Consider the following 230,686-nt stretch of genomic DNA (forward strand, 5'->3'; position numbering starts at 1 on the left):
AATATCATACCGCCAGTGGCGTTTATGAGAAAATAGCGTACATATCTGTGTTAATTTCGGCAACTTCCACGATGCAATATTTTCAATACCCTTAGATAACTTTTCTTTTCTTGCAATAAAGGAATTCTCTACCTTAAACCCTCATTACACCTCAATTTACTGGATTAAAGGCAGTACTTTTTTGAATCCTTCAGCCTTTGCATCACCCACCAGCTCAAATACTGCCGACTCGACGGTCATCAATTCAATGCCACGCTGCTGAAATCGAGCGATTCCCGTATCCCAATCTAGCGGATTTCGCGAACCAATCGCATCAACGACAACCCCGACATGATACCCGGCCGCTTTCAAATCCAAGCAGCTCTGCATCACACACACATGGGCCTCAACCCCCATCACCAAGACTGATTTGTAACCACCAGATTCAATTACCCCCATCACCTTATCAGTACATGCACTGAATCTCGTCTTATCAATGATCACATCATTAGGTTCCAATTCATCTCGCACAACCTTAACAGTCTCACCCAAGCCTCTGGGATATTGCTGTGTTGTCACAACGCCAACTCCCAGAGCTTTCGCACACTTCAGCATGACCAAAGATCTAGCGAGTACACGCTCATGATCATGCATTGCTGGCAACAACTTCTCTTGTAGATCAACGACCAGTAATGCTGTTTTGTCTATTACAAATTTCAAGATTCAGTCCTCTGTCAAGATACGTGCTAGTTGGTGCCCACATATTTCACGATCGAACTGACCAATCCGTCAATATTCGATTTTTTAGCTTCAAGATCAACTCGTACATTTAGTTGATTCGCCGTCTCGGTTGTAATACTTCCGATTGATGCAACTTTTACATGATCAAGCAGATGCTGTTTATTACCCAGTAGTTCAACCATGTTTTGCACCGTTGAGCTACTTGTAAATGTAACCCAATCCACATCATTGTTTTCGAGTGCATTGATGACATCTGCGGGTAGCTGGTCTGTCCGTTTTGTTTCATAAGCCACCAGCTCTGTAACCTCAGCTCCCGCTTCTGTGAGCAATTGAGGTAACGCAGGTCGCGCAATATCAGCCCTTAATAACAGGACTTTACGGCCAGAAACGCCATGTTCAGCAATGAGCTCGCCAGCCAATGATTCAGCGATATAACGCGTTGGAACAAGATCAGCACGAATGTTCAAGTCCTGTTGCAATGCACGCTCTGTGGCATCACCAATCGCTGCAATTTTAACACCAGCCAAATGCCTCGCATCTAACTCTACAGCATCCAATCTTTCTGCGAGCGCCTTCACGCCATTGACACTCGTTAGTAATAGCCAATCGAACGCACCAATTTTCTTGATAGCATCATCAACAGCATCCCAACTCTCAGGTTCTTCAATTTCAATGGTTGGGGCTTCCAAAACCTCAGCTCCCAGTGCTGCGAGTTGATCTCGTAATACTGATACTTGCTGACGCGTTCTCGTGACAATAATTTTCTTTCCAAACAGTGGCCTATTCATGAAATAGTCTAGGCCCTCGCGTTCCAGCCCAACAACATCACCCACCACAATAATTGCAGGTGAACTAATCCCTGTTTGTTTTACGGTTTGAACAATATCACCAAGCGTCCCTTTGGCTCTGCGTTGTTTCGGATGAGTACCCCATTGAACGAGTGCGATAGGCGTGTGTTTAGGCAAATCTGCCTCATGAAGCGTGTCGCAAATTAACTCCAAGCGCCCAACGCCCATATAGAAGCAGACCGTGCCCCCTGCCCTGATCATCCCAGCGAGCGCACCGTAATCCACCGCTGTTTTATCCTTCGTTGGATCTTCATGTCCAGTCACGAATGTGACCGTGCTTGAAATCTCTCTGAAAGTCACCGGTATCCCGGCTGCCCCCGGAGCAGCGATCCCGCTCGTTACCCCCGGCACGATCTCGCAGCTTACCCCACGTTCCGCCAGGTAGATTGCTTCCTCAGCACCTCTCCCAAACAAATATGGGTCGCCACCTTTTAATCGGACTACAAATTTTCCCTCACGAGCTTTCGATACCAGAACATCATTGATCTCGTCCTGCGTCATTTTGTGGTTTTTAGCCCGCTTTCCTACATCAATAAGCTCTGCATAATCGGACACTGAATCCAATAACACCGGATTTGCGAGCGCATCAAAAACCACAACATCAGCATTTGCAAGATGTTGCATACCTTTTACGGTGATCAGCCCCGGTTCCCCCGGACCCGCGCCAACCAAACTTACATGGCCATTATTTTTCTGCATTTTTTTTATCACACGTCATAAACCTTACCGGATATTACGCCGATGCCAGTTATAACGGATCACGGCTGATCCTTCACATTTGTGCCCGGTACGGATGCTTTAAAAGGAGATCCCAAACCATGTCAACTCAGCACACGCTTAAACTTATTGACGATTCCGCCATTGAGCCTGATTCCTATCTCTTCGATCGTCGCCGCTGCATGCGTCGTCGTGCTTCAGGCCATGTCACCGCCGTGTCCACGCCAGACGACCACTTCGAGAGCCCTAAGCGGATTCGTCCGCTCCAGCTCGTTGATTCTTCTGAAACAGGCATCGGTGCGTTTTCACACGAGCCGATTGAACTTGGTTCACGCATTGTGATGTTCTTTCCACCGCATGGCAACGAAAAAGGTTTCGACATGGTCGGCAGCGTTGTGCGATGTATTAAGAACGACAAAGGCTACCGAATCGGTATCCAGCTAAAAGCATGTGCCACACCAGTCTCAGCTGCGTAATCCACATTCAGATTCAAAATCTAAAATTTCCCACGACGCTGAACAAGGATGCTCAGCGTTTTTTTTCCACGAAATTGCATGTCGTATTACCAACTATGCATGGCATAGATACGAAGTTTTATTTCTGTAAAACTTGATCTATAGCAGCCTTCAAAACCTTACAACTCTCCTCCAAAGACTGCGGTATGACACGCACGTCGCCGACGACCTGCATGAAATTCACATCGCCCTCCCATCGCGGCACAACGTGGACGTGAACATGCCCAGGAACGCCCGCACCAGCACATCTACCTAGATTTATACCGATATTCACGCCTTGTGGGTTCATCGCAATCCGTACAGCTTTGTTCGCGATGTTGGTCATCTCGAATAGGTCTGAACGCTGTTCAATATTGAGATCATCAATGTCAGCTACATGATCGAAAGGTGCGATCAATAGGTGTCCATTACTGTATGGAAAGCGGTTAAGCATAATCAGACAACTGTGACTATGGTGCAGTACAAGTTGATCTTTTGGAAGCCCGCCAGTATCGTCTATCTCGGATGCTTCACACAAAAAGCATCGATTCGGCTTGGGTCCTTCAGTATTTTGGCGCGACGTTTGATCGCCCTCGCTTTCGAGGCTTTGAATGTAGGAGATTCGCCACGGTGCCCATAAATTCTTTTCGTTCATCATTGATACATTATCGTACGACTCACGATTCACAATCAATCATTGAATACCGTCCTGATAATTTCCTTTATCACATACTAGCTATCGCTATTCCGATCGCTTAGTCCGCATATAACGGTTCTCGCGTTCAGGACATTCCCTCGTCTAACCGATGATACGTATGTCTCTGACTGCGTCAGGCACCCCATCGTGCCTTTTTGTGGATAAATAATCGCAAATGATTTCTACACAACTTCTATCGTTACTCGGCGAAGTCCAAACTCCGCTCGCCAACGCTGCAAACACAGCCATGGCTCAAGGTGGAGGTTCTATGAACAGAACACTTCTCTTGATGATCGCGATCTTCGCCCCATTAACCACCGGACTCATCACCCTTTTCTACCCACGCAAACTCATCACACCACGCGTGCTCACAGCGCTAGCTGGCACCGTTGTCTCATTCCTCATACTCCTCTCCTTCGATGTCCAACCCACCGATGCACCCACCGGCCCCATCGCCTCCATTGATTGGATGCCGATACTCAACCTCAATTTCGCATTCCTCACCGATGGCTTAGGCCTCTTCTTCGCACTCCTTGTCTCAGGCATCGGCGCACTGATCGTCCTCTATGCCCGCGGCTACTTTGGCCGTAACGAAGACGACCTTTACCGCTTCTACCCCACCCTCGGCTTCTTCACAACAGCCATGATCGGCGTCGTACTCGCTGATTACATGCTCCTCACCCTGCTCTTCTGGGAACTCACTTCCATTTCTTCATTCCTTCTCATTGGCTGGGATCGCTACGATAAGCACGCAGTCAAACTCGGTATGCAAGCCTTCGTCACCACAGGTATGGGCGGCATGGGCCTCTTTGGCGGCATCCTCCTTTTCGGTTCCACAACCGATGTCTGGACGTGGACAAATTTCATCCATTGGCTGCCAGAAAATACTCAGCTCTTAACCGACATCAACAACCCTGTTTTCTGGTCATTCATCTTGCTCTTCTTCGGAGCAGCCACGAAATCAGCCCAATTCCCTTGGCAATACTGGCTCCCAGGTGCAATGGCCGCACCAACGCCCGTCTCAGCATTCCTGCACTCCGCAACCATGGTTAAAGCAGGCGTCTTCCTCATTGGTCGACTTCTCCCTGTCTTCGGTGGCCTCCTCGTTGTCACAAATGGTGAAGCCGTCTTCCGAGCAGGCCTCGACATTTGGCCATGGCTCATCACCATCATCGGTGGCTTCACCATGGTGCTTGGTGCTCTTCTCTCCATCAACCAACACGACCTTAAACGCATTTTCGCATACACCACCGTCTCGCAGCTCGGCCTCCTCGTCTGCATGTACGGCCTCGGCTCTTTCTCATACACCTATGATGGCCAACTCTTCCAAAACCTCGACTACGACATCACACAAATCGCAAATCACGCTTTCTACAAAGCACCTCTCTTCATCATCGCCGGTGCACTTGGTCACGTCTTGTCACGTGACATCACAGACCTTAACGGTGCCATCAAAAAACACCCCGCGATGTGCATCACCCTCATCCTCGCCGCCTACGGCCTCGCCGCCGGTCCCGGCACCATCTCATTCCAAGCCAAAGAACTCTTTCTTTACGCCATCTATCACCTCAAATACACCCCAGTCGGCAACTGGTGGATGCTCCTCATGGGTGCAGCCATCATCACCGCAACATGCAATGTTGCCATCTTCCTCCGCTTGACTACAACACTCATCGGCCTCCCTGGCGGTTACACAGCTGACCCAAACAAACACGAAACCGATCATCATCACCATGAACACGAACACACCGTCATGGGCAAGATTTGGGCTTCAATGATCTGGGTTCCAGCCGCAGTGCTAGTCTCATTCCAATACGTCGGCGGCTTCTCACCTTCCACATGGATGCACTTCTTCGGCCCACTCGAATCCTACAACAACTACTTTGCAGTTGAATATCACGGCATCCCAACCTTCTGGTACGCCATCGCTTCCGGCATCTCGCACGGTAGCGTCCCACTCATGTGCTCAGGTATCGCCATCCTCTGTGGCATCATCCTCGGTTTCTCACCCATCTTCCGTGGTGTCGTTACTGACATCTGCGATAAGATCTACCCATCTATCTACTGGTTAGCTGTCACCGGCGGCGGTCGCGCTTTCCGCACCATCCAAACCGGCAACATGCGGCACTATACCCTCCTCGTCCTCTCATTCTTTCTCATCATGTTCTACCTCATCACATACAACGACACCAACATGATCAACTCGGCCCTTGAGCAATTCGCATTCATCACCGAATTCAAGCCCGGCCTCTTCCTCGGCATCATTATCTGTGCCACCTCACTCGCACTTCCGCTCGTCTCTCACCGCATCATCCGCATCCTTCTCTTAGGCTCTTGCGGCTTCACCGTCGTCGCCATGTACCTCGTATACCAGGCACCCGACCTCGCACTCACACAACTAACATTCGAAATTATCTCTGTCGTCCTCTTCGTTCTGGTGATCAGGCTTCTACCTCGTGATGTCCCCAAATCACGACCAAGCCCACTCTGGCGAATCCCCGTAGCAGCCCTCGCTGGTATCGCTTTTGGCTGGATGACTCTTGTCGCTGTTGGTGAAGATCCACTGACTAAAATCGGTGCATACTTCCCAATGAACACTTACGCTGCCGGTCTCGAAGACGTTTACAACCTCGGCAGAGGTGGCGGCGGCATGAACATCGTCAACGTCATACTCGTTGACTTCCGTGGCTTCGATACTCTCGGAGAAATCACCGTGCTTTCACTCGCAGCACTTGGCGTTTGGTCGCTGCTGCCCAGCCGTAGGAGTCGCAAATCAGCATGACTTCCTTGATCCTTAAAACTGCAATGCGCCTTATCGTGCCTCTCGCTATGCTCTTCGCAGCATACATGGCACTCAAAGGTCACAACGAACCCGGCGGCGGTTTCATCGGCGGCCTCATCGCCTCCGTCTCCCTCGCCCTATACCGTATGACCTATGGTGTGGATAGCTTCGATAAACTCTTCCCCATTCACCCACGCATCCTCGTATTCGTCGGCCTCACCTGTGCCGTACTCACCGCGATCTTCCCGCTACTGCTCGGTCGCCCACTACTCACCTCATACGAACATTACCTCAATCTCGGCTTTGGCCAATCCGTACACTTCGTCACCGCCGCTATCTTTGACATCGGCGTCCTTCTCGTCGTCGTCGGCGTCTCCGTCGGCATGATCGACCGTCTCAGCAGGGAGGTAGAAAAGTCATGACCGCAGTTATTGCTATCTGTGTCGCCGTCGTCTTCGCCGTGAGTATCTACATGATGCTCGGCCGCGAACTCATGGGACTCGCTATCGGCGTTTTCCTTATCGGCCATGCCGCAAACCTCTCCATCCTTGCGATGTCAGGATCACCGGTCCTGCAGCACACCAGCATGTCCGCTACACCAGAATTCAAAGCGCCGCCCATCCTCGAATCTTACGAAGACTCTAAAAGATGGGCCGCAGCGCAACCACTAACTCTCGCAGAATCACACGCCATGACTGAAGAGCAACCACTCGACGTCATGGTCGATCCACTGCCCCAGGCGCTCATCCTGACCGCCATCGTCATCGGCTTCGCCGTCATGGGTTTCCTCCTCACACTCATCGTCCTCACACAGCGTCGTACCAAGACACTCCATGTCGACGACCTCGCTAAAATGAATTTGCCAACCCCTTCGAAGGCTCACTAACCCTCGATTAGACGTGGTCGCCGCGACCCCTTTATTCCTGACAATAAACTTTACAGAAGAAATACAATGTCCGGTTCAGTTAACAACTTAATCATCCTTTTCTGCGTCATCCCACTCGCAGCAGGATTGCTCAGCGTCCCCCTCGTCGGCCGCTCCTTCCCCAGCCGTGTCATCGGCACACTCTCCTTCGCATCAACTTTCCTACTCGCCGTCTACTTCCTTCTCAAAGGACACGCAGACAACGTTATCTATACCTCTCAGATGGGACAATGGAGCGCCCCTTTCGGCATCACCATCGTCTTCGACAACCTCTCAGGTCTCCTACTCGCCACCGCATCCGCCGTTGCACTTGGATCATACATCCACTCACATTCAACCAACGCATCACACATTGAGCACGGCTACTTTCATCCCCTCATCCAACTCCTCATGTTTGGTGTCAACCTCTCATTCCTCACCGGTGACCTTTTCAACCTCTTCGTCGCATTCGAAATCATGCTCATGGCTTCATACGCCCTGCTCACCATCGGCACCACTAAAAAACAAATGGCTCAGGCCTACAAATATGTCATGCTCAACCTCCTCGCATCCACCGTCTTCGTCATCGCCGCTGGCATGGCATACGGTATGCTCGGAACACTCAACATGGCGGACATGGCCCTCATCGTTAAAACCAAAATCGACTCTGGTGAAGGCCTTCCTACTGGCTTTACCGCTCTCGCACTCATGTTCCTCTTCGTCTTCGGACTCAAAGGCGCCTTCTTCCCGCTTTGGTTCTGGCTCCCCGATACCTACTACACCGTTCCGATCTCCATCGCCGGTCTTTTCGGCGGCATGCTTACCAAAGTCGGTGTCTATGCAGTCGTTAGAACCTTCCCGCTCATTTTCGCACAATCACTCGTAGGGGTACCTGAAGAGATCGCTGGGTCACTCGCAACCCGCGACACCATGCTCCTCATCATCGCCGTTTCCGCAGCATTCACCATGTTCCTAGGCGTTCTCGGCGCCGTCTCGCAGCATGAAATCCGCCGCATCCTCTCCATCCACGTCATCTCGCAGGTCGGCTACATGGTCTTCGGCCTCGCCATCATGACCGGTTGGGCACTCGCAGGATGCATCTTCTACATGATTCAGCACATGGTGGTGAAGTGTTCTCTCTTCCTATGCTGCGGCATCATGGAAAAACACGCAGGCACAGACGACCTCGACAAGCTTGGCGGCCTCCTCAAACGCGATACCAAACTCGCTGTTCTTTTCTTTGTCGCAGCCATGTCCCTCGTCGGTCTTCCACCACTCTCCGGCTTCTTCGGCAAAATGGTCATCATCTGGGAAGGCTGGAATAACAACCTCTGGTGGCTCTCCATCATCGGCCTGGCCACCGGTGCTCTCACACTTCTCTCAATGTTGAAAATTTGGTCATACGGTTTCTGGAATCCTACCCCAGCGAAGTATCCGCACCAGACCAACGCGAAAACGGTCATCGCAAGCTCGCGTTCCGGCTACCTCGGTATCTCAATGCTCGTCGTGTTAGCACTATTCCTCGGCTTCGGTGCTGGCCCTATCTACAAGTTAGCTGACCGAGCAGGCAATCAGCTCGTCAACCCCGAATACTACATCAATGCTGTTCTTCCGCCACAGAGAATCGAATTCATTAACCCCGAATTCGCTCAAAAACTTAAAGACAGCAAAAACGTGATCTATAAAACAAGCCCGTTGCATGATAACCTCGGGATTGTCAGTGAAATCCCAGTTATCTCAGCTGTATACAACAAGGAGGCCCACTAATGAGTAGCCTCTTCCTGATGAACCTGCTCCTTGCTGGCATTTGGCTCGCACTCTCCAGCGAAGTGACATTCCTAAATGTCGCAATGGGCCTCATTATCGGCGCCCTCCTCATCGCACTCTACACACGCGCCCTTGGCCGTGATAACTATCTCCTCAAACTCATCCGTTTCCTCCTCTACTCAATCTACTTCCTGAAAATTCTCATCAAGGTCAACTTCCAAGTTGCCTATGAAGTCATCACGCCCGGCTACAAAATGTCGCCACGCATCATCCGCTACCCCGTCGAGGGACTCACCGATATCCAGATCACAACACTCGCCAACTCCATCACCCTCACCCCCGGCACACTATCCGCTGACGTCGATGACAACGACCCCAACGGCAAATGCCTCTACATCCACTGCATGTATGCACAGGATCGCAAAGAGGCTATCAGTGAATTAGATGAACTAAAAACCCGTATGTTATGGGAGGTGTTCGGTGTTCCTGAACATGAGCAACCTAAATCTAGCTAACCTCCTGGCCGCTGCTCCGCAAGCCGCCGAGGCCGCCGCTGATGGCTTCCAGATGAGCAACAGCTTCGCGATCTATCTCCTCAACCTCATCCTATGGGGCGGGACGATTTCGCTCGTTCTTGGCATCATCTTCTGCCTTCTGCGTATCCTCAAAGGCCCGCACATGGCAGACCGAGTTCTCGCAGCAGATACCCTCTCCATGCAGGTGCTCGGCCTCGTCGTCATCCTCACCATCGTGACCCGCGAATCCATGTACTTCGACGTCGTCCTCGGCGTTGCGATCATCGGATTCGCATCAACCGTTGCATTCTCTCAATACATCGGTGCCCGCGCTGATGAAAAAATGCACGCCAAAGACAATAAGGAGACCAACTCATGAATATGCTCTCCATCATTGCTGCAGCCAACGAAGCAGTAATTCACGCAGAAGATATCACAATGAACAATGATGCATTCATGGATTTTGTACTCTCTTCTATCCGTGAATACGCCGCTGTCTTTTTCCTCTTCTGGGGCCTCTTCTTCATGTTCGTGGGCGCACTTGGCGTTTATCGCCTTCCAGATGTCTTCCACCGCATGCACGCGGCTTCCAAATGCTCAACCCTCGGCGTTCTCGGCCTCATGCTCGGTGTCATCCTCGCAGTCGGCACACTCTCCATCACAACCAAAGCAATTCTCACTGTTGTCTTTGCTTTTGCCGCCGTTCCCGTCGGCTCACACCTATTAGCAAAAGCCGCTCTCAAAGACGGCGCTCCCAAATGGTCTGGCACGATTACTGACGAATGGTCAAAATCACAAACCGCACCAACCGACATGGACTAACTCAATCAATCAAAGAGCTAAATCCAAAAGCTGCCGTCCTAGGCAGCTTTTTTTCATGCACAATGAAACATAATCTTCCCTACAGCGTCATAATCATGAAGCCCATACAATGGAGCAATCATGACCCGCTGGAAACAACGAGCCTACAAGCTGCGGCATCTGTTACTCAGTCTCGCCATTATCACCTTTCTTGCCGCCTTTTACCTATCGCTCATCCATCCACTTCTAGTATGGAGTGAAATTGAAACCCCTGTCGTATTCACACCGATTTTCACGCTCATCTCTTTCCTGATCGACAGCACTAAAATTACATCTCTCGAAAAACTCTATTTCACCGCCTACATCCTCTTTATCTGGGCCCTGATCATTTTCTTTCAATGGTTGTATCTCGCCCCGCGCAAAAATTTCATTCAAACAACCACCACACCAGCAAGACCCATGAAACGCGCCATGATCGTTGCCGCCTTCATGTCCACGCTACTCTCACTAGGCCTAATTTTCATCATTCTCGAACTCTTCACCGTCTACATCGATTTCGGTTGGCTCGCTGCCCTCATCATCACCGCCGCCATGCTCCTCATTTGGTCTATCTGGTCATTCATCTTCTATCAATTTTGGCGAGCAAATGACCAATACACCCAGCTCACCAAAATGACCCGCGCTCTCTTTGTTGGCTCATCTCTTGAAGCGGTCATCGCCGCCGCTGTCTATGCTGCCAATCCACACAAAATGGATTGCTACTGCGCTCGCGGCTCATACCTCTCCCTCATATACTCCCTTACCGTTATCTTCTGGTCATTCGGCCCCGGCCTCTACTTCCTCTACCTCTATCAGAAACGCCGACAGCATCTCATCACATATCGCATCACCTGCCCCGACTGCGGCTACAACCTCCACGGCTCCACCTCATCAACCTGCCCCGAATGCGGTTGCGATTTAAGCGCAAAATAAAAAGCTCGCCGAAACGAGCCTTATTCTCAATGACGATCATACTCATGTTTACTCAAACACAATCTGTCCAAACTTATCCGGCTGATGATAATCCAATTTCTCACCCACATCTTGCCACATCCCCCAGTGCGGATGACTGCTCTCGTCTGCGCACTTATAAAAATTTCCTCGCCATGTCACTTCTTTTCCCTCGCCCGGTTTCTGTCCATCCCAACCACCCAGATAAGCCTCAAACAATACCCAAGGCACAAAATACTCCACCTGCCACACCGTCTCCTCTTTGACCTCTTCCTCTACACGCTCCGGCATCGAATGGTAAATCTCAATCTGGTCTAACCATTCATTAGAAACCTCAACATCTTCCTTACGCGGTTTCATCGTATACGCCAGCAGAATATGTCCCCCACAACTCACCTCAAAATTGAAGTACCCCTTACCATTAATCGGCTGCACGAAAAACTCCGCACAACTATCCCGGCAAACATACGACTGCCGCTCGCAATACTTCGCAATCACATACTGATCAACCACACGAAAATGCACGTACACCCCGGCCTCATCATAAACCATCTTGACCTCAACCCCCGGCTGATGATCACTACTGCGTTCATGAAACGCCTCCAGTCTCGCAGCCGTCACGCCGCCCCACACCGCTCCACTCCAATCCCCATCCAAACCCGGCTTCCCCGCCGCTTTGACAACCCGATATTCTTTCATCTCAAAACCTTTCGAGTACTACATTTTGCGTGAACATATTCCGTTTCGATAAATCCAATGACCAGCAGCAGCTTGACGTAATCAAAAGCAAGTCAAATGAAACGACCTACTGGTCAATGAGGAAGTGATTTCACAAAACGCTTTAAAAAAGCCGACCACCACAGCGATCGGCTATCAATTTCAATTTCTTATTCCCCAACAATCTCATTACGCGTCTTCACGTTCCACAACCTTGAAGTTCTCACGCTCACCTCGGCCCTCAACCGGATAATCTTTGCGTAGTGGGTGGGCTGGGTAATCTTCCCAGAGCAGAATGCGACGTAGATCAGGATGCCCGTCAAAACGGATCCCATACATGTCAAACACTTCACGCTCCATCCACTCCGCGCCTGCCCAAATATCCGTCACACTATCAACGTGCAATGCCGGGTCTGCTTCGATCCCATCCGTAGGCAAACTCGGATCCAGCATCACCTTCACATTGAGTTTCATATTCTTTTTCGTGTTCGCCAGAATATAAACCACCGCAAATCGGCCCTCCGGCCCATTCCCACCTTCAGCCTTCGGGTAACCCAAATAGTCCACACCCGTCACATGCGAAAGAAAATCATACTCACACTCAAAATCTTCACGCAGGTACACCATGATCGCGTGCAGATTTTCCTTATCCACGACCAGCGTTGTGTCCCCACGAAACTCCGTCGCAAACAACTTCGCCTTCGGGAACCGCGCCTTAACAAGCGCCAGCGTCGGATGATCAAGATTTGGCTTTGCCATGATTTTCTCGCTTCGTCTTAACTCTCAGCTATTACAGTACCTGTAGCAATCACACCCACCCCGCATCCCCTCGTGAGCCATAAATTGTAGAGCAATCTCGCGTTCTGCCAAGTTGCCCCCAATCCTCTCGCGTTTTCAGGCCCCTTTCCCACATTATCCCGTCTTCACCGCCACCTGAATCGCCTCAATCAGCCCCAAAACCAGCTTATCCCACTTCTCGCAAACCTCCGGCCACTCATACGCCAAAGCGTCCGCCATCGTGATCAAATCCTGATTGATGATCAGCTCTTTCAGTCCAGCCAACTGCTTCAGCAACTCAGCCGCATATTTCTCCACCGGCTCGCCCTCAACCTTCACCTCATCCAGCCTCAGCCCCACCAAGCTCGTTGACTGGGAAACACCCTGCTGCACCCACAACCAGCCGTCCACAATCTCAGCGATCACCGCCAATGCCGCCGGAGCATCGTCTTGCTGCAATAGATCTGCCGCCTCTTGTTGTCGCTGCTGAACTTCGCTGATCTGTCCCCGCACCTCATCCAACACCTCCACCGCCAATTCCACCGTGTCTGCTGAGATCAGCTTCAGCTCATCACCATCAGCAAAGATCCTGCTCATCGCAGCATCCAGCACCTCACCGCTCATCTGATCACCATTTAGCGACACTTCCACCACAATCCGCCCCGTTTTCCCAGCGTGATCGCTCGCTTCCTCGACCGCATCGCCCACCGTGCTAACTTCCAGTTCCAACAGTTGATCATCTAGGTATACTTTCATTCCAGCATGATACCCCCTCAAGCTTCATGCGACCAACCTTCCTCCTCCCTAAATCATCTACCCACAGGAGCCAACCCATGTCTGACCGCATCATCGTCCTCGATGGCCACACCCTCACGCCCAATACCCCTGGCAATCTCGCCTCCTCTCAAGACCCCACATGGGACGCACTCGCCGCACTAGGTTCCGACATCCACGTCTACCCACGCACCCTTCCGGAAGACATCATTTCTCATGCAGACGATGCTCCCATCCTCTTCACCAACAAAGTACCCTTCACGGCCGACACCATTGTTCAACTCCCCAACCTCAAATACATCGGCGTCCTCGCCACAGGCTACAACATCATCGACCTCGAAGCCGCCACTGATGCAGGCATCACCGTCACCAACGCCGCAGGTTACTCCACACCTTCCGTCGCACAGCACGTCTTCGCACTCATCCTCGAACTCCTCACCCACACCGCCTCGCACGGCCTCGCCGTTCATCAAGGCCACTGGACCGCTTGCCCTGACTTCACATTCACTGTTCAACCCACCACCGAACTCGCCGGTAAATCCATCGGCATCGTCGGCCTTGGAACCATCGGTCGTACTGTCGCTAAAATCGCACACGCTTTTGGCATGAACGTACTCGCCCCTGAACGCCCCTCATCCGCCTCCTTCTCCCAACACGGCCTGCCCGTTAACTTCCTCCCACTCAAAGACCTCATCGCGCAATCAGACATCCTCTCGCTACACTGCCCACTGACCTCAGACACGCATCACCTGATCAATAAAAAAACACTTAAACTCATGAAACCATCCGCCATCCTCATCAACACCGGACGCGGCCCACTGATCGACGAATCCGCACTCGCCGAAGCGCTCAAGCAAGGCCAAATCGCCGGTGCAGGTCTTGACGTCCTGTCAGCCGAACCACCCACCGCTGATAACCCGCTCATCGGCGCACCTCGCACTGTCATCACACCCCACATCGCATGGGCCACACGCGAATCCCGCCTCCGTCTTATGGACATCGTCACCAACAACCTCCGCGTTTACCTTGCCGGCAACCCTGTCAATGTCGTCAACTAATCCAAGCAGATTTCCGTGTATCACGTTTCATCTGTTTCTCTTTCAAGCCTGCCACCACCGGTGACAGGGTGTTTGTAACCTAAACGCCGATCTAACCACAATAAAGCCCCTCATTTTGTCTCGTCACGAACTCAACACCTTTTCCTATAGCCGCCGCGACACCTCGCGCCAATCAATTTTGGATTAAACCAACCACGACATGTATAGCCATCTACATCAAGACCAAACGGTTACGCCCAACAACGTCATCCACAAAATGACTGGACGATTTTCAACACATCCCTGATAATAAATTCACGTTACAAACATAAGCAGCAAGGACGCGTCCCGTTTGACCGAGCAACCACAGAACATATTGCTTCTTACAGCCATGCAGCCCGAGATGCTCCCAATTCTTAAAGCACTCAATCTAACCACCCGCTGTATTAATCAAACCACACCGCTCAACAATCTCATTCATCTCACCCCTGCCGTTATTGGTGTCGGGCAGACTCATGCTTTCAGCAACACCTCAAAACTCATCGAACAACACGCCCCTGACCTCGTACTCTTGCTCGGCATCTCAGGCGCACTTGATCCCGAACTCGAAACCGGCGACCTGCTCATCCCCGATTCCTTCATTAACGATCACAACGACCCCGTTATCCTCCGCCCCGCCATCGAGCACCTCCACTTTTTTCCCAACTTATTAAAGCTTGATGCGATTACTGAAACGATCGAATACACCGCTGACACCATCATCTCCACCCCAGAGAGCAAGCTCCATGTCTATGAGCACAAGCTCGCGCATGCTGCCAACATGGAATCTTACGCTGTCGCCAAGGCCGCCCGCGCCACCAGCACCCCCTTCCTCATTCTCCGCGCAATCGCCGATACCGCCGACGATCATCTCCTCTCAGAATCAGCCGATTGGATTAACTCATCAACCGGGAAGCAAAAGACCATCGCAGCCGTCACCCACCTGCTCTTCCACCCAACCCACCTGCCCGATCTGCTCTATATGCAAAAGACCTTCAATCTAGCCACCCAAACCCTCGCCTCTGCAATCAAGCATCTTCTCAAACCAGCCTGATTTTCTGCTAAAATCCCATCATGGATCTCACCCCCTATAAAAACATCATCGTCTTCGGCGGCTCATTCGACCCGCCCCATAAAGCGCATCTTATCCTTCCCGAACTCGTCCGTGAGCAACTTGGTGCCGACCTTGTTCTCTACATCCCTGCAGGTCGCGCCCCCCATAAACTCGACAAAGTTCAAACCGATCCCATGCACCGCCTGAACATGCTCAAACTCGCACTTGACGAATCGCCTAACCATGCATTAGTCGCCTCTCTTGAAATCGATCGCGCCAACGACGGCCAACCTTCCTATACCGTCAACACGCTCCAGCAACTCAAGCAACTAGCACCGCATGCGACTTTCCGTCTGCTTTTCGGAGCGGATCAACTCCGAATCTTCGATCAGTGGTATCAGCACAAAACCATCGAAGAAATAGCCGAACCCATCGTCATGGTTCGCTCGCCAGATTCCGCGCAATCACTGCTCGAATCGTTATCCGAATCGCAACGTACTAAATGGGCAGATCGACTCGTCGAACTCCCTTTGCTCGACATCTCATCAACAAACATCCGAGACGCAATCGCTTCATCTCAAACAGATGCACATAACAGCACAATCCCCGCTTCGGTTCTTGCTTACATTCAACAGCATCATCTGTATCAAGATCGAGATTGATCGCACAAATGTAACTAGCGCAATGCAATTTAATTAATCTCATCACTTGTTATTTTCGACTTGAATTTGCCCATCTGACTAACGTACTTGCGCGCACAGATTTCAATTTTTAGTGATTAACCCGTAACTAAAAAAATCAAAGAATTGAGAAAAACACAAAACTTTGATCAGTTTCAGCTCAAACTAGCCAAGAAACAGCAAAAAAACCCACAGGTTTTTGACACAAAATCGCATTTTGAGCAGTTTGCGCGCACAAAAACAAAAACAACAAAAACCGTACTTTTTGGCACGGTTTTTGCATGATTATTCTCATTGTTCTATTTGATGATTAGGGGAAGATGCCGCGGATATTATAAACGCGATCAATATTATCCAGCGCCGCAATGTATGCTGCGGTACGCATATCACACTCATAGCGATGTAGTGCAAGCTTGACGCGTTGCGCTGCTGAGTACATGTGCCTTCGCAGGTTTTCATCGACTGTTTTTTCATCCCAAGATTCAGCCTGACGGTTTTGCCGCCACTCAAAATAACTCACCGTCACACCGCCTGAGTTGCAAAGTATAGCCGGCAGGATCGCAATCCCGCGATCACGCAAAACCTTCTCACCTGGAGGTGTAGTCGGCGCGTTCGCGGCTTCCGCAACCACTTTCGCATTAAGCATTTCCGCTTTCCGAGCATCAATCATCTGCTCCAGCGCAGCCGGGATAAATAGATCAACATCCGCTCTATAAAATTCATCTTCACTCGCCGGATCAGCGTCCGGATATCCGCCAACACCGCCATGTTCCGTGACGTATGCAGCGAGTTTTACCGCATCAATCCCGTCCTCATTGATGATCGCGCCAGTGTGGTCCATCACGGTTTTTAGTTTCGAGCCGTGTGGCTGGAGCAGACGCGCCGCCCATGAACCCACGTTACCAAATCCCACCACAGAGTATGAGATATCCTTCAGCGGTAATCCCATTTCTGGCATCAATTCTTCGAGGATATAAACCACACCCTGCCCTGTTGCTTTTTCGCGGCCTTGTGAGCCGCCGAAATCAACCGGTTTGCCTGTTACCACCGCCTGACCCATCCACCGCTTGGTTGCTGGAGTCATGTTGATGTATGTATCTGCGATCCAAGCCATGACTTGCGCGTTCGTGCCAACATCAGGTGCGGGGATGTCGTAATCTGGGCCGATGTTATCGCCCAGCGCTGAGACAAAGCGGCGAGATAACCGCATGAGTTCATTGGTACTTAGTGATCCTGGATCGACCTGAACACCGCCTTTTGCGCCGCCGAGCGGCAAGCGAACAAGCGAATTCTTCATGGTCATTAGCACGGCCAGTGATTTCACATGATCAAGTGATACACCTGCATGAAAACGCATGCCGCCTTTGTATGGTCCGAGAATATTGTTGTGTTGAACGCGGTAGCCTTTAAACAGCTTGTAGTCGCCGTTGTCCATCTGGACAGGGAAATGCATGATGATTTCGTTTTTGGGCTGCGCGAGGATGAGCTGCAGCTTACGCGGCGCGTCCATGATCTGACACGCATGGAGCACGTCGTTAATGACCTGCTGATAGAGGTCGGAGGGATCGTACCGAAACCCCAATTCGGTCATGATGCTTTCAGGTTTATCTGCCATGTATGACTCCACGCGAACAATAACTTTTCAGGCTATCAGGGTTGATCATCGGTTTTATAAGTCTTTTATATTAGACGAATTAATCCACAATGATGAAATAACTGTATAGCCGCTTACCAGTGATATCGTCAATTCGATATGATCAAATCATGATTATCTACATCTGTAACGACCTTATTTTTGGTACGAAGATCAGTTCCACAGCCGAGGCGCTAGGGATTGTGAGCCGCCCCGTGCGAAATCTGAGTATGCTTGAGAATCGTCTGAACATGGTGGATGACGGGAAGCCGAACCATCCGGTGTCGGGCATGATGCTGGATCTCGATACGGGCGAGGATGGATTGAAGTTGCTGGATGCTGTGAAAGCTCATTCACCTGAGATACCGGTGGTTGCGTTTGGCTCGCATGTGTTGGTTGACATGCTCGAAAGTGCGAGGCAACGGGGCGCGGATTTTGTGATGCCGCGCGGCGCGTTTACTGCGAATCTGGTTGATATTCTTGAGCGGATGAAGGGTGAGGTCTAACCTTCGGTTAGGTAGTGATAGTATTCGGGCATATCGTCAGAAATTTGAAAGTATATGTGATCTACAAGACACCCCACGACCGGCGGTCGTGGGCTTGTGGTGAATGTTTTATGCCTATAAGAAAACCCACATCGGTTGATGTGGGTTTGTTTGTTTTGTGTGGGGGATTGTCTAATCAGTTGTTAGCTGTCGGAGGCGAATTCGGCGATGCGGATTGAGACGAGGTTGCCGTCGATCTCCTTAAGCGCTTCGATCTCGGTGATTGCGGAATCTAGGTCGCCTTGCTTAGCGTCGTGGGTGGTGATGACGATTGGGGTGAACTCGCCGGGGTTGGATTCGTGCTGCATGACGGCTGCGATTGAGATGTCTTTGTTGCCGAGGATGGTTGTGACCTTGGCGATGACGCCGGGGACGTCGAGTGCGTTGAAGCGGAGGTAGTAGCGGGACTCGATGTCTTCTTTTGCTACGAGTTCTGCAGGGTCATTGCAGTCTGGGGTGAGATTCATTTGAGCGAATGCTGCACCGTACCAGCCGGACGCGATGTTGAGTGCGTCGGAGACGACGGCGGATGCGGTTGGGTAACGACCTGCGCCTGCACCGTAGTACATGGTGTGACCGACGGCGTGGCCGTAGACGGAGAGAGCGTTCATTGGGCCGTGAACGTTGGCGATGAGATCGGACTTGTGAACGAAGCATGGCTGGGTCTTGACTGAAACCGGGCCGTTCTCTTCTTTGCGTTCCGCTGTGCCGAGGAGCTTGATGTCGTAGCCGAGTTCAGCACCGAATTGGATGTCCTGGAGGTCGAGGATGTCGACGCCGATGTGTTCGACTTGTGAACCTTCGATGTGTACGCCGAAGGCGAGTGATGCGAGGATGGAGAGTTTTTGAGCGGTGTCGGCGCCGGAGACGTCGAGGTATGGATCGGCTTCAGCGAAGCCTTTTTCCTGTGCTTCTTTGAGAGCAACGTCATAGGTTTTATTTTTCTGAGTCATCTCGGTGAGGATGTAGTTGCATGTGCCGTTGAGGATGCCGTAGAGGCCGCCGATTTGGTTGGCCATGAGGCCGTACTTGAGAGCGGTGATGCAAGGGATGCCGCCGCCGCAAGATGCTTCAAAGGCGATGGAGACATTGTTTTTATGTGCGAGGCCGAAGAGCTCGTGGCCGTGCTTTGCGAGGAGGGCTTTGTTGGCGGTGACGATGTGTTTACCGGCTTCGAGTGCTTTTTTGACGAAGGTGTAGGCTGCGCCTGTGCCGCCCATAAGCTCGATGAGGATTTCGAAGTCGGATGACCAGAAATCATCTGCGTTGTCAGTGAGGACGCCATCGGCGATGTGCTCTTTACGGTCAGCAGGGACTTCTGCCACGTTGAGGACGAGGACTTTGGAGACCTGAACGGGCTTACCGATGCGTTTTGCGTAGGTTTGGGCCTGGGTTGCGAAGAGTTCGGTCACGCCTCCGCCGACGGTGCCCATGCCGATGATGCCGATGTTGATTGGTTTGTCACTCATGATGAAACTCCTTGCGGGGCGTTGTGTACTTGTTTGAGGGGGTAAAGATACCAATATGGGGGGGATTTTGCCACTTGAGGAAGCGTTTGAGGCGTTATTGGCGAGGTGGGATCTTAGGCGGTTGTTGTGGCTGATATGGCGCTAAATGTGTCTCACTACACGGATTGCGGGGAGTCGGGTAGAATGTATGTATGAGCAAAGATATGAAAACGCTTGCGAACGATAAAGACATGATTCTGCCTGTGTGCGCGATTTTCAGAAGATTTCTGAAGACGCAAGGGTTGAAGTTCACAACAGAGCGGGCGTTGATACTGGATGCGGTGTTGGGTAAGGAAGAAGTTTTCGAGGCAGATGAGTTGCTAAATGAGATGCGTGATGCAGAGCATCGTGTGTCGAAGGCGACGATCTACCGGACTCTGAAACATTTGCTTGAAGCGAATATTATTTCGGAGGTTTTGATCGATTCGCGTCAGGCACATTACAGGACGATCTTCGGGCGTGAGCCGAAGGGGCATCTGGTGTGTGTTGAGACGGGCAAGATTATTGAATTTCCGGTACAAGAATTGGGTGAGATTGCGGATCGGATTGCGAAGGAGCATGGGTATGACCCGGTGTCGCACCGGTTTGTGATTTATGGTGTGTCGCCTGAAGCTCAAAAAGGTGCGCAGGCTGTGGATGGTTGATTGGTTGAATGAAAAAAGAAGGATGAATGAAAAGCCGAGCGTGAAGCTCGGTTTTTTATTAAGTTGTTGGATTCGATTTTAGATCTATCTCGCCATTAGACTTATACGTCTTCTTCGAGATCATCTTCTTCGATGGTGCGTGAGATCATGTAGAGTTCATCACGCCATTTGGCGAGATCAACGGTGCGGCAGCGGTCTGAGCAGAAGGGGTAGTTGGGATTGGATTCATCGGTGAGATGATCGCAATTGGGGTTGGAGCATTTGCGTGACTTAGGTTTTGCTGGCTGATCGTTCATGTTGTGATTATAGGGGTGTAAGTGGGGTTATGGCGTGAGGGTTTGATTGGGGAAGGATATTTCCTGGAGACGTTTGGCCCAGTGTTTGCCTGGGGTGAAGGTGATCTTGCGGCCGGGATCTTGGTGGGCGATGTCGACAAGGAGGGTGTGTTCGTCGAGAGCCCAGTCGATGAGGTTGGCCCATTCGATGGCGACGACTGCACCGGATCGGAAGTCGTGGCCGTCGCCTGTCCAGCCGATGGATGCGAGGTCGTCTTTGGTTTCGAGGCGGTACGCATCGATGTGTACGAGGACGAGTGGGGCGCCTTCTTCGGTGTCGTATTCATGCATGATGACGAAGGTGGGTGAGGAGACGGCATGGGGGTAGAGGTTCATGCCGGTTGCGAGGCCGCGGACGAATTGGGTTTTGCCAGCTCCGAGGTCGCCGACGAGTGCGATGATGTCGAGGTCGATGGCGTGCTGGCCGATGGCTTGCCCGATGGCGATGGTGTCATCGAGGGTGTCAGATTGAAGTGTGATGGTATTGTCGCTGGCCTGCTGATTCACGAATGATGTTCCCATCCAAGGTACTGCGGGGTGACGGTTTGGCCGTCAGGGAGGTTGAGCATGATAAGGGATTGGTGGCGTGGGACAAGTGAGCCGATGCGTGTGATGGTGTGGCCGTGATAGGAGGTTTGCTGGCTGGGAAAAGCGTCAAGCGGGGCAGAGAAGAGGAGTTGATAATCTTCGCCGTCGGTTAATGCATGGTGATAGGGAGGGTGTGTGGAGGTTTTTGCGGCGATGAGGGCGGCATCTGAGATGGGGATTTGCGGGACATCAATGATGGCGGTGAGATTGGAGAGTTTGGCGATATGAGACAGGTCGCGGAGCAGGCCGTCGGAGATGTCGATCATGGCAGATGGGCGGCGGGAACCCTGCTCTGCGGCGAGGTGCTGCGCGAGATCGAGCTGAGGAGTGAAATCGAGATGGTGAATGGTATTATTGTGATCGATGATGGAGCCGCCGAGGGGACCGGCGACGTAGAGGGCATCGTTGGGTTGTGCTGTGGAACGGAGGATGGGTGAGCCGTGCTGAGGTTGCATGGATGCGAAGACTGTGATGGAGATCAGGAGCTTGCCGGGCCATGCGGAAATGTCGCCGCCGATGACAGGGCAACTGAAGGTTTGGCCGGTTTGGCGGATGTGCTCGAGGAGGGATTCAGCGTGATGGGATGCAAGTGATTTTGGGAAACTGACTGCGCAGATTGCGGCGATTGGGGTTGCGCCCATCGCTGCAACATCGGAGAGATTGCGGGTGACGGCTTTGCGGGCAATGCGTTTGATGGAGGTGGTTTCGAGGGTGAAGTGGATGCCATCAGCGAGTTGATCGACTGTGACGAGAACGGTTTGGTTGCCGATGGTGAATGCGCCCATGTCATCGCCCGGGGGAATGGTGATGTTGGATGGGAGTGAGCCATTTTGCTTGAAGATATTTTCGAGGAGTTCGAATTCTTGCATAGTCGTATTATAGGGTGATTGAGAGATGAGCATGAAAAAAAGCCTCCGCGAGGGAGGCCTGTTGTGATCTGGTTGTTTATCAGATTAATTTTGCTCGACAGCTTCGGTTTGTTCAGGTGCAGGTTCTGCGGCCTGAGGTTTGGTGGCAGGCTGTTCCCAGAGGATTAAGCCAGGGATGACCATGCCTTCGAAGTTGAGACCGCCAGGAACGATGCGGATGGCGAAGCCATATCGGCCGCTCGTGCCAGCATTGATTGAACCGATGAAACGGTATTTGCCGTCACCAAGGTCTTCAGCTACATCCATATCGAATGCATTGCCGGTGAGGAGTTCACCGTCGTTGCCGACCTGGCCTGAGTAGACCTGAACACGCACCTCTTCAGGTTTTAGATCGCCAAGATAGACGATGGAAGAGACGCCGAGTGAATCATGAACGCCGAGCGGTGATTCTGTGGCTGCGTCGACGGATTCGACATAAAGCTTGTCCCAGTTATCACGCAAGCGGTAGTTTTGATGCGTGTATGAGATGGCTTCCTTGAGGTTGTCTTTTTCAAGGACGCGTGTGCGGCGGAGCGCTGGGAGATAGAGTTTTTCAGCGTATTCCTGAACCTGACGGTTCGAGTTGAACATCGGCGCGAGTTGCGAGATGCAGCGTTTCATTTTCTTGACCCAGCCGCGTGGTACGCCGTGATCGTCACGGTCGTAGAAGAGTGGGACAATTTCTTTTTCGAGCAGGTCGTAGAGTGACTTGCTTTCGATATCGTCTGCAACTTCTGGGTTGGCATATTCTTCGCCGCGGCCGATGGCCCAGCCAAGATCGGACTCGTAGGCTTCGTCCCACCAGCCGTCCATGATTGAGCAGTTGAGGACACCATTAAGAGCGGCTTTCATGCCGGAGGTACCGGATGCTTCCATGCCGCGACGTGGGTTATTCATCCAGACATCGCAGCCTTGAACGAGGTAGCGTGCCACGTGCATGTCGTAGTTTTCGATGAAGACGATGCGGTGAGCCACGTTTGATTGGCGTGCGAATTGAACGATCTGCCTGATGAGATCTTTACCGCCACCGTCTGCGGGGTGTGACTTGCCTGCGATGAGGAACTGGACAGGTTTGTCGGTGCTACGCAGGAGTTTAAGGAGGCGTTCTGCATCACGGAGGATGAGGTTGCCGCGCTTGTAGGTTGCGAAGCGGCGAGCGAAACCAATGGTGAGATTCTTGGCGCTGAGCCCGTCACATACGTCGCGGATGTGTTCCTCTGATGCGCCACGTTGCTTCATCTGCTTACGCAGTTGGCGGCGTGCCCAGAGGATCATGCGCTGACGACGTGATTCGTGAACATCCCAGATTTCTTCATCCGGCATTTCTTCAACGGCTTGCCAAACTGAATGGTCGGCGGAGTCGTTTTGCCAACGTGAACCGAGGTAACGGTCGAGTAGGTTGGAGAGATCGCCGGAGAGCCAAGTGCGTGCGTGGACGCCGTTGGTGACGTGTGTGATGGGGACTTCGTGGCGTGGGACGTGTGGCCAAATGTTATGCCACATGTCACGTGAGACGACGCCATGGAGTTTGGAGACGCCGTTGGCCCAATCTGATGTACGGATGGCGAGTACAGCCATCGAGAAGAATTCGTTTTTGTTGAAGACGTTTTCGCGGCCGAGTGCGAGGAGGCCTTCCATGTCGAGCTTGACGTTACCGATGTAATCTTTGAAGTAACGCTTGATCATGTCAGGTGGGAAGCGGTCAATGCCGGCTGGCACTGGTGTGTGTGTTGTGAAGACATTTTGTGCGGAAGCGAGTGAGCATGCTTCATCGAATGTAATGTTCTTTTCTTCGATGAGATCGCGGATACGTTCGAGCGCGAGGAAAGCGGAATGGCCTTCGTTCATGTGACAGACATCAGGCTTGATGCCGAGTGCGTTCAGCATGCGGACACCGCCGATGCCGAGAACGATTTCCTGTTTGATGCGCATTTCCATGTCGCCGCCGTAGAGCTGGCCGGTGATGGCACGATCTGCGACGTCGTTTTCAGGCATATTTGTGTCGAGGAGGTATAGCGGGATACGACCGACTTGTACCTTCCAGATGCCGCAAGTGACATCACGGCCGGGCATTTCGACTTTTACTTTTAATTGTTGTTTGTCTTCGTTACGGACACGCGTGACAGGGAGATTGGCAAAGTCTAGGTCGGGAAGATATTCCTGTTGCCAACCATCAGCGTTGAGGTACTGCTGGAAGTAGCCATGACGGTATAGAAGGCCGACGGCTACGAGTGGCATGCCGAGCTCGGAGGCGGACTTAAGATGATCGCCAGCGAGGATGCCGAGACCACCAGAGTAGATCTGGAAGCATTCGGTGAGGCCGAATTCAGAGCAGAAGTAAGCCACCTTAAAATCGCCGGGCTTGTGATCAGTGCGATCAAGCCAAGGTGTGCGTTTCATGTGGTTTTCAAAGTTCTCAAGTACTTTTTCAAGAGAACTCAGGAAGCCTTCATCCTTGGCCATGGTTTCAAGCGTTTTTTGCGGTAGCATACCGAGCATCTTGACCGGATTGTGATTGGTCTGCTGCCAAAGCTCACGGTCTAAACGCATAAAGAGGTTGACCGCTTCGGGGTGCCAACTCCACCACATGTTGTTTGCGATATCAAGGAGTGGTTTCAGGGGCTCGGGGAGTGAGGGAACAACTTTGAACGACCGAATTCGTGCCAAGTCCGGGCTAAGCATTTTTTCTCTGCTTTCTATCAATAATCCAACGACTTTGTTTCATCAGTCATTCAAGACTGATAAGTGTGTCGAGCAACTCCGTATACAAATGACAAGAGTTGCGTATCTAACGCTATGAGTCTCTATCGACCACAATCAAAGGCGAACTGAGTCCAATTTGCCCCATAATTGGGGGTTATGCCTGACTTTGTACGATAAATCGAAAGTTTAGCGTCCAATAATGCGCGAATGAGGTTCTGTGTGTGTGAGAGTCGGCGAAGTTATGCGGCGAATAAGGCCGATAACTGATTTTTGTTCGTTGTGCTTTTTGTATTGAGTTATTGGATCGAAGTTGTGAAATGTAAATAGCGTGGCGTCGTAAAACTATTCCGATTCTGTTTCGGCGACAGGCTCGTCTTGTGGCGTCAGCGCGGAAGCGGTCAGCGACTCAAGGCGGCTGAGCGTACGCTCGATCTGGGCTTTGAATGCGTTGTAGGGAAAAAGTGTGACGAGCATGACGATGAGGCCTGCTGCGGTGGTGATGAGGGCCTCTGCGATGCCTTTGCTGAGTTCGCTGGTTTCAGCGGTGCCTGCAGATTCGGAAAGCACCTGGAAAGCAGAGATGATGCCGATGACTGTGCCAAGGATACCGATCATGGGTGCAGCAGAGATGATTGTAGAAAGCGTGGGCATGTAGCGTTCAAGACGGTGACGTTGGCTCTCAACGGCGTCGATCATACCGGCATCGTTGATGTTTTTTTCATTGACGAGTCTGGAAACAGCGCGGCCATAAACGGTTCGGTCGACTTCGACCAATAATCGTGCTTTTTCAATATCGCCATCACGAAGTAATCGCCCAACGCGATCAATTTTAGACTTTTGTCCGGGATGGTTCTGCGAGACGAAGAACCATAAACGCTCGAAAGCAAGCGTCATGGAGGTAAGGCTCAAAGCAAGTAGAGGCCACATCATGATGCCACCACGTTGCATGATCATCCAGAAACTATCGGAGAGCGATTGGAACATAGATACAGGATACCATAGAGTCGGTCATGATGACATTCAGGAAGCTTGCTGAAAGCACGTATGATACCTATCGAGCCGAACGCGACTATGGAATCAATGCCCGATATTTATTGGGTTGAAGTCACGGGATTACTAATCTTCAGCTTTGATTAAGAATCGTTTTCCGCAGCGTTTATCGCCTTAACGACCTGGTCAGCAGTGTACCAATCGCTCTTGAGAATTTCTTTCCCGTCAGGTGAATAGACGACAAGCAAAGGAATTGTGGCTCGGCCAACGCCTGTTAGCTTTGCCCAGCCTTGTTTATTATCGCTGCTTGTCAGATCAACCTTCATCGCAATGACGTTGTCCTGGTCGATTGCATTAATGACTTTGTTAGATGCAAGGACGGTGTTCTCGAGTGTCTTACAGTTGAGGCACCATTCTGCGGTGAAGTCGAGTACGACGACGTTCCCGGAATCAAGAGCGGTTTGCAAACGATCGGGTGAGTAGTACTGCCAATCAATAGGGCCTTTTTCAGTGAGTTTTACTGCACCGAAAAGTGAGGAACTGATCGTTAAGATGCCAACAATCGTCCAGCTAATACGTTTGATGCTGCTGGGTGTAATCTTCCATGTTTTGTAAATCACCCAGAAGCCTGCGAGGGCGATGAAGGTCATGACCGGCCACCAGTAAAGTTGTGATGGCTGTTCAAGACCGGTGGTGAATTTGCTGACCAGACCGACACCGATAAAGTATGCGGCAGCAGCGAGCATGAGTAACCCCATTACTTGTTTGATCAATTCGCTTGCAGGCCCGGTGCGAGGCATTTTCTCGACCCATTCAGGGACAGCAGATAGGACGAGATAAGGTAACGCCATGCCAAAACCTATTGCAGTGAAAGTTGCGAGTACGGTTGGCAAACTTTGAGTCAGTGCCCACGCTGCGGCAGCGCCCATAAGTGGTGCAGTACAGGGGGTAGACAGGATTGCCGTCATGATGCCAAAGCCAAAGCTGCCGGTCGCCGTTTCTTGCTTAGGACTTATGCTGTAGACCCAATTGGGCAATCGGATTGCAAAAACACCGCACATGCCTATAGCCATGACTGCGATGAAAACACCGATGCTAAAGGTGAACCACCAGTTTTGGAAAAGGACGCTGATCGCTTTGGTTTCAGCAACAGTCGCGATGATGCCGCCAAGGACAAGCCAGAATGCGACAACGCCAACTGACATCCAAATGCCAAGCATGAGGCAACGGAATCGATTCCCAGCGACATTGCTAAGGCTCATGATTTTAATCGGGATGACCGGCAAAACGCATGGTGTGAGATTGAGTAAAAAGCCACCTGCCATTGCGACTAGCAGAAAGAAAATAAAACCGACACCTTGGCCGTTCAACTCAAAACTTAAACCGAAGACATCAAAGCTAACGCTTTGTTTTGTATTGATTGTGGAGGTCGCTGTTGCGCCAAATCCTGCTGGGTCAAAATCATTAAAAAGGTTGCTATCGCTAGGTAATGTGGTTGCGACTTGCGTTTCTTGTTCTGTGTTTAATATGGTGAGTGTAAGGTCAATTGTTTTAGATGCAGGTGGCAAGCATACTTTGTCATTGCAGGTCTGATAATCAACACGAAGTTTAAGATTGTACTCGCCGGGTGTAGCGTTTTGATTAACGACGAACGGCACGTAAAAAACGGTTTCGCCTTCATATGCAGGCAGTTTGGAAGCTTTGCCTGTAAAGTAAACCGTCACGTCGTGCGCTTCGGGGTATTGAACTTGTTTGAAGTCAACAGGGGCATTGCCATCTATTGGTTCGATAGATGTGGGGATAAGGAAACTGGCTTCTTCTGGAATCTGCTGCTTTTCAGGATTGATATGAAATTTAGGCGCCATGGTGGCAACAACTGCAATGATGCGATGATCGCCGGGTCTTGCGTTTTTATCGCTTAATGTAGCGGAGATTGTGACGGGCTCGGCGGTCAAACCTGCGCCGAGATCAAATTGTTGAGCGGTTGTTATTGTTTGAATGCTGATGACGGCTGCGAAAGTTACAGCGATAAAAAAAAACAACTTGCTTCTAAGATTCATTTCTTGATTCTCAACCATACAGCCTTCTTTCATACAACGATTAGAGCGGGTTATGTTACATCACTAACCACTTACTAGCCTGAAAATATTTCAACTAATTCGTGTCGTGTTATAGACATTAGGGATGCAAAATTATAAAGGTTAACCTTCTCTGTAAATATGAACTGCCCACGATCACTTCTATTCCGACTATATTCTCGGAACATAAATAAAATATCGATTGAACGATTAGACGAAAATGACTTATGCACAAAATTTCAGAAAATACTTGCTAAATATGCGATAAGCGTAGTATTCTGATCTACGGGTGTTTACGGTTTTTGCTTCGGGGGGAAGTTTATCAGTCATCCCTGTCACCTGCATTTCATTCAGGGATTCGCCCGTATTTTGGAATATTGTGCCTTACGGACTGTGTTCTATCTCAGTCTCTTAAAGGCGGTGTTTACGCTAAGTGTTTTACGGAGCGGCGTCGTGCTGCTTGTAGCAAGTATTCGTGCAATTTAATTTCAGGAAATTGCATAGGGCCAAGGCATGTGGTGTGCGTCAAAGGCGGAATCTTCAGTTCATAATATCAGCGCAAATCAGCAACACTATGAGTGTGTTTTTGGGCGCGTTGTAATGTGTAAAAAGGTAATCACGTTTAGATTCATTCAACACAGTTGGTCGTTCAGAATCTCATCCACGCTAATTGATGAGTAAGAAAGGAAATTGAACAATGCCAAGCCAAACTGTTTACATCGTTGACGATGACGAGGCGGTTCGCGATTCGTTAGTGATGCTTTTAACCTCCATGGGTATGGCTGCGGTACCATTCGAATCTGCAGAAGCATTTCTCGAATCCGCGCAGAAATCTCCAGATCAGCTTTCGGGTTGCTGCGTACTTGATGTACGTATGCCTGGTATGAGCGGTATCGAAATCCAGAACAAGCTGGGTAGCTTGGGTATCAACCTGCCATGCATCATGGTCTCGGGATTCGGTGATGTGCCTTCAACCGTTGATTCTTTCAAAGCTGGTGCGGTTGATTTTCTCGAAAAACCATTCAACGAACAGCAACTGCTCGATCGTGTGCAAGCTGCTTTGTTATGGGATGCCGAGCAGCGTGCTTATACCGAAAAGCTTGCTGAAATTTCAATGAGGTATAACCGCCTGACGCCGCGAGAACGGCAAGTCATGGAGCTGGTTGTTGAGGGTAAACTCAATAAGCAAATCGCAGGTGAACTCGGGCTTTCACATAAAACCATTGAAGTTCATCGCGCTCACGTGATGGATAAGATGCAAGCGGATTCACTCGCTCATCTGGTTCGAATGGCCATGATGCTCAAACAGAAAGAATACCGCGTTTTCCATCCACCGATTCGGCCACGATTGAATTAAATTTCAACCATCAATCGGCTGAACCTAGTTCACCTTAACTGCTTTTCAAAAATTCATTCGAAGCACATGCGAATCAGCATCACAGGCATTACTGTCTGAGGCTGATTCGCTTTTTTTACATAACCTCAAGTCTGCCAGTCGGTTCGCCCGATAAGTATGGTGTCAGCAGGCCGCGTGACCGGTTCTATGCCTGCAATTTGTGGATTGAATCAATGACAGACGTTCTTGATCAAAGTGAAGTCGATGCCCTGTTAGCCGCTGTCGATACAGATGATGGTAGCAATGAGCAGTCCAGTGAGTCCGTGAAGGTCTTCGCTTCTGGACGAGGACTAATTGAAACTGACTCTGAAATTAAGAGTTATGATTTCAAACGCCCTGAACGCGTTTCCAAAGAGCAGATGCGGGCACTTGAAACGCTACATGATTCTTTTTCACGATCTTTTGGCGCAGCCTTATCTGGCTTCCTCCGCACTATCATGGAGGTCAAAGTCGCTAATATTGAGCAGATGACTTATTCAGAGTTCACGCACTCGTTGCCCAATCCCACTTGCTTCAACCTTCTCTCTGCAGCCCCTCTTGAAGGCAATATCTGCCTTGAGATCTCGCCGCTGATTATCTACCCGATTATTGACCGCCTGCTTGGTGGCTCCAATGCAGATCTGTTTATCCCTCAACGCCCACTGACTGCCATCGAATTAAGGCTCGTCTCCAAGATCATCGATCGTGCGATTTCAGCCCTTGATGAGGTTTGGTCTTCTGTCCTGCCACTGAAATTCAAGCAGGAAGAATCGGAATCCAACCCAGCGCTTGTGCAGATTGTTGCTCCCAATGAAGTGGTTGTTGTGGTTGGCTTTGAAATGAAAATGGGTGGACGCGCTGGCACAATGTCGCTTGGCATTCCATACGCAGTGATCGAGCCTGTTGTCGATAAACTTTCAAATCAGACTTGGGCTGCTTATAAACGTCACCGTGATGATGATAAGCTGCGCAATCGATTGGCAACCCATCTTGATGCCGCCCGCCTTGACGTATCCGCGATTTTGGCTGACACGACGATCAAGCTTTCTGAACTTATGAATCTGCAGGTCGGCGATGTCATCATGACCGAAAAACCCGCCTCAGCGCCGCTCACGCTTTCTGTCGGTGAAAAACGCAAATTTATCGGCCAACTTGGGCAATACCACGGCAACCGCGCGTTCAAAGTCAACCGCCACATCGCCCCTAAAGACCGCGTCTAAATAATTCCATTTAAATCACAAAGTTGATAAGCCCGAATGGTCTAGCCATTGACGGCTTTTTCTGCATACCGAATTAATGGCTGCACCGATCCGTGACTGATCAAAAGCATCGGATTCATCGTCTTCGTCCCTAATGCCACAACATCCGCGCCAGCAGTCAGAAAATCATCCACATCTGCATTCTGATAGATTCCGCCGCCGCCAATGATCAACGCGTCCCGAAATTCTTTTTGGCTACGCATATCTCGGATGCATTGAATTGCTACAGGCTTCAGTGGCTTTCCACTTATCCCGCCTGCGACATTTGGCAATGTATTGCAGCAATGAAATGCTTCGACACCATCAGCATTGGCATCCTTGATCATTTGTTCGTAATTCACCGGCGGGATCTTTGCCACAACCGGCACACCAGTCGCCACTGCTCTTTTAAACAGGTCCTTGGGCCAATTAATATGCCCCACATTCGGGCAACTCATATTCAATTCCACGGCAAGCGGTTTGATCGCCTCCACCTTCTCCAAAAGTTCATACCACTCACCATCATCAAACCCATGGATACTCAGCAGCTTATCACTTGCATCAATTTTCCCCGAATCAACCCGCATTTTAAGCCAATCAATGCCGGGGTTTCTAAGCCCGATTTTGTTCACCCAGCCCTTAATTCTTGGATAATACCTCACCGTCTTGATGATTTGCATAACGCGACCCCCACGCGCCTTAGCTGTGTACGTACCAAGAGTTGCAGTCGTCCCGCTCGGCTGAATGTAGTTGCCAAATGGCGCAGAAATCACCACCGGCTTTAAGCCAGCGCGAAGGACATCACGTTTTCTCTCTTGATTTTCCATAGCACTTCAAAGTATAACCGTCTCCAGCTTTTTGGCATGTTTCCTGTCTGTTTCGTCAGATTTCCCACAATAATTCGGGCGTGACCATCTGACGAAAACCACAATCCGGTGCAATCATGCAGTTTTTGCCGACTAATATCCCCCCCATTCCTCACTCTTTCGCCCATCCCCTGGTTCGGCTGCGCAAATCCATCCAGCTCGCTGGCCGTTGCCTCATGCCGTCCGTTCTCGATCAAGACAAACACCATTTTCCAGATGACATCGACTGGTCCCCAGATCACCCCGAGGATTATTGTCCACGTTGCGGCCAGACCATCGGGCCATATGCCGCGATAGCCCATGGCTGCTCATTCTGCTATCAACAGCAATTTTACTGGGATCGCATGATCCGCCTTGGCCCTTACAAAGCACCTTTGGACAGGCGCATCAAATCTCTCAAATTCCACCACGTCTGGAAATGGGCTGACTATCTAGGCAAGCAACTCGCCACAGCTCTCCCACAGCCTCATGTCGGCCATGCAATCTATATCACTGCTGTTCCCCTGCACCGCAATCGCCGCCTCAAGCGTGGATACAATCAGTCCGAACTTATTGCCAAACGCATCGCCAAGCAACGGCAATTTAAGTACCACACGCTCCTAAAACGTACCAAAGATACCCTGCCTCAATCTTCACTTCCTCCATCCAAGCGTGATGCCAACGTAACCGGAGCTTTTTCAATTATTCATCCCAACCTAAACCTTGAGAATGCGCACGTCATCATTATCGACGACGTCAAGACCTCTGGTTCAACGCTCAAACAATGCGCCAAACTCCTCCGTAAAGCTAACGCGCTAACCATCACTGCTGCTGTCATTGCCGTTGCTTCTCCCAGCGACCATCAACCAACTGATGATCATGATGCCGACATCTATCAAACAATCCATGCATAAAAAAAAGCGGCAACACTTGCTACCGCTTAATACAAATCATATTGTTTTCAATTTAGCTGCCGCGAACTTCAGCTTTAAGTTCATTTGCTAGCTTATTCATGATCAGTTCCATCTGAGGATCAACCTGTTCATGCCGAAGTGTCTTTGCAGGATCCCGGAACAACATCCTGAAGCTGACGCTCTTGCTGCCTTTTGCGATCGGTTTACCGCGATACACTTCAATAAACTGCACGTCTTCCAGCAGTTCTGGCTTCGAATCCAGAACAACTTTTTCGATAGCGGCCCAGCTCACATTTTCTGTAACTACGACAGACAAGTCACGCTCAATTGCGGGTACGCGTGACAAGTTGCCCACATTCCTAACCGGTGGATAGAGGCCGATCATTGCATCGACTTCAATTTCGCTGCAAACAACATCTGTCTGCAAATCAAAACCATCCTTCGCAATCTTTCCGCTCAACACGCCGACTTCACCAATCGCCTTGTCGCCAAGCTTAACAGTGGCCGCAACCTCGTATCGCTTACCGCCATCGCAAGGTTCGAACATGATTGTTTCGCGTGCCGACACCCCGCCAAGTGTTTCAATGGCTTCCTCGATCGTGCCGCGCATCTCACGTAATGCCGCGCTCTTGTCCACAGCATCTGCCATCATCGTTAGCGTTTGTTTCTCCTGAATAGCATCACCCCGCTTATGCCAAACCGAAGCAGTTTCAAAGAACTTCACGCCACTGTTACCCAAATCTTGATTGATCTTGCGGCTGTTCAGCAAGCTTGGCACAACGGATGGACGCAGCATTGGTTCTGCCTTACGCATATCCTCATTCAGCAGCAGCGCGTCCTCACCATCACTCAAAAACAATCGGCCTTTTTTCTCGGTCACATAGCTATAAGTGATCGTTTCGTGATACCCATGTGCTACAAGCGTATCACCTAACGTTTTCTTTGCCTTCACCTTGTTTTGAGTTGGCTTGATGATGATCTGGATCTTGTCATTCACATCAATATGATCCATCCCATAATGACGCGCCACCTCTTCAATCAGATCAACTTCACGATGCAGATCTAAGCGGAATGTGGGGATTGTACATGTGATCGTATCACCATCTAGCTTCGGTTGAAGCTCAAGATTCCCCAGCATGTCGCACATCTTATCAGCGCTTAGATCAGTGCCCAGCAGCGCGTTGCATCTTGAAACGCGCATTTTCACCTGATGCTCAGATGGCTCATCATCACCTGCGCGAATCACCCCTTCAGCCAACTCTCCGCCAGCTAATTCAATGATCAACTGCGCCGCTCGTTGACTCGCACGTTCAAGACCCTTGAGATCAACACCTCGCTCATACCTGAAACTCGCGTCACTACTCAGTTTCAGCTTGCGGCTTGTCTTTCGCACATTCAAAGCATCAAACGATCCAGCCTCAAGAAGCACATCGACTGTCTTATCTCCAACCTCACTCTCCAAGCCGCCCATGACGCCACCAACTGCGACTGCTCTGCCAGCATCACCAATCACCAACATCCAATCTTGCAATTCATGTTTCGTGTCATCAATCGCAACAAATTTCTCGCCTTGCTTCGCACGACGCACAACAATCCGCTCTTCCTTTAGCAGCTTCATGTCAAATGCATGCAAAGGTTGTCCCATCTCGAGCATCACATAATTGGTGATATCTACCACATTATTGATGCATCGTAGTCCTACAGCTTCAAGCCGTTTCACAATCCACTGCGGGCTCGGCCCAACTTTGACGCCTTTGATCACTCTCGCCGTGTAGACCGGACAAAGATCGTGAGCCTCATTGCTCACACTCGTAAGTTTACTCACTTCCCCCGCTGTGGCCTTAGGCAGCTTAATCCGAGGTTTCATCAGCTTGCGGCCTGTCGCCGCTGCCAACTCCCGCGCCAAACCAACCACGCTCAGGCAGTCACTTCGGTTGCTTGTTACTTCCAGATCGATCATCAGATCGCCATCCGCAAGTTCCTCCATGCCGTCTTCCGGGAAGCCGACCCCAGTCATGACATCGACAACTTCCTGCTTCTCAGCCGGACGATCCAGATACGCATTTATCCACTCGAGACTAATCTTCATAATGACAAAATGTTACCGCCGCCGCTCTATAACGTCCAACCACGCCCATGAGCCCCCTTTTTTGCCGTATAGCCCGCTCTAATATTCATGTAAAAAACCCCCGAAATTCGTTTCGGGGGCTGGGTTTCTCATTTTAATCGCGATATCTCAGAATCATTCAATCAGAGCAGTCTCGCCCTTCAAATCCTTCTCCTCGCTCTCGTATGCCTGTTTGATCTCGCCACGGAGAACTTCCTCCTGCAGCTTCGCACGCATCTCTTGATCCCAAAGCCCCCAATCGCCGAGCATTTTGATCGAGATCAGCCGCCCCTTCACCGGGTCGTCCGAATCGTAGATCCCACCCAGCCGAACTTCACCAGCTACATATTTCAGCACGTCACCATCCATCTCGCCTTTCGCGTTCAGCCAGTGTCCGTACTGATCCACATCTCTGATCACTTGCACATATTTACCAGCCGACAAGCCCCTGTACGTTTCGTTGTTCCAGGCCAACCAACGCTCGTCAAGTTGCAGCAGTTCCACAACACGCTTGTCGTCCATGGTCAGGTACATACTCTGATCGTACCCCTTGTTTTTCATGAGCAGCCAAACCAGCTCTGCTGCCTGCTTCTCTTTCCCCTTCTCAATCATCATTTCAAGCAACCGTTCGAAGCCGTAATCCCCCTTGATCACACGCCGATCCAGCTTGTGCCATCTCGCCACATTGCCAAAACGATCCAGCATCGGCAACTTCGCCAGCATCTGTTTCGCATATCGATGCCGATACGACAGCAGCCGATCGTCACCAAGCACATCCTCAAACATCACCAATATTTTTTCGTACTGCTTCACCGTCCCCTTCTTATCCAAAATGCGCACAACTTCTCTCAGATCTCGTTTCGCCAAATCATGTCGGCCAATCTGTCGCCGTAGCGCCGCAAGCCGGATCTGCGAATCAATCGAGAACGTGTACACCACACCGTAATTCGCCACGACCACGCGTTGCCCCTGACACGTTGGGCACTCGCGACCACTCGCAGGCAGCTTCCCGATCGTCTCACACGTCGGACAACCTACCGCCCGCGGATCGATCAAACTCGCAGGCATGTACCCGCGTTCCGCAGCAAGTAAACGCATCCGATGCGCTTTCAAGCTCGCCTCACGTCTTGCCTGCACCCGCGCCTTGTATGCCCTACGACTCGTTCCACTACAACCGATCACTCCCGTAAGCGAAACCAGCAGTAATCCCATCACCGCCCACCGATAAATGTCCTGACCCGACATTTTATTTATTTTCATTTGATCAATCATGCGTTTCACCATTTCACCTTTTGTGCGTTATCAGTTCTACAAACCCAACAACCGCCGTCGACTTTCCCCTCGCATGACTTACTTCTTAACCTTCAGATCCGGATCAGCCGCATCTTTCAGCTTCTTGATCGCCTTCAGCCGTACAAGCTCATCTGCAAGCTCCTTGTTCTGCTGGAACAATTCCTGCACATTGACTTCAAGCTGCTTTTTAAGTGTCTTAACCGCCCCCTGCCTGGCTGTGCGTTTACGTTCAATCTCACCGATCAACATCTCTGCTACATCGCTTTCAACAAGGTTTTCATACTTCAACCGCGTGATCCGTGTGATCAATCGATCTTCCAGCTCCTGCGATTTTTGATCCAGCAGCTGTGTATTCTTATCAATCAGATCTTCATTCGTATTGATCACCGTCTGGTAATCCTGAATGCGTCTGACCAAGCTCGCCATCTCAGCTTCATTCTCTGTCGTTACGACTTGTACCGGCTCACTCAACTTCGCAGCCGCAATCTCTGACGACCGAATATCTGTCTCTACAGGCCGCTTCACCACATTCACACCACGATCGCGTGTGCATCTCATCTTGTTTCGCGTACACTTCCTACGCTCCTGCTTTCGCTCACGATACGCACGTTTACGAGCTTTGCATTTTTTCTTCCATGCATCTTTCTTCCCCTTGATCCATTTCTTCAAGCAGCCCTTTTTCTTGCCATGTCTGTGCCAATACCCCTGCCCATCTTTGCCTCCATGCCGATGGAAATGCTTCTTCCCGTGCTTTTTGCCGTGATGCTTACCACCATGACAGACGTGTTTCTTGCCATAATGTCGTTGCGCCTTCTCTGCTCGTTCAGGGTGCCGATCCCCATACCAGAATTTCACATACCCATGCTCGCCTAAATCAATTTCGCCATATCCTCTCAACTTACGTTCATCCAAACGCAACTTGATCTTGTCATCACCAATCTTCACACTTCCCAGAATATACCCATCATCACTCCGCACCTTGACCTTCAGAGGCCCGCCTTGCCTTCCTTCTATATCACCTTCCCATTCCCAGCCCGAGTGCGCTTTTTCTTTCTTTTTACATCCCTCATCATGCCCCCACACCGTTTCACCCAAACCGAACCCAGCGCATAGCAACAACATAATCGTCACAATACCAATTTCGCGCATTCTCATTTGTACACCCATCAAACGGACCCCCGTTTGCCCCATAACGACAACCCAAGCTTCACGAACCAACACGTATTGGCACGCAATCGCTTAGTACAACTTCACCGGCCAGCCACAGCCCTTTCATCCCCTTCTTCCGTTACATCCATCCCAAACACTCCATCCACACTCATCCTCGACAACACCCATCATTTTCATGAATATCCTTTCACCTTCACGAGTTACCGCACCTATCCTTTTCGCCCATCGCGTCCAAATATTCACACTTTATCTCATCCGCTAAACCCACCCTTTGATCTTCCCACCTGTCCTGTCATATAATCATGCATACAAACAATAGGCGATGGAGTTCGCCTTCAACCGCCCTCCCCCGATCCCCGGAAGTGATGACAACTTCTAACCTCACGCACCCTCAAACCCGCATCACCGCAAACAGAAACAGGGGGGGGACTGATGACTCCTGTTTAATCCGCGATCTTTCTGCGCCTGATTCATTTCATTCGCAAGATCGCCTGAATAGGTGTCATTCATGCCGCAATTCCAACTCCAAGCTTTCTTACAAAATCAACTCACACTCATCCGCTACATCATCAAGTGGATCGCTTTCGTCATCCCCCTCGGCCTGCTCATCGGCTCTGCAAACGCTCTCTTCATTACCGCTCTCGAAGAAGCCACGTTAACCCGGTATAAGTACCCCTTCTTGCTTTTCTTTCTTCCCCTAGCAGGCATCTTTATTGCCGCTCTATACAAATACTTCGGCCAGGCCTCAGATAAACAGCACGCTGAAGCCGGTAACAACCTCATCATGGACGAGATCCACAAGCCAGGTGGCGGCGTCCCCGCGCGCATGGCCCCACTCGTCCTTGTCACCACCGTCATCACTCACCTTTTCGGCGGATCAGCAGGTCGTGAAGGTACCGCCGTCCAAATGGGCGGTTCAATCGCCGCCGCCGTTCATGGCCTGCTCCCACATTTCATCCGTAAACACCTCACCGCATCCGATCTTCGAACACTTCTCATCGTCGGCGTTGCCGCTGGTTTTGGCGGCGTCTTCGGTGTGCCATTCGCCGGAGCCATCTTCGCCATCGAAGTGCTCGCCATCGGCCGCCTCTCCTACGAAGCTTTCTTCCCCGCACTCCTTGCCTCCATTGCCTCCGACTGGACCGTTCGCGCATGGGGCGTACACCATACGCTCTATCCCCAGGCAACCGCGATAGTCGATGATCTCTCACAGCACGTCGAACTCACCAATTGGCTTTTCCTCCTCAAAGTTCTCATCGCCGCCGCATGTTTTGGCCTCGTCGCTTCTCTATTCGCAACACTGACCCACACACTCTCACGAACCTTCTCACACTTCATCAAACCAACCCTGCTTCGCCCGCTCATCGGGGGCCTCATCATCATCGCTTTCACCTTCCTGCTCGGCACACGCGACTACCTCGGCCTCGGCACATCCTCCTCCAGCCCAGACGGCATTTCCATCCTCTCCGCATTCAATTCCGGCGGCGCAACCCCATACAGTTGGCTTTGGAAACTCCTTTTCACCGCCATCACCCTTTCATCTGGTTTCAAAGGCGGTGAAGTCACACCACTCTTCTTCATCGGCGCCTGCCTCGGCAACACACTCGCCTGGCTCCTCGGCGCACCCGTCGAAGTCTTCGCTGCCCTCGGCCTCATCGGCGTTTTCGCAGGCGCAACCAACACACCCATCGCCTGTACCATCATGGGCATCGAACTTTTTGGTGCTCGTTATTTACCACCTCTCGCCCTCACCACCATCACCGCCTACCTCTTCTCCGGCCACGCCTCCATCTACTCCTCGCAGCGCCTTCATACCCCCAAACACACAACCCACATACCTTCCAACACCCCGATTCGCGATCTCCCCAAACACATCAAACCCAAAAACAAACGTAAACCCAAAAATTAATTAATTGATAAAACATAAGTATCCAATTGCTGCGATTCAACGAGTCGCAGTTTCCTCAGTTTTGCATCTATCCCATATCCCATCTATCTCATGCCTATAGTAAATCATAAGTACATATAAAATAACACCACAAACTAAAGACCCAACCATACAGCAGACAATAAAAAATATCGCAAACCAGAAACTCCCTTCCCGAAGCATTGGTATGCCAAACCCAATGGCAGCTCCTATAAGTCCACCACTAATAGGCGACGTCATAAAAAACAATACAAGCGTTTGATCAACCCTTCTTAGCCAAACCTGCTCCGCAAGAATGTTCGCATCAATCTTAACCTGTATCTGCTCATCAACTTCACGAACCACACCTCGCCCACATTCCGGGCATTCATCTCGCTCGATCATCTGCAAGTCATAACCACATTTCACACATTTCGTTGTCACAATGCGCCGCCGTTCAAAAAACTGCAAGCGGTATTCAAGCATCTGCGCATTACCGATTTTAGTGATGACAACGAACATCCCAATGCCAACCCCCAACAAACCAATTACATGAATCAGCGATTCTCGGATAAACGACTCCATCATCACAAAGACTAAAATCGCAATCCCCATCGTCAGCAGGCACACAAGAACTGGCAATATCATCTGAGGCTGACACGTACACATCTTCGAAAACGAAGCAAAATCTTTTCGCTCTGTCTCATCCAATTCTTTCGTAATCGACTTTCGCCACGACGCCTGTTTCAATTTTCTTAACATGTGCATACCCTCGAAAAGTCTAATTCTAAACTTCTATTGCTTGCGATCTATCTGCGGATTGAATCGCTGACCGTTTCGCTTTTCTGCTACTGAAAAAAGTACAAATACGCCATTGGAAACCTAGTAATATATGGCACAACACAACCACTAATCAGCACTGTAATATCTTATCTCATTATTTTGCCCTCATAAGTTCTTATGTAACTAATGCTCGAATAGATTCAATCTCAAACATTCGCTCATGCTCAACCTCGCCTTCAACCTGTTCATGCACCCACGTTGTATGGAACGGCACGTGCACCCCCCAACCACCAATCTCAAGCACCGGCAAGATATCCGACTTCATCGAATTACCCACCATCATAAACTCGTCCGCCTTAACATCCAGATGTTTTAGCAGACGTTCATAATCCTCTGCCCGTTTCTCACTCATCACCTCAACATGATGAAAATATTCTGCCAACCCCGATCTGCCCAGCTTCGCTTCCTGTTCCGTCAGATCACCTTTCGTTGCCACGATCAGCCGGTACTTTTTCCCAAGCTCACGCACCACATCCTTTACCCCGTCTATCAACACGATAGGCTCTTGAATCTGCTGCTTGCCAAGTTCAATCATCTTCCCGATCGTCGCCGCATCTACCTCGCCCTCACTCACCTCGATCGCTGTCTCGATCATCGACAACGTAAAACTTTTTGTCCCATACCCAAACACCTGAACATTCCGCCATTCCGTCTCATCCATCATCGCCTGTATCGTGTCCGCATCCGCGTACTCGCTCAACATCTCGCACGCAGCTTTGGTCGTATCCATAAAATGATGCAGGTTCCCCCAGAGGGTGTCGTCTGCATCGAATCCGATCACCTTAATTGTGTCATCAATCTTCAGCATATCGTCACCTTAACTCATCAAAATACATCTGGCGAGTCTATTCATTGATTAGCGAACATTGCGCAGACTTTGAACAATCAAAACTATTCGCACTCGCGCGGACTATTGATTTATTGGCAAAGTTTGATCAAAATTGATTAAAGTGAGTGAAAAACTGCCCAAAACGTACAAAAACCGAAAAGGACGCAAATCAGGCCGTGGTATGCGCCCTTTCTTCTTAATCCCTAAGATCATCAGTATTTGCGCTATCTGGGGCGTACTCGCTGCATGCGCACTGCTCATTTTGTGCGCGCCGGATTTTGCGCACAAAACCGAATCCGCATACCTCAATGCAATCCATCAGCTTTTGACACAGATTACTCAACTCAACAATTACCTTATCATCCCCGCACTAATTCTCGCTAACGTTTTTGGCCTGCTTCTCTTCCTTGATGAGCCCCGCATCTTCATACGTCTGCGCTGGTTACAAGCGAAAATGCTCCTCATCATCCTGATCTACCCTGCTCTTTTCGCCTTCCTCAGTTCCAAGCTCTTCCATGCACGTTCAACGATTACCACCGCATTGGCCAACAATTCTCTTGAATTCGCCGTTGGGCTCACACAGAAGAACCTGCAAGTCATTAATTTAACAATCTTTACAGTCCTTGTAATGACCACGGTCATCATCATTCTTGGTCGCCATAAACCCAAGCTTGGACAGAATTGGGCCCAAACTTATGCCAAGATCAAACAGAAATCACCTAAAAAATAGCTCAATTACCACCATTTACGAAAAGCTTCCTGACTTTCTTTCAGTTACTGAGCAATCTTGCCGCACAAAATTGCTATTTCCCAGATCTATGTGCGCATGTTATCGCGAACAATGCGTAAACTTTATCTATCCACTTCATAAGTCCCTTCCGGATCGATATTTGCCCGCCATCACCCAATCGGTATAATACTAGATTCAATATCGACCTCAGCCCAAGCTGTGCGCCGATACATATTCGCACTTCTAACTGATGTGCGTAAAACTGCCAGAAAATTGGAGATCACGATCCATGATTGAAGCTCTTAAGGACGACAAAGTCATCAACGAAATGGGTGGCCGCTTCAAATTTACCGCCCTCGTCCAGCACCGTATCCGTCAACTGATGGACGGCGCACGCCCCCTCGTCGATCGTAAAGGCCGTAGTGACTTCGAGATAGCTGTTCAAGAAATCATCGAAGGCAAGATCACTTATCAGCTCGAAGGCGCTGAAGAGCCTGTCCCAGGCATGGCGGATCCAAACGCCGTCGTAGCGCAACCAATTACCAATACTGAAGTTGCATCCCCATCGGCAGAAGAGCTAACAGCCGGTATCGAAGCGATTGCCGAGGCTGCACAAGCTGCCGAAGCCGAGGACGCTAACGAGCCTCCAGTCGCTGAATAAGCAGAAATTGAGCAATTATTACTTATGTAACTAATTGCCTATTCAGGACATATAGATATGCAATCCAACCCGTCTTCCACCTCGGCCGACCCCACCCCACCCTCCGGCCTTCGTGGAAGGCGGGTTTTAGTTGCGCTCACCGGCGGCATTGCCTGTTACAAAACTTGCACACTTGTTTCACGCTTAGTACAGGCTGGCGCTGAAGTTAAAGTTATGATGACTGATGCTGCCACCCAGTTTGTCGGCCCGCAAACACTGCAATCTCTTTCTGGCCATCAGGTTATGACTTCCCTTTGGGACACTGCCGAAAATCCAGATGCTGAGCATATCGGGCTAGCACGATGGTGCGATCTCGCTGTTGTCGCTCCCGCATCTGCAAATTCGATTGCAAAGCTTGTTCATGGTCTTGGTGACAATTTTGTCAGTACTGTGTTACTTGCGATTCCAACAAGCACGCCGATACTGATCGCACCTGCAATGAATGCGGATATGTGGGAGAACCCGGCCACACAGCGGAACATGAAGTTATTAGCTGAGTTGTATTCTAATGTGCGGTTAGTCGGGCCGGAGGAAGGTTGGCAGGCATGCCGTGCGAAGGGGTATGGGCGAATGAGTGAACCTGAGGTGATTTACGAAAAATCATATCATATTCTCAGTCAGTCATAAAACACCAATGACGTGTATTGTAAGTATGAGTCCTATATCCGGGCTATCTAATCATTAGATATGTTTACTATCTATAGCCGTACGGGTGATTGATTGCATTATTCATATATTGTTCGTTGATATGCATGGCGGCGATGGTGATCTACTGTCTTTACGCCTAATGCGATACCGCTGGCCATAATTACGTTTCACAGAACGCGCTATTTGCAATGATTCGAATGCATTGATTTTCAGGGATATTAAAACAATTGAGTAGGTCTGCATCATTCAACACATGCATAGAGTAGACAATCAAAAAGTAAAACGGAATTCAGATGTCAGGCCAAAAGTTTGATAGTACTCGTGAACTTCAACACGAAAGCCGGTGGTGAGAGAGAAGTTTTTGTTGTTGGTGGCTGTCATTTGGATTTGAACGAGTAGTGCATCCTCGCCGCGTTCTGGTGCTGCGATCGTGAAATCAGTGCCGGCAGCAGTTTTGGCTTCAAGATACTCAGTATCGTAGAAATCGTGTCGCCAACCAAACATAAGCATGGGATTAATTGACCAGTGATTGATGGGGAATTCGCTGGTAGCGCGGAAGAGAAGATCTGAAGTGAGGGTGTCTTCTATTCGTTGTTCAGCGGTGATGTTGTTGCCGGGAGCGCCAGATTCGGAGTATTCATCTTCGTCGATACGGGTGTAGTTGAGCGCGAACTCTGGAGCAACAATCCAGTTTGCGAAATAGAATTGGTATCCAACGGCTGCAGAGGATGCAACGGAATATGCGGAATGCGAAGCTTCGGCTGTTTGGTTAAGCGATGGGCCGATGATTTTTCGATGGCTATCAAAATTGGTATAGGCGGTTGAGAGAGTTGTCGTGGTATACCAGGTATCTGTATAGAAACCGGCATACGTGCCGAGGATAGCAGAGTGTGCTGTTGTGTTGGGGTGATTGGGGCCTTCTAAGATATCGAAGTTTGCATAGCTGTATGCGGAGTTGATGCCAACTGCGATGCGATCGGTTATGTAGTAGTCGAGGCCGAGTGAGGTGATGGTGTTTTGTTCGAAGTACCCTAGGGTTTGATCTTGGGCATCTTGCTTGGTGAACATAAAATCGTTGTGATTGTATGCGTTGAAGCGGGTGAAGTTGGTGAGGTCGGAAGAATCGGGACGGTATGCGCGTAACTCGGCGAGTCGAATATTGAGCGAGCGGGTGTAGTTGTTGAGTGTGTTATAGGGCGAGAAGGCTGCGAGCGTGTTAGGTGAATAGTCTAGCTGCGCGTTTGCTGTGGTGGAGAGTAAGGCGAGGAGTGAGAGTATCAGGATGTTGATACGCGAGTTCATGTTGTTCATCCGTGAAAAAACGTTTGGTTTATGATGCTAACTTGATGGTAACAGGTAATGATGAAGTTTGAGTTAAGCTTGGGCATGGCTTAGAAGGTGTGCTCTTCTTTGAAGCCGAACTTGACGCGTGAGTCGCAGAAGCGGATCCATGTAGGCGTGAAGGCGTAGAATGGCTGAGTTTTCATGAGTTGCTTGATGATTGGGCGGGCGAGTGGTTGCGCCATTTTTTTAGCATAGAGATTGAGTACGGTTTTGTATTCGTCTGCGTCGGTGATGAGTCTGGATGTTCCTCGGATCTGAAGGCCGTGGTTTTTGAGTGCAGAATTAACATGAGCGTAGATAGTGATGGCGGAGCGTGGGTCACTTTCAATGGCGACGGAGTGAGCGGATTGCGTGCCGGAGATCCAGTAGAGATTGAGGTCGTCGTCGTGAACATACATGATGTTACATGATTGCGGGGAACCGTCTGGAGTGAGAGTGGCGAGAGAGCCGGTTTTCCATGCTGCAAGGAAATCGGTGATTTTAGTTTTGAGTGCGGGATCGATTGAATTGGTCGTGGTTAAGCTCATGGCAACTATCTGGGGCTTGGTGTTGTTTTTGGGGTAAAACAGGCGGGTGTGCATTATACAGGTGGCGTGAAGAAATGGGTAGGTATGCAAAGAAAAGAAAAACCGGGAGCGAGAAGCTGCCGGTTTGAGTGGTTGTTCAAAATGGGTAAGCGCAGGTTAGACGGTGAGTTTTGCGGCAATACGATCCATGGCAGTTTGGACGTTTTCGCGAGAATTGAAGGCTGAAAGGCGAAAGAAACCTTCGCCTGAGAGGCCGAATCCTGAACCGGGTGTACCAACAACGTGGGTATCGTTGAGGAGCTTGTCGAAAAAGTCCCAAGAGGTAAGGTCGTGAGGAGTTTTGAGCCAAACATACGGAGCGTGCTCACCGCCAAAGACGGTGTAGCCTTGTGAAGTGAGGGCAGCGCGGATGAGTTGCGCATTTTCGAGGTAGAAACGGATGAGCGTTTTTGTTTGCTGTTGGCCGGCTTCGGTGTAAACGGCGGATGCTCCGCGTTGCACAATGTAGGATGCGCCGTTGAATTTGGTTGATTGGCGGCGAGACCAGAATTTGTGGAGTGCGACGGTTTCACCTGAGGAGATTTTAACGGTGAGCTGCTTTGGGATGACGGTGAAGCCGCAACGTATGCCGGTAAAGCCTGCGTTTTTGGAGAAAGATCTGAACTCGATGGCGCACTTATGTGCTCCATCTATCTCGTAAATAGATAGTGGGATCGAAGAATCAGTGATGAAGTCACGGTAGGCGGCGTCGAAGAGGATGATACTGTCGTGGGCGAGGGCGTAATCGACCCATTGCTTGAGGTAGTCGGCTGTTGCGACAGTGCCTGTCGGGTTGTTTGGGTAGCAGAGGTAAATGATGTCGAGCTTGGTGTCGGGGATTTCGGGGGTGAAGTTGTTGGCTTCGGTGGCGCGGAGGTAATGAAGGCCTTGGTACTCACCGGTATCTGAAGCGTTGCCGGTGTTGCCTTGCATGACGTTGGTGTCGACGTAGACGGGGTAGACGGGGTCGGTGACAGCAATTGTGTTATCGTGGCTAAAGATGTCGAGGATGTTGCCGGTGTCGCATTTTGAGCCATCGGAGACAAAAATCTCGTCGGCAGCGATGTTACAGTTACGTGGGGCGTAATCAAACTCGACGATTTTTTCGCGTAGCCATGCGTAACCTTTTTCAGGGCCGTAGCCGTGGAATGTGTCGCGTGAAGCCATGTCGTTGACGGCCTTAGTCATGGCGATGCGACAGGCTTCGGGTAGCGGTTCGGTGACATCGCCGATGCCTAATTTGATGACGTTTGCGTCAGGGTTGTTGTCGATGAAGGTGTTGACGCGTCGGCCGATCTCTGGGAAGAGGTAGCCGGCTTTTAGTTTGAGATAGTTCTCATTAATTTTGGCCATGGTATAGGGGTGTCCCAATCTGTTTTTGTTACCACACACAATAACGGTGAATTCTAGATCATCCGTTATTAAAAAATCTGTTTACTGGCTAATTGATGATTAGCCTAATTTTTTGTTTGCAAAAGCGGTTGCTGCCTCGATGGCTTCTGGGAGTTTAGATGCGTCTTTGCCACCTGCTTGCGCCATGTCTGGTCGGCCGCCACCACCGCCACCGACGATTGGCGCGACGTGCTTAACCCAGTCACCAGCTTTAAGTCCTGAAGCGATGAGGTCTTTGGGGACAGAAGCGAGGAGTGCCACTTTGCTGCCGCTGGATCCGGTGAGGAAGAGGGCGGCATCGGGATGATGGGCACGAATGGTGTCCATCGCGGTGCGAAGATCGTTGGCCCCTGCCCCCTCGAAGTTGTGGGTGATGATCGGGCCGGTGCTGTCGGCGGCGACTTGCTTGGCGACGTCGGCGATAGCGCCAGCGGCTTGTTGCGACTGCTTTTTCTGAAGTTTGCGGAGTTTCTTTTGCAGTGACTCGATGCTATCGCGGAGTTGCGTGCGTGATACAGCGGGGAGCTGTTTGTCAGTGATGGTGTTGCTGAGTGCAGTGAGATTTTTAGCAAGTGTATCGGGGTCGGCTTTATCTGCGGAAGCGGTGAGATTGTCGAGCTCGGTTTGGAGTTCGGCGGCTTCGGCTTGAGCTTTGGCGGCGAGGTTGCCGGTGAGGGCAGTGATACGGCGGATGCCTTTGGAAGAGGCGTCTTCAGAAATGATCGTGAAGGTTTTGGCTGCGCCTGTTGAAGGGAGATGCGTGCCGCCACAGAATTCGATTGACATGGTTGCCCAATCATTTGAATCTGGATTTGCGAGCAGATCTGCAACTTGAGCGCCGACGGAAACGACACGAACGGTTGGCGGATATTTTTCGCCGAAGACGGCGCGGAGGCCGTTGATTTTCAGGGCGTCTTCCTGAGGGGCGTACTCGGTAAATACGGGGAGATCGGCGGCGATATCGGCGTTGACGGCTGACTCGACGGCTGTGAGTTGCTCTGTCGTCAGAGAGGATTTGTTGAGGAAGTCGAAACGGAGCTTTTCTTCATCAACAAGAGAACCCTTCTGCATGGTGTCTGGATTAACATGATCGCGGAGCGCGCGGTTCATGAGGTGAGTGGTGGTGTGATTATTCATGATGAGGGCGCGGCGATCTTCGTCGACTGCGAGTGAGACTTCGATTTTGGTATCGCCGGTGGTGTTGGCGAGTTGGCCGTCGGTGACTTCGCCGAGGTGGAAGTAGACGTTGCCGAGTTTGGTTGTGTCTTCGACGAAGATGCGAGCTCCATCGATAATTTGGATGGCGCCGGTGTCGCCGACTTGGCCACCTGCTTCTGCGTAGAAGGGGGTTTGGTCGAGAACGATCGCAACGCGATCACCTGCAGACACCCCCTGACCGGCGGTCAGGGGCTTGAATGCGTGAGATTCGAGTTTGAAGATGGTGATCGAGGTTTGAATATTGTTGAGTTCAGTGGCGTCGTAGCCTTTGAATTTTGTGTCGTTGAGCTTGGTGTGCTGAATGATGTCGTTGAGGGATGCGCGTTCGTCGGCGGAATCGCCGCCTGCGCGTGAGCGGATGCGTGCTTCCTCCATGAGGCGGTTGAAGCCGTCAGTGTCGACGGTCATGCCGCGCTCTTTGGCCATAAGCTGGGTGAGGCCGATTGGGAAGCCGTAGGTGTCGTGAAGCTTAAATGCAAAATCTGCGGTAAGTACTGGTCTGCAATCACTCGGGAATGATGAGAAATTCCAGATAATGTACTTGTAATCTTCAGTGCCTGGGGTACCAATTTTAGTGCCGACTCTATCTTGTACTGCTATTTCAGCAAATCCGATTTTGTTTTTGTCTTTACCGACAAATATCGAACCTTCTTCGCGAATCTGATGTTCAAACAAATCAATACCGCGAGCTAAGGTTTTGCGGAAGGAGATTTCTTCGTCTTTGAGTTCGGCTTTGATGTCTTGGGTGTTGGCTTTGAGTTCTGGGAAGAAGTCGCCCATCTGTTCGACGACGGTGTCGACGAGTTTGTAGAAGAAGGGTTTCTTTGCACCGAGATCGACGTCGCCGAATTTGACTGCACGGCGAAGGATTGAGCGAAGGACGTATGAACGACCGTCGTTGCCGCAGTGTGCGCCGTCTGCGAGTGAGAAGGTGAGCGTGCGGATGTGGTCGGCGATAACGCGGTATGCGATGTCGGTGGGATCGGAAAGTGTTTCCTCGCCGTTTTTATAGGGGGGGGCGCCGGTGATTTTTTGGATGGCTTTGAAGTATGGGGTGAAGACATCGGTGTCGTAGTTGGAGTCTTTGCCTTGTAGGACACGGACGATTCGTTCGAAGCCCATGCCGGTGTCGACGTGCTTGGCGGGGAGTGGTGTGAGGGATGCGTCTTGATTGCGGTTGTACTGGATGAAGACGAGGTTCCAGATTTCAACAACGATGTCTTGGGCGTCAGCGTTGACTAGGTTGGCGCCGGAGTAGTCGGGTGAACGATCGTAGTGCAGTTCGGAGCATGGGCCGCAGGGGCCGGTGTCGCCCATTTCCCAGAAGTTGTCTTTTTTGTTGCCGGGCTGGACGTGGTCTTTGGGCAAGTACTTGAGCCACATGTCGCGGGCTTCGTGATCTGGTTCGAGGTTTTCGGAGGCATCGCCTTCAAAATAGGTGGCGTAGAGGCGTTTGGGATCGAGACCCCAGACGTTGACGAGTAGATCCCATGCCCAGTCGATGGCTTCTTGTTTGAAGTAGTCGCCGAAGGACCAGTTGCCGAGCATTTCGAAGAAGGTGTGGTGATAGGAGTCTTTGCCGACGTCGTCGAGGTCGTTGTGCTTGCCGCCTGCACGGATGCACTTTTGGGTATCGACGGCGCGGGTGTATTCGCGGGAGCCTGTGCCGAGGAAGACGTCCTTGAACTGGTTCATGCCGGCATTGGTGAAGAGGAGGGTTGGATCGTCGTGGGGGACGACGGGTGAGGAGGGGACAGCGGTGTGGGCGGCTTTATCGACGAAGTAGTCGATGAACTGCTGACGGATTTGGCTGCTGGTTGGGTGTGTGGTGGGCATGATCGGTGATCCTGAGTGACGGATGGCCCTTGATGATCGCGGTGTAGCGAGCGAGGGGCACTGGGAAGAAGGAAAAGCTTGGCTGTTTCCGGATACTTTTGTATGAAGACTATTGCTAAATCCAGTCGCAATATGGGATACTGCTACCGGATCGTGCAAAGGGATAGTATATCCGATGGTGCGGATGTGAACCATATTTGGGGAGAGTTGGATAGTGGAGCAGAAAGTGCCAAGATCGGGGGATTCAGGTGGGTATGATTTAGGTGAAAAGTTGCGTTAAAGAGCAAGGTGGGCACAATGTACATGTCGCGTGAGGTTGCGCGGCTAGATTGACCAAGACAGAGGGCATGCCAGGATGGCTTCAGTTTGTTTCTACTTTCAAGTGCATCAGCCGCCAAGGCTGAAACGATACAGCATTTTCGATTCGGGAGATCAGTATTTTGATGATGCTCGCAATCGCGAGATTTTGCGTAAGGTTGCGCATCGTTCGTATATGCCGACGCTGAAGCTGTTGGGCGAGTTGATCCATAAGCATGATGGACAATTTCGAGTGTCTTTTTCACTGACCGGGTGTGTGATCGATCAGCTTAGGCGGTTTGCCCCCGAGGTGCTGGAGGAATTCAAGAAGCTGGCTGAGACGGGGTGTGTGGAATTTTTAGCAGAGACATATCATCACAGTTTGAGCTTTTTGTATAGCAAGCAGGAATTTCTGGAGCAGGTTGAGCTGCATCTGGAGTTGATCGATGAGATCTTTGGGCAGCGGCCAACGATCTTCCGAAATACCGAGTTGATTTACAATAATGAATTGGCGTCGTTTATTGCAGATACGCATTTGTTTAGAGGAATCATCGCAGAGGGGACTGAGAAGATTTTGAATGGTAGAAGTCCGAATCATATCTTTGATCCGCCTGATGAGATTGATATCGCGCTGTTGTTGAAAAATTATCGATTGAGTGATGATATTGCCTATCGTTTTTCGAATCAGAGTTGGCCGCAATGGCCATTGACGGCTGAGAAGTTTGCGGGGTGGATTAATAAGATGAACGATGTTGAGGGGCGAATGTGTAATCTGTTCATGGATATCGAAACGTTTGGCGAGCATCAATGGGAAAACAGCGGAATTTTTGATTTTATGCGCAAGTTGCCAAGCGCGGTGATTGCTTTAGGCGATGATTTTAAGACGCCGGGTGAGTGTTTGGATTGGTATGACTCGTCGGATATTTTTGATAGTGAAGAGATTATATCTTGGGCTGATAGCGAGCGGGATATTACGGCGTGGAATGGAAATGCGATGCAGGGGAGCGCATTAGCTGAAATATATGGCCTGGAAAAAGCGGTAAAGAAAACGGGTGATCCATCGATTATTGAAGATTGGCGTAAGTTAACGTGTAGTGATCATTTCTATTACATGTGTACTAAGTATTTTGATGATGGTGCGGTGCATAAGTATTTCAGCCCGTATGATTCACCTTATGACGGATATATCAATTTCATGAATGTGTTGGATAATCTCAAAACACGTTTACCATCGGATGAAAAATAATCGCCATTATTTTATAGGTTTAATGCACGATTGAGGATCATCGGGTAGTGGCCGATGCTTTGGTGAAATGTGTTTTGCTTGCGATTTGGTTTCAGTCGCGATCACAGAGTTAAAAATATTTTCTATTTGATTGACGATCGATGACCAGCTTAGTTGTAAGGCATACTTGGCTGCGTTTTGTCTTAACGTTTGTATTAGCTCAGGATTCGAGGCAAGCCGGAATGATTCTGAGGTGAATTGTTCGGTGTTATCTAATTCGGGAGCAAGGCCGTTGTGGTTGTGTGTGATGTGCATTGATGTTGCCGCATAGTTATAGGCAACGACGGCGAGGCCTGATGCGAGGGCTTCTGTGATAACGTTTCCGAAGGTTTCGGTATTTGACGCAAAGAGAAACACATCGGCTGATGCGTAGTGTTGAGCGAGTTCCTGGTCTCGTTTCATGCCCACAAATATCACGTTTGGGTATCTTTTCTGAAGCGTTTTTCTAGCTGGCCCATCCCCAACAAGTACGAGTTTGGCATTGAGATTTACTTGGGATATTTGTTGGAATGTTTGGATTACAACCGGAATATTCTTTTCTTCTGCGATGCGGCTTACGCATATAAAAACAATTTCATTATCTGCCGCTCCCCATGATTTGCGGAGATGATCGTTACGTTGTTCTGGGTTAAAAAGATTGGTATCAACACCACGGCCGACAACATGCAAGTTGAGAAAATGTTCTTTTGCCAAAATATTCCGCATGTCATAGGAAGGAACAATGGTGGCTTGAGTAGCATTATGAAAGTAGCGAAGATATTTAATCGCTGCTTGATGAAGGAAGGCGTAGCCATAGTGCTTGGTGTAGGTTTGGAAATTCGTATGGAAGGTCGAGGATATTGGGATTTCTAATCTCTTTGCAGCCCACAGCGCGGTCAATCCGAGAGGACCTTCTGTAGCAATATGCACAATATCGGGGCGACGATAACGCCAACGATTTAGGAGCTTACGTCGAGCTGGAAGGCCAAATTTTAAGCCGTTGTATTTAGGCAACGGAAGGCCAGGGACAGTGACCTGTTCGAGATGACCTGAAACCGATGGGATATCGCCTTTATGTTGCTTAGGCCGAATGATCTCGATCTCATGATGTCTATCGAGTAAGCCTTCGACAATTTTGCTAACCGTCAGCGCAACGCCATTGATTTCAGGCGGAAAAGTTTCGGTAATTATTGCCGCTCTCATGAGCAATAGTATGGCAGTATCATGTTAATATTTAGTGATCAAAGTTTAGAATTGATAAATACAACGCTACCAAGTGTAATTTATGGTTCGATTGGAATTTGGAACTAGCAGTTGAAGTTCAAAGCTATTGCCATTTGCTGAGTATACAACCATTTGCTTGAAATCTTCGGGCAGATTCATATTCACGACTTCAATGTGGCTGGGTAGATGCTCATTTTTTAATTGATATGTTCTAATTGCATTCGAGAGTAAGAGTAAATTTTTCTCGAAATATAATAGTGTTGCGCATGTATTTAGGCTTGTAATCTCAGCATAAGTCACTGTAGTTATTATTGCCCAATGTGGTATTTCCTGAGATTTAAAGATTATCTGAGTAACCGCTTTGTTATGATATTGCACATATAACAGATAGGTGGCTTCGAGGAGTTTTATGATATCATGTGTTTGCCAATTAAGATTCTCTTGCGGCAAGGCGTTATGGTTTTGCGATGGATTGATATAAAAAAGAAGTTTTTCAGCACAAATCTTTACGAGTGATTCTTTCATTATAGAAGATGGGTTGATCTGATTGCAGAGTAATAACAATTGGGGGTCTATTGTGATGTTTAAGTTGCGGTAGTAAGCGTTTAATTTTTTAATCAGATAGCATGCCATCAGAACACGTGTTTCATCGCTTATGCGTGTGTCACTTGTATGAATGTATTTCCAATATTCGTTGAATTTAGTGCTCGTTAATTGAGTGACTAATTCATCTGGCGTTAATTCTATACAGCTGTCAATATACTTCAGCCATTGTCGATAGAAACGATTCGAATCGATCATGCGTTGGTATACGAACCCCTCGCATGTCGTTGCTTCGGTTAGATCATATTGTTCAGCGTACTGAATTAAATCAATTTGCTGAGTGTTCCAGTTTGTCAGTGCGTTTTGCAATCGAGCTTCATTTAAGTAGCTTCGTATCGAAAAAAGTAACAAAACAGACAGAATCACTATTGGTATAATGACATACGATAATTTGCTTGAATGCTTCATTAGAACCCGGCTTCAAATGAATGCAAGTATGATAAAATAACGAACGGTATCTTATCTGCATGTAATGACGTTAGTCAGCAGAAGATATTTCATGCAGATTCAATTAAATTTTATCAAACGCACTAGATACTAATTTATCCGCACCACAATACATACAGCGTTGATGGCGTTGAGACATGGTTCGATTACAAGCACTACACTTTGAAACGGTACGAGTTGCTTTGCCGTCTTCATTTCCATCCATTAAATCAATCACACGAACACGTTCAAGTAAGTCATGTTCTGATAGATCCGTTTTGTCCTGAAGAAGAGACCACATGGCCATGCATACGAGTGATAGGCGATCGATACGATCTTCAAGGTTTCTTGAGCTGTTTGCCTCTGTAGATGAAGCCCGTTTATCAAACATACCTCGAATGGCCATCTCCGGCCAAGGACTATTTTCAGTCATTTTTAGATACTCCGGAAGCGTTTTATTTAAGAAAAACTAGAGGACATCCCGTGCGCGTGGGTATGCACCGAGGACATTAATCTGCAGACAATGTTTCTTAGCGTCTTCTATGGCTTTGGTTACTTTATCGTCTTTGATATGCCCTTGGACATCGATAAAGAAATAGTATTCCCAATTTACACGTTTTGACGGCCGCTTATCGATATGCGTCAGGTTAATGCCATGATCACGGAAGACATTAAGTACATCAGACAGCGCACCCGCGGCATGTTCTGTTGTGAACATAATTGAAGTTTTGTCGTCGCCGGTTGGACGAGAATATTGTTTTCCGATGATGAAGAAACGAGTGGTATTGGATGGGTTGTCTTCAATATTCTCGAAAAGTGTTTTCAGGTTATAGAGTTCGGCTGCAAGTTTCGATGAGATGGCTGCTGAGCCAGGCTCTCTGGAAGCAATTTCGGCGGCTTTGGAGGTCGATGCTGCTGTAATGCGTTCAGCGTTGGGTAATTGCGAGGAAAGCCAATTGCGACATTGAGCGAGTGGCTGTGGGTGTGAGTAGACACGCTTGATTTCATTTAACGGGCAGTTGGCGAGTAGATTATGGTGGATGCCGAGCAGTATTTCGGCACACACATTGACGTCCGTGCCGGAATATGTGAGGAATGAATCGAGCGTGTCGCCGACAGCTCCCTCAGTGGAATTTTCGATAGGCACAACACCCAAATCGATATGCCCGCGGTGTACTTCTTCAAATACGGACGAGATCCCAACGAGATTATCGTATTCAATGGAGGCACCGAATTTTCGACGGGCTGCGAGATGAGAGAAGGTACCTTGTGGACCGAGGTAGCCGACGCGAAGTGGGCGTTCAAGGGCAAATGAGCCGGACATCAGTTCACGCCAAATGGCTTCGATGCAGGAATTGGGTAGTGGCCCTTGATTGCGCTTACGTATTTTGGCAAGCACCTGCTGTTCGCGGTCGGGAGCATAGATTGGAGTATCGGTTTGGCCCGAATTTTTGATATGGCCAACTTCAACAACGACACGGGCTCGCTCATTGAGCAGGTCGATGAGCTGCTGGTCGAGTTCATCAATCTGCTGGCGAAGCGGGGCGAGTGCATCGTCTGGCGCGGTCTTGTCGTTCATGATTCGCGTTTCTCTAAGGGTTTATGCGTGTATATTTCATGGTATTGTAACGGCAATGGGGTTCTTTGGGCGATATATCATGTGGAAGTTTCCCCTTTGTGATCCTGTTCTGCATCTGGGGCGTGTTACAGGAAAACCTTGACGTCAGGATAAATCTGTGAATGGAATTGACTATATCTTGGGGCAGAGCAACATCTTACCGATTGGTTTGACAATTGCGATGGGTGTTGCGATGGCGGTCGGATTAGTACTTTGGCTGATTGGTCGATCGATAGCCAAACCAGCATGTGTCATCAGTGGGTTGGTGTTAGGTGGTATTGGTGGGTTGGCTGCGGCAACGTATTGGCAGTTAGAGGGACTGATGATTCTGCCACTGATCGTTGGATTTGCTCTTGCGGGGGCTCTGCTATCTGGTTTGCTTTTCCGCCTCTGGATGGGTATTAGCGGCGGTATTTTGTTAGCTGTGCTTGGGCCTCTCTGTATGTTCGTCTGGCAAGGTGCAGATGTTACGATTCTAAATGATGAACCACAGACCGATTCTGTACAAAGTGAAGATGCGAGTTCGCTGCTCGGGCCAATTAAGAATGTGATCGCTGAATCTAAAGAACCAGATGCCACAGAAACGCAGAATCAAATCACAACCTTGGTAACAAGCGTGGTTAGCAGTGTTACTAGTGACGATGCAGAAAGTAAGGAAAAATCAGAAGATCCTGATTGGGCTGATTCTGTGATCAAAACTGTACTCAATGCAGACGATCAAAGCTCCAGTATGGATGATGGGGAAGCGTCTGGTGATGCCATATCCAATCCTGTTGATAAGGTCGTGCAGAGCGAGTTAGCACAAAAATTTATCGCCACAATCAATGGCATGCGGGATCGAGCTTCTGATCAGATAACGACTTGGTGGAATGTGAGAACTCAGGAAGAAAAGATGAGTATCGGGATCGCTGCGATGGCTGGCGGTCTAATCGGTCTTCTTTTTGGACTGATTGCGCCCTATTGGGCTGCGAGTGCTGAGTCGGCATTGGTCGGGGCAATACTCATTCTTTTGCCAGGTATGAATCTCGCCGAAGTCTATTTGCCAGTTGCAGAACCGTATTTACCGAACAGTCCACGCTCAATTCTCGTGTTTTTAGGTCTGATAACGGTAATTGGGGTGCTGATTCAGTGGATGATTTTCCGCAGATCGGCCGATAAATAGATCAGCTTATAAAATCCTGTGTCTGTTCTTGCGCAGATATTAGAGAGACGCCGCGGTGATATGAGGGTAACCCCATCCTGATAGCACGTGGCCTGTCAGAAGGAGCTGATCATGTTATCAATCATTGCACAAGCCCAAGAGTCTGCCAGCCCAATACGTGACCTTTTTGAGTCCGTTATCGGGATGTTCTCTAGCGGTGCCCCATTGGCGCAGCCAGATGTACTCGTAGAGAATCTGAAAACATTATCAACAGTATGGGCGGCCATTTTCATCATTGTCGGGCTTCTTTGCCTGTTTAATGGTTACAAGTTTTACAAAACCACAACCATTATGCTCGCTCTGCTTATGGGCCTTTTTGCGGGCTATTGGCTTGGCAAAAAAATCGAAGCACCGTTCATTGTTGGCGGCTGTTTAGGTCTATTGTTAGCGACTGTGGCATATCCATTGATGAAATATGCGGTTGCTGTTTTCGGCGGCTTGGCTGGCGCCTTCATTGGCGGAAACCTCTGGGCGGGGTTCGCTCACGCTCTTAACAAAGGGGCGAGTATGGGGGTACCTGTCGATGCATATTGGATTGGAGCACTGATCGGCCTCATAGTCTGTGGCATGCTCGCATTTATCCTATTCAAACTTTCAGTCGTACTCTTTACCTCAGTGAGCGGGTCGACGATTGCGGTTCTTGGCGTGCTTGCTCTACTCCTAAGTATCCCCCAACTTTCGGATACTGTCTCTGAAGGGCTGACAGCCAATCAGCTTGTGGTCCCACTACTTGTCTTTGTCCCCGCTACTATTGGTCTGATTATGCAAGAAGTATGGACCAAAGGTGATAAGCCCGCAGAAGCTTGATTACGTGTTCACATAACGAAAATGTACGGACGATCCTTGGGTCGTCCGTTTTTTATTATGGAAACCGTTGGTATATTGGTACGCTCATAACACGAGGAAACGGGAGTTCATCCGCATGCGTATTACAACATGGAACGTTAATGGCTTAAGGGCGGCAATTCGTAAGGGATTTGAGGAACATATCAGCCGCGTCAACCCTGATGTTTTAATGTTACAGGAAGTTCGTGCACTACCTGAACAGTTACCGAAGCAGTGGCGAAATCCAGAAGGTTGGCACGTCACGTGGCATCCTGCAGAGAAAAAGGGTTACTCAGGTACTGCCATCTGGACACGCGATCCACATACAATCATTGCACGTGGGATCAACGAGGACGGTTCTGATCCTGAAGGTCGTGTTTTGCATGCAAAGGTTAAGGGCACTGAAGTTGTCTGCGTTTATCTTCCCTCGGGTTCAAGTGGGGATCACCGTCAAGCTGAAAAAGAAAAATGGATGGACGTTTTCATGCCATGGGCAAGGAAGTTGAAATCCAAACGTACACCAGTCTTACTGGGTGGTGATTTCAATATTGCTCATACGCCGCGTGATATTTTCTATGCAAAAAGTAACGAGAAATCATCTGGTTTTCTGCCACATGAGCGGGCATGGATGGGTGATTTTATTCAGATGGGTTATGCGGATTATGTTCGTGAGCAAGCCGGTGATATTGATGGTCCATATTCATGGTGGTCAAACAGAGGTAAAGCGCGTGAATTAGATCGCGGCTGGCGCATTGACTATCTACTCGGCAATAAGGCGGCCTCTCGAATTGCTGGCAATATCACGATTGATCGTGAAGCAGGTTTAGCCTGTTCGGATCACGCACCCGTTACAATTGAATTAGATATTTAGTCATGACTAATGCGTCACAGCAGCAATCATAAAAATGGTAGTTCATTCGACCATGATTTTTCGTTATGCTTTATACAAGCAACTAAAATCAACATTGGAAACAGATATGCATACATTGAAGTATCATCATCAATCATTGAAAACAATTGGCCTCTTGATGCTTCTTTTGGTTTTGCAATCATGTGCTGCGTCACCTGTAACAGATGGCAAAATCATTAAACCAACGAATCCCCAACCTGTAAGCAAAGGCACAATCTATACATCACCTGACGGCTTACGCTATCTTGTATACACGCCACGTGGCTATGAACGGAGCTCAGAAAAAGCGCCACTTTTGCTGTTTCTTCATGGTGCAGAACAGCGTGGTAACAGCTTTGATATGCTGAGGACTGTAGGCCCCAATATCGCATACGAGACCGGTTCCCTTGAATTGCCTTTTATACTTATAGCACCACAACTTGAGGATAATGAAGCTTGGAATCCTCGCGAATTATCTAACTTGCTTGATGAAGTAGAATCTAACTATCGTACGGATAGTAGCCGTATCTATGTAACAGGGATGAGTATGGGCGGATATGGCACATGGATTCTTGCCGGCAAAACCCCCGAACGTTTCGCTGCGATAGCACCGATATCAAGCCATGCTTACGTCGAACAATCATTGGCTGTCCGGCAAGTCACTTCATGGGTTTTTCACGGACAACACGACCCACTAGTCTCTGTAAATGAAGCGATTGATATGGTCAAAGCAATAAAAGCTTTGGGCGGCAATACCCATCTGACTATTTATGAAGATGCGGATCATGACGCATGGACGCGCACCTACGCAGCCAGTGAATTTTACGAATGGCTCCTCGACAATAAACTCCAAAACGAAAGTACACAGACTAAATAAGTCTGCCAAACCTCAGCATTTGTGCATCTTTGCTCAGTCGAATATTCAAGCTACAATACGTCTAATCAAGATAATTGAGTGCTCCCGTAGCTCAATTGGATAGAGCGCGGCTTTCCTAAAGCTGAGGTTAGAGGTTCGATCCCTCTCGGGAGCATTTTTTTATGCGCTTTTCACCACACGTCCGATACCTCCATTACAATATTCCTGCATCAATAACCCAATGGCAATAGCAGGCAATCTATGATCACATCCCAAATATTTACACTTGCTCAAGCAGCAGCTGAACCCGCTCAACCTTGGTGGCACGTCCTCATCCAAGGTTCTTTTGGCCTTACTGTTATCTTCATCTTTATTTCAGCTGTCATTGGCGTGATCGTAACCCAAAGAAAACGAGACAAATGCCTCAAACTGATGCACGACTACCACGTCAGCTATATCAATAATAAAGGTGAGGCGATGTGGGGTGATCTTTTTGTTTTTAGCAGTGGGCTTGAAATCAATTATGACAAGATTCATGAAACCCGTGATGGTCTGCTCAAAGCAAGTTCACTTATTTATGATATAGATCTTGTAAATTGTTCCGCCATTTGCCGTGTCAATTCCGCACAATCAGCTAAAGAGAATTCAGCCCGAGAAAAACAAATCAAACGTACATTCTCACCTGGCTTATTGCGGCAATGTATTCGTGGGTTTCGCAACATTCTCAACACACTCAAAGACGCATTCAGCAAAGCATTTTCACTCTTACTTGGCCAACTTTCTAAAGCATCACCTCAAAACGCTCTTACAGGGCAGCAAGGAAATATGGATCAGATCGGTCAAATGGTTCTTGGTGCAGCCGGCAATGCATACGAACCGTTACTAGAAAAGCATATCGGCCGCCCTGTTATCATGCAGACTCGCTTTAAATCTGGTGATCAAGAAATTATCACCGAACTTCCTGGTTTTTTGGCGGATTATACAGATAAATATGTTGCACTATTCAACCGGCAACATCAGCCGATCAAAACACAAGAAGTCGAAGTGACCGACACCCACACATCCACTTACTTTGCAATATGCCGCAATGAAAATTCCATACAGGTGACCGCCACGTCCACCGACCTCATTGTTATCAATTGGCTACAAACCTCAAAGCGCATTATTAATCTTCAGATCACACTGACCCCCGGCTCGTCCGTTGACTTGCCACATGACAATAGTCAATCAGTCAAATTCAGCATCGATCAAACACGCCGTGTCGATATCGTCTGCCCAAGATCCAACGCTGTTGTATATTTCGGCGGCGACAGAACATGCGTCACCCCGACAACCAAAGATGGCTCCGCACCAGAATCGATAGCCGAGCTGCCAATCGAGTGATACAATCCATCTCTACACGCAACCTTATTCACTCAGAGAAGTATCATGCGTAACAACCTGAAAATCGGAGTCATCGGAACCGGCGGCGTCGGTGGCTACTATGGATCACAACTACAAAAGCAAGGCTTCGATGTTCATTATCTTCTGAACAGTGATTTTGAGTATGTCAAAACTCATGGCCTGAAAGTACTTTCTCCAAATGGTGATTACAGCTTCAACAATGTCAACGCGTACCAATCAGTTCATGAGATGCCGAAATGTGACATCTTAATCCTTGCACTCAAAACAACCAGCAATCATTTACTTTCAGAACTTCTGCCCCCTGCCCTAAAAGACGATGGATTTGTTTTCGCTCTTCAGAATGGCATTGGTATCGAACAACAAATTGCCCAAATTGTTGGACCTAATCGCGTCATAGGTGGGCTTTGCTTTATCTGCTCTATCAAAAAAGGCCCAGGTGTAATTGAGCATCAGGACTATGGCTGGATGTCCGTTGGCGATTATCGAGAAAACAATTATATATCAGGTCTCACGGATCGAATTAAAATGATCGCAGAGATGTTTGACGGCACAGGCATCCCAATCGATCTCATGGAAGATCTCACGCTAGCACGTTGGCAAAAATTAATTTTTAACATTCCCTTTAATGGCCTATCCGTTGTACTTGGAGCAAATACAAAACAATTGACTTCTCATCCAGACATACGTGAACTCGCTTGGCAGCTTATGCTTGAGGTGGGCATTACCGCCAAATCTTCGGTTAATCGAGTTATCTCTGAGGATTTCATGCAAGATATTCTTCACAAAACAACAGTCATGCAGCCATTTGATCCAAGCATGAAACAAGATCATGACGCAAACCGTCCACTGGAAATCGAAGCCATTCACGGCCAAGTCGTCCGACATGCAAAGGCTGCTGGCATTCAGGTTCCAAAAATCGAAACCCTCTACCAGCAGCTTAAGTTCATTAACGATGATAGTTGAGTTTATTTGAGTGTCACAAATACACTCTTTACATCCTTGGAAACAACGCCAACAACCGATTCAGATTTCCCCAGTTTGACACGAATTCGAGCCTTAGCATTTGCGAGCTGAACTTTTCTCGAACCGTCTGGCGTGCCTAAATTATCAATTAGCTTTCCATCACCAGCAATCGTAAACCGGACGTAATTTCTTGAATCAAGGCACATCACGTTGTTCTTGTCATATGCGGTCACTTCAATCGTTACGATATCACCATCACGTTCAATCTCATCAATCTTCAAGCGATTGACTTTCCCCCATGATCGTGTTTCGTAATTGAATTTAATCGTATCCGTAATAGTTTCGCCGTTATATTCACCGACAGCTTTTAGCACATTACTACCCGGCCTAAACACGACCCCCCACCTCAAACCAGCAGCAGGAAAATCTTGTGAATTTCGTTTCTTGCTTCCAACAAATTTCCCATTCAGATACAGCTTCACTTCTGGGCAATTGGAATACACTTTGACAATCTTTTTCTCGCCACGCTTCCCCCAGCGTGTATGCCAACTGTGCCCATAAATCCGTAATGTCGGCTCGTTAGACCAATATGATTTGAAGACGTAATATGATTCCTTTGGCTTCAAATCACGCGTCATGACACCTTTTTGGTTCACGTCTGGAACCGGGTTCTCAGGGCGAACCGGTGTTGCGAAATCTTTGAATACCCAAAAAGCGGTGCCCGTAAGATTCGGCATCGTTTCTTGCTCTTTAAGATGCCAATCCATGAGATTACAGATATAAGTCTCTGACCAATCACCATCCTTCGATGCGCGGGCTGCTCCACCCGACATCAAGAAATCCCCTTCACGTTCATCCGTGCCTTGCCCAGTCGCGATGCCAGCTAACCCTTCATCTGGTTTCTCTGAGTGACGCCCAGCATGACTGCTCCCGCCCCATTCCATATGAATGAAACGATCGTTCTTCGCGATCTCTGCGTTCGATGTTTCCTTATAATCGATAAATTTCCCGCGGTACCAACCCGCCCAGATTGATGGTGAGTAGACATCGACAATATCTGCCGCAAACGCACATCTCCGGATACCCGTCATCCGACTCGGATCCAGTTTATGAGACTCAGTATTCAATTCTCGCATGAAACTTCTGATTGCTTCTTTATCAAATTTTACAAAGTCACCTTTCCAATCATTCTCGTTACCCAGACCCCAAATAATCACGGATGGATGATTGTAATGCTGATTAATCATATTTCGCAGCATTCGTTTCGCGCCTTGCTGATAACGCTCACCGCCTAAACCACCACGACACCATGGGATTTCCTCCCAGACCATCAAGCCTAATTCATCGCACAATTTCAGTACTTCTCGGGATTGCTGATAATGCCCCAGACGAACGAAGTTCGCTCCCATAGCTTTGATATACTCAAGCTCTTTTTTGATCAGTTCATCACTCATTGCCGCCCCAACACCCGCATGATCTTCATGTCGATGCGTCCCCTTAATCAGAACTCGATCGCCATTGAGTTTGAATGGCCCTTTTTTAACGAACTCAAAAAAGCGTAAGCCAAATTTCTCCCGACGTTCACTTTCATCTGATCCGCGAATCACTTTCGTAACACACGTATACAGGTTCGGTTTGTCCGGACTCCACAGCTCTGGGTTGTCAATCTTAAATTCAGCTAAAACCGATTCATCATTCCATATTGGCTTCGAACTCTCTTCAGTCAATATCAAACGGCCGTTTGGATCATAAATCTCAACCCGATAGCTAACTGCCTCGTTAATCTCATCTGGGTTGTACAGCTTAGCCTTCACACTTAAAACTGCTTGTTGCTTCGTGACATCACTTTTAATGTGAACTTGACTCAACGAAACTTGTGGCAAATACAGCATATTTAAATGGCGATAAACTCCGTTGTATTGAACGAAATCGCTCATGTCCGAGGGAACCCGCTCAACATCTCTTGAGTTATCACAACGAACCAAGATTGGCACACCCCGTCCACGGTTAACTTTCTTATCTTTGTATTTTTTAGCCAGATCAGTGATGTCTATTTTGAATTCATCATAGCCACCTTCATGTTCACCAACTTTTTCTGTGAACACATAAACATCTGATTTCTGACCAGCCCCTTCAAAATGCAAAACCGTTCGCCCATTTTTATATGGGTTGTTGATCTTCATGACCTTGCGGTACCAGGTCGGGCCTTGGTAATACTCGACGTCCGGATCTACCGAATCAAGAGCATTCACCGTATGAGGCAGCGTAACACTCTCCCACTCCACAAGGAATCTTGTTCGCCACGCCTCCCAAGGACTTCCCAAATCCCCCTTATGAAAAGACCATCCTTTGGTTACTCGCGTTGATTGCCCTCCCTCTTTCGCACTAACCACACTATGCGAACTCACGAAAGCCGTCATCATGACTGATAGGCACAGCAATAACCTCTGAAATCTCAAGGCAAACCTCCGAATAAAACGAAGTCAAAATGTTTATTTTGCAAACCAAAACCAAATGCAGGCGCATCGGCTCAAAAAATGCTATCAAATCATCTCAATATACAAAACCCATATTCTTCTAATTCCTTAATATATTTATATTTACATTGCCACGATCCCACTCGCATTGCAGTTTTCCAACATTTTTCGTCCGTTATTGATCTATGACTAGCTAGCTGCCATAATATCTCTCTCTATCTGAGGTACCGGCAGATCATGAAACTAGGGTTTCTGCCAGGCGTGGGTCAGATAGAGCAGCCAACAGGCTTTCCTAAAACCCTACCCCACGTCTCCCTTGCTTTCCCACTATTTATCACAGTAAACCGTTCGGTTAAGACAGCTGTACCGTCTGTCGACCCTGCGGGAAGCAAAGGCTCAGACTTATGTCAGAAGCAACCAAAGAAGATCGCCCTGAACTCAACGTCAGCGTTGAAGACAGTGGCCCAGCACGCAAGATGCTCAAGATTGTCATTCCGGAATCTCGCATCAAAACCAAGATCGAAGAGACTTTCGGCACACTCCAGGAAGATGCACAAATCCCCGGTTTCCGCCGCGGTCGCGCTCCACGTCGGCTCCTGCAAAAACGATTCGGCGACAGCATCCGTGACGATGCTAAAGGTCAACTCCTTTCTGAAGCTTACTCCCAAGCCATCGAAGAAAAAGAACTCGACGTCATCGGCGAACCAGACGTGAAAAACGCCGACAAGATTGAACTCCCAGAGTCCGGCGACCTCACCCTCGAAGTCGAAGTCGAAATCACACCTGAAGTTGATCTCCCTGAATTCAAAGACATCAAGGTCACCAAAGTAGCCGCTGAAGTGACTGACGAAGACGTCGAAGAAGAAATCAATCGCTACCGCGAGCGTTTCGGTAAAGCAGCAGCCATCGCTGATGCAAAAATCGAAGCTGGCGATTTCCTTAAAGCAGACGCTCACATCTACCCGCAAGACAAAAAGGGCGACGCAGACGCAGTCATCGTCCACCTCCACGATACCTACATCATGGTCAACGGCGAAAACGCTGAATTCAAAGGCCACGTTGCAGGCATCGTCGTCGAAGATCTCGGCAAGAAGCTTGCCGGTAAGAAAGTTGGCGACGAACTCTCCATCGAGATGGACGGCCCAGCCAGCCACGAAAACGATGACATCAAAGACAAGCCAATCGCGATCGAAATCAAGATCAATGCAATTGAACGTCTTGAGCCAGCTCCAATTGAAGAAGTCATCAAAAACGTCGGCATGGAAACCGAAGCAGATTTCCGTGACAAGCTCAAAGAAATGCTCGTTGCACAAAAAGACCGTGAGCAAAAGTCTGATATGTACACACAGGTCAACGATCAACTCATCGAAAAAGTTGCTCTCGAACTTCCTGAAGGCCTCACCGGCCGCCAGATCGAGCGTGTCCTGCAACGCCAGCGCATGGAAGCTCTCTACCGCGGTACATCTGAAAACGAGATCGCCGATCAGCTTGCTGAGTCACGTAACGAATCCGAAGAAGCCGCTAAGAAGCAACTAAAGCTCTTCTTCATCATCGATAAGGCTTCTCGCGAGCTCGACGTCGATGTCAACGAAAACGAGATCAATGGCCAGATCGCCATGTACGCAATGCAGCAAGGCCGTCGCCCAGAAAAACTCCGTCAGGAAATGCAGAAACGTGGCGAGATCGAACAACTCTACCTCCAGATCCGCGAGCAGAAGACGCTCGACAAGATTCTCGAAGTAGCCGAGATCGAAGAAGTTGCTGCTAAAGAAAAAGAAGCAAAGCCTGCCGCCAAGAAGAAAGCCTCTAAGAAGAAAGCTTCTAAGAAAAAGGCTTCTAAAAAGAAAGCTGCAGCAAAAAAGAAAGATGATGAGTAATTAACTCTCCATTATTCGACCAATAATAAAACCGGTTGCTTCAAGCAGCCGGTTTTTATTTACTTCAACTTAGATATTCTCAAAATCACCATTAACCTTCCCACATTTTGATGTAAAATACCCCAATTCCTTTACTACGATCTCAGGGTACGCTCATGATCTCCATTTTATCTCAAAACATCCCAGCGAAATCGGTCGACGTTCTTCAGATGATTGGCATTATCGTGGGCCTCGCCATTTTCCTCGGTATCGTCGCCGCGATCATTAAAAAACTTGTCTACCGCTCTACAGAAACCTCCAACGTCGGCTACACCCTCTCTGATCTTCGCGATCTCCACAAAAAAGGTGAACTCTCAGACGACGAATTCGCCGCTGCAAAAGCCCTTATTATCGCACAAGGTAAGGCCGCACTTCACACCCCTGAAGACAGTCAGGAGAGTGACAACTGGGACAATATCACCGCAAATGATGATCAACGCCCAGAAGATTTCGACCTTGGCGATGAGTTACTGGACTTGAAAGACGAATCGGACGATGATATTTCCCCCGATTCTTCCGATAAGATGCCCCCCGACAATCAATAATCTGCGACAGCAGAAAAACTGGGCAATTTAGGGAAGCCTCACCCACAACAATCTCTTTTAATCGGATATGATATCTCGATCAGCACGGATAGACTGCAAAATAAACGGTCCGTCCAGCTATTTCACTAAGGGTTGACCGTCAGATAGACGATCACAACTTAGACAATGTAAACGAGAAATACGTGACGCTGCTTTTTTTATGCCCCCAAGCACAAAAATGACTTTGCAGCCTCATGACGAATCAAACTTGCTGACCATGGAGGTAATGGCGGGTTGGCTAATTCCAATTCAAATAACGACGGTAACAACGGCAACTCCTCCAACGGCGGTGGCGGTGACGGCTTCAAAGGCCGACGCGTAACCACTTGCTCGTTCTGCGGAAAAAGCTCTCGCGAAGTCGGCCCTATGGTCGAAGGCCCCAATGATGTTTACATCTGCGCCAACTGCACTGAGCTCTGCCAGAACATCTTTAAACAGGAGCGTCGCCGGGTTCATGCTGGCCGCACATCCATTGGCTCCATCCCAACCCCTCGACAACTGAAAGAGTTTCTCGATCAGTACGTCATCGGGCAGGATATTGCCAAGCGTGCCCTCTCAGTCGCAGTCCACAACCACTACAAGCGTTTGGCCGCAACTGAAAAAGAAACACCCGTCGAAATCGACAAATCTAACGTCCTGCTCATCGGCCCTACAGGCTCTGGCAAGACACTTCTGGCTCGTACACTCGCTCGAACTCTCAACGTCCCATTCGCCATCGGCGATGCAACCACCCTCACCGAGGCTGGCTACGTTGGTGAAGACGTCGAGAACCTGCTACTAAAACTCCTTCAGTCTGCTGACTACGATATCGAAGCCGCTCAACGTGGCATCATCTATATCGACGAAGTCGACAAAATCGGCAAGACCTCCCAGAACGTCTCCATCACACGTGACGTCTCCGGTGAAGGTGTTCAGCAAGCACTTCTCAAGATGCTCGAAGGCACCGTTGCCAACGTTCCTCCGCAAGGCGGACGCAAGCATCCTGAGCAGCAGTACATCCAAATCGACACCAGCAACATCCTCTTCATCGTCGCCGGGACTTTCGTCGGCCTCGAAGACATTGTTCGCAAACGTCTCGGACGCAAATCCATTGGCTTCGCTTCCGAACAGACCGTCGACGACAAGACCTCAGACACCTCATACCTCATGACCCAGATCACACACGAGGACATCCACGAATTCGGCATGATCCCCGAACTTCTCGGCCGTCTCCCCATCATCACACCACTCATGCCTCTGGAAATCTCAACACTCGTCACCATCCTCACAGAACCCAAGAACGCACTCGTACGTCAGTACCAGTACTTCTTCACCATCGAGGATGCCGAGCTGGAATTTACCCAAGACGCTCTCGAAGAACTCGCCAGCCGCGCGATCTCTCGCGATACCGGTGCCCGTGCTCTACGAAGCGTGATGGAAGAGATCATGCTCGAACTGATGTATGACCTGCCCGAACTCAACAATAAGGGTGCGAAATACGTCATCGACGAAGCCGCAATTACTGGCAAAAAGCCTCTCATTGATATGCAAGTTCCCATTAAGGAATCCGCATAAATCAATGTCCGATACGGCTAACATCAATTAAATTACAACGACATCGATCATTGCCGCAGCAATGATCGACTGTCTTTTTAAATTCAGCCGATACTAACTTACATTCACGCTGCTGCTCACGAACCGAAACCACCCTCAAACACGTATGGTTCTTATGGAAGATCTCATACACCTGACCTAATGTTCTAATGGTCAGCAACGGTTTAAATTAAGAATACTAGTTAATCTGAAGATAAATTCGAGGAACGCATTTTGACTACGACCAACAGACTTGAACGTTTTTCCTGCCAGCAAGTCTTTACACGCTGCGCTGTCTTTCTGCTTTCTCTCTTCCTCATTCTCTCACTCTCTCGCACAGCCTCTGCAATTGAAACACCCCCAGCACCCACATCTTCGGATGCCGCCAACTACACCGCTATCATCGACACCGGCAACTACGACGCGCTCCTCAAGCAAATCGATCAACTCAAATCACAAGACCCCGACAATCAGCGATACACACGTCTCGAGCAAGCCATCGAACGCTACCAAGAGCATCAAAACCAACGCTACGATACGCGCCAGGATGCTTATGATGAAGCAATCACAAAAATGGCCGAAGCCATTGACAACCAGCGTCTCGAAGACGCTCTCGTCGCGGCCATTGATGCGCACTCGCTTGCCATTAATAAATCGGACTTCCTCAAAAAACCAGAAACGTTAGAAGTCGTTTCACTCGCCGAACAACGCGGGCAAAATGCCGTTGACAACGATAATTGGGTCGACGCCCTTTCCATGTATCGCCTCCTCGATCTCCTCTTCGAAAATCAGAACATCTACACCGATCAGATCAAAAACGCGGAAGCCCACGTTCGTGTGCTTCAACTCTACACACCACAACAACTCCAAAATCTCTATCAAGCTCGCGCTGAGCGACGCGCCAAAGAAAAAGGCGAAGACGCTCCCGAACCCATCGATATCGAAATCGACTCTTGGAAATCCAAGCTTAAAAACGTAAACAGCATCATGCTGCGTGACTCACTCCGTCAAGCCGTCAGCCGTCACATCGACCGCAACCAACCCGGCTCTAACGGTTACACCTCGCTCCTACGAGGCGGTGTCAAAAATCTCCTCACACTCCTCAACACCAAAGCCCTCAAATCCGAATTCAAAGGCCTCAACAATCAACCGCAAGTCGACAAATTCAAAACCTACCTCACACAAGTTCAAGACAGACTCAACGACCCAGCCAAGCGAATGAACTTCCTCGATGCTTTTAAGCTTCTCGATGAAATTACGCGCATGAACGACATCACCGTCGATCTCCCCAATGAAATCGTCGTCTACGAACTAACAGAAGGCGCTATGGGCCAACTTGATGACTTCACCGCCGTCATTTGGCCTGAAGATATCGAAACGTTCTCTCGTTCAACTGAAGGTAAGTTCTACGGCGTTGGCATCCAAATCTCTCGACAAGACGGCCAACTCATCGTCGTCTCACCACTCGCCAACACACCGGCTCAACGCGCAGGCCTCAAAGCCGGTGACATCATCGCCAAAGTGAATGGCACCAACACCTCCACATGGTCCCTTGACCGCGCGGTTCGTGAAATCACAGGCGAAGAAGGCACCCCCGTCACCCTTACCATCGAGCGTAAAGGCCAAGCCGACCCGATCGACTTCACCATCAATCGTGCTGAAATCGAAATCGAATCAATCCGTGGCTGGGAGCACACCGAAACCGGCGGCTGGGATTACTGGATCGACCCCGATGACAGTATCGCCTATATCCGCCTCTCACAGTTCCTCCCGCAAACCGCAAAAGATCTTGATAAAGCCCTCCAAAACCTACAGAAACAGCATCAAATTAAAGGCCTCATCCTCGATCTACGTTTCAACCCTGGCGGCCTCTTAACCTCTGCCGTCGAAGTCTCAGACCGCTTCCTAAGCGAAGGCACCATCGTCTCCACCGTGAACGCTGCTGGTGAAAAATCAATCGTTGCCACAGCCAAACGCAGAACCACATACCCCAAATTCCCGATCGCCATCCTCGTCAACCAAGGCTCAGCCTCAGCCTCTGAAATTGTCTCAGGCGCCCTTCAAGACTACGGCCGCGCAACCATCATTGGCTCTCGTAGCTTCGGTAAAGGTTCCGTCCAAGATCTCTATCCCCTCGATAGACGATCCGCCTACCTCAAACTCACCACGCAATACTACATGCTCCCAGCCGGCCGCATCATTCACCGCAAACCAACCATGCAATCATGGGGCATCGAGCCCGACATCAATATCGACATGACCACACGCGAAGACGCCGACGCCCTGCTCTACCGCCAGGCGGTCGACATCATCCGTGACAAAGATGGCAACCCCACCGCCGCTATTGATGACCAGACGATTGAAGTTGAAAACCCCGATGCCGATGAGATTGAAAAACTCGAGCAAAGAAAGCGTCTTGACAACGCCACCGCTCAAAAAATCATCATCGAAGGTATCGACCCGCAACTTGAAGCCTCACTTCTGTGGCTCCAGCTTCAGATCGCATCCGAAGATCTGCCGAACACCTCCATTCTCAAAGCCGCACTCGCGCCCGCCGAACCCACAACTACTGAATAGCTCACTCACCCTTGTGGCCAAAATCCGTTAAAATACACATTACACGGAGAAACACCCACAAGGTTCATTAAACGCGAGACACAAACATGGCAGGCAATACCTTCGGCCAAATCTTCCGTATCACCACCGCTGGCGAATCGCATGGCCGCGCCAACACCGTCATCATCGACGGCGTCCCCGCAGGACTCCCACTCTCCGAAGATGACCTCATCCCAGACCTCGAACGTCGCCGTCCAGGCCAATCCAAAGTCACCACGCAACGCAAAGAGGCCGATTCACCCGAAATCCTTTCTGGTGTTTTCGAAGGCAAAACCACCGGCACATCCATCGCCATCATCATCCGTAATCAAGATCAGCGCTCACATGACTACGGCAATATCGCTCAACTCTATCGCCCCGGTCACGCTGACTACACATTCGACGCCAAATACGGCTTCCGCGATTATCGTGGAGGCGGCCGCTCATCCGCACGTGAAACCAATGTCCGCGTTGCCGCTGGCGCTGTCGCCAAAAAACTCCTCAAGCACACCCACGACATCAGCATCCTCGGCTACGTCAAACAGATCGGCCACATCACCGCCGACATCCCTAACCCTGAGTTAGTCACCCTTGAGCAAACTGAAGCCAACATCGTCCGCTGTCCTGACTCTCAAAAAGCAGACGAAATGATCGCGCTCATCGAACAAATGCGCCGAGAAGAAGACTCCATCGGTGGCATCTCCGAACTCGTCGCCACCAATGTCCCTGCTGGTTGGGGCGAGCCTGTCTTCGATAAGCTCAAAGCCGACCTTGGTAAAGCCATGTTCACCCTCCCCGCCGTCACCGGCGTCGAATACGGCGAAGGCTTCGGCGTAGCCATCCTCAAAGGCTCACAAAACAACGATATCTTCGTTAACAACAACGACACAATCACCACAACAACAAACCGTCACGGCGGCATGCTTGGCGGCATCTCCTCTGGCCTCCCCATCGTCCTCCGCTGTGCCATCAAACCCACCTCCTCACTTTCAAAAGCTCAACCCACCGTCGATCAGCAAGGCACCCCCTCCGAAATCCAAACCAAAGGCCGCCACGACCCTTGCCTCCTTCCAAGGTTCGCACCCATGGGCGAAGCCATGTTTGCCATCGTCCTCGCTGACCATATGCTTCGACAACGCGCTGCTCGTCTATAAACAAACCACCACCTACCCGATGAATAGACCGAGATGGCTATGCCAGAAATAGTACCACAAGAATTCACGTCCGAGCTCGATGAAACGTGGCATGCATGGCTCACACGCCGTTTTCTCAGATACTGTATCTTCTCACTCCTTGCCATCTTTGTTATCAGTATCATCTCCCTCTCAATCGATCTATACCAGCACGAACACGGCGAATTCTCACGCCTCACACTCGCATTCCTTATAGGCAATTCGCCTGCAATCATGACCGTTGTCGCAGCATACTTCACAGTCAAACACAAAAAACCTAACCGTGAAAAACTCCTGCGTGCAATAACATGGACCATCGCCATCTACGGCATCTCTGGCCTCGCCATCGGGCCTTATATCGAATATCGCCTCTCAGCAGCTTACACAACAACAACCTTTGCAGAAGCACTTAAGCCAACCGACATTAGCTTCGGCGTTCTCGCCCTCTATCTTCTCGCATGTATCTTCATTCCTTGGCCACCGCGCGAAGCCGTCAAAGCCGTTGTCCCTCTCTGGGTAATTGGTATCTTCATGGTTTCACTCGCCAATACCACCTGGACAGGCGAAACCTTCGTTCGATGTATCACTGTCATCCTCGCCGGTGCCCCTGGCCTGCTCCTCTGCTACGCTCGCGCTCGTAAATATTCATCCGAATTCTACATTGGCCGTCTCACCAGACGTTACACTGATTTAAAGCGTGAACTCCAAGCTGCCCAGCAAATCCAAAACATGCTCTTCCCAGAGCCAATTACCGACGCGCCGATCCAAGCACGATACTACTTCGAGCCTATGCAGCAGATAGGTGGCGACTTCCTCTACATCCGCCACAAACACGACGCCAACAAAAACCTTCTTTCACTCACCGCCACACTCATCGACGTCACAGGCCACGGCATCACCGCCGCACTCGCCGTCAATCGTCTCCACGGCGAACTCGAACGCCTCTATGCCGAAGAGCCCGACGCCTCCCCCGCTCGTGTTGTCCGTGCCCTCAACAAATACATCTACCTCACCATTGCAAAGCAATCCATATATGCCACCGCAATTTCCATCAAAATGATCACAGGCCAAAAACACCTCATCTGGGCAAATGCCGGGCACCCCCCTGCTTTCCTTGTACCGGAAAACATCGACACCAACCCCACTCAACTCGATTCAACCTGCATGATGCTCGGCGTTGTCCCCGACGAACTCTATAAACCCGCTGAAAACACACTCGACATACAATCCACAGACCGAATCATCGCCTATACCGACGGCGTCATCGAAGCCCGTAACAGCGACAATCAAATGCTCCACGTTGATGGCTTCCTCAACATACTCCGCTCCGCTCCCGCCAAAACCGATATCAACGAGCTCCTCGACTCAATCGCTACATCACTACGCGATTTCCGTTCCGGCCCACCCGATGACGACATCCTCGTCCTCGAAATGAAGCAGCCATAAACATTTAAAATTCTGGTATTTCATACCAACCCGGTATAGTATATCGTTAACGCTATATTATACCGGAGTTGCCAATGACATCATTCAAACTAATTTTCGCCTGCATACTCTTCTGTATCTTCATGCTATGCATACCAGCCTCCGCCGCTGACGAGCCAATTAAATACACCACCAAATCCGATATTTTCTATCCCACAGACGAGAACCCGACTGATTACCAAACACAGCTCTGTCGGCTTGATATCTACTATCCAACCAACAAAACTAATTTTCCCACTGTCATCTGGCTACACAGCGGCGGCCTCTACACCGGCAATAAATACATCCCCGGCGAACTCACCAACAAAGGCTTCGCTGTCGTAGCAGTTAACTACCGCTTACACCCCAAAGTCAAAGCCCCTGTTTATATCGAAGACGCCGCCGCAGCCGTGGCATGGGTCTTCAACAACATCACCCAATACGGTGGCAATCCCGACAAAATCTATCTCTCAGGCGCTTCCGCCGGAGGCTATCTCACCAGCATGATCGGCTTGGATAAACGCTGGCTCGCCAAACACAGCATAGACGCAAACCGTCTTGCCGCACTCATCCCCATCACCGGACAAGCTATCACCCACTTCACCATTCGTAAAGAACGCGGCATACCAAACACACAACCACTCATCGATGACCTTGCCCCACTCTTCCATGTCCGTAAAGACGCACCACCCATGCTGCTCATTACAGGCGATCGTGACCTCGAACTCTTTGGCCGCTATGAAGAAAACGCCTATCTCCATCGCATGATGAAAATCGCTGGCCACACACAAACCAAACTCATCGAACAAGAATACTGCAATCACGGCCAAGTCGTCCCACCGTCATTCCCATTCATGATCCGTTTTATCAATGAACTTGAACAATCTGCAGCGCAACATACAAAGCTTCAAAACGAGTAAATGCCAGCAAGCACGCTCCGCAATCACACAGAACACAGTAAATCTTTTCGCCATACATTTTGAAGTAAAACATAAAACCCGTACATAATCCCCCCCTCGAGAAGGTGATGTTCCACACATCACCTTTTCTTTTTACTCAATATCAAAATAATCTTCACAAGCCCAATTTCTAATACCCGGAGATCACGCGCAGTGTTTTTTACATCGCATGACCTTCTCTCAGTATCTATAAAAAAAGAACCGACCCTTTCGAGCCGGTTCTTTTAATTTTTGCAGTTCTAAGCGTTGCTTAGTTGCCGCCACCGAAAGTAATCTTGTCGGTGCCGAGGTGACCAAGGTCGTCGCCCAGACCACCGATGCCGCCTGCACCGCTGTCTGCTGCTCCGCCCTTGCTGCCGCCTTCTGCTTTCTCTGCAGCTGCTTCCTGATCGGAAGTCCACTGAGCACGCTTGAGCGAGAGACCAATCTTGCGCTCGTCGAGGTCGACTCGCAAGATCTTGACTTCCACGTCCTGGCCAACCTGGACAACGTCCTGTGGGTTTTCGACCTTGTGGTCTGCCAGTTCGGAGATATGAAGCAGGCCTTCGAGATCTTCTTCCAACTCGACGAATACGCCGAAGTTGGTGATCTTCGTAACCTTACCCTGCACGATCATACCAGGCTGGTAGTGTGTAGGAATCGCTTCTAACCATGGGTCTTCGGTCATCTGCTTCAGGCCCAGAGCAACACGTTGCTTCTCTTGGTCCACTTCGAGAACGATACACTTGATGGTTTCGCCCTTCTTGAGCATTTCGTTTGGATGCGAAAGCTTCTTGGTCCATGAGAGGTCGGAAACGTGGAGCAAACCATCGATGCCTGGCTCGATTTCGATGAACGCACCGTATGATGCGAGATTGCGAACCTTGCCTTCGACGATCGTACCTGGAGGATATTTCTCGGCCACGAGTTCCCAAGGATTGACCTCGGTCTGCTTCATGCCCAAGCTGATTTCCTGCTTGTCCTTGTTGATGTCCAAGACAACGACTTCGACTTCTTCGCCGATCGAAACCATCTCTGATGGGTGGTTGATGCGACGCGTCCATGACATCTCGGAGATGTGTACGAGACCTTCGACACCTTCTTCGAGCTTGACGAATGCACCGTAGGACATGATGTTCGTGACTGTGCCGCGAATACGTGTGTTCTGTGGGTACTTCTGCTCGATGTCTTCCCAAGGTGAAGCATCTTTCTGCTTCAGGCCGAGAGCGATCTTTTCCTTGTCGTAGTCGATGGACAGAACCTTGACTTCGATCTTCTCGTCGAGCTTGACGATGTCCGAAGGATGGTTCACGCGGCCCCAAGACATATCGGTGATATGCAGGAGACCGTCGATGCCGCCGAGGTCGACGAATGCACCGAAGTCCGCAATGTTCTTGACCATACCGCTGACCAGATCGCCTTCTTTGATATCTGAAAGAAGCTTCTGACGCTGTTCGGTACGACGCTCTTCGATGAGCTTACGACGACTGATGACGATGTTACGACGTTGCTCGTCGATCTTAAGGATCTGAGCTTCGATCGTTTCGCCGATGAAGATGCCGATGTCAGCAGGACGACGGATATCAACCTGTGAAGCAGGCAGGAAGACTGGCACGCCGATGTCGACGAGCAAGCCACCCTTGATTTTCCGCATGACCTTACCGTCAACAGTATCGCCTTCGTCTTTTTCTGTGATGATGCGTTCCCAGCCACGGATGCGATCCGCTTTACGCTTGGATAGCTGCACCATGCCGTCATCGCCTTCGACTTCTTCGAGAAGCACTTCGACGGTGTCGCCAACTTCAACGTCAGCCGCGTCATCGAATTCGTTCTTGTCCAGAACGCCTTCAGACTTGAGGCCAACTTCAACGAGGAAGTCGTCGCCAGCGTAACCGATGATTTTGCCTTGAAGGATTGTGCCCGGCTTGAAATCGCCGATCTGACCTTCAATCAAACCTTCCATATCGCCGTCAGCAACCGCTGAGCCGAATTCGGCAGCCAGCAGGTCAAATGCTTCGGTTTCTTCGATAGAAAGTGAGGAGATGAGACTCTGATTAACCATGTAAAATTGTTCCCTTACATTTATAACTTACCCGGCAACGGCAACTTACCGCTGACAACATTCGGGTCGCCCGTCGGGTATGACGAGCCTTGCCTGCAGTCAGGTTGATACAACACGTATCAATAAATCCAGCTGCAAATCAGTTGAATCGGACATTATACACCCCTTCGTCCAGCTTGCCAGCCGATGAGGGGGGTTAATGAAATTTATATCGTCTTTATTTTCAACGAATTGTACGATTGTCTGTCGTTTGTATTAAACCGTTGCGCCGTTACGATCTTTGACATAACTCACTGCGTTAATAAAGAACTGTAAACCCGCTGGTGTATTGGATTTAACTTCTTCACTCTGGCGTGTCCACTGGGGGTGGTTCGTCGCATCGATATAGCGTTCGGGGTGAGGCATGAGCCCGAGGATGAGGCCGGTTGGATCACAGATACCCGCGATGTTGTCGACGGAGCCGTTGGGGTTATCGTTTTGCGGATAGCGGATTGCAACTTGTTTATTAGCCTTGAGTTGCGCGATAATGTTGTCGTTCTCCGTGACAAAGCGGCCTTCACCGTGAGCGATTGGAAGTTCAAAGCTGGTTAGGCCTTGCGTCCAGATGCATTTGGTTTGGGAATCAACTTCTTGGCCGACCCAACGGTCGAGGAAGCGTGGATTGGTATTGTCGGCGAGTGTGACGGTTTGGACGGCTGCGTGCGGGTCGGGAAGCAGGCCGAGCTTGACGAGAACCTGGAAGCCATTGCAGATACCGATCATGGGAACGCCGCGTTTGACGGCATCTTGAAGCGGCTCTAAAAGCTGATGCTTCAAACGGTTAGCGAGAATTCGTCCGGCTGCAACGTCGTCGCCGTAGCTGAATCCGCCGGGGAAGCCGATGATGTCGAAGCGGGCGATCTGATCGGGATTTTCGATGAGATCGTTGAGGTGGTGCGTCTCGGTTTCTGCACCAGCAAGCTGAAAAGCATGGGAGAGTTCGAGGTCACAATTGGTTCCCGCGGTACGAATAATCAGGGTTTTTGGCTTCATGCGTACATGATAGCGGGGTTGAGGTTGGGGTGAAAATATGTCGCACACAACTGAGCGTTGTCGTGGAATATGGGCAGGATGATGCATCTTGACTGTTGTTTCGATGTTCAGCGCAATCTGATGCTACTACATATATATGCGGAATGAATTTGAGGTTTTTGTGCGCACGTTTTGTTTTGCAATTGGTGCTGAAACACCCTTCTATCCGCACACAAACGCGCTTCTGGAAATTCTTAGTTGTGCATGATTAAGTTGTTACGTTTCTCGGACAACTGAAATTCAAGAAATGCACGTTTTGTATCGTTTTCGCACAGCATTTGCCAGTTTGAGTTCAAAATGAATCCATTTTGGCGAAAAAAAGGCTAACTTTTGATGGTTTGTAAATTTCGTGCGCGCAAAAGTGTGAAAATTGACAGGATCATTTGGCATTTTGCGTGATATGAATGTGTTTTAAGATTAATGCCAGGATATGCGTGAGGATCATGTGCTAATCATGCATAACACGTCAGTTTATTTGTAAGATTGATTTCGTATTGTTTGAAGTATCTAGAAAGCTTTGCAATACATTTCATACGTTAAGCATTTGATAGGCAACCATAACACATGTTGGCAGTTTGCTCTTTAAGGCATTACGACTGATTGCCTCATTTGCTTACGTCACGATATCGTTCGTTATCCAAACGATACTTTTAGGGTTGATGCATTTGCACTTTTTAAGATTTTTAGGGAAGGGCATGAGCGATGAGTTCTCACGAGTTGTATACCGATTTGTACGAGGAGCAAGGCTATCAACAGACGGTGGATTACGCTTCAGAGGTCATGATGCCTGCGGTATTGGATTTTTTACCCACGATAAATTCTGTGGTTGATTTTGGTTGCGGTAGTGGTATTTGGCTTTCAACTATTAAGCGCTTAGGTGTCCATGATGTTTTGGGATTAGATGGCGACTGGGTGAAAGATGAATCACTTGAGATAGATGCTGAACAATTTCGCAGGGTGGATTTGGATCAGAAGATCACACTTGATGAACGTTATGATTTGGCCATTTCGCTTGAAGTTGGTGAACATATCAAGCCGGGCTCTGCTAAGGATTTCGTGGAGTCATTGGTGATGGCTTCGGATTTTGTGTTGTTTTCTGCAGCGATACCGGGACAAGGTGGACGGATGCATGTTAATGAGCAATGGCCGCGCTATTGGGCAGAGATTTTTGCTCAGTGGGATTATGTGCCTATAGATTTTCTACGGCCAATGTTTTGGCATGATGATCAGATACCGTATTGGTACAGACAAAACATGTTGCTGTATGTGAAAAGGGAACGCTTTGGAGAATTAGATTTGCGGCGTGATCTGGATGTTATCACAGGTAAGCCGATGGATTTAGTGCATCCGTTGTGCTTCCAGCAGCATTATGGGCCTGTGAGTTTCAAGAAGCATGCGAAGGGTTTTTGCAAAGCGATCGTTGACAACCTGAAGCTCAAAATAAGATTTAAGTAAGCAATCATGAATACATATGAGAAATATGTATGGTATAAATATGAATAAGCAATCAGAACATTTCGAGCTACTGCTCAAAAAATATATTCAAAGTGATTACGACGATGATAACGTCGCCTATGAAATATTGAATTTGTTTTTACGTGGTCTATCTAAACAACATTTGAAAGACATGTTCAAACAAGAGGGGAAATTAGGCGAATTGGCTGTATTTGTAGCCTCTGAGTTAGGAAGTACAGCGACTGAATTGGATGCGTATCTAGTTAAATACTTATCGCATTCAAAATCACGTGTAAGATTTGATGCTATTGATGCGTTAATGACCAAATTTACAATCAGAACTAGCCCTCAGTTTGTTATTCGTGTGCTCGAGAAGTTGTGTGATGATAACGAATATGTTCGAAAACGTGCGATGGATTATTTATGCGTTGTACCGAACGAAATAATCCGTCAAACATATACATATTTACTCAACAAATCTTCTGAAGATACAGCACAAAAACATTTAGATGGTTTACGTTTGGTCGTCGAACATTCGAAAGAAATGGGTAGCCATAAATTATGGGAACAGTGCGTGTCATCAAATGTGTTGCTTTCAAAGTATGCCGCGGCATGCATGGTAAGACATTATGGCAATACAGTATTTGAATTTGAAGAATATGATTTGGGATTACTAAATAGCGATCTGCAATTATTTATACAGAAAATATACAAAGAATTAAGTGTCTATCCATTGGATCTACCTATCTGAGGAACTGGTAGAAGATGAGGGACGTTTCTTGTTTTTGCGATATGAGGCGCGGTTTTTGGCGTACTCTTCGGGGGAGAGTGAGAGGTCGGGATTGGGGTTGCCTTCAAGGGTTTGTTTGTGGAGATGTTTGAGGTAGGGGACGCACCAGCCGCAGCCTGTTCCGGCGGAAAGGCATTGGGAGATGAGGGACGCGACGGGTGGGCGTTCACGTTTACAGTAGTTTACGATCTTGCGTTTTGAAACGCGGTAGCAGAGGCAGACCTGGTCGTCGTCTTTCATACAGACATCATAGCTGGTAAAGGCGGAAGTTGGTAAGGGTGAGGTGATGGGGTGGAACCCTTGGTTTGGGGGGCGTGGTGGGATGAATTGAGCTAGAATGTGGGGCATGGGAAAAACGGAAAACAAGCGAGCGTTTGAGGTGTTGATGGACGAGCTGCGAAAGCTGCCGGGGATCGGTACGCGTTCGGCGGAGAGGATTGCGTTTTATCTGTTGAGGGAGCCTGCGGAGTCGAGTTTTGGGCTGGCGGATGCGATTCGGAAGTTTAAGACGGACTTGAAGGTATGTGGTGTGTGCGGGAATGTGAGTGAGGTTGACCCATGTCCGATATGCCGAGATGGAAGCCGGGAGAAGGGTGTGGTTTTGGTGGTGGAGCAACCGAGTGATATTGCGATGCTGGAACAGACGGGGAGTTACAAGGGGATGTATCACGTGTTGATGGGGAGGTTGGCGCCGCTGGATGGGATTGAGGCGGGTGATCTGAATATTGAGCCGCTATTAGAGCGGGTCAGAAGTGGGGGTGTGGAGGAGGTGATTTTGGGGATGAATCCGACATTGGAAGGGGATGGGACGGCGATGTATCTGGCTGAATCGCTGGAGACGATGGGGGTAAAGGTCACGAGGTTAGCAAGGGGGATGCCTGCGGGCTCGGTGCTTGCGGGGCTATCCAAGACGGTGTTGTCGGATGCGATCCAGTCAAGAAGCAGGGTTTAGCATGGATAGGTAGGGGCTTATGCTATTGCGGGGTACGAACGAGGGTTGAAAACGTTTTGTTTATGTGTGCGGTTTACGAAGTAGATATAATCAGATGACATAAGGGGATAGGCTTAGGGAGGATATAAAGGGGTGGTATTGGGATCGGCTGCTGACGGATTGGTGGCTGAATGGGATTTGAATCAGTAGTGCATCGGGTTGTCAGGTTGAGTGTCTGGCAGGCAGATGACGGGTTTGAGGAAATGCCTGAATATGCGAATTGATGCAGGACAACATATGCGGTTGAGTCAGCAGATGAAGCTGGCGCCGCGGATGATTCAGAGCATGGAAATCCTGCAGATGACGCAGCAGGCGCTTGAGGAGCGGATTGAGCAAGAGCTTGCGAATAATCCGACGTTAGAGCTGCAGGAGCCGGGGAGTGATGAGAAGCAGATTGCGTCTGAGTTGAAGCAAGAGGAGAGGGATTCGAGAGAGGGTGAGCGGGAGCTGTATGTTTCGGATGATGCGGAAGCGAAGAACACAGGGGATGATTTTGAGCGGCTGAATAATATCTCGGAAGAGTATGGGGATTCGTGGGCAGCGAATACAACGGGGACGGGTGAAAAGATTGATTTTCAGCAGCGGGCGGCGAAAGGAACAGGGGAACGTGATGCAAAGATTGATGCGATGGCGAACACGGCGGCGCGTGGCGCTTCGTTGTATGAGCAGTTGATTGATCAATGGCGGATGGTTGAGTTGCCTGAAGAAGAAATTCTGATGGGCGTGTACTTGATCGGGTTTGTGGATGGTGATGGATATCTGCGGACGGAAGATTCGGTGCTGCTGGATCAGGCGCCGGGGGATCTGAAGGATGAGAAGCTTCTGGAAGGAACGATTTATGCGCTGCAACGAACGCTTGAGCCAACAGGGTTGTGTGCGCGGGATATTCGGGAATGCTTTTTGTTGCAGATTGATGCGAAGATGCGGAATGAGGGTGTGGATCTGGCGGTAGAGCGATTGCTGGTGAATGAGTATTTGAAGGAGATTGAGGGGAATAAGCTGCCGATGATCGCGAAGAAGACGGGGCTGGAAATGGAGGATATTACGGCGGCGATTGCGAAGTTGCGACAGTTCACGCCACATCCAGGAAGATTGCTGGCAGATGAGAGTCCGCAGCGAATTACGCCTGATGCGATCGTTGATTTTATTGAGGACGAGGATTGTTATGTGGCTAGGCTGGCGAGCGAGCGGTTGCCGCAGCTTCAGATTAGCGAGTCGTATGCGGAGATGGCAAAAGACAAAGGGGTAGAAAAGAAAACGAGAGATTTTATCAATAACAATATTCGGTCTGCGAGCTGGATTATTGATGCGGTGCATCAACGGAGTTCGACGTTGTTGCGCGTTGTGAATGTGGTTCTGAATGCACAGCGTGAGTTTTTTGATGTAGGTGAGCAGGCATTGAAGCCGCTACCGATGACGGTGGTAGCGGATCAGTTGGGGATTCATGTCGCGACGGTGAGTCGTGCTGTGAATGAGAAGTATATTCAGACGCCGCGCGGGATTTATCCGCTACGGATGTTTTTCTCGGGTGGCACGGAGACTGGTGATGGTGAATCGGTGAGTTGGAGTGCGGTACAGGCGAAGTTGAAAGAGATTATTGATGGCGAGAACAAGATGAAGCCGTTGAGTGATGATTCTCTGGTTGAGGCGCTAAAGAATGCGGGGATTGATATCGCCAGAAGAACGGTTGCGAAGTACCGGAAGCAGATGAATATTGGTACGGCACGTCAGCGAAAGCAATTTGGGTAATTGACGCTGAAACTGAGAGGCGTGATAGGATTGAGGGGAGATAGATTACCTGTTTTAACTGTTTCCAGAAAATGAGTTTGGGGGTAGAGACTGTCTTGACAGTTGACGTGGTAGCGTAGAGACTAGATGTGTTCACAAGGAGGTGAACTATGACACAAATGGCTGATGGAATAGCCTCTATGAATGATGGATTTGAAGTCACTTCCAGGTTACCGCTGGATTATGTCAATCAGAACAGCGGGCGTGTACAGCAAACGAAGGTACCGGCGAACTTGAGTCGAGAGCAAATACTCGATGCAACGTTGTCGTGTCTGCTTGAGTCCGGGTATGACGGGACAACGATTAGAAAGATCGCGAAGCGATTGGACTGTGCGGTTGGTTCGATTTATCGGTATTTCAAGGATAAACGTGAGCTACTGGATGCGGTATTGCAGCGCCGGTTTGAGCCGGTGCTGGATCAGTTGGAGGGACATCATACGGTTCGACCGTCGGTTGGGATGTATGTGAAGATTGCGCTTGAGGATTTGTCGTTGTACCAGTTGATGTTCTGGATTGCGATGGACGCTCGAAGGGATCGTGCTGAAGCAGTGGCTGATACTGGCAGAATGGGTGTGCCACGGGTGCTGGATGAGATTATTGAGGCGTGGGGAGGACGTTTTACGCAAGAAGATTTAGTGGAAGGGTTCTGGGCGGGGTTACACGGACATATTATGGTGAGTGGTTCGGTGGATGATGTATTGGCGAAGATGTCGTTTCCAAGCGAGAAGCATGTGGCGAGTTCGCCGATGCCCCCTGCCCCGAGATTGACACCTGTGATTGTGCAGTCATCGCCGCCGCCGCCGCGGATGAATCGTGGTAGTGAGAAAAGTGGTGCACCTGAGCCTCGTTTTGTCGATGCAAGGGAACGGGACGAGGAAGATGTGACGCTGTTGTAATACCTGAGTTGTGAAGCAGTGGGAAGTGGATATCAATCATGTGGGGTGAGAAGCCGGAGCAAGCTGATGACAAGCAGATTGACGCATGTTGAGCCATATGCTGAGGCGGAGATGTTGTGCCCTGCGAAAGTAAATTTGGCGTTGTCGGTTGGCGCGGCACAGGAGAATGGTTATCACCCGATTGTAAGCTGGATGGTTGCGGTGGATTTTTGGGATCAGTTATCGGTGCAGTGTATCGAGGGGATTGAGGATCGGTACCACATTAGTTTCTCTGAGGATGCTTCGGTACGACAGGCGGTGGACTGGGATGTTGAGAAAGATCTAGTTTATAAGGCGCATCAGTTGATGAAACGGCGGGTTGAAAAGAAGATACCGCCGGTTGAGGTGACTCTTAAAAAATATATTCCGGCGGGTGCTGGATTGGGAGGCGGATCGAGTGATGCGGCTGGCATGCTGGTGGGACTAAATGAACTGTTTGAACTGGGGATTGGGGATGACGATTTGATTGCGATGGGCGCAGAATTAGGGTGCGATGTGGGGTTTGCTGTATCAGCATTTTTGGGGAAGCCGAGCGCGATGGCGACTGGGTATGGGGAAGTGATTGAGGCGATGACGCATTTGGAGCCTGTGCATTTAGCGCTGATTATGCCGAATGTTGGGTGCGCGACGGCAGAGGTGTATAACGCATTTGATGAAATGTCTGAAGACCATAAAGATGTAGATCACGATGGGGTTTGGTCGCTGATTAAGGGTGGAAAATTGAAGGCGGATGGGCCATTCAATGATTTGGCAGAAGCGGCAGAGAAGGTACAGCCGAGATTGGGTGAGTTGAGAGGCCGGATTTACGAAGCGGTGCACAAACCAGTCCATGTGACAGGTTCGGGGTCAGCAATGTTTGTGATCGGTGAATCGAAAGAAGATGCCCGTAAGATGATGGATATTATTGTCGAGAGGTGTGATGTAGCTTGTATTGATGTGCAAACGCTGAAAATTAATCCGTAGATTAAAGAATGAAAATTGAAATATTAGAACGGCGCTTTGTGCGTCGTTTTTTTATTGTTCGAGTGGGGTGAATTGAAGACGGCTGTTGACTAACTCAAGTTGATTGGAAGTGAGTTGCTTACCGGGATCAAGATAGAGTTGATCGTTGAGCGAAAGTATGTGCCGATAGATATTTTGTGCTTCAGTACGATCGCCAAGTTGGTATTGGATATCGGCGAGTTTGAGGTAATCGGGCAGACTGTAGGGGCTACGATTGACGGCTTCTGTTGCGGGGTGGAGCGAGTCATTTAATGCGTTTGGCAAGAGGTTCTCACGGTTGGCGAGTTCATAAAGTTGGATGAGGTAGCGGTAGGGCGCGGCGCCGCCGGGGGCGTGAATGATGTAGTTTTGAGCGTTATTAATGGCCTGATTTAGATATTTGATTGCGGATGGTTTGTTGTTACGTTGCGTATAGAGGAGGACAATATTGCTGCGGACGAGGATGCGGGATTTTTGTGCGGTGTTAGCGGTGGGCTGTTCGGCGGCAGCCTTGTCGAGCAGATCGAGTGCGCGTGAGTAACTGCGCTGATGTAGGGCTGATTCTGCGTTTACAAGGAGGGTTTGGTATTGATTGATGGGACGGGTGATCAGGGTGAAGGTTGCGATTGCGGTTATTGCGAGAAGTATGGTGGTGATAAGGGCAATGCGCGTATTAGACTTGGGCCGCGAGGCTTTGGATGGTTTGATGGTTGAGGCGAATGCGGCGGTGATGATGAGCCAGGCGATCGGAGCTGAGGTGAATTGGAAAAAGGTCATTTCGATTTGACTATGGGCGAGAATCACGACGGCTGCTGTTATGAGTGCGATTGATTGAATTCGAGTTGGAATGGCGAGTGCATGAGTGATGATGAAGAAAGTGGCGATGAAGGCGATGAGTGAGATAAGCCAAAGAATGGCGGTGTCTGCATATTGCTCTGGTTGTGTGATGTAGAATTGCAAGCCGAGGGTTAAGGCGGCGATGAAAGTTGCGAGCGCGAGTGTGATGCGAGGTGTGAAAGGGTTGGAAGTTTGAGATTCTTCTGGAGTGTTGAGTACTTGCGTGAAATTGATGATGGATTTAATGATGAGTGAAAGTGCGGCAATGGTGAGTAGGATACCGGCGAGGCCGAGGGTTGCGATATAGTCGATGAAGATGCTGTGGGCGCTGATGACGTCTTCAGGGTTGGCTGGGAGTTTATGGATGAGGTATTGGAAACGGAAGTTGTCCGGGCCGGTTCCGAGGAGGATGTTTGTGATGGAATCGGTATAGATGTTCCATGAGCCAAGCCAATATTGATAGCGGAACAGAAGTGAACGTTCGCCTTCATGGGTTTCTGGAGCGCCGAGTAGACCGCGGGCGATGACGAGTAGGAATGGGAAGAGTACGATCGCCAAAGCAAGGCATGTGAGGAGATACTTACTGGATTTGAAGGGTTTTTTTGATGTAATGAAAAACGCGATGAGCAGAAGGAAACCGAGTGGAAGGACACCGAGTGCGCCTTTGGAGTGGGTGTAGTAAAGTGTGAAGAGACCTGCAAGGGTGATGATGGCAAGTGGTATGATGCGAGCTAACTTGCGATTAGATTGGGCGAGCGCATGGAGCGTGAGGGTTGTGGTGATGAGAATGATGGTGACGAGGATGGAGCCAAAAACATTGGAAAGGCCAAAGGAGCCAAGTGCATCGGGTGATTGCATACGGCGGAGGAAGAGTTGGTGTTGTGTGGAGCCGGCTTCCCATCCGCGTGCGAGGAGTTCGGCTTGCTCATTTTCAATAAAAGTGCGAACCGTGAGCGGTTGTTCCACAAAAAGGTACCAGATTGAATCTAGTAGGTACGGAATTAGTAATGCAGCGAAGGCGGCAATGATGATCTTTTGTACTTGTTGAAATTGTGCGAGGTAGAGTGTGGCGAGGGCTGTGGTGAGCGCGGCGATCCATGAGGAGGCGAGGAGTGCGTTGTCGTAAGATTGGGTTGCATGGTAAAGCAGGCAGGCGATAGGAATGAGGATGAATACGTTTAGCAGTGGGAACGATTTTGCACCGCTACGATTGGCAAGCGGGATTGAGAAAACGGCAATGATGATCGCGATGAGGTTAAGAAAGACAATGGCGGACGGGCCAAAGGCGGGTATGGTGATGAGTGGCGTGTTAGGATCGGGAAGTGTATCAAGGTAGAGTGAAGCATAGAAAGGTGCGACAGCGGGGAGAAGAGCAGTGATGAGAAGCGAGGCAGATGCGATGATGGGAAGCCTAGGGGTTGCTTGTTCGATTGTTGGTTGCGGTTGATTTTGCAAGATATGCCTCATGCGAAATGGATAGAAAATACCTTCATATATTGGACATTATACGAAGGTATTTAGAAATTGTTTGAAGTTGTTCTGATTTGAGCTTTTGCGTGAAGACTTGCTGCGTTGCTCTGCCAATCATTGTCATAAAAGTTTTCTAAGCCAGTCTGCTTCAACGTAGTGAATTGGCGAAAGCGCGGTAGTCTTTGTAGATAGGCTGATATTGTTTGTGATTATCTGGGATTGGATTGATGCGGGTGAGTGGGGGTTGCTGAGCGGACATTGCGGTGATGGTTTCCTGCATGTTTTTGAAGCCTGTGACGGAAGATGGGGCGGCGTTGGCGCCGAGCATGGCTGCACCGACGGCTGGGCCTTGGGTTGAGGGATGAACTTCGATCGATTTGCCGGAGACATCGGCGTAGATCTGCATGAGCAGCGGATTGTGATGTGGGAGGCCTCCGGTGGCGATGAGGCGGTTGATTGCGATGTCGCGAGAGGTCAGGCAGTCGAGGATCCAGTTGAAGCCGAATGCTGAGGATTCGAGTAGTGATCGGAAAATGTGGCCGGGGTTGTGGTGGAGTGCGAGGCCTTTAAAAGCGCCGGTAAGGGAGCCGTCCATGAGTGGGGTGCGGCAGCCATTGAACCAGTCCATGCAGAGAACACCATCGGAACCGATGCCTGCCTGTTCAGCAAGCAAGGTGAGTTTGTCGAAATCGGTGTTGAGTGTGCTTCGAAGCCAGGCGAAAGCATCACCTACAGCAGCTTGGCCAGTTTCGTAACCGAAGTATCCGGGGAGTATGCCGCCTTCTACGACTCCTGCGATACCGGGGATGTCAACTTCGTTGGTGCTGTTGAGCATGTGGCAGGAAGATGTGCCCATGACCATGACGAGTATGCCGGGGTCAGCGGCTCCGACGCCGGGTACGCCAGCATGTGCATCGATGATGGCAGAGGAGACGGGTATGCCGGGAACGAGTCCAAGGGTTTTGGCCATGCGCTCGGAGAGTTCGCCGACTTTCTCGCCGGGAGGTTTGAGTTTGCCGGGCATTTTATCGGTGACGATGTTGGCCATGCGTGGATCGAGTGCTTTGAAAAAATCAGTGGAGGGGTAGCCGGAGTGAGAATTCCAGAGTGCTTTGTAGCCAGCTTGGCAGGTTGAGCGAGGGATGTGTTTTTTGTTGAATGACGATGATGCGCCGACGAGTTGCCAGACGAACCAGTCTCCTGCTTCAATCCAGACGTCAGCGGCATTGTAGATATCTGAATCACATTCGAGTGTTTCGAGAACTTTTGGGAAGAACCATTCGAGACCGACGATATTGCCGTAGCGTGAGAGCCAGGGTTCGTTGCGTTCGATCGCAACCCTGTTAATACGTTCAGTTTGAGTTATGGCGCCATGATGCTTCCATAGTTTTGGCCATGCAAAAATATTTGAAGCGTAATCGTTGATTAGACATAAGGGGGTGCCGTCGGCTTTAGTGGGAAGCATGGTGCAACTGGTAAAGTCGACGCCGATGCCAACGATGTCTGCTGGATTGATGCCAGCAATCGAAACGGCTTTTTTAACGGCTTCAGCGGTTTGATCGATCCAGTCTTGTGGGTGCTGAAGAGCGAAATTGTGGGGCAACTTTTCGCCGGTTGTCGGAAGAGATTCAGTGATTTGTCCGTGCTTATAGTTTGCTGTTGCAACACCAACTTCATTGCCTTGAAGATCGACGAGGATGGCGCGTACGGATTCTGTTCCAAAATCAAGACCAAGTGCTGCTTTGTTTGCCATTTTCTGCGTTCTCTTACTGTTGAGTCGAACTTGTGATGATCGACGAATCTGCCACAGATTGTATGTATGAAAGGTATGAAAAAAACAGCCTCTCGGTCTTAAAAACCGTGAGGCTGTTTTGTTTGTATCAATGCTCGGTTATGGCTAAATGGAGATCATAAGTTATCTGGTCTTAGCTACAGCCCATTGAAGCGCCACAGTTCATGCATTTGTAGCAGGTGCCGTTACGAACGGTGATTGTGCCACAAACATCACATGCAGGTGCATCGGCTTGCATTTCACGCATGGCTGCTGCAAGTGCTGAGTTTTGCGTGCCATCGGCGTTGGTTTCGGCCTTGGGGGTTACTGCGGCGGTGACTGGTTCTGCCGTTGTGGTGATGCGTTTTGCGGGATCTGTGACGAGAGAATCGCCGTTGGTTGTGCTTACTTTGATACGGTCGGAGCTGGCGAGTGATTTGGCTTTCGCTTCGCTGGCCTTGGCTTCCTTTTTCTTGTCTTCGTTGGGACGCTTAGGTGCATTGGCTGCACGGTAGCCTGGAATGAATTCCATGCCGAGCCAACGGAAGATGTAATCGACGAGAGATTTGGCGAATGGGATGTCGCGGTTATGGGTCATTCCGGCGGGTTCGAAACGCTGGTGCGTAAACTTGTTGACGAGCGATTCGATTGGAACGCCGTATTGGAGTGCGACAGAGATCGCTGTGCCGAGTGAGTCCATGAGGCCACCAATGGTTGAACCTTCTTTAGCCATAGTGATGAAGAGTTCACCGGGGTTACCATCTTCATAGAGGCCGACGGTGAGGTAGCCTTCATGGCCTGCGACGTTGAACTTGTGAGTCTTGCTGGCTCGTGTATCGGGGAGACGGCGACGCAATGGTCGTTCGACGATACGCTCCACGATTTTCTCGACAGGTTCATTTGTCGTTGCGATGGAAGCGACTTCGGCGGCGACTTCTTCTTGAGCGGCTTCGATTGCTTCTTCATCTTCGACCTCGTCGTCGGCATCAACCTTGTTGTTGAGCACTTGGGAGAGTTTACACCCATCGCGGTAGAGGGCGTTGGCTTTGAGGCCAAGCTCCCATGAGAGGCGGTAGGACTCTTTGATGTTTTCAACGGAGGCTGAGTTGGGGAGGTTGATGGTTTTGCTAATCGCGCCACTGATGAATGGTTGTGCTGCAGCCATCATGCGGATGTGACCTTCGGCGAGGATGTAGCGTTTGCCATCCGGGCCACAGGTGTTTGCACAGTCAAAGACAGGGAGGTGCTCTTCTTTGAGACCAGGTGCGCCTTCGATCATTTGCGTGCCGCAGACGATTTTGTTGAGTTGTTTGATTTGCTTATCAGTAAGGCCGAGAGATTCGAGGAGGTTGAAGGTTGGTGACGTTGCTTGATCGGTGAGACCTAAACGTTCGATTGCATCCTCGCCGAGCGTCCATGCGTTGAGTGCGTGTGGGAGTTCGAAGATGGTTGGGAGGGCATCAATGGCTTTGTCGATGTCATCCTTAATCAGACCATGTTCAATGAGGAACTCGGAGAGCATACGTTGCTGATCGTCTTCGGGGATTGGGACGTCGAGATTGAGCGTGCCCATAACGTACTTCATGATGTTGATGATTTCATCATCGTCGTAGCCGAGCGATTGGAGGGAAGGCCTGAGTGATTGGTTGGCAATTTTGAAGTAGCCACCACCTGAGAGTTTTTTGAATTTAACGAGTGCGAAGTCGGGTTCCACGCCGGTGGTGTCGCAGTCCATGAGAAGACCGATGGTGCCGGTTGGTGCGATGACGGTTGTCTGGGCGTTGCGGTATCCGAACTGTTCGCCGAGTGCGAGTGCGTCATCCCATGCACGTTTTGCGTGATGGTAGAGGGCATCGCTGTTACCGAGCGTGCCGATGATGTCGCCTTCTTGAGCATCGAGGAGATCGGGATTGATTGAGACTGGAGAAATCTTGATATCTTCGTAGTCGCGGAGTTGATGTTGTGCGGCTTCGGAAGCATCGCGTGAGACGCCGTAGGCTGCGCGGCGGTGATTGCGGATGACGCGGAGCATGTGTTTTTTGTTTTTGTGGTAGCCGGGGAATGGGCCGAGTTCGCCGGCCATCTCGGCGGAGGTTGCGTATGAGACGCCGGTGAGAACAGAGGTGATGCAACCACAGAGTGCGCGGCCACGTTCTGAGTCGTATGGGATGCCAGCTTGCATGAGCATGGCGCCGAGGTTGGCATAGCCGAGGCCGAGAGTGCGGTATTCGTAGGAAAGACGCGCGATATCCTCGGAAGGATATTGAGCCATGAGGACTGAGATTTCGAGGACGATGGTCCAGAGTCGGATGGCGTGTTCGAAGCCATCAACGTCGAAGGTGTGATCGTAGTTGTTGTAGAAGGTGAGGAGGTTGAGGGATGCAAGGTTGCATGCGGTGTTATCGAGGAACATGTACTCGGAGCATGGGTTGGATGCGTTGATGCGGCCTGACTCTGGGCAAGTGTGCCAGTCGTTGATTGAGCCGTCATATTGGAGACCGGGGTCGGCACATTGCCATGCGGCTTTGCCGATTTTGTCCCAAAGATCGCGTGCTTTGACGGTTTTTGCGATGGTATCGGAATTACGGTTCTTCAGTACCCAATCGTCGTCTGCGTCAACTGCTTCGAAAAACTCATGCGAAAGACGGACTGAGTTATTGGAGTTCTGGCCGGAGACGGTGGCGTATGCTTCCCCGTTGAAGTCGTAGTCGAGGGTGAGGCCGAGTTCTTCGGCGGCTTCGCGCTGCGGCTTGGACATATGCTTCATGCCAGCTGCCATTGCGGCGACTTTGAGTTCTTCACGCACTTTCCATGTCACGAACTCTTCGATGTCGGGGTGGCTGACGTCTAGACAGACCATTTTGGCTGCGCGTCGTGTTGTGCCGCCGGATTTGATTGCACCTGCTGCACGGTCACCGATACGAAGGAAAGACATGAGGCCGGAGGACTTGCCGCCACCTGAGAGGGCTTCACCTTCACCACGGATATTTGAGAAGTTTGTGCCTGTACCTGATCCGTATTTGAAGAGGCGTGCTTCACGGATCCAGAGGTCCATGATCCCGCCGGGGTTGACGAGATCGTCTTCGATGGATTGGATGAAACATGCGTGGGGTTGTGGGTGAGAGTATGCGTCTTCGGATTGAACGGTTTGGCCGGTTTTTGGATCGGTGTAATAGTGGCCTTGCGCGGGGCCGTTGATGCCGTAGGAAGAATAGAGACCGGTGTTGAACCACTGTGGGCTGTTGGGAGCACACATCTGGTTAATGAGCATGTAAGCGAGTTCGTCGTAGAAGGCTTGTGCGTCACCTGCGGTATCGAAGTAGCCGTGCTGTTCACCCCAACGGCGCCAGCAGTCAGCGAGACGGTCGATGACCTGTCGAGCAGATCGCTCTGGGCCGGTGATGACGTTGCCTTGCTCATCTTTTTGAACGTTTCCGGATTCGTCGAGTTGCGGAACACCCGCTTTGCGGAAGTACTTGCTGACCATGATATCGGTAGCGAGCTGAGACCAACTTGATGGTACTTCTGCGTCGTTCATTTCGAAGACAACAGAGCCATCAAGGTTGGAGATTTTGCTTGATCGCTTGGCCCACTCAATAGCTGAATAGACGTCCTGTCCGGGTTGTGTGAAACGGCGTGTAATCCTCATTGTGCGCAAACCCCTGCGTATGATCTTGTCTTACGAATCAGTGGCGTCCGTACCGCTGACTGGTGGATGATTTTTAACTAACTGATCGACTGCAAATTCCATCTTGCAAGCCGATGACCCCGCCCGCCCCCACTGATTTTGGGCAGACTAGCTGCCGATCCCTTTCCCTGTTGGTTGATCCGCCCTCTTGTCACCGAAATGAACTTGCACGCTAAATATTAGGTATGCGTTTTAGCAAGATCTCGGAAATTTCACGGAAGGCTGTGACATGGCACATGGCTGTGGCGCAAGCGGCGAGCTTTCCGTTGATACTGAGCCCCCAAGTTTTTTGCCATCCGATGGTGTCGATAACCCGGATGTTGATGAGGCATTGTGGATTTGAGCCGCCGGAAGCTTTCTCCCCTCCGACTGTGTCCAACGCAGCCTCGTATTGTTCGATAATGTCCGCATGGTTAGCGAGTTGCGGATCGGTCGCGAGTTCGATGACAAATCGTGCGGCAATAGCATGCGGATTGAGGTCGGTGAGTGCGGTGAGTTCATATTCGAAGAGTTCTAGTGGCGGTGTGGTGTGAGTTTTAATGAGACGTAGGCCGCAATCTCGGAGTGGAGTGATGGTGTGGATTTGGATGAGTGAGGCATGTGCTGCACCAGGCGTGCGATAGATCGCCCAACCGCCTGCTGTGAGGCGAGGCTTGGGGATTGATATCGCAGATGAATGCTTAAGGTGCATGGTGTTACCTGTGTAATTTAATGTTCGTTTTAGTCAACGCGTGGGAGAACGAGTCCGGTTTGGTCTTGGTATTTGCCGACTTTGTCGGCGTAACTGCGTTCGCAAGGCTGTTCGGCTTTGAGAAAGACCATTTGTGCAATGCCTTCGTTGGCATAGATTTTTGCGGGGAGTGGTGTGGTGTTTGAGATTTCGATGGTGATTTTGCCACGCCATTCGGGTTCGAGTGGTGTGACGTTGACGATGATGCCGCAACGAGCGTATGTGGATTTACCAACGCATATGGCGAGGACATCACGTGGAATTTCAAATGTTTCAACGGTTTCGCACAATGCGAAGCTGTTGGGAGGAATAATGACGTGGTCACGGCCGGTGTCTTGGGTGTCGACAGTGACGAAGTTGTCATCGCTGAAATTTTTCGGATCGACGATGGACTGCTCGCCCGTTGGTGAGACATCGGTGAAAATTTTGAAAAGTGTACCTACACGAACATCGTAGCCGTAGCTGGAGACGCCATAGGAAATAGTGCCGGAGCGTTTGATGTTCTCTTCGAACGGCTCGATGGTGACGTATTCCCTGATTTGCGCATCAGATAGCACTGGCATCCGTGTTTGACCTTTCCAAATGTGTTTATTGGCGTGAAACTAAAAGTTGTTTACTCGGTGTTGACTGATGAGTGTCCTTACTCGACAGATTCCGAAATTCGTTCGGCCAAGGGTAAGTTCGATTCCGTGCCGAACATTTGATTTTAGGTGATTGTTAGGCACCTTTCAACATGTATGAACCATGGATCACAATCCTTTGTGTCTTATGTGGCTCAGGAACAATATTACCCCCATATATTGTGTCTGCAACCGTTATATTTCCCAATTATTGTGTATTTATCCTGATTAATGTTGTAAATGTCATTGTTGTATGGGTTTATTGAATATCGTGTGGCATATGGGTATTTTTTCTCTCCACAATACCGACAAGACAAAGACAGGTTTTCCACTAAGATGCCAATATATTCGCGCAAACGGGCATATGGCATATCTTTGTAATTGTTTAATTAGCAATTAGTTACGGTACTATCGGCATAAGATTGACGTTAAATTCATGTTAAAGCTGCCCTGCTGGGAGAGCTGGGGCATGTGGGATATTTCATGTCTATATGTCGTGGTCGAGTTTATTGCTCAAGGGCTTGGATGAGCGTTTCGCGTACGTTTAGAATATTTTGATGGGCTGTGCCTGAAACTTTTGCACCGGCAGCACGAGCGTGGCCTCCGCCACCAAAGTGTGATGCGATGTGGGCAACGTCGATTGCATTAGGCCCGGATTTGCTGCGGAAACTCATACGGCAAATAGTTTGAGAAATGCCATTTTTTTCGATTAATTTTTCGCTAATTAACACGACAAGCTGTACTGTGCCGACTTTCTGTGGGATGTCGACGAGCCGCTCGGTTTCTTCTTCATAAGCACCGGTTTCTTCGAAGTCGCTGAGCGTGAGCGTCATAACAGCAATTCGTTCATCTGCAAGCAGCTCCAGGCTAGCGATCGCTCGGACAAGTAATTTGAGCTTTTCAGGACGCTCTTGTTGTTCGAGGATGTGAAAGAGTTCGGAGTGATTGACACCTTCCTCGATGAGCTGTGCAGCTAGCGTATGCGTTATAGGGCGGGTATTTGAGAAGCGGAACCAGCCCGTATCAGACACGATGCCAACAAAGATGGCTTCGCGAATTGTTTGACTTAGAAAATCCTGTCCAAGTGGTTCATCAAGCAGGTGGTTGACCAATTGCCAGACAATTTCGCAGACAGCGCCAGCTTTTGAATCGATGTATTTGAATTTCGCAGCAATGTCGCCAGACAAATGGTGATCCACGATCATGATATTGTCTGATTTGGATTGCAAGAATTCATCAAGAAAACCAACTTGAGCTCTTGCACCTGTATCAACAATGAGAAAGAAATCATGTTGATTGATTTCTTCGGATGATTGAATCGTTGAAACAAGGTCAGCACCTTTTAGTTCTTTGAAATTATTCGGGACTGGGGGGACGAGGTAGCCGTGAGCATTTATATCTTGCTTATTGAGTGCTGAAACAACTGCGACGACAGCACCGAACGCGTCTCCGTCTGGCTTAGCATGCGTTAGAACTGCGATTGAACCGCTCTGATTTTTAAGTAATGCTGCGGCTTGCTCGATGGAAATATTTGAAACGTATTCGCTCACGTCGTTGACTTTCTAATAATTCGTTAGGCATTCATGCCTGAGGGTTGTTTGAGTATCTCAGCGATCATGGGCTGATCATGTTGAGCTTTGCTTAGATTGCGTATTTGCTGAACATCTCGCTTAAGCTGAGCTTTTAGGTGTTGAATTGAGGGGAAGGGGTATTGATCGCGGATCCATTGATGAAATTCGAGTTGAACTTGTTGGCTGTATAGATCTTTATTGCAATCAAGCAAATGCGCCTCAATGCATAGCTGCTTAATACCGAAAGTCGGCTTGATGCCGATACTTATCGCAGCAGCGTATGATCCTGAATTTTGGAATGTCGCTCTGCCAGAATAAACACCCAGTTTGGGAATTTGATGATCTTTGAGTAGTTCCAAATCAAGATTGATGGTTGGGAAACCGATTGTGCGGCCAACCTTTTCACCTTGTACAACGACAGATTCAAAAGTGAAAGGTCGCTGCATTACGATTCGAGCGTCTGCGACCCTGCCCTGTTCGATAAGCCAACGGATAATGGAGCTACTGGCCCGAACAATGTGGCAGTTGGTCAGAGTGACATCGCAAGTCGGAACAATATCAACCTCGAATTGATGTTGCTGGCCGAGTTCTTGAAGGAGTTGAATATTGCCACGTCGATTTTTACCAAAATGGAAGTCATCACCTTCAATCCATACTGCTGGATTGTAGCGTTCCACCATCTGCACCACGAAATCTTCGGGCTCAAGTTGAAGCAGCTGTTTTTCTGGCTTGTAAAAATGGACTTCATCTGCACCGAGATCCTTAAGGATCGCTTCCCGTCGATTTGCGTTGCATAGCCGTTGAGGGGCAAGTTCGGGCTTGAGCACTGACATTGGGTGTGGGTCGAAAGTGATAACGATGATTTGAGCATCGTTGTTTTTTGCCCAATGCGAAGCGCGCGACAGAATTTGTCGATGTCCACAGTGAACGCCGTCAAAGTTGCCGATTGTGATGATGCTTCGCGGAGTCATAATACGTTATGATACTCATATTTACATTGTTTGCCCGAAATATCGCATTGTTTTATAGCTTCTTGAGTATCGGCAATGCGGGGCCATGAAATCGTTAAAAGCACCGAAAAATTCGGACTCTGGAAGGGTGATTCGCAATGGGTAAGAAAAAAGCAACAAAGAAGAAGGCAAGTACCAAAAAGAATGCGGATTTAGGCTTGATTGAGATTGGGGCTAAAGCACCTGCTATCGCTCTGAAAGATCAGAACGGCAAACTTAGAAGATTATCCGAGTTCAAGGGGCAGAATATCGTGCTGTATTTCTACCCGAGAGACAATACATCCGGCTGTACAAAGCAGGCGTGTGCGTTCCGTGATGAAATCGAGTCATTTGGTGAGCTCAATGCGGTCGTGATTGGCGTGTCTCCTGATGACGAAACTTCTCATACTAAATTCATCACCAAGTACGAACTCCCATTCATCCTTCTAGCTGATCCTGAACGCAAGGCACTCGAAAAATATGGAGTGTGGCAAGAAAAGAATATGTATGGCCGCAAGGTAATGGGCGTCGTGCGAACAACATATATCATTGATTCTTCTGGAAAAATCGCGGCACGATTTGATAAGGTGCGTGTCGCCGATCATATTCCGAAAGTCATCGAAACATTACAGTCATTAACGGATTAATATCTGTATTAGAAGGCTATTCTGCGTTTTCTTCATCATTACTAGAAGCCACAATATCTGGGCCTTTAATCTTCTCAAGCAATGTAACGTGCCCTTGCTCACTCACTTCGGCAAGGCCTAACTCAACGAGAGCGTGAAGCGCTGCTTTTTGTTCCGCTTCTTTCTTTGAGTTGGCCCAAGATGACGTAAATTTTCGGCCATCAATATCAACAGCGACTTCAAAGCACTTTGCATGATCAGGCCCCTTCTCATCAAGCAGCACGTAGATGGGATTGAAAGGCATATGCTTTTGTGCGTATTGTTGTAGCACACTTTTGAAGTTTTCCTGATGCGAGGACGCTTCCGCTTCCTCGATGATGGGGGTCATATCACGCAAGATATATTGACGTGCGGCCTCCATGCCGCCGTCGAGATAAATCGCAGCGATGACTGATTCGTACACCGCAGCAGCAACACTGCTGGGTAATGACGGGCGACCGATCATGCCCTTGCCGAGTTCGAGCAACTTCACAAGACCTGTTTGTTCGCTGATCAAGGCACAGGTCCGCCGGCTGACCACTGCACTTTTGATTTTGGTCAATTCACCTTCCAATAACTCGGGGTAATTCGCATAGAGGTATTCACATACAACGAAGCCGAGTATGGCATCCCCGAGAAATTCCATGCGTTCATTGCTGTTGAGCCGACTATCTGCATAAGAGGCATGTGTGAGGGCTTCTTGTAAGATTTCAGGCTGTTTGAAGGTGTATTGGAGAAGACTCCGCGTAACGTCATTCATGGGGCGTCTCATCTGGTCGAGCCGGGCATTGCGACTTATTCTCAAATCGGAATAATAGCATTTAATGTCTAGTTATGACCGGTGACGCTGCGGGACGACGGCTCGACCTTCGCGCCGCTACGTCAGCGGTACTTCGTTCATATTGTCAAGAACGAATAATCATTGTCAATACAATCCTATAAGGATATGTTGTCAGCATCATGGATGATCACATTAAAAAGCACAATTATACGATTTTCACTATATTTCTTTGTACTTTTCTCCTTTTGAGCGGGGTGTTCACCTCGAATACGTTTGGGCAATCAACGGAAGCGACACAAAATACGCCTCCGCCGGATGCTTTAATCCGTGTTCCCGCCAAATCACAGGCAATTATGCCATTGGATGAAGTACGCATCGGCATGCGCGGATATGGCATGACTGTTTTTAAGGGAACAAAGATTGAGCCATTCCCAGTTGAGGTTTTATCGATCATTCCAGACTCGCAGCCAAAGACGGCTTCGATCTGGATTAAAAGCGATGACCCGAGGCTTGCTCAGTCTGGCCCAGTCCAAGGCATGTCCGGGTCGCCGATCTATTTGTGGGATGAGGGCGAAGAGCAAGTTATGGGCAAAGGCGGCCGCCTGATCGGCGCCTTTGCGTTTGGGTACTCAGAAGTCAAATATTGTCTGGCTGGCGTACAACCGATTGAATACATGCGTGCCGTCGGCGGACGAATTGATGAAGACCAGATGCAAGAAGAAAGCAAGTTGGCTTCTGGTATAGAACAGAGTTACAGAACGATTCGCACTCTGAGTCAACTGGCTGATGCCAGACAATTGCCTGCATCCCATCTAACGACTTTTGATGCGATAAGCGAAATCACTAAATCCATGTTGCCTGATAGCTTGGATGATAACACAGCTCTAACATCAACATCTCAAATTGAATCTTTTGGTTCAAAGCTCAACCCACAAATGATGATCCCGGTGTCAGTCGGTAGCATGCAAAATGCGAAAGTGTTTAGACCACTTCTTGAGCCACTTGGATTGATGGCTGTCGCCTCTTCTTCTGGTTCAATGATAAATTCAAAACCACCGCCGAGCATCAACCCCGCTGACGCAATCATGCAACCGGGCTCAACACTTTCTGTATCGCTCGCTTTTGGTGATATGGATATGTCCGGCACTGGCACTTGCACAGATGTGCTGGCTGATGGTACGGTGCTTGGCTTTGGGCATGCGATGTTTGGGCAAGGTGCACTTGCTTTGCCCATGTCTACAGGCTATGTGCACTTTATTGTGCCACGCCAATCGGTGTCGTTTAAACAAGCATCCTCACTGCAAATCGCAGGTACATTAGGCAACGATGAAAATTCTGCCGTTGCTGGGATTCAAGCAAGTTATTACACGACATCGCCTGTCAATGTTTCTGTGAAACTGCCGAATCAGCCAGAACGGCAATACAGCTATCAAGTGGCTGACCATCCCGCACTCACACCTACACTGGCATTAATCACAACGCTGAACAGTATCAACGCGGTACAAATGTTACCGATCGAAAATACGATGTATGCCGATGTGAGAATGGTTTTTGAAGGCAATCGTGATTTAGAAGTGAGCTTAATGCTACCATCAGCACAAGCGATGAGCATGGTCTTTGGCGTGCTCCCTGCTTTGAGCAATATGATGCAAAATCCGTTCGATCAATTAAGACTTGAATCAATGGATGTCAAGATTAATGTAGTTGATGAAATCTTAGCGGGCCGTATGCTTTCAGCGAGAATTAGCAAGGCTGAGGTCGCTCCTGGCGAAGAGATTACGGTCAACTTTGAATTGCAGCCGTATGCAGAATCACCTCGTTCGTATTCGGCTAAGTTAATGGTGCCAATCGATACCCCTGAAGGGAATTATCAGGTCGCGATCACCAATCCAAGATCTTATCTCTCTCAAAAATTAGCAACACGTCCTCACCTCATGAAGATCAACAATGTTGATGAACTGTATGAGATGATGAAACAAACACTAGATGTTCAGCAGAACGCTGTTTATATCGTTATGAATCTTGCAGACAAAGGCATTGCGATTGGCCGTGAAGAATTACCGAATCTTCCCTCATCCAAACGAACAATGTTGATGAGCAAGACGAATACGTATGCTACTCCATACAAAGAGTTTGTTGATACAAAAATCGATACTGAGTTTGTACCTTCTGGCGAATTTCGTTTCCAAGTGAAAGTACAAAAGAAACCAAACGAACAGCCTTGAACACCGAACATTTAATGACATACAAAGCACGTTCAGCGAAGGAACGCAATATGATATTTAAGAAAAAAGGGCAATGCATCGCACTGACAATCGCATGCTCATTATTCACAACCGCATCATTGGTAAACGCAATTCAACCAGAAACATTTTTGCAATCTACCGAAGCTGACTTCAGCAAAGGTGAAAATGAGAACACGGTTGTCACAAATCTTGGTGACATCAAACTCTCAGCTTCTACGACCATCATTGATAAGATTTCTGATGAAGCGAGTATCATCTACGATCTACAAAAAATTGGCGACCGCACTTATCTTGCTGCTGGCCCAGAAGCGAAATTGCTTGAACTCGTTGGTGAGGAAGTCAAAGAGATTTCATCTCTTGAGAATGAACAAATTTTTTCGCTAGCGTTATACAAAGGCAAATTGCTTTTAGGAATATCCGGGGCTAACTCAAGATTAGCCACACTCGAGGATGATGGCTCGATTAAAACGCTAGTTGAGTTATCAGAAACACGCTATATCTGGGATATGATCCCAAACGGACATGGCATCATTCTGGCAACAGGCATTGAAGGCCAAATCATTTCCGTAAACCCTGAAACATTTGATGCCGAAGCCGAAGAAAACCCTGGTATGCAAGTTGTTTTGGATGTTGAGCAGGCGAATGTTCTATGCTTGGCAATGGATTCGCAGAGCCGCATTTATGCAGGTACAGATACAGATGGTTTAGTCTTCCGTATCACACCCAAAGACGATGGCAGCTACGAGGCCTTTGTCATCCTTGATGCGAATGAACCTGAAATCGGTGCGCTTCTCGTCACGAATCAAGATATTGTTTACGTCGGTACAGCTGATGCAAAGCAAGCAAAACCCGGCCGCATCTCGGAAGTCATCGGCCAAGAAAAAGGACGGCCAGATGAAATTGAGAGCGTCAATGTCGAGCCCGCCTCCCCGTCAGACATCCCTGATGTTCCACCGGCACCTGAACCTGTAGACCAAACAGACACTGACATTGAACCGCTCGAAGCACCTGCTGAAACACAAGCCGATGATTCAGCCGATCTAGAGAATGCTCAAGAGGGTGTTGATACTGAACCACAAGCCATCATGTTGGCCATACAAGATCAAGACGATGATCTTCAGCCGATGCAATCAGATCTTGCTGAGCAAACAGAAGCAGAAATTAATACTGAACCCACAGCAGAACAACGTGATCGCCTACGCGAGTTAGTGCGCCAAAAACTATTGTCAGCTAGAAATTCTGGCACACTTCAAGCACCTGCGGGTTCACCATCTGAAGGTGGGCGTAAAGCAGCTCCTTCCGTCGCTCGCGCAAAATCATCTGGCAAGCAAGGCCCTCAGCAAGGCAACGCGATCTATCGCATCGACAAAGATGGTTTTGTTTCTCAGGTCTTCCGTGAATCAGTCATGATCCTCAAATTAATCGATGATAATGGGGACTTGCTCGTTGGTACTGGCAATGAAGGTCAAATATTCCGTATCGATCCCTCGCTTGGCGAAACGACAATTGTCGCAGACTTAGAAGCAGAGCAGATTCCTGCCATGCAAGTCGTAGACGGATCTGTCCTCATTGGGACAGCCAATCCAGCTGAAATCGTTAACCTCACGGAAGCAGGCAAGTCCGTTCGTGGTACATACCTGTCACCAATTCTTGACGCCGGCCAAGTTTCGCTTTGGGGCACATTACGCGTCACCGCCGATATCGCTGAAGAAACATCCGTCACCGTTGAAACTCGATCTGGCAATGTTGATAACCCCGAATTGGCTCCATGGTCAACCTGGTCACAAGCCAAAGTCTTTATGCCGCTTGAAGAGAATCATTCTCCTCTACAGCCTCGCGAAATGCTCGTCAGTTCCCCGCCTGCACGCTACATCCAATACCGCTTAACCCTCATGGGCCAAGCCGATAAAACGCCTGTCATCGGTCGTGTGGCAACAGCCTACGTGACACCAAATCTTCGCCCAAGTGTCACGTCAGTCACAGCAACCTATCCTGAGCCTCCCAAAAACCAACCTCAGAATATAAACAAATTGGGCCAGCCCAATCCCAACATGAATATCAAATGGGAAGCATTCGACCCCAACGGCGACACGCTTCTTTATACCCTTCAATTCCAGCCCTCAGGCACTTCACGCTGGATCAATATTGTCGAAGACCACGCTCAGCCTAGCTTTGAGTGGAACACTGCTTTAAGAGCTCCAGACGGCTGGTACTACATCAGAATCATCGCAACCGACAAACTCGACAATCCCGGCGATATGGCCCTCTCGTATAGCCGCCGCTCTGAGCCGGTGCTCGTGGATAACTCGCCTCCAAAAGCCGAGGATCTTCAGATCAAAATATCCGGTCGCTCTGCCGTGCTTTTTGGAACAGCCATCGACAAATACTCACCGATTCATACAATTGGCTATTTGCTCGATGATGAGGCATTTTTCCACCCAATTCTCCCCGATGACCTTATCTTCGATTCGACAACGGAGACATTCTCCGTTACACTACCCGACCTCACCGCTGGTCAGCATGTGGTTACTGTCAAGGTTAATGATGACCGAGGTAATTTCGTCCTCCAGCGTAAACTATTTGAAATCAAGTGATTTACAGTCGGGTTAATGGATTACAGCCCCGGCATCACGGAGTTTAAAATGGCTACTCACTATCCAAAACGTCGTAGTTTAATCAAGCGTGCTCGTAAATTTGGCTTCCGTGCCCGTATGCGTACAAAGCTCGGTCGCAAAATGGTTAATCGTAAACGCAGCGCAGGTCGCAGCGTTAATGTTCGCTCAAGCTTCTAGTCTTGAGTTAGCACCGCTTGATCCTTAGTTGATCACCCAAGCAGGAACCCATTGGTTCCTGCTTTTTTCTGCGCATACGTAATCCCAGAGCTTTTTTGGCCCAAATTGCGATCCAAACCCACAATTTTTGATCTTAATAACAAACCTTTAACTCCCCTGATTTGTCGCAACCGCCTCATGCGATTAAGATTTCTCCCGAGGCATACCGCCTCATCCTCCTTATTTCACGCTATAACCGAAACAAGAGGTTTAAGATTATGAGCTTTGAAATTGAAATTGTTCATGGCCGCCAGGTCCTCGACTCACGTGGCAACCCCACTGTTGAAGTCGAATGTCATCTCGCCGATGGCACCGTCGGTCGTGCAATGGTCCCATCCGGCGCTTCTACCGGTGAAAACGAAGCCGTTGAGCTTCGCGACGGCGATAAAGACTACTACCTCGGCAAGTCAGTCGAAAAAGCAGTCGAAAACGTCAACACACAAATCGCTCCTGAACTCATGGGCATCGACGCTCGTGATCAGGAATACATCGATGCTGTCATGCTTGAGCTCGACGGCACCGAAACCAAAGCTAACCTCGGCGCAAACGGCATGCTCGGCACATCAATGGCCGTCGCTCACGCTGCTGCTGAAGCTTCAGGTCTCCCCCTCTACCGCTACCTCGGCGGCACAGGTGCTAAGACCCTTCCTGTCCCAATGATGAACATCCTCAACGGCGGCAAGCATGCTGATAACACCGTTGACTTCCAGGAATTCATGATTCAGCCATGGGGCTTCGACGACTTCGGCGAAGCTGTCCGTGCTGGCGTTGAAATCTACCACAAGCTTAAGGGTGTTCTCTCTGACCGCGGTCTTTCAACTGCAGTCGGCGATGAAGGTGGCTTTGCTCCAAACCTTAAGAGCAACGAAGAAGCTCTCCAGGTCATCGAAGAAGCTGTCGGCAAATCAGGCTACAAATTCGGCGAACAAATCTTCGTCGCGCTTGACCCAGCAACTTCCGAACTCTGGAACGAAGCTGAAAAACTCGGCAAAGAAGGCTACTGCTTCTTTTCATCCAACCCGAACGAAGTCATCTCAGCTGACGACATGATCGCCATCTGGGCTGACTGGTGTGACAAGTACCCAATCCGCTCCATCGAAGACGGCCTCGCCGAAAACGACTGGGCTGGCTGGAAAAAACTCACCGAAAAACTCGGCGACAAGGTTCAACTCGTCGGCGACGACCTCTTCGTCACCAACAAGAAGTTCCTCAAGAAGGGCATCGACAGCGACACCGCTAACTCGATCCTCGTTAAGGTTAACCAAATCGGCACCCTTTCCGAAACCTTCGAAGCAGTTAACCTCGCACAGCACAGCGGCTACACCGCAGTCCTCTCTCACCGTTCAGGTGAAACCGAAGATGCGACCATCGCTGACATCGCTGTTGCAACCAACTGTGGCCAGATCAAAACTGGTGCTCCTTGTCGTTCAGACCGTAACGCCAAGTACAACCAGCTCATCCGCATCGCTGAAGAACTCGGCGATCAGGCTGTCTACGGCCGCTGGAACAAGGGATAATCCCTTCCAGATCTCGGAAAATCAAATAACTTCCGATCAAAGTAAAACTAAAACCCGCTCTCATAGAGCGGGTTTTTTAATACACCCTAGCCCTCACCGCTCACAACAAAATAAGTTATAATTAACCTAGACTCTCAAACTAAAAACGCAGGACATACTATGCAAAAAGCAGCCATAACAACATTGATCCTGACCGCCCTCACCGCTTGCGTCACCAACGAAACAGGTATCACCTATCGCTCAGCTAGCGAACAAAATATCAAAATCCAAACCCTCAATTCGCAATCAACTAAATCCAATAGCCAACAGGCCCAAGAATTCTTTGAGCTCGCACTTCAATACGAGCAAGGCAATGGCGTAGCCAAAGACGAAATCCTCGCCATACAGCTATACAAAAATGCAACCTCACTTGGCCACCTTGAAGCTCAAGAGCACCTCAACAGACTCGTAAAGGAATAATCTTCTTTATCTCTTTCCACCGCAACAACACTCACATAAAATCGACGCATGACAGCGCCCAAAACCAATCCAAAACAAAAACCGCTGTTTAACATCAAAGCGATCCGATTCACTTTTGTTTTCTGTCTTTTATTTATCGCACTCGCTATCCCACTCTCATACGTCATTATCCCCAAATACGCACATCACAAATACGCCAATCTCCTCACAGCAACCGAATACGCTCAAAGAAAACAAGCACACGCTTACATCATCAAATCTGTAAAAAAAAGCCCAAGCAGCCTCTCAACATTCCCACTTAGCAAGCTCACTGATTCACAGTTCTTAGAACTTTATGCCGCTCTCAACACCGCATATCTTTGGGATCCCGACACACTCCCACCCAACATCTATCTCCGTTGGCTGCGCATTCAACTGAAAAGTAGCGAGCCAAACAGCCAGATCTTCGCACTCGAGCTCATTTCTCAATCTGATAATGCAAACAATTTCAATCAGCTATTACCAGACATTTTGACATTGGTCGCATCTAACGACGTCAATACCCAGTATGCAACCCTCATGACCCTTTCACGCTTCTACACACAAACATCCGAACTCAGTGCACGCTCAATCGAAAACGCCGTTGCAAAATTAACGCAATCACCGCATCTCCAAACAGCACGCCATGCTTGGATTACACTCGCACTACTGCCTCAGCTAAACGCGAATGCTGAATATTTACTTGACGACCATCCTACAATCAACACACATTCAGACCCTCATGTTATTGAAGCTGCAATCTGGGCGATCAGTCAATCTGGTAGCAATCTTGATCAACTTCTCGAGTATGCTTATACGCCTGAAACACAAATACACACAATCTTCCCGCTAAATAAATTTCTTTATAAGCCACAAGCACTCAACCTGCTCACAGTCATCGCCAGCACACCTAATTTGCAAATCACACCCAAAAACCAAGTCGCTGTTTGGCGTGCCGTCCTGTCTCTCCCAAAACCGGATTTTATGAACAATCCAAGCACCCTGTACGCCCTTGCCAATGCGGAGCACGCTCAAGACCCCGGCAACAATCAACTTCTTCAGCCCTTGACCGCCGCCGCTACCTATAAAGCAGGCATTGCCGTCACCCGATCACGACCGTTCTCTGACCCATTTGGCGCTCTCATTCGCCTAGCGACCGTTGAAGGCCAAACTCACCCCTATATGATTTGGACGGTTACAGAAAACACCCCCCCACTCTTACAAGTCATCACGCAGCGGTATAACGCCTCCCCTACCCCCGCCGCCTTCCTCCCAGCCCTCACCTCTGATACTCCCCCTCAACACGCCCTCGCAAGCCATATCGCGTCTCAAACGTTAACCGACAAACAGATCGCACTCCTCATTTCTAAGCTCAAGCAAAACTCGTCTCCCCATGCCCCACAAGCCATAGCCCTGCTCCACGCATTCACCGGCCTTGCCCCCAGCGACCTCATCAACCAATACATCCAAAACGACGATAACTACACATTGAGCAAAACCGCCGAAATCGCTCGCTGGCTTCAAACCCCCAATGCTCCACTCTCCACCGATCCCAATTTTCTACTGCTAAGCAATCATTACCCTCGAAGTACGATCCTTGCACTACTCTTGCATGCTCCAAAGCATTTCAAGCAAATCGCACTTGACTATCTGCTACTAAATCCTCAAACGACCAATGCTGATCTACTCGAACTTCTAGATTCATATCGTTTTTATTACATTCTGTATGACAACTTGCCTTCATCAGCGCCCCCACTTTGGCTCTGGGCTGATCCTCAGCTCCAAAACTTGCAACTCGATACCCTGCACAGCTGGTATCTACTTTCACGCCACAAAATCACAGATAAAACAGCCCCTTCAAATGATTCATAACATTCAATCATTATTGACACACAAGCTAAATAATCATGGAAAAACCAACTGAGAATATATACCCAATCCACTCACTCATTTCTCGCCGCTGGTCTCCTCGTTCTTTCTCCGAGAAATCAATCGAGCCAAAATTACTTCAATCGATTTTCGAAGCCGCGCGTTGGGCCGCATCCTCATATAACGAACAACCCTGGCGATTCATTATCGCGACACGCGATAGCCCCTCAGCCTACCAAACCGCCCTCGCCTGCCTCGTCGAAGCCAATCAAGCATGGGCCCAAACAGCCCCCGTCCTCATTCTCACACTGACTTCCGATCACTTCTCTCACAACGACAATCCTAATCGTTGTGCACTTCACGATCTGGGGCTCGCTACATCCAATTTGACACTTCAAGCCCTCGAGTATGGAATCTTTGCCCATCACATGGCCGGTATCGATGCAAACAAAATCCAAGTCGCATACAACATCCCTGACAACTACACACCTCAAACAGCTATTGCTCTAGGTTATCCCGCCAACCCACAATCACTTCCTGAAGAATGGATGCGTGAAGCAGAAACTTCACCCCGTACACGCAAATCGCCCACCGATCTCTTCTTTGAAAATACCTTCAATAATCCCCATAGCCTATTCGCCAATTAGATCACTACCCCTCATCACGCCGTCAAACCCATCGATACCATGTGCCTGCGCATCCAGGCCACCGCCATTCTGCACAATCGGCACCTTCGGCAATGCATTAATAAACCGCCGCCCATAAGCCTTTGTCATCAATCGGCTATCCAATACAACCACGCACCCATGGTCCATTTTCGACCGTACCAAACGACCAAATCCTTGCTTGAATTTCAATATCGCCTCAGGCAATGAATAATCCATAAACGCATTCCCTCCCCGAGCCTCAATTCGTTCAATTCTCGCCTCAATCAAAGGTCGATCAGGAACCGCAAACGGCAACCTCGTAATAATCACATTTCTTAACCCATCCCCTTTAACATCCACACCCTGCCAAAAACTATCCGTACCTAACAGCACACTATGGCGATCACCTCTAAAACGCTCAAGCAACTCACCTCGCTGCAACCCTTCCCCCTGTGTCAATAACGGCATTCCCAATCGCCTACAATGATCTTCTAACCATGCATTAGCACGTTTCAACATTTTATAACTTGTAAATAACACAAACGCCCCGCCATGTGTTCGCTCCAAGTGCTCCCATATCACCGGCATCATCCGTTCAAAAAATTGACCGTGGCTTGGTTCTGGTATGCGCCTTTCAACAAACAACTCCATCTGCCGCTCATAATCAAACGGCGAACCCAGCTTTCTCACCTCTGCATTCCACGCACCCAACCTCGATTGAATATGCTCAAATCCGCTTCGTGCTTTCCCATTCCCTTCAGCTTCGCGCGTCGTCGTGGCAAGCGTTGCACTCGTTAACACCACTGGCAACTGCTCGCCCTCTGCTGTTTTCGCTTCAAACAATCTTTCTCGCAGCATCACGCCCACATCAATCGGCGCACAACATAATTTCACCCTTCTAAACCTGCTTTTTTCATTCACCTCCAACCAATACACGCAATCTGGCAACTTCTGCTCAACTAAATGCTCAACCGTTAAACCAATCTGATCAACTTGCTTCGCATAATTCTGGAGTTCAATACGATCATCATCTTCTTTGAGAAAATCTAAGATTTGACGCAGTGAAACAGCCAATTCCTTCATCACGCCCGACAATTGATTTTCAATGACACCAGATCGTTCTATCCTTCCATTAGATCTGCCACATGCTTCTTGCCATGTCACCAGATCCTCAAAAAATGCGTCACTGATTTGCTTCGCCTCATCCACTTTGTAAACCGCACGGTTATACAGATCCATCTCAATCTTGTTTTGCAATATCCGTAACACACCTCGCCGCTTCCGTGGATGATATAGCCGGCGTAATAAATACCCCACCTGATACTGACTCACTGTTAATCCAAAGTAATCTGCCGCCACATCTTCCACCGTATGCCCCTCGTCCAGCACGACAGCATCATAATTTGGCAGTATAGACACGCCCTCTTTTCTCAATGCTAAATCAGCAAAAAACAATGCATGATTCGTCACCAACAGATCCGCGTTATCCATCCGTCGACGCGCCTTTTGAAAAAAGCACCGACCATATTCCGGACATTTTTTCCCTAAACAATCCTCGCTCTCACTTTGTACTTCACTCCACACACTCGCCTGCTCAAGCACCGGCAAACTGGATAATGACCCGTCTTCAGTACGCTCTAACCAATGCATAATTTGCTCAAGCGAACGAAACCCCTCATCTTTATCAAATAACTGGTTCTCTCTGTCATAAGCCCGTTTCGCCCGCCTAATCGATACATAGTTGCTGCGACCTTTAACCAACACTGCACTAAATTCAAACGGCAAAATAGCTTGCAAAAAAGGGATATCCTTTTCTATCAACTGTTCTTGCAATGCAATCGTATGTGTTGAGATCACCACCTTCTTGCGAGGCCGCCCTTCCTCCATTTGTTTCGATAAATGGGCAATCGCTGGCAACAAATACGCAAAACTTTTCCCAACCCCCGTACCCGCCTCAATCATGAGCGTATCACCTCGATCCAAACACCCGCCCACCGCCTGAACCATCTCCACCTGCTCCTCGCGCATCTCATATCCACCCGCCGCATCTCCCATACGCTTGGCGATCAACCCGCCCGGCAACAAAACATCTATTGGATCAAAACTCAAAACAGCTCCTTAATTCCATGTCTCAAACCCACGAACTTACGCAACATCCCACTTAATCAAAACGCTTTTCAGCAAACATAGCACCTTCCTCCAAATCATCCCTCAACGTAAACCCCATCCCTTTCAATAGCTTCCTCATCCTCATATTACCCAGCAATATCTCTGCCTCAATCCCGCGAAGCCCATGTTGCTTCGCGATTTCAACAAGCTCTTCCATCAGCAATCTTCCAAGCCCTTTGCCCTGCCATGCATCTAATATCAATACCGCAAATTCAGCCACATCCAAGCCAACCTGATCCTCCAATCGCCCCACCCCAACAATCTCTTGTTCCCTATCATTTGGATCCAGACTCACGACCACGATCGCGCATTCCCGCTCCAATCGAGGCTCACAAATCTTCATCAAACGCTCATGCTTCGTCCTCGCCGCCAAAGACATCGTGTCAAAATATCGCCGCCGCACAGTCAACGCGCTCAGCCCCTCATGAAACTGCACCATCCGCTCTTCATCATCAAGCCGAATCACGCGCAACAATACCCGCTCCCCGCTCTTGAGATCAACCTCACGCCTGTATGCCGCTTCGTATGCATGCATCACAACTCTATTCTACCCGCACATCCACCAAACGTAATACTACACATTACAAACTATATAAATAAAAAACCGCACACGTTTTCACGCATGCGGCCTTTTTTGCTTTTATCAAGCAGCTTTCAGCAAGTCGATTACTTGACTTCGACTTCGCCGCCAGCTTCTTTGATCTTCTCGGCCAAAGCTTCTGCTTCGTCCTTTGAGATGCCTTCTTTAAGAGCCTTAGGAGCGCTGTCAACAGCTTCCTTAGCTTCCTTCAGACCAAGACCAGTTGCTTCGCGAACAACCTTGATGACCTGGATCTTCTTGTCGCCAGCTGCCTTGAGGATGACATCAAATTCTGTCTTCTCTTCAGCTGCTTCTTCGCCGCCTGCTGGGCCAGCCATAACAACTGCGCCACCTGCTGCTGGCTCAATGCCGTATTCTTCCTTCATGTAGTCAGCCAGATCGACTGCTTCTTTGAGGGTCAAACCAACAAGCTGATCACCGATTTCTTTAATATCTGCCATTTTTCTATACCTTATGGTTATACGAAGCACACCATTACTTGCGTTGTCGAATGCGCCTCGTTCAACATACATCCAAGAGGTCGCCGCCCTTTGCAACGATTTAACCCCGCAGGGCCAGTCGGATGTCAATGTGATTTAATTTCGTCTCAAGCAGCAATACACTGCCAGAGCATCCCTTCCCCTCCGCTACAACTTAGCCAACCTTGGCAATCTCTTCGCCCTTTTCGAGCTTCTCTTCGATCGTTTTGAGGATCGAAGCGATATTCGACGCAGGGCTCTTGATTGCGCCGACCAATGTCTGTGCCGGGCTGAGGATAAGCTGAACAGCCTTCGCATGAGCTTCTTCGCGGGTTGGGTACTTGCTGAGCTTATCGATTTCATCTGCACCGAAAACGATGCCTTCCATCACTGCGCCCTTGAACTCAAAAGCCTCAAGTTCCTTCGACCACGTAATCAACTCACGCGCCACGTTCACAACACTTACACTCTCATCCGTTGGGAAAACGAGTGCCGACGGACCGTCGATCACTTCATCCGCCAACGACATATCCGTGCCTTCAAACACAGCCTTTGCAAGCGTGTTCTTCACCACAGAAACTCGCATCTGCTTTTCACGCAGACCCGAACGCATACGGTTGTTGTCGTTAGATTCGATGCCGCGAATATCGACGACCACTGCGCCGGTAAGCCCATCGAAACGCTTCTTATACGATTCTTTAATCAGATTTTTTACTGGCTTACTCATTGCTTTACTCCGCTACTAGGACGCTTGGGGTCATGGTCGCTGAAATTGCGATCTTCTTGACGTAATGACCTTTCGTCGATGCAGGCTTAAGCTTCATGATGTGACCGATAAATGCTTCCGCATTCTCCGTCAATTTATCATCATCAAAACTAAACTTACCAACGATGCCGTGAATGTTGCCGTAATCATCATTACGGTACTCAACCTTACCAGCCGCGAATTCCTTCACAGTATCCGCAACCTTAGGATTCACAGTCCCCGCCTTAGGCGAAGGCATCAAACCCTTAGGGCCCAGTGTACGACCCAGCTTCGCGATCACTCGCATCATCGCTGGCTCAGCAACCGCAACATCAAAGTCAAACCAGCCGTCTTCGATCTTCTTAACCAGATCTTCAGCACCAGCTTCTGTAGCACCAGCCGCTTTCGCTTCTTCCACTTTATCCATGGAGCAGAATGCAATCACGCGCTTCGTAGCACCGATACCGTTTGGCAACGAAATCGCACCACGGATCTGCTGGTCTGCCTGACGAGCGTCGATGCCCAAATGCATCACCACTTCAACCGTCTGGTCAAACTTTGTCTTATTGTACTTCTTTAATTCTTTAACCGCCTCACCAATCGGAAGCTCGCCTTCATGGCGTTTTTCCAAATCAGCGCGGTAGCGTTTGCCAAACTTTGGCATAACTCTTTCCTTTCGACATTCCCACTGTGAAAGCTCTCATTCAGCCGGCCATCACGTGGCCGCCAATTCAAACTTTCGGGGGGGGGTCTCCCACGATTACGCGTTCGTGGTAAACGCAACGTAATACTGTCTAATCACAGTCCAGTATCAAAAAGCCGAATTACTCGACTTCCATACCCTCAACGACAACGCCCATTGAGCGAGCCGTGCCTGCAATTGTCCGCATCATGGCTTCAACTGAACCGCCGGTCATTTCCTTGACCTTCTCTTCAGCTATCGCCTTGCACTGCTCAGCAGTGATCTTGCCGACTTTGTCAGTGTGTGGCACGCCAGAACCCTTCTCGATACCTGCAGCATCCTTAATAAGAACAGCAGCCGGTGGGCTCTTGACTTCAAATTCGAAGGTACGGTCTTTGTAAACCGTAATCACACAACCAACGACCTTACCGTTCATTGGACGGGTACGCTCGTTGAACTGCGTAATAAACTGCCCAGGGTTCACACCATGAGCACCGAGAGCCGGGCCGATTGGTGGAGCTGGTGTTGCCTGGCCGCCTGGGGCCTGAATCTTAAACTGTGATGTAATTTCTTTCTTGGCCATGTCTGGTTTCCAAGTCTTTCTTTAAAACAAGTGGTAGTCAAAATACCATCACCGTGCAGGGTTATTTGAAGCTCCAAGCACGACTGATCGCGGTAATCTAAAATACCAGGAGTCGAGGTCCAAAAGCCGCTGCGGAGAGGGCGCAACCCAGCTTCTGAAGCGAGTGGGATACTATACATACTTTCTCCACATAATGCCAATTCCACAACGCATCTATTTGACATCACACGTATTAACGATATTCTTGTTGCTCCAAATGGTTAGCCAACACTAGCCAATTGACATCTTAGTAAGCAAAGGCCAGATAGCTCAGTTGGTAGAGCACAGCATTGAAAATGCTGGTGTCCCCGGTTCAAGTCCGGGTCTGGCCATGACCCTAAGTCTTTAATATCAAAGGTTTAGGGTTTTTTAATGCGCACACTTTAAAACCAACCATCCACCAAACAAACTGTCCATTTTGACCACTTTATTTCAGGTTTGGCGCACCTGGCGGCGCACCTCGGCCTATCTCTCGATTAGTCGCAAAAAACCGGCCTAACCAGACCGGCTTTTCGAATTCTAGATATTCATCCTCCGCTTTCAGCTCGCCGCCATTTCCCCCAGCAAAACACGCATTGCCTTCCTCGCCTGTCCAGTGATCGTATCCCATTCATGACCTGATATTTGCTCACGCGTCGCCAACCACGACCCGCCCACGCATTCAACAACTGGCATCTCTAAATAATCCATCATATTTTCCAGACTCACCCCGCCTGTCGGGCACAACTTAACGCCCGTCTCTCCATACGGCCCTGCAATCGACTTCAACATCTTAATCCCCCCCGCGGACTCCGCCGGAAAATACTTCATTAGTTTACACCCTAAATCAAGCCCCCACTCAATCTCGCTCGGTGTCATCACACCCGGAATAAATAACACCTCAGCATCCGCAAATCGCTCAACAATTCTCTCATTCAGTCCCGGCGCAAGCGCAAAATCAACACCGATATCTAAACACTGCTCTGCCTGCTCACCCGTCAATACCGTCCCCGCCCCAACAAGCATCTCCGGCAAAGCCTGCTTAATACGCTCAATCGCCCCCGCCGCGGCAGCTGTCCGAAACGTTACCTCCACCACATCCATCCCACCTTCGAGCAGCGCCTCACACAACCCCACCGCATCGTCCGCATCATCAATCACAACCACCGGCACAATCTTCCGACCAATACCCTTTTGCATATCAACACTCCCATCCCCCCCATCAAAAATCATCCACTCTTACTCATACACACGACATTACAAATCAGCGACGTATCACAACACCTAACTCGCGCTATGACACACTGCCACTCTCGTATCAACATCAATATTTCAGCCACTCCGGCCTTATCTTTCTCGCATCACCAACCTTCACAGCCTCACCCTTCTCCGAACTTTCAATCGCCGCAAACGCCATCGCTAAACTCTTCAGATTATCCCGCGCCCCATGCGTCGGCTCACGCTCCTCTTCAACAGCTAACATCAATTCACTCACCGCCCCATTAAAGCCATCCGGAAACCACGTTCCTTCAAGCTCCGGCCTGGCCTCCCCATCCTCCGTAATCAACGTTACAATTTGCTCCCCCAATCCAGGCCCTTCACTTCTCAACGCCCCCTTCGTACCAATGATCAACGTCGTATCTCGCGCACCAAATTTCGCATTCCCATCAAATAACATTGTGACCTGCGCCCCCTCATACTCCACAATTGCCGTCGCACCTAATGGCGGCTTAGCCTCCTGCCCATAACATTCACACACCCGCCCATAAACCCGTTTCGCCTCGCGGTCGCCCATGTAACAATTCACCATATCAAACCAATGAATCGCAAAGTCATACAACACCAAATGCGGCATCTCATTAAACGCAGTCCCCACCACCCAGTTATGATCCCACGCCACATTCATCGAAATGCTCGTGACATCACCAATCAACCCCGCCTCAATCGCTTTCCGCATGTACGAAACATGCGGCGCCCACCGCCCATTCTGATTGACCGCCAACTTAACACGCTTCTCTTCAGCCAGCGCCGCCAACTTCTCACCTACCCCCAAATCCAAAACAAACGGTTTCTGACTCAACACATGCTTACCTGCTTTAATCGCATCCATAATCAACGTTTCTCTTTCCGCAGGATGCGTTGCAATATCAACGATCTCAACTTCCTCATCTGCCAGCAATTCGTGATGCGTCGCATAAACTTCCCCTTGCGGGTTGTATGTATCACGTCTCACCACAGCGTTCTCATGTTTTAAATCAGCAAACGCAACCACCTCATACCCACCTTGCTCATACCCCTTCATGTGCTGCTCAGTAATCCCTCCACACCCAATAAGCCCAAGCTTCATTTTCTTCTCAACCACGCTCGGTCGGTAAGCAAGTTCAGGCGCATCAATCAGTCCTGCTTCCTTCGCAGCAATCGTATAATCATCCGTACTAGCCATAATCAATATCCTTTCCTTATCCCTCATTAAATCGCAGCTACTTCGCGATCAACCAATTTCACCGTCTGCTTCAATTCAGCACTCAACACCGCCGAATCAACAATCTGCTGACCAATCCGACATACCTCAACTGACAACGGTCCCTCCACTTCCAGATCTTGCAATACACAATGCACAAAATAATCAATCGGCCCAGTGTTCGGACTCATCAACTCATCAACTTTCACCTCACTCCCCACCCGATCCTCTTCAGTCTGCAATCGCACGACACCCTCATAGTCATAGCTCGCAATCGTCCCTTCTGTACCCACCACAACAAAACCACACTTAGGCTGCGGCTGCATAACCCAAGGATCATTAAACGCGCCCCACCTCGTCTCAAACTTCGATAACCCTTCCTCATACCTCACCACTGTTACGGAATGCTCATCTACATCCAGCCCCTCAGGCACGTACATTGCCGTCGTTACCTCAATCGGTTTTTTCCCACCATTAAACCATGTCCCCAACGTCACCCCATATCCCAAATAATCCTGCAATGATCCGCCCCCTTCTTCCTTCTTATAAAACCATGACGTTCTCTTCCGTTTCAATTGCTCCTCAGGCGACACATTGATCTTATCCATATCATGCGCCAACGGCCCTCGGTTCCCGTCATAATAGTGCACCTCAATCACATCTCCGATTTTCCCCTCATCTATCAATCGCTTAGTCGTGCGATGCGGCGGATACCACGCCAACGGCCAATTAACCGCAAACTTCTTGCCACGCGTCCCCTCCATCGCAGCAATCATCCGATCCGCCTGCTCCAACGTCTCAGCAAACGGCTTCTCCACCATCACATGCACATCATACTTCGCCACTCTCTCCGTATACTCCGCATGTGTCGCCGTTGAAGCACAAATAATCGCAATATCAGGCTTCGCATCACACATGCATTCGTCCATATCCTCATAAATAATATCATGGCTCAGCCCCAGCCTGTCCGCCACCATCTCTGGCCGATCACGCTCATGATGCCACATCCCCACGATCTCCACCCGCTCATCTTCACTTGCCTGTCGCAGCAAATCACCCATATGCATGTGGTCAAAGTTAATCCCTACGATTCTCAATTTATCTTTTGCCATCACTCTATTCCTTGATTAGTCTAAATCTGAGCAGCATATTGCATTTTTTCTAAAACTAAACAATTCAGCCGCATTATCAATTAATATATTTTGAACAATCCCTTCGGCGATACCCCGATCAATCAATATTTTTTTTAACCCACTCGCCAACCAACTCGCCCCCCACTTCCCGCCATAGCCCGGCCAATACGACCTTCTAGCCAAATCCATTCCCACAACAATCTGTCCCCCATACGCCTCACCTAGCTCCTTCATCAATCTTATTGAGCCGCTATCTTCACCCTTTGCCAACTCACGAAAATGATTGTCATACTCAAGTCCAACACCCGTCTCAAGCATAGCCCTGTGATACCCCACATCATGCACCTTATCGCAATGCGAAAGAACCACATGACCCAAATCCACACCTTCCTCGGCAAATACTTCGATCTGCTCCATCCCTCCTGCCCCCTGCTCCACATGCGTGATAATCGGACACCCCGTCTCCAACGACACACGACTCGCCGCAACAAACGCTTCACGTTCAAGCGCATTCATCACGCCTGCCCCGTCAAGACCACTCGCAACCTTAATCACCCCCGCCTTAGCCCCCACCTGCTCGCCTGTCTTATCATCAATGGCCCCACGCATAATTTCATTTTTAAAAAGCGCCGCCAACTCCTCGCATCCCATTCGAAGCATCGCATGATCATCCTGATAATACTTGCTTAAGTGCATCCCTGTAGGGCACACGATCGCAACACCGCTCTGTTTCGAAATCGCCTGCAACTTCCGAATATTTCTGCCCGGCCCAGTTGGCATCGTATCAATGATCCATCCACCACCAAACCTCCGGAATGTCCTCAAGTTCTCTGCAATCACATCAACATCATCCAGCAAAAATGACGGATATTTTGCCTTGATAAACGCGCCATCAATACACACATGTTCATGCGCATCACAAATCCCCAGCCCTGCCGCTTCAATATCACCTATTATCGTTCGTACAAAACCCATCGTCTAACCCTTGCTTAGTTTTTCTGTCGCCTACACCCATCACCCACTGCATTCATCCCCCACTCATCCCGCCCGACCGCCGCACGTACACGAGGTACATCAATCACCACCCCTCTCAAATACAACATCTCACGCAACATCCCCACATCAACATCACACGCTCCAATACCATTCTCTAAACTCAAAATCGCTGCGTAACCCGCCGCCTGCCCCATACTCATCGTCTGCCCCATACTCCGACAACTCGCATGCGCATCATGCGACGCACTAAAGCACCGCCCCACCACCCAAATCTCTTCACGCCCCTTCGGCACAAGCGTCCCATATGGCACACCATACACACCCTCACCTTTCACATACCCCCACACCGTTTCATCCTCACCCTCATCATTCTTTCGATGATCTTCAATCGGCGCACCGCACAACAACACCGCATCATCAAACATTCGCCCCTCAATACAATCTTCCTTCGTCAACCGATATTCACCATACACCCGCCTCGTCTCTCTCACTCCAACATGATGCGATAACCCCACAATCTTCGCACGCTCATACCCCGGCACTTCCGCCCTCAAAAAATCCTCATACATAAACGCCTGCCGTCTCCCAATTTTTTCCGCTTCACCCAACTGCTCAAAATCAGTCGCATCAACATCCGCAATGCGGCTCGCTACCGTCGCAACACACCCACCCTGCACCATCTCATGAACACTCCCCCTCTTACGTGGTAAATCCCAACGCCCAGTCTCAACACCCGCCGTCATTTTCGCCATCAGCATCTTCTTGCCACCCGCCTGCTCATACTGCTTCCCGTCAACACCACTCATTCGGAAAGTAGTTGTCAATGTCTGAGCCGGATCAATCTCTCCCGCCATCTCGTAAGCAGCCCCAGATAGATGACACACATCCGCATCGCCACTAGCATCTATCACGCGACTAGCTCGAATCTTATAAAACCCTTTCTTCGTCCAGATCACCACACCCACAACCCGATCCCCTTCCTTCATCACATCCACCAACACCGCATGAAGCCACACCTTAACGCCCGCTTCATCCAAAAGCTCATCCCACACCAACTTCAACCGTTCCGGATTATAAGTCACCCCCGTCCCCGCCCCATACGTATTCGGCCTCAAAAACATATCCCCCGTCCCATACATCCGATTCACCACCATATCAGGCACACCGCCCACAACCTTCCTCACTCGATCTCCCGGCGTAAAGAACCCATAAAACGTATCCAATATCTGTGTGCTCGAACCACCCAAAAAACCATACCGCTCAATCAGCCCCACCTTAACTCCCATCTCGCCCGCCGCAATCGCCGCGCAGCACCCCGCGCTGCCACCTCCAACAACCATCACATCAACCTCGCCCAAGACTGCAATTTTGTCCTTTACCAAACACTCAAACGACATCACACGCCTCCCTGTTCAATTCCGCATACAGCTTCGCCATCCGCCGACCATGCTCGTCATACGCCGCCTCAAATATCTCAGCCGCTCGATCCCCTCCCACAACTGCGCCTGCCGCAAGCGCTCGCGGCGGCTGCCCCGCTTCCGTCAATAACTTCGCCACCTCAGCTTTAATCGTATTCACAATCAAACACCCACCCACCGTACTACCCGGTGCAACCGGCTGCTCCATCCCCTCAATCTGTACCATCGCATCACCCACCGGTGCTCCCGTATCCAATACCACATCCGCAAAATCTGACAGCTTCTTCCCGTCTTCACGTTTGCTCAAACTCGCATCACTATGCGCCATACTCACCAAGGCCGCCACATACACGCCCCGCTTCCGAAATCCTTCCGCCAATTCCATCGGCACAACATTACACCCACTGCTACTCACCACTAAAGCGCTATCCACCGCTTCAAAGTCATAGTTCCGCAAAATGCGATCTGCAAACCCTTCAACGTTCTCCAAAAACATCGCCTGCCGTTGTCCATTCGAGCCCACCACTGGGTGATGAAAACTCAGTGACAACTCCACCATCGGATTAAACCCGGGAAAGCTCCCATACCGCGGCCACATCTCCTCCACCATCATCCGACTATGCCCACTACCAAATACATGCACGCATCGACCCGCCAAAATTGTCTCCGCAAATCGCGCCGCCACTTCACGCACCGCGCCCAACTGCCGCTCAACAGCATCCACAATCTCACGTGATTTTTTCAAATATTCTTCAGCCGGATTCATCCACATTCTCCTTATCGCACACCATAACTTCAATCTATGCTTTGATTAGCTCTTCTTCTCAACCTGACAACACTGCAACATCGCAAACCGCGCCACGCCTACAGCTCCCGCCATATCCCCCAACTCAGCCGCCATAATCTCAACACAACTTCCCCCGTTCATCTCTGCTTTCTCGTCTTCCAGCGGCCGCCACTCAACCTCATCCATCTGTTCCGCCAAGCCATCAAACAATAACCGCCCTGCCTTTGAGATCCCCCCACCTATCACAACAACCTCTGGATCAAACACATTAATCAGTGATGCAACACCACACGCCAACACCTTCAGCCACCGCTCCCAATGCTCGCACGCACCGCGTTCACCCGACTCCACAGCAGTCACAAGCGCCGCCGTCGATACATATCCCGTCCTAACCTCAACTGTGTGATCACCAATCAGATCCTCAAAACTCCCCCGCATCTTCACGATGTCTCTCTCACCATCTACATCCATACAGATGTGTCCCAGATGCCCTGCCCGCCCAATCGCCCCTTCAAGCAACCTCCCGTTCATGATCACGCCCCCACCCACACCCGTCCCCAATGTCAACAGCACCACATCATCACGATCCGACGCTGCACCAACCCACGCCTCACCCATCGTCGCCGCATGTGCGTCATTCAAAACAAACACATCGCGTCCCAGCACCTCAGACCAATCCAGCCCTTCAACCGCTTCCAATCTGCCCCGCATCCAGCGAATAGAACGATGATCTCGCGCCACCAATCCCGGCGAAGAGATCCCGACCGATACCCGCCTCACACCGTCATCCGATTCCCCTCTCTCATCCAATCGGTTCACAATATCTATCACACGCTTAGTCAATTGATCAACATCGTCACAACTTGGTGCATTCAACCGCTCCAACACCACACCCGCATCATCAACACACACCGCCTTAATATTCGTCCCACCAATATCAATCCCGATACTCACAACTTCACTTTTCACAACATACCCCCTTCTCATCTACCGCCATGACGCGCTGCGGAATCTGACCTTCACTCACCGACCACCCACCATCAATCGCGATCACTTGTCCCGTCATATATTTCGCCCCATCACTCAACATAAACACCACCGCCTCATCCAAGTCACTCGCCAGGCCAATCCGTCCCCCGTCTAATGGCTGCTTAGATTTAATAAAATCGATAATCACATCATCCTCCGCCGCACGTTTCGCCATCGGCGTCTCAACCAACGCCGGGGCAATCACATTGCACCGTATATCCTCCCCCGCATAATACGCAGCAATACTTTTGGTAAATCCAATAATCGCGCTCTTGGTTGCCGCATAAACATGGGTCGCGAAATACTTCGCACTCGGACTGTAACCTAACACACTGCCCATATTGACGATCGCGCCACACCCGCCCTGTTTCCGAAATTGAATCACTGCTTCACGATTACTGATGATCATCGATTTCAGATTTAAACCCAGCGTAAAATCAATCCCATCATCAGTCACTTCATGCAATGCACCATCGCCATATCGGCGGCCGCTGCCGCCAGCAACGTGATATAAACCGTTTAGTTGGCCGCCGATACGCACAGCTTCAGCAATCGCGCGGCGTGTTGTTTCAACATCCATCGCATCACCCACAACAGCAGTTGCTGAAATACAATGAACGGTGCGAGCATCATAATCATTGCCTTGCTCATGACTTAACGCCAACAGATCAACCTCCGCTTGCATCGCTGATTCTTTATTTCGGCCAACGACAACCACACGGCCGCCTTCACAAATAATGGCTTTTGCAGCAGATAAACCGAGCCCGGTTGTGCCGCCAACAATGACGATGGTTTTGCCTTCTAATCGCTTATTAGACATCTGTAACACGTACTCACAATTCTGCCTATCTATTGAGTAGGCTACGATTTACAAATTTAAAAGACATGCGAATGGGAAAGTGAAATGCTGCCTGCCCAAATGCTGTGAGGTCTATACTTCACCTCAACAGCAACAAGATTATCGATGCGATAAATCAGTTACAACACTATTGAGAAACTATCTGATATGATGATCCATATGAGCAAGGGCAGCCATACAGAGCGTGTTTCGTGGGTTTTTAAGACTCTTAAAGAGAATATTGACAAAGGCTTATATTCACCCGGAGCGCGTTTTCTATCGGCCCGCGATCTGTCTCATCGCTACGAACTGAGTTACCAAACGGCCGATCGACTGCTGACTGAACTTGCCAAAGAAGGCAGATTGATACGACGCCCCAAGTCAGGAACCTATGTCGCGGGCAAAGCCCTGACATATCAAGGCTTACAGTTGCTGCTTCCCAAACGCGCAAACGAGATTGGCACGTTTTCTCATGAGATGCGCAGGCATCTTGAGCCTATGTTGCAGGCTATTGATGGGTATGATTTGAAGGTTGAAGCGGCGCAACTTCATAAATTACATGATGATATGCTGCCCATTATGTGGATGGCTGATCGTGCAGCGGCTCGATGCATTGCGGCGGGGAGACGGGGCATCTTAATCAATGAACATCCAAGAGTTATGATCGCGGATCTGTTTGATGCGGTCGGTTTGGATAATGCGGTAGGTGGTGCGATTGCTGCGGATGCACTGGTGCGCATGTTTGGGAGACGATCCAAATTGATGGTTTTGGCTGGGCCGAAGCATGATGAGCGAAGCCTGGCCCGGGCGCACGGATTCAGCGCGCGAGCTGGTTGGGCGACCGTGATTCATGCGGGCGGCTGGTTATCATCACACGGCGAACGATGGGCGGCTCGTATTGCGCGCGAAGAAGTCGATGGATTGTTCTGTGCAAATGATCGGCTGGCTGAGGGCGTGATCACATGGCTACAGAAGCAAAAGCGGCGCGTCCCGGCCGTGATTGGCTTTGATAACGCACCTATTGCCAAGCGTTTGGGGTTATCAACGGTGGCGATCCCGTGGCAATCATTTGCTGAAGAAGTACGTTTGATGGCGGAGCGTCGATTGAATGATCCGGGCTCACCAAGGCGGCGTGTTGATCTCGTACCTCAACTTGTTGTGAGGAAATTAGCGGCCAGCGAGTAGGGTAAACACATGCCCGCAGAAACATTATTCTCTCGGCATGTGCGCCAAGTTTTAATCGTTATCAAACAGAATTGACGGATAGGTTTTGTGCGCACGTTTGGCTGTCGAAATGCACCTAGAAATTTTGATTATTTCGCTCAATTTGCTTTAAGTGTCGTAATCATTTGTGGTTGCGTTAAAAACATGCTTTTACGGAAAAAACGTAAAGAATCGTGAACTTTGAATAGAAACAATTAAGAAAACTCAAACAATGGCGCGTTTTGGGCATAGAATCCGCAGTTCAAAATTTTTGTGCGATGTCGGCCCTTGGCAAATAAGCGTAATTGCCAAATAAACTGACAATCACTCATGGTTACTTGATCAGATATTTCCGAAATGCCCAGTGATTGATCTGTACGGTTTTAGGCTGGGTTGTTAGGATGTGCGCTATGAGTGAGCAACCAATTATGCGTACCGGTACGAGTTCAGAATCGCTAGCTGGCAAGATCCGATTTGGGGTTGATGTTGTTCTGACGGACTGCCCGGAGGAATTGAAAACAAAGCGTGTGGGCTTGTTGACGAATGATGCAGCGACAACGGCGGTGTTACCGTGCCCGTATACGGTTGCGCGTAAGGCGCTTGCGGATTCGGAGATGAATGTTACGGCGTTGTTTTCGCCGGAACATGGGATTGGAGCGTCGGCGGCGGACGGGGCAAACATCGGTGACGTGAAGGATGGCTTGACTGGATTGCCGGTGTACTCGTTGTACGGGAAAAATTTCGCGCCGACAGATGAGATGATGGAAGCGGTGGATGTATTTGTGGTGGACGTACCAGACATTGGTTCGAGGTTTTACACGTATATTTGGACGATGTCGTATATCCTTGAGAAGTGTGCCAAAATGGGCAAGCCTATCTATATATTAGACAGGCCGAATCCTGTGAGTGGTTTACTTGAACTCGCGGAAGGCCCGTTATTGGATGAGAGTACATTTAATAGTTTGGTAGGCCGATGGGATATCCCGGTACGGCATTGCTTGACGATGGGTGAGCTTGCTCAGTTATGGAACTCGGAAAAAGAGATCGGAGCTGACTTGCATGTGATTGGTATGCAGGGTTGGGAACGTGGGATGTTCTGGGAGGATACGGGCTTGTCGTTCGTACCAACAAGCCCTGCGATGAACAGCGGTGAGGAAGCGTTGATTTATACAGGTACCACGTTGTTTGAAGGTTTGAATATCTCGGAAAGCCGGGGTACGAGTTTTCCGTTCAGGGCTGTTGGCGCACCGTGGATTGATGGTATCCGATTATCTGACGCGTTTAATGCGCTGTGTTTGGATGGCGTTGTTGCGAGGCCGATTACATATGTGCCTAGTGATAGTTGGTACAAGGGTGAATCCTGCGAAGGGGTTATGATGCATGTGACTGATCGCATGTCATTTAGGCCGGTGGGTTCGATGATTCATCTTGTGAATCTGATATGGATGAATCATAGGGATGATGTGAAATGGGCCGAGTATCCGACAGCCAATAACTATACGGGTGCTGATCACTTTGATCGACTGATTGGTGATACTCGTGTACGTGAAACGATTGAAGCTGGCGTGAGCAGCGAGACGCTGTGTGGTCATATCATGGAATGGACGAGTGTTGGCAACTGGTCTGAGCGTGTGAAAGAACACTTGCTGTACTAGATCTATAATGAATTGATTGAAGATTTGTTTTTAAGGGTGGGATGGTTATGGTATGGGTGATGGATGAGGAAGTAATCACATCTGATTTGCTGTTACATGCGTATTGCGCGGGTGCGTTTCCGATGGGTGACCCGGAGACGGGCGAGGTGCATTGGTACTCACCAGATCCGAGGGCTATTCAGCCAATAGATGAGGGCTTTTATATTCCACGTAGGCTTGGCCGAACGGTACGGAGTGGAAAATTTGAAGTGAGTTACGATCGGGCATTTCGACTGGTAATGGAGCAATGCGCATTACCACGTGAAGGTCGAGAGGAGACTTGGATCACTGAGCCGATCTTGGAGGTGTATGGGGATCTATTTTCGAGGGGATTTGCACATAGTGTTGAGGTTTGGTTGCCGGTTGAAGATAGTGATATTGTTGATGCTTGTCTGAAGGATGTCGAGGGGCATCGCTGGCTTGCTGGTGGGTTATATGGGGTGGCCATCGGTCGCGCTTTTTTTGGTGAATCGATGTTTAGTAATGCGCGTGATGGTTCCAAGGTGGCGCTGGTAGAAACAGTCGAGCATTTAAGACGGCGAGGGTTTGAACTTTTTGATGTGCAGTTTGTCAATCCGCATATTGAGCAGTTTGGTGTGCGTGAGATTGGCCGGGACGATTACATGAAGCAGTTACAAGAGGCGATTGTGAAGCCGGGGTATTGGCGAGACGTATCATGATATTGGTATTCTGATGAGGATATGAGTATTGATATTTTGTGTGAGGTATGATCAAACGGTGGCGTCGCTATGCTTTTTTCTTCTTAGTAGAAGTGCGGATAGTAGTAAGAAGCCGGCCGCAGCGGCGCTTGGCGTTGGTACCGTTTGCGAGGCAAGATATTCGTCATAATTGATGAGTTGGCCGTATGCATTGAAGTTGATTGTTGTTCCTGCAAGACCGGTCGTAAATATTTGATCAATATCGTCTGATGATGTTCCAAAGCCGAGGTATTGCAGGACATATTCATCGCCATCAATTTCTAGAATTGTGTTTTCATTGACGGGGCTATCTGGGATGATGAATGTATCGGCTGAACCGTTTTCACCATTTTCTATGGTGAAGAATGAAGTGAATCGACTGATTTGCTCTCCCTCTGGTTGAATTTGAACAACGTTTCTGAAGATCGAAGGTGTCGTTCCATCAATCACACCAAGTCCATTGGTGTATGTGAAATTACCGATTTGGAATGCTTCATTTTCTTGCACATCCGTGAAGAAATTAAATGTATTTTCACTGGTTAAAATATCGGCATCTGCGCGGTCGCCGGAAATGGTTTCGCCAAGCCAGAGGTTGCGATAATTTTCCCGCTCATAGGTTAAGCCGCTGTTTGGGCCTGCGTCACGGCTGGGATCAATGGAACTGGTGAAGGAGCCGCCGGAGACCGACAAGGCTGATACATTCGCAGCTGATAGGAAACATAAAGTGACAGCGGCAACCATTGGCAACCAAATCATTCGATAGCAGTACGGATTCATAAAAACTCCGATTGTTAAATTATTCAATCTGATTTTTTACCGACTGCCTCAATGTTGATGCGTTGTTTTATGTGTGTTCATATTTAACTTTTTGATGGAGAATGATATTATTCTGCCAGACATATATCAAGTAGCATTTCAAGCGCAAGAAGGCTGATTAAAACTGTCAAATGCGACATATTTGATTTTGGACAAATAAAAAACGGCCACAATTTTGTGACCGTTTTGAGCTATTTGCGTAGTTCAATACTAAGGCAGTCTGATTTCTTTGCCAACGTACATGCGTTTTTCTTTGAGACCGGGGTTTGCATCCATGATGTCGACCCATTTGAGGCCGTTACCGTAGTGCTTATTGGCGATGGACCAAAGTGTATCGCCTTTCTTGATGACGTAGGTAGAAGGTCGGCGTGCTGGCTCGGGTTGTGGAGCGGGCTCAACAAAACTCTGAGCAGGAGTCGGTGCGGTTTGTGTGAACTCGACTTCGAGTTTGGAGTTGGCTGAAGCGGCAGGTTCTTCAACCTGAACAGGGACAATGATTTCGGTTTCAGGCTGAATAGTCGGAGGCGGTGGCGGGGCTTGCGCGACTTGCGGTGGGTTGGTGTTGCAGCCAATGGTTGTGGCAGCGATTGCGGTGGTGATCAGGGCCCAATGGAATTTCATGACAACCTCTCCTTAGGTCGAAGTTATGAAGGATGATGTGTGCAGCGTGTACTGCGGTATTGTGTTTTGTACAGGATGTTAGCGAGATTGGCAATGATGTTAAGGCGTGACTGGTTATTTAGCGATTAGCAATTTCTTGCCAAGCTTGTTTTTCCAATCGTTAGAGATGCCGGGATCGGTGATGATGAGGTCGAGTTGATCGATATCGCAGACTTTGGCGAGTGATTTGCGTCCAAACTTTGAAGAATCCATGAGGCCGATTTTTTGTGTGGCTTGCTGCATCATTTGCTGCTCGACTTCGGCCATACTCATGTTGATATTAAACAGTGCGTTGTCGTAGAGACCAGCAAGAGAGAAGAAAAGGATATCGGCGTGAAGTTGTTTGAGGGCGTTAGTTGCGATCGGGCCAAGCGTGACTTCGGTCCGTGGGTAAAGGACACCACCGATTGAGACGAGCTCGATCTGATCATCGTCTTTGAATTGGTTCGCGATCGATAGACTATTAGTAACGATCTGGAGCGGTCGGACTGCGATTTCCTGAGCGGTGTAGATGACGGTAGAGCCGCCGTCGAGGAGAACGGTCATGCCAGGCGAAATGAGCTGAGCGGCGGTTCGCGCGATGGCTTTTTTCGCAGTGACAGATTCCGTCATGCGTGAGGCGAGTGCGTAGGTGGGCTGAGTGTCGTTTTGGGCATCAATACCTGTGTAGATAGCACCAGCTCGTGTTCGCTGAAGATGCCCCTCCTTTTCAAGGGATTCGAGATCACGACGCACGGTGGATGAAGAAACATCGAGTTGCGCGGCGAGATCGTCAAGCTGCATCGTCTTGTTGCGTCGCAAGAGATCGAGAAGTTTTTGCTGGCGTTCGACAATAAGCATGGTCTGAACCTTTGATGAGGTGTGCAATGAATTAGATTCAAATCATAACATAAAATTGGTCAAAACATTGCAAAACATGTCATAAAAAGCAAGCACTGCAGGATCAAGATCATTGGTGATCAGGTGATTTTTGACCATGTCTCATCGAGTGCTCGTGCGGAGGCTTGCAGTGCGGCGGTTTCCTTGGGCCAAAGTTCGACTTCGTGAGTACGAATGATGCCTGAGCGACCAATGGTTGTGGGAATAGAGAAGCAAGTATCACGAACAGTGTATGGGCCATTGATCTGTGAACTAACTGGGAGAATGGCGTGAGAGTTGAGTGCAATCGCGTGAATGACCTCGGCAATGGATGCGCCAACGGCATAGCCTGCTCCGCCCTTACGTTTAATGACTTCTGCTCCAGAACCTTTGGTTCGAGTAAAAAGTTCGTTTTGCTTGTTGGGAGAGAGGATTGAGGTCAGTGAGCATCCAGCAACGGTGGCGGACGACCAGATTGGAACCATTGAATCACCATGCTCGCCGAGTATGAGAGCTTTGACCTGTTGGGGCGGAAGTTGCTGATCTGCGGCAATCATGGAACGAAAACGTGCTGTATCGAGAACAGTACCGAGGCCTATGACCTGATTAGATGGCCAATCAAGATAATCGAGCACAAGGCGGGTCAGTATATCAACAGGATTTGAGACAACGAAAATGATCGCGTCATGACGAAGCTTATTGGCGCGAAGGTCATCAAGGATAGACTTGAAAATTGACACATTTCGATTAATGAGGTCAAGGCGAGATTCATCTGGCTTGCGGCGCGAGCCAGCGGTGATACATATGACATCAGCATCTGAGGCGGTATCGGGCGTGCCAGATGTGATGATCTGATTGCCGAGGATTGATGAACCATGAAGAAGGTCAAGGGCTTCACCTGCAGCGAGATCTGGGTTCGCGTCGATGAGTGAGATTTCACGAACTATTCCTGCGCATTGGAGGGCGAAAGCTGCGTTTGAACCGACACGACCACCTCCGCCGATGATGGATACTTTGATTGACATATGGAATCCTCGTACGAATTGAGATAGGCGGATCAGGTATTTTGTAAAGATTTAATTATTTGATCGGTGATGGTTTGAACAAGTGTTTCCATCTGCTCAGGATCTAACTGCACATTAGGTGATTCTGTGTTCGTGTTGAGAACATTACCGCTGGATTGGTCGCAGACGGCCGTGGCAGGTTGGATACCAAAGGTTGTTAGGAATTGATCGTTTTCAGCGCCAATGCAGCCGTCGTCTGCACAAGCCACACGATCATCTGCAAAACCGAAGTTCGCTTTAACTTGCAAAAGATCTTTCATTTCCTGCTGGGAGAGGATATTAATTTTTCCGATCTGCTTGGTGAGCAGGAGCATTCTGCAGTATGCGTCAAGAATTTCGAGGCGGTAGTAAGCGTCGGTGAGGTCATGGGAGAAAGTGACCGAGCCATGATTCCCCATCAGAACGGTGCTGTTGTTTTCGGTAATGAGCGGTAGAATGCTCTCGGGGAGTTCCTTGGTGGATGGGAGTGCGTACTTTGCGGTTGGTACTTTTCCAAGAAAAACTTCAGCTTCGGGATGCACACTCTCGGGGAGAGGGACACCGGCGATGGCAAAAGCGGTTGCATGCGGGGGATGTGAATGGATGACAGCATTGACATCTGGTCGTTTCTTATAGATAGCAAGATGAACTTTGATCTCACTGCTTGGTCGCCGATCATTTTGATTAGCCTCGACAAGCTTACCATTATCGTCTGTCAGACAGATATCACCGGGTTCAAGAAAACCTTTACTGATTCCGGTGGGCGTAACGAGGAAGCGGTTGTCTGAGATTTTGACGGAGTGGTTACCTTCGTTGCCGGCACAGTATTGCCGAGTCCAGATCCTGCGACCTATCTCACAAATATCCTGCTTTAACTGCCAAACTGACTTGTCCATGAGATTCTTCCTGTTCCAATATCTTTCTGTGAACTAATGCTTTTAACTAATCATTGATTAGTTAATGTGCAGTTCTATTTGATCAAGTATTGCACTTGCGTAGGCATCAACGGGGACGCGCTCTGGATAAAAGGGCATGGTGGCCTCAGCGCCTTCACTAATGGCGATAATTGAGCCAATACCTGCACCGAGTTCATCATAAACGACGAGCGATTGAGGCATGGGTAATTTTCGAGGCATATGGCTCTCATGATTGTGCAAAGCGTGATTATCAAAAACATCGACGAGTAAAAGGCGACCAGCTGCCAGTGATGGAAGCTTGCGATCTAGGACACAATGACCGATGACTCTGCCGATACGCATGGTTATTTATTGCACCTGCATGGGTGCGATAATTCCTTAAATTTTGATTCAATGGCGTTACTGTTTGGTGTGGTATGCGTGGCCATGTAACGGGTGAGTGATTCAATTTGATCAGCTTTGGTATGAGGATACTCGATGATGAGGAGATTAAGTGCTAGATCACGATGTGCTGTTATAAACGATTGAGAGCAGCGTGACACGGCGGCGCGGATATTTGCACATTTATTGGCTAAAAGTGCGGCGCTAATGGCGTCTGGCAGAAAGAGGATTGCGTTTTTAATGTCGCCATGTGCAAGTTGCTGCGAAATTTGTTTAATGAGCTCTGGGAGCTGTGCTGCGGTTTTGGATGGTGCAATAAGTGTGAGCTGGGTACGTAGCTTGGATGTCAATTGTTGCACAACGGGGCAGAATCCGTCGATCCAAATGGCGGTCGGCTTCGCAATCGGACTGTTGTCTGTGGATTTGATTTGTTTGGTTTGTCCTGTAGAAGCTGCTGTGAAATTGAGTTGTTTTTCTTTGATGAAATCTTGTGCAAGGGGGGTGAGCTGCGCATTCGGTGCGAGCTTAATCAAGCGGTTGGGGTACAGTTTAATAAACTGCGCGAGGTTATCTGCTGTTACGAAACCTGTAAGTTCGGGCTCAGTGATATGTTGTTTAATTTCTTCGTTCGCTCGATGTAGAGGTTGCTGCTTAAACTTTGAAAAATCACCGGTGCATGTTCCAGCCGGTGGGCTAATTGGTGCATTGACTTGTGACATGCGATCGCTGAGCGCGATCATAACTTGATCAGCGATGAGTTTGACGAGTTGTGGATCAAAATTACTCATAATGTTTACTCGAAATTAGTCAACGATGCCGATGGTCCACCATCTTGCCGGGCTATGTTTGTCGTGGAGAACTTGCCGAAGACCGAGACCATCACTGCTGATGATAACGGTGTCGCCGCGACCAGCCCCGAGATAATCAAGAATGAGTACGGGATCGCCTACAGGCTGATTTTTATTGTTGAGTATGTCTGCTATCAAAAGCTTTTGTCCATGAAAGGACTCATGTTTGACGGTACTTGTGGCTCGACCTGTGATTCTAGCTAACTGCATGTTTAACCCTGTTTCATAACATCAAACGATGCGTAATGCATTGCTGACACTAAAGCGACGGAATCGAGTAAAGGTAAGTGGATTGGTGATACCTTCCCCTGTTGGTGTAGCGATCGAATAACTGGGATAGCCCTCACCACCTACGCCTAGCCCGGCTGTACACGGTCCATTAGCAACGAAAATGGTTGTGTTCATGACACGCCCCATACGAGTAATGCGTTGTAGATTATTTGAATGGATGATGGCAGTGTGGCCAAATCCATGCTCGTGTTTAACCGCTAATTGGAGGGCTTGCTCGAAATCTCGAACTCTTACGAACGGAACAAAGGGCATCATCTGCTCTTCACAAACGAATGGGCTATCTTCGAGAGTCTCGCCAAACAGAAGTTCAACACTGGGTGGTACATTGAAACCTGCAAGTTTGCCGAGGATTTGAGGATCCTTGCCAACACATTCTTTGGTCACGGCATGATGATCTTTGACCCAATTAAATGCTACTTTAGTTAGCGTATCGATTTCTTTATTATTCAACCGCAGCGCACCGTTTTTCTCCATTGCTTTCATCATTGGATCAAACACTGAATCGACGACAAATACTTCCTTTTCCCCGATACATAGGAGGTTATTGTCGAATGCTGCACCGGCGATGATTGACTTTGCCGCGTTGTTCAGATCCGCTGTTTCGTCGATAACAACAGGCGGATTACCCGGACCTGCAACGATGGCTCGTTTGGGCTGTTTCATGGCAGCACGCGCAACGGCAGGACCACCAGTCGCAACAAGCATTGGGATGCGAGGATGCTGAAAAACTTCTTCAGCGGTACGTAGCGTTGGCGGATTGATCACACAGACAAGTGGCTCGATTTGATACTCATCATACACCGCTTTGTTGATTGCAGCGGCAGCAATCGCTGCTGATTTGGCTCCAGAGGGATGGGCGTTGACAATCATAGAGTTACCGGCAGCGATCATATTTATGGCATTGGCGAGCATGGTTGGGATGGAGTGAGTGACGGGCGTGATGACTCCAATGATACCCCAAGGAGCAGCTTCGTCGAGCCCGATACCCTCATCACCACTATGTGCAATCGTTTTGAGAAACTCAGTTGCGGGAACATCTGATACCAACTTGAGCTTATCGATTTTGTGAACCAAACGGCCAACTTTGGTTTCTTCTAGTTCGAAGCGACCCCAATTTTCAGCATTTTTGTTGGCAAGCTTTTTAATGAGATCGCAAATATCGCCGCGTATAACTAAACCTGCTTTAACAAGCTGTTGTTGTGATCGAGCGGCAACATCTACAGCCTCGTCGACTGTTGTAAAATGGCCTAAAGAAGCATCTTCCGTTTGCAGCGATTGATTAGATTGCGTCGTGCCATTCAGTCGGTTCATCACCTCTGAAACAACTGTTTGAATAAGCTGTGCATCAAGCGTAGCCATAGATTATTTCCCGATTAATAGCGGCTTAAACTAAGCCAATTTACAACCTGCCACAACAGCCTCGTCAACAATACCCACAACAACAGCATCAGTGGGAAGATTACGACAGCCTTCGGCGAGACGTGCACTGGAGCCTTGCGTGATTAGAACGATTTGCCCTTCCCCTGCACCGATACTGTCCAACGCGACTATGGCCCGTCCTGTCACAGAGAAGCCGGATGCTGTATTGGTTGCTGAAGTGGCGTAATCTACTCTCAAAGGCTCAACAACCAAAAGCTTTTGCCCGGAGATTGAGGGGTCTTTGGCAGTAGCGATGACGTGCCCTTTTACTTTGCCTAAAAACATGACTTGTCTCACTTATGCTATTTGCACAGGATGCAAGGTAAACCCACCGACAAGTGCGCGGCTGTTAATCACATTTTGCCAACGTCTTCGTTGGGACGTGCGATAACATGGACACTGACGACTTCACCTACTCGACGTGCAGCCTCAGCACCAGCATCAATGGCGGCTTTAACGGCTGCAACATCACCTTCAAGTGAAATTGCGCAGAGTCCGCTGCCAACTTTATCCTGACGAACGAATTTGACATCAGCAGCTTTAAGCGCGGCGTCGGTCGCTTCTATTGCGGGGATAAGTCCTTTCGTTTCGATCATTCCGAGAGCTTTGGAAGCCATAAAATACTCCAATCAATGATTAGGTAGTTTGTTTGTTCAATACTTGCACGGTTTGCCGCGCTACGATCAATTCTTCGTTTGTTGGTAAAACCCATAGCTGCGTTTGGCTGTTTGGCGAATCTATTCGAGATTCATGCTGACCATGAGTTTGCTCATTCTTATTGACATCGATATGTATATTCAAGAAATCAAGGTTTTTGAGAATGAGCTTACGTATGTACGAGCTGTACTGACCGATACCCGCAGTGAATGTGATTGCATCGACACCGCCAAGATTGAGTATGTAAGCTCCTAAATAATGACGGCAAGATTCTACGAATGCATCCACAGCCAATTGAGAGCGTTCATGCCCATGCTCTGCCTGTTGAAGCACATCACGCAAGTCTGAGCTGATACCACTAATGCCAAGCAGCCCACCATTCTTACTAAGATCATGGTAGATCTCTTTCTCAGTAAATCCTTGCTGCTTAAGAGCCAAGACGGCGTAAGGATCAAAATCACCCACACGATTATTATGGAAGACGCCTGTCTGTGGCGTTGTTCCAAAGCTATTGGCAACACTTTTTCCATTCTCTATAGCACAAATAGAACAGGAGCCACCAAGATGCAGATTAATGATCTTTCGGTTTTTTGGATCAATCTGTTGCATGCGTGAAGCGATATAAGCATGACTCGCGCCATGAAAACCATAGCGTTTAATCCCAAATTTCTCATACCATACATATGGAACTGCATATATTTGGCGAGCTAATGGGATCGTTTGATGAAAGGCTGTCTCAAAAGCTGCGACCTGCTGTGCATTGGGCAAGCTTAGTTGAAACGACTTCATTGCTGCGATATACGGTGGATTGTGGGCAGGTGCAAGTGGACTGACCTGCTGCATAATATCATGTACGTGTTGATCAACTTCAACAGCCCTGTTGATCGAACCGCCATGCACAGCTTTGAAGCCTATTGCACTAATATCTTCTATCGAATTGATAATACCCAACTCGATGAGTTGATCTAAATGCAGGTCAACCGCAACAGAGTGATCATCCAAATTTGCCTTGCCCGACAGATCGTGATGGTTAGCTTTCACAGTCCACGTACAACCGCCCTGCCCGATACGATCCGCATCGCCCGTTGCAAGGACACTTTCATTACGGCTCATGTCAAAGAGCTTGTACTTGAAACTGGTTGAGCCAAGATTGACTACCAAAACGATCATGCTTCTATCTTCCTAAACTATTGGCTACTTAGAAGCTAGCGACGAGTGCATCGTGTGGACGAGCAATCACGTGAGCTGCGACTAATTCGCCTACTCGGCCTGCTGCAGCAGCACCTGCATCGACAGCAGCCTTAACAGAGCCAACATCACCCTTAACAATGACTGTGACGAAGGCGCCACCAATTGCGATTGTTTTCTCAAGCTTGACGTCAGCTGCTTTAAGCATGGCATCGGTCGCCTCAACAAGGCCAGTCTGCCCTTTAGTTTCAATCATGCCGAGAGCATTCATGATAATTCTCCAATTAATCACTTGTATTTAAGTGTTTTGTATGATTATTTACTTAGATGCGGTCGCTTTTCTTGGCTTAGGCATGATGGCAACAAGCTCATCGTGTGGGCGTGGGATGACGTGAATACCAACGACTTCACCGATCTTACCGGCCGCTGATGCTCCCGCATCAACCGCTGCCTTCACAGCGGCAACATCTCCACTCACGAAGCCTGTCACAAGGCCTGAGCCAACTTTATCCCATCCGATCATGTCGACGTTAGCTGCTTTGAGCATCGCGTCACAAGCTTCGATAAGGGGGACGATGCCCTTTGTTTCGATCATGCCTATTGCTGGTTGAGCCATGTTAGAATCTCCATTAACGCATAGATAAAAATCACGAACGATTAATTCGTGTGTTATTTCAATAGCTCGATACGTGATGCAGAAGGTAAATGACAGGCATTACCTTCATCGGTATCGATATGTACTTCCAGTTTGACTTTCGGGTGCTGCCTGACCAGAACACGATCAAAGACAACCCCGCAAGGGCCATCTATTTTTAGTTGCATGTAATCACCATCATGCACACCATAGTGATCACAGTCTGATTGGTGCATGTGAACATGTCGCTCAGCTCGAATGACACCACGATCCATGTTCAATGCGCCATGTGGGCCAACAAGAACACATCCTGGCGTGCCATCATGATCACCACTGGTACGTAAAGGAAGATCAATTCCCATATAAACACCGTCTGTGTATGAAAGCTCGACCTGCGAATAATTTCGTGTCGGCCCCAGAATGCGAATACCGGGAATAAGTCGATTGCGTGGACCGATGAGATTCACCACTTGCTCAGAAGCAAACTCACCATCCTGATACAGATCTTTGAATTTGGTCAACTGCGATCCGGGACCGAAGAGAATTTCCAAATCTTGTTGACTGACATGAACGTGGCGAGCCGAAACATTGACAACGAGTGGGTTCGGGCCACCGTTATGTGAAAGAGGCCTGATGATCACAGGAGAATTACCAGTAAATCTTTCCTGTAAGGATTTTCTGACCATCTGCTCGATGACAGCTCTATCAACCATTTCCGAATCCCGTCTGTTTACGGCCTGACTAGCAGTAAAACTATAAGGCCTAGCACCCATTTTTCTTGTCGTCTAATATTACACTTTGAATCATATTATTTCAATACTTTCCAAAATTATCCATATTGCTTCATTTATATGCCACTATTATTATCTAAATTACCTAAGTCGCATTACTTAGAACCATGCGAGTGCTTACTTCATGTTTCCGAAATCAATTATTTACCAAGAGTTTGCAAATAAATGTAGGCTACACCGATACTATTGGCATGGAACACCACATGATCCCCAGCGGCGACAGGCATTTGTCTACGTCGATTGATTTTCCTGCTGAACACGGGCAGACCGAACTGCGATACCCCGTAGTCATCATTACTCACGGCCTCACAGGCCAACGGATCGGCAAATCCTACCACTTGGTCGAATTTGCTCGTCGTCTTAATCAAATCGGCATTGCCTGTGTTCGTTTCGATCAATCTGGATGCGGTGAATCTACAGGTGATTTCATTGATCTCACCATCCCCCGTATGAAAAATGATTTGCTGGCCATTCGTAACTGGGTTCGCGATCAAGCATGGTGCGATACCAAGCGTATGGGCTATGTCGGAATCTCTCTCGGAGCCTTACCTACAATCGCGGTTGACGCTGATCACACCTCAAGCGGAGTTGTGCTTTGGGCCCCGGTCTACAATATGCCTCGCGTTTTCCAACAAACCGCCAAATCTGGTCTCAGAGCTATTATGGATATGCAAGGCTGGGTGCCGTTTCGAGGCCTACGAATCGGTAAAGGTTTTATTGATCATCTCAACACCATCAATCCTGACGCGCTCATTAGTAAAAGCTCAGCCCCAATCCTGCTCATTCATTCCCGCGCGGATGACACTTCACCCATTATCGAGAGTTTTAATTACCGTGATACTTGCAAGAAAGTGTCCCGATTATGTGAGCTAATTGAATTTCAAACCGCGGATCATGATTTTTCTGATTACAACGACCGAGGCAAACTTCTCTCTCACACGCTTGATTTCTTTCAACGGCAGCTTGCACCGATCATCAAATAACCAATACCTTGAATTCAATACAAGCATGTAAAGGTTACTCCTCAGTTGTATATATGATCTATCCAATCATATCCTCTATGCATGCAACTCATCGCGATCGACTGGTTAATCATCGTTAGTTTTCTAGCACTCTCTTTGGCCATTGGCTTCGCCGTCGCGAAACGATCCGGCAAAAACACCACTGAATACTTCCTATCTGGCCGCTCTATGCCGTGGTGGATGCTCGGTATGTCGATGGTAGCCACAACCTTTTCAACCGATACACCTAACCTGGTCACTGATCTTGTCAGGCAAAAGGGCGTGGCAAACAATTGGCAATGGTGGGCTTTTCTCATCACAGGTATGTTGACAGTTTTCGTCTACGCCAAGCTTTGGCGACGCTCAAAAGTACTGACAGATATGGAGTTTTATGAGTTGCGGTATTCAGGCAAAGCGGCCTCATTTCTGCGCGGATTTCGCGCACTTTATCTCGGCCTTGCCTTTAACGTCCTCGCGATGTCTGCGGTTACGCTTGCTGCGATCAAAATCGGGCAAGTGATGTTCAACTTCCACCCGATCACGATCGTTGTTGTTGCCGGGCTTGTTACCGTAATCTTTTCCGCACTCGGCGGCTTCCGAGGCGTCATCATCACAGACTGCATCCTCTTCGTCACAGCAATCGGCGGTGCGCTTATAGCCGCCTATTTCGCGCTTAGCCATCCAGCTGTCGGATCGTTCGACAACCTCATTTCACACCCAAACGTTGTCGACAAACTACAGCTCATCCCAACACTAGAGGATCGCGAACTGTTCATCACAGTACTCATCATCCCTATTGCGGTACAGTGGTGGAGTGTATGGTATCCCGGCTCAGAGCCCGGTGGTGGAGGCTACGTCGCACAACGTATGCTCGCTGCTAAAGATGAAAAGCATGCCATTGGTGCGACCTTCTTTTTCAATGTCACCCATTACGCACTGAGACCTTGGCCATGGATTCTAGTCGCACTTGCATCTTTGATCGTCTACCCCGACCTCAATAGTCTTCGTGAAGCGTTCCCCAACATCACAGAAAACAAAATCGGTCACGACCTTGGCTATCCGGCCATGCTCACGCACGTCCCCGCCGGTTGGCTTGGACTTATCATGGCCTCGCTCATTGCGGCTTATATGTCCACCATTTCAACACACCTCAACTGGGGCGCATCCTACGTCGTACACGATTGTTATCACCGGTTTTTCAGACCTAAAGCGAGTGACCGTGAATTGATTTGGATCAGCCGTTTGGTCACCGTTGGCTTGATGATCTTCGCTGCACTCATCGCGTTATCGATTCAAAATGCGAAGCAAGTTTTTGATCTCATCATCCTCTTCGGCGCAGGCACCGGCTTGATCTTTCTACTTCGCTGGTTCTGGTGGCGTATCAACGCATGGGCTGAGCTTGTTGCCATGATCGGCTCCGGCTTCATCTCGCTCATCCTCATCAATATTCTGCCTGATGCGCATGATTTATCTTACCTTCGTATCCCAATCTCAGTCGCACTTACCACTGTGCTTTGGATCACCACCATGTACCTCACACCCGCCACATCTGAAGCCAAACTTCGCAGTTTTTATACACTCATCAAACCCGCTGGCCCCGGCTGGAACGCGGTCCTCAAACGTTCACAAACGACTGGCCAACCACTTGAACCGTCTAACGATCGCCAATCCATCACCTACGGCATCATCTGCACTTTCCTGGGCACCCTGATGGTCTACACCGCTCTCTTCGCAACAGGCTACGCAATCTACCAACACTACATCACTGCATCCATCCTCCTCTCCATCACCCTCATCTGTGCTCTGCTCATCTTTTTCCTCTGGCCAAAAGTTGCTATCACCGAAACCGTAATCGAATAATCCAACAGCGCAATAAAAAAGCCCCGATAGTGATCGGGGCGTAAAATCTTATTTCTATTGCTCGATTAGTCGAGGCTCATCGTCATTAAGAATTCAGCATTTGTACGAACCTTGCCCAATCGCGACTTCAACAATTCCATCGCTTCAACAACGTTCATGTCAGCCAACACCTTACGCAGGCGGTAGACTAATTGAATTTCCTGCTGATCCATCAGAAGCTCTTCACGACGTGTGCCTGATGCTGCAATATCAATCGCAGGATAAACACGCTTCTCAACCAAGCGACGGTCAAGGTGAAGCTCTGAGTTACCAGTACCTTTGAATTCCTCAAAGATGATGTCGTCCATCTTCGAACCTGTATCAACGAGTGCCGTACCGAGAATGGTGAGTGAACCACCGTTTTCGATCGCACGAGCAGAACCGAAGAATTTCTTAGGACGCTGCAACGCATTTGAGTCCAAACCACCGGTCAAGATCTTGCCGGAGTGTGGCATCTCAGCGTTGTATGCACGAGCCATACGTGTAATCGAGTCCATCAGGATCACGACATGCTCACCGAACTCAACCATGCGGCGAGACTTCTCGATAACCATATCACAGACCTGCACGTGACGTGTGGACTGCTCATCAAACGTCGAAGCAACAACTTCAACATCGTCAGGCGTATTGTTCTTGAAGTCCGTCACTTCCTCAGGACGCTCGTCAATCAGCAACACAATGACCTTAACTTCTGGGAAGTTTTTGATAATTGAGTTGGCGATCTTCTGCATCAGCACCGTCTTACCAGTACGAGGCGGAGCAACAATCAAGCCACGCTGACCACGACCAATCGGTGTGACCAAGTCCATAATACGCATCTCAATATTGCTTGGATCTTCCGGCGTTTCAAGCACATATCTTTGATATGGATGAAGCGGCGTCATGTCTTCGTAGTTCGGGATATCGTTCAGCTTATCTGGAGCCAAACCATTGACCGCATCTACGCGAAGCAATGCAAAGTATTTCTCAGATTCCTTCGGCGGACGAATCGTGCCTTGCACAATATGACCTGGCTTCAAGCCAAAGCGACGAATCTGTGATGGCGATACATAAATATCATCCGGACATGCAAGGTATGAGTATTCAGGTGATCGCAGGAACCCAAAACCGTCCGGCAGGATTTCCAATACACCTTCACCAAACATCAAACCCTGTGCTGTGATGTGCTTTTGAAGAATCTTAAAAATAAGATCCTGGCGTTTCAGACCAGCATAATTATGAATGCCGTCTTTCTTCGCAATCTCATGCAGTTGGTCAATGTCCATCTTCTGCAGATCGTGAATCGAAAAGTCAGACTTTTTCGCCTGCTCATATCGTTCTTGTGTTTCTGCATCAAGCTGATCATCATTCGAAGCCATCCGTCGTTGTTTCACAGGTGCGGGTTTCGCAACGACTTCTTCAACTTCTTCAACTTCGGTTTCAGCTTCGACTTCAACCTCTTCTTCTACTTCCACTTCCTCAACCGGCTCTTCTATGACTTCAACTGGAGCCTTCTTAGCTGCAGCCTTCTTTGAAGCCTTTTTGCGAGTCACCTTTTTTTTCTTTTTAGGTTTCACTTTTGTGCTTTCTTCTGTTTCTTCAATTGTTGCGTCTGCGGCAGATACAGCCTTCTTGCGACGTGTACGCTTGGTCACTTTTTTACGACTTGTTGTTCCGACAGCCATAGAAATGGCTCTCCTTACGAAGTTGTGGTTGCAACCGATCTAGATACCGGCCGCGGCAGGTCCCATGATGTTCATGGGCAATTCGTCCCTCATTCAGGCAGATTTCACTCCGTTGATCAATCTCACCTATTCCATGCGTTGAACAGTTGAAAGAACTGAACACCAAAAGCGGCGATCTGGCTACAAAAACAGCCAGACAACCTGATTCTACAGTCTCGTAACAGGGGATGCCGCCTATCGGCAGCTCAGAACAATGAACTGTTATACAGGAAAAATCAGGGAAGCAAATCTGCGAACTTCAGCCTCAGTATCGGCCAAACCCGCATCATTACTTATAACATAATCGGCACGCCGTCGCTTCGTGTCAAGCGAACCTTGATTTTTCTCCCTTTTCCGCAATTCCGCTTCATCCCAGCCCCGGTTCTCCTGAACACGTTTTAGCCGCGATTCCCAGCTCGCATCCACATAAATCAGCACATCACACTCCACATCCAAACCCACTTCTAGCAGCAATGGGCAATCTTCCACCACAGCCTTCACCCCCTCATCCGCAAACGCTTCTTCTCTCGCCGCCTCGCGTAATTGCCCCACAACAGGATGTACAACCCCCTCTAATCGCCCCAGGTTAGCCTTATCCCCAAAAACTCGCTTAGCTACAAATGCACGGTCGACCAACCCGTCATCTCCAATCACATCGTCACCCCACCACGCCTTCAGTTCTTCTTGTACACGCTGCTCATTGATCGCATCTTTCGCTAACTGGTCCGCATCAATCACACAACACCCTAACTCCGCTAACACATGCGCAACCACACTCTTCCCAGAACCCGGGGCACCCATCATCCCAATCACTGGCTTCTTATATTTCCAAGCTTTTTTCATCAAAACTTGATACCCCAACATACAAACTCAATAACAGCGATCTAATCAACGATTCGATTCATTTTCGTCTCGCGCTAACAAATCACCTTGACCTTATTACTCCGATGCAGAATCATACGCCTTTAACCCTTGCACCCCAAACGACAAACCAAAACTCTCAACCAAGACTTGCTCATCCACGCCGTAATAATCCTTCAGTGCGACCCGCCACTCGACCCCCGACTTGAGTGAATTAATAAAATTCACATACCGCTTCTTACTCTGTGAAATCATGAACTGTGTTAGCTTTGAAGCAATCCCATACTGAAAGCCTTGAATCTGTGGCGCCTTAAAAAACGTTCCCCCCAAATGCCCATTGCTTTTCATATACGCTTCGGCTCGTTGTTGTCTTCCTCGCAGCAGATTACCCTGCGGCAAGAGCATATCGGCAATCGTATCCGCTAACCCTTCATTCCAACACGACGGCACATGCACTCTTGAACGATACCTGAACAAAAAACCATGTGACGCTTCATGCACCAAAATTTTTGCAAACTGCATATCATCCGCCTGCCTGTAAAACAGCACATGCACATCACCATTTCCTTTTTGGAAACACCATCCTGCCGCATTTTTTAGCGGATTATTCTCAATTTGATATATTTCTGTTTCGCACCGACGAAAATCTTTTTCGCGTTTAAAAACATAGATCAACGCCTTCCCCCGCCATATATTCTTATCTTTTGGCACATCAAACAGCTCCGCCAACTTCACATACATCCGATCCAATTCACCTGCCCAACGCTTCGCCTCAGGCTTCTTTAAATCCGTATAAAACAAAAAAAACTTCGTCTCATGTAACTGCAATTTTATCCCCAGTCGAGCTTGTGTTGATTCTGCTTCATGCTTCAGGGATTTAATCGCATCTTCCGGAACAGTCTTCACTAACGCATCCCAACGCAACGCCATGGGTACCGCCGGTGCCATCTTCATCTCATCTACATCTTGTCCCCCATTGCCAACACCTGCATTCACCTCACGACGACGATTCTTTTTCTCATCCCACATCTGCTTCGCCACCACACGCGGCTCTTGTCCATCAAATTCTTCCGCAAATACTTCCGCATCAATCGCTACCGCTTTCTCAAACGCTAATTTCGCAAACCGAACCCCCTGCCCCATCTCACTCATCAAACGCCCCAATTTCACCCAGCTCTCATATGAATCATCTTCAATAAAATGCTTGTTATGCAGATTGTAAACCAACCCCGCTGGCATTGCCGTCCAAGGAATATCCAAGCTCTCAGCACTACGCTTTAATTCCACCTTCACACCCTGCTCATCTCGCGAAACAATCTTCCCAGCAATCAGCCGCTTCTGCCCCACAATCTTCGTCTTGATAGTGATCGGCGGGTCAATGTCGATCACCTCCGCATAACCCTCACCAGCCATGCAAAAACACAAAATCAACAACACAATCCCGGATATATATTTCATGTCAATTGCTCGCATACACACTTTCTGCCTATCCAATCGTTCACGTTTTGCACATCCACCTAATTTTTCTCCGCCCTTCATCTGTACAGTTTCAGCCCGCAAAACCACTGCATTCCGTACAAATGTCACAGACATCCTTAATTTACTGTCCGATATAACCGATTTTCTCCTTGACGAGGATGAAATACAAGACAAAATCCTAGTCTGAACCTTGTTGTGCTTAAACCAGTATTAAAAAGGTATTTGCGTATTTGGGCCTATGCCCGCATAATTGACGTATACACCCACACCGGCTCGACTTATCGCCGCCCTCCGTGGGGTTTAAGCACACTTTGATATCCCACTACGCTTTTTGTGACGAGGTATGTAATGGCCCGCAAGCGACGCCAAATCGGCGAGATCCTTAAACGATGGGGACTGGTCGATGATCAGCAAATCGAAGAAGCAGCAAAGATCGCTCAGGGTTCGCGAAAGCGTATCGGCGACGTGCTGAATGAACTCGGTTATGCACAGCAAAACGATGTTGCAAAAGCACTTGCATCTCAATTCGACATGGAATTCGTCGACCTCGACCAGCCCAATGTTGTCTCAAAAGACAACTTATCGCTGATCCCAATCGACATGATCAAAAAGTATATCGTCCTCCCACTCGGGAAAGATGGCGATACGCTCAAAGTCCTCGTTCATGACCCTATGGACCTTGATCTGATCGACGACTTACAGTTCCGTCTCGGTGGCAAAGTCGAGCTCGCACTCGGCGCAAAAGCAAAAATCAAAGAATATATCGACTCCATGCTCTCTGAGACGCGTGAGAGTATCGACCAAACTGTCCGCGAACTCTCCATGGACCAATCGATGGACCGTGGCGCCTCACTCGACATCCAATTCACCGGCGATGACAGCCAGGACGAGGATGAAGACGACGGCGGTGACGATGACACACCAATCATCAAACTCGTCAATCAGGTGATCGCTGAAGCCGTCCTCGCACGTTCTTCCGATATCCATATCGAACCCTTTGAAAATCGCGTCCGTCTCCGATACCGCATCGACGGTGTCTGCCACGAACGTAACGTCATCCCCAAACGTGTGCAGTCTGCTGTAACCGCACGTATGAAGATTCTCGCCGGCATGAAAGTTGAAGAACGCCGCATCCCGCAAGACGGCCGAATCAAGATGAAAATCGCCGGCGACCCAATCGACTTCCGTGTTTCATGCTGTCCTGTTTACCATGGCGAATCGATTGTTCTCCGTGTTCTACGCCCCGACGCCGCAAACATCGGCCTCGATCAGCTCGGCATGCAACCCGACACACTCGAAATCTTCAATGATATCATCACACGGCCCACCGGCATCTTCCTTGTCACAGGCCCCACCGGCTCGGGTAAAACCACAACGCTCTACTCCGCGCTCGCCAAGCTCAACCGACCTGACCTCAAGATCATCACTGCTGAAGACCCGATCGAGTACAACTTCAAGGGTATTAATCAGTGCCAGGTCAGCGAAGCCACTGGTATGACCTTCCAGATCATTCTCAAGGCCATGCTCCGTCAAGCTCCAAACATCATTCTCGTCGGTGAAATTCGTGACAAAGAGGTCGGCGAAGTCGCGGTCCAAGCCGCTCTGACCGGCCACCTCGTCTTCTCAACACTCCACACCAACGATGCACCTTCCGCCATCACACGTATGCTCGACATGGGCCTCAAACCCTTCCTCGTCGCTTCATCCGTGCAAGCCATCCTCGCACAGCGTCTGATCCGTATGCTCTGCCAACACTGCAAAGAGCCTGACGAAAATCCTGACGAACGCATGATGGCTCTCTGTGGATTCTCCAAAGACGACCTTGCAGGCAAAACCGTCTACAAAGCTTGCGGCTGCAAACGCTGCTCCGGCACCGGTTACCGCGGCCGTCGTGGTATCTACGAGATCCTCGTCATGAATTCCGAGATCCGTGACCTCGCATTCAACCGCGAACCCGTCAGCAAAATCCGTGAAGCCGCCGCCCTTTCAGGCATGCGTAACTTGCTCGGCGACGGTAAGCTCAAAATCCTCTCCGGCGAAACCACCCTCGAGGAAATCAGCCGCATCACTCAGGTCGAAGGCCTCGTCGATGACGAAATCCACGAAGATGAAGACGCCATCGTTGCCTGATATCATGATTCAAACCGAACCGATCCTCACGAACGCACCCACTCACACAACAAACGCTATTTACACTAAGTACAACAACAGCCCCGACAATCGGGCTGAAGCATTACTGGGAGTTGTGAATGTCAACCATCCATATTGACCGCCTTCTTGACACAGTCGTCAGACAGAACGCCTCCGACCTCCACCTCTCCGTCGGTAAGCCCCCGACCCTGCGTATGCGTGGTCGGCTTGTCGAACTTCGCACCAAAGTCCTTGAGCCAGCCGACACCGTCGCGCTCATGAAAGCCATCACACCTGAACGTTCTCAAAACGAACTTCAGGAAGAAGGCGGCTCCGACTTCGGCTTCGCTTATGGCGACGCGGCTCGTTTCCGTGTCTCCATCTTCAAGCAAAAAGGCAACGTCTCACTCGTCCTGCGTCAGATTCCTAACCGTCTCTTAGGCATGGATGAAATCGGCTTGCCCGGCATCGTCTCAGACCTCATCCGTCGCCCGCAAGGCCTCTTCCTCGTCACCGGGCCAACCGGTTCTGGTAAGACGACCACCCTCGCTTCGATGATTAACAACATCAACGAAACGCAGGACAAGCACCTGATCACCATTGAAGACCCCGTAGAGTATTACCACCCGCACAAGAAATCGATCGTCAACCAGCGTGAAGTTGGTAACGACGTACCTTCCTTCTCCGAAGCACTCCGTCGTGCCCTGCGTCAGGACCCTGACTGCATCCTCGTCGGCGAAATGCGTGACCTCGAAACCATCGAGGCCGCCATCACCGCTTCCGAAACAGGCCACCTCGTTTTCGGCACTCTGCACACCACCGGTGCTTCTGGCACCATCAACCGTGTGATCGACGCCTTCCCTGTTTCACAGCAGGCTCAGATCCGCGTGCAGCTCTCTGTCTCACTCATGGCCGTCCTCTCACAGCAACTCCTTCGCCGTATCGACAAAAACGGCATGGTCGCTGCTTACGAGTTCATGGTCGTCACCCCAGCCATCGCGAACCTCGTCCGTGAAGGCAAAACCTTCCGTATCGACTCCGCCATCCAGACCGGTAAAAAATTCGGCATGCAGTTGCTAGACGACCACCTCTGGGATCTTTACGAAAAAGGCTGGATCGATGCAGGCGATATGATCGACCGCGGCAAAAACGCTTCCTCACTCATCGAGAAAGTTCACCGTGCAGGCGGAACCGTCGGCCGCGTCGAACTCGACGAAGCAGAAGAAGCAACCGCATAGGTTCCTTCCAAAATCAAAACCAAAAAAAACGCTGACCTTCATGGCCAGCGTTTTTTATTCTTTCGTCTTATGCTTGCGTTTTTCCCATCGTTCATATTCACCCCTGACCCGCATCATCTGTGAATCCAGCTTGGCTTGCGAATCAATCCGAACTCCCGCAACACCCTTAGAATCTAAACTTTGATCATGAATCCTTGCAAGCAGCATATCACCCAAATCACCTGTCATATGCAGCGGATCCCAAAAATACTTCATACGAGTTTCGCGATCCTCGTAGGCTGGCACACGTTCCGTTGTGTACTCATTCACTCCAGCAAAATCCCAGATCTCGACGTCCCAATTTTCTTGCTCTTCTGCCAAATCTTGAACCATCTCAACCAATCGTCTTTTGCCAGCTTCCCAGATCGGCCACAAACCATCCTCATCCATCATCTCAAAATATGACACATGCACTGGCGACAAAACAATCTTCACCGAGATACCTTGCTCACGACAAATGCTTAAAAAATCCTTTAAATAAGCCAAGCTCTCTGCCTGCAATCGATAGGATTCTTCCTCCGGCCTGTCGTAATGCACCCGCGCAAAAGCATTCGCTTGCGATCGCCCCTCACTCACGATCGGCTTAACTCGTTGACCACCCGCATTGTAAGCAGGCGCCCCGTCATCCAACCAGCGCTGTACCACATTATTACTATTCTCAATCGATCCAAAACCCAGTATATTCGAAGCATGGTAATCAACCCACGAATAATCCGGATTCAATAACGATTCGCGGTAACCACGAGGCTGATCCTTGTGGAACCAAAACCAATGATTGTCATAATTCAAGACAACACGCTTGACCGGATGCCCCATATCAATCAAGTATTTTAAAGCCTGTGTTACCTCAAACATCGCATTACCATTCAGCGCAACATTCGCAGCATTCTGCCCATCCAATGACGCATGCCCCGCATCATAGCCCACCTCCATAATCGACGAACCCATCAACAATGTTTCCCAGCGATTTCGCTGATAGGATTCCACCCGCCCGCGCACATAAGCCAACGAATGTCTCGCATCATTCAACGCACTCAAATGCACCGCAGGATATGCATTGTAAGGATCAACAAGCATGTTATACCCACCAACCAATCCCGCCAGCAGCGCCGTGATTACCAAGAGTCCTATCAGATATTTTTTACCGAATCGATCCATTAGCAATACCTAAAAGCGGTAGTAAATAAACTCGCCACCGCGTGAGATCTGCACAAGACACACCACAAATAATGCGCCCTGCACAACCATCCAGAACATTTCTGGTCGCCATCGCCAAGTTCCCAACCCCCGAATGCCATCCCATCCCAATCGCTTCCCAAACTGCGGCCGATACTTCCGCATCATCACCTGTACATTCGGCAACACAAACACAACACCTAACAACACCACAATCAAGATCACTTGAAGCGGCTTGTAAATATGTTCACCCCCATCCAAACCATTCATTCCACTCATCGCCGTTAAGAACCGCCCTGCCTCCCCCAAATCAGCAGCCCTAAACAGTACCCATGCAATCACAACCGCCACAAAGGTGATCCCCCTGCATGTAATCAATCCCGTAAGCCCCATATCTCGTTTCCCAAACACCGCCCGCCACGCATGGTTCACCATCAAATAAAATCCGTGCATCCCTCCCCAAAGCACAAACACCCATGACGCGCCATGCCACATCCCACCCAGCAGCATGGTCATAATAAGGTTCCCATATCGCCGCACTTTCCCCTTCCGGTTTCCGCCCAACGGGATATATAAATAGTCTCGTAAAAACACCGACAATGTAATATGCCACCGCCGCCAGAAATCAATAATATTCGTCGCGCGATACGGCGAATTAAAGTTCAAGGGCAATTTCACCCCAAATAAACGACCCAACCCCATCGCCATATCCGAGTACCCCGAAAAATCAAAGTAGATCTGCAATGTATAAGCCACCGCCCCAAGCCACGCAGTCCCAAACGTCAGCAGCTCCGCCTCCCCTACTCCCCCTGCCCCCGCGGCGCCCGGACTCCCTGTAAAAGCTCTACCAACCAGGATGGCTAATTCATCTGCAATCAAAACCTTCTTCGAAAGCCCAAATACAAATAGCGACACACCTATCGCCAAGTTAGATGAATCAAATGACAACCGCCTGCCATAAAACTGCGGCAATATATCCCGATGATGAACAATCGGCCCCGCAATCAATTGCGGGAAAAACGTCACAAACAAACAGTAATCAATAAACTGATGCTCACGCGTCAAACCGTTTTTCGCATCAAATAAATACGCGATCTGCTGGAACGTGTAGAACGATATCGCAATCGGCAGCACCACCGCTGGTACATGCCAACTGAAACCAAACAGCGTATTGACCGTATCTGAAAACATCCCCGCATATTTAAACCAACCCAACATTCCCAGATTGAAGATCAGGCCAACGGAAAAAATAAGCCGTTTGTAAGTATCGGCCAACCCATCTTTTACAAGTACCCGTCCAACGCTGAAGTTCACCAGAATCGATACCGCCAGCGGCAGCAGGTCATTGAGTCGCCAATAACCACAGTAGATCAGTGAGCATAAGATCAGCCAGACGAAAGGGATACGGCGGCTGGGTAGTTTCGTCGCAATAGCAAAACCAGCCAATACAATCGGCAGAAAAAGCAACAAAAATGAGTACGAACTAAAAACCATATACCGACTGTAAACCACGTAAAAACAAGTGCTTGCAGTCGGCTATTCTAACGCCAGCAATGATCGCCCGCAATCAAACCTAGATTGTTTATGTTGTCGCTTGCGATGGGTGGTCAATCACGACATCAAACAGACGGAACTTGCGATTAAGTCGGGTGTGACACTCGCGTTCGATGTTTCCACGACTTCATCAGCCATGTCCCAATCGTACCCTTCGGGAAGCTCAGCAAAGCACCACATATCACGCTTATTACATGCGAGGTCAACGACTGTTCCGTCCTGCATTTTGACTGAGAATGCGACTTCGCCAGACCACATGCGGCCTTTCATAACATTCACTCGTTGTTGCACTTGCGCGGGAACCGCATATTTGGATTTACGGATCGATTTGATGTGCCCCAGAGCCAGTGGCGTCCAAGGCAGGTTGTAGCCGTCATTCTGTTGACGAATATCAGATTCACAGACAAAGACGCATTGAATGATTTTGCCGTTTTTGAGTTCAACTTCCGCTAGCCGCATTTCGGGTCGCCAATGCGTTGCTTTAATGTGTTCACACGCTTCCAACTGCTTTTGTAAATCATCACTTAGAACGGCTGACATGTTGCGTCTCCTTGCACACACATATACGAAATGACCAAACTGCCAAGCATATCAGGCTAAAGCAGAAGATTTAAATATCTTTTACGTCCCTCCCTATTTTTTGATAAGTGTCATACTGTGTATCACAGGCTTGTGAAGAGGTTCGGCTGCACGCAAGGTCGTGGCTTGTTGTTGATACTGAGTTGCTGCGGCGCGACAAGTTTTTGCGCACAAAAACTCAAAACCGGTGATTTACCCGTAGTTAAAACCTGTTAGAAATGAAGAGAAATAGCCAAAAAGTTGAAAGCTTCGGGTGATAACCACGCGCTAAACGAATATTCCGCGCGAGCGAGAAAAGCATCAAATGCGCGTTTGTGCGCGCCGAAAGTTTTTTCCCAAAAACCGTTAGCATGGCATGGTATTTGCAGTGCAATCTCGATGCATATACCCAAACACACCGCTTAGCATAGCGTATTCTAATCGTTGATTAGCACAGCCAATAATCAACATGAAACTGAAGACAAGATATGATTTGCGGTGGTGAGTGTAGTTGAAGTTTTTTGTTTTTTTTTGGGGGGGGTGACTGAGATTACTAACTGTGGATTAGAAATAGCATTAGCTTCGAAGTCGTCTGGACTGCGAAGATGCTTGGAAGTTTATGTGCGTGCGTGCGTGTGTGAGGAGGGGGAGGTGGTGAGGATGGGGGGAGGATGAGGGGGAGGATCATGCATTGGCGAAACGTACGTGCTTTATGATTCGCATATTGATGAACAGGTAATAAATCAACGCGGGCAGTAAAGGCATGACGATTGATATCAACCCAACGATTTCTTCATCGATACTGTAGTCGCCGAAAAACCAATCTGTTCTAAAGAAATAGCGATATTCTGAAAAGGTGATTTCAAAAATCACCCACAGTGACCAGAGTATTGCGGGCATAAGCAGGAGTATCAAAGCAGGATACGTATTAGATATGACTCTATGCGCATGATAGAGTGTTTTCTGGCTATGAAGCAAGCGATAATAGATTGCTATGACGAGGGTTATCAATTGATAAAGAACAACGGCTGCGATCCAGGCTAAAAGGCCGACTATCAATGCGGACGGGATTGTGAATCTGGCAATTTCAACCGCAGAAAAATAGGTCGTTACGTTTTCATCCGTTGCCAAATCATAGACCATTTTCCCCGGATATATAACGCTATATTGAAGAATGCTTAGCGTGACCATAACAGCCAAAGAGGTCAACGCAATCGCGAAGGCGGTGAGGTATGCGATGTATTGATGATGGCAGCTACCATCATGCAATTTTAGTGAATATCCGAAACGTGAAGGTTTGATGATGGGGTTGATGATATTTTTAATGAGTGCTGCAAGAAAGCGGATTGGATATTTGAAAATTGTGAACAAAGATAGAGTATTGGGGAATGCTTTTTGAAGGGGCGAGCCTGTGCGTTTGTTTTGAGAGAGATTGGCGGGGATGGATTGAGAGATGACTTGGCCGCATTCTGAGCAGGATTGTGATGGGGTTTTAGAGGTAAAAATGTTGTAGCCGCAACGCTCACAGGTAGCAGGCCATGGTGAGGCGTGCGGGAGGTCGCGGTTAGGTGTGCTTCGCAGGATGATAGCGATCGGGATGAAGAAAAAGCCCGTAAACACCATTGGGATCTCTATGAGAGCAGAAACGGTTTTCTTTGCGAAGAAGGGAGCGATTTGATCCAGTTGTTCGGATTCACTGGTCTTACGAGCAACAAATCGGCTATATGCACGATTTGCTTCTTCATATGCGGTTTGTATTTTTTGGAATTCATCCGGTTTTGACTGCTGGAGATTAACCGTCGTTGCGTTGTTCAAATCTTGATACGCTTTGTTCTGCGAATCGTTGATGACGCTGTACTCGGCGTATAGGCTTGCCAATACGCGCTTCGGTATGCCGAATAGCTGGTGAGAATGGTGGCTGTCGTCAAGATTGTGAGGAGGATGACAGGGTACAGGAGAACTAGCCGCTTGAGGGCGTGGCTGATGGCGGAGAAGAGGGACTGATGAGGCTTTGCAACTGCGGAGGCAAAGAGGAGGCAGAGTAGGAGATGGATGGCTGCGGTACTGAGGAGGGTGATGATGGGGAAAAGGCCGGGGATGCCGATCTCGTCGTAACCCTCACGAAGGAAACGAATGTAGAAAGTGTAGTGACTGTCGGCGAGGTAAGTCAGGATTGATTGATCGCTATTCAGGAAGCTGGGTAATGTGGTCGCCCAAAAAATGAGATAGGGCGCGAAAAGCGTGAGCAGGAAAGCAAATAGGATCAGGTGTTTGTGGGGGTAATTGTGAGCGAGCGAGGCTGCGCGGGTGGGGCGGAAGGCAGCGGTGAAAAACAGGCGTCGAAGACTGGGGTAATCTCTCTGCTGTGAATTTTGCGGTGAGCATGGATTGGCTACCGCTTCGAATTGAGCTTGGCGATCAATAATTTGAGGATGAGTTGGTGAAGATTCTGTTGTTTGGATGTGTTCGCTCATGGGATAAACATGCCTTTGGTGTATCAAAATAATCGGGTGAAATTTGAGTGTTGCGATCCTCCAGGCGAGCGGCCAGCTATGCGAAACGTTTGGTTGCTATATGGAATAAAGACGTCACCGAACCAAGATTATCTCAGAATTTTCGCGGCTGTAGATGCGATTTTGATGACACGACACGGCTAATCTCTGGGGTGTGAATTTGATGTAAGTCGTGTGATTTATTCTCATTGCGGTGCAATTGTCAGGTTATCGGAAGCATCTGCCATGCCATCCATATCCGTTTTCCAATTGTCTTGTTCCAATTATGCGTTTTTTTGCGTTGCAGTGAGGTTTTTTTACCGATAACATGGTAACTGTCTTATGAGGCAGAACGAATGTCCCGATTATGACGATCGTAACCCCGCCTTTTTGTTACGAGTAAATTCTCAGCATTAGCCATGAATTTGGCAAATAAAGAAAGCTGGGAAAATGGGACATTTGGAAATTCGTTGAATTTAGCGCAATGTAATTTCCGTATTCTGCAAGGCGCTGCTGCTGAGAACCTCGTGAGGTTAGCCGAGAATTTGGGATGAAGCGTGATGAAATTAATCGAAGCTTCATCTATATAGGTTAGTCTGAATGATCTGAGCAGAGTCAGGATTTTGGGGCGTGAGGATTGAGGAAATGGCGTGTTTGGATTGGTCTTCAGCATGCCACGAAGCAAACTGAGATTGCCGCTGTTAAAAGTGGTGATTGAACGCAAGATATCGAAGGGCTTGAGATGCTCTTTATATAGATGGGGCGGTTGGGAGAAAGCTGGGTGACGGCTGGATCAGGAGGGGAGAAAAGGGGAAAAGGTTGAGCGTGTGTGGTTGATCGTGCACGGTAGTCGGTTTAGCGGCCGACATTGACATTCCAAACCCGGTCTTGCGAGGGCGAGACCACGCTGAACTGGAGTATTCATGAGCAGCGATCTGAACGAGCTGAAGGGACGCCGCATTGGGCGCATCTTAAATAAGATGGGCAAAGTGACGCGCGATCAGGTTCAGGAAGCATTGGCGCTTCAGAAGGAACAGAAGGGGTCATTACCTCTTGGTCAGCTTCTGATTGATTTGGGCTATGTGGCGCAGGATGATGTAAATCTGGCGTTGGCGGCCCAATCGGGTATGGAGATCATCGATCTGGATGATTTCGACATCACAGAGGATGTTGCGCATGTGATCCCGGCAGAGACGGCGGAAGCGTACCAGATCATCCCCACTTCTTACGAAAAAGACACGAACACCATCAGTATTGCAATCAAATCGGCGGATAATTTCCGTGCGATTGACGATTTGCAGTTGTTGATGGGTTTTAATGTTAATGCGGCGGTTGCTCCGGCGGAGCAGATCGATAAACGGCTGAAAGCGTTTTACGGCGAAGACGAGGAATCGTTGGCATCGCTGATTACAGATCTGGCGGCAGATGAAGATCTGGAGATGCTTGAGGATCGCGGTCAGTCGATCGACCTGGATGAGTTGTTGCAGGCGGCGGATGACAACAAGGTGAAACGATTGTTGAACCTTGTTTTGATGCAAGCGATTAAGGATAAGGCGTCAGACATTCACTTTGAGCCGTTCGAAGATGAATTCAAGATGCGTTATCGAATTGATGGTGTGTTGTATGAGATGATTCCACCACCACGTCATCTTGCGATGCCGATTGTTTCACGTATCAAGGTTATGGCGAAGCTGAATATTGCTGAGAGGCGAGTTCCGCAGGACGGCCGTATTGAATTGATGGTGAACGGTGAACCGGTCGACTTACGTGTAGCTGTGTTGCCGACGATGTTTGGTGAGTCGGTTGTTATGCGTGTGCTTGACCGCGGCAACGTTTCGCTGGACTTGGATAAGGTTGGAATGCGATCGGATGACTTGGATTCGTTCCGTCAGCTGATCCGCAAGCCGAATGGTATTGTGATCGTGACCGGGCCGACAGGTTCTGGTAAGACGACGACGCTTTACTCGGCGTTGCAAGAACTCAATGAAATTACTGAAAAAGTTTTGACGGTTGAAGACCCGGTCGAGTATGACATCGATGGGTTGTGCCAAGTGCAGGTGAATAGTGAAGTCGGCTTGACGTTTGCGTCGGCATTGCGTTCATTCTTGCGTCAAGACCCTGACATCATTCTTGTTGGTGAAACGCGTGACCTTGAAACGGCTCAGATTGCGGTGCAAGCATCATTGACGGGCCACTTGGTGTTTACGACGTTGCACACGAATGATGCACCTTCGTCGATTGCACGTTTGCTTGACCTTGGTTTGGAGCCGTTCTTGCTGACGGCAACGATCGAGGGGATTGCGGCACAGCGATTGATTAGAAAGGTGTGCCCGAGGTGTAAAGAAGAATACACGCCGAGCGAAGAAGAATTGATGCGTTTACAGTTGACGCATGAAGATCTTGGCGGCCGCAAGTTGTTCCGTGGTTTGGGTTGTGATTACTGCAACTCGTCAGGGTACAAAGGCCGGATGGGTCTGTTTGAAATTATGGTTTTGGATGATGGGCTTCGTGAGCTGATTATTCAGAATGCATCGACACAGGTTTTAGCGGCAGCATGTCGTAAGCGTGGAATGAGAACGCTGCGTCAGGCAGGTTTGCTGGCTTTGTACGACGGTCTGACGAGTGTAGACGAAGTCGTACGTGAAACCGTGTTAGAAATGTAGATTGTTTTGGAACTAACGAGCGCTTAGGCGTTTTAGACAATAAGAGATTGATCACTAAGCATTTTTTGCTCTGTATACAAGGATACGATCATGCCAACGTACCAGTACGAAGCGTTAAACGACGCGGGCAAGCCTCATAAGGGCACCATTTCCGCTGCGAACAGCGAGGAAGCGATCGCACGTATCCGTAGCCAGGGATATTTCCCGACTTCGGTACGTGAACAGAAAGTGAAGAAGAAAGGCGGCGGCGGTGCTGCGGCTTCAGGCAAAGCAGTTACAGCGAGTGCTCCAAAAAAGAAGGGGCAGACGTTTGCGATTGGTGGTGTGAGTGGCAAACTGCTGACACTGTTTACACGCCAATTGTCGACGCTACAGGACGCTGGTTTGCCGATTTTGCGTTCATGCGCGATTCTTGAACAACAGGCTAAACCGGGGCCATTGAAAAATGCGTTGATTGATGTTCACGAAGACATTTCTTCGGGTTCATCATTGTCGGACGCGATGGCAAAGCACCCCAAAGCGTTTGATACTTTGTACTGCAAGATGATCAGTGCGGGTGAGGTCGGCGGTGTGCTTGACCTGATCTTGCAACGTTTGGCTGAATTCCTTGAAAAGGCTGCTAGGCTGAAACGTCAGATCATTGGTGCGATGATTTATCCTGCAGCGGTTATCTCTGTTGCAGCACTGATCGTGCTTGGGATCATGGTGTTTATCGTGCCTAAGTTCGAAGATATTTTCGAAGACTTTGACACGGATATGCCTGCTTTGACGGTTTTCCTGATCGACTTCTCGAAGTGGATTGGTGGGCGTCATCCGGTGTACTCGAACTTTGCAGGTGAAGGATTGCTTTATCTGTTAATTTCGCCAATTGTCATCTTCTTCGCATTTAAGCTTTTCCGCAAAAGCTCGATTGGCAAGTATATCTCTGACTGGGTTGCATTGCGGTTGCCTGTTATGGGCCAACTTGTCAAGAAAACAACGATTGCTCGTTTTACACGTACATTAGGTACGTTGATCAATGCGGGTGTTCCAATTCTTGATGCGATCAACATTACACGCGATACAACTGGTAACCAGATTTACGCAAATGCGTTGGATGCTATTCATGACTCTGTTCGTCAGGGTGAATCGTTTGCTGAGCCACTACGTGTTTCGAAAGTGTGTGACACTCTCGTGATCAACATGATTGATGTCGGTGAAGAAACAGGTGACCTCGATAAGATGCTTCTTAAGATCGCAGACAACTACGATGAGGAAGTTGACGTAGCGGTTGCATCGCTGGTCTCACTACTTGAACCAATCATGGTTGTGTTGCTCGGTGGTATCGTTGGTTTCATCGTGCTGGCATTGTTCCTGCCGATGATCAAGTTGATGCAAGCGGTGATGTAAATTGTGTTCCGTACGGATCGTCAATCTAACTCACTCATAGGGTTAAATCTATGCAGCGAAGTGACAGACACGAGCCGAATAAGGGAGGGGCCGCGAGAGTACATCGAAGTATGGGCTTATCGCTGGCGGAAACTTTATTTACGGCTGTTGTACTCGCTATCGTTTTAGGCATTTTGGTATTCATTAGCCAAAACGTCAGGAAACGAGGTGAGATTGAAGAAACAGAATATCGTCTGTCGGCATTAAATAGTGCATTAAAGGTTTTTTACGAAAAGCCGAATGCCATGTTACCCGCAGATACCTCGAATGTTTTGATTCAACTGCTTGATGAGCCGAGCTCAGCAAAACTATTGAAGGACATTCCCATTAACGTTGTATCTGAAGGGGACACTGGCAGACAGCGAGTTGAGATCCTTGATGGTTTTGACAACCCAATTCGATACATCACGCCGGAACAGCGTGGAAATGAGATAGGGGATTTTGTTTCGGCTGGTGCGGATCGGATGTTTGGAGATTCGACGAATCAGACACAGCATGGCTCGAAACAAAGCGTCGACAATATGTTCGGTTCTGAAACAGAGACGAAGATGGAATAACCATGATACGAAACATTAATAACATAAAGCGAAACGCTGGCTTCTCATTGATGGAGCTGCTGGTTGTGGTTGGGATTGTGGGTGTGATTATGGGTATCGCATTTACCGGGTATATTGGCATGCTGAATCAAGCTTCTTCGTCACAGATGAAGAACACGATGGGCGCGTTAAATGCGGTTGCTGCGAAGTATGAGCTTAAAACCAAAAAGCCTATTGATACATTTGCGGGAATGGGACGCAGAGCGTCTTGGTGGGATAGAACCGCCGATGCTTCAGTCAAAATCAGGAAGAATGTGGTGAAATTGCCTGAACATCCCAAAAATCATGAAGATTTTTTACGAGGCAATTTAACTCCTGAAGAAAAAATTGAAAACGCATCTCAAAATACAGAATATTTTGACAATAATGCAAAATGTGAACTTGCTAATTTATTAAGCGAGCGATTTGTTTGGCAAGTTTTACGTATGCCAGAAACTAAAGACATGGTCAATAATGCAGCAAAGCATTTTTTAGTAGATATTGATGTTGATGAAGAAACCGGTGATGGTTTTCTGGAAATCCGAGATCCTTGGAACCAATGTGTTCTCTATGTATTTGAACCTCATCAGCGAAATACAGAAGGCATCAATTTATATTGGCTTCCTAATCGATCTAATCCATATTTTGCGTCAGCTGGCCCTGATGGATACTGGGGCATTGACCCTAATTCTCCAGCTTTTGAATCTCTTAGCGGTGATGAAAAATTACTTGCCCGCAAGCTTTCATCGGACAACATTTATAGTTTCGAGCTAGATAAGGCGGCGAATTAATCATGTATAAATCATTATCAGATAACGGGATGATTCCCATGCCTGATCAAGAATATAAGCATCATCTTGCTGCGTTTACGTTAACTGAACTGATTGTTGTTGTTGGTATCATTTCATTGATTATTGGATTGACGTTTCCAATGATGCGGATGATGACTCGATCAAGCAGTTCGCAAATGGGTGTAAACACAGTCTCTATAGCGATACAAGCGACACAATCATATTCATTTAAAGATGATAACGTTCCTTTCTTAAAGTCTGACTTGTATCCCAATCCTGGTGTACAACCGTCTGCTCGTGCTGCTGATTCTTTTTCAGAAAATGGTAGCTTCTCCGGGTATGCTGCAATGTTTACGCCCACCGGACGCATTGTCTTTATGGCCAACGATCTTGGTGCTGCAACGACAGAGACTTTGTCAGCTAGAACGGCTGCAGGTGAGCCGTTTGTCCTAAGCTTAGAATTGCGTGGCCCAGGGATTGGTACCAATACTCTTGAGAGAAGAACCTACAGTCATGTTGGCCCTACTTCCGTTGATAAATACGAGATGAGAAGATTGAATGGGTTCAAATCAATTAGTGGCAATACAAACAATTCATTAGATCCATTAGAGCTCCCCAAAGACACTGGTGTCTGCGGAATACTCATGCCTATAAGTAATCAAAAGCCGGTGTTAATTCCACCACCGTTTGTAGTTTGGTATGACAAAGGAACACTCTTTATTACATTGCCATATTCTGCAAGTGGTAATGGGCCAACGGATTATTCCTACGTTTATATTAATGAGGGGACACCGATCAATGCAGATAGTTACAAATACTACGAACTCGATCGTGCGCGGCCAGCAGGTTACAACCCATACTTGTTTGATCAGAATGATGAGTTATTTGACTCCACAAGATTAAACCCAGCAACCGAAAGACCCTATTTACCTTTTGAGAAGGTAGAAGCTGTGATCGGTGTGTTCACATATTCTAAAACCGATTTCCGTGAAGCTACCTCGGAGGGTAGCGAGCAGTATGATGCGGGATTAAGGGATTGGGGGCAAGGAAATCCATTAAATTCTGCTGATAATAATTTGCGGTGGGAATGGATGAAGAAAAACGGACGCATGATTATGTTCAGTAAACAGTCAGGCAACTCACTTCGGAGTGAAGCCCAATGAAAAACGATCAAAGCAAAATCTGGCGTCGTTTGATGCATGACAATCGCGGCTTTACGCTAATGGAAGTTTTGATAGCACTTGGCATCTTTTCAATGGGGATGATGGCTGTGGCTATGATTTTTCCTGCGGCAATCTCAATTCAGCGTGATACTGTCGAGACTACAGATGGACGACGTATTGCACAAAGCGCTCAGGTGATCATGCAGAGTTACGCACGATCCGCTGGCTTGCCTACAACCCCACCATCAGAGATCAAAGGCTTTTTTACATTTAATTATGATACCAAAGCGTTGACAGATCCTGCGAAAACAGAAAATGATCCGTATCAGGGAACGCTCGGTAAATGGCTTATCACCAATGATGAGGGTGATGCAGCAGAAAAAGCAAGTGCAAAGCGTAATGAAGATTTCAACACAAACTATATAGGCAGCAGTGTTCGACCGATGACTGGCGTGCTGCAAACAGCGTCGGTCATGTCGCATGAAGATGTCGAGGATCAACCATTCGCGCCGCTTCAGCATCCATTAGGTGAGCGTATGGGTGTTGTTGAGATGACCAGAGATCAGTGGTTTTCATTTTCACCAACAACGCCAACAGATCAGGTTCTATTTACACCAGAAACGATGACGTATCCTAGTAGCACAGCCGAACCTTGGGCTCGTGATTATATTTGGTACCCATTCCTATCTCATGTTGGGGAAAATGGCTGGCGAGTGTTTATCATCGTCGCGAAAAACACATACAGTCCTGATGAAGAATATTTCCCTGTACCCCTGAAACTTGATGTAATTATTGATCAGCCAAATGATGATTTTTATACCGTCATGAATACTGGCGACAATCAGCTACTCGATTCATCACCCATTTCCGGAAATGGCACAACAGCGAATGATAATGATGGTGATGGTGCCTCCGATCTGATTCACATTGGTGACCAAATTTTAGATAGCCTAGGCAATACGCATACTGTGATTGATGTTCAAGGTGATCGTATTTATACCGATTATATGGTCACGATCAAGCAGCAAATGCTTTGTTTTTACTTTATTGCGAGACTTGATAACACAAGTGGATCTAAGAGTGCTGGAGAGCGTTTGATACGTGAAGTCCGCTCTCCACTAGTTGGTATCTACACATACCCTCTGTTCCCAGCTAAGCCTATTAATTAATAACCAATCCAAAGAATGACGCTATGAAAACGAATCAGAAAAAACAGTATGGTTTTACGTTGACTGAGTTGTTGGTTGTGATTGGTATCGTAAGTATTGCGATGGTAGCCATAAACCAGCTTTTCCAAGAGGTCACTGCCACAGTTCGCCGTACGACACAGACTGGCGAAATCATCCAGAAGGCGAGATCAATTGCAGACCGTGTGAATGCAGACTTTACAATTAAAGATATTGCGAACGATCCTGCCAGTGCGACGACATCTGATTGGGATAGTCGAATGGTTGGGCCAATGGGAGTTGATAGTGTTATCGAGACAAGTGGGGATCCGGGCGAACCGGGTGGTTTTATCGTAGTGATTCAGCATGCGGTCAATGCTTGGGAAACAGTTGAAGACCAAGACAACGACGATTTATCGGCACCAAGTCTGATTAAGCGAATTCGATCTGACCAAATTTTATACTTTGTTCAATCAAACCAAAATGACTATACACCCTACCCTGCATTAGCTCCCTCGATGCCAAATACATATAGCGGCGATCAATCGAATGCCGAAAAAGCGACATATGCAAGAGTTTGGATGGGGCATACGATGAAGCTTCCAGTAGAGGGGCTTACGGGTATTACTGCAGCACGATACCCTCTGCTTAATCTTGGCGTTCCTTCCGTATTACCAGATGGCACAACTCGTGAAAATAACCCAAATGAATTTGCATCACAATGGATGTTAGGACGGCATGTGATGCTTCTTACAGGACTGGATTTGGATAATCCGTCGCCAACTGGAGGTGCCCCCAACGAATATCCATTTAAGCCGCATGGCTTTGCATCATTCCGTCAAGGTGGTGGGCCATCATGGGATCAATTAGATCCTGATGATAATTCCTCAGGTATTGAGGTTGGCGCAAATTCACTCATCAAAATGGTTACGAATCAAAGCCCTGAGGCCAGTGCAACAGATGTCTCATACAAAGTTTTTATGGGGCTGACAGATATTGCAGCTGTTGAACTGGAAGATATTACAGGGAAGCGAGACAAGAGCCCCAGCATTACATTCTCGTATCTCTCGGATAAGGGAAGCGAACTACCAGATAATGGGGATTACAAGCGGCGCGTTCTTGGCCTTGAAAATCAGGGTGAATCCGTCATATTTAACAAAGTACGTATGTTCACCTCTGTACAACCTACAGATACAGATATGGGGACTTACGATGTCGCTGCAACGCATACTGGTTTTGCAAATAACGTCAGTGACTTCATTGTTGAATTTGCAGGGGATTTGTACAGCGTCAGATCGCCAGCCGGTTCGAACTTTTTTACCTATGTAGAAGCAAGAGCCGATGGCGCAGCTCCTACAGATGCAGCAAAGAACACCTTACCACCAACGAATATGGAACCAGATGGGCGATTAGACATTGATGCCAATGGCCGCATCATGTGGTATGCAGCTCCACAATTTGCGAACCATCCGCTTCTAAAGAATCTCTCAGCCACCTTGCCTGCATTTGATCCATCTAGTCCGATCGTATACCCAACGCCTCCGGCACAGGCGAATTTGGACGATGCAGAATCAACAGCAAGTTACCGACCTCTGGCTGAGCAAACAGGCTCGTTTGTATTGGGAGGTACTACAGATCTTGGCCCTTATGCAACAGCGGCGTTTGTCTGGGAAGATTATTACAACACGAAAGTTGATACTGCTTTTGATGACCCTGACGAGCGGGCGACGAAATGGCCTTGGCTTATCCGCATTCGGTACCGTTTGCATGATGAGCGTGGCCAATTTGATGGACGTACGGTTACAAATACAGTGACAGGTAAAGATGAACGTGAACGTGGCAAATGGTATGAAATCATCGTACCGGTCAATCACCAGCCGTAAGTCGATCTGTTCAGTGAGATGTGTGCGAGGGATTTGAAACGAGACATTACTTAGTGTGAGTAACACGAAATGAATAACATGACAACAACAAGCAAACAACATCGTCAACAGGGTTCTCTGCTCGTTCTGTGCGTAATCGTGCTTGTCATCATTGCTTTGCTTGGTTTAGCGACCCTGCAACAAGTCAAGATGGATTCATTTTCCGTCAAGCGACATAAGCGTGAATATGTTGAACAAGTTACCGATCAAATGATTGATCATCTGACTTACGTGATTGGCGAGAATGGTGAAGCTCAGATTCGTGATATGGCCGCTTACGCTGATTACCCCATGACCAATGACGATGCAAGCGATCGTGTCCCGGTGCGTGGAGAGTATGCTAACCGAACGGCAATCAATACTAACCCAATGCTTGTCCCGGCTAACGCTGTTTATCTCAACAGACAAGCTGAACAGCGGCCTGCTCCTCTCCTCTCGCTTACCTCTGGGCAAAGAGAAACCGCTAATAGTCGAGCTGCGAAAGGTGATCATTATTTAGCTTCCACGATGCCTGAAATCGGTTTTTATGGCAGCTCTGAACTTGATAACATCGACAGCAGCGATCATATCTGGCCGCACCTCACTAATATTACTGGTATCTGGCTTGACCTTCCGGTTTATAATCCAGATCCTTCACTTGCAGTTGAATACCGCAGACCGTTTGAGACCGCAATCGATTCTGATAATTACAGTGGCAGCCCATCTACATCAAGAGATAACCGTGATACAAATGTGGACATGGAGTATCTCTTAGATTCGCGAAGTGCGGACTTCATGCCCCGTGGCGCTGATACTGATGGTGATGGCATCCCTGATGCACGCTGGCAGTGGGTTCCTGAAGGCGTTAGAGATATTGGTGGGCGTAAGTATGTTATGGCGTTACGCATTGTTGACTTGAACTCACTTGTCAATGTGAATACGGGAACTATTTTGCCACTAACTAGCGGGAATGACTACGCAATCACAACGTCCAGCACCACAGCCAGTAACATCGATTACGGCTACTCTCCAAGCTCAGCTGTGCTGAATCGCCTGTTTTTATCCGCAGAAGAGGGGTTAGTAGCCACGCCCCATGTTTCAACCGATGTTAGTGTTCGTGAAAGCGAAGATGCAGCTGAAAGCCTGATGCTCCGCCGCTTTAGTTTTAAAGATGATGATTCCAAAATACAAACCAGCGCCAATATATCGAACGGTGACTTCATGGGTTATGAAAGCCGTGAAGATCTTTGGAAATCTCAAGCTTCAATGTATGGCAACATTGGTTTGAACTATAGCACTTTGTCAGAAATTGAATTGCGTCGCTATGGCGGTCTAAATGTTGATGAAACTGAAGCTGAAATTGAATCCAAAGAAGCGAATCCGCATGGCACAGCCGTAACAACGCCAACACTTGGCATGGCCAACATTCTACGTAACAATCCATACAGTTACGTCCTGCCTGAATCCAGCATCCGATACGTTCAGAATGTTGATTCATTTTCCAAATGGTTCACAGGCGTTGATTACCGTGAAGAAAGTATCGCATCTGGCATAACAGCAGGAAGCCGTACCGCACTTGACGACTCGTATGGGCTTCCAGGAATTCGCCATATGCTGACCACAGCGTCTGGGGCGTCAGTTGTTTCACGAGCACTCGGTAGCACGCCAGAAGCTCAAGGTACAGGGCCATCAGGCACTGTTACCGCTATAGGTTTAAACCGTCAATATAAACATGACCTCCGTGAAGAAACGCAAAGCTTTGCGGATATGGAAAATATCGCACATCGCGTGGCACAAGCTTTTAAGCACCCCATTACTGGCGCCGTATCAACTCCTAGCATGTGGTACCTTGGCGAATCCGATGAAGTAGCTCTTGATGATATCGCATCACAGTTTGCTCTAAATGTGTCAGACTATGCGGATGTCGATATCCAACCCGAAGTTTTGACAGCCGGCGCATTTATTTCGCCAAGTGGTGGATCTCCCGGTATACCCACTCAAACATATTATGGCATTGAGCGTTTACCTTACATTCGAGAAGTCTATCTACAGGCTCTTTATGCTGATACAACAGCACCAAACATGAAGTATCAAGATACTAATAGTAACGGTAAGCCTGATAGTAGTGAAGTATTTGATTCATTAGATCCAAGATTTACCGATCCTTCGTCCTTGGTATATTACGATCGTTGGCAAGTCCAAGCAGACTCTGTCAGCTTCGCGATCGAACTTGGCAACCCGTTCTCGCAGTTAATCGATGGCACGAATACCACAAGCGCGAGCGGCTCACTGAACGACGGTATTGAAGGCAATGTGCGGATTGTCGTTGAAGTAAATGGCGGTCCCGCTGGTGCGATGATCTTTGACCTTGATCCAGCAGATGTTGGAACTACCCATAATAACAACACGACTGGTACATTAGCCGCAAATTCGTTCTATATCAGGCCGCGAAATGACAATAACGCATCTGATTCGCTAATCCTGGTTTTTAACCAGAGTGGCGCTCTAGCTACTTTAGACGCCGATAACAATGGTGCAGATCTTGTCACCGACTTGAATCTTCCCATCAGCGGAGCAACTGAATCACGCATCATGGTGATGAATGGTACCGCGCAAGCGCACTTCCCTGATCTGCAGGCAACGACATTGGCAGCTCACAACAACATCACTGTGTCACTTGAAGTGCTTGAAGAAGGCACCACAGACCAGTGGATTGAGTACGACAAAATCACCACTAATATTGAACTCGACGCGACAGTTAATCGTCACGAAAGTAAATGGCTTGACCTTGCCGACACATTGGGACGCCGCTTCGCTCAGCTCACAGCTTCGCGCTATTCAGAAAAGGCGCATTTCTTCTGGGATAATGGCAACAACGTGTTGACATTCGAGAAAAGGCCCGACACTGCAGCGCTGCCTACACCAACAGTGCCTCCTGCGCCTACTGCCATAGACTGGTCTCTCTTCACCAATCCTACCTACACACAGTACGACACTGATGTTCCTGCAATGGAAAACCAAAGTATAGATCTATCACAAGATGTTAAAGCAGGTACAAGCATCCCATCATCAAATCCTCTTGATGATAATCAATTCCAGTTACACTGTGCCAATGATGAAATCCGTAGTATCACTGAACTGATGCTGATCCCTCAATTTGCAGGTATCCTCGGCGGAGCCGGTACTACACATACCCCAATATCTGAACGCGTGACACAAATCAATGAGGGGGAGCGTTTCATCGTTATTGATCCACAATTAAATGGCCGTTATCCGCCAAATCAAACATTCGTTGATATCAGCAATAGTGTTTATCCAGTCGCCGGCCTAGGCGTGCCTCATGCCGCGATCATCATGGACCAATTTACAGTAAACAGCCCTCTGAATGATGGCGTCGATAACGATGTTGATGGCACAACCGACGCCGCAGCAGACCCTGATGAAGTGTTCATCCCTGGGTTGATCAATATCAACACAATGCCGATGCATTTGCTAGCTCTATCGTCACCAATCCCAGAGGATTTGCGAGATATCGAATCGCTTTACAGATCTATTGTTGCGTATCGCGATGCTCCACTTTTCCAGAGATTTGATCGCACAGGCCATTTTTTCGACAATCCAACGCTTACTGGCTTGAGATACGATACGATTCGTAATGATATAGCGACCAGTGATTTCTCAATCAGTGGCAGGAGAGAAATCACGCCCGGTATTGCATCGTTAGGTGAATTGCTATATATCAATCCGAATCCAACGAATTCAGTACTTAATATGATGTTCTATGGTTATGACGGAAGCCAAGAAAATGGCACATCGGATCTTGATCTCAATCCATTCCCAATTAACCGTTCTGGTTCAACACAAACGACTGATAGTACTGAAGAGATACTGTATCGTTTCCAATACCTTGCGCAGCTATACACAATCCGCAGTGATAGGTTTGCGGTCTATGGTATCGTTAGAGGTTATGAGAATGATCAATTTAATCAATCACCTGCCGAAGAATTAAGATTCATTGCTATCCTTGACCGTAGTAACGTTTTCGATGCAACAACAACAGCGCTTGGATCACCGGCACCTTATCTGCCACCTCGCGTTCTTGAATATACCCGTATTGATTAATTCAAATGACTTCCGCTAATACAAACCCACTCAAGTGAGTGGGTTTTTTTATGCCATCTCACTGCGTATACTAGTTTCATAAGCTCAGATAATTGAGATATGGAGACAAGCGATGGCAAATATTCATGACGACAACTGCATCTTCTGCAAAATCATTGCGGGTGAAATCCCTTGCCATAAGATTTTTGAGGATGAGCATGTGTTAGCCTTTCTTGATATTGGCCCGATCGCGAAAGGTCATGCCTTAATCATTCCCAAATACCATGCGTCTGAAATCACAGAACTACCTTCTGATTTCAGCGCCGCTTGTGGTCGTGTACTGCCCAAAATTTCTACAGCTATTCAGACTGTAACAGAATGCCCCGCTTTTAATGTTCTTCAAAACAACGGCGCACTTTCAGGCCAAGCAGTCATGCATGTACACTTCCATATCATCCCTCGATACACCACCGAAACCGGGTTGAAATACAACTGGACACCCGGCCAATTATCTAGTGATTTTGCATTAGAATTGCGAGATAAAATCATCGCCAAACTTTCTTAACCAGCCTCAACTAGCCATGTCGCATAAGTATCACGCAAATGAATGTTTGGCTTGCCACCTTTATACATACGACCAAAACACCAAATTTTCTCCATCCCTAGCCGCTTGACTAAGGCAATCCCATCCAGATTGACCTCAGGCACATCAATAATAACTTTCTGGCCTTGCTCAATACTGGCTAACAGCCCATTGATCAAAATAGATGTATGCTCGGAACTCGTTGAGTAAATGGGTCCTATACGATATCCCTCTGTTGATGGACCTATAGAACCAAAACCTACAATCTCGCCATGTTCACGCACCACACAATGTTTTACGTGTGAACAGCCAAGCCATTGTTTGACGAATCTTACTCGTGGCTCAGGTAAATATGGTTTCAAAAACCGATTCAATTCGTCAACCTCATCTACACGAACTGATTCACAAGCAAAATCTTTTCGTTGTTTTTCAGTTATCAATTGATACCGTGCAATTGTACAATCGAACACATAACCATTCTGCTCATATTTTTTCACATTCTCCGGGACACCATCACATCCAAAAATTCTAGCCCCTCGTTGCCTAGCGTCATCAATTGCAATTTTTGCAAGATTTGTTCCAATGATCCCTCCTCGATACTCCGGCAAAACAATATACAAACCAATAAACGCATAAAACTTCTCATAAATTAATACGGATATGCTTGCAATAATGTGATCGCCTACCCTGCTAACCCAAAATCCTCTTGGATCAATCTCATAAACAGCATTCTCAATACCAACAAAAGGGTTCCATCTTTCTCCATCCGCCATCCGATACATTTGACGAACATCTTCCAATGTTGCTCGCTCAATACACACATCTTTGGCTGAAACCTCGCTACGATCCACAATGACCTCATACCAACTAGCCTATTTTTACCGAGAAAAGTCCGAACATTTCATTCATTCTTTCGGGTGGTGTCCCTCCCTTGTACATCCTAGCTAATTGCCCTTTGATATCACCACAACGACTGCGCATTAACCGCGAGCCAGCTTGATTATTTTCTGGCACATCGATCATTAACTGTGCACCGTTTCTTGCTTTACTACCCAAAGCCTCAAATATTTCTGAAGCAATCGTGATATCATGAGCGTAAAGTGGGCCAACACGATAACCTTCAGCCGCTTCACGGATAACGCCATAACCTTTGATTTCTCCGTGGATCTTGTCTGACCAGTAAACAGCTTCAACACCTGGAATTCCAAGCCAATTACGCGTAAAACCCTTTCTTGCCTCTACATCAAACATGTCATCATATGCACAAACATCATCAATCGATTCTTCTGTGACATCCCATACTTTAGCTGTTTGCCTTTCGCCACCATTGACATCATAGATAAATCGATCATGCATATAAGCAACATCGAATCCAGAAGATTGAAATCGTTCAACTTGAGGTAATGTTGCTTCCATAGCAATAACTTCGACTGAACTGACTTCTAATCGTCGCATAGCCTCTTGCCATATCGCATAGCCATATCCCATACCACGATATTTTGGGTGCACGATATACATTCCCATAAACGCATAGCGTTTCTGGTAAATGATTGCGGTCACACTACTGACTAATTCTTCCCCGATCTTACCGATCAGATACCCTTCAGGTGCAGCGTCGTATAAAACCCTTGCATCATTGATGCCTGGATTCCAACCCTCATGCTTTGCCCACAGGATAACCTGTTGAAATTCTTCAAAAGTCATATGATCAATATGAAAATTTTTATCCAACCGTTTTGTACGCATAACCACCTACTCATATCAAAACAGAATCGTGACATGAGTCTATATCGACTTACCGCGAAATCAACATCAGCATCACTGTTCAGCTAGACGTGAAACCCCCAATAATTCAAGCATCAAGCATCCTCAAGCGATCTCCTGCTCCCAATTTATGGCCTTTAGCGAACTCTTCTACGCTCATCAATTTCGTACCTGCTGCTTGCACTTCCAATAACTTGATGACTTCCCCTTGTCCGACCACGACAAACATATCTTCAAGAACCATCCCCACTTCAGCTCTTTCTTGCGCCCGCATCTCACAGTTATCTGTCACACGTCTTAGAAACAGAATCTGCGACTTACCCGTTTCCATACATTCCCACTGCACTCGACATCCAGGCCAAGGCGTCAACCCATGCACTCTACAACGCACCGCTTTTGCACTCAGATTCAAGTCAACCGTACCATCAGATTTCTTAAACTTAGGTGCTCGTGTAGCTTCCATGTGATCTTGTTCAAGTGGCTTCAAATCACCACTCTTCAAATCCTGTAGAACACGCAGTACCACATCAGGCCCAAGCTCCGACAAACGATCATGTAATTCCCCAGCAGTTTCTTCTCGATGAATCTCTAACGACTCAACCCCATAAACCTCCCCCGCATCCATTCGCTGAGCCAAACCAATCACACTAACCCCAGTTACATCCTCACCTTGAATCATCGCCCAGTTAATCGGAGCTGCACCGCGATACTTAGGCAAAAGCGATGAATGCAAATTAACAGCTAACTTACCTAGCTGCCCAATCAATTCTGGTGACAACTTCTGACCAAACGCAATCACAACACTAGCATCGACTTCGTATTCGCCAATTTTCGCAACAAACTCAGGTGTATTAACATCGTCGGATTTTAGAACCTCAATCCCTTGCTCTGTTGCCCATTTAGCAATCGCCGTTGGCGTCATCACACGCTTTCGACCCGCAGGCTTATCCGGCTGCGTCACAACCGCCACAATTTCATGTTCAGCATGCAATGCCTTCAGCGTCGGTAACCCAAACTCGCCTGCGCCCAGATACATCAACCTCATTGCTCAATCCGATCTTCTAATCTACTATTAGCCTTCGTCACATCAACACTTATATCAACTTCAACAGACTAACGATCAATACTTTCCAACTCTTTAATCAGCTTACGATTTGCCATCTTGTCCATCATTTTCATCTTATCAATGATCAATACACCATCGAGATGATCGTTTTCATGCTGCCACACGCGAGCTGGAAAATCGTCTGATTGGAGCGCAAATTCATTACCATGCTCATCTAATGCTGTAATCGTCACACCAATCGGCCGATTCACCTCACCACGAATCTCTGGCAAGCTCAAACACCCCTCATCCATCCACTCCATTTCCTTGGTCGCATCAGATATAACTGGGTTAATGAACACCATATCATCACCAGGCTCAGCAGTCGGGTTACACACGAATAACCGCCAATCCAGCCCGACCTGTGGAGCTGCCAGCCCCACGCCACGATTCTCGTGCATCAGCTCTATCATCCGTTTTGCGACTTCCTTCACCTCGTCATCAATCATCTCGACAGGCTTCGCCTTCTTCCTGAGAACCGAGGCAGGATAATTCACGATCTTCAACTTTGATGCTTCTACACTCATGCCACGATGTTAGATTGAACGCTCTGTGACGGCAAGCAGAGAAGTAAATCTTCACCAATACAGGATTTGGGGCTTGACCCAGCCATAGACAATTGGCATACTGCTATTAGAATTTGGGGAGGTCATTGGGAGCATGGGCTCAGAATAGACCTGTCACCGGGGCTGAAAACAAGTCTGAACCCGACTTACTGAAACGCAGATTGAGAGGCTAGATTCATGGCCAGAACTGTCACAAAAAAAGAACTTGTAGATCGCATCGCTGACGCAACCGGTCAGAAGCGCGTTGTCGTTAAGAAAATCGTCCAGACTTTCCTCGATAACATCACCATCGAGCTGGGCAAAGGCAATCGTCTTGAATTCCGCGACTTCGGTGTATTCGAAGTCAAGCAACGTCAAGCACGCATGGCTCAAAACCCTAAAACGCTCGAACGCGTTGAAGTCCCTCCAAAACGCACCGTCAAATTCAAAGTCGGACGCGTGATGAAGCAGGTACTCTCAGGCGAGATCTCCGAAAGCGAATACATTAGCAACATCGATGACTTCGATGCATAGCCTTGTCATTCGCTAAACCACTATCCAATAGCACGTTAAAGCCCGCTTTTTAGCGGGCTTTTTCATGCTTTATCAAACCTCATCCAAACCCAAGCGTACCACTATCAACGACGCTTCACAGCCAATCACCAACACAATCCGTTATACTCAGCCTTTTAAACCGTAATCACCACAAACAACACGATGGATAACACCACCACTCAATCCAACCTTAACTTACGCGAACAACTACAGTTGGAACTCGATCATCGAGACAGCTTTGCGATGAAGCGGCAGCTCCGTACCATCCACGGCTCAGGCCGCATCGTTCAACATCAAAACCAATCACTCATCAACCTCGCCAGCAACGACTACCTCGCACTTGCAAACCACCCCCATCTCAAAGAAGCCGCAATCAACGCAACCCTCAAGTACGGCACGGGTTCCGGCGCATCCAAAATCGTTACAGGCCATCTCGACATCCATCAACAAGTCGAATCCAAATTCGCCGCCTTTAAGCATGCCCAATCCGCCCTCCTCTTCCCCACCGGTTACGCCGCCAATTTCGCCGTCCTCACCTCCCTTGCAGCTCCCGGCGACCTCATTTGTCTCGATAAACTTTCACATAACTCCCTCATCGACGCTGCAAATGCCTCAAATGCCACCGTCCGCACCTTCCCACACCTGCAAACGGACAAACTCCACAAGCTTCTCAGCCGTCACATGGGCATTTCCAGCTCACCAGAGCCGAAGATGCCCCCTATCGCACAACAAACCGCCTACAAGCCTCTGCAACGCCCTTCACGCCGCTTTATCGTCGCTGACGCCATCTTCTCCATGGACGGCGACGCCGCCAACCTCAACGAGCTCATCGCCATCGCAGAGCAATACGATGCCACCCTCATCGTTGACGAAGCCCACGGCACCGGAATCCTCGGTAGGAATGGCTCGGGCCTCTGTGAAGCACAAAATCTATCCGGCCAGATCGATATCGTCATCAGTACCGCCAGCAAAGCCCTCGGCTCTCTCGGTGGTATCGTCACCGCCGATCGTGTCATCACCGACACCATCCTAAACCTCGGCAAAACCATTATTTACACCACTTCAGTCCCTCCCGCGCAAGCCGCAACCATCGGTGCCGCAATCGATATCATCCAATCTGAGCCCAAGCGTCGACAAGATCTCCAGCAAATGTGCCTCCATTTCCGCACTAAACTACTCAAAATGGGTTGGCAACTCCCACTCCTCCGCTCAGATCTCGAAATCACACCCATTTTCCCACTCATCCTCGGCTCACCCCAAGCAGCACTCGATGCTGCTCAATCCCTCCAAAATGCAGGCTTCCTTGCCTTCGCTTCACGCTACCCCGCTGTCCCACGAGGCACAGATCGTGTCAGAATCAGCCTGCGTGCAGACCTCACGCCAGAAGATATTGATCGCTTACTCTTGGCCATCAAAACACTTACACCTGCCCAGTAAATACCATTCCATCGCTTCCAAGAGCAATTTGTATGAATATACTTAGGCCTTGCCTGCAAATAATGTCAGTAAAGGATCGATAAAATACCTTCGACTTGCACAATCGACCCTCTGATCAACGCATGAATAATTACGCAAGACGCTTTAAAACTCCCTATTTGTCACTTCAGGCCCATTTAACCCGCTCATTTTCTTTTCCACTTTCGATCGCAATTTCAATATTTCCACAATTTTCTAAACATTTACTTGTTATATCACGATACTTTGATATATTGATATTGTAATGTTTTGATTATTACAGGCTCACCCCAAAAACAATGGAGCTTGAAAATGCAATCAGCCTCGAAACCAACCGAACAGGAACTCGAACTCAAAGTTCTTGAAATGGCCGCCGACGTCCTCAAAGTCCTCGCACACCCATATCGCCTCAAGATCGTCGAACTTCTGAGCGAAAACCGTCTCTCCGTCGGCGATCTTGCCGAGCACCTCGATCTTGCACACAACGCTGTCTCTCAGCATCTCAGCCAGATGAAAGCGCACGGTATCCTCGACGTCGTACGTGTCGGCAGAACCGCCTACTACCACGTCATCAATCCCAACGCGACTAACGTCATCAAGTGCATCAAAGAGCACGGCTGCGGTCGGAAACAATAACATCTTCTTCCCACACACATCTCACACGCCTGTATCGATCATTCACCAGTAACAAAAAGGCAAGACCATGAACAACCGGGATAACAATACAAGCGCATCCACAATCGTCATCATCGGCGGCGTTGCCGGCGGAGCATCCGCAGCAACACGCGCTCGCCGTATCAACGAACACGCAAACATCATCCTCCTCGAAAAAGATGGCTACGTCAGCTTCGCAAACTGTGGTCTTCCCTACTACATCGGCGGTGAAATCCAACAGCGAGAAAAACTTCTCGTTGCCAAACCCGAACTTCTAATCAACCGCTACAACATTGACGTTCGCGTCCACAACAAAGCCACTGCAATCGACAAGCTCAACAAGCAAATCACCGTCGAAAATACACAAACCGGTGAAACTTACACCCTGCCCTACAATCAACTCATCCTCTCACCCGGCGCACGCCCCATCGTTCCACCAATCCCCGGCATCGAAACCGAAAACGTCTACACACTACGCAATGTCGAAGATACCGACCGCATCAAATCCTTCCTTGACCTCAACCCCAACATCAAGCACATCACCGTCGTCGGCGCCGGTTTCATCGGCCTCGAAATGGTTGAACAACTCCACAACCTCAACATCGCCGTCACTCTCATCGAACTCCAACCACAAGTCCTCCCCCTCCTCGATCCTGACTTCGCCATCATGCTCGAAGACGAACTCACACAAAACAACATCGACGTCCTCACCGGTGATGGCCTCCAAACCATCAACCCAGACGAACAAAACAAAATCGCCAGCGTCACTCTCAACAGCGGCAAAACCATCGACACCGACATGGTACTACTCGGCATCGGTGTTGCACCTAACAATGAGTTAGCCACTGATGCAAACATACCCATCGGCGATCGCGGCGGTATCAAGACCAATCTCAAACATCAAACCGCAGACCCCGCCATCTACGCCGTTGGTGACGTCGCTGAATATGTCTACAAACCTACTAACCAGACCATGCGCGTCCCACTCGCAGGCCCAGCCAACCGCGCAGGACGCATCGCAGGCACCTACGCCGCCTCATACAACCCCGACAACGAAAAACGCTACACACCACATGATGCTCACAAGCTCGACATGTCGCCAGTCCTCGGCACATCCGCCGTCCGCGTCTTCTCCCTCACCGCCGCAATGACAGGTCTCTCACTGAAAATGGCACGAAACACCGACCAAAATATCGCTAGCGTCACCGTCACCGCCAACCATCACGTCGGTTATTACCCCGGCGCGACCCCCATCACACTCAAGCTCGTCTACAACGCCGACACCGGCCTCATCCTCGGCGCGCAAGCCATCGGCAAAAACGCTGTCGATAAACGCATCGACGTCATCGCCACCCTCATGCACATGAACGGCACCGTCCACGACCTCATCGGCCTCGACCTCGTCTACGCACCTCCTTTCGGCGCCGCCAAGGACATCGTCCATCAAGCCGGCTTCGCCGCGACCAACCAACTCAACAACATCGTCAACGTCATACAGCCCGATGAAATCTCATCCGAAATGCAAATACTCGACGTACGCACCGATTCAGAGCACGCCGCCAATCAAATCCCCAGCTCTCTCCACATCCCACTCGACGATCTGCGAAACCGTATCGATGAGCTCAATGCCGACATAACTTACGCCGTCATCTGCGGCAGCGGCCTACGCAGCTACATCGCCACACGCATTCTCACACAACGCGGCATCGAAAATGTACACAACGTATCAGGCGGCATGACCTCATGGCTCCGTCACCAAAAAGCAGCCAAACCCCAGCAAGCCACCGTATAACGAAAACAAAGACGAACCAACGTCTATTTTAATTTCACAAAAGAACAACGCGAGAACAAGCGAGATGGGCTTTTTGGAGATCGCCCATCTCGCCTAAGGGACAAAATCAAGATGAACACGATCAATCCAACCGAATGCTACAAACAAATCACTGATAGCCCCACCACATCACACCTCATCGATGTTCGCACACCCGGTGAACACGCTCAAATCCACGCCAATAACGCGCAACTATTCCCACTCGACAAACTCAACCCCGAACAAGTGATCAGCACCCTCGGCTGCGCAGATTGCGACACCATCTACATCCTCTGCCATTCCGGTGCACGCGCTCAAAAAGCACAAGCCAAATTCCAAGCCGCCGGCCACGCCAACACCGTCGTCGTCGATGGCGGCACACAAGCCTGGGCAGCAGCCGATCTACCCATCGAAAAAGCTGAAAAACAAACCATGTCCCTTCAGCGCCAAGTTCAAATCGCAGCCGGCGCGATGATCACGCTCGGCGTTGTCTTGGCGTTTTCACTTCACTGCTCATTCATCGCCATCTCCGCTTTCGTCGGACTCGGACTCATGTTTGCAGGCCTCACCAACACCTGCGGCCTCGCCATCTTTCTCGCCAAAATGCCATGGAACAATCCCAAAGGCTGTGTCACAAACTGCTCATGCCCCATCAACTAATACTTGATTAGATTTAATTAAAAAAAAGCTCAACGTGAAATACGTTGAGCTTATTCTTTTTCACTTATTTAATCAGATCAGCTAATGCTAATCGAAGGAGTCCAATCCTCCGGCCCACTCAATGACACCTGATGCGTCAGCCGTTTCGCAACATTCATCAATTCTTCACCCAACTTAGAATCCTCAAAATTCGCCGTCGGATCACCCGCATCAGAATTCTTCCGCAACCCCATATTAATCGGGATCGAACCCAGGAACGGCACACCATTCTCTTGAGCCATCATCTCCGCCCCACCTCTCCCAAAGATATCGTACTCAACCCCATCATTCCCAATAAAATACGACATATTTTCAACCACGCCCAAAATATTTATATCCAATTGCTCGAACATTTTCAGCGCTCTAACAGCATCATCCTGCGCCACCTTCTGAGGCGTACACACAACCACTGCCCCAGCCAATGGCAACAACTGCGACAGGGTTAACGGTACATCACCCGTTCCCGGCGGTAGATCGATAATCAAATAATCCAAATCACCCCAATCCGTCTGCGTCGCCAATTGTTTAAACGCGCCATGCGCCATCGGCCCGCGCCAAATCAAAGGCTTATCATCCTCCACCAATGCCCCAATCGTCGTCACCTTCACACCGTGCATCTCAAACGGCACGATCATATTCCCTATTGTCTTTAATTCCAATTTATCCGTCCCCAACATTGTCGGCAGTGACGGCCCATAAATATCACCATCCATTATCCCAACCTTCGCGCCACTCCTCGCAAGCGCCACCGCCAGATTCACTGACACCGTTGATTTACCAACGCCGCCTTTGCCTGCACCCACTGCAATCACATGCTTCACGCTCGGCAACGGATTGCTCGCCCGCGCAACATCCTGTGGCGACTGTTCCGCTTGCTCTTCAGCTTGCTCCTGACCACCACCATTTGCCGTAGCTGCTTCCTGCTCCGCAGCCGTCAACCGATAAGCAAAGCTCACTTCCACCTTCGCAAGATTAAGCTCACGAAGTGCCTCACGAATCCGCCCTTCGAGCATCTCCTTAATCCCAGCGGCCGACTTCGGAAGTGTCACCGTAATATCTGCCAACCCATCACAATATGCGACATTCGTGACCATATTCAGCGTCACAATATCCCGGTGTAACTCCGGATCCATCACAGTCTTCAATCGCTCTAAAATTGCTGCTTTATCGATCGCCATGCTTAATGACTCCCTGTCCATGCTTATTCAATCGTTACAGATCAACATTCTACCCAAAACCAACATCTCACGCCCAACACACCCTTTCGCGTAATTTTTTCTTCCGAATCTTGCAATATCTCACCGCACCCCCCGTTATCCCATTCAGAAAAGCATGACACATTGCATCGCCCGTTTCAGTTTCCAAGGTTCCCCCAACCAACTAATATGGGCCAATAAAAAGGATGACTACGATGCGCTACAAAACGATAACACTCGTCTGTGCACTACTGATGACAACCTCACTCGCAACATCATCAGCTTTCGCACAACAGCAATGTGAAACCAAAGATTGCCCCGCGCAAACCGCTCGGCAAGGTCAGAAAAATTTCAAACAACAACGTCACTTCCAAGACGGTAAACAAAACAGACCTCAATTCTCTCAAAATAAACGCATGTTCGAAAAAGCGCTGATGAGAGACATCAACCTCACCGCTGAACAAAAAGCTGAAATCGCCGAAATCAAAGAACAATCCATCAGTGATCGCAAAGATTGGTACAAAAAAAATACTAAAAAGATTGACGCACTCGAAGAAGAAATCCAAACCGCCAAAAAGACCGGCGACAAACAAGACCTCGCCAAGCTCCGCTACCAGCTCCGCGATCTCATGAACAACGCCCCCACACCGACCGACACACTCAAAAAAATCAGCGGCGTACTCACCCCCGAGCAACGCAAAGATTTCAAACGTAACCACTCCTCCATCAAAGACAATTGGCAGGGCAAGCACGGCAACCGCGAACAAGCTCGTAGCCGCAGTAATAAAGATTCCTTCGGCTTCAATAGTTTCGAAGGCGATGATCGCGGTTCAGAAAAACGCATGCGTGACCGTGATGGCGACCGTGATCAGCGCATGAAACGACGCGGTCACAACGACTCCGACGGCGATCGCGGCCCCCGTATGCATGACCGTGATAATGACGATCGTGGACCACGCAGCCGCATGAACGATGACAGTAGGCAAGAAAACAGGCACGGCCCCGGCTCCATGCTCCGCTCCTTATTCCGTGATCTTGACCTCACCAGTGATCAAAAAGAACAAATCCGTGAGATCGTAGAATCTGGACGCGAAGAGCATCAAGCATGGCGTGAAGAAAATCAAGACGATCTCCGCGCCCTCAAAGAAGATATGCGTGAAGCGATGCAAGACAAAGATCGTGAAGCCGCTCAAAGCATCCGCGAAAAAATGAGTGACCTCATGTCCTCCGCTCCAAGCCCACGTGACGGCCTCAATGAAATCAAGTCCGTACTCACCAAGAAGCAGAAAAAGCAGCTCGAAGAAAACCTCTCCGAATTGCGTCCCCCACGCGACCGCATGGATCGCCCAAGGCGCGGTGATGATCGTGATGATGACGACCGCCCTCGCGCAAAACGTTCAAGACGCGGCGATGACAACAACGAGCAAGATCGCCCACATAAAAAACGCAAACAACGCCGTCAAGATGACAGCGATTCATAAATCTAACTACGCGTTAGCACCAGTAGAAAAACCCGATCGTTCTGATCGGGTTTTTCTTTATCATTCAATATCAATCATCCACCCCATTTTTTACTGAACCAAACCCTTCGTCAATCGCATAAACGCTGTCTCCAGATTCACCTTCTCTTCTTCCAGCCGCGTCAACGCAAAACCATTCTCAATCAACTTCTGTGCAATCACCGGCGCTCCACACAACTCCGCATCAAGATCTACCTTGATATGCTCGTTATGCAACTCTGCATCATGCACGCCCGGCAAACCCTTCAACATCATCATCGCATCAGCCCGACGCTCCGCAACGTCAATATGCAGCACCGCCCCCGTCTTCGCACGCTCAATGATCTCATCAATCGTCCCAACAAAACGCAACTGTCCTTGCTCGATAATCCCAACCTTATTACACAAATCCGCAAGCTCCAGCAAAATGTGCGACGAAATCAAAATCGTCTTCCCCATCCGGTGCAATTCCTTCAAAAGCTCACGCATCTCAATACGCGCTCTCGGGTCAAGACCACTCGCCGGCTCATCCAAAAGCAGTACCTTCGGATCGTGCAACAACACACGCGCAACCGACAACCGCTGCTGCATCCCGCGTGATAACGAGTTCACCTCAGCATCAATCTTGTACGACAAATCCGTCAGATCAAGCACGTCCTTAATGATCCGCTCTCGCTGCTCGCCATTAATGTCATACGAAGCCGCAAAAAATTCCAGATACTCCTTCACCACCATATCCTGATACGAACCAAAATAGTCCGGCACGTAACCAATGATCGAACGCACCGCACGCGCATTCACCGGCCCAACTGACAACCCATCAATACGCGCCTCGCCCCATGTCGGCTTCAGCAACGTCGCCAAAATCTTGATCGTCGTCGTTTTCCCCGCACCGTTCGGCCCAATAAAGCCAAAACAGTCACCCTGCTCTATCTCAAGATTCAAATTCGCAAGCGCCATCAATTCACCATAACGCTTCGTCAAATTAATCGTTTGAATCATAGCCATCGACATATATCTCCAAAATCTTCCCAGAATAAGTCAACCATCTTCACATCCAACACATCATTTCACAATCGGTAACCACCATCTCACTACCGTCGTCCCCTTCGACGGCAACATCGTTCCATCCACACTTAGCGGCAACGGCAACGAACCGTCATCCATGTACCCAATCACAATCAAGCCTCGCTGTTTCGTCCAGTCTGAAATATCAAACTCACGACCCAACGCACGCGAAAAATAGTTCGCATCCTTATTGTTCTGCACCCTGAAATCAGGCGTCGGCAACATCGCATAAAAACTCAACATCTCAAGCCGCTCTGTCACCTCCACCTTGCCCGGTTCCGAAATGCCGCCTCCCTGAAAACCTCCCAGACCAAGACCTCGGCCAGCATGCTTCACACTTAATTTGCCCAAATAACCTTCCTGTCGCAATATCCGCTTGTCATATCGCGCAATCGGCATAATCAACGGCTGCGCCCCCTTCTCACGCTTCTCAAACTTCAGCGTCTCACCGCTAAACCATTTCTTATCCGTCTTCTGTAATCGCCAAAACCAAAACTCTCGCCCATTCCCTTTAGAATACACAAACGCAACATCTCTTAGCGCAAATGGCAACGTATTTTTCAACTCACCAATCGGCCACCCACGATCATCTAACCGTAAGTTAGCCGTAGGTGTCGGCCAGATATCCTTCAGACCACTCTGCTCCTCACTCAACTCACCATAAAAATCCGCCTCAAGCATCTTCGTCGTCGAACGGAAAGGAACCACGGCCCGGTGCGGCCCACTCGACCTCACATCATAATTCTGCGGATCCAAAAACCTTGACCGCAATTTATCCGAGCTAACCCCAGGCGAACTTAACAACTCACGATTATCCGCCACACCCATATCCGGTGCGACATCCAACTCGACATTCCCAAACGTCGGCATATAAACACTCATCCAAGATTTCACCCGCGATTTACCCGTCACCGAATCCATATCCAACAACGTCAAGTGCGTAATCGACGCATCCGTTGGCCGAATCATGTACGCACCGCCCCACGCAATCCCCACAAAAATAAGGACCAAACCCGAAAACACCACCCATGAATATTTGTGTTTCTTCCTCGCCTTTAGCACAAAGAAACTGATCGGCCCAGCCACCAGCCAATAAACCGCAAACACTAACAACGCCAACAACAACGCTGGCCCCGTCGTGTTTTTCATCGTAATCATCGAACCCCAAAAATCCGTCAGATCGTTCCCCGTGTAGCTCGACGTAATCCGCCCAGCCTTAACCTCTTCCTTCACGAACGCATTGCGATACGTCGGAGATTGCCAACCAAAAATACGATTCCAAATCGGATACAACTCTCGTCCCGGCAAACCCATCTGCCGCAAAGACGCACTATTCATATCAATCCCAAACACCGTCACCGTACCAAACCCATACCGCTTCGACACGATCAACGCATTACCGTTCACATCACGCCCAATCACCGATACCAACGGATCACGCTGATCAACATCAAGCGCCAACATCTGTATCTCACTCGCCACCCTGCCCACAGGCGGACGCCCAACAATATTCTGTGGCGGCTTCGCCGTAATCAATCGCATCCGCGTTTTATCTACCGGCAACAAATCGGCCAAACCACTCGATGTCCACTGCTGACCCACCGGCGGCAACATCACCACCAAATGACCACCACGTTCAACCCACTCACGCACCGCCTGCAACATCGCATCATTCACACGCGATCCGCTCGGCGATCCACCATTCGGATTCCAGATCATCGTATTCAACAACGACAACCCATACCAACGATCAGGCAGTCGATCGAACGACAAATCTCGCACCTGCAAAAAATACTCATGCTGCGTAAAGTACGGCTTATCATTCCCCAACCCCCAACTCTCGTTCGAACTCTCACCCATGTAGGCATTCAAACCCATTGAACCGCCCGCCCCCATCACACCGATCGCACTCGACCGTTCATACAAAACCTTTTGCGGCTTCTCCTCCACTCGCGCCAGCATCACCCCGCTTTCCTTATCCAACACCTCAATCTGAAACGTATCGTTCCGATTGAACGTCATCACAGGCTTCCCATACAACCACATCGACTGCTGCACCTGTGCCTGAAGCGTCACTTCACGCTGCATCAAGACGACGTCACCACCATCATCGCGCATCCGCAACTGACAGATCACTGCGCGCGGCTCGGCCGCATTGCTGACCAGATTCAAACGCACCGGCGTCCACGTACCTGGGCGCACAATACCACCCAAGCCGATATCCGAAGCCTGCACGCTCAGATCAACCGTGTCTAACTGGCCAAACGCATTACTGCTAACAAAGAGCAGCCCGATCAAAATCGCAAACAAATAACGTTTCATAATATTTTCTAGGTATCCCGGCATGCCATTTAGTTTACTTAAATCTCTGAATTTTCACAGTCTTACAATTCAAATTTCAACACAACTCATCCCCCGTCATCCTGCTCCAATTGTCCACAAAGACCGATAAGACAACCTCCTCATCACACCACATACTCATCTCAATTCTGGTCGATAAATACTCTGTGGATTCACAAGCAATGCAATTCGTCATAATCGTCACGCTCATCTGCTCCTACCTGTTGGTTCAGCGGATTCTGGGCCTGCTCGCCAAATTCGCATCCCAAAACGTTGAACGCCATGACCTCATGGTCGATGCCCTCCAGATGCGAAAGAACTACATCGAAGCGATGCAGAAGTGGACACAAGTTGACGAAGAAGATCACGACATCAACGTCGACATCATGTAATCCGCATCCCCCCCTGTTTCGTCTCATTCAATTTTCATTTTCGCCTTGATTTGTAGTGCATTGCTGATAAATGACACTCAACTCAATGATCAGCAAGCACATATCGTTCGTAACCGCCGCTTGCGTCTAGCACTCATACGTTGAAAACTGGTGGCTGTGCGAATGTTGTGCGTGTGTTTGATATCATGATCGCATGGCAACAATTACGATCAAAAACGGACGCGTCATTGACCCCCTCAACCAAGTAGACGAAGTCACTGACGTTGTGATTCACAACGGAAGCATAAAAAAAGTCGGAAATGAGCCAAATCCCGCTACCGGCGAGGATTGCATCACCATCGACGCGGGTGGCTGCATCGTCGCGCCGGGTCTGATTGATGTTCACGTCCACTTCCGCGAGCCGGGTCAGGAAGAGAAAGAAACCATCGCTACCGGCAGCGCCGCAGCCGTCGCAGGCGGCTTCACCTCGGTCTGCTGCATGCCCAATACACAACCCACACTCGATGACGATGTGCAAGTCGATTTTGTATACCGTCAAGCAGAACGAGCGAATCTCGCGAACGTTTACCCAGTTGGTGCTGCGACTAAAGGACGACTAGGCAAAGAGTTATCCGAAATGGGCTTGATGGATCGCGCGGGCGCCGTTGCGTTCTCCGACGATGGATGCGCCGTCGCCAACCCTGCGGTGATGAATAAAGTGCTCATGCAAGCGGCCATGCTCGGCAAAGTCTTCATGCAGCACTGTGAGGATCCAGACATGGGCGGTGGTGCGATGAACGCGGGCGTCACCTCAACGAGATTGGGCCTAAAAGGTTGGCCGCGCGTTGCGGAAGACCTGATTATTCAACGAGATATATTGCTGAACAAGTACATGGGTTTCAAAGCTCAATGGCATGCTCAGCACATGAGTAGTGCAGGCGGGATCGAGATGATCCGCGAAGCCCGCAAGCAATCGGTCAACATCACTGGCGAAGCCAGCCCGCATCATCTTCTCCTAACTGATGATATGTGCGGCAATTATGACACGAACTTCAAGATGAATCCGCCGCTGCGTGGCAAAGACGACATCGCGGCGATCATTGAAGGCATTGTGGACGGGACGATCACGATTCTTGCAACCGACCACGCCCCGCATACACGCGAAGAGAAAGAACTCGAGTTCGCGGCCGCACCGTATGGCATCATCGGCCTTGAAAACGCCCTCGCCTGCTACGCCAAGGCATTGATTGAGAGTGGTGCGATCGATTGGCCTCAGATGCTGGCGATGATGACGATCAATGGCGCAAAGCTTGTTGGGTTAGAGAGTAAGGGTCACCTGAGCGAAGGCGCGGACGGTGATGTGGTATTGATTGATCCGGAGATGGCTTGGACGATTGATGTGAATAAATTCGCAAGTAAAGGCCGCAACTGCCCGTTTGACGGCTGGGATGTGAAAGGCCAAACGATTGGCACGATCGTCGGCGGTGAGCTGAAATTACTTCGTGAGGATGAACGTTTGAAGGCCGGCCAGAGTGGCGCGGTGAGCGATCCGCAGCAACTTCTGAATGCCTTTTACAAGAGCTAAAACACTCTGCTCCGGACTAAGATTAAACTGAAACGATAACACCGCCGGCTTACCAAAGTCGGCGGTGTTGTGCGCACGATTTTTCGATTTTAGTGATTTACCCGTAGGCGTTTTGGTTCACTTTTCGCCAGCTTTGATGCGTTTTCGATCAGATTTGGTCAGAAATGATGAAGAAAATGCGCATTTTGATTCACCAAAACCGCTGCATTTTCGTTTTTGTGCGCACCTAAAAATTATTTCTCACATAATCAGTTTTCAGATGATCCAGATTGTTTTTGCAATCGTGCCAAATGAAGCTGCGTGATTTGATTGTCGCGATCACGTTTGAGCTGGCTGTTTGCGTTGAACTGCCCGAAGCCAAAGAAGGCACATGCGATCATAAAAGCAATGGATTTGATCTGTATGTTGCTACCTAAAAAAAGTGCAGGGATGAAGATCACCCAGATAAAGATCCACCAGAACAGGAAGCGATTATTGATCGTCTTTCGGTTTTTCTCGTAATTTGAAACGATTGATTCGGTGAGCTTGACCACCTTGGGATCATCATGGGATGCGTAATCACGGATCAGCTTTTCGATATGATCGTTTTCTGCGTCGAACATGCATGCCTCCGGTTGTGTGAGTTCAACACTTAACGCTAATAATTTAGCGTATGCCAGAGGATATTGCAATGCTTATCGCTAATTTTTTAGTTTTTACTTTTCAAGCTTGCCTGCTAAGTCAGCGATCTGGATTTGGATCAGTTTTAGTTCTTTTTGAACACTCAATTTTGCAATCGTAATGTAGTACCTGATATAGCCGCCTAATGAGTTCAAGATGATGAGCAAAGCCCATATTTCATTGTAGGTTTTATCTTCGAGGATATATGTTTTGAAAAGAATGGCTGAGATTCCAAACAATCCCCAGCCATAGACCCATACACAGATCCAAAAGGTTGTTCGTTTCTTCTGCTTTCTGAATTCATCAAGAACACTCTCGTGCTTCAAATCATCATCGTCTATCTCAATATCGATTTCATCAGTCATCCAACGTTTCAATTTGGATTCATGTTCCTGCATGCTAGTTCCTTTCAAACTGGTGTTTGAACTTGTTTCTGGCGTGATAGAGGCGAGATTTTGCGGTTCCCGGTGGAATGTTCAATGATTTGGCTATCTCATGGATAGACATTTCATGAACATATTTCATGATGAGGATAGCCCGCGATGGGCCATCGAGCTGCTGCATGATTTCATCAAAAAATTCGCTCTCGGTTTGTCGTCCACGTTTTGCCTGAGAGGTATTAGTTTGTGTTTGGTGTTGCGTGATGTGTTGCTGGTATGTCTCTTCTTTTCGCCAATGGTCGCGGCAATTGTTATTGAGTATGCGCAGAACCCAAGGTCGAAAACGATTGATTTCCTGCAGGGATGTAATTTTTTTGATGACGGTGACCCACGTTTCCTGCACGATGTCATGCGCGAGGTGTTCGTTACGGGTGACCTTGAATGCGTATTGAAGAAGTTGCTTGTGCCAGCGTTTGATGAGTTGGGACATTGAATCCCTGCAGCCTTGTTGAGCTTTGATGATGAGCAGCTCATCGACGAGGTTTTGCCGGAATTTCCTGGACATGACAACTAAGAGACGGGTGTGATGCGATCGTGGTTCAATATTTATTCGATATCAAAGTGATTTGGCAAAGGATTGACCTTATTCGTCGCAAAATCAATCTCGCTGGATCGCATCCGAATCCAAGGCTCGGAAAAACCTTGTTTCTCGATGATCACAGTTTCATGCAAAATTGGTTTGTCCTCGCGATCTTCGATGACCAGCTTTCTGTATGACCTCTCCTCGCCTGGATCTGAGCTATCCTCAATATCTCGCGCTGATGCGTTGTACAACCATTCTAAATTTGCCGCATTATAAATTTTATAGTTTTGCGAAAGTACACCAAAACCTAAATCCCAGATTGCGGTAACAATGAGTAACGTATGCTCGGCTTTGGGTAATGGACGGATTTGTAATTTAGTAATCGCGTTTGTTTTAACGGATTTAATCAATTTCATGTCGACATCAAATAGAGCGACAACCCCAGTACCATTTGGATCAGACGTCGACCTGCTTACGATGTAGAATTTCTGATCGTTCTCAACAAAGGAATATCCTTCTGATTCAAAGCCTGAACCTGTCAGTTTTTGACTTAAATCTAGCTTGGTAATGAGTATGTCTATCTGTTTCTGAGACACGGCTTCTGGTCGATAAAGATAAGGGCTTTGCTTTGCCTGTGCTAGTAATTGACTGATAAGAATATCCCGATCAGCGTTTGTCTGATCATAAATCTGAAATGCGATAGGTACATGAGATAAATCGGAAAGAAGTGCTGCCCATAAATCTCGTATACACAGGTCATCATCGTACTGATCATAACCTTGATCCGATTCGAGCGCATCTATCAGCAGCCATGCAACTTCTAGATTCTGACTGTAATCTTTTGGTATAAAGCCAAATTGCGGTTCAAAATGTTCAACAAAAATTATGGGCGACATCACCTGATAAAATTGCCCGATTTCCCGGTTATAGTCTTCTGTGGTAAGCTCAGCAGCGTATGTTGATGTAAACAAAAAAGGTAACAAGAAAGCAAAGACCAAGGTTTGTTTGAGTTGATTCATTAGATACCCCAAATCATTTACTTTAAAATTACTTTTTATGTGCATACCGGATAACACAAAAAAGCCCACACACATCGTATGGGCTTTTAGTTAAATTATGAAGTGTTTTATGCCGACTGCTTGGATTTGAGATCCTCGGCACTGACTTTTTTACCGTTGACTTCAATACCGAGTTGGACGACGTGGCTCATCGGGCCGTGAAGTTTTTGGGTTTCAGCTTCTAACTGTTGCTTAGCCTTCTGAGATGGGTACTTATTAAATACCATTGCCTTAATCGTGGCGAACATCCCCATCGGCGAAGCAAAGGTATGGTCGACGGCTGAAGGTTCGTAGCCGCAGTGAACCATGCACTGTTGGCAGTTGGTATTGCCGGAGGCGCGGCCGTAGCTGTCCCAGTCGGTTGTCTCCATCAATTCCTTAAAGGATTCGACGTAGCCATCTTGGATCAGGTAGCAAGGCTTTTGCCAACCGAAGATCGAGAAGGTTGGGTTGCCCCAAGGGGTGCATTCGTAGTCGCGTTTACCCATGAGGTATTCGAGGAAGAGTGGGGACTGGTTGAACTTCCAGCGTTTTTTGCGGTTTGAGAGAAGCGTTTCGAATGCGTCAGTCGTATTCTGACGTTCTCGAAGGAATGAGGCTTGGTCGGGTGCTTTAGGATAAGCGTAGCCGGGTGAAACCATCATGCCTTCAACGCCGACGTCCATCATCTCGTCAAAGAAGCGACGGGTGGAGTTGGGGTCAAAGTTGTCGAAAAGGGTGGTATTGGTGGTGACACGGAACCCCATCTCGACGGCAAGCTTGATGCCAGCGTGAGCTTTTTGATAAGTGCCTTCACGGCAGACGGCGAAGTCGTGGTGCTCTTCCTGGCCGTCCATGTGGACAGAAAAAGTGAGGTACTTGGAGGGCTTGATGCGGCCTTCTTTGAGTTTCTTTTCGAGGAGGATGGCGTTGGTGCAGAGGTAGATGTATTTGCGTCGAGCGATGAGGCCTTCGATGATTTCTTCGATATTGGGGTGAAGGAAGGGTTCGCCGCCGGGGATGGAGACCATGGGGGCGCCGCATTCATCGACAGCTTTGAAGCATTGTTCGGGGGTCAGCTCACGCTTGAGGATATGCGCGGGGTATTGGATCTTACCACAGCCTGCGCATGCGAGGTTGCAGCGGAACAGTGGCTCGAGCATGAGGACGAGGGGGTACTTCCTGTTGCCTTTGAGGCGGTTTTTGAGGACATAGGTTGCGACAGTCCACATTTGCGAGATCGGTACGCCCATAGTGTTGTAATCCTTTTCAGGGAGATGCAGCGGCACGGGATTGCGTGGTGATTCGCTGCGGGGGTTGATACCATCCATGTAGCCCACATGTTAGCAATTGCCGAGGGAATAGCGTAGGGGGCAATGACCAGTTGTGGCAAATCAGCGTTTTAGTTTAATCGCGTGCGATTGAAGCTGCAAAGGTTTTGAAAGTCTTTTGTGGTATGTGAGTTAGCCCAATTTTCGTACGTTTTACGAATGTACCTAGAGCGTTGAGCAATGGGTCGTTCGCTGTAATCAGCCATTAAACAGGCTGACTGCTGATCACCCACTTTCAGGGTGTACCGGGAAAACACGAAATTGGTCTATAGCGGACACTGCTTGGGGATGCCGGGAAGGCGGGGATAGTCCTTGGGGGTGGGGCTTTCTTTAAGAACCGAAACCACGACGAGGTTGTTGTCGAAGGATTCGGGGTATGCGTCGAAGATGAATAACTCGCCAGCTCCGAGGATGGAAAGTGCGTCAGAGGCGACAGCTAATTCCTGTTCAACGGCTGGACCCTTCATCGCCAACATGCGGCCCCCCACTTTGAGAAGGGGGAAAGAATATTCGAGAACCTCGGAAATTTTGCCAATGGCGCGGGAGACAGCGAGATCATATTGGGCACGGTGCTGCTTCTCTTGGCCGAGGGTTTCGGCACGGTTTTGGATGGATTGGCAGTTATTGAGTTCGAGGGTGGTGATCGCTTGATTGTGGAAGTCGACTTTCTTGCCGGTCGCATCGAGGAGTGTGATGTTGAGATCAGGGCGAGCGATGGCGAGGGGGATGCCGGGGAGTCCGCCGCCTGAGCCGATGTCGATGACTCGTGAGCCTGCTTCGACGTTTTCGAGGCCTGGAAGGAGAGTGAGTGAATCAATGATCATGCGTGACCAAGCAGCGTCACGGTCGCGGATGGCGGTGAGGTTCATGCGGGTGTTCGCATCAAGGAGCATATCGAGGAATTGAGCGAGCTGAGTCAGCTCGGACTCGTCGATTGAGATTTCAAGGCGAGCGAGGTCGTCACGGACAAATTGTGGGATGTTTGAAGAAGATTCAGTCATGCGGGGAATTGTAGCAGGAATAGAGCCATAGAGGGCTGGATAGAATTACTGGTAGATCGCATCGGCGTTGTCGTATTCGAAGGATGGGCGGGCGAGGATGGCATTGGGGCGGGCGGCGAAATTTACGATCAGCCCGGTGATGATGAAGAGTGAGAGAACTGAGGAGCCGCCGTAGGAGATGAATGGGAGGGTGATGCCGGTGATGGGGAGCAAGCCGAGGCACATGCCGATATTGACTGTTGCCTGAGTAAAGATCATGGCGGCGAATCCGACGCAGGATAGCCTGACAAACGGGTCTTTGGATCGAGCTGCGACGAGCAGAGCCGAGCTGATGAAGACAAAATACAGGCCAAGGATGGCAAAGATGCCGCAGAACCCCCAACGGTTTACAAGCACAGGGAAGATCATGTCGTTGTGCGGCTCGGGGATGCGTGAATACTTAATGATCGTCTGAGATTCTTCCTTTTGGTTCCCAAAGAAACCTGCTTGTGCGATCAGACGCATACCGGTTGCTTGCTGGAAAGCATCGTCCTTATTTGCGGTCATATCGCCTTGCGCGAGCGAAAAGACCGATCGAATTCGGACTTGCTGGTGCGGCTTTAGCAGCTGCATGTTTTCTGGAGCAAGCAATGTAATGGCAACGACGATCACGATCGCCATGACACCTAGTGCAACTAACGAGAACAGATGCCGCAGTTTTGCACCGGCGGCAACAAGCATAGCGAACAAGGTTGGTGCAAAGAGTAATGCTGTTCCGAGGTCAGGCTGCTTGAGGATCAAGACCAGTGGCACAAACATCAAAAGAAATGGCGTGAACAATCCTAAAAATGTTCGATATGAATTGCGATAGCGTAGATAACGGGCCAAGCCAAGCACATATAGAATCTTTACAAACTCGGCAGGCTGCAGCCCCATTCCTGGTAATGAAATCCATGACCTCGCGCCATTGATCGGCCTCACCAACGGCACACCCGGTATCAATAAATATACGAGTGATAATACCGACACCACCAATAGCGGATACGAAGCTAATCCCATCCATCTTGGATGCGGCACCATCACGATAAGCATCGTGATCATCGCAATCGGCAGCCAAATATGAGTTTGCTTCCACGCGTATAACGGCTTGACCGTGTCAATCGCGTATGATCCAAAAATCGTCAACAACACCGCAGCAAAAAGCGTGAACCAAGCTGGTGAAGGCTTGAACAAAGCTCGCAAGTTATCAAACAATGCGTCGGTCAATGATTCCCCCCCTGCTGATTCATCTCATCTTTCGTATTTCTACGCTTCCCTGTGAGATATCCCTCAGCCTTCATCGCGTGCAGCACTTGATTGACAATCGGCCCAGAAGCGCGGCCACCTGACCCACCGTAATCTGTCACAGCAAGCACCACATATTTGTAATCCCGATCATCTTTACGCTTCACCAATGAAATAAACCAGCCATGATCGCCACGCTTGAGAATCTCGCCCCATCCTGCAATCTTGCCATTCTCATCGTAAATCGGTTGTCGCTGATGCCATGATTGAGCTGTCCCTGTTTTGCCTGCAATATCCAAATCGGGCTGGTCAAAGATTTTCTCTCGCACCTGCTGACCAGATGCATCATCATACACCAGTGTGTGACCGCCTCCCTCATTCGTGTTCACCACGCTATGCAATCCCATCAATGCTGTTTTGTAGGCTGTTGATTTGAGGCCAAGCGAACGTGTCGTCTGCGGCTTATCCTTTGGGCGATCTTCAGGCACGACAAATGTAGGAGAAATATATTCGCCGCCTCTTGCAAGCGCGGCGTATGCACCGGCAGCTTGAACGGGCGACCAGCTCATTGGCCCCTGCCCGATCCCCATATTGATCGCGTCTGAAACCGAATAGTTCTTGGATAAATCAGGCAACCCGCCAGCGGTCTCGCCATTCACTAATGTGTTCGGTTTTTCACCAAGGCCAAAACGCTTGAACCAGTTCACAATATTCACCACACCAAACCGTTGGCCGAGTGTATAAAAATAAATATTGCAAGAAACAGCAAGTGCTGTCACCCCAGTTCGGTTTTTGTGTTCGCTCATGAACTGTTTGTGAATCCAGCAGCGGAACTGCTCCGGGCGATCTTTATTAAACACACCGTTGCAATAGATAGACTCTGTTGCCCCAATAATGCCATCAGTCACCGCGGCTGCGTAAATCAACGGCTTCACCGTTGAACCTGGCGCATATGGTTGAGCGATCGGCCTGAATCTTGTCGGTAGATTGTAGTAATCCTCAAGGATCTGCTTACGCTTGATCGGGTCTCGCCACTGTTCTAATGAATAGTTAGGCGCTGACACCGCGGCCAAAATTTCCGAGGTCTCAATATCAAGTACCACCACCGAACCCGCTAGTGGTGTCCCCTTCGGCTGAGGATAATCATCAAATTTATGCCATTGTTGTACCTGGAAAAAACCATACTGAGGTGAAAGCAGCGCTTGAATCCGTCCCTGTAACAGGATATCCAAACTCAAACGGACATCTTTTCCTCGCAATGGCTGCTGTTCTTCGACAACCTCTCCCAATTCCTTAATCTGATAGCCACGCTTCCCACGAAGCGTATCTTCCATTGTCGCTTCAATACCCGTCAAACCCGCGCTATCATTGTTCGCACTATAGCCCCACCAATCGATTTGGCCATCACTCTTACGGAACGGCTTACGTTTGATATCCGTCGAGCTTGTATTCCTCAAGTTCCCGACAATATGCAGTCCAACACCCGAGACGGTGATATCTTCTGTCGCATCCGCTCGGATCGGTATTGGCAACGTCGAACGATCCAACGTTAACTGCTGTGTTTCGTGTGGGTATTCACGCCGCCGCGGCCTTTGGATTTTTAATTCTGACCAGATCTGTAATTCTTCATATTCAAGCCGCTTGTCTAATAGGTCTGAACTATCCTCTCGCTTGGCTTCTTCATAGGCATACTTTGCGAGTTCTGCCTCTGCCGCCAGACTGCGGATCGTAGCCTGCATATGTTCCGGGATGTTCTCCAAAACGGTGTGCTTGTAGTACGCAGTCTCTTCAGCCGTCTGCACCTCAGCCTCGCGCCAGGTGATTTCTTGATTCCATTTTTTTTCAAGCACGTACTCACGCCGCCGCATAATGTTGGATGTGTTTTTTTGCAGCCGTGCCAAGATTGCTGTCCTGCGTGATTCCAGTTCGTCCTTGGGCAAGTTTGCCAGCGTGCTTAGGTCATACCACAGCCGATCGAGATATTGCTGAAAGCGTTCAAGCTGTTGGTTATAAATGTCGATTTCATCTTTCTTCGACAGCCCATAATTGTTCGGGTCCGCCACGTACTTGATATAGAACGACGTCGCATCCTTCGCTTTGTTGATTTCCCATTCTCTTGAAAGCAGTTGATAGGACAATGCCAAATCAAACCCCGACACATCTCTCGCAATGGTGAATCCATTACGATCAAGTATACGACCGCGTACGGTCGGGACGAGCGTCGTTGTCTCTAGCGATCGTTGCGTCTGGTCAATCGCAATCTGCTTTGACTCGCCTGAGCCAAGTGAGATCGCACGAGCCATGAGAATGAAAAAAATTGCGCAAACCAATACACCCAGCAGAAGCAATCTGCGATGGAACATGCTGGGAATGAGCTGGCGCAGAGCGCGGCGCATGGGCGATTCCTTGCGGGATTCGGTTGAGTTTCATCCAGCCCCACACAGTGAGGATCAGGCCGCATCTGCGCGAATATCAGAATATCCGCGCATTAAATAATTACAGCAACCTATTGTCTGGTTATCGGCCAGAAGATCAAACAGGCTGCAGTTTGATGGAAACGAGTTACAACCAATTGTGTCCGCTCAATATCTCACGTGACCCAGCGAGGAACGATAAGTTATCTCGCGCATGGCAATCCCTGGCGTGATCGCTTAAAAATCACATCAATCGCAGGTTAGCATTGTTAAAACAAATGCAGTGAGATGGTATTAGTTCGTTTTCGCAACAGCCACACGAGCACGCGCGCGTTGGACACTCTTGTCGTGTTCGTCTAGCTCAGCACCGGTCTTCGCTTCTTCAGCTAATAGCGATTCGAGCTGCTGCTCGGCTTCGGTGACAGTTAATTCCGTTGCCAGCGTTGCTTCGTCAGTGATGATCGATAGGACATCATCCTTCACTTGAACGAATCCGCCACCGATGAAATACGAATCAGACGAGCCATCCGCCAGATCTAGACGCAGGTGGCCATAACCCAGTTTAATCAACATGGGCGCTTGGAGATGCTCAACACCTATCTTGCCATCATGTGCAGGAATGGAAGCATAGACGATTTTCTCATCGAGAATTGCTGCGCCCGGGGTTACAAGCGTGCACTGAAAGGTTGCTTTGGAAGCCATGGGTGAATCTCCGTATTCGAGTCTGATGTGGCTTATGATATCGAGGAACCCCGCTTGGGTCTAGATCCTGCTGCATAACCAAACGAACCTAATTCACCTATCCCAATCACTGATCAACAGAGTGACCTGTCGTGTGAATATCACTGACCTCCTCCAACGCAGCAGCTTAAAGGTGATCACGGAGGAATTTGCCTGTGTATGACTTCTTGTGTTTCGCAACCTGCTCAGGGGTTCCTTCAGCCACAATATTCCCGCCCTTATCACCGCCCTCAGGGCCAAGGTCAATAATCCAATCCGCACATTTGATCACATCCATATTATGCTCGATGACCACCACCGTATTCCCCGCATCCACCAGCCGATCCAGCACATGGATCAACTTCTTCACATCGGCGAAATGCAGTCCTGTTGTGGGCTCATCTAATACAAACAACGTATTACCAGTCGATCGTTTGCCTAATTCTGTTGCCAACTTCACACGCTGCGCTTCACCACCTGACAGCGTTGTCGAAGCCTGTCCAAGCTGGATATACGAGAGCCCCACATCATTCAACGCTGTCAAAACCCGCTTCACATCCGGGAATGCGTCAAAGAATTCAAGCGCCTGCTCAACTGTCATCTCAAGCACATCTGCAATCGTCTTGCCTTTGTAATGCACTTCCAGCGTTTCGCGGTTATACCGATGCCCTTTGCACTCATCACATTGAACATATACGTCAGGTAAAAAGTGCATCTCGATCTTCTTCGTTCCCTGCCCCTGACATGCTTCGCATCGCCCACCTTTAACATTAAACGAGAATCGACCTGGCTTGTACCCGCGAATTTTCGATTCTTTTGTTTTCGAGAACAAATCACGTACCGAGTTAAACACGCTCGTATAAGTAGCTGGATTCGACCGTGGTGTCCGCCCAATCGGCGACTGATCCACTTCAATAATCCGGTTAATGTGCTCAACACCCTTTAGCCCCGCATGCAGTCCCGGCTTCTCCTTCGAACCCAACAATTCTCGTTTCGCGGATCGCAGCAAAATACGATTCACCAACGTCGATTTGCCCGAACCCGACACCCCCGTTACTACAACCAATCCGCCCAATGGGAAACGCACATCAACATCATTCAGGTTATTTTGCGCCGCCTTCTTCACTGTCAGCGCAGGCCCCTTTCCATTCAACGGCCTCCGCTTATCCGGCGTATGAATCGCTTCCATCCCATTCAAAAATTTAGCCGTCAACGATTTCTTATTCTTAAGCACTTCATCCAATGTTCCCTGCGCCACAATCTCGCCGCCATGCACACCAGGCCCCGGCCCAATGTCGATCAGATGATCCGATGCGCGAATCGTATCCTCATCATGCTCAACCACCAGTACCGTATTCCCAATATTCGTCAGATGGCGTAACGTCGTAATCAGCTTCTGATTATCCCGTTGATGCAGCCCGATCGTCGGCTCATCCAATACATAACAACAACCCACCAAACCTGAACCCACCTGCGTTGCCAATCGAATCCGCTGCGCTTCGCCACCCGACAATGTTCCTGTCCCACGGTTCAAATTCAAATACCCCAAACCAACCGACAACATAAACCCAAGCCTTGCCCGTACCTCTTTCAAGATTGGCTCTGCAATAATCGTTTCCTCATCCGAAAGCTTCAAGCTCTCAAAAAATTCCGAGGCATGTTCAATCGTCATCGTCACCACATCATTAATGTTGTACGACTTTACGACTTTTTTATTTCTGACCTTTGTCTCTGTATCAAGAAACACATTGAGTGATTCTTCACGTAGCCGCGCTCCATCACACGTCTCGCACGCCGCTTCCGACAGATACGCTGCAATAAAATGCTTAAAATTCTCTGACTCCGTGTTCTCAAGCCGCCTCTGCAAGTTCGGGATCACTCCTTCAAAAAACGAGCCATACTTCGACTCATCGCGTGAGTTGGTCCCATGCAACAAAATCCGCTGAATCGGCTTCCCCAACTTCTTCCAAGGTGTCTCCGCATCAACCTCAAAATCCTTACAAAATTTCCGGATCGCCCGTGCGTAATAAATCTTCATCCGCTTCCCACCAAACCGCCACGGCTCAATCGCCCCTGTACTCAGCGTCTTATCCTTATCCGCTACCACCAACTCAGTATCAAACTCAAATCGGATCCCCAGTCCTGAACACGACGGGCAAGCACCATACGGCGAGTTAAACGAAAACAGCCGCGGCTCCAAATCCTCAAGCGCGCACTCCGGGTGCTTCGGACACGCATACTTCTCCGAGTACAACGTGTCATGCCAAACCTCCCGATCCTCTGCATCATTCACCGTCACAACAACCAATCCATCCGCTAACTTGAGCGATAGCTCCGTCGAATCCGCGACCCGTGAACGCACACCGCTTTCCGGATCATCTTTCCCCTCGTCACGGATCACAATCCTGTCCACGATCGCTTCGATCGTGTGCTGCTGATACCGCTGCGTCTTCGTCGTGAACGGTGTCCCTGCTTTTGACTCCGCAATCTCCCGTAAATCCATGATCTCGCCATCCACCCGCGCCCTCACAAACCCCTGCCGCGTCATCGCCTCAAAGATCTCTTTATGATGCCCCTTCTTCCCCCGAATGATCGGCGACAAAATCATGATCCGCGTACCATCCGGATTATCCAAAATATGATCCACAATCTGCGTCGCTGACTGGGATGCAATCGGATCACCACACACCTTCCCCGTCTTCTCATCCTTATGCCAACACCGCGGATGCCCTGCCCTTGCAAACAGCAACCTCAGATAGTCATAAATCTCAGTCGTCGTTGCGACCGTCGATCTTGGGTTGTGCGAAGCCGACCTCTGCTCAATCGCAATCGTGGGTGGCAACCCTTCAATCGACTCAATATCTGGCTTCTGCAACTGATCCAAAAACTGACGCGCGTACGCCGACAGCGACTCCATATATTTACGCTGCCCCTCAGCATAAATCGTGTCGAACGCCAGCGACGATTTCCCCGAACCGGACAACCCCGTCACGACCACCATTTGATCGCGTGGGATGTCAATATCCACCGACTTAAGATTGTGCTCCGAGGCACCACGTACTGAGATCTGGGTCTTGGCCATGTGCAGGATTGTATCTGGGTGTTTCGTTCGGGTAAAGTTTGGGTATTGATTCGTCAATCAACACCAAGTTCTTGCTGGTAAAACTAACCCCACAGCCCCGTATATTATTCGCAGCCAACACCAGCTCTCTCTCACCAGAATCTAATCGTTGATAAGCCCATTCATTACCCCATCAGCATTCACAAAAAGCTGCACGATTTTGCAAAAAGCCGATTGTCAGTTTCCTCCCAATCTACTAACCTCTCCTGATATCGCTTTTGATGCTCCTTTTACCATCTGGGCGGTTGATAAAACTCTCGTCGTAGAGTTCACTTTTTATGGATCTATCGGGCTGAGGAAAGGTTTGAATAATGGCTAAAGTGAAATATGGATTTATCGGTGCGGGCTCAATTGCGCGCTGGCGGCACCTTAACGAATGCGCCAAAATCAACGGCGCTGAGATCGCAGCCATCTGCGATATTGACAAAAAGCGCGCCCAAGAGCGAGCCGAAGAATTCGGTGGCACCGTCTACACCGATTACAAAAAAATGCTCAAAGACGCTGACATCGACGCCGTTATCGTCAGCACACCCAACAAACTCCACGCACCCATGACCATCGCAGCGTTCAAAGCAGGCAAGCATGTTCTTGTCGAAAAACCCATGGCCACCACGCGCCTCGAAGCCAAGAAAATGATCGAAGCCGCCAAGGCCGCTCGCAAGTATCTCATGGTAGGCCAAAACCAGCGTCTCATGCCACCTCACGTCCGAGCTAAAGAAATCCTCAAATCAGGACGAATCGGCAAAGTGGTTTCCTTCCGTTCTGAATTCCAACACCCCGGCCCAGAAGGCTGGTCGATTGACGGTGCAAAATCTTGGTTCTTTAAAAAGAAGGACGCTGTCATGGGCGCACTCGGCGACCTCGGCGTTCACAAAGCCGACCTCATGCGTTGGCTCCTCGATGATGACTTCGTCGAAGTCTCTGCATTCGTCTCAACGCTCCAAAAAAAATCTGACGTCGATGATCACGGCATGATCCTTCTTAAATCCAAGAAAGGCATCATGGGCCAAATCACCGCAAGCTGGGTCAACCGAGGCCCTGAAAACAACCAGACCGTCATCACCTGCACCAACGGCACCATCGAGATCGGCACCAACCCCGACTACCCCGTCGTTGTCACTTACGCCCACGGCGCAGGCCGCGAACTCCATGAAGTCGGCGCCATCGCAAGCAATACCAACCAAACCGGCTCTGGCATCATGGACGCGTTCCATGAATCCATCACCAAAAAACGCAAACCCGAAATCGATGGCAACGAAGGCTACGCATCCGTCGCCACAATCCTCACCGCCATGGAAGCTGCAAAGCAACGCAAAACACTTAAAGTCAAATAACGCAACGATCATTACAACAACAAACAAGGTGTCAGGTCAAAAACCTGGCACCTTTTCTTTGACCTCACATACGCCTACATGCTTAAAAACCCATTGCACAAAGGCTCCCGCCGCGCCTTCATCATGGATACACAATCACTCTTTGATGAAATCAAAAGTACATGACATATAAGGTTTACTTGTTTACCTGCAATTTGCTGACCATAGCACCAACCCATCGTTTGCACTCGGCCATAGTGATTCACATTGCACATTACAAAAACCAGCATCCTCAAACATCTCAATTAAAGCCGTGTCTGGATAAGCCTGTGTTGTACTTGTATAAGTTTTAGTTTTCTTACACTGATCCTCTGTTATATGAAAACGTTGTACCGCTATTTGCTGCTCTGAAAACCACTCATTTTTGATGCAACAACGATGTGGCTGATCGGAGAACAAACCACATTCATAATGCTGTTCGGCACCAAAAGACATACCGATGCCTTGAATAGCTTTGAAAATCTGTAATTCAACAAGCAATCGTCCTGTTGACCGCAACGACTCTCGTATATTCTTCAGGATCAATCTCATTTCAGTAGGTGAAAAAACATTAAACTCACCATAAAGAAATATGACCAAATCATAATTCATCCCATAATCACCTGCCCTTATATCTTCCTGACTGAAAGCACATCTTTCCTGCCAACGATTATGCCTTTTCGCATACCCGATTGATGCAGGTGAAAAATCAATCCCCTTTATCTCATGCCCTTTCTTCGCAAGACGGTGTGCATACAACCCGGGCCCACAGCCAAGATCAAGAATTTTGAGGAATCTCTCATCGCCTGCAATCTGATTAATCCATTCCACCTGCCGCCCAATGATTTCGAGTCGCCGACTGGCAAGATCATGTTCTTGGGTTAAATGCTCACGAAGCATACGCTTACTAAAATCCGCTTCATGCCATGGGATTTTATACTCATGATCCCAGAAAGAATGTGAGATTGTATCTTCAAAATTATCAGTGTTCATAGGTATGAACTCCTCGACTGAATAATGATTCAGTGAAAATTGACATCGAATATGAATAGCCACGTCATCTATCGTGGCATCGATATAGAAAATGTAAATGTGCGATCATGAACCACGCTAGTGGATATGAAAACATACAAACGCAATGGATTTTATAACGCTATCTTGAAATCCATTGGGCGAATTGATTCATTAGTATTCTGAATGTATTGATTAGCGATTCATAACAAGCTCATACTAGCACCAGACCAGATGAAACACAAAGCTTAAACAAAGCAATTTCACAAGTTCATTTGAATATTGAATTCCCACAACACATCCTAATATGAAAACTCAAACCACCAACATCCCACACAAAATATTTCGAATTCGACAGTTTATACGCCCACAAAAAAACAAGGCCGACTCAATGAGCCAGCCTTGCATTTATTCTTTCGTCTAATCAACAACTAGAGAGTCGCGGATGTGTATGGCAGAAGTGCCATGTAGCGAGCACGCTTGATCGCTTGAGCCATCATACGCTGTTCGCGAGCGGTCAGACCAGTTTTCTTACGACCCTGGATCTTACCGTTAGGTGTCATGAAACGACGCAGATCGTCAGCACGCTTGAAGTCAATGAAGTACTTGCCGTTGGTTGAACGTTCTGCAACTTTGAACTGGCCTTTAACGCCGAATTTCTTGAAATCTGCCATGGGTAAATCTCCGTCTTGGCTTTGTAGCTCCGATCCTTGCTTCCCAATCACATCCGGCAGTCGTGCTTCACAACTGGGGAAAAAGGGGGGATGGAGCGACGGTTTATGGTTTGTTTGAGAGCGAAATATAATACCCGACAGCCCGTAGGAGGACAAATCGCCCTTCCAATGGGGCTAAATTGTGGGTATTCAAGGGTTTGGATCCCCCCAGCCCCTGATACACCATCTCACTTCCTCCCGATCACACGACCTCTCCCGGCGAGCGATCCGCCTTCGAGATCACCCATTCCACATCCCCCCTGCCCATTTCCCGCGTCTGTGCCTTGATCTGTTTCCTGTAATCCGCCAAAAACGGCCGCTCTGTCCGCGTGTGACCCGCCAAAATCACCGCTAGCCCCGAACAAACCGCCGCCAACGTGTCATGATGCCGCATCTCACCTGTAAAAAATACATCAAGGCCTTCCCCTTCCCCAGCATCCTGCTTCACTGCGGCTCTTGCTTCCTCAATCAGCGACTGCCCTGCACCAGCGCAAAGCCCGATCCGCTGGATATTCTTCTTCGCCATCGTCGAACCCTCAGCAGGTGCTACTTCGAGGTAATCGAGCTTTAATATTGCCTTGATCCGGGTCACGAGCGTTTTGAGCGAAATCGGCTTCGCCAACTCGACCACCCTCCCTTGACCTGTCATATCACCCGATTTTGATGTGGGGCCAGCGATCATTGGATACACATCAAACGCAGGTTCTTCGTAGGGGTGAATATCCCGGAGTGCAGTAACCACTGCTACCAGCTTGTTTTTGGGCAACACCATTTCAACGCGCATCTCAGCAACCGATTCGAATTCAGTCGCTTGTCCGATGGCTGGATTCGTGGATTCATTACCTTTGAACGTACCATGCCCACGTGAGGTGAAGGAACACTCGGAGTAGTTGCCAATATTTCCAGCCCCAGCTTCTGAAAGCGATTCGCGGATTGCATGAACACTTGCTTCAGGTGCAAACGTGACGAGTTTGTATTGCTCTGCTCGATTATCGTGCGGCCGAATGGGCCTGATAAACACAGCATCATCGCCTGCAATGCCTTCTGCTAGAAATTGATTCACGCCAGTCGAGGCCGCGTCAAGTGCGGTATGCGGCGAATAAATTGCGATATTGTTCCGTGCTGCCAGCAGGATGATGTTCTGTTTGTAATCACTGCGAGTAAGTGCGGTTAGCGGCGCAAAGATCGGTGGATGATACGCAACAATCAAGTTCACTTTCTTCTCGATCGCTTCCTGCATGACGGATTGCGTGAGGTCGATGCAGAGCATGGCGCGTTTGATGCGTGCGGTGGACTCGACATGCAGCCCAACCTTGTCCCATGATTCAGCCAGGGATTCGGGGGCGATTGAGCGGAGAACGGTAAGCAAATCGTTGAGCTTCATGGGATTAGGATATCAGGTGCTACCTAAAATTGCAGCCGCTAGTTGGGGAATGTCGATAGAACTATCGGACGTTTGTATGCCCGTACTTTGTTGATGTGAGTCATCCTTATGAATCAGCAAACTGAAGTCATGAAAAATAATGTTGTGAAGGTTGCCGCGCAGAGCGGCCAGCTCAGCGAGATGTTGCCGGGCAATCGCCTGCCTATGGATACTGGGGAGCAGAAAGCCGCCTTGAAAAAGGCTCAGCAGGCGGAGAAGCGGGTCAAATTGGGGATGGAGCTGCTTAAGGCATCGGAAAGCCGATTGTCAGCGCAAACGCAGATGCTCAATGCGGTGCGGCGAGAACAAAAACAACTCCGCGAGCAGGTGCATGGCGACATGGCCAAGAGCCTGCAAAGCTACGATCAGTGGCTCGGACAGATCGATGAGAGTTTTAGCAAAGCGATCCAAATGCTTGAAGAGAAGGTCGATACGGTGATGGGGTTGTGGGAGAAAAAAGAAAAACAGCTTGATGATATGACCCGCCGATTTGAGCGTTTGTTCGAGCAAAATCAGCGTACGCTGATGGATATCAAGATGCATCATGCTGCGGGAGCGAATGGCGGCGAGGCGATGGGATCAAGTGGAAGAGATCGCAGCATGGGCGATGAAGAGGAGATGACAGCAGAGGAAGAAGCAGAGATCGAGATGATTTTGAAAGGTGAGTTGGTCGTTGAAGCTGGGGCGAGCGATCCGGCTGAAGAGGTAACGGAACCGATTGAGGCGGAAGAGGTCGTTGCTATGAATGATGAGGTCGTGATCAAGAAAGACCCGGCAGCGGCGCTGGCTGAACTGGCCGAGAAACGAGAAGAAGAAGCGATCTTTTCGACGGTATTGCGAGACATGAAGAACGCTCGAGAGCAGGAATCTGACGACTAGATTTCTCTGATGTTCATTTCAGGTTTGTGCGTAAAAAGGGTTTTATTTAACAGTGATAAATTGAGATGAATGCGCGCACAAAGGCGCGTTTTTTTGTTGTTTGTGCCGGGTATGTGCGCACAAAATCTTCAAATTAGTGACTTACCCGTAATTAAAATGAGCGCGTTTTGATCAGAAATGATTGGAAAACGCAAAGTTTTCTGCGATAACCGCGCGCTAACTGATCTCAGGCAGATTGAGGACCACGGATCGAGTGTCGAGATGATCAAGAATCTGGATTTTCTGTATAGCGAGTTCCTCATGGAGTTCTCGCTTGAGTGCTTGATGATGTGTTTCGTCAGGTTCGAGTCCGCCGCCGGGTGTGATCCAGTAGTGATTGATGTGTGGCGTTTTTGGGTTGACGGGCTGTGTGTCTTTACATTCGAGTAAGAGGACGTTGTTATTTTCATTGAGGATGACGGCTCGGGCTGCGTATCGTTGCTTCATGGTTTTGCCTTTGATGGATAGAATTGACTGGATGGATTATATGAGAAAAATATGTTTTGAATTGAACGATAGGTGAGATGAGCGGATACAGGAGTTCCCGACAATCGGTGTTGCTGACTATTGGTGTTGGAAAATTTGTGTTGATGGCAAAACCCCACGTTGATTGGCGTGGGGGTTGCGGTCTATTCGATTGATAGGTTGTTGCATCAGTTATTGAGGACGCGGGTGAGTTGGCGGATGGCTTGGCGAATGCGCTGGTCGTTTTCGACGAGTGCCATGCGAACGTAACCTTCGCCGAGGTCGCCGAAGGCGGCACCGGGGGTGAGGGCGACTTCGGCTTGATCGACCATTGCTAAGCAAAAATCGTTGGTGGAGCCGTTGTATGGGATAAGGTGTTTGGGGTTGACCTTGGCCCAGACGAACATGGAAGCTTTGGGGGTATCCACTTGCCAACCGAGCTTACGGAGGCTTTTACATAGGAGCTCACGGCGTTGAGCATAAACACGATTTTGCTGTTCGATGTGCTTATCGCCTTCACGCATAGCAACAATGGCGGCGATCTGGACGGCTTGGAATATGCCGTAATCGTAGTAGCCTTTGACGGTGGAGAGGGCTTTGATCATTTGAGGGTGACCGCAGCAGAAGCCGATGCGCCAGCCGGCCATGTTGTAGGGTTTTGAGAGTGTGGTGAATTCGACGCCGTATTCTTTTGCGCCGGGAGCTTGGAGGTATGAGGGGGCTTTGTAGTTATCGAAGCAGGTCTCGCCGTAGGCGAAATCGTGAAGGATCATGACTTGATGCTTGGCTGCAAGATCGACGACTTTGGCGAAGAAGGTATCATCGACGGTCATGGTCGTTGGGTTGTTGGGGTAGCAGAGGATGATGACTTTGGGTTTGGGCTGGAGGTGTTTGAGGACGTCGTCGATGCGCGCGAGGAATGCTTCGTCGTTGCCAACGGGTACGAGGAAGACGGAGCCGCCGGCGAGGATAACGGCGGTGGTATGGATTTGGAAGGCGGGGTCGGTCACGACAGCGCAGTCGCCGGGGCCCATGATGGCGAGGCACATGTGTGAGAAGCCTTCTTTTGAGCCGATGGTTGCGATGACTTCGGTGTCGGGGTCGAGTTCGACGCCCCATTTGCGTTCGTACTTGCGGGCCATGTCGCGGCGGAGGTTGTAGACGCCGGCGGAAGCGGAGTAACGAGAGTTGCGGGGGTCGGTGACGGCTTCGCGGATCTTATCGACGACGGGATCGGGTGGGGCGTCGGAAGGATTGCCCATGTTCATGTCGATGATATCGGCGCCGGCTTTACGGCGTTCGTAGATCAGTTGTTTGAGTTGGCCTAATACATAGGTAGGCAGCCGCTCTATGCGAGAGGCAACGTTGATATCCATGTTGATGTCCACCTGTTCAATCTATGTCCCCTGCCCTACTCATCCCAATGAAACAATCCCAATCTGATTCACAAACCTTGGGGGTGATCTGTGAGGAATTATTATACCAATCATGTTTTTATGCGGTCACCCGAAGCGTTTGGACTCAAACACCCTGCCACCGGCGATGGCAGGTTTGAGGAGTATTTGTAGTTAAACGATGATGGATTTTATTGACCGGAAGGCGCGTCGGTGTACTCATTTTTCTTGCGTAGCCAACTGTCGTGGAGTTCGGGCTGGAGGACTGTGACTTGCGAGGAGGCGATGTATTCGGAGGCCTTTTGTCGCATGAGTGTGGCTTGTATGCGGAGACGGAGTGACTTGGCGATCTGGTCTTTTACCTGGTCATATTGTAGCTCGGATTGGGGTATGATGCGCTCAAGCTTGAGGAGTGCGTAGCTGTTGTCGAGGACGATGGCTTGGGAGATTTGGCCGGGCTGGAGCTTGATGAGTTCCTGAAGGATGACTTGGGGGTAGTTCGCATCGACAGGGGAGATCGGTGAGAGGAGGCCGCCTTGACGGTTGCTGATGTCGGTGGAATTGGCACCTGCAAGGTCGGAGAAGGATTCACCTTTATCAAGCTGGCTATGGATGCGTTTGATATCGCGGAGGTTGGGCATGACGATGATGCGGGGTTGGTATTTGGGGCCGAAACGGAGTTCGTATTCCTGCTGGAGGAGTTGGGGGTTGAGGTTGACCTTGGCAGCGATGATAGCGCGAAGGGCTGCGTTGCGGTGTAGCATTTTGTTGAAGTTGTACTCACCGAGACCACGATCAAGACGGAGTTGCGAGAGAAGACGGACGGCTTCGTCTTCGCTGGAAGGCGAGAGCGCATCGATGATGAGCTGCTTTTCGGCTTGCATCATCTCGGGGGTGATGTTGATCTTGCGGAGCGCGAGATCTTCAGTGATCGAGGCGTCGATGACGGCGTTGGCGAGTGCTTCGCCGCCGGCGAGTTCGTACATGGATTTGAGTAGCGAGGATTGAGAGATCGGTTGGCCGTTGACGTAGGCGACGTTCTGGCTGACTTTTGCGACAGATTTAGGGGCTGTTTTAGTACGATTAACGGCAGGCGTGGATTTGGGGGATTGTTTGTATGGGTATGTTGAGGCGCACGCGGAGAGTATGAGAGTGGCAGAAAGCAACAGAATACTGGTGGCTGTATATTTCATGCAGCCACGCTAAAGGCTGAACGAAACCCTGTCAACATGCAGATGCGACACTAGTATTGAGTATGTTAAGATTTGCAGAATATGGGGTAGTGGTTAGTCTGGATATTGCGTTTTGACGAGGAAAATGGACAAAGAGGAGCTTTGTCGTGAGCAAGCGGATTTATATGGATAATGCGGCGACGTCGTTTCCCAAGCCGAGTGCGGTGATGGAGGCGATGACGGATTACGCGACGAGGTTGGGTGCGAGTCCGGGGCGAGGTGCGTATGCGGAGGCGCGGGAGAGCGGGGAGTTGATGTATCAATGCCGCGAGCGGATATGCGAGTTGATTGGTGGGGACAATCCGGATCATGTGGTGTTTACGCTGAATACGTCGGACGCGATTAATCTGGGGATCAGAGGCTTGATCCACCCTGGAGCTAAGAAACGGCATGTGATCACGACGTGGTTGGATCATAACTCGATCTTGCGGCCATTTAATATGATGTCGGAAATGGGGGATCTTGAGCAGACGCGAGTCGAGTGTGATCCGATGACGGGGTTGGTGGATCCTGATGATATTAAGAAGGCGATCCGGCCTGACACGGGTTTGATTGCGCTTTTGCATGGGTCTAATGTGAGCGGGACGGTACAGCCTATCCGAGAGATAGGTGCGATTGCGAAAGAGCATGGTGTGCCGTTCTTGGTGGATGCGGCGCAGAGTTTGGGACATATGCCTTTGGATATTGAGGCGGATCATGTAGATTTGCTGGCGTTTCCGGGGCATAAAGGATTACTTGGGCCTTTGGGGACAGGTGGTTTGTATATCAAGCCGGGGCTCGAGAGGTTGATGCGAACGGTGAAGGAGGGGGGCACAGGGTCTGTGAGTGAGTTAGATGTGCAGCCTGAATTTATGCCGGATCGGTTTGAGCCGGGGAGTCATAATGCGATTGGGATTATCGGGTTGTCGGAAGGTGTGAAATGGATTTTAGATCAAGGGGTTGAGACGATCTGGGCTCATGAGCAGAAGCTGATGAAGGTGATGGTTGAGGGGTTACAGGATGAAGAGCGGATGCCGAATTTGACGTGGTATGGGCCGCAAGGCGTGGCGGATCGGTGTGGGGTGTTTTCGATTCGGATACAGGGATATGATCAGCCTGTGACGCTTTCGGATGTGCTGGAGAAGCGGTATGGGATATTGACGCGATCAGGGATTCATTGCGCACCGTTGGCACATAAGACGATTGGAACGCATGAGCTTGGTGGAACGACCCGGTTTAGTTTCGGGCCATTTGTGACGGTGGAAGATGTTAGGGCGTCACTGGATGCGATACATGAGATTTGTCTTGAGACGAAAAAACGTGGGACGATCTCTGCTGGGACATAGAACAATATAAAACTGAAGTAAAGAAAGAACGTCCGATATGTCGGGCGTTTTTTTATTTTGGATGGTTAGGTCTAAATAACTGTTCTCATCGTGTCGAAAAGTTGGATTGTAGGGGCTATGCCGTTTAACCAGTATTAGTGTGTACTATGAATAAAATTGCAGCATTAACAACGACGTTTTTAATTGCCGGTTTGTTGGCGGTGTTGCTTTTGTTTTGGCATGGCCAGCCTGCGAAGCAGATGATTTTCATGCTGGGGGTAACCATCGCGTGTGGGTTTGCAGCGTTTAAGGTGCCGTTTTGGGGTTTTTTCTTGTATTACTTTTTCGCGGTGCTTAGGCCTCAGAATTTGTGGGAATGGGCTTTGCCTGGTGGGATACGCTGGTCGCTTTTTGCGTCTTTGATTGCATTGGGCGGCGTTGCACTACATTACAACAAGATATTTAAAAATGGCCAGGTTACGGGGATGTTTCGATTGATGGTCATGTTTGCAATACTGATCTTCATCAGTATTGTGCTCGCATATGATCCGATGGTCGCACAGAGATGGGGAATTGACTACGCGAAGATTTTCGTCATTGCGATCTTGATGCTGTTTATCGTCAACGAAGTTTGGCAGGTTCGTGCACTAGCCACCATGATTGGGCTGTCGATAGGATACATCGCTTGGGAAATCAACTATTTATATTTCTTCCAGAATGGTCGGTTGGATATTCTTAATTATGGTTATGGTGGCTACGACAACAATGGTGCTGCACTGCTGATTGCGATGGGTATGCCCTTTGCGTATTACATTGGTGTATGTAAATGGGAACGCTTTCCGAAATTATCGCTGGTGTTTGGTGGGTGTATTGGAACGCTCATGCTTCACGCAGTGATGATGAGTTACTCTCGTGGTGCAATGGTTGCATCACTTGTAGGCATTGTGTGGGTGATATTAAGACATCGATCCAAAGCTCAATCTGCAATTATCATTGCTATTCTTGTGGTTATAACCTCGGTTCTTGCAGGTAATCAAATTCGCGATCGTATTGTATCGACAGCCAATTATCAGCAAGATGCCTCTGCACAATCACGATTTGAGGCATGGGGAGCGGCATGGAAAATTGCGTGGGACCATCCATTCTTTGGGCAGGGTGTCAGGAACTCTAATTTGTTCTCATTGAACTATGGTGCTGACCGGGCTGGCCGTACGATTCATAATCAATATTTGCAAATCGCTGCGGATTCTGGAATCCCTGCAATGATCGTATTTATTATGATGATTGTTATGTCACTTCACAATTTAGGAATGACAAGAAATCGTTGCATACGACATATTAAATACGATTTAAGTTCTGATTCTTCAAAGAATAAATTAGATCATATAGAAAAAATATGCCTTGCTACACAAGGTTCGCTAATCATATTTGCGATCGACAGTATGTTCCTGTCTCTGGAATTATTCGAATTACCTTGGTTGCTCTTTATCTTAGCTGGCGTCATTGGCATTATCACTAGCCCTGTCATCAATGCTAGTGCGGTTGAAAACATGAATGCGATCAAGTCAATGTCTAAGAATCCTGTACGCGTTCCCCCACGTAAAAAACGACATTTACAAAAGAAATCTAAGCGGACAGATAAAACTGACCCAATAATCCTGCCGGGATACCTTAGTACGGAATAGATACACGGACATGTCAATATTAACAACACAAATCGATCGACATCTAGCGTATGTCACACAGAAAACGCAACGTTTCCATAAGCGTGCGAGTCACAAGCGATATATAAGTAAATTCACATATGTCGTTGATTATGCTTCTCGTGGTGTACATTATGTTTGGCGTAACTATCGTTATCTTTCGGTACGTAAAGTGCTAAACATTGGCTTGTCCAAAGTTGAGTATAAATTAAAACGTGAGAAACTATATAGTTTGCCTTATAAGTTTAAGATTGAGTCGACAAATATATGTAATACGCAATGCCAGCTATGCCCTACCGGAATTGGCTTAAAGGGGCGTTGTAAAGGTAAGCTTGATCTTCAGACATACAAGGGCTGGATCAGTAATTTGAAGTGGCACATGCTTGATCTTGACCTATCAATGTGGGGTGATCCGCTAATTGTGCCTGAGATTTACGATATGATTGCGTATGCGAGAAAGAATGGCATTTGGACGTATATCAGTTCGAATTTGCATGCATTCAAAATTAAACCTGGTCGCAATGAAAGTAAAGATCAAGCTACAAAGTTAATTGAGTCTGGTTTGGAATTGCTGACATGTTCACTACATGCAGCCACACAAGAAACATATGAACAATATCAGCCTGGTAAAAAGCTTGATGAAGTCATTACAAAGATCAAACATATCATTGCTACAAAAAAACGATTGAACAGTAAGTATCCACAGATCCAGCTCAACTATGTTGTTACAAAATACAACGAGCATGAGATTGATGCTTTCAAAGCATTAGCAAAAGAATTAGGTTGCAACCCGGTTATTAATAAAGCCTCATATAACACTCGCTTTCTAGGTCAAGATAAAAACCTGCAATCATTAGGCCTAGCCAAAGACATTTTGGCGAAAAAAACTACTGATCATATAGAAAGTTGGATGCCTTCAAACAAAGAATATGTGCTTGAATCATATGTTGATTTGGCTAATGGATCATCTAAACACAGTAATTACAATGGTAAAAAACAATACGATTGTTCATGGCCTTGGACATCCTGTGTCGTCAATTGGGATGGTAGTATTTCTACGTGCTGTGGTTCATTTGATCCCAAACATGATTTTGGGAAGATTGATTCTGACCAATTCAGACGTCTTTGGAACAGTCCCAAGTATCGAAGCGCGAGACGTAGCTTCAAATCAACTGTTACAGAGAATGTAAAAGATAATCCTTGTATTCACTGCCCTGGATATATGCTATAGAAATGTCACGCATCAACGTTTTACATGTCAGAGTTATAGCTAATGCTGGTGGTGGGCCAGACAAGACTATTCTTAGAAGTGAACGATACATCGATTCACAAAAGTTTAATCTTCAAGCTGCCTATATCTATCCAGCTGGGACTGATTGTTTGGAACAATTACAACAATCATATTGTTCAAAGATGGAGATATTTGGCATACCTGAGAACAATGGTTTTTCACTAAAAACGATTAAAAATCTAATTCAGATTTGCCGCGATAACCACATACATATTTGGCATAGTCACGATTATAAAACTGATATTCTTGGTCTAATTATTAAACGATTCCATCCCATGAAGCTTGTAACAACAGTTCACGGATTCACTTGTGAGAATATGAAAACACGTTTTTATGCATGGCTAAACAAACAAGTCTATCGATACTATGATCATGTAATCTGTGTTAATGAGCAATTACGAGAACTATGTCTTTCAAAGCGTTCGAACGGATCAAATACCACATATATACCCAACGGTATTGATACCAAAGAGTACTTGTGCATCAGCGATTTAGCGAAACCGAAAAAAAACCAATTGAATATTGGCGTTGTTAGTCGTTTTAGTGCAGAAAAAGGTGTGGAACGATCACTGCTGTGTTTACGCCGACTATTAGATAATGGTATAGATGCGAAATTGCATTTGGCAGGTGATGGGCCTGAGAAAGAGAATCTAAAGAAGATCGCTCGTGAACTTGATATCGAAAGCAACATCGTATGGCGAGGTTGGCTGAATGATCTGCAAGCATTCCATACTTCTCTAGATTTACTTTTAATACCGAGCTACACAGAAGGTTTTCCGAATGCTATCCTTGAGGCATTGCTACTGAAAACGCCAGTTGCGGCTACTAATGTTGGTGCAATACCGGAAATTCTTGATGGAGAATGCGGATTGTTGCTGGATAATAACGATGCACCGCAGACATGGGCAGATCAAATCAAAACAATTTATCATGCGGGATTGTTCTCTGAATATGTACAGCGCGCATACGAGAAAGTTACGAGCAAATATACATTTCAAAAACGATGCCACAGAGTCGCTAACGTATATGAGACTGTTCTGACGTAGTAATATTTAAATTGATTTTTCTGTTACTCGCATCACTTCTTCAACGGTCGTGAAACCTTTAACAACTTTTTTCAAGCCATCTTCACGGAGTGTGGTCATACCGCTCTCAATGCACATACGCCGGAACTGAGAAACATTTGGGTTATTAGATATTTTGTCTCTTAAATTATCGTTCATAACAAGAAGTTCATAAATACCGACTCGACCTGAGTAGCCAGTTCCGCGACACTTGTCACAGCCTTCCCCTTGCCAAATTTGATCAATGCCTATGCCGTACATGGCTAGATGTTCGGAAACAGCATCTGTTGGCTGGATCTGTGTTTTACAGTGATCACAGATTTTTCGTACAAGACGCTGAGCAAGTGTCGCATTGACTGAGGCACCTATCAGATAAGGCTCAACGCCGATATTAATCAGACGTGTCACAGAACTTGGGGCATCGTTTGTGTGTAGTGTTGAAAGTACTAAGTGACCTGTAAGTGAGGCTTGGATAGCAATACGCGCGGTTTCAGTATCACGTATCTCACCAACCATAATGACGTCTGGGTCTTGACGAAGAAGAGAACGTAGAGCCGCGGAGAAACTCATGCCGATCCGTTCATGAACCTGCGTTTGATTGATGCCTCCGAGATGATACTCGACAGGGTCTTCGACTGTCGAGATGTTTAGTTTCTCTCGGTTCATCTGACCAAGCGAGGAGTACAGCGTCGTTGTTTTACCTGATCCCGTTGGCCCGGTGACGAGAATAATTCCGTGAGGCTGATCAATCTGGCGTTTCCAAATTGTTAACGCTTCTTCATCCATACCGAGTTGGTTGAGTGTAACCTGGATTGATTGAGTATCCAGAATACGAAGAACGGCTTTTTCACCACTAGCGGTTGGAAGCGTAGAAAGACGTAGATCTAATTTTCGGCCATGGATCATGGCTCGGATGCGGCCGTCTTGAGGTAAACGCCTTTCTGAGATATCTAGATTCGCCATAATCTTCAGGCGTGAAATGATTGCGGCATGCATTTGTATCGGAGGACTTACAGACTCAAAAAGTATGCCGTCGATACGTAGACGTATTTTAACGACTTTTTCTTGTGGCTCGATGTGAATGTCTGAAGCACGTTCCTTAACGGCATTTGATATGAGATAATTCACATAGCGAATAATCGGTGATTCTTCAGCAATCTTTTCTAAGTCTAGATCTTCTTCTTTCGATTCGACGATCTCAACTTCATCTTCATGCATATCACCGATAACATTTTCAATATCCTGCTGATCTTGCCCGGATGAAGCTGCCAACTCATCGATGACACGATTGATAGCTTCATCTGTTGTAATGACCAATTTCACAGAAGCTTTCAGCTTATGACTCACCTCGTCAATAATCACTAAATTGTCTGGATCAACAACACAAACAAGGATTCGTGCTCCCTGCTGATCTAGGGGTAGAATTTGATGGCTCTTGCAGAAATCCAGGCCGAGTTGATCAATGTATTGTGAATTAACTACATCTTCGATGGACAGCTCAATGTACTTCAGGCTCGCATTGTAAGCTCTATATTTCTGCTTGATCGTAACATTGTCACTGGCTTGAATGTACTGCTCAACGGAGTTTATATCAAGATTGCCAAACTGTTCATTAATTTCATTGCATATATCGCTGTCTATGATCTTGTTTGCTTTGAGATTATTCAACCATTCATTATTTTGGTCTTTGATAATTTCGTCCGGCTGCCAAACGTTATGGTGCGGATTTGATGTTGCATCAGAATCTTGATTACTTGATATAAATGGATCATTAAAAGACATATACCGCGTTCCTGCTTTTATTTCATATAAACAACAAAAGCATATTGCTTTTTCTTGACAACGATTTTGTTACTGCTGGTTTCGATTTTTATAATGGCAAAATCATCAATTTGATCACCGATACGATAGATTGTTCCGTTTATAACTACGGTAGGTTTTCCCCCACCAGCGATTGACTGGATAATATTCATTCGTCGCCATTGTTTGAATTCGCTGATAATCTCATCTTTACTTTGATCAATGAGAATATCTGGATTACTGTCATCCTGTGCTAGCGTAAATGGCTTTGAGTTATCATCATCAATCGCAATTTGCGAAGACACTTGATTGTAGTCGATTACCTTTAAAACCTTATTAGTAACGGTGTATTTGGCGCTATCTTGAAGCTTTGCATCTTTCTTGTTTTGTTTGAGATACTCTTCGACCTTGCTGACGTTATCCATTTTCGAATCGTCAGCTTCAGCGACATTAGTCTTGGAGTATATAAACATGACCGAAAGAACAAGTGAGACGATAAGTAAGATAATCAAACTTTCTTTTTTATTATCAAACGTCTCTTCTGGTTGTTCGATCATATTGATCTCATCACTCATATCTAAATGCCTTATCTCTCAAATTTCAGCTGATATCATTTGAACAATAAACGTTCAGGTAGATGTTCGCTTGAATGGTACCATCATGATTATTAAGTGACTCAATGGTCATTGTTGGAATTTTGATAATACGTGGCAAAGATTCCAATTGCTGTAAAAATTCATAATACCCATCAAAATCACCCGTGATTGTCATTTCGATAGGTACGCGCATGTAATTATCGATGTTCTGTATTTTGTCAGTGCGGAAATTTCTGGTTTCGAGATTATGCTTTGTAGCAATATTCCAAACATTACGAAGAACATTCTCTACGTTTTTCTGATCTGGCAATTTTGCTTTTAAGCGAGTCAAAGATTCCTCGACTTTGGCAATCTCATCTGAAAGTTCCGCGATATCTTTCTTTGATGCTTCAAAGATCTGAAGCTGCTCATTCATTCCTGCGATATTATCTTCGATCTTTTGGATTTCATATGCTCTCGGCTGAAAGAGAAATACATAAGATAGTACAGGTGTTGCAAGTATGATTAGGATGTAAAAATATTTGTACATAATTGTATACCTTATTTGCAATCAAACATATCAATCACACAAGACCGTCAACGATCATTTCATTATCAATAACACACTCAAGGTTGAACTTCCTGTACTTGGCATTATCTATGATTGAATCTTCGATGTACTTGATTTCTGTGCTGGTAAAAATCATGTTATTTTTTAATTTCGTTACGATCTCAGCGATCTCAAGATCGTTTGATGCATATCCTTCAATGATGACTGATTGCTGCTCTTGTTTTCTCGGTGCCATCGCTTTCTTCTTGTTTTTCTGCTGCTTTATTGATGAAACATTACTAAGCCGAGCAACAGTAACTTTCTTTGTTTTAATTTCCATACCACTTAAGGTCATCTTATCAGGCATACAATTGACGATTTCTGCGATAATTCGACTTCGTGGCACAACCTCAATAAGTTCGCCTGCAATTTTTGCTACACCAACAATCTGTTTTTTCTTTTCTTTAAGCTTATTAAGTTGATCAATATCTGATGCGGCACCGGTGTATTGCTCAAACATGTTGGATTGCTTTGCGCGTAAATCGTTGATCTTGCTATTCGTCACGAGATACACTGCGACGATACCAAGAAAAATGATTGAAAAAGCCGCGACAAATACAGTGGATGCTTTTTTAGTAGCTTGATAATCTTTATATTCATCCGGCATCAAATTGGTTGAATTCTTCACAACTATTCTCCGGCTGCATTGTTAACCCGCTAATGACATACACATGCCAATAGGTACATTCCAACCGGGTTGCGGTACATCTGCATTCAATCCGATCAGTTTTTCTTTACTCAATTCTGAGAGGTCTAATGTCTTAAATGGATCTGAAATAACTACTGTGATACCTAACCTTACTGCAAGTTCTTTACAAATTTCATTTTGCATCGAATTTCCACCAGTAAAGGTGATTTCTTTAATGACATCTTGTGGATAGAGGGATCTGTAGTATCTCAGACACATCTGTATTTCGTCTGCGAGACACTCGACTGCTTCGTTGCTGCATTGCGTGTCATTTCCGCTCTGGCTGATTTGATTGATCGACCAATTTTTTGGCTCAATCTCTGGCTCTTCGCATTGTAATTCTGAATCTACTTCGCGATTGTCCTGCCATAGACGATGATCGATATTGATATTCTTGAAATACAGAACATTACTGCCTTGGTGTATCATCAAACGCGCTCGGAGTGAGCCGATATCCACAGTACATTGCGTTTTGTCGGCATGCTCATTCTCCAATTGCGAGTTTGTCATGCTGCAAATACTGCTTGGTTCGGGTACAACATCACTGACATTGATACCTGCCGATTTAGCAATACTGACATATTGATAAACAGTGCTTTTCTTGACTGCGACAGTGATAACGTCTGTGAGCTCTTTGCCTTCACGCATCCGCTTATTTGTCGAAAGTGTACGGATCACAAAGTCAGACATGTCTTGTTCAAGACGTTGTTCAAGGCGCATTTGAATTTCTAGTTCAATCCCATCTTCCGAGCCGCCTTCAATCTCGAAATGTTGGATAATGGTTTCATGTGCAGGAATGCTGATGACAGCAGATCGACCTTTCACCATTTTGGCATTTAACATACGTTTGAGAGTACTACGATAAAAATCCAAGCGCTGCGGATCATTGTCACGCTCTTGTTCGGACATTTCCACGCAACATGCAGAAAGGAGCTTGGCTGGTTGCCCAAGTTCAACTTGCATCAGCTTGATGGTGCTTGCACCGAAATCAATTGCAATCGGCCTGTTTCTTTTCTTATTGAATATCATTTATGGATCTAGCTCTTCAACGAATCGTGCTTAAAGGGTCCATTCCGCGAATATCAAATAAAGCTATCGTTGGTATCATCGACCAATAAATTCTCTCGATTAACCACTTTACACACTTCCGCCAAGCAGCCTATGCGTTATAAGCATCACATCCATCATGAGTTGCCTAATCGGCAAATTCGGATGCAATCGTTTATGGGCTGACTTTGAATGTTTAATGTACGCACCTAAGATATGTACTGCAGAACACTAAATTGACTATAGATGGGTAGATACATGATCAACCTTACGCCAAAGCAAATTGTGAGTGAACTGGATAAGTATATTGTTGGCCAAGATGACGCTAAGCGTTCCGTCGCGATTGCGATTCGCAACCGTTGGCGGCGACAGCAGTTAGATCCGGAGATCGCTCACGACATCTCCCCCAAAAATATCATCATGTCAGGGCCAACTGGTGTTGGTAAGACTGAGATCGCCCGAAGATTGGCAACCCTGACCGATGCCCCGTTCATTAAGGTCGAGGCCTCAAAATTTACAGAAGTGGGGTATCACGGCCGAGATGTCGAATCGATGATCAGGGATCTACTCGATCAAGCGATTTCGATGACGCGCAGCAATCAGTCTGAACTTGTTTCCAAACAGGCAGCAGAAATTGCGAATGAGAAATTGGTGGATCTACTTTTGCCAGGTTCTCACACAAATGAGCCTACTCCCGATAACCAGTCATACGTGGAATCACACGAATCGGAAGAAAGAAAAAATCGTATCCGTGAGCGGCTTATGGGGCAGCTCAAATCGGGCGCACTTGATGACAAAGAGGTTGAAATCCATATCAAGCAAAAACCTCAAACATCATTCATGCTTTCAAACATGGGGCTGGATCAGATGGATCCGGATCTTTCAAATATGTTCGAAAAAATGATGCCGGAAAACAGGAAAAATCAGAAACTAACGGTCAAAGAAGCTCGCGAGGTGTTAATCGCACAAGAGACAGACAAGTTGGTGGATCAAGGCAAGATCACATCAGAAGCCATTGAGATGACTGAATCAAGCGGTATCATTTTCCTTGACGAAATCGATAAGATTGCCGCAACACAAACAAAAGGCGGCGGTTCACCTGATGTCTCACGGCAAGGTGTTCAACGTGACCTACTGCCGATTGTTGAAGGCTCCGCGGTTAACACAAAGCATGGCATTGTTCATACCGATCACATCCTCTTCATCGCTGCGGGCGCGTTTCATACAGCAACCGTGAATGACCTGATGCCTGAGCTTCAAGGCCGCTTCCCGATTCGAGTCGAACTTTCATCTCTAGGTAAGGATGATTTTGTTTGCATCTTGAAGGAACCTAAAAACGCACTCACAAAGCAGCAAAAAGATCTTCTTGCTGTCGAAGGGCTGGACGTCAACTTTACTGACGATGGGATCGACGCGATAGCTGATCTTGCTGCAGACGCAAATGCGAAACTCGAAAACATCGGCGCAAGACGCTTGATGACAATCATCGAGAAAGTGTTCGAAGATATTAATTTCGATGCGCCTGAAATTGCAGATACAAGTAATGCAAAAACAGTCATCACCGGTGAATTTGTGCGAAAGCAGCTTGATGAGGTCACGAATGATCTCGATCTCAGTCGCTTCGTTCTTTAGTGAATGAAGCAATCTCACAATACTCACTTGGATTATATTTCTTTACAAGCTATACCATGGATTTATACTTGAGAGATGCTTTCTCAGGTATATAGCTTTATATTGCAGGGTATTGATCCAATCCTGTGTGAAATCGAAGTCAGTATTTCCAAAACCGGGCTTCCCAAAGCAACGATCGTCGGCCTTCCGGATCTTGCGGTCAAAGAATCTCTTGAGCGGGTTCGCACCGCAATGATGAATTGTGGCTATGCGACTCCCATCACACGATTGCTTATTAATCTCGCGCCTGCGGATACAAAAAAAGAAGGCCCGCTCTACGATCTGCCAATTGCAATTGGCACGCTCATTGCTGCCAATATTATCCAGACGAATAAGCATCAAAAACTACTATTTGCAGGTGAACTCGCGCTTGATGGTCGCGTTCGGCCTATCAACGGCGTTATCAATCTTGCCTTACTATGTAGGCAACTGAATTTTGAAGGAATTGTCGTACCCGCAGACAACGCCCTTGAAGCAGCAGCTGTTGACGATATTGCGATCTACCCTGTCAAACATCTCACTGATGTTGTAGGCCTCCTCAATGGCAGTACATCCATCTCACCCTTGCATCAATCCACACTGCATGATCAATTCACACGCTCTGTCGCGGCGGTTGATTTTTCTGATATCAAAGGACAGGAAGAAGCAAAACGTGCAATGCTCATTGCCGCAGCAGGTCAGCACAACATCCTCATGATCGGCCCTGCAGGAACCGGTAAGACACTACTCGCCAAGGCATTGCCTGGTATACTTCCGCCACTCTCTCGTGAAGAGGCGCTAGAGGTCACACGCATCTATTCAACACTAGGAAAAGTGCCGCATGGGCGTTCCCTTATCATCGAAAGGCCCGTGCGTTCTCCGCACCACACCGCCAGTGCCGCCTCTCTAATCGGTGGCGGCTCAATACCACGTCCCGGGGAAGTTTCACTCGCTCATCATGGCGTCCTTTTTCTTGACGAACTTCCCGAATTCAGCCGCACTGTCATCGAAACACTCAGGCAACCACTTGAGGACGGTGTCGTCACCATCGCACGTTCCCAAGCGACCTATCAATTCCCCTCTGAGTTTATGCTAGTTGCAGCGATGAATCCGTCACCACGCGGTGATGTCTCCGCAGATGAAGTCGGCCATCGAGAAATGACCAAGTACATGTCTAGAATTTCTGGCCCGCTTATCGATCGTATCGATATCCATGTCGATGTACCGCGTCTGCCATACGAACAGCTCTACGAGCAACGACCCACTGAAACCAGCCAATCAATTCAAAACAAAGTGATCCAAGCTCGCGAAACACAGCGCCAACGTAACGGTTCATACCTCAAACCCAATCACCAACTCTCTCATAAAGAACTCGACCGTCTTGCACCATTGTCAGATGATTGCCAATTGCTCATGAAAGACGCGATGTCAGAACTCGGTTTGTCTGCAAGAGCATTCGACAAGATCCGCCGTGTCGCCAGAACAATCGCCGACCTTGAAGAGTCACATGATATTACGGCCAATCATCTTGCCGAAGCCATCGCCTACCGCCTCCTTGACCGAGAAATGGTCAATTAAATCAGCGCATAAAAAAGGTCTCGTCCGGGGAGGCTACCGGCACGAGACCCGATCCAGGGCATAAATTATTCTTCACTGTTACTACTAAGCTTGTTTCGTCACTCGCTTCATCAGTAACACTTCAGTTATCCAATTCAGCCTATCTTCACGCCACAATATCATTCACTTTTATCTCTCACCCGTTACTTCTGTAACGGTTAGCCAAACCTGTCCTATTAGCCCGCCCCTAGCCATCCCTGCTATACTTACTCCCAAGGCTCACAGACCAGCAAACACAGCAAAGGCACGCAATATGAGCAAAACCCAGAAAATCGGCCTATTCCCCGGCACATATGACCCCATCACCAACGGTCATCTTGATGTAATCAAACGAGGCCAACACCACTTCGATCGACTCGTCATCGCCATCGGACACAACCCCTCTAAAAACCCTCTCTTCTCTCTAGAAGAACGTATCGCAATTATCCAACAACTCATCAACGAGCAATGCGATCCAACGATCGTCGAAGTCCAGTCCTACATTGGGCTCACCGTTGACTTCGCTCGCCAAATCGGCGCAACCGCTATCCTTCGTGGGCTTCGCAACGTCACCGACCTCAACTTCGAGTTTCAGCTCGCCCTCACCAACCGCGCTATCGCGGATATCGAAACCATCTTCATCATGTCCGGCGAAGTCCACGGCTACACCTCATCAACACTCATCAAACAAATTGCTTCTGCGGGTGATATCCAGCGTCTTCACACACTCTTGCCACAAATCGTTATCGATAAAATGCAGAAAAAGAAGGATGATGCTGGCGGCAAGCTGCCATGGCGCACCGTCGACCACTTCACTGAATCTTCCGACAACTAAACCCCTAACTCATCAATAGACACACCTTCATAGGAACACATCCAGCATGGACTACCGCATCATCAGTATCGGCACGCTTAGCACTCACGAACTCTGGGATCACCCAACACCACCTCGCACCGCTCACGCCACCACCACACTCATCCGCTCAGGCGATCGCACGATCCTCGTCGACCCTGGCCTACCTCCGCAGATCATCACCGCTCGACTCTCTGAGCGCACAGGTCTCACCCCCGACGACATCACCGATGTCTTCCTCACCAACTTCCGCCCATCACATCGCATGGGCCTCTCCGCTTTCGAGCAAGCCAAATGGTTTATCTCCGAACGCGAACGCGAAACCATCGGCCCTGCTCTCATCGAGCAATACCAAAACACCGAAGACGAGGACGTTCAACAGCTTCTTCAATACGAAGTTTCACTACTCAAGAAATGTGATGCGGCGCCCGATACACTCGCACCGCAAGTCGATCTCTTCCCCTGCCCCGGCTTCACGCCCGGCACTTGCGGTCTACTCCTCCTCGAAACCAACACGACCACACTCATCGCCGGCGACGCCGTCGCTACAGCCGAGCACTTCGAGCAAGGCCGCATCCTCCGAGGTGCCAACGACATCGAACTTGCCCAAGAATCATTTATCGAAGCCGTCGAAATCGCCGATGTCATCGTCCCCGGCCACGACAACCTCATTATCAATAAATCAAAAAATCGCTTCTAAACAAAAAGGCCTAACTTACTGTTAGGCCTTTTTCATAACTCATTTTTTTCTTACCACCTCTGAATCATTTCCAACCGATTCGACCGTTTCCCCGTCATCGGCCCGCGCCGCAGCGTATATAACGGCATGTGCGACGGACAAAACAATCGCCAACTCGTAACAAACGGCATCCCCGCATAACCAACCCCACGCGACACACCAATCATCATATCTCGATGTCGCATTAATCCTGAACTTAATCCCAGCGGCAGATCACTCGAATTAAAAAGCGCCCGCCCACCCGGTAACCGTATCTGGCCGCCATGCGTGTGACCCGACAACATCAAATCAACACCCAAATCAGATGCCAACATGAATTTCTGTGGATAGTGAAGCAACCCCAATCTCAAGCGATCCTCATCACGCCCACCACACTCGAGCGTCGCATCCATCGCCACCTTCATCCCATCAGGCCCCGACCCCTTCGTCACATTAAAACCCAACAAATCCAGCGGCCGATCCTTCACACTCACCGCATGATCACTCAACCAGTGAATCGGTAACTCCTCGCCAGCTCGCTGCCTGAACTCATCAAAATCATGATTACCAAACACACCGTACATCCCCATCGATGGATTCAGCCGCTCGCAGATCTTCTTCATCACCTTGATCGACGCATCCTCATCCCCCGGATACGACATATAGTCGCCGGTAAACACCGTCAGATCATGTCGTATCGAAGTCAACTGATTGATCAGCCGACTAAATAACCGCCCATGCCGCCTGATATGAAGATCAGAAACATGCAAAATCCGCATCCCATCCAGTTCATGCGGTAAATTTGGCAACTTTACGTCAACTGGTTGTATCAATCCATACGCTAGCGGCATCACAAGATTCCATTCTCTACTCCCCCATCGTCTACCCGGCTCAATCACACCATATATCCCGTCCTGCCCCATTTATAACATTTATTCACGCTCATTGACTACCCATAAATACCACTCCACAACCTGCCCCCATCCACAAACGACCAATCAAAACCCACCTCACATCCCTCCATATCAGTCCCCAATGACATTCATGTCACACCGATGAACACTGATCACATTCCCCCTCATGAGAAATTCAATACACATTAATAAAAAACCTTGCCATTTTAACCAGAATATTTATCCTAAATGTACCTCAGACCGGTAATTACTGCAGCATCCGCTCGCAAAATCAGTTATCATACTGAGGTCTTTTGACTCTTTTATAGACCCTCCCCTCCGGTTCCAGGAGTAGTTTCATGGCGAAGATGTTCTACACTCTTGAAGAGACGGCAGCGAAGCTTGGCGTCAGCGAACAAGAAATTAAAGATATGGCTGCAAGCGGCAAGCTACAGCAGTTCCGTGATGGCGATAAGCTCATGTTTAAATGCGCTGAAGTCGACACGATGGCTGGCAGTAGCGGCAAAGATGATTCCGCAGCACCAATCCCTCTTGCTGATTCACAAACCAACGACGCTGTCAGCCTTCATGACACAGCCATCCCACTGATGGGTGACACAAATGCTGGCACCGGCCTCGGCCTTGGTAGCAACGATTCAACCGGCATCTCCGTCTTTGACGCAGGTGAAGTTGACGCTGCTGACCCACTCGCACAAACCGTTGCGAATCAGGGTAGCCAAATCTCACTCGAATCAGTTGGTTCCGGCTCCGGTCTCCTCGACCTGACTCACGAATCAAATGATGCCTCACTCGGTGCTGACCTCTTGGAAGATATCTATCCAGGTTCAGGCGACACCGCAGCCGGCACAAACATTGACTCCGCCATCGGATCTTCCGGCATCTTCGATGCTGGTCTGTCCGCTACCGGCGCCACTTCAGGACTCGAAAACCTCGAAGGTTCAATGTCCGGCACCATGACCCCTCCATCCATGAACGCACCACTCGCGGGTGCTGACTCCGGCTCTGGCATGGTCGATCTCTCAGACAGTTTCGAAGCACCATCCGGTTTCTCAACCGGCATGCTCTTCGGCACGGTCATCTCACTCGCCATCGCACTCATCGTCATGGTCGGCGCTCACGCAGACGTCCTCACCATGATCACCGGCATGCTCCGCAACTCACGCGGTGCATACGAAATGGGTAACACCTTCTACATCCTCACTGGCGGACTCTTCGTCCTCACACTCATCTGTGGCGGCATCGGCGCTGTCCTCGGCAAAGCCACCTCATAAAATTGATTACATTGAGATATACGCTGGCAGGTCTTCGACCTGCCAGTTTTTTTATACAACTCAACACTCACGCAAACATATCTCAAACCATAGTTTTCCTATAGCATCAACTCACGCTAAAATAATCTTTCAACTGACATGACGTCACGAAATCATGCCTTGGTTTTCAATGAATGGAGACGCCCTTGAAACTCAGCGGATACGGCAAAAACGAATGGATTACCGCCATCATTATCTCGATGCTCCTCGCCGCAGCCTCCATCCTTTTTGACCTCTGGTACCTCATCATCCCCATCTTTCTCGCACTCGCCTTTGTCATCAACTTCTTCCGTGATCCCGACCGCCGCATACCCTCACAACGCGGCATCGCTGTCGCCCCATCCGACGGCCGCATCACCTCCATCCACGATATCGAATCCTACGAACCATTCGACAATCAACCCGCAACTTGCATCCGCATCTTCATGTCCGTCTTCAACGTACACGTCAATCGCTCACCATGTCACGGCCGAATCGCTTCCATCACACACACACCCGGCAAGCACACCAACACACTCAACCCCAATTGCTGTGAAGTCAATGAGCGCAACCTCATCCTCATGAAGCACCCCACCAAAGGGCATCCCGTTGCAGCCGTCCGCCAAGTCGCCGGCCTCCTCGCCCGTACCATCTGCTGCGCTGTTGAAGAAAACGCGGTCATCCAACGTGGCCAACGTATCGGCATGATCAAACTCGGCTCAACCACCGAACTCTACATCCCAAAATCACTCCTCGAAAAAGTCACCGTCGAAGAAGGCCAATCCGTCAAAGGTGGCCTCACCGTCCTCGCTCAAGTCAAAGCACAAGACAACAACCAACCATCCACCCCCACAGCGGCCGCAGAATCACATGACACCTCAACACCTGAAACCGAACCAGCCGAATAGCAATACAACCAATATCAAATACAAACAAAGGCGACTCAACGAGCCGCCTTTTTTATTGCTCAATTCATTTCAACAATCACTCATAATTATTCACTATCCCATTCGGCACACGCGCCTTATCCAATCCCTTCGCCACAAGATGCGTCTCATCACTCATATTCAAACATCGCGGTGTCGCTTTCCCACCATCTCGCTCATCCATCAACACCGTCGTCAAAGATGCCGGCCGCAAATAGAAGCTCGTCCAAAACAGCGGTAACGGTATATTCAAAAGGTGCGCCAACCATGTCAATCCCAACCCGTTATGGCAGAACACCGCAATCGCCACTTCATTCGGCTCATCATGCCGGTATACCCCACACGCATCCTTCACATACCCATGATCAGCCATAAGCAAATCTGATCCCGTTTGGATCACCTCAAATTCCCGTCTGATCCGCGGATCACTAAACCATTCATTTTCATGCCACGTCCCCCAAGTCGGTTGAGGCTCCATCTCTCTCACCAAAAAACCATGCGCGTTATATACCGCCAACGGATGACCGTTATATTCATTCTCCGACCACCAATCGACTTCTGCCAACCAATCCAAAACCTCAATCTCAAGTCCCTTCCGCTTTGCCGTATACTCCGCCGTATGCACTGCTCTCCCTTTAGGCGAACTATAAATCCGATCAATCCGCACATCATCCAATCGCTCACTCAGTGCCTCCGCCTCCTGATGCCCGAGCGCCGTAATCGTTCCATTCTCATAATCCGGGTCTGCATGCCTGATCACATAGATTCGCATCGCCAACTCCCATTTAAAATTCAAAACAAAAAAAACGCCCCAGCACCTTTGCCAGAGCGTCCATTCTATTCCCAATCCTCTCACCAGACTATTCAGCGACCGCAATCCGCCTCAACTCCACCTGCTTCTCAAGCTCAACAATCCTGCGATAGTTCTCCCTGAAAAACAAAGTCCAGGCCAACCGGTCCTGCAACTTCAAATCCGGATTCTTCTTATATCGCCCCTTCAATCCCTTAACAAAACCATCCAACACACCAAGCACCTCATCCCTTCTCAAATCATCCTCATCTTCAAGAATCAGCAACCATTGATCTCGCAACTCATCGCTTGGCCAATCAACCACCAACTCCTTTGGCATCGCATCAAACAGCCTCAACATCTCACCTTTCACTGGATTTCCATCCTCAACCCGATTGATTACCGCCCAAGCCGCCTTCAATTCTTCATGAATATCAATCGCCATCGCATGGCTCACCAACGCCACAAATCCAAAATAATCCGGCACGCCATCCACAAACGGCTTCGCCACGCTAAACGGATCCAATTCTCGATCCGCCCAATCTACCTTCCCATCAATGGTAAACATATCTCTACGAATCGGCTGCCTTCTCAACTCACTCGCGAGCGGCCCACCTGCCGTACCAATCCGTTTTTGCCAAAGCCCCTGTGCATCTTTCGTCAACAGCCACTCAATAAATTCTTTCGCAATCGCCTTATGCGGTGCACCCCGGATCACACTAATCGGGTCTGGCGTTATCGCTGTCATATAGGCTGGATCAACATACCCAACACGAACGTCATCCGTCACCGCCGCCTGAAATCGGCCATAAAAATCTATACACATCCCTAACCCAGCTTCACCACTCGAAACATCCACTGGCACCTTCGAGGAACTCGAAGCAAAATACCTTGCATTCGCAAACGCTCTACGAAGCAACGACCATCCATCCTCCCAACCCTTCCTCATCAAAATCACGTTATACGTCGCCGCAATCGAACCTGAATGTGACGGATCTGCCAACGCCGCCCAATCACGAAACTCCGGCTGCGTCATATCTAACCATGTCTTAGGCTCTTTCACACCCAACATCTCAACCACATCTCGGTTGTACACAATCCCAAAACTCGAAAGCGCCGTCCCCACCCACAATAGATCATCCCGATACAACTTCGACCCACCAATCATCTGTCCCGGAAACGCATCTTCAATAACAGCCTCATTCAACCCCGCCGGCACGCTTACCGACAACTTCCGCTCCTCACCATCGCGCTTGAACTTAATCCCCTTCGCTAATTTATTATGATCATATTCCCCGCCACCAAAAAACAGATCTACCCCAACCCCCATCTCCTCTCGCCCATCCTTCGCTGCATCCACAAACTGCGTCAATAACTGTTTCCGCAGATCCGATGTCCCTCCGCCAGCACGCCAATCAAATACCACCGTCTCCTTCCCCTGCTTCAATCGCCACTGATTAAAAGCCGTCGCAAATTCATATCGAATCTGCTCGTTATGAGGCGTCATAATAATCAACTTAGTATCACCCGCCCCATTCAATGCCACCACCTCTCCCCCTGCCTCCCCTTTAGCAGGACGCAACAGCATCGGCACGCCCACCACGATCAACAACAACCCAATAATCACGAATTTCGCTACATGGTCTTTCATAACCACGTAAGATAAACCCACTCGCTCCTCACTAAAACGTCGCTAACACATTCTTTACAATTCTCGCCGTCCCTTCACGCACCAGCTCCTTCGCATGCACCATCGCCCATCCCCGCTCATGCCCCTCACTCACCGCAATCCCCCCTTGCATCCCCCCCTTCATTCCCTCTTGATGCCCACCATTCCCTGCCCCCAGATCAACACCTGTCCCCACCGCGCCCACAACCACCCACATCGGCCTCCCCACTCGCTCACAAGCCCGTTCAACCCCCCACAACACCTTCCCTTCACTCGTCTGCCCATCCATCTTTCCCTCACCTGAAATCACCACATCCGCCCATTGCACGCGTTGCTCAAAATCCACCGCTTCAAGCACCAACTCAATCCCCGATCTCAACGCCCCCTTCAACATCGCCACCGCGCCGCCGCCTAATCCACCCGCCGCTCCTGCCCCCGCCATTCCCATCACATCCACCCCACAATCCCGCGCCATCAGCGCTCCAAGCTGCAGCATCCACGCATCCAATTCGCCAATCTCAACTGCATTCGCCCCCTTTTGCCACCCGTACACCCGCGCCGCACCATGCTCGCCACAAAATACATTCCGCACATCACACGCCACCTCCAACTTCACTTCCCCATTCTTCAGCCGCTCATCCAATCCCTCCACATCAATCCGCGATACCTTCCCCAAGAGCCCACCACTAATCTGCTGCTCAATGATCTCCCCACCATTATCATAAAACACAACCCCCAACGCCTGAGCCGCACCGCACCCACCATCATTCGTCGCGCTCCCGCCAATCCCCATAATGATCCGTTTTGCCCCCGCATCCATTGCTTCCTTCAAAAGCAGCCCCACCCCATACGTGGTTGTCCGCATCGGGTTCCTTTCCCCTTCACTCAGCAATCCTAAACCCGCAGCCTCCGCCATCTCCACGATACCAGTCTCGCCACACAGCCCCCACCTCGCCACAATCCTCCTGCCCAGCGGCTCAGTCACTTCACTACGTCTCACCTCTCCGCCCATCGCTCTAACCAGCGCATTGACCGTCCCCTCGCCGCCATCCGCCACAGGACATACATCCACCTCAACACCGCGCGCCATCACCTGCGCCGCATCCATCGCCCCCATGCGCATCGCCTCCGCAACCTCTTCCGCGCTCAGCGACTCTTTAAAACTATCCGGCGCAACCAATATTTTCAGTACCTGATCCATTTCACTCTTACTCTTATATTTCGCCAAAATTTCTGCACAGGTATCGAGGAAATAAATGATCTAGATCTTCTTCATTATCACATTCAACCAAAATTCATCTGCTCGCTTTGATCGAGCATCAACCGTTTTTAGCATCTCAACGATTTGAAATCCACCCACACTTTCGACCAATTCTCCAAAACTCGCCTCATCGTAAAAATTAAAATGCCTCCCCCGCCTTACCTCTTCTCTATCCCCGTATTTGAAGGATGAATAAAACACACCATGATCCACCAAAGCCCGATGACAATTCCGCATCACCTTCGCGATGTCATCCCGGCAAATATGAAGAATCGACGCACTCGCCCAAATCGCATCAAATGCAGACGTGAAGGACAATTTTCTCATATCCTGAATGATCACCTCATTCCCGATTACTTGACTCGCCATTTCAGCTAGATTTTCTGAAAAATCCAGAGCCGTGACCTTGTATCCTTTGCGCTTAAAATACAAGCTATCACGACCTGACCCACAGCCCAGATCTAGAACCGAATCATGCTCTTTCAAATACTTTTCAAACCGCCCATATAAATGCTTCATATCAACCTGCAACGTATCCTCAACAAAAGACGCGGCATGTTCATTGTAATACGCTTTATTCACGCGATTCTCCTTCAATCTACAAACAAAGTACTCAATAACCCCACCTCAATCAAGACGACGCTATAGATCAGCAAGCATTTCATCTAACCACATCATCCCACACACATCTACCTCGCAACACATCCTCTATAACCCTAAAATACCCGTATATGACGAATCAATCCTCAGAATCCATCTCACCCTCTCCCGAGCAAGCCGCCCATGATATCGCCATGATGCGCCTCGCCATTGAGCAAGCCCAGCTCGCCTATGATCTGCACGAAGTCCCCATCGGTGCCGTCATCTACAAACAAGACCCAGCCGACCTATTCAATCTCGACAAAACCACCATCCTTGCCGCCGCTCACAATCTCCGCGAATCCAACGCTGACCCCACCGCCCACGCCGAAATCCTCGCCCTAAAACAAGCCGCTCAAACCCTTGGCACATGGCGTCTCGACGATTGTGGCCTCGCCGTCACCCTCGAGCCCTGCCCCATGTGCGCAGGCGCCCTCGTCAACGCGCGACTCGGCCATTGCATCTACTCACTAACCGACCCCAAAATGGGCTGCGTCGACACCCTCTATTCCCTGCTTAGTGATACCCGCTTCAACCACCGCCTCCCTTCACGAGCAGGCATCCTCCAAGACGACTGCCTCGCACTCTTACAATCCTTCTTCAAAGCCCGGCGCAGCAAAGACAACCGCCCACCCAAACCTAAATACAATTCTTAATCACATTTGGTTCGCTTGCATGCGTTTGTGCTGCATGACTCAAGCAAACCCTCCCTCAAGGCATCTGTTCTCTTCATCGTGGCCGCAATTACCAGCCAATCGATCATTATCGAAATTTATCGAAGACGTAATCATCACTAACCGTCCTAAAATTTCCGGTACGCGATCTCCAAACCTCGCGCCTCATACGCGACTCTCACCGCTTCTTCATACCCGTCCATCACATTAAATAAATGCCTCGACCTCATTCTATTCACCAAATAGACTTCGATCTCAGCCTGACTCATCAGGTCCCCATCCCCCATCACATGTGACACCACCGCACCACGTCCCGACAACTCTCTCGCCACCAAAATCGCCCGATGGCAATCCCACGGCTCGCGCTCGGCGCACATCAGCGCCAACCGCCTCCCCCCCTGCGCCATCTCCATCACACGCTCAATCCCCTCATGAAATCGCGGCAACTCCGCCACCTGTTCATACACCGCCACACCCTCTACATAACATCCCTCCTCTTCTCTTCTCGCGCCCAGTTCCCCTCCCAACCACTCATATACAATCCCCTCACTCCGCAACGAAGCCGCAAGCCCCTCACCCACAAACTGTTTCCACCTGCTCCAAGGCCGCGACCTTACATCAACCAAAACATCAATATCGTACTTCTTCAACAGGGACATAAACTTGTCTAATCTGTGATTAGAATGACCAATCGTATAGATCATCTCGATATGCCGCGTACTCATCTAGAATCACTTTCCGTCCGCCCCATTATGAGACCTCAATTGGCTCCAATCACATCATCTTTATATGCAAACGCCGTGCCAAAATTCTAAAATTTTCAAGGCGCGCACAAACACGCTTTTGCCCCGCGCGCTTGCGTGAAAGTTCGTGTATTCTTTTCAATTTTTTGCCTATTTCTCACCAAACTCTGGCCCAAACCCACCCTTTTTGCCAAAATTGACTACAGGAAAACCATCGATTTTTATTTTTTGTGCGCAGATCCGCGATAGGCATCCAGTCACATCTCGAATTAAACCGCACTCTTCTCTTTCATCTCTTCACGTTTTTCTCGCTGTCTTGTCCGCAATTCCAAGCACGTCGGCAAGATCATCCAACAAGCCAGCAGCGTCATCCCAATCCCCAACATCATCACAAAACCCAGCCCCGCCATCCCCCTATGAGATGAAATCATCAGCGATCCAAACCCGATCATCGTCGTGTAACTCGTTAACGACACACCCTTTCCAACACCCCCACTCAAACCCAACGGACGCGTAAACCTGTCCTGCCGGTACCGATGAAGAATATGCACACCAGCATCCACACCAATCCCAAACATCAGCGGCAAAACAATGATGTTCGCCGGATTAATCTGAATCCCAACCAGATACAAAATCCCAAACGTCAGCGCAAACCCAATCATCACAGGTGTTAAGCACAATACCGTGTCGTTCATCTTCCGGAAATCAATCCACAGCAATATAAACACCAAACACAGCGCATATACACCCGCCTCAAGATACGATTTCCAAATCAAAGCCCCTGATTCGTAAATCTGTACAATCACCCCAGTTACATCCGGGTCCACCGCCCGCATCTCCCCAATAAACGGCTTCAACACCCCCTCTGACAACGGGCCCATCATCTCGTATTCATGCTCTCGCATTTCTGCATCATCAGATATATCCGCTGCGTTATAACCGTTGAAAGTGTCGGTCTTCGGAAAAACTTCTATCGCGTAAAGTGTTTGCCCATTAATGGTTGCAACATACGGGCTGATAATCTCCTCAGGCAAATCCTCTTCAGTTAATGGCTCAGTACTGAGTGTTTGATCAATCAGAGCAGCACTCGATCGCTGCCAAACAACAAAATCCTTCTGCAACGCGGCAAGCCTTGATTGACGTTCCACTTCATCCAACGCGCTACTATTGCGGCTGAAATGAGTTAACGAATCATCCAAATTCTGTAAACTCATACGAATATCAGGCGGAGCAGAATAGATCGCTGCATTAAGCAAAGCTCGAAGATTATTAACCTGTTTCAGCAAGTCTTCACCATGAGCGGTTTGGCTTGCGTCTGATGCTTCATTCTGTGCGTTTACATTGGAAGAATCACTGTCACCATCTAACTGATGATTAGAACTAAGCACTTGATTAAGCGTCGGTTCCAACTCAGCGCGAACATTTTTGATCTGTTCAATTTTTTGCGCATCATCCGGCGGGATTAATAGCGCAATTCCAGCCAAACTCCCGACCGTCGGTAATTGCCTGAAACGCTCCGATTCCTCACGCGCCGCTGTCAAGCTATCCACCACACTTACACCGAAGTAAATCGATTGATCCCCTTCTTCAGTGATCTTTTCCTGCCAAACGACTGAGGGGACATTCTCAGGCAAAAGCTCTAAAAGATTGTAATCAAAGGTCATACGTGAGATCGCAAATCCCGCTGCGGCAGTAATGCAGGCCGCAATACAAAGCGTGATCCACGGATGCTTCACAAACGGCATGATCCAGTGCTCTTTAAAAAAGTCCACGACACGCGTATCAATCGGCGTGATGTGTCGGTGCTTATACTTAAACAGCCGCAATAAAGAGGGATATACCGCGAACATGGAAATCAGACAGAGAATAATCCCAGCCGAGGCAATCTGCCCCATCTCGGCCACACCGGCATAATCGGTAAACATCGTTGTCGCCAACGCTGCGGCGGTTGTAATAGCGCCGGTCACGAGGCCAGGCCCAATGGTTTCGAAGGTGTCTCTGATCGCGTCGGCGAAGCCGTCGATGGTGTCGGGGTAGTCGTGGCGAACAAGTTCGAAACGTGTGGTGATATGGATTCCAAAATCGATACCAAGGCCGAGAAGGATGACGGTGAATATGACACTAATCAACTGTAAGTGTCCGATTGTGAGGGTGAGGTAGCCGAAGGTCCAAGAGATGCCGATGGCGAGTGTGAGGAGCATGAGGAGTGGGGATTTGAAGGAGTGGAATGAAGTTATGAGGAGGGTTGCGATGAGGATGGCGGCGAGGATGGAGGCCTTGATGGAATCGTTGTTAGCGGCCTCAGTCTCATCGGTTTCGACGACGTCGATGCCGGTGAGGCCGAGTTCAATGTCGGGATGTTTCTCTCGGACAAGGGCGAGTTCGTGTCGGATTGATTTGATTGCGTTTTCGTAAGGGGTGAGTGCACCGTCCGATTCACGGGGGGTGATGCGGAGGAGGAGGAGGCGCTGGTTGCGGGTCATGAGGTACTCCCAATGGGAGATACCGTTTTGGGATTTTGTGATGGCGAGGAGATCAACATCCTCGGCGGCGGGTGTTTCGATACGGGTGTTAAATGCGTCTACGAGCGCAGTGAGGTTATCAATACGTGCATTGAGTTGATTAACATCTATTGGTGCGTTAGAAGGTTTCTCCCGCATCTTGAGAATGGTGCGTTGAAGAAGGATTGCGGGCGTTGGGCTTTGCAGGAGTGATTTTGATTCAGCAATATCATCCATCTTTGCTGAAAATTCGTTGGGAGGGAGGAGACGAATGGTGCGCGGCGAGACTTCGGAAGGGTCAAAACCCCAGACGGCCTGTGAAACGTAAGGAAGGTTTTGCAGTGTTGGGCCGAGTGTATCGACGAGCGCTTTGACGCGTTTGACTTTGTCAGGGTCAGGTTGATTGTTGTTGTAGGTATCGATTGCGATGATGAAGTCGGCGTTGCCGGTGAAGTTCTCTTGCCATCGAATAAAGTTTTGGTTCCAGGGGAGATCGCGGGAGATAAGATCGTTGCGATTCGGCTTAAAAGTGATGGTGGTGAGCGTGTATCCGATGCAAATGAATGCGATCAGGCATGCGATAGAGAGGATTGCCCACGGGTGCGTGCTGACGATGCGTGACCAGCGGGTTAGTAGATGATGGCGAAAACGTTCGAGCATAGTGTGAATATCGTATGAATGAGGGTTGATTCTGGCAAAATAGTGCTGGTGCTAATGGTTAGTGCTAGTCGCAACCGCGGCAACTGTGTGTGTTCATGAAGATCATCATAGCGTGTGTCATCATGTATGGGGGGGGATTGGGGGCTAGCCGACATCGATGAGGCCGAGGGTGTGGCCGTGGGTTTTCAGGAGAACGGATTTTAAGAGGGCGTTGGGTTCCGATTTGAGGAGCGGGTCGGTTTCGATAATGGATTCGGCGTCACGTTTGGCTAGCATGAGGAGGTCCATGTCTTGTGGGATTTGGGCAACGCGGAGTGGTGCGGCTCCGGCTTGTCGTGTGCCGAAGAAATCACCCATGCCACGGATTTCGAGGTCGAGTTCCGAGATTTTGAAGCCATCGTTTGAGGAGGCGATGGCTTTCATGCGTTTTTCGCCGTCTTCAGTTGTGGGTTCAGCGATGAAAACGCAGAGGGACTTGATGCCATGGGTGCCACGCCCGACGCGGCCTCGAAGTTGGTGAAGTTGCGCGAGGCCGAAACGCTCGGCGTGCTCGATGATCATGATTGTTGCGTTGGGAACGTCGACGCCGACTTCGATGACGGTGGTGGCGACTAACACATGGATAGAGCCGTCACGGAATTGCTTCATGACTTCTTCGCGCTCTTCGGATTTGAGGCGGCCATGGACGAGTCCGACTTTTGAGTCGGGGCAGTATTTGTTTTGGATGAGCTTGGCGTGGTCGGTGACATTGCGGAGTTGTTTTTTGGGGTCGTCTTCGAGGCCAGAGTTTTCGATTGCGGGGAGAACGACGTAGGCTTGCTCGCCGCGAGCGAGACGATCATTGAGATAGCGGTAGACGTCATCGGTTTTGTTCATGTCAACGACACGGTTGATGATGGGTGAGCGTCCGGGGGGTAGGCCACGGATGGTGGAGACGTCGAGGTCGCCGAAGACGGTAAGGGAGAGAGTACGAGGGATGGGCGTTGCAGTCATGACAAGATGATGCGGAATCTTCCCCCCGCCGCCCCCCTGTTTTCCTCCCTGATTTTTGTCATCAGTGGTGTTTTTCGATTTCAAGAAAGCCCTTTGCATGACACCGAAACGGTGCTGCTCGTCGATGATAACGACGGCAAGGTCTTTGAACTCGAAGGTGTCGGAGAGGACGGCGTGTGTGCCGATGACGATGTCGATGTCGCCGGACTGGATTTCGTCGTGGATGATTTGGCGTTTTTGCTTTTCGGCTTTGGTTGTGCCGGAACCTGTGAGGAGTG

The 230,686-nt window shown here is 48.8% G+C and carries 200 protein-coding genes, 2 tRNA genes and 1 riboswitch (1 of these 203 running past the window's edge); of the genes, 88 read left to right on the forward strand and 114 right to left on the reverse strand.

Features of this window, described 5'->3' with window-relative positions:
* Positions 1-156 precede the first annotated feature (156 nt).
* Together KS4_RS08770 and cobA are read right to left on the reverse strand one after the other, a co-directional pair.
* Positions 157-699, reverse strand: a complete 543-nt coding sequence (locus tag KS4_RS08770) for an isochorismatase family protein (protein WP_145077116.1) — start codon at positions 697-699, stop codon at positions 157-159.
* Between the two features lie 26 nt (positions 700-725).
* Entirely contained in the window at positions 726-2,267 is a 1,542-nt protein-coding gene (gene cobA / locus KS4_RS08775; protein WP_145077117.1) for a uroporphyrinogen-III C-methyltransferase, read from the reverse strand.
* A gap of 119 nt (positions 2,268-2,386) precedes the next feature.
* Between cobA and KS4_RS08780 the strand changes: the two genes are divergently transcribed.
* Entirely contained in the window at positions 2,387-2,761 is a 375-nt protein-coding gene (locus tag KS4_RS08780; protein WP_145077120.1) for a PilZ domain-containing protein, read from the forward strand.
* Positions 2,762-2,879: 118 nt separating this feature from the next.
* Here the strand turns inward: KS4_RS08780 and KS4_RS18020 are convergent, their stop codons facing one another.
* Positions 2,880-3,437, reverse strand: a complete 558-nt coding sequence (locus tag KS4_RS18020) for an HIT domain-containing protein (protein WP_145077122.1) — start codon at positions 3,435-3,437, stop codon at positions 2,880-2,882.
* Between the two features lie 214 nt (positions 3,438-3,651).
* Between KS4_RS18020 and mbhE the strand changes: the two genes are divergently transcribed.
* The 8 genes from mbhE (at position 3,652) to KS4_RS08825 (ending at position 11,217) form a co-directional block, all read left to right on the forward strand.
* A complete protein-coding gene (gene mbhE, locus KS4_RS08790) occupies positions 3,652-6,258 on the forward strand; it encodes a hydrogen gas-evolving membrane-bound hydrogenase subunit E (protein WP_145077124.1) in 2,607 nt (868 codons plus the stop codon).
* Entirely contained in the window at positions 6,255-6,680 is a 426-nt protein-coding gene (locus tag KS4_RS08795) for an MnhB domain-containing protein (protein ID WP_145077126.1), read from the forward strand. Before mbhE ends, KS4_RS08795 begins: the two co-directional genes overlap by 4 nt.
* A complete protein-coding gene (locus KS4_RS08800; RefSeq protein WP_145077128.1) occupies positions 6,677-7,144 on the forward strand; it encodes a sodium:proton antiporter in 468 nt (155 codons plus the stop codon). Before KS4_RS08795 ends, KS4_RS08800 begins: the two co-directional genes overlap by 4 nt.
* Positions 7,145-7,210: 66 nt before the next feature.
* Positions 7,211-8,929, forward strand: coding sequence for a proton-conducting transporter transmembrane domain-containing protein (locus KS4_RS08805; RefSeq protein WP_145077130.1), 1,719 nt, complete (start codon positions 7,211-7,213; stop codon positions 8,927-8,929).
* On the forward strand, positions 8,929-9,444 hold the full coding sequence (locus KS4_RS08810; RefSeq protein ID WP_145077132.1) for a Na+/H+ antiporter subunit E: 516 nt from the start codon (positions 8,929-8,931) through the stop codon (positions 9,442-9,444). Before KS4_RS08805 ends, KS4_RS08810 begins: the two co-directional genes overlap by 1 nt.
* The gene (locus KS4_RS08815; RefSeq protein WP_145077134.1) at positions 9,422-9,823 is read left to right on the forward strand and encodes a monovalent cation/H+ antiporter complex subunit F; all 402 of its coding nucleotides are present in this window, start codon (positions 9,422-9,424) and stop codon (positions 9,821-9,823) included. The genes KS4_RS08810 and KS4_RS08815 overlap by 23 nt, the downstream gene beginning before the upstream one ends.
* Positions 9,820-10,266 carry a monovalent cation/H(+) antiporter subunit G gene (gene mnhG, locus KS4_RS08820; RefSeq protein WP_145077135.1) on the forward strand — a complete coding sequence of 149 codons (447 nt, stop codon included), beginning with the start codon at positions 9,820-9,822 and terminating at the stop codon, positions 10,264-10,266. The genes KS4_RS08815 and mnhG overlap by 4 nt, the downstream gene beginning before the upstream one ends.
* Before the next feature lie 120 nt (positions 10,267-10,386).
* Entirely contained in the window at positions 10,387-11,217 is an 831-nt protein-coding gene (locus tag KS4_RS08825; protein ID WP_145077137.1) for a phage holin family protein, read from the forward strand.
* Between the two features lie 48 nt (positions 11,218-11,265).
* Here KS4_RS08825 and KS4_RS08830 read toward each other — a convergent pair whose 3' ends face one another.
* The 3 genes from KS4_RS08830 to KS4_RS08840 all read right to left on the reverse strand — a co-directional run bounded on the left by KS4_RS08830 (position 11,266) and on the right by KS4_RS08840 (position 13,485).
* Positions 11,266-11,934: a carbohydrate-binding family 9-like protein gene (locus tag KS4_RS08830; RefSeq protein WP_145077139.1), complete on the reverse strand. Its 669-nt coding sequence runs from the start codon at positions 11,932-11,934 to the stop codon at positions 11,266-11,268.
* Between the two features lie 207 nt (positions 11,935-12,141).
* On the reverse strand, positions 12,142-12,711 hold the full coding sequence (locus KS4_RS08835) for an NADH-quinone oxidoreductase subunit C (protein WP_145077141.1): 570 nt from the start codon (positions 12,709-12,711) through the stop codon (positions 12,142-12,144).
* Between the two features lie 153 nt (positions 12,712-12,864).
* Positions 12,865-13,485 carry a hypothetical protein gene (locus KS4_RS08840; protein WP_145077143.1) on the reverse strand — a complete coding sequence of 207 codons (621 nt, stop codon included), beginning with the start codon at positions 13,483-13,485 and terminating at the stop codon, positions 12,865-12,867.
* A gap of 77 nt (positions 13,486-13,562) precedes the next feature.
* On the opposite strand from KS4_RS08840, the gene KS4_RS08845 reads away from it, so the two are divergent.
* The 3 genes from KS4_RS08845 to nadD all read left to right on the forward strand — a co-directional run bounded on the left by KS4_RS08845 (position 13,563) and on the right by nadD (position 16,295).
* A complete protein-coding gene (locus tag KS4_RS08845; RefSeq protein ID WP_145077144.1) occupies positions 13,563-14,561 on the forward strand; it encodes a D-2-hydroxyacid dehydrogenase in 999 nt (332 codons plus the stop codon).
* A gap of 331 nt (positions 14,562-14,892) precedes the next feature.
* Positions 14,893-15,633, forward strand: a complete 741-nt coding sequence (locus tag KS4_RS08850; protein WP_145077146.1) for a 5'-methylthioadenosine/S-adenosylhomocysteine nucleosidase family protein — start codon at positions 14,893-14,895, stop codon at positions 15,631-15,633.
* A gap of 20 nt (positions 15,634-15,653) precedes the next feature.
* Positions 15,654-16,295, forward strand: a complete 642-nt coding sequence (nadD, locus tag KS4_RS08855) for a nicotinate (nicotinamide) nucleotide adenylyltransferase (protein WP_145077148.1) — start codon at positions 15,654-15,656, stop codon at positions 16,293-16,295.
* Positions 16,296-16,623: 328 nt separating this feature from the next.
* On the opposite strand, the gene KS4_RS08860 is transcribed toward nadD, so the two are convergent.
* Complete coding sequence (locus KS4_RS08860; RefSeq protein ID WP_145077151.1) at positions 16,624-17,928, reverse strand: Glu/Leu/Phe/Val family dehydrogenase; 1,305 nt, start codon at positions 17,926-17,928, stop codon at positions 16,624-16,626.
* A 149-nt stretch (positions 17,929-18,077) separates the two neighbouring features.
* On the opposite strand from KS4_RS08860, the gene KS4_RS08865 reads away from it, so the two are divergent.
* Complete coding sequence (locus KS4_RS08865) at positions 18,078-18,452, forward strand: hypothetical protein (protein ID WP_145077154.1); 375 nt, start codon at positions 18,078-18,080, stop codon at positions 18,450-18,452.
* Positions 18,453-18,634: 182 nt separating this feature from the next.
* Here KS4_RS08865 and KS4_RS08870 read toward each other — a convergent pair whose 3' ends face one another.
* Positions 18,635-19,960: a homoserine dehydrogenase gene (locus KS4_RS08870; RefSeq protein WP_145077156.1), complete on the reverse strand. Its 1,326-nt coding sequence runs from the start codon at positions 19,958-19,960 to the stop codon at positions 18,635-18,637.
* Between the two features lie 191 nt (positions 19,961-20,151).
* On the opposite strand from KS4_RS08870, the gene KS4_RS08875 reads away from it, so the two are divergent.
* Positions 20,152-20,643: a Fur family transcriptional regulator gene (locus KS4_RS08875; RefSeq protein ID WP_145077158.1), complete on the forward strand. Its 492-nt coding sequence runs from the start codon at positions 20,152-20,154 to the stop codon at positions 20,641-20,643.
* A 101-nt stretch (positions 20,644-20,744) separates the two neighbouring features.
* On the opposite strand, the gene yacG is transcribed toward KS4_RS08875, so the two are convergent.
* The 6 genes from yacG to KS4_RS08905 all read right to left on the reverse strand — a co-directional run bounded on the left by yacG (position 20,745) and on the right by KS4_RS08905 (position 28,245).
* Positions 20,745-20,939, reverse strand: a complete 195-nt coding sequence (gene yacG, locus KS4_RS08880) for a DNA gyrase inhibitor YacG (protein WP_145077160.1) — start codon at positions 20,937-20,939, stop codon at positions 20,745-20,747.
* A 27-nt stretch (positions 20,940-20,966) separates the two neighbouring features.
* The gene (tsaE, locus tag KS4_RS08885; protein ID WP_200761103.1) at positions 20,967-21,485 is read right to left on the reverse strand and encodes a tRNA (adenosine(37)-N6)-threonylcarbamoyltransferase complex ATPase subunit type 1 TsaE; all 519 of its coding nucleotides are present in this window, start codon (positions 21,483-21,485) and stop codon (positions 20,967-20,969) included.
* Positions 21,482-22,435 carry a thiamine-phosphate kinase gene (gene thiL / locus KS4_RS08890; RefSeq protein WP_234698787.1) on the reverse strand — a complete coding sequence of 318 codons (954 nt, stop codon included), beginning with the start codon at positions 22,433-22,435 and terminating at the stop codon, positions 21,482-21,484. The genes tsaE and thiL overlap by 4 nt, the downstream gene beginning before the upstream one ends.
* A gap of 84 nt (positions 22,436-22,519) precedes the next feature.
* Positions 22,520-25,156 carry an alpha-glucan family phosphorylase gene (glgP, locus tag KS4_RS08895; RefSeq protein WP_145077166.1) on the reverse strand — a complete coding sequence of 879 codons (2,637 nt, stop codon included), beginning with the start codon at positions 25,154-25,156 and terminating at the stop codon, positions 22,520-22,522.
* Positions 25,157-25,519: 363 nt separating this feature from the next.
* Positions 25,520-26,131 (reverse strand): MotA/TolQ/ExbB proton channel family protein, encoded by a 612-nt coding sequence (locus KS4_RS08900; RefSeq protein WP_200761104.1) that lies wholly within the window; start codon positions 26,129-26,131, stop codon positions 25,520-25,522.
* Between the two features lie 179 nt (positions 26,132-26,310).
* Positions 26,311-28,245: a protein-disulfide reductase DsbD family protein gene (locus KS4_RS08905; protein ID WP_200761105.1), complete on the reverse strand. Its 1,935-nt coding sequence runs from the start codon at positions 28,243-28,245 to the stop codon at positions 26,311-26,313.
* 697 nt (positions 28,246-28,942) lie between these two features.
* Between KS4_RS08905 and KS4_RS08910 the strand changes: the two genes are divergently transcribed.
* Positions 28,943-29,602 (forward strand): response regulator transcription factor, encoded by a 660-nt coding sequence (locus KS4_RS08910; RefSeq protein WP_145077172.1) that lies wholly within the window; start codon positions 28,943-28,945, stop codon positions 29,600-29,602.
* A gap of 212 nt (positions 29,603-29,814) precedes the next feature.
* Positions 29,815-30,840, forward strand: coding sequence for a flagellar motor switch protein FliM (gene fliM, locus KS4_RS08915; RefSeq protein ID WP_145077174.1), 1,026 nt, complete (start codon positions 29,815-29,817; stop codon positions 30,838-30,840).
* A gap of 41 nt (positions 30,841-30,881) precedes the next feature.
* On the opposite strand, the gene KS4_RS08920 is transcribed toward fliM, so the two are convergent.
* Together KS4_RS08920 and KS4_RS17590 are read right to left on the reverse strand one after the other, a co-directional pair.
* Entirely contained in the window at positions 30,882-31,685 is an 804-nt protein-coding gene (locus tag KS4_RS08920) for a beta/alpha barrel domain-containing protein (protein ID WP_145077176.1), read from the reverse strand.
* Positions 31,640-32,026, reverse strand: a complete 387-nt coding sequence (locus KS4_RS17590; RefSeq protein WP_200761106.1) for a hypothetical protein — start codon at positions 32,024-32,026, stop codon at positions 31,640-31,642. The genes KS4_RS08920 and KS4_RS17590 overlap by 46 nt, the downstream gene beginning before the upstream one ends.
* A 42-nt stretch (positions 32,027-32,068) precedes the next feature.
* Between KS4_RS17590 and KS4_RS08925 the strand changes: the two genes are divergently transcribed.
* Positions 32,069-32,617 (forward strand): ComF family protein, encoded by a 549-nt coding sequence (locus KS4_RS08925; protein ID WP_200761107.1) that lies wholly within the window; start codon positions 32,069-32,071, stop codon positions 32,615-32,617.
* A gap of 52 nt (positions 32,618-32,669) precedes the next feature.
* Here KS4_RS08925 and pheT read toward each other — a convergent pair whose 3' ends face one another.
* The 3 genes from pheT to KS4_RS08940 form a co-directional block, all read right to left on the reverse strand.
* Positions 32,670-34,706 (reverse strand): phenylalanine--tRNA ligase subunit beta, encoded by a 2,037-nt coding sequence (gene pheT / locus KS4_RS08930; RefSeq protein WP_145077180.1) that lies wholly within the window; start codon positions 34,704-34,706, stop codon positions 32,670-32,672.
* 153 nt (positions 34,707-34,859) lie between these two features.
* Positions 34,860-35,984 (reverse strand): hypothetical protein, encoded by a 1,125-nt coding sequence (locus KS4_RS08935; protein WP_145077182.1) that lies wholly within the window; start codon positions 35,982-35,984, stop codon positions 34,860-34,862.
* Positions 35,985-36,074: 90 nt separating this feature from the next.
* Positions 36,075-37,172 carry a hypothetical protein gene (locus KS4_RS08940; RefSeq protein WP_145077184.1) on the reverse strand — a complete coding sequence of 366 codons (1,098 nt, stop codon included), beginning with the start codon at positions 37,170-37,172 and terminating at the stop codon, positions 36,075-36,077.
* A 324-nt stretch (positions 37,173-37,496) separates the two neighbouring features.
* Positions 37,497-37,636: riboswitch (Fluoride riboswitch) on the forward strand.
* A gap of 59 nt (positions 37,637-37,695) precedes the next feature.
* Here KS4_RS08940 and KS4_RS08945 point away from each other — a divergent pair.
* Entirely contained in the window at positions 37,696-39,096 is a 1,401-nt protein-coding gene (locus KS4_RS08945) for a voltage-gated chloride channel family protein (protein WP_145077186.1), read from the forward strand.
* Between the two features lie 36 nt (positions 39,097-39,132).
* Here KS4_RS08945 and KS4_RS08950 read toward each other — a convergent pair whose 3' ends face one another.
* Positions 39,133-39,855: a hypothetical protein gene (locus KS4_RS08950; protein WP_145077188.1), complete on the reverse strand. Its 723-nt coding sequence runs from the start codon at positions 39,853-39,855 to the stop codon at positions 39,133-39,135.
* 196 nt (positions 39,856-40,051) lie between these two features.
* Positions 40,052-40,744 (reverse strand): HAD family hydrolase, encoded by a 693-nt coding sequence (locus KS4_RS08955; protein ID WP_145077190.1) that lies wholly within the window; start codon positions 40,742-40,744, stop codon positions 40,052-40,054.
* 142 nt (positions 40,745-40,886) lie between these two features.
* Between KS4_RS08955 and KS4_RS08960 the strand changes: the two genes are divergently transcribed.
* The 3 genes from KS4_RS08960 (at position 40,887) to KS4_RS08970 (ending at position 42,822) form a co-directional block, all read left to right on the forward strand.
* Positions 40,887-41,495 (forward strand): hypothetical protein, encoded by a 609-nt coding sequence (locus KS4_RS08960; protein ID WP_145077192.1) that lies wholly within the window; start codon positions 40,887-40,889, stop codon positions 41,493-41,495.
* A gap of 289 nt (positions 41,496-41,784) precedes the next feature.
* Positions 41,785-42,156, forward strand: coding sequence for a DNA-directed RNA polymerase subunit omega (locus KS4_RS08965; protein ID WP_145077193.1), 372 nt, complete (start codon positions 41,785-41,787; stop codon positions 42,154-42,156).
* 57 nt (positions 42,157-42,213) lie between these two features.
* Entirely contained in the window at positions 42,214-42,822 is a 609-nt protein-coding gene (locus KS4_RS08970; protein ID WP_145077195.1) for a flavoprotein, read from the forward strand.
* A gap of 291 nt (positions 42,823-43,113) precedes the next feature.
* Here the strand turns inward: KS4_RS08970 and KS4_RS08975 are convergent, their stop codons facing one another.
* The 4 genes from KS4_RS08975 to alaS form a co-directional block, all read right to left on the reverse strand.
* Positions 43,114-44,145, reverse strand: a complete 1,032-nt coding sequence (locus tag KS4_RS08975; protein WP_200761108.1) for an autotransporter outer membrane beta-barrel domain-containing protein — start codon at positions 44,143-44,145, stop codon at positions 43,114-43,116.
* 89 nt (positions 44,146-44,234) lie between these two features.
* Positions 44,235-44,714, reverse strand: coding sequence for a pyridoxamine 5'-phosphate oxidase family protein (locus KS4_RS08980; RefSeq protein ID WP_200761109.1), 480 nt, complete (start codon positions 44,712-44,714; stop codon positions 44,235-44,237).
* A 156-nt stretch (positions 44,715-44,870) separates the two neighbouring features.
* Positions 44,871-46,106, reverse strand: a complete 1,236-nt coding sequence (locus KS4_RS08985; RefSeq protein ID WP_145077201.1) for an LL-diaminopimelate aminotransferase — start codon at positions 46,104-46,106, stop codon at positions 44,871-44,873.
* Between the two features lie 99 nt (positions 46,107-46,205).
* The gene (gene alaS / locus KS4_RS08990; protein ID WP_145077203.1) at positions 46,206-49,199 is read right to left on the reverse strand and encodes an alanine--tRNA ligase; all 2,994 of its coding nucleotides are present in this window, start codon (positions 49,197-49,199) and stop codon (positions 46,206-46,208) included.
* Between the two features lie 355 nt (positions 49,200-49,554).
* Between alaS and KS4_RS08995 the strand changes: the two genes are divergently transcribed.
* Complete coding sequence (locus tag KS4_RS08995) at positions 49,555-50,742, forward strand: glycoside hydrolase family 57 protein (protein ID WP_145077205.1); 1,188 nt, start codon at positions 49,555-49,557, stop codon at positions 50,740-50,742.
* 6 nt (positions 50,743-50,748) lie between these two features.
* Here KS4_RS08995 and KS4_RS09000 read toward each other — a convergent pair whose 3' ends face one another.
* From KS4_RS09000 to pheA, 4 genes are all read right to left on the reverse strand, one after another.
* Positions 50,749-51,963 carry a glycosyltransferase family 4 protein gene (locus tag KS4_RS09000; RefSeq protein ID WP_145077206.1) on the reverse strand — a complete coding sequence of 405 codons (1,215 nt, stop codon included), beginning with the start codon at positions 51,961-51,963 and terminating at the stop codon, positions 50,749-50,751.
* Positions 51,964-52,029: 66 nt separating this feature from the next.
* Complete coding sequence (locus KS4_RS09005; RefSeq protein WP_145077208.1) at positions 52,030-52,995, reverse strand: hypothetical protein; 966 nt, start codon at positions 52,993-52,995, stop codon at positions 52,030-52,032.
* A 103-nt stretch (positions 52,996-53,098) separates the two neighbouring features.
* Positions 53,099-53,446: a hypothetical protein gene (locus tag KS4_RS09010; protein WP_145077210.1), complete on the reverse strand. Its 348-nt coding sequence runs from the start codon at positions 53,444-53,446 to the stop codon at positions 53,099-53,101.
* Between the two features lie 36 nt (positions 53,447-53,482).
* Positions 53,483-54,592: a prephenate dehydratase gene (gene pheA / locus KS4_RS09015; protein ID WP_145077212.1), complete on the reverse strand. Its 1,110-nt coding sequence runs from the start codon at positions 54,590-54,592 to the stop codon at positions 53,483-53,485.
* 157 nt (positions 54,593-54,749) lie between these two features.
* Between pheA and KS4_RS09020 the strand changes: the two genes are divergently transcribed.
* The 7 genes from KS4_RS09020 to KS4_RS09050 all read left to right on the forward strand — a co-directional run bounded on the left by KS4_RS09020 (position 54,750) and on the right by KS4_RS09050 (position 60,769).
* Positions 54,750-55,793 carry a hypothetical protein gene (locus KS4_RS09020; RefSeq protein WP_145077214.1) on the forward strand — a complete coding sequence of 348 codons (1,044 nt, stop codon included), beginning with the start codon at positions 54,750-54,752 and terminating at the stop codon, positions 55,791-55,793.
* 111 nt (positions 55,794-55,904) lie between these two features.
* Positions 55,905-56,639: an ABC-2 transporter permease gene (locus KS4_RS09025; RefSeq protein ID WP_145077216.1), complete on the forward strand. Its 735-nt coding sequence runs from the start codon at positions 55,905-55,907 to the stop codon at positions 56,637-56,639.
* Between the two features lie 115 nt (positions 56,640-56,754).
* Positions 56,755-57,528: an exodeoxyribonuclease III gene (locus KS4_RS09030; protein WP_145077218.1), complete on the forward strand. Its 774-nt coding sequence runs from the start codon at positions 56,755-56,757 to the stop codon at positions 57,526-57,528.
* Between the two features lie 106 nt (positions 57,529-57,634).
* Positions 57,635-58,423 carry a carboxylesterase family protein gene (locus KS4_RS09035; RefSeq protein ID WP_200761110.1) on the forward strand — a complete coding sequence of 263 codons (789 nt, stop codon included), beginning with the start codon at positions 57,635-57,637 and terminating at the stop codon, positions 58,421-58,423.
* An 80-nt stretch (positions 58,424-58,503) separates the two neighbouring features.
* Positions 58,504-58,577, forward strand: a tRNA-Arg gene (locus KS4_RS09040).
* Positions 58,578-58,663: 86 nt separating this feature from the next.
* The gene (locus KS4_RS09045; RefSeq protein ID WP_145077222.1) at positions 58,664-59,785 is read left to right on the forward strand and encodes a hypothetical protein; all 1,122 of its coding nucleotides are present in this window, start codon (positions 58,664-58,666) and stop codon (positions 59,783-59,785) included.
* A gap of 45 nt (positions 59,786-59,830) precedes the next feature.
* Positions 59,831-60,769, forward strand: coding sequence for a putative 2-dehydropantoate 2-reductase (locus tag KS4_RS09050; RefSeq protein ID WP_145077224.1), 939 nt, complete (start codon positions 59,831-59,833; stop codon positions 60,767-60,769).
* A gap of 2 nt (positions 60,770-60,771) precedes the next feature.
* On the opposite strand, the gene KS4_RS09055 is transcribed toward KS4_RS09050, so the two are convergent.
* Positions 60,772-63,192, reverse strand: a complete 2,421-nt coding sequence (locus KS4_RS09055) for a glycoside hydrolase family 2 protein (RefSeq protein ID WP_145081561.1) — start codon at positions 63,190-63,192, stop codon at positions 60,772-60,774.
* Between the two features lie 458 nt (positions 63,193-63,650).
* Between KS4_RS09055 and tig the strand changes: the two genes are divergently transcribed.
* The 7 genes from tig to KS4_RS09090 all read left to right on the forward strand — a co-directional run bounded on the left by tig (position 63,651) and on the right by KS4_RS09090 (position 73,469).
* Complete coding sequence (gene tig / locus KS4_RS09060) at positions 63,651-65,123, forward strand: trigger factor (RefSeq protein ID WP_145077226.1); 1,473 nt, start codon at positions 63,651-63,653, stop codon at positions 65,121-65,123.
* A gap of 155 nt (positions 65,124-65,278) precedes the next feature.
* Positions 65,279-65,707 carry an SHOCT domain-containing protein gene (locus KS4_RS09065; protein ID WP_145077228.1) on the forward strand — a complete coding sequence of 143 codons (429 nt, stop codon included), beginning with the start codon at positions 65,279-65,281 and terminating at the stop codon, positions 65,705-65,707.
* Between the two features lie 273 nt (positions 65,708-65,980).
* Positions 65,981-67,300, forward strand: a complete 1,320-nt coding sequence (gene clpX, locus KS4_RS09070) for an ATP-dependent Clp protease ATP-binding subunit ClpX (RefSeq protein WP_145077230.1) — start codon at positions 65,981-65,983, stop codon at positions 67,298-67,300.
* Positions 67,301-67,552: 252 nt separating this feature from the next.
* Positions 67,553-69,895, forward strand: coding sequence for a S41 family peptidase (locus tag KS4_RS09075; protein ID WP_145077232.1), 2,343 nt, complete (start codon positions 67,553-67,555; stop codon positions 69,893-69,895).
* 86 nt (positions 69,896-69,981) lie between these two features.
* Entirely contained in the window at positions 69,982-71,067 is a 1,086-nt protein-coding gene (gene aroC, locus KS4_RS09080) for a chorismate synthase (protein ID WP_145077234.1), read from the forward strand.
* A gap of 39 nt (positions 71,068-71,106) precedes the next feature.
* Positions 71,107-72,531, forward strand: a complete 1,425-nt coding sequence (locus tag KS4_RS09085; protein ID WP_200761112.1) for a PP2C family protein-serine/threonine phosphatase — start codon at positions 71,107-71,109, stop codon at positions 72,529-72,531.
* Between the two features lie 74 nt (positions 72,532-72,605).
* Positions 72,606-73,469, forward strand: a complete 864-nt coding sequence (locus KS4_RS09090) for an alpha/beta hydrolase (protein WP_145077238.1) — start codon at positions 72,606-72,608, stop codon at positions 73,467-73,469.
* 289 nt (positions 73,470-73,758) lie between these two features.
* Here the strand turns inward: KS4_RS09090 and KS4_RS09095 are convergent, their stop codons facing one another.
* Positions 73,759-75,549: a 30S ribosomal protein S1 gene (locus tag KS4_RS09095; RefSeq protein ID WP_145077240.1), complete on the reverse strand. Its 1,791-nt coding sequence runs from the start codon at positions 75,547-75,549 to the stop codon at positions 73,759-73,761.
* 255 nt (positions 75,550-75,804) lie between these two features.
* Positions 75,805-76,581 carry a phosphoribosylformylglycinamidine synthase I gene (gene purQ, locus KS4_RS09100; protein WP_145077242.1) on the reverse strand — a complete coding sequence of 259 codons (777 nt, stop codon included), beginning with the start codon at positions 76,579-76,581 and terminating at the stop codon, positions 75,805-75,807.
* A 741-nt stretch (positions 76,582-77,322) separates the two neighbouring features.
* Between purQ and KS4_RS09105 the strand changes: the two genes are divergently transcribed.
* Together KS4_RS09105 and KS4_RS09110 are read left to right on the forward strand one after the other, a co-directional pair.
* Entirely contained in the window at positions 77,323-78,075 is a 753-nt protein-coding gene (locus tag KS4_RS09105; protein WP_145077244.1) for a methyltransferase domain-containing protein, read from the forward strand.
* Between the two features lie 40 nt (positions 78,076-78,115).
* The gene (locus tag KS4_RS09110) at positions 78,116-78,826 is read left to right on the forward strand and encodes a HEAT repeat domain-containing protein (protein ID WP_145077246.1); all 711 of its coding nucleotides are present in this window, start codon (positions 78,116-78,118) and stop codon (positions 78,824-78,826) included.
* Here the strand turns inward: KS4_RS09110 and KS4_RS09115 are convergent.
* Positions 78,815-79,105 carry a (2Fe-2S)-binding protein gene (locus KS4_RS09115; RefSeq protein ID WP_145077247.1) on the reverse strand — a complete coding sequence of 97 codons (291 nt, stop codon included), beginning with the start codon at positions 79,103-79,105 and terminating at the stop codon, positions 78,815-78,817. The genes KS4_RS09110 and KS4_RS09115 overlap by 12 nt on opposite strands.
* A gap of 106 nt (positions 79,106-79,211) precedes the next feature.
* On the opposite strand from KS4_RS09115, the gene recR reads away from it, so the two are divergent.
* The 4 genes from recR (at position 79,212) to ispE (ending at position 83,542) form a co-directional block, all read left to right on the forward strand.
* A complete protein-coding gene (gene recR / locus KS4_RS09120; RefSeq protein ID WP_145077249.1) occupies positions 79,212-79,817 on the forward strand; it encodes a recombination mediator RecR in 606 nt (201 codons plus the stop codon).
* Positions 79,818-80,069: 252 nt separating this feature from the next.
* On the forward strand, positions 80,070-81,605 hold the full coding sequence (rpoN, locus tag KS4_RS09125; RefSeq protein ID WP_200761113.1) for an RNA polymerase factor sigma-54: 1,536 nt from the start codon (positions 80,070-80,072) through the stop codon (positions 81,603-81,605).
* Positions 81,606-81,754: 149 nt separating this feature from the next.
* Positions 81,755-82,540: a TetR/AcrR family transcriptional regulator gene (locus KS4_RS09130; protein ID WP_145077253.1), complete on the forward strand. Its 786-nt coding sequence runs from the start codon at positions 81,755-81,757 to the stop codon at positions 82,538-82,540.
* A gap of 66 nt (positions 82,541-82,606) precedes the next feature.
* Positions 82,607-83,542, forward strand: a complete 936-nt coding sequence (gene ispE, locus KS4_RS09135; RefSeq protein WP_145077255.1) for a 4-(cytidine 5'-diphospho)-2-C-methyl-D-erythritol kinase — start codon at positions 82,607-82,609, stop codon at positions 83,540-83,542.
* A 51-nt stretch (positions 83,543-83,593) separates the two neighbouring features.
* On the opposite strand, the gene KS4_RS09140 is transcribed toward ispE, so the two are convergent.
* The 7 genes from KS4_RS09140 to KS4_RS09170 all read right to left on the reverse strand — a co-directional run bounded on the left by KS4_RS09140 (position 83,594) and on the right by KS4_RS09170 (position 95,218).
* Positions 83,594-85,852, reverse strand: a complete 2,259-nt coding sequence (locus KS4_RS09140; protein ID WP_200761114.1) for an O-antigen ligase family protein — start codon at positions 85,850-85,852, stop codon at positions 83,594-83,596.
* A gap of 163 nt (positions 85,853-86,015) precedes the next feature.
* A complete protein-coding gene (locus KS4_RS09145; RefSeq protein ID WP_145077259.1) occupies positions 86,016-87,620 on the reverse strand; it encodes a ribulokinase in 1,605 nt (534 codons plus the stop codon).
* Between the two features lie 172 nt (positions 87,621-87,792).
* A complete protein-coding gene (locus KS4_RS09150) occupies positions 87,793-91,287 on the reverse strand; it encodes an adenosylcobalamin-dependent ribonucleoside-diphosphate reductase (protein ID WP_145077261.1) in 3,495 nt (1,164 codons plus the stop codon).
* Between the two features lie 211 nt (positions 91,288-91,498).
* On the reverse strand, positions 91,499-92,017 hold the full coding sequence (locus tag KS4_RS09155; protein ID WP_145077263.1) for a hypothetical protein: 519 nt from the start codon (positions 92,015-92,017) through the stop codon (positions 91,499-91,501).
* A 29-nt stretch (positions 92,018-92,046) separates the two neighbouring features.
* Positions 92,047-92,619, reverse strand: a complete 573-nt coding sequence (gene dcd, locus KS4_RS09160) for a dCTP deaminase (protein ID WP_145077264.1) — start codon at positions 92,617-92,619, stop codon at positions 92,047-92,049.
* Positions 92,620-93,182: 563 nt separating this feature from the next.
* Positions 93,183-94,226 carry a DHH family phosphoesterase gene (locus tag KS4_RS09165; RefSeq protein ID WP_145077266.1) on the reverse strand — a complete coding sequence of 348 codons (1,044 nt, stop codon included), beginning with the start codon at positions 94,224-94,226 and terminating at the stop codon, positions 93,183-93,185.
* 23 nt (positions 94,227-94,249) lie between these two features.
* Positions 94,250-95,218, reverse strand: coding sequence for a bifunctional riboflavin kinase/FAD synthetase (locus KS4_RS09170; RefSeq protein WP_145077268.1), 969 nt, complete (start codon positions 95,216-95,218; stop codon positions 94,250-94,252).
* 197 nt (positions 95,219-95,415) lie between these two features.
* Between KS4_RS09170 and bcp the strand changes: the two genes are divergently transcribed.
* Entirely contained in the window at positions 95,416-95,883 is a 468-nt protein-coding gene (gene bcp / locus KS4_RS09175) for a thioredoxin-dependent thiol peroxidase (protein ID WP_145081564.1), read from the forward strand.
* A 16-nt stretch (positions 95,884-95,899) separates the two neighbouring features.
* On the opposite strand, the gene rnc is transcribed toward bcp, so the two are convergent.
* Positions 95,900-96,661, reverse strand: coding sequence for a ribonuclease III (rnc, locus tag KS4_RS09180; protein WP_200761116.1), 762 nt, complete (start codon positions 96,659-96,661; stop codon positions 95,900-95,902).
* A gap of 200 nt (positions 96,662-96,861) precedes the next feature.
* Here rnc and KS4_RS09185 point away from each other — a divergent pair, with 200 nt between their 5' ends.
* The 7 genes from KS4_RS09185 to KS4_RS09215 all read left to right on the forward strand — a co-directional run bounded on the left by KS4_RS09185 (position 96,862) and on the right by KS4_RS09215 (position 106,269).
* Positions 96,862-98,907 carry a SpoIVB peptidase S55 domain-containing protein gene (locus KS4_RS09185; protein ID WP_145077271.1) on the forward strand — a complete coding sequence of 682 codons (2,046 nt, stop codon included), beginning with the start codon at positions 96,862-96,864 and terminating at the stop codon, positions 98,905-98,907.
* Between the two features lie 50 nt (positions 98,908-98,957).
* Positions 98,958-101,522: a hypothetical protein gene (locus KS4_RS09190; RefSeq protein ID WP_145077273.1), complete on the forward strand. Its 2,565-nt coding sequence runs from the start codon at positions 98,958-98,960 to the stop codon at positions 101,520-101,522.
* A gap of 48 nt (positions 101,523-101,570) precedes the next feature.
* A complete protein-coding gene (locus KS4_RS18155) occupies positions 101,571-101,720 on the forward strand; it encodes a large ribosomal subunit protein bL34 (protein WP_145077275.1) in 150 nt (49 codons plus the stop codon).
* A 257-nt stretch (positions 101,721-101,977) separates the two neighbouring features.
* Entirely contained in the window at positions 101,978-103,276 is a 1,299-nt protein-coding gene (gene eno, locus KS4_RS09200) for a phosphopyruvate hydratase (protein ID WP_145077276.1), read from the forward strand.
* Positions 103,277-103,435: 159 nt separating this feature from the next.
* The gene (locus KS4_RS09205; protein ID WP_145077278.1) at positions 103,436-103,735 is read left to right on the forward strand and encodes an SEL1-like repeat protein; all 300 of its coding nucleotides are present in this window, start codon (positions 103,436-103,438) and stop codon (positions 103,733-103,735) included.
* 48 nt (positions 103,736-103,783) lie between these two features.
* Positions 103,784-105,625 carry a hypothetical protein gene (locus KS4_RS09210; protein WP_145077280.1) on the forward strand — a complete coding sequence of 614 codons (1,842 nt, stop codon included), beginning with the start codon at positions 103,784-103,786 and terminating at the stop codon, positions 105,623-105,625.
* A gap of 35 nt (positions 105,626-105,660) precedes the next feature.
* Positions 105,661-106,269 (forward strand): nitroreductase family protein, encoded by a 609-nt coding sequence (locus KS4_RS09215; RefSeq protein WP_145077282.1) that lies wholly within the window; start codon positions 105,661-105,663, stop codon positions 106,267-106,269.
* Here KS4_RS09215 and KS4_RS09220 read toward each other — a convergent pair.
* From KS4_RS09220 to rplK, 6 genes are all read right to left on the reverse strand, one after another.
* Positions 106,255-108,378 carry an ATP-dependent DNA helicase gene (locus KS4_RS09220; protein ID WP_145077284.1) on the reverse strand — a complete coding sequence of 708 codons (2,124 nt, stop codon included), beginning with the start codon at positions 108,376-108,378 and terminating at the stop codon, positions 106,255-106,257. The two genes, KS4_RS09215 and KS4_RS09220, sit on opposite strands and share 15 nt — an antisense overlap.
* Positions 108,379-108,430: 52 nt before the next feature.
* Positions 108,431-108,973 carry a GNAT family N-acetyltransferase gene (locus KS4_RS09225; protein WP_234698883.1) on the reverse strand — a complete coding sequence of 181 codons (543 nt, stop codon included), beginning with the start codon at positions 108,971-108,973 and terminating at the stop codon, positions 108,431-108,433.
* A gap of 131 nt (positions 108,974-109,104) precedes the next feature.
* A complete protein-coding gene (gene rplL, locus KS4_RS09230) occupies positions 109,105-109,479 on the reverse strand; it encodes a 50S ribosomal protein L7/L12 (protein ID WP_145077288.1) in 375 nt (124 codons plus the stop codon).
* Between the two features lie 193 nt (positions 109,480-109,672).
* Positions 109,673-110,224 carry a 50S ribosomal protein L10 gene (gene rplJ, locus KS4_RS09235; RefSeq protein ID WP_145077290.1) on the reverse strand — a complete coding sequence of 184 codons (552 nt, stop codon included), beginning with the start codon at positions 110,222-110,224 and terminating at the stop codon, positions 109,673-109,675.
* A 4-nt stretch (positions 110,225-110,228) separates the two neighbouring features.
* Positions 110,229-110,906: a 50S ribosomal protein L1 gene (rplA, locus tag KS4_RS09240; protein ID WP_145077292.1), complete on the reverse strand. Its 678-nt coding sequence runs from the start codon at positions 110,904-110,906 to the stop codon at positions 110,229-110,231.
* 160 nt (positions 110,907-111,066) lie between these two features.
* Complete coding sequence (gene rplK, locus KS4_RS09245; protein ID WP_145077293.1) at positions 111,067-111,507, reverse strand: 50S ribosomal protein L11; 441 nt, start codon at positions 111,505-111,507, stop codon at positions 111,067-111,069.
* Between the two features lie 298 nt (positions 111,508-111,805).
* Here rplK and KS4_RS09250 point away from each other — a divergent pair.
* Positions 111,806-111,878 (forward strand) — tRNA-Phe (locus tag KS4_RS09250).
* Between the two features lie 208 nt (positions 111,879-112,086).
* On the opposite strand, the gene eda is transcribed toward KS4_RS09250, so the two are convergent.
* The 8 genes from eda to KS4_RS09290 form a co-directional block, all read right to left on the reverse strand.
* A complete protein-coding gene (gene eda, locus KS4_RS09255) occupies positions 112,087-112,725 on the reverse strand; it encodes a bifunctional 4-hydroxy-2-oxoglutarate aldolase/2-dehydro-3-deoxy-phosphogluconate aldolase (RefSeq protein WP_145077295.1) in 639 nt (212 codons plus the stop codon).
* 124 nt (positions 112,726-112,849) lie between these two features.
* The gene (locus KS4_RS09260; RefSeq protein WP_145077297.1) at positions 112,850-113,968 is read right to left on the reverse strand and encodes a Gfo/Idh/MocA family protein; all 1,119 of its coding nucleotides are present in this window, start codon (positions 113,966-113,968) and stop codon (positions 112,850-112,852) included.
* 26 nt (positions 113,969-113,994) lie between these two features.
* Positions 113,995-115,098, reverse strand: a complete 1,104-nt coding sequence (locus tag KS4_RS09265) for a Gfo/Idh/MocA family protein (protein ID WP_145077298.1) — start codon at positions 115,096-115,098, stop codon at positions 113,995-113,997.
* 15 nt (positions 115,099-115,113) lie between these two features.
* A complete protein-coding gene (locus tag KS4_RS09270; protein WP_145077301.1) occupies positions 115,114-116,094 on the reverse strand; it encodes a phosphotriesterase family protein in 981 nt (326 codons plus the stop codon).
* Between the two features lie 14 nt (positions 116,095-116,108).
* Positions 116,109-117,512 carry an FAD-dependent oxidoreductase gene (locus KS4_RS09275; RefSeq protein ID WP_145077302.1) on the reverse strand — a complete coding sequence of 468 codons (1,404 nt, stop codon included), beginning with the start codon at positions 117,510-117,512 and terminating at the stop codon, positions 116,109-116,111.
* A complete protein-coding gene (locus tag KS4_RS09280; RefSeq protein WP_145077304.1) occupies positions 117,502-118,299 on the reverse strand; it encodes a sugar isomerase domain-containing protein in 798 nt (265 codons plus the stop codon). The genes KS4_RS09275 and KS4_RS09280 overlap by 11 nt, the downstream gene beginning before the upstream one ends.
* Before the next feature lie 45 nt (positions 118,300-118,344).
* Positions 118,345-119,289 (reverse strand): ROK family protein, encoded by a 945-nt coding sequence (locus tag KS4_RS09285; RefSeq protein WP_200761117.1) that lies wholly within the window; start codon positions 119,287-119,289, stop codon positions 118,345-118,347.
* Entirely contained in the window at positions 119,279-120,169 is an 891-nt protein-coding gene (locus tag KS4_RS09290; protein WP_145077308.1) for an SDR family NAD(P)-dependent oxidoreductase, read from the reverse strand. The genes KS4_RS09285 and KS4_RS09290 overlap by 11 nt, the downstream gene beginning before the upstream one ends.
* A gap of 198 nt (positions 120,170-120,367) precedes the next feature.
* Between KS4_RS09290 and KS4_RS09295 the strand changes: the two genes are divergently transcribed.
* The 3 genes from KS4_RS09295 (at position 120,368) to aat (ending at position 123,764) form a co-directional block, all read left to right on the forward strand.
* Entirely contained in the window at positions 120,368-121,372 is a 1,005-nt protein-coding gene (locus tag KS4_RS09295) for a substrate-binding domain-containing protein (protein WP_200761118.1), read from the forward strand.
* Positions 121,373-121,800: 428 nt separating this feature from the next.
* Positions 121,801-123,045, forward strand: coding sequence for an exo-beta-N-acetylmuramidase NamZ family protein (locus KS4_RS09300; RefSeq protein WP_200761119.1), 1,245 nt, complete (start codon positions 121,801-121,803; stop codon positions 123,043-123,045).
* A gap of 59 nt (positions 123,046-123,104) precedes the next feature.
* A complete protein-coding gene (gene aat / locus KS4_RS09305) occupies positions 123,105-123,764 on the forward strand; it encodes a leucyl/phenylalanyl-tRNA--protein transferase (RefSeq protein WP_145077314.1) in 660 nt (219 codons plus the stop codon).
* 51 nt (positions 123,765-123,815) lie between these two features.
* On the opposite strand, the gene KS4_RS09310 is transcribed toward aat, so the two are convergent.
* From KS4_RS09310 to pduL, 15 genes are all read right to left on the reverse strand, one after another.
* Entirely contained in the window at positions 123,816-124,586 is a 771-nt protein-coding gene (locus KS4_RS09310) for a choice-of-anchor K domain-containing protein (RefSeq protein ID WP_145077316.1), read from the reverse strand.
* A 222-nt stretch (positions 124,587-124,808) separates the two neighbouring features.
* Positions 124,809-125,219 carry a LysM peptidoglycan-binding domain-containing protein gene (locus tag KS4_RS09315; RefSeq protein WP_145077318.1) on the reverse strand — a complete coding sequence of 137 codons (411 nt, stop codon included), beginning with the start codon at positions 125,217-125,219 and terminating at the stop codon, positions 124,809-124,811.
* 114 nt (positions 125,220-125,333) lie between these two features.
* Positions 125,334-126,098, reverse strand: a complete 765-nt coding sequence (locus KS4_RS09320; protein ID WP_145077320.1) for a DeoR/GlpR family DNA-binding transcription regulator — start codon at positions 126,096-126,098, stop codon at positions 125,334-125,336.
* 119 nt (positions 126,099-126,217) lie between these two features.
* Positions 126,218-127,135: a lactate/malate dehydrogenase family protein gene (locus tag KS4_RS09325; protein ID WP_145081567.1), complete on the reverse strand. Its 918-nt coding sequence runs from the start codon at positions 127,133-127,135 to the stop codon at positions 126,218-126,220.
* A gap of 38 nt (positions 127,136-127,173) precedes the next feature.
* Entirely contained in the window at positions 127,174-128,055 is an 882-nt protein-coding gene (locus KS4_RS09330; protein ID WP_145077322.1) for a class II aldolase/adducin family protein, read from the reverse strand.
* A 57-nt stretch (positions 128,056-128,112) separates the two neighbouring features.
* A complete protein-coding gene (locus KS4_RS09335; protein WP_145077324.1) occupies positions 128,113-128,418 on the reverse strand; it encodes a EutN/CcmL family microcompartment protein in 306 nt (101 codons plus the stop codon).
* Between the two features lie 2 nt (positions 128,419-128,420).
* Positions 128,421-129,245, reverse strand: coding sequence for a hypothetical protein (locus KS4_RS09340; RefSeq protein WP_145077326.1), 825 nt, complete (start codon positions 129,243-129,245; stop codon positions 128,421-128,423).
* A gap of 15 nt (positions 129,246-129,260) precedes the next feature.
* The gene (locus KS4_RS09345; RefSeq protein WP_145077328.1) at positions 129,261-129,515 is read right to left on the reverse strand and encodes a EutN/CcmL family microcompartment protein; all 255 of its coding nucleotides are present in this window, start codon (positions 129,513-129,515) and stop codon (positions 129,261-129,263) included.
* Between the two features lie 21 nt (positions 129,516-129,536).
* The gene (locus KS4_RS09350) at positions 129,537-130,955 is read right to left on the reverse strand and encodes an aldehyde dehydrogenase (protein WP_145077330.1); all 1,419 of its coding nucleotides are present in this window, start codon (positions 130,953-130,955) and stop codon (positions 129,537-129,539) included.
* A gap of 30 nt (positions 130,956-130,985) precedes the next feature.
* Entirely contained in the window at positions 130,986-131,300 is a 315-nt protein-coding gene (locus KS4_RS09355; protein WP_145077332.1) for a EutN/CcmL family microcompartment protein, read from the reverse strand.
* 68 nt (positions 131,301-131,368) lie between these two features.
* Complete coding sequence (locus KS4_RS09360) at positions 131,369-131,632, reverse strand: BMC domain-containing protein (protein ID WP_145077334.1); 264 nt, start codon at positions 131,630-131,632, stop codon at positions 131,369-131,371.
* Positions 131,633-131,651: 19 nt separating this feature from the next.
* Positions 131,652-132,842 (reverse strand): acetate/propionate family kinase, encoded by a 1,191-nt coding sequence (locus KS4_RS09365; protein WP_145077335.1) that lies wholly within the window; start codon positions 132,840-132,842, stop codon positions 131,652-131,654.
* A 28-nt stretch (positions 132,843-132,870) separates the two neighbouring features.
* A complete protein-coding gene (locus KS4_RS09370) occupies positions 132,871-133,131 on the reverse strand; it encodes a BMC domain-containing protein (RefSeq protein ID WP_145077337.1) in 261 nt (86 codons plus the stop codon).
* 48 nt (positions 133,132-133,179) lie between these two features.
* On the reverse strand, positions 133,180-133,476 hold the full coding sequence (locus KS4_RS09375; protein WP_145077339.1) for a BMC domain-containing protein: 297 nt from the start codon (positions 133,474-133,476) through the stop codon (positions 133,180-133,182).
* Between the two features lie 53 nt (positions 133,477-133,529).
* The gene (pduL, locus tag KS4_RS09380; RefSeq protein WP_145077341.1) at positions 133,530-134,207 is read right to left on the reverse strand and encodes a phosphate propanoyltransferase; all 678 of its coding nucleotides are present in this window, start codon (positions 134,205-134,207) and stop codon (positions 133,530-133,532) included.
* A gap of 269 nt (positions 134,208-134,476) precedes the next feature.
* Here pduL and KS4_RS09385 point away from each other — a divergent pair, with 269 nt between their 5' ends.
* Both KS4_RS09385 and KS4_RS09390 read left to right on the forward strand, forming a co-directional pair.
* The gene (locus tag KS4_RS09385; RefSeq protein WP_200761121.1) at positions 134,477-135,268 is read left to right on the forward strand and encodes an alpha/beta hydrolase family protein; all 792 of its coding nucleotides are present in this window, start codon (positions 134,477-134,479) and stop codon (positions 135,266-135,268) included.
* Positions 135,269-135,349: 81 nt separating this feature from the next.
* Complete coding sequence (locus KS4_RS09390; protein ID WP_145077344.1) at positions 135,350-137,146, forward strand: sodium:solute symporter family protein; 1,797 nt, start codon at positions 135,350-135,352, stop codon at positions 137,144-137,146.
* Between the two features lie 65 nt (positions 137,147-137,211).
* Here the strand turns inward: KS4_RS09390 and rho are convergent, their stop codons facing one another.
* From rho to KS4_RS09405, 3 genes are all read right to left on the reverse strand, one after another.
* Positions 137,212-138,849, reverse strand: coding sequence for a transcription termination factor Rho (gene rho / locus KS4_RS09395; RefSeq protein ID WP_145077346.1), 1,638 nt, complete (start codon positions 138,847-138,849; stop codon positions 137,212-137,214).
* Between the two features lie 261 nt (positions 138,850-139,110).
* Positions 139,111-139,731, reverse strand: coding sequence for a dephospho-CoA kinase (gene coaE, locus KS4_RS09400; RefSeq protein WP_200761122.1), 621 nt, complete (start codon positions 139,729-139,731; stop codon positions 139,111-139,113).
* 96 nt (positions 139,732-139,827) lie between these two features.
* Positions 139,828-141,207 (reverse strand): hypothetical protein, encoded by a 1,380-nt coding sequence (locus KS4_RS09405; protein ID WP_145077350.1) that lies wholly within the window; start codon positions 141,205-141,207, stop codon positions 139,828-139,830.
* Positions 141,208-141,576: 369 nt separating this feature from the next.
* On the opposite strand from KS4_RS09405, the gene KS4_RS09410 reads away from it, so the two are divergent.
* Together KS4_RS09410 and KS4_RS09415 are read left to right on the forward strand one after the other, a co-directional pair.
* Positions 141,577-143,358 carry a GspE/PulE family protein gene (locus KS4_RS09410; RefSeq protein WP_145077352.1) on the forward strand — a complete coding sequence of 594 codons (1,782 nt, stop codon included), beginning with the start codon at positions 141,577-141,579 and terminating at the stop codon, positions 143,356-143,358.
* Positions 143,359-143,477: 119 nt separating this feature from the next.
* Positions 143,478-144,596, forward strand: a complete 1,119-nt coding sequence (locus KS4_RS09415; protein ID WP_145077354.1) for a type IV pilus twitching motility protein PilT — start codon at positions 143,478-143,480, stop codon at positions 144,594-144,596.
* 54 nt (positions 144,597-144,650) lie between these two features.
* Here the strand turns inward: KS4_RS09415 and KS4_RS09420 are convergent, their stop codons facing one another.
* From KS4_RS09420 to KS4_RS09440, 5 genes are all read right to left on the reverse strand, one after another.
* Entirely contained in the window at positions 144,651-145,793 is a 1,143-nt protein-coding gene (locus KS4_RS09420) for a hypothetical protein (RefSeq protein ID WP_145077356.1), read from the reverse strand.
* Between the two features lie 9 nt (positions 145,794-145,802).
* Entirely contained in the window at positions 145,803-147,305 is a 1,503-nt protein-coding gene (locus tag KS4_RS09425; protein WP_145077358.1) for an MBOAT family O-acyltransferase, read from the reverse strand.
* 117 nt (positions 147,306-147,422) lie between these two features.
* On the reverse strand, positions 147,423-147,905 hold the full coding sequence (locus KS4_RS09430) for a hypothetical protein (protein WP_145077360.1): 483 nt from the start codon (positions 147,903-147,905) through the stop codon (positions 147,423-147,425).
* A 702-nt stretch (positions 147,906-148,607) separates the two neighbouring features.
* Positions 148,608-149,801, reverse strand: a complete 1,194-nt coding sequence (locus KS4_RS09435) for a hypothetical protein (protein WP_145077362.1) — start codon at positions 149,799-149,801, stop codon at positions 148,608-148,610.
* Positions 149,735-150,397 (reverse strand): hypothetical protein, encoded by a 663-nt coding sequence (locus KS4_RS09440; protein WP_145077364.1) that lies wholly within the window; start codon positions 150,395-150,397, stop codon positions 149,735-149,737. The genes KS4_RS09435 and KS4_RS09440 overlap by 67 nt, the downstream gene beginning before the upstream one ends.
* A gap of 941 nt (positions 150,398-151,338) precedes the next feature.
* On the opposite strand from KS4_RS09440, the gene KS4_RS09445 reads away from it, so the two are divergent.
* The 9 genes from KS4_RS09445 to KS4_RS09485 all read left to right on the forward strand — a co-directional run bounded on the left by KS4_RS09445 (position 151,339) and on the right by KS4_RS09485 (position 164,768).
* A complete protein-coding gene (locus tag KS4_RS09445; RefSeq protein ID WP_145077366.1) occupies positions 151,339-153,078 on the forward strand; it encodes a GspE/PulE family protein in 1,740 nt (579 codons plus the stop codon).
* A 90-nt stretch (positions 153,079-153,168) separates the two neighbouring features.
* Positions 153,169-154,467 (forward strand): type II secretion system F family protein, encoded by a 1,299-nt coding sequence (locus tag KS4_RS09450; protein ID WP_145077368.1) that lies wholly within the window; start codon positions 153,169-153,171, stop codon positions 154,465-154,467.
* A 110-nt stretch (positions 154,468-154,577) separates the two neighbouring features.
* A complete protein-coding gene (locus tag KS4_RS09455; protein WP_145077370.1) occupies positions 154,578-155,063 on the forward strand; it encodes a hypothetical protein in 486 nt (161 codons plus the stop codon).
* Positions 155,064-155,065: 2 nt separating this feature from the next.
* Positions 155,066-155,872, forward strand: coding sequence for a prepilin-type N-terminal cleavage/methylation domain-containing protein (locus KS4_RS09460; protein WP_145077372.1), 807 nt, complete (start codon positions 155,066-155,068; stop codon positions 155,870-155,872).
* Between the two features lie 38 nt (positions 155,873-155,910).
* Positions 155,911-157,035, forward strand: a complete 1,125-nt coding sequence (locus tag KS4_RS09465; RefSeq protein ID WP_145077374.1) for a type II secretion system protein — start codon at positions 155,911-155,913, stop codon at positions 157,033-157,035.
* Entirely contained in the window at positions 157,032-158,204 is a 1,173-nt protein-coding gene (locus KS4_RS09470; protein ID WP_145077375.1) for a prepilin-type N-terminal cleavage/methylation domain-containing protein, read from the forward strand. Before KS4_RS09465 ends, KS4_RS09470 begins: the two co-directional genes overlap by 4 nt.
* 23 nt (positions 158,205-158,227) lie before the next feature.
* Positions 158,228-160,084: a pilus assembly FimT family protein gene (locus KS4_RS09475; RefSeq protein ID WP_145077378.1), complete on the forward strand. Its 1,857-nt coding sequence runs from the start codon at positions 158,228-158,230 to the stop codon at positions 160,082-160,084.
* A 78-nt stretch (positions 160,085-160,162) separates the two neighbouring features.
* Positions 160,163-164,224 carry a hypothetical protein gene (locus tag KS4_RS09480; RefSeq protein ID WP_145077380.1) on the forward strand — a complete coding sequence of 1,354 codons (4,062 nt, stop codon included), beginning with the start codon at positions 160,163-160,165 and terminating at the stop codon, positions 164,222-164,224.
* A 112-nt stretch (positions 164,225-164,336) separates the two neighbouring features.
* Positions 164,337-164,768: an HIT family protein gene (locus KS4_RS09485; protein ID WP_145077381.1), complete on the forward strand. Its 432-nt coding sequence runs from the start codon at positions 164,337-164,339 to the stop codon at positions 164,766-164,768.
* Here KS4_RS09485 and KS4_RS09490 read toward each other — a convergent pair.
* The 4 genes from KS4_RS09490 to def all read right to left on the reverse strand — a co-directional run bounded on the left by KS4_RS09490 (position 164,765) and on the right by def (position 168,182).
* The gene (locus KS4_RS09490; protein ID WP_145077383.1) at positions 164,765-165,637 is read right to left on the reverse strand and encodes a GNAT family N-acetyltransferase; all 873 of its coding nucleotides are present in this window, start codon (positions 165,635-165,637) and stop codon (positions 164,765-164,767) included. The genes KS4_RS09485 and KS4_RS09490 overlap by 4 nt on opposite strands.
* A gap of 16 nt (positions 165,638-165,653) precedes the next feature.
* Positions 165,654-166,532 (reverse strand): GNAT family N-acetyltransferase, encoded by an 879-nt coding sequence (locus tag KS4_RS09495; RefSeq protein WP_145077385.1) that lies wholly within the window; start codon positions 166,530-166,532, stop codon positions 165,654-165,656.
* A 106-nt stretch (positions 166,533-166,638) separates the two neighbouring features.
* Positions 166,639-167,595: a methionyl-tRNA formyltransferase gene (gene fmt, locus KS4_RS09500; protein WP_145077387.1), complete on the reverse strand. Its 957-nt coding sequence runs from the start codon at positions 167,593-167,595 to the stop codon at positions 166,639-166,641.
* A gap of 68 nt (positions 167,596-167,663) precedes the next feature.
* Positions 167,664-168,182: a peptide deformylase gene (def, locus tag KS4_RS09505; protein WP_200761125.1), complete on the reverse strand. Its 519-nt coding sequence runs from the start codon at positions 168,180-168,182 to the stop codon at positions 167,664-167,666.
* Positions 168,183-168,398: 216 nt separating this feature from the next.
* On the opposite strand from def, the gene KS4_RS09510 reads away from it, so the two are divergent.
* The 5 genes from KS4_RS09510 (at position 168,399) to KS4_RS09530 (ending at position 173,334) form a co-directional block, all read left to right on the forward strand.
* On the forward strand, positions 168,399-168,734 hold the full coding sequence (locus KS4_RS09510) for an HU family DNA-binding protein (protein WP_145077389.1): 336 nt from the start codon (positions 168,399-168,401) through the stop codon (positions 168,732-168,734).
* Positions 168,735-168,917: 183 nt separating this feature from the next.
* Entirely contained in the window at positions 168,918-170,192 is a 1,275-nt protein-coding gene (locus tag KS4_RS09515) for an aminotransferase class I/II-fold pyridoxal phosphate-dependent enzyme (protein WP_145077391.1), read from the forward strand.
* Positions 170,193-170,522: 330 nt separating this feature from the next.
* Positions 170,523-170,846, forward strand: a complete 324-nt coding sequence (locus tag KS4_RS09520; RefSeq protein ID WP_145077393.1) for an ArsR/SmtB family transcription factor — start codon at positions 170,523-170,525, stop codon at positions 170,844-170,846.
* A 67-nt stretch (positions 170,847-170,913) separates the two neighbouring features.
* On the forward strand, positions 170,914-172,656 hold the full coding sequence (locus KS4_RS09525; RefSeq protein ID WP_145077395.1) for an FAD-dependent oxidoreductase: 1,743 nt from the start codon (positions 170,914-170,916) through the stop codon (positions 172,654-172,656).
* 111 nt (positions 172,657-172,767) lie between these two features.
* Positions 172,768-173,334 carry a rhodanese-like domain-containing protein gene (locus KS4_RS09530; protein ID WP_145077397.1) on the forward strand — a complete coding sequence of 189 codons (567 nt, stop codon included), beginning with the start codon at positions 172,768-172,770 and terminating at the stop codon, positions 173,332-173,334.
* 77 nt (positions 173,335-173,411) lie between these two features.
* Here KS4_RS09530 and KS4_RS09535 read toward each other — a convergent pair whose 3' ends face one another.
* A complete protein-coding gene (locus KS4_RS09535; RefSeq protein WP_145077399.1) occupies positions 173,412-174,551 on the reverse strand; it encodes an Mrp/NBP35 family ATP-binding protein in 1,140 nt (379 codons plus the stop codon).
* Positions 174,552-174,784: 233 nt separating this feature from the next.
* Here KS4_RS09535 and KS4_RS09540 point away from each other — a divergent pair, with 233 nt between their 5' ends.
* A complete protein-coding gene (locus tag KS4_RS09540) occupies positions 174,785-176,050 on the forward strand; it encodes a Spy/CpxP family protein refolding chaperone (RefSeq protein WP_200761126.1) in 1,266 nt (421 codons plus the stop codon).
* 90 nt (positions 176,051-176,140) lie between these two features.
* Here KS4_RS09540 and KS4_RS09545 read toward each other — a convergent pair whose 3' ends face one another.
* Together KS4_RS09545 and KS4_RS09550 are read right to left on the reverse strand one after the other, a co-directional pair.
* Positions 176,141-177,070, reverse strand: a complete 930-nt coding sequence (locus KS4_RS09545; RefSeq protein WP_145081573.1) for an ABC transporter ATP-binding protein — start codon at positions 177,068-177,070, stop codon at positions 176,141-176,143.
* 63 nt (positions 177,071-177,133) lie between these two features.
* Positions 177,134-179,458, reverse strand: a complete 2,325-nt coding sequence (locus KS4_RS09550) for a hypothetical protein (protein ID WP_145077403.1) — start codon at positions 179,456-179,458, stop codon at positions 177,134-177,136.
* A gap of 200 nt (positions 179,459-179,658) precedes the next feature.
* On the opposite strand from KS4_RS09550, the gene KS4_RS09555 reads away from it, so the two are divergent.
* Complete coding sequence (locus tag KS4_RS09555) at positions 179,659-179,868, forward strand: hypothetical protein (RefSeq protein ID WP_145077405.1); 210 nt, start codon at positions 179,659-179,661, stop codon at positions 179,866-179,868.
* A 193-nt stretch (positions 179,869-180,061) separates the two neighbouring features.
* Positions 180,062-181,432, forward strand: coding sequence for a dihydroorotase (locus KS4_RS09560; protein WP_145077407.1), 1,371 nt, complete (start codon positions 180,062-180,064; stop codon positions 181,430-181,432).
* Positions 181,433-181,680: 248 nt separating this feature from the next.
* Here the strand turns inward: KS4_RS09560 and KS4_RS09565 are convergent, their stop codons facing one another.
* The 10 genes from KS4_RS09565 to uvrA form a co-directional block, all read right to left on the reverse strand.
* On the reverse strand, positions 181,681-182,034 hold the full coding sequence (locus KS4_RS09565) for a hypothetical protein (protein ID WP_145077409.1): 354 nt from the start codon (positions 182,032-182,034) through the stop codon (positions 181,681-181,683).
* A gap of 93 nt (positions 182,035-182,127) precedes the next feature.
* Positions 182,128-182,490: a hypothetical protein gene (locus KS4_RS09570; RefSeq protein ID WP_145077411.1), complete on the reverse strand. Its 363-nt coding sequence runs from the start codon at positions 182,488-182,490 to the stop codon at positions 182,128-182,130.
* 1 nt (position 182,491) lies between these two features.
* On the reverse strand, positions 182,492-183,037 hold the full coding sequence (locus KS4_RS09575) for an RNA polymerase sigma factor (RefSeq protein ID WP_145077413.1): 546 nt from the start codon (positions 183,035-183,037) through the stop codon (positions 182,492-182,494).
* A 41-nt stretch (positions 183,038-183,078) separates the two neighbouring features.
* Positions 183,079-184,074 (reverse strand): hypothetical protein, encoded by a 996-nt coding sequence (locus KS4_RS09580; RefSeq protein WP_145077415.1) that lies wholly within the window; start codon positions 184,072-184,074, stop codon positions 183,079-183,081.
* 107 nt (positions 184,075-184,181) lie between these two features.
* Positions 184,182-185,345, reverse strand: a complete 1,164-nt coding sequence (gene hpnH, locus KS4_RS09585) for an adenosyl-hopene transferase HpnH (RefSeq protein WP_145081576.1) — start codon at positions 185,343-185,345, stop codon at positions 184,182-184,184.
* Positions 185,346-185,689: 344 nt separating this feature from the next.
* Positions 185,690-186,424 (reverse strand): 16S rRNA (guanine(527)-N(7))-methyltransferase RsmG, encoded by a 735-nt coding sequence (gene rsmG, locus KS4_RS09590; protein WP_145077417.1) that lies wholly within the window; start codon positions 186,422-186,424, stop codon positions 185,690-185,692.
* A gap of 45 nt (positions 186,425-186,469) precedes the next feature.
* Positions 186,470-187,669 carry an FtsW/RodA/SpoVE family cell cycle protein gene (locus KS4_RS09595; RefSeq protein ID WP_145077419.1) on the reverse strand — a complete coding sequence of 400 codons (1,200 nt, stop codon included), beginning with the start codon at positions 187,667-187,669 and terminating at the stop codon, positions 186,470-186,472.
* On the reverse strand, positions 187,666-190,083 hold the full coding sequence (locus tag KS4_RS09600; RefSeq protein ID WP_145077421.1) for a penicillin-binding transpeptidase domain-containing protein: 2,418 nt from the start codon (positions 190,081-190,083) through the stop codon (positions 187,666-187,668). The genes KS4_RS09595 and KS4_RS09600 overlap by 4 nt, the downstream gene beginning before the upstream one ends.
* Positions 190,084-190,395: 312 nt before the next feature.
* Positions 190,396-190,803 carry a F0F1 ATP synthase subunit epsilon gene (locus KS4_RS09605; RefSeq protein ID WP_145077423.1) on the reverse strand — a complete coding sequence of 136 codons (408 nt, stop codon included), beginning with the start codon at positions 190,801-190,803 and terminating at the stop codon, positions 190,396-190,398.
* Positions 190,804-190,969: 166 nt separating this feature from the next.
* The gene (gene uvrA, locus KS4_RS09610) at positions 190,970-193,903 is read right to left on the reverse strand and encodes an excinuclease ABC subunit UvrA (protein ID WP_145077425.1); all 2,934 of its coding nucleotides are present in this window, start codon (positions 193,901-193,903) and stop codon (positions 190,970-190,972) included.
* 350 nt (positions 193,904-194,253) lie between these two features.
* Here uvrA and KS4_RS09615 point away from each other — a divergent pair, with 350 nt between their 5' ends.
* Complete coding sequence (locus KS4_RS09615; RefSeq protein ID WP_145077427.1) at positions 194,254-195,276, forward strand: Gfo/Idh/MocA family protein; 1,023 nt, start codon at positions 194,254-194,256, stop codon at positions 195,274-195,276.
* Positions 195,277-195,459: 183 nt separating this feature from the next.
* Here the strand turns inward: KS4_RS09615 and KS4_RS09620 are convergent, their stop codons facing one another.
* The 3 genes from KS4_RS09620 to KS4_RS09630 all read right to left on the reverse strand — a co-directional run bounded on the left by KS4_RS09620 (position 195,460) and on the right by KS4_RS09630 (position 198,402).
* Entirely contained in the window at positions 195,460-196,287 is an 828-nt protein-coding gene (locus tag KS4_RS09620) for a class I SAM-dependent methyltransferase (protein ID WP_145077429.1), read from the reverse strand.
* A gap of 449 nt (positions 196,288-196,736) precedes the next feature.
* The gene (rpsR, locus tag KS4_RS09625) at positions 196,737-196,979 is read right to left on the reverse strand and encodes a 30S ribosomal protein S18 (protein ID WP_145077431.1); all 243 of its coding nucleotides are present in this window, start codon (positions 196,977-196,979) and stop codon (positions 196,737-196,739) included.
* Between the two features lie 241 nt (positions 196,980-197,220).
* Positions 197,221-198,402: a Nif3-like dinuclear metal center hexameric protein gene (locus KS4_RS09630; RefSeq protein ID WP_145077433.1), complete on the reverse strand. Its 1,182-nt coding sequence runs from the start codon at positions 198,400-198,402 to the stop codon at positions 197,221-197,223.
* 108 nt (positions 198,403-198,510) lie between these two features.
* Between KS4_RS09630 and KS4_RS09635 the strand changes: the two genes are divergently transcribed.
* Positions 198,511-199,320, forward strand: a complete 810-nt coding sequence (locus tag KS4_RS09635) for a hypothetical protein (protein ID WP_145077435.1) — start codon at positions 198,511-198,513, stop codon at positions 199,318-199,320.
* A 216-nt stretch (positions 199,321-199,536) separates the two neighbouring features.
* Here KS4_RS09635 and KS4_RS09640 read toward each other — a convergent pair whose 3' ends face one another.
* The 3 genes from KS4_RS09640 to KS4_RS09650 form a co-directional block, all read right to left on the reverse strand.
* Positions 199,537-199,806 (reverse strand): NUDIX domain-containing protein, encoded by a 270-nt coding sequence (locus tag KS4_RS09640; RefSeq protein WP_145077437.1) that lies wholly within the window; start codon positions 199,804-199,806, stop codon positions 199,537-199,539.
* A gap of 206 nt (positions 199,807-200,012) precedes the next feature.
* Positions 200,013-201,200, reverse strand: a complete 1,188-nt coding sequence (locus KS4_RS09645; RefSeq protein ID WP_145077439.1) for an aminotransferase class I/II-fold pyridoxal phosphate-dependent enzyme — start codon at positions 201,198-201,200, stop codon at positions 200,013-200,015.
* A gap of 209 nt (positions 201,201-201,409) precedes the next feature.
* Positions 201,410-202,411 carry a peptidylprolyl isomerase gene (locus KS4_RS09650; RefSeq protein WP_145077441.1) on the reverse strand — a complete coding sequence of 334 codons (1,002 nt, stop codon included), beginning with the start codon at positions 202,409-202,411 and terminating at the stop codon, positions 201,410-201,412.
* 146 nt (positions 202,412-202,557) lie between these two features.
* Between KS4_RS09650 and KS4_RS09655 the strand changes: the two genes are divergently transcribed.
* The 4 genes from KS4_RS09655 to KS4_RS09670 all read left to right on the forward strand — a co-directional run bounded on the left by KS4_RS09655 (position 202,558) and on the right by KS4_RS09670 (position 207,794).
* Positions 202,558-203,775, forward strand: coding sequence for an aminotransferase class V-fold PLP-dependent enzyme (locus tag KS4_RS09655; protein WP_145077443.1), 1,218 nt, complete (start codon positions 202,558-202,560; stop codon positions 203,773-203,775).
* 146 nt (positions 203,776-203,921) lie between these two features.
* Positions 203,922-205,439, forward strand: coding sequence for an O-antigen ligase family protein (locus tag KS4_RS09660; RefSeq protein ID WP_145077445.1), 1,518 nt, complete (start codon positions 203,922-203,924; stop codon positions 205,437-205,439).
* Between the two features lie 10 nt (positions 205,440-205,449).
* Complete coding sequence (locus tag KS4_RS09665; protein ID WP_145077446.1) at positions 205,450-206,688, forward strand: radical SAM/SPASM domain-containing protein; 1,239 nt, start codon at positions 205,450-205,452, stop codon at positions 206,686-206,688.
* A gap of 2 nt (positions 206,689-206,690) precedes the next feature.
* A complete protein-coding gene (locus KS4_RS09670) occupies positions 206,691-207,794 on the forward strand; it encodes a glycosyltransferase family 4 protein (protein ID WP_145077448.1) in 1,104 nt (367 codons plus the stop codon).
* Positions 207,795-207,800: 6 nt separating this feature from the next.
* Here KS4_RS09670 and KS4_RS09675 read toward each other — a convergent pair whose 3' ends face one another.
* The 5 genes from KS4_RS09675 to pilM are packed head-to-tail and all read right to left on the reverse strand — an operon-like array spanning position 207,801 to position 212,514.
* Positions 207,801-209,594 carry a GspE/PulE family protein gene (locus KS4_RS09675; protein WP_145077450.1) on the reverse strand — a complete coding sequence of 598 codons (1,794 nt, stop codon included), beginning with the start codon at positions 209,592-209,594 and terminating at the stop codon, positions 207,801-207,803.
* Positions 209,595-209,611: 17 nt separating this feature from the next.
* Positions 209,612-210,187, reverse strand: coding sequence for a hypothetical protein (locus KS4_RS09680; RefSeq protein ID WP_145077451.1), 576 nt, complete (start codon positions 210,185-210,187; stop codon positions 209,612-209,614).
* Between the two features lie 25 nt (positions 210,188-210,212).
* Positions 210,213-210,737 carry a type IV pilus inner membrane component PilO gene (gene pilO / locus KS4_RS09685; RefSeq protein WP_145077452.1) on the reverse strand — a complete coding sequence of 175 codons (525 nt, stop codon included), beginning with the start codon at positions 210,735-210,737 and terminating at the stop codon, positions 210,213-210,215.
* A gap of 34 nt (positions 210,738-210,771) precedes the next feature.
* Positions 210,772-211,425: a PilN domain-containing protein gene (locus KS4_RS09690; protein ID WP_145077453.1), complete on the reverse strand. Its 654-nt coding sequence runs from the start codon at positions 211,423-211,425 to the stop codon at positions 210,772-210,774.
* A 21-nt stretch (positions 211,426-211,446) separates the two neighbouring features.
* Positions 211,447-212,514, reverse strand: coding sequence for a pilus assembly protein PilM (gene pilM / locus KS4_RS09695; protein ID WP_145077455.1), 1,068 nt, complete (start codon positions 212,512-212,514; stop codon positions 211,447-211,449).
* A 276-nt stretch (positions 212,515-212,790) separates the two neighbouring features.
* Here pilM and hslU point away from each other — a divergent pair, with 276 nt between their 5' ends.
* The 4 genes from hslU (at position 212,791) to KS4_RS09715 (ending at position 217,331) form a co-directional block, all read left to right on the forward strand.
* Positions 212,791-214,164 carry an ATP-dependent protease ATPase subunit HslU gene (gene hslU / locus KS4_RS09700; protein WP_145077457.1) on the forward strand — a complete coding sequence of 458 codons (1,374 nt, stop codon included), beginning with the start codon at positions 212,791-212,793 and terminating at the stop codon, positions 214,162-214,164.
* Between the two features lie 75 nt (positions 214,165-214,239).
* Positions 214,240-215,760: a YifB family Mg chelatase-like AAA ATPase gene (locus KS4_RS09705; protein ID WP_145077459.1), complete on the forward strand. Its 1,521-nt coding sequence runs from the start codon at positions 214,240-214,242 to the stop codon at positions 215,758-215,760.
* Between the two features lie 292 nt (positions 215,761-216,052).
* Positions 216,053-216,613: a pantetheine-phosphate adenylyltransferase gene (coaD, locus tag KS4_RS09710; protein ID WP_145077461.1), complete on the forward strand. Its 561-nt coding sequence runs from the start codon at positions 216,053-216,055 to the stop codon at positions 216,611-216,613.
* A 46-nt stretch (positions 216,614-216,659) separates the two neighbouring features.
* Positions 216,660-217,331 carry an MBL fold metallo-hydrolase gene (locus tag KS4_RS09715; protein WP_145077463.1) on the forward strand — a complete coding sequence of 224 codons (672 nt, stop codon included), beginning with the start codon at positions 216,660-216,662 and terminating at the stop codon, positions 217,329-217,331.
* A gap of 50 nt (positions 217,332-217,381) precedes the next feature.
* Here the strand turns inward: KS4_RS09715 and KS4_RS09720 are convergent, their stop codons facing one another.
* Entirely contained in the window at positions 217,382-218,248 is an 867-nt protein-coding gene (locus KS4_RS09720) for a metallophosphoesterase (RefSeq protein ID WP_200761129.1), read from the reverse strand.
* A gap of 353 nt (positions 218,249-218,601) precedes the next feature.
* On the opposite strand from KS4_RS09720, the gene KS4_RS09725 reads away from it, so the two are divergent.
* Both KS4_RS09725 and KS4_RS09730 read left to right on the forward strand, forming a co-directional pair.
* A complete protein-coding gene (locus tag KS4_RS09725) occupies positions 218,602-219,534 on the forward strand; it encodes a helix-turn-helix domain-containing protein (protein WP_145077467.1) in 933 nt (310 codons plus the stop codon).
* Positions 219,535-219,719: 185 nt separating this feature from the next.
* Positions 219,720-220,460: a phosphatidylserine decarboxylase gene (locus KS4_RS09730; protein WP_200761130.1), complete on the forward strand. Its 741-nt coding sequence runs from the start codon at positions 219,720-219,722 to the stop codon at positions 220,458-220,460.
* Positions 220,461-220,536: 76 nt separating this feature from the next.
* Here KS4_RS09730 and KS4_RS09735 read toward each other — a convergent pair whose 3' ends face one another.
* The 4 genes from KS4_RS09735 to KS4_RS09750 form a co-directional block, all read right to left on the reverse strand.
* Entirely contained in the window at positions 220,537-221,250 is a 714-nt protein-coding gene (locus KS4_RS09735; RefSeq protein ID WP_145077471.1) for a histidine phosphatase family protein, read from the reverse strand.
* A gap of 88 nt (positions 221,251-221,338) precedes the next feature.
* Entirely contained in the window at positions 221,339-222,919 is a 1,581-nt protein-coding gene (locus KS4_RS09740) for an ABC transporter substrate-binding protein (protein ID WP_145077473.1), read from the reverse strand.
* Between the two features lie 31 nt (positions 222,920-222,950).
* On the reverse strand, positions 222,951-224,138 hold the full coding sequence (locus tag KS4_RS09745; RefSeq protein ID WP_145077475.1) for a glycerate kinase family protein: 1,188 nt from the start codon (positions 224,136-224,138) through the stop codon (positions 222,951-222,953).
* 60 nt (positions 224,139-224,198) lie between these two features.
* Positions 224,199-224,780: a class I SAM-dependent methyltransferase gene (locus KS4_RS09750; protein ID WP_145077477.1), complete on the reverse strand. Its 582-nt coding sequence runs from the start codon at positions 224,778-224,780 to the stop codon at positions 224,199-224,201.
* A gap of 212 nt (positions 224,781-224,992) precedes the next feature.
* Between KS4_RS09750 and KS4_RS09755 the strand changes: the two genes are divergently transcribed.
* The gene (locus KS4_RS09755; RefSeq protein WP_145081579.1) at positions 224,993-225,493 is read left to right on the forward strand and encodes a nucleoside deaminase; all 501 of its coding nucleotides are present in this window, start codon (positions 224,993-224,995) and stop codon (positions 225,491-225,493) included.
* A 146-nt stretch (positions 225,494-225,639) separates the two neighbouring features.
* On the opposite strand, the gene KS4_RS09760 is transcribed toward KS4_RS09755, so the two are convergent.
* The 3 genes from KS4_RS09760 to recG all read right to left on the reverse strand — a co-directional run.
* Positions 225,640-226,236, reverse strand: a complete 597-nt coding sequence (locus KS4_RS09760; RefSeq protein WP_145077479.1) for a DUF488 domain-containing protein — start codon at positions 226,234-226,236, stop codon at positions 225,640-225,642.
* A 287-nt stretch (positions 226,237-226,523) separates the two neighbouring features.
* Positions 226,524-229,415, reverse strand: coding sequence for an MMPL family transporter (locus KS4_RS09765; protein ID WP_145077481.1), 2,892 nt, complete (start codon positions 229,413-229,415; stop codon positions 226,524-226,526).
* Between the two features lie 144 nt (positions 229,416-229,559).
* Positions 229,560-230,686: the 3' portion of an ATP-dependent DNA helicase RecG gene (gene recG / locus KS4_RS09770; protein ID WP_145077483.1), read on the reverse strand. It continues 1,057 nt past the right edge of the window; 1,127 of the gene's 2,184 nt are visible here — the last part of the coding sequence; its start codon lies off the right edge, out of view; the stop codon is at positions 229,560-229,562.

The sequence above is a fragment of the Poriferisphaera corsica genome, from assembly GCF_007747445.1.
Classification (GTDB): Bacteria; Planctomycetota; Phycisphaerae; order Phycisphaerales; family Phycisphaeraceae; genus Poriferisphaera; species Poriferisphaera corsica.

Bases quoted from the DNA above. Each gene is read 5' to 3' on its own strand.
- cobA (WP_145077117.1), bottom strand. From the start codon at position 2,267: ATGCAGAAAAATAATGGCCATGTAAGTTTGGTTGGCGCGGGTCCGGGG.
- KS4_RS08780 (WP_145077120.1), top strand. From the start codon at position 2,387: ATGTCAACTCAGCACACGCTTAAACTTATTGACGATTCCGCCATTGAG.
- KS4_RS18020 (WP_145077122.1), bottom strand. From the start codon at position 3,437: ATGATGAACGAAAAGAATTTATGGGCACCGTGGCGAATCTCCTACATT.
- mbhE (WP_145077124.1), top strand. From the start codon at position 3,652: ATGATTTCTACACAACTTCTATCGTTACTCGGCGAAGTCCAAACTCCG.
- KS4_RS08795 (WP_145077126.1), top strand. From the start codon at position 6,255: ATGACTTCCTTGATCCTTAAAACTGCAATGCGCCTTATCGTGCCTCTC.
- KS4_RS08800 (WP_145077128.1), top strand. From the start codon at position 6,677: ATGACCGCAGTTATTGCTATCTGTGTCGCCGTCGTCTTCGCCGTGAGT.
- KS4_RS08805 (WP_145077130.1), top strand. From the start codon at position 7,211: ATGTCCGGTTCAGTTAACAACTTAATCATCCTTTTCTGCGTCATCCCA.
- KS4_RS08810 (WP_145077132.1), top strand. From the start codon at position 8,929: ATGAGTAGCCTCTTCCTGATGAACCTGCTCCTTGCTGGCATTTGGCTC.
- KS4_RS08815 (WP_145077134.1), top strand. From the start codon at position 9,422: ATGAGCAACCTAAATCTAGCTAACCTCCTGGCCGCTGCTCCGCAAGCC.
- mnhG (WP_145077135.1), top strand. From the start codon at position 9,820: ATGAATATGCTCTCCATCATTGCTGCAGCCAACGAAGCAGTAATTCAC.
- KS4_RS08825 (WP_145077137.1), top strand. From the start codon at position 10,387: ATGACCCGCTGGAAACAACGAGCCTACAAGCTGCGGCATCTGTTACTC.
- KS4_RS08830 (WP_145077139.1), bottom strand. From the start codon at position 11,934: ATGAAAGAATATCGGGTTGTCAAAGCGGCGGGGAAGCCGGGTTTGGAT.
- KS4_RS08835 (WP_145077141.1), bottom strand. From the start codon at position 12,711: ATGGCAAAGCCAAATCTTGATCATCCGACGCTGGCGCTTGTTAAGGCG.
- KS4_RS08840 (WP_145077143.1), bottom strand. From the start codon at position 13,485: ATGAAAGTATACCTAGATGATCAACTGTTGGAACTGGAAGTTAGCACG.
- KS4_RS08845 (WP_145077144.1), top strand. From the start codon at position 13,563: ATGTCTGACCGCATCATCGTCCTCGATGGCCACACCCTCACGCCCAAT.
- nadD (WP_145077148.1), top strand. From the start codon at position 15,654: ATGGATCTCACCCCCTATAAAAACATCATCGTCTTCGGCGGCTCATTC.
- KS4_RS08860 (WP_145077151.1), bottom strand. From the start codon at position 17,928: ATGGCAGATAAACCTGAAAGCATCATGACCGAATTGGGGTTTCGGTAC.
- KS4_RS08865 (WP_145077154.1), top strand. From the start codon at position 18,078: ATGATTATCTACATCTGTAACGACCTTATTTTTGGTACGAAGATCAGT.
- KS4_RS08870 (WP_145077156.1), bottom strand. From the start codon at position 19,960: ATGAGTGACAAACCAATCAACATCGGCATCATCGGCATGGGCACCGTC.
- KS4_RS08875 (WP_145077158.1), top strand. From the start codon at position 20,152: ATGAGCAAAGATATGAAAACGCTTGCGAACGATAAAGACATGATTCTG.
- yacG (WP_145077160.1), bottom strand. From the start codon at position 20,939: ATGAACGATCAGCCAGCAAAACCTAAGTCACGCAAATGCTCCAACCCC.
- thiL (WP_234698787.1), bottom strand. From the start codon at position 22,435: ATGCAAGAATTCGAACTCCTCGAAAATATCTTCAAGCAAAATGGCTCA.
- glgP (WP_145077166.1), bottom strand. From the start codon at position 25,156: ATGCTTAGCCCGGACTTGGCACGAATTCGGTCGTTCAAAGTTGTTCCC.
- KS4_RS08900 (WP_200761104.1), bottom strand. From the start codon at position 26,131: ATGATCATGCAACGTGGTGGCATCATGATGTGGCCTCTACTTGCTTTG.
- KS4_RS08905 (WP_200761105.1), bottom strand. From the start codon at position 28,245: ATGGTTGAGAATCAAGAAATGAATCTTAGAAGCAAGTTGTTTTTTTTT.
- KS4_RS08910 (WP_145077172.1), top strand. From the start codon at position 28,943: ATGCCAAGCCAAACTGTTTACATCGTTGACGATGACGAGGCGGTTCGC.
- fliM (WP_145077174.1), top strand. From the start codon at position 29,815: ATGACAGACGTTCTTGATCAAAGTGAAGTCGATGCCCTGTTAGCCGCT.
- KS4_RS08920 (WP_145077176.1), bottom strand. From the start codon at position 31,685: ATGGAAAATCAAGAGAGAAAACGTGATGTCCTTCGCGCTGGCTTAAAG.
- KS4_RS17590 (WP_200761106.1), bottom strand. From the start codon at position 32,026: ATGGGCTATCGCGGCATATGGCCCGATGGTCTGGCCGCAACGTGGACA.
- KS4_RS08925 (WP_200761107.1), top strand. From the start codon at position 32,069: ATGATCCGCCTTGGCCCTTACAAAGCACCTTTGGACAGGCGCATCAAA.
- pheT (WP_145077180.1), bottom strand. From the start codon at position 34,706: ATGAAGATTAGTCTCGAGTGGATAAATGCGTATCTGGATCGTCCGGCT.
- KS4_RS08935 (WP_145077182.1), bottom strand. From the start codon at position 35,984: ATGAAAATAAATAAAATGTCGGGTCAGGACATTTATCGGTGGGCGGTG.
- KS4_RS08940 (WP_145077184.1), bottom strand. From the start codon at position 37,172: ATGAGAATGCGCGAAATTGGTATTGTGACGATTATGTTGTTGCTATGC.
- KS4_RS08945 (WP_145077186.1), top strand. From the start codon at position 37,696: ATGCCGCAATTCCAACTCCAAGCTTTCTTACAAAATCAACTCACACTC.
- KS4_RS08950 (WP_145077188.1), bottom strand. From the start codon at position 39,855: ATGTTAAGAAAATTGAAACAGGCGTCGTGGCGAAAGTCGATTACGAAA.
- KS4_RS08955 (WP_145077190.1), bottom strand. From the start codon at position 40,744: ATGCTGAAGATTGATGACACAATTAAGGTGATCGGATTCGATGCAGAC.
- KS4_RS08965 (WP_145077193.1), top strand. From the start codon at position 41,785: ATGATTGAAGCTCTTAAGGACGACAAAGTCATCAACGAAATGGGTGGC.
- KS4_RS08970 (WP_145077195.1), top strand. From the start codon at position 42,214: ATGCAATCCAACCCGTCTTCCACCTCGGCCGACCCCACCCCACCCTCC.
- KS4_RS08975 (WP_200761108.1), bottom strand. From the start codon at position 44,145: ATGAACTCGCGTATCAACATCCTGATACTCTCACTCCTCGCCTTACTC.
- KS4_RS08980 (WP_200761109.1), bottom strand. From the start codon at position 44,714: ATGAGCTTAACCACGACCAATTCAATCGATCCCGCACTCAAAACTAAA.
- KS4_RS08985 (WP_145077201.1), bottom strand. From the start codon at position 46,106: ATGGCCAAAATTAATGAGAACTATCTCAAACTAAAAGCCGGCTACCTC.
- alaS (WP_145077203.1), bottom strand. From the start codon at position 49,199: ATGCCCACCACACACCCAACCAGCAGCCAAATCCGTCAGCAGTTCATC.
- KS4_RS08995 (WP_145077205.1), top strand. From the start codon at position 49,555: ATGGCTTCAGTTTGTTTCTACTTTCAAGTGCATCAGCCGCCAAGGCTG.
- KS4_RS09000 (WP_145077206.1), bottom strand. From the start codon at position 51,963: ATGAGAGCGGCAATAATTACCGAAACTTTTCCGCCTGAAATCAATGGC.
- KS4_RS09005 (WP_145077208.1), bottom strand. From the start codon at position 52,995: ATGAAGCATTCAAGCAAATTATCGTATGTCATTATACCAATAGTGATT.
- KS4_RS09010 (WP_145077210.1), bottom strand. From the start codon at position 53,446: ATGACTGAAAATAGTCCTTGGCCGGAGATGGCCATTCGAGGTATGTTT.
- pheA (WP_145077212.1), bottom strand. From the start codon at position 54,592: ATGAACGACAAGACCGCGCCAGACGATGCACTCGCCCCGCTTCGCCAG.
- KS4_RS09025 (WP_145077216.1), top strand. From the start codon at position 55,905: ATGTTATCAATCATTGCACAAGCCCAAGAGTCTGCCAGCCCAATACGT.
- KS4_RS09030 (WP_145077218.1), top strand. From the start codon at position 56,755: ATGCGTATTACAACATGGAACGTTAATGGCTTAAGGGCGGCAATTCGT.
- KS4_RS09035 (WP_200761110.1), top strand. From the start codon at position 57,635: ATGCATACATTGAAGTATCATCATCAATCATTGAAAACAATTGGCCTC.
- KS4_RS09045 (WP_145077222.1), top strand. From the start codon at position 58,664: ATGATCACATCCCAAATATTTACACTTGCTCAAGCAGCAGCTGAACCC.
- KS4_RS09050 (WP_145077224.1), top strand. From the start codon at position 59,831: ATGCGTAACAACCTGAAAATCGGAGTCATCGGAACCGGCGGCGTCGGT.
- KS4_RS09055 (WP_145081561.1), bottom strand. From the start codon at position 63,192: ATGATGACGGCTTTCGTGAGTTCGCATAGTGTGGTTAGTGCGAAAGAG.
- tig (WP_145077226.1), top strand. From the start codon at position 63,651: ATGTCAGAAGCAACCAAAGAAGATCGCCCTGAACTCAACGTCAGCGTT.
- KS4_RS09065 (WP_145077228.1), top strand. From the start codon at position 65,279: ATGATCTCCATTTTATCTCAAAACATCCCAGCGAAATCGGTCGACGTT.
- aroC (WP_145077234.1), top strand. From the start codon at position 69,982: ATGGCAGGCAATACCTTCGGCCAAATCTTCCGTATCACCACCGCTGGC.
- KS4_RS09085 (WP_200761112.1), top strand. From the start codon at position 71,107: ATGCCAGAAATAGTACCACAAGAATTCACGTCCGAGCTCGATGAAACG.
- KS4_RS09090 (WP_145077238.1), top strand. From the start codon at position 72,606: ATGACATCATTCAAACTAATTTTCGCCTGCATACTCTTCTGTATCTTC.
- KS4_RS09095 (WP_145077240.1), bottom strand. From the start codon at position 75,549: ATGGTTAATCAGAGTCTCATCTCCTCACTTTCTATCGAAGAAACCGAA.
- purQ (WP_145077242.1), bottom strand. From the start codon at position 76,581: ATGAAGCCAAAAACCCTGATTATTCGTACCGCGGGAACCAATTGTGAC.
- KS4_RS09105 (WP_145077244.1), top strand. From the start codon at position 77,323: ATGAGTTCTCACGAGTTGTATACCGATTTGTACGAGGAGCAAGGCTAT.
- KS4_RS09110 (WP_145077246.1), top strand. From the start codon at position 78,116: ATGAATAAGCAATCAGAACATTTCGAGCTACTGCTCAAAAAATATATT.
- KS4_RS09115 (WP_145077247.1), bottom strand. From the start codon at position 79,105: ATGAAAGACGACGACCAGGTCTGCCTCTGCTACCGCGTTTCAAAACGC.
- recR (WP_145077249.1), top strand. From the start codon at position 79,212: ATGGGAAAAACGGAAAACAAGCGAGCGTTTGAGGTGTTGATGGACGAG.
- rpoN (WP_200761113.1), top strand. From the start codon at position 80,070: ATGCGAATTGATGCAGGACAACATATGCGGTTGAGTCAGCAGATGAAG.
- KS4_RS09130 (WP_145077253.1), top strand. From the start codon at position 81,755: ATGACACAAATGGCTGATGGAATAGCCTCTATGAATGATGGATTTGAA.
- ispE (WP_145077255.1), top strand. From the start codon at position 82,607: ATGACAAGCAGATTGACGCATGTTGAGCCATATGCTGAGGCGGAGATG.
- KS4_RS09145 (WP_145077259.1), bottom strand. From the start codon at position 87,620: ATGGCAAACAAAGCAGCACTTGGTCTTGATTTTGGAACAGAATCCGTA.
- KS4_RS09150 (WP_145077261.1), bottom strand. From the start codon at position 91,287: ATGAGGATTACACGCCGTTTCACACAACCCGGACAGGACGTCTATTCA.
- KS4_RS09155 (WP_145077263.1), bottom strand. From the start codon at position 92,017: ATGCACCTTAAGCATTCATCTGCGATATCAATCCCCAAGCCTCGCCTC.
- dcd (WP_145077264.1), bottom strand. From the start codon at position 92,619: ATGCCAGTGCTATCTGATGCGCAAATCAGGGAATACGTCACCATCGAG.
- KS4_RS09170 (WP_145077268.1), bottom strand. From the start codon at position 95,218: ATGACTCCGCGAAGCATCATCACAATCGGCAACTTTGACGGCGTTCAC.
- rnc (WP_200761116.1), bottom strand. From the start codon at position 96,661: ATGAATGACGTTACGCGGAGTCTTCTCCAATACACCTTCAAACAGCCT.
- KS4_RS09185 (WP_145077271.1), top strand. From the start codon at position 96,862: ATGGATGATCACATTAAAAAGCACAATTATACGATTTTCACTATATTT.
- KS4_RS09190 (WP_145077273.1), top strand. From the start codon at position 98,958: ATGATATTTAAGAAAAAAGGGCAATGCATCGCACTGACAATCGCATGC.
- KS4_RS18155 (WP_145077275.1), top strand. From the start codon at position 101,571: ATGGCTACTCACTATCCAAAACGTCGTAGTTTAATCAAGCGTGCTCGT.
- eno (WP_145077276.1), top strand. From the start codon at position 101,978: ATGAGCTTTGAAATTGAAATTGTTCATGGCCGCCAGGTCCTCGACTCA.
- KS4_RS09205 (WP_145077278.1), top strand. From the start codon at position 103,436: ATGCAAAAAGCAGCCATAACAACATTGATCCTGACCGCCCTCACCGCT.
- KS4_RS09210 (WP_145077280.1), top strand. From the start codon at position 103,784: ATGACAGCGCCCAAAACCAATCCAAAACAAAAACCGCTGTTTAACATC.
- KS4_RS09215 (WP_145077282.1), top strand. From the start codon at position 105,661: ATGGAAAAACCAACTGAGAATATATACCCAATCCACTCACTCATTTCT.
- KS4_RS09225 (WP_234698883.1), bottom strand. From the start codon at position 108,973: ATGCATGCATACGAAGCGGCATACAGGCGTGAGGTTGATCTCAAGAGC.
- rplL (WP_145077288.1), bottom strand. From the start codon at position 109,479: ATGGCAGATATTAAAGAAATCGGTGATCAGCTTGTTGGTTTGACCCTC.
- rplJ (WP_145077290.1), bottom strand. From the start codon at position 110,224: ATGAGTAAGCCAGTAAAAAATCTGATTAAAGAATCGTATAAGAAGCGT.
- rplA (WP_145077292.1), bottom strand. From the start codon at position 110,906: ATGCCAAAGTTTGGCAAACGCTACCGCGCTGATTTGGAAAAACGCCAT.
- rplK (WP_145077293.1), bottom strand. From the start codon at position 111,507: ATGGCCAAGAAAGAAATTACATCACAGTTTAAGATTCAGGCCCCAGGC.
- eda (WP_145077295.1), bottom strand. From the start codon at position 112,725: ATGCAAAAGGGTATTGGTCGGAAGATTGTGCCGGTGGTTGTGATTGAT.
- KS4_RS09260 (WP_145077297.1), bottom strand. From the start codon at position 113,968: ATGGCTAGTACGGATGATTATACGATTGCTGCGAAGGAAGCAGGACTG.
- KS4_RS09265 (WP_145077298.1), bottom strand. From the start codon at position 115,098: ATGGCAAAAGATAAATTGAGAATCGTAGGGATTAACTTTGACCACATG.
- KS4_RS09270 (WP_145077301.1), bottom strand. From the start codon at position 116,094: ATGGGTTTTGTACGAACGATAATAGGTGATATTGAAGCGGCAGGGCTG.
- KS4_RS09275 (WP_145077302.1), bottom strand. From the start codon at position 117,512: ATGTCGTTTGAGTGTTTGGTAAAGGACAAAATTGCAGTCTTGGGCGAG.
- KS4_RS09280 (WP_145077304.1), bottom strand. From the start codon at position 118,299: ATGAATCCGGCTGAAGAATATTTGAAAAAATCACGTGAGATTGTGGAT.
- KS4_RS09290 (WP_145077308.1), bottom strand. From the start codon at position 120,169: ATGTCTAATAAGCGATTAGAAGGCAAAACCATCGTCATTGTTGGCGGC.
- KS4_RS09295 (WP_200761118.1), top strand. From the start codon at position 120,368: ATGAGCAAGGGCAGCCATACAGAGCGTGTTTCGTGGGTTTTTAAGACT.
- KS4_RS09300 (WP_200761119.1), top strand. From the start codon at position 121,801: ATGAGTGAGCAACCAATTATGCGTACCGGTACGAGTTCAGAATCGCTA.
- aat (WP_145077314.1), top strand. From the start codon at position 123,105: ATGGATGAGGAAGTAATCACATCTGATTTGCTGTTACATGCGTATTGC.
- KS4_RS09315 (WP_145077318.1), bottom strand. From the start codon at position 125,219: ATGAAATTCCATTGGGCCCTGATCACCACCGCAATCGCTGCCACAACC.
- KS4_RS09320 (WP_145077320.1), bottom strand. From the start codon at position 126,098: ATGCTTATTGTCGAACGCCAGCAAAAACTTCTCGATCTCTTGCGACGC.
- KS4_RS09330 (WP_145077322.1), bottom strand. From the start codon at position 128,055: ATGGACAAGTCAGTTTGGCAGTTAAAGCAGGATATTTGTGAGATAGGT.
- KS4_RS09335 (WP_145077324.1), bottom strand. From the start codon at position 128,418: ATGCGTATCGGCAGAGTCATCGGTCATTGTGTCCTAGATCGCAAGCTT.
- KS4_RS09340 (WP_145077326.1), bottom strand. From the start codon at position 129,245: ATGAGTAATTTTGATCCACAACTCGTCAAACTCATCGCTGATCAAGTT.
- KS4_RS09345 (WP_145077328.1), bottom strand. From the start codon at position 129,515: ATGCAGTTAGCTAGAATCACAGGTCGAGCCACAAGTACCGTCAAACAT.
- KS4_RS09350 (WP_145077330.1), bottom strand. From the start codon at position 130,955: ATGGCTACGCTTGATGCACAGCTTATTCAAACAGTTGTTTCAGAGGTG.
- KS4_RS09355 (WP_145077332.1), bottom strand. From the start codon at position 131,300: ATGTTTTTAGGCAAAGTAAAAGGGCACGTCATCGCTACTGCCAAAGAC.
- KS4_RS09360 (WP_145077334.1), bottom strand. From the start codon at position 131,632: ATGGCTTCCAAAGCTCTCGGAATGATCGAAACGAAAGGACTTATCCCC.
- KS4_RS09365 (WP_145077335.1), bottom strand. From the start codon at position 132,842: ATGATCGTTTTGGTAGTCAATCTTGGCTCAACCAGTTTCAAGTACAAG.
- KS4_RS09370 (WP_145077337.1), bottom strand. From the start codon at position 133,131: ATGAATGCTCTCGGCATGATTGAAACTAAAGGGCAGACTGGCCTTGTT.
- KS4_RS09375 (WP_145077339.1), bottom strand. From the start codon at position 133,476: ATGGCTCAACCAGCAATAGGCATGATCGAAACAAAGGGCATCGTCCCC.
- pduL (WP_145077341.1), bottom strand. From the start codon at position 134,207: ATGGTTGATAGAGCTGTCATCGAGCAGATGGTCAGAAAATCCTTACAG.
- KS4_RS09385 (WP_200761121.1), top strand. From the start codon at position 134,477: ATGGAACACCACATGATCCCCAGCGGCGACAGGCATTTGTCTACGTCG.
- KS4_RS09390 (WP_145077344.1), top strand. From the start codon at position 135,350: ATGCAACTCATCGCGATCGACTGGTTAATCATCGTTAGTTTTCTAGCA.
- rho (WP_145077346.1), bottom strand. From the start codon at position 138,849: ATGGCTGTCGGAACAACAAGTCGTAAAAAAGTGACCAAGCGTACACGT.
- coaE (WP_200761122.1), bottom strand. From the start codon at position 139,731: ATGAAAAAAGCTTGGAAATATAAGAAGCCAGTGATTGGGATGATGGGT.
- KS4_RS09405 (WP_145077350.1), bottom strand. From the start codon at position 141,207: ATGAAATATATATCCGGGATTGTGTTGTTGATTTTGTGTTTTTGCATG.
- KS4_RS09410 (WP_145077352.1), top strand. From the start codon at position 141,577: ATGGCCCGCAAGCGACGCCAAATCGGCGAGATCCTTAAACGATGGGGA.
- KS4_RS09415 (WP_145077354.1), top strand. From the start codon at position 143,478: ATGTCAACCATCCATATTGACCGCCTTCTTGACACAGTCGTCAGACAG.
- KS4_RS09420 (WP_145077356.1), bottom strand. From the start codon at position 145,793: ATGGATCGATTCGGTAAAAAATATCTGATAGGACTCTTGGTAATCACG.
- KS4_RS09425 (WP_145077358.1), bottom strand. From the start codon at position 147,305: ATGGTTTTTAGTTCGTACTCATTTTTGTTGCTTTTTCTGCCGATTGTA.
- KS4_RS09430 (WP_145077360.1), bottom strand. From the start codon at position 147,905: ATGTCAGCCGTTCTAAGTGATGATTTACAAAAGCAGTTGGAAGCGTGT.
- KS4_RS09440 (WP_145077364.1), bottom strand. From the start codon at position 150,397: ATGAGCGAACACATCCAAACAACAGAATCTTCACCAACTCATCCTCAA.
- KS4_RS09445 (WP_145077366.1), top strand. From the start codon at position 151,339: ATGAGCAGCGATCTGAACGAGCTGAAGGGACGCCGCATTGGGCGCATC.
- KS4_RS09450 (WP_145077368.1), top strand. From the start codon at position 153,169: ATGCCAACGTACCAGTACGAAGCGTTAAACGACGCGGGCAAGCCTCAT.
- KS4_RS09455 (WP_145077370.1), top strand. From the start codon at position 154,578: ATGGGCTTATCGCTGGCGGAAACTTTATTTACGGCTGTTGTACTCGCT.
- KS4_RS09460 (WP_145077372.1), top strand. From the start codon at position 155,066: ATGATACGAAACATTAATAACATAAAGCGAAACGCTGGCTTCTCATTG.
- KS4_RS09465 (WP_145077374.1), top strand. From the start codon at position 155,911: ATGCCTGATCAAGAATATAAGCATCATCTTGCTGCGTTTACGTTAACT.
- KS4_RS09470 (WP_145077375.1), top strand. From the start codon at position 157,032: ATGAAAAACGATCAAAGCAAAATCTGGCGTCGTTTGATGCATGACAAT.
- KS4_RS09475 (WP_145077378.1), top strand. From the start codon at position 158,228: ATGAAAACGAATCAGAAAAAACAGTATGGTTTTACGTTGACTGAGTTG.
- KS4_RS09480 (WP_145077380.1), top strand. From the start codon at position 160,163: ATGACAACAACAAGCAAACAACATCGTCAACAGGGTTCTCTGCTCGTT.
- KS4_RS09485 (WP_145077381.1), top strand. From the start codon at position 164,337: ATGGCAAATATTCATGACGACAACTGCATCTTCTGCAAAATCATTGCG.
- KS4_RS09495 (WP_145077385.1), bottom strand. From the start codon at position 166,532: ATGCGTACAAAACGGTTGGATAAAAATTTTCATATTGATCATATGACT.
- fmt (WP_145077387.1), bottom strand. From the start codon at position 167,595: ATGAGGTTGATGTATCTGGGCGCAGGCGAGTTTGGGTTACCGACGCTG.
- def (WP_200761125.1), bottom strand. From the start codon at position 168,182: ATGAGTGTAGAAGCATCAAAGTTGAAGATCGTGAATTATCCTGCCTCG.
- KS4_RS09510 (WP_145077389.1), top strand. From the start codon at position 168,399: ATGGCCAGAACTGTCACAAAAAAAGAACTTGTAGATCGCATCGCTGAC.
- KS4_RS09515 (WP_145077391.1), top strand. From the start codon at position 168,918: ATGGATAACACCACCACTCAATCCAACCTTAACTTACGCGAACAACTA.
- KS4_RS09520 (WP_145077393.1), top strand. From the start codon at position 170,523: ATGCAATCAGCCTCGAAACCAACCGAACAGGAACTCGAACTCAAAGTT.
- KS4_RS09525 (WP_145077395.1), top strand. From the start codon at position 170,914: ATGAACAACCGGGATAACAATACAAGCGCATCCACAATCGTCATCATC.
- KS4_RS09530 (WP_145077397.1), top strand. From the start codon at position 172,768: ATGAACACGATCAATCCAACCGAATGCTACAAACAAATCACTGATAGC.
- KS4_RS09535 (WP_145077399.1), bottom strand. From the start codon at position 174,551: ATGGCGATCGATAAAGCAGCAATTTTAGAGCGATTGAAGACTGTGATG.
- KS4_RS09540 (WP_200761126.1), top strand. From the start codon at position 174,785: ATGCGCTACAAAACGATAACACTCGTCTGTGCACTACTGATGACAACC.
- KS4_RS09545 (WP_145081573.1), bottom strand. From the start codon at position 177,070: ATGATTCAAACGATTAATTTGACGAAGCGTTATGGTGAATTGATGGCG.
- KS4_RS09550 (WP_145077403.1), bottom strand. From the start codon at position 179,458: ATGAAACGTTATTTGTTTGCGATTTTGATCGGGCTGCTCTTTGTTAGC.
- KS4_RS09555 (WP_145077405.1), top strand. From the start codon at position 179,659: ATGCAATTCGTCATAATCGTCACGCTCATCTGCTCCTACCTGTTGGTT.
- KS4_RS09560 (WP_145077407.1), top strand. From the start codon at position 180,062: ATGGCAACAATTACGATCAAAAACGGACGCGTCATTGACCCCCTCAAC.
- KS4_RS09565 (WP_145077409.1), bottom strand. From the start codon at position 182,034: ATGTTCGACGCAGAAAACGATCATATCGAAAAGCTGATCCGTGATTAC.
- KS4_RS09570 (WP_145077411.1), bottom strand. From the start codon at position 182,490: ATGCAGGAACATGAATCCAAATTGAAACGTTGGATGACTGATGAAATC.
- KS4_RS09575 (WP_145077413.1), bottom strand. From the start codon at position 183,037: ATGTCCAGGAAATTCCGGCAAAACCTCGTCGATGAGCTGCTCATCATC.
- KS4_RS09580 (WP_145077415.1), bottom strand. From the start codon at position 184,074: ATGAATCAACTCAAACAAACCTTGGTCTTTGCTTTCTTGTTACCTTTT.
- hpnH (WP_145081576.1), bottom strand. From the start codon at position 185,345: ATGGGCGTACCGATCTCGCAAATGTGGACTGTCGCAACCTATGTCCTC.
- rsmG (WP_145077417.1), bottom strand. From the start codon at position 186,424: ATGACTGAATCTTCTTCAAACATCCCACAATTTGTCCGTGACGACCTC.
- KS4_RS09600 (WP_145077421.1), bottom strand. From the start codon at position 190,083: ATGCGCCGCGCTCTGCGCCAGCTCATTCCCAGCATGTTCCATCGCAGA.
- KS4_RS09605 (WP_145077423.1), bottom strand. From the start codon at position 190,803: ATGGCTTCCAAAGCAACCTTTCAGTGCACGCTTGTAACCCCGGGCGCA.
- uvrA (WP_145077425.1), bottom strand. From the start codon at position 193,903: ATGGCCAAGACCCAGATCTCAGTACGTGGTGCCTCGGAGCACAATCTT.
- KS4_RS09615 (WP_145077427.1), top strand. From the start codon at position 194,254: ATGGCTAAAGTGAAATATGGATTTATCGGTGCGGGCTCAATTGCGCGC.
- KS4_RS09620 (WP_145077429.1), bottom strand. From the start codon at position 196,287: ATGAACACTGATAATTTTGAAGATACAATCTCACATTCTTTCTGGGAT.
- rpsR (WP_145077431.1), bottom strand. From the start codon at position 196,979: ATGGCAGATTTCAAGAAATTCGGCGTTAAAGGCCAGTTCAAAGTTGCA.
- KS4_RS09630 (WP_145077433.1), bottom strand. From the start codon at position 198,402: ATGAAGCTCAACGATTTGCTTACCGTTCTCCGCTCAATCGCCCCCGAA.
- KS4_RS09635 (WP_145077435.1), top strand. From the start codon at position 198,511: ATGAATCAGCAAACTGAAGTCATGAAAAATAATGTTGTGAAGGTTGCC.
- KS4_RS09640 (WP_145077437.1), bottom strand. From the start codon at position 199,806: ATGAAGCAACGATACGCAGCCCGAGCCGTCATCCTCAATGAAAATAAC.
- KS4_RS09645 (WP_145077439.1), bottom strand. From the start codon at position 201,200: ATGGATATCAACGTTGCCTCTCGCATAGAGCGGCTGCCTACCTATGTA.
- KS4_RS09650 (WP_145077441.1), bottom strand. From the start codon at position 202,411: ATGAAATATACAGCCACCAGTATTCTGTTGCTTTCTGCCACTCTCATA.
- KS4_RS09660 (WP_145077445.1), top strand. From the start codon at position 203,922: ATGAATAAAATTGCAGCATTAACAACGACGTTTTTAATTGCCGGTTTG.
- KS4_RS09665 (WP_145077446.1), top strand. From the start codon at position 205,450: ATGTCAATATTAACAACACAAATCGATCGACATCTAGCGTATGTCACA.
- KS4_RS09670 (WP_145077448.1), top strand. From the start codon at position 206,691: ATGTCACGCATCAACGTTTTACATGTCAGAGTTATAGCTAATGCTGGT.
- KS4_RS09675 (WP_145077450.1), bottom strand. From the start codon at position 209,594: ATGTCTTTTAATGATCCATTTATATCAAGTAATCAAGATTCTGATGCA.
- KS4_RS09680 (WP_145077451.1), bottom strand. From the start codon at position 210,187: ATGAGTGATGAGATCAATATGATCGAACAACCAGAAGAGACGTTTGAT.
- pilO (WP_145077452.1), bottom strand. From the start codon at position 210,737: ATGTACAAATATTTTTACATCCTAATCATACTTGCAACACCTGTACTA.
- pilM (WP_145077455.1), bottom strand. From the start codon at position 212,514: ATGATATTCAATAAGAAAAGAAACAGGCCGATTGCAATTGATTTCGGT.
- hslU (WP_145077457.1), top strand. From the start codon at position 212,791: ATGATCAACCTTACGCCAAAGCAAATTGTGAGTGAACTGGATAAGTAT.
- KS4_RS09705 (WP_145077459.1), top strand. From the start codon at position 214,240: ATGCTTTCTCAGGTATATAGCTTTATATTGCAGGGTATTGATCCAATC.
- coaD (WP_145077461.1), top strand. From the start codon at position 216,053: ATGAGCAAAACCCAGAAAATCGGCCTATTCCCCGGCACATATGACCCC.
- KS4_RS09715 (WP_145077463.1), top strand. From the start codon at position 216,660: ATGGACTACCGCATCATCAGTATCGGCACGCTTAGCACTCACGAACTC.
- KS4_RS09725 (WP_145077467.1), top strand. From the start codon at position 218,602: ATGGCGAAGATGTTCTACACTCTTGAAGAGACGGCAGCGAAGCTTGGC.
- KS4_RS09735 (WP_145077471.1), bottom strand. From the start codon at position 221,250: ATGCGAATCTATGTGATCAGGCATGCAGACCCGGATTATGAGAATGGA.
- KS4_RS09740 (WP_145077473.1), bottom strand. From the start codon at position 222,919: ATGAAAGACCATGTAGCGAAATTCGTGATTATTGGGTTGTTGTTGATC.
- KS4_RS09745 (WP_145077475.1), bottom strand. From the start codon at position 224,138: ATGGATCAGGTACTGAAAATATTGGTTGCGCCGGATAGTTTTAAAGAG.
- KS4_RS09755 (WP_145081579.1), top strand. From the start codon at position 224,993: ATGATGCGCCTCGCCATTGAGCAAGCCCAGCTCGCCTATGATCTGCAC.
- KS4_RS09760 (WP_145077479.1), bottom strand. From the start codon at position 226,236: ATGAGTACGCGGCATATCGAGATGATCTATACGATTGGTCATTCTAAT.
- KS4_RS09765 (WP_145077481.1), bottom strand. From the start codon at position 229,415: ATGCTCGAACGTTTTCGCCATCATCTACTAACCCGCTGGTCACGCATC.